Origin of the sequence: Duganella sp. OV510, from assembly GCF_900100205.1 — a bacterium.
GTDB lineage: Bacteria > Pseudomonadota > Gammaproteobacteria > Burkholderiales > Burkholderiaceae_D > Rugamonas.
This window is the reverse complement of sequence record NZ_FNEQ01000006.1, coordinates 170,104-400,789: the sequence shown is the minus strand read 5'-3', so window position 1 is coordinate 400,789 and position 230,686 is coordinate 170,104. Positions and strand designations below refer to the sequence as shown.

Here is a 230,686-nt window from a genome sequence, read left to right as displayed (position 1 = left end):
TCATGATCGCCGCCGGTTGCGGAGTGTCCATCGTGCCGGCGGCAGCGCGAATGGTTGCCGCGGCAGGCGTGGCGTACCGGCCGCTGGCGGAGCCGGTGACCTGTCCCATCGTCCTATGCCACCGCCAGACCGACACCTCTGCCGAGCTGCGGACACTGTACTTCGTGCTGGCGCAATTCCTGTATGACCGGGGCCATCCCGTACCGAGCGAACTGCAGAGCGGCATGCTGCGCCTGAACTGATTACTTCAACGCGCGCTGCAGCACCATCACCACTGCGCCGACCACGCCGATACCTGCAACGATCCAGAAATGATCCAGTGTCGCGAGCAGCGTGACCTGCTGCGTCAGCGATTGCGCCAGTCCGGCGGACGCCAATGCCGCCGACTGCGCGGCGCCAGTCTGGGCGTAGGCTTCGCTCATCTGCCGCAGCGACTTTTCGTAGAATGGGTCGCCGGCAACGAAGTGGCTATTCATCACTGAAGAATGCATCGCCGTTCGGGTTTGCAGCAACAGCGTCGCCAGCGAAATCCCGAGGCTGCCGCCAAACTGCGCCAACATGTTTTTCACCTGCTGCGCGTGGGAAAAGACGGTTTCATGATGTTGCACTTCGCGGAACGTATGCATTGCGGTCGTGGCCAGCACCAGCATCACGAATACGCCGTACGCTGCCAGCGCCGGTACGAAGTCGGTCCACAAATTGGCGCTGGGACTGAAGTTGGCGATGCGCCAGCCGAAGATCGCCAGTGCCGTAAAGCCGATCAGATAATATTTTTTCGCTGCGGGTTTCTTTGGCAAGATGACCGCCATCACCGCCCAGGTCAGCACGGTGGTGGCCAGTCCGGTTGCCTGCACCTGGCCGATCACTTCCCACGGGAACCCGAGACCGCGTTGCAGCAACGCCGGCAGCATGTAGTTGGTCGCCGCCATCAATGTGTAGCAAGCAGTGAACAGCGCCACGCCGCTCCAGTAACGGGTATTGTGCAAGCTGCCGATATTGAGCAGGGTCCGCTTGTGCGCGTGCATGGCGTGGACAAAATACGCCAGCGCCATCAATCCCAGTACGCCAGCGGATGCCAGCATCGCGAAGTCACCGTAGAAATCGTAATAGGATCGCTGCAATGCGTAGAGCACTACGAAAGTACCGGCGATCAGCACCATCAGCAGCACCGGATGCGATTCGGTGTGCAGTTCGCGCGCCGGCGTTTCCACTGGCAGGCAGACCAGCGCCAGCACACTGGCGACCGCGCCAAGAATAATCAGAATGCCAAAAATCCAGCGCCAGCTATCGTGCGAAATGGCCACTGACGACAGCCACGGCGCGCTGGAGCTGCCCACCGCCAGCGCCGTGGCGAAGTAGCGTATCCCGGTGAACCGCTTCGGACTGGGCGGGAACAAATTCACCAACACCCGCGCCGATGTCATCAAGGTGCCGCCACCCATCGCCATGCACACGCGCCCGGCCATGAATTCCAGATAGGTAGTCGATACCGCGCACAGCGCCGCCCCGAGCATGAAGAATGCCAGCGACAGCATCACAAAGCGGCGCCATCCGAGGCGCTCGGCGAACCAGCGCTGCTTCGCGATCGCCGCGATGGCGACGCAGGCATAGGTGGCGCTGATCAGACTGAATTCCTCAGGCGCCGCGCCGATCTCCCCCATGATCGGACCGGCGCCAAAGGCGATCATCCCGCTCTGCAAATATTCGATCGAGGTGAGCGTAAAGATCGTGAACAGCAGTATTTGCGGATAGCGCGGCATGTTCTGCATCATCGTGCTCCTAGTTGGCGGCGATTGCAGGACCGCCCGCCGCCATATTGGTGGCGATAATGCGGGTGACTAATGCTGCCGCCTCCTTGCCCTCCTGGGCGAAGACGTCGGTTTCATAGGCATGTGCAGCGTTTCCGCCGGCGGCGAACCGCACCCCATCGCGCTGGCTGGTGTCGACGCTCACGCGCATTGACAAGCCCAGCTGCAAGGGATTGGCGGCGACCTGACGCGGATCGAGAGCGATCCGCACCGGCAGACGTTGCACCACCTTGATCCAGTTGCCGGTCGCATTTTGCGCTGGCATTAGCGAGAAGGCGCTGCCGGTGCCGGCCTCCTGGCCGATAACTCTCCCCTGGTATTTGACTTCGCGGCCATAGGCGTCGGCAGTGAGCACCACCGCCTGTCCGGCGTGAATATGGCGCAGTTGTGACTCTTTGAAGTTGGCCGTCACCCACAGGCTTTCCAGCGGAATAATCGACATCATCGAACTTCCGGCCGCCACCCGCTGGCCCACCTGCACGTTGCGACGCGCCACAATCCCTGCCACCGGCGCAGGCACGACAGCGCGGGCGGCGGCGATGTAGGCATCCTTGACCTGGGCTGCGGCACTCAGCACATCCGGATGCGTCGTCACGGTCGTACCGTCGACATAGGCTTGACTGGCCTCGTATTGCTGCTCCGCCGACTTCAGCGCGGCCGACGCGGTGCGAACCGATTCGCTGGCGTGTTCCAGATCCTCGCCGGACACCGCGCCAGAATGCACCAGTTCACTGCGGCGGTCCATGTCGGCCTGAACCCTTCTCAACTCGGCACGGCGCAGTTCGACATTGGCACGCATCTGCGACGCCACCGCGAATTGGCTGCGGACCTGGCGGACCGTCTTGCCCAACGCGGCCTCGCTACGCTCCAGCGCCAGTTGTGCATCGAGAGGATTCAGCTTGACCAAGGACTGGCCTGCGGTCACGCGGTCGGTATTGTCGGCGCCAATGGCAATCACGGTTCCCGGCACCTGGGAGGTCACCTGAACGATATTGCCTTCAACGTAGGCATCCTCGGTGGTCTCTTCCTGTGCGGTCGCGCGCGACCAATATAAGGCGTATCCACCGCCGGCGATCAGGGCGCCGATCAGGGCGGCGGTCAGCAAGGTGCGGCGACGCTTCTCGCCGGGCGTATGGTCCGGTGCAGCAGCGGCTTGAGCAGGGTGTGCAGTCATTCAAAAATCTCTCTCAAAGTTATTCCAGGTTCAGCCTTGCGGAGCAAAGCCGCCGCCGAGCGCGCGCGCCAGCGCGATGTCAAGCTCGATGGCGCGCATGTCGAGGTCGGACTGCAACCGTTCACTGGCCAGCTTTTGCAGTTCCGCAGACAGCACTTGCAGGTAGTTACCGACACCGCTGCGGTAGCGCTGTGACGCCAGTTGATAGGCGTCATCCGCCGTAGCGACGGCCTCCCGCTGCAAGGAGCGCTGTTCCTCGATCCCACGCAACGACAATAGCTGACTGACCACGTCACGCACGGCGTCAATCACTGTGGCGTTGTATTGTTCTACCGCGTAGTCGTACTCGGCATTGCGCCCGGCCAAGTTGCTCTTCAGCCGGCCGCCATCGAAGATCGGCAGGCTGAGCGCCGGGCCGATGCCGGTGATGCGGCTGGCGGCATCGTTGAAATTCGGGAAGCCAAGACTCTGCATGCCGATGAATGCGGTCAGACTGATGTTGGGATAGAACTGCGCCTTGGCGTTGGTGATTTCCTGCCCGGCCGCTTCCACCCGCCAGCGCTGCGCGACGATGTCGGGACGGCGCCCGATCAGTTCCGCCGGCACATCGCTGGGCAACAAGGTGGTACGCGCTTCGCGCATGTTCGGACGCGCCAGCGCCAACCCGCGATCAGGCCCTTGCCCCGTCAGCGCTCCCAGCTCGGCTCGGCTCAGCGCGATGGCTTCATTGATCTGCGCAATTTGCACCTTGGCGGCGGGCACCAACGATTCGGCCTGCTTCAGATCGACAGCGGAGTCGATCCGAGCGCGCACGCGCTGCTGTGTCAGCTCCAGAATGCGCTGGCGCTGGGCCAGGGTCGCGGCGGCGATATCGAGCTGCTGGTAAGCCTGCTGCAGCCGTACGTAGCTGCGCAGAATATTAGTGATCAGCACCAGGCGCGCTGTATAGGCGTCCACCTCCACGGCATGGGTAATGCCGACCGCCGCTTCAATCGCTGACTGGTTTTTGCCCCAGAAGTCAAATTCATATGAGCCGTTCAGGGTCGCTTCATTCACCCACTTCCACTGTCCCGCGACAGGAGGCGGCGTCGTACCATGTCCGCTGAACAGCTGACGATTGTTCTTATCCGCGAGGCTTAACTGTGGCGCGCTGGCCGCTTCCGCCCTGCCCGCGATGGCTTCCGCCTGACGCACCCGCGCCTGCGCCATTTTCAGAGACGGACTCAGCTTGAGCGCTTCGTCCATCAAGGTATTCAATTGGGCATCGCCGTAGCGGTCCCACCATTTTTCTGTAGGCCAGGCGGCGGCCGACAGCGTCGGCTTGCCAATGCTCGCCTGCGCGGCGAGTTCATTCGCCCCGTGTAGTTTGGCTAACGGACCGAGATCCGGCGCCGCACAGCCGGCCATCAATAACAGCACGCCGAGCGAAACACTGGATTTATATAAAAGTTTCATATTAACCACTCCTTGCTTAGGCAAGTATTTAGTCAAAAAAAATCAAGCGGCCGGGCCGTTGTCCAACAAGCGCTGCAGCAACGATTGCAATAGCAGTGCTTCATCAGGCGAAAAATCTGCTAAAAATTGCGCGTAGACCTTGGCGATCGCCGGCATGATCTGCGGCGATAATTGCTGCCCTTTTTCCGTCAACTTTACCTGCACCTGGCGACGATCAGCACCGTCGCGCACGCGGCGGAGGATGCCCTTTGCCTCCAGGCGATCAAGCAAGCGTGTCATTGCGCCTGCATCGACGCCCACAAAGTCACAGAACTCGCTGATGGTATGGGCGCGGCCACGCATCGCGGCGATTACGACAACGAACTGGGCCGAAGTGAGTTCCAGCGGTGCCAATTCGGTTTCAAGTGCGTTAAAGATGGCGTTACGCACTGAGTTAATCATATGTCCCAAGCCGCCACTTACCAAATAGTCAATTCCGGTTTCGTCTCGCTGCATACCCGCCTCTTAGAATAAGACGAATAATACTTGCCTAGGCAATTGATTGCAAGGGGAGAATTAAAACTGCCCTGCCAGCCACTGCTTGAAATCTTCCACCATAGCCATATTCAACGTGTGGTTGGCCTGATATTCGTGGTATTCCAAAGGCATGTCGAAGCCGGTCAGCACTTGCTTGGCGTGGTGAGCGAAGTGGATACCCAGCTTGTCATCCTGAACGCCATGGCTGATAAACGCACGTATTTTGCTCAGTGCAGCGCCAGGCTTCACCGACGGCAATACCTCCGGCAAAATGCGACCGCTTAAAATGCCAAAGCCGGTCAGTTTTTCAGGGGCAGTAAGGCCGACGCTGGCGCTCATGATGCCGCCCTGACTAAAGCCGGCCATCCACAAATGCGACGGATCGATATCCAGCACTTCCGGCAGGTGATCGACAAAGGTCAGCAACTTCTGGCGCGCCTGATCGGCCTGGACTGGATTGATGGCCGGGCCGTTCTGCGTAAAGTGCACCTGGAACCAGCCAAACTGCATCGGTCCGAATTCCAGCGGTCCGCGCGCCAGTACCACCGTCAGGCGCGGGTCCAGCGATTTAGCCAGCTCGATAAAGCCAACCTCGTTGGCGCCCACGCCATGCAGCAGGATCAGGCACGGTGACTTGCCCTGCGCACCAATGCCCGGGCGCACCCTGTAGGTCAATCCAGAGACCGGCTCCACCAGCGTTTCGTTAAGTTTATCCGTCATGGTCATTCCTTTCAGTTAAAGGCGTAGGCGTCCATCGCCAGTACGCCGTGTTCAATGCTGGTATGGAGCAGTTGCGCCTTGGCGCCGGCACCCGCAGCACCCATCGCGACAAACAGTGGCAGCAGATGCTCTTCCGTGGGGTGATTCTGCACGGCGGATGGTGCGCGGTTGCGGTATTCGAGCAATGCCGCGTGATCGCCTTCCTCCAGACGCTCACGCATCCAGACCTCGAACTCGCTGACCCAGGTCGGTGCGGGCGCGTCGACAGCCTGCCCCCGGAATTCGTACAGGTTGTGGGTCAGCGAGCCGGACCCAATCACCAGTATGCCTTCGTGCCGAAGCTGGGCAAGCGCGCGGCCCAACACTTCGTGCGCGGCCGGACCGGCGCCGCGCACCAGTGATATTTGCATTACCGGGACGTCGGCCTGCGGATACATCAGGCTCAGCGGTACCCAAGTGCCGTGGTCCAGTCCGCGCTGCGCGCTGCGGCTGACGGCAATACCGGCGGCGGCGAACAGCGCTGCCGCCTGCTCCGCGACTTCCGGGGCGCCGGCGGCGTGGTACTGGATATCGAACAACGCTTTGGGAAAGCCGCCGAAATCGTGAATGGTGGCGGGTTGCTCGGCCAGAGAAATCGCTGGTGCATTCATCGCTTCCCAATGCGCGGAGAACACAACAATGGCCCTCGGACGTGGCAAGCTCTCTCCCAGGCGCTGAAGGAAGCGGCGTGCGGGACTGTCCTGCAACGCCAGCATTGGCGAACCGTGAGAAACAAAGATGGTAGGCAGCGGAGACATGGTGCACCTCGATTAATAAGATGCAGCCATGGTAGGCCGGTTTGAATGGTTGATAAATACCTACACAGTGACTAAACTATTTCCATTGAATTGACAATGGATGGCCATGGACCTGTTTTCATCGATGCGAATGTACGTTGCGGTAGTGGATGGTGGCAGCTTTGCGTCTGCCGCCGACAAGTTGGACATTTCCCGCGCCATGGTCTCGAAGCAGATACAGAAGCTTGAGGAACACTTGGGAACGCGCCTGCTGAACCGCACCACGCGGCGCCTGAGCCTGACTGAGACAGGCCGCGAGTTTTACGAACGCAGCACCCAGATCATGACCGATGTGGAGGAAGCGGAACAAGTCGCTGGCCAGATGAATCGCACGCCCCAAGGCGTGCTGCGGGTAACCATACCGCTCTCGTACGGACAGCACCGGCTAGCTACCATCATCGGCGATTACACCCAAGCCTATCCGAAAGTACAACTCGATATTTCACTCAGCGACCGCAAGGTCGATCTGATTGAGGATGGTTTCGATCTGGCGGTGCGTATCGGCGTCATGCCGCAGTCAGACCTGATCGCCCGCAAGATTGGCGGGGTGCGCAGCATTGTCTGCGCCAGTCCCACCTATATAGCGCGGCACGGCGCGCCGCAGGCGCCGACAGAATTGAGCAGCCACGCCTGCCTCGGCTATACGCTGACCGGCAGCGGCGCCGACTGGCGCTTTGAGACCCCCGACGGCCCGCTGGTGGTTCCGATCGCCGGACCGATCCGCGCCGATAACGGCGACATTATTCGGCTGGCCGCACTCAGCGGCGCCGGCATCCTGTTTCAGCCGCACTTCATTGTCGGCGACGATCTGGCCGCAGGCCGCCTGATACAACTGCTGCCGGAATGGCAGTCGGCCGAACTCGGCGTCTACGCCGTCTATCCCAGCCGCAAGCATTTATCGGCCAAAGTGCGGACCTTCGTCGATTTCCTGGCCGCAGCGCTGGACCAATAAGCTTACGCCTTGTGCGTGCCGAAGGCAGCGACGGCAAATTCAATGAAACTGCGCAACTTGGGTGTCATCTGCCGATCCGGCGCATACAGCAGATGCAGTGGACGGTCTGGCGGCCGGTATTTGGGCAGCACGCGCACCAGCCGCCCGGCTTCCAGCTCTGGCTCGATCAGCTCGGCGGGCTGCAACAGCACGCCCATGCCGGCGCGGGCGGCCATCAGCAGCGCCTCGCCGCTGTCGATCATCAAACGGCCGGATACTGGCACGGTGACCAGACCTTCGGGCCCATTGAAACTCCAGTGCGTCCGCAGTTCGGTGTAGGCAAAGCCCAGGCACTCGTGACTGGCCAGGTCAGGCGGTGACTTAATCGGCGGGTGCGCATTCAAATAGGCCGGCGCCGCGCACAGAATCAGACGGTATGGCGCCAGCCGCCGCGCGATGCGGCTGCTGTCAGACAGTTCACCGACGCGGAACACTGCATCGGCCCCCTCCTCCAGCGCGTCGACATAGCGGTTTGCCAGTGAGACCTCAACCTGCACCTCCGGATAGGCGGCCATGTAGTCGGTCAGCCGGGGCATCAGCGCATGGATACCGAAGCTGACTGGGGCGTTGATGCGCAGGCGGCCGCTGGGCCGGGCTTTGCTCTCCGCTGCGAGCCCCTCGGCAGACTCGACTTCCGCCAGGATCACTTTCACCTTTTCATAGTAGTTGGCGCCGATCTCAGTCAAGTGCTGCCGACGCGTCGTGCGGTTCAGCAGGCGTACGCCCAGATGCTGCTCCAACATCTGCACATGCTTGCCCACCAGCTGCGGCGACATGCGGAAAGCGTCTGCAGCGGCCGAGAATGAGCCGAGCTCTACCGCCTTGGCAAACACCGTCATGCTCAATAAACGGTCCATTAGAAACACTCCATTTCAAGTGAGCAATTCTATTCGATATTTATCGCATGGCGTTTACAGTTCACACTGATGTTTTACACATTAGAGTCAGAATATATGCGCCATCTCTTCCGCCTCGCCGCTGGCGGCATCAGCCTGCTGCTGTGCAGTGCCCTTGCCAGCGCCGCCCCAGCCATCACCGTATTGAGCAAGGATTTCACTTTCCCAAACAAAATCGAAGGCTTGCCCGCCAAGCTGTCCGACTTCAAGGATTTGCAGATCAACCACTTCACCACCAGTGACGGCGTTAAGCTGGCCTACTGGGAAGCCGGCAAAGGCAAGCCGCTGGTCTTCATTCCGGGCTGGTCGGCCAACGGCGCCGAGTACCTCAACGTCATGTACCTGTTGAGCAAGCAGTATCACGTGGTGGTGCTGGACCCGCGCAACCAGGGCCTGTCGCAGCACGTCGATTATGGTTCGCGCATCTCGCGCTTCGCTGCAGATTTGAAGGAGCTGAATGAGCACCTCGGGCTCAAAAAGGCCGACTACTGCGGCTGGTCCATGGGCGCGTCGGTGCTATGGAGTTACATCGACCTGTACGGCACCAAGAGCATCAACAAAGTGGTCTTCATCGACGAACCGCCATCGATCTACAGCCACGCTGATTGGACCGAAAAGGAGCGCCAGGACGCCGGCGCCATCACCAGCGACGCCGAGCGCATGATTGACTCCTTCACCTCGGGCAAGGCGCCGAACAAGATGATCGTCGACAGTCAGGCATTCCAGCGCTTCACGCTGATGGACTCGCCCTACTTCCAGAACTCGGAGAGCTTCGCCCAAGCCGCCGTCAAGAACAACATCGATGACCTCAAGCGCGTGATGTTCGATCACGTCACGAACGACTGGCGCGACGTCATCAGCAAGCGCGTAGACGTGCCGACCGCGATCTTTACCGGCGTCTACAGTGATTCGCTGAGCGGCCAGCGCTGGATCCACTCAGTCATTCCGAGCAGCGAACTGCACGTGTACAGCGCCGAGGAACAAGGCGACCACTTCCTGGCCTTCAAGAACCCGTTCAAATTCACGGCCGACCTCGATAACTTCCTGAAAAAGCCCTGACTGTAGAAAAAAAGTTGACGGTCTGCGGACCGCCAGCCTGTTTATCCGCAACGCCGCACCGCTTAAGCTGACAGCCTTCCAACGATACACACGATTGCAACCTATGACCATCGCAGAATTAATCAAAGCCCGTACCTCCGCCAGCAGCTACGACTCGTCGCACCAGATGTCGGAAGCGGAAATCGCTGAACTGGTGGACCTCGCCACGCAGGCGCCGTCCGCATTCAATTTGCAAAACTGGAAATTCATCGCCGTGCGCAGCACCGAGGCCAAGGCGCGCTTGCTGCCACTGGCGTTCGGCCAGCCCAAAGTCGTCGAGGCGGCAGTGACCTTCATCATCTGCGGCACGCTGGAGCCGCACCTGACGGTATCGGCCGCGCTGCAGCCAACGCTCGACGCCGGCATCATCGACGAAGCCATCTTCAACGGCTGGGTTGGCGCAGTTCAGAATATGTACGGCGCCAACCAGACCTTCCAGCGTGACGAAGCGATCCGCTCCGGCGCGTTGGCAGCGATGACCCTGATGCTGGCAGCACAAGGCAAGGGCCTGGTCAGCTGCCCGATGATCGGCTTCGATCAGGCCGGCGTCGCCGCAGCCTTTGGCCTGGCACCCACCGAGGTGCCGGTGATGCTGGTCACCGTCGGCCAGCCAGGCCCATCCAACTGGCCGAAGAAACCACGCAAGCAGATCAACGACGTGTTGGCTTTCGCCTAAATTGAAATGAAGGCGAGCGCACGCAACTTAAGGCGATATTTTTTGATGATGACCTTGTCAGCTACTGGAGTTCTTATGGCGAACGCACAGAATGTGCATCAGGTTGGCAATCAGGATATCGCCAGCTTTCAAGTAAGGGGCGTGCAACTGCAGCAAAGCCAATACCTGGGTCGGCAGGCATTCAAGATGTCCATGCCGGCGACGTCGTACCAGGATGCGAATACAGAGGTCCTCACGGATCGCGCGATGCTGGCGTGGCTGCCGGTGGATTTCACCGACGGTACGATCGAACTGGACGTGGCGAGCACGCTGGCAGCCGACGCGCCAGCGTACGCCCGAGGCTTCATCGGCGTCGCCTTCCGTATCGGCGACAACCTGAGTTTTGAAGGACTGTATTTGCGCCCGGCCAACAGCCAGGTTGACGATCAGATTCGCCGCAATCACTCGGCCCAGTATTTCTCCTATCCGGATTTCGACTTCGCACGACTGCGGCGCGAGTCGCCTGAGAAATACGAATCCTATGTCGACGTCGCGCTCGATCAATGGACACATCTCAGCATTGAAGTGCGCGGCGACGCGGCGCGCCTCTACGTCAACGACGCAGCGCGGCCGACGCTGATCGTCACGGACTTGAAGCATGGCGCAGCGCAGCGTGGAGGCATCGGCTTCTGGATTGAATCCGGAACGGTCGGCTATTTCACGAATTTAAACTGGACCCCATTGAAGCTTAACCCCAATCATTAAATCAAGAAATTTAACGAGGACCACAACATGAACCACACCCTACGCGGCCTGACCCTTGCCACCACGATCTGTTTGTTGGCCAGCGCTAGCGCCTGGTCGGCCGAGTCGCTTCCCCTGCCACCGATGAAGCCACAAGCCACGCCAGAAAAGGTATTGGCCGAGCATCTGGACGCAGTTGACAAAAGCGACTGGAACCGCCTGGTGGCACAATTCCCCGAAAATGGCGAAGTCCACATGCTGAACGGCCAGGTCAGCAAAGGCCGTGAAGCGATCGGCAAGTTGTTTATCGGCTTCGTCACGCCGCGTCCAAACGGTTTGAAGGGCATTCGCTTCATTCCACAAAGCACCGCCAAATTCGGCGACACGCTGGTGGTGTACTGGAAGGCCGAAGCGCCCTTCCTGGCGGAGCCTTACTACGGTTCAGATGCTTACATCACCCATGACGGCATGATGGCCGGCATGGTAACCACCTTCGACGGCTCCAAGCTCAAGTTCAAGCAGTAAGCCAAGGCCATGACCTCCCGCTTGACGCCCGCCCATATCGCGATCCAGATCGCTGCCTGCCTGGGCTTTCTCGTGGTGCAACTCGACGTTAGCGTCGTGAACGTCGCACTCGGTCCGCTTAAAGCCGCCTTCGCTACCGACCTGACAGGTCTGCAATGGGTCATCAACAGCTATGCGCTGATATTTTCTGCATTGCTTATTCTGGGCGGTGTGCTGGGCGACAAATTTGGCGCACGGGCGGTTTTCGTTTTCGGCTTCGTGACGTTCACGCTAGCGTCGATCGGCTGTGGCCTTGCGCATAGCTTGACCGAGTTAATCACCATGCGCCTGCTTCAGGGCATTGGAGCGGCTCTGCTCCTGCCGACGTCGCTGACGATCATACGCATTTCATTCACAGATCCCATCCAGCGCGCGTCCGCCGTGGCCATTTGGGGCGCGTGCGGCGGTTTGGCGCTCGCAGCCGGGCCGGTTCTTGGCGGCTTGATGATCCAACATCTTGGCTGGAGCAGTATATTCTTGCTGAACGTACCAATCGGCGCGTCAGCGATTGCCCTGATCATGCGTTACGGTTCCCCCTCGCCGAAGGTAGCGCGGAAGTTGGACATTCAAGGTCAGAGCGTCTCAGCAATATGCCTGGCCGCGCTAACTTACGCCCTCACGGAATCCAGCAACGAAGGGTGGACTGCAGCGCCTGTGACTGCGCTTGTTCTCGCGCTTTTACTTGCGCCCCTCTTTGTACAAATCGAGAAAACGGCTGCCAGCCCTATGCTGCCCCGCAGGCTGGCGACGAACCGGGTTCTGGCCTCGGCTTCGTTGTGCGGGGCCGTCATCAATATGACTTTTTACGGCACCGTGTTTGCCCTGAGCATCTACTATCAGACCATTTTGCACTACAGCCCACTACAAACCGGAGTCGCGTTCATTCCACTCACCGCCGTCTTGACTGCTTCATCTGTAGTGTCATCGCGGGTTGCACGCACTGTTAGCGCAAACCGCATCATCACGTTCGGCTTTCTGTTGCAAGCTGCAGGTTTTCTCGCTCTTTCTCGGTTAAGCGCAACAACGCCGATTGGTTGGCTCAATGCAGCGTTGGTATTGGTTGGTATTGGCAGCGCAGTGTCCGTTCCCTCCATCACTAACTCAATGCTGTCGGCAGTGAGCAAAAATGACGCTGGTGTAGCCTCCGGTTTGATGGCGACGGCCCGGCAGATGGGGGGCGTAGTTGGCGTGGCGTTATTTGGCACCTTGATCTCTTCACCAGACAGCGCCAACTTTATGCGCGGGATGTCGCACGCAATGCTGGCGGCCTGCTGTGCCCTGCTAGCTACACTACTTGTCCTTCGCAAAATACCGTTGGCAAGCCAAGCGGACACGTTGCACCCGTGAACGGTGCGATTGCACAAAGCGTTTAACATTGGTCGTGATTATTCGCTCACTCGTTGAATTTTGAATGCGTTCGTCGCATGAAAGGCAAGCATGAAAAACCAGCTGGATAAAATGGAGTCTGATGCGGGCGATCCGCAAACTCCGCCCACGTTGCCCTTCTGGCATATGAAGCCAAACGCCGATGGCCAATCGACTATTGAGCGACAGGAACTGGCGGATTTCATCCGCAAGAGTGTAAGCGGCGATGCAGATCCATTCTGGATGCGTGAGTTTCAGGGCAATGTAAAGGCAGTTTGGTTCAACATCATGCCTGTTGGCTGGGTCGGAGAATGGCATCCGAGCCCAGCTTTGCAATGGGTAATCGTGTTGACTGGTAGATGGTTCATCGAAACCCAGGATGGGCAACGGATTGAGATGGGCCCGGGCGACATACATTGGGGTGAAGACGTGAGCGACTCCGGCGCGACAACGCAGATCAACCACCGTTCCGGACAGATAGGGGCACATCCCTGCGTCCAAATCATGGTGCAGTTCAGCAGTACCTGTGAGCAGGTACTTTAACGCATGGTGACCACAGTAGCCGGCTCCAAGATGAAGATCGGAATTTAGCCGGAGAGCACACTGCAAGCTGCTAATCATGCCAGACTGGATCCTGAAACGACTCCACTAGAAAATCGATCAGATAGCGCAACTTCAAAGGCAGTTGCCGGCGCGAGGCATAGACCGCGTAGATGCCCAACTCTACCGCCTCGTAATCCGGCAGCAGCCGCACCAGGGCGCCCGCGCGCAACGCCTCATATAGAAGGAAATCCGGCTGCATCACGATGCCATGGTGTTTCAATGCGGCTGCCACGCAGGTGTCGCCGCTGTTGGCGTGCATCCGGGGCCGCGTCTTGACGGTTTCCACGATGCCATCGCCCCCTTTGAATTCCCACTCGTCGCGCGAGGACCAGTACGTGTAGGACACTACCTCGTGCGCCGCAATATCCTGCGGATGCCTCGGCGTTCCGTGCCCTGCCAGATACTCCGGTGAGGCGCACACCACCATCCGGGTGGTTGCAAGCTTGCGCGCGATAAACACCGGATGCGGCGCGCGCGCGATCCGCACGGCCAGGTCCAATCCCTCCTCCACCAGATCCGCTGTACGGTCCGACAAATTGACGTCGAGCGACACCTTGGGGTGTTGCGCCAAAAAGTCGCCCCACAGCGGCGCCAGCAGGTTGTTTCCGAATGTGACTGGTGCGGTGACGCGCAAATGACCTGCCGCCTCTCCGGTACGCATATTGAGTTCAGACTCGGCCTCCTCCAGCGCGTTAAGCAACTCGGTGCAGCGGACATAGAACATTTTGCCGTCATCAGTCAGGGACAATTTGCGGGTGGTACGGTTCAGCAGCCTGGCGCCCAAGCGTCGCTCCAGATCGGCCAGCAGCCGGGAGACCGCTGCCTTCGAGCTGTTGAGCGCCTCGGCGGCACGGACAAAGCTGCCGTTGTCGACCACCGCGACGAAAACTTTCATTTCCTGGAATCTGTCCATTGGCTCGGAATTCGGAACAAACAATCATTCTAAGCCATATTTATCTCGCTGTGAGATATCGGTAAAGTCTACTCATCGGCTACCGCCTGGTGGCCAACTTAAAGGAGCAACAGATGAATATCACGATTATTGGCGCCGGCAACATGGGCCGTGGCCTGGTACAACAACTGGCCAAAGCCGGCCACCAGATCACCATCACCGCCCGCGACCTGGACAAGGCAACCCAACTGGCCGCCGAGTTCGCCGGTGTCAAAGCCGCGCCTGCAGCCAGCGCGCTTGGCGAGTCGTCCGTGGTGATCGTTGCCACCGGCTTTGCCGATGCGGTACCTGCGCTGAAAGCCTTGGGCAACCTGGATGGCCGCGTGGTCATCGACATTACCAATCCGCTGACTGCTGACTACATGGGCCTGACCATCGGCCACAGCACTTCGGCAGCGGAGCAAATCGCCGCCGCGATTCCGGGTGCGCAAGTGGTCAAAGCGTTCAATACCGTATTCGCCCAGGTACTGGCAGGCGGCCCGGAACTGAATGGCCAAAAGATTCCGGTCTACTTCGCCGCTGATACCGAGCAAGGCCGTGAAACCGTGCGCAGCCTGATCGACAGCATCGGCTTCGCACCGGTCGATGCGGGCCCACTTAAAAATGCGCGCTACCTTGAACCGCTCGGCGGCCTGAACATCTACTTCGGCTACGGCGCAGGTCTCGGCACCAGCATCGCCCCAAGCTGGATCGGCATTCAATAAGCAAAGCGGTGGGCGGCTTGCCGCCTGCCCCATATCATCCCAACCTGGAGAAAACCATGAAACGTACCTTTCTGATCGCTGCCCTGATGAGCCTCGGCGTCTCGCTGAGCGCCGGCGCCGCCGAAGCCACTTACCAACTCGATCCTAGCCACACCTACCCGAGCTTTGAAACCGACCACTTCGGTGGCGTATCGGTATGGCGCGGCAAGTTCAACAAGAGCAGCGGCAGCTTCACGCTGGACACCACCGCTAAAAAAGGCACGCTGGACGTGACCATCGACCTGAACTCGGTCGACATCGGCAACGGCGTGCTGGATGCTGAACTGAAGGGCGACAAGTTCTTCGATACCGCCAAGTTCCCGACCGCCAGCTACAAGGGCACCTCGTTTAAATTCAAAGGCAACGTTCCAGTCGAGGTGATCGGCGAACTGACGCTGCATGGCGTAACCAAGCCGCTCAACCTCAAAGTGCTGTCGTACAAATGCTTTGAGAATCCAATGATGAAGAAGGAAGTCTGCGGCACCGACTCGATCGCCACGTTTAGCCGTGAAGATTTCGGTATCGACTACGGCAAGGGTTACGGCTTCAAGATGCCAGTTACGCTGCGCATTCAGGCAGAAGGCATCAAGCAATAAGCAATAAGCTTGACCCGCCCAGCCTCGGCTGGGCGTCTCCAACACAGAACAACTCCGCAATGACACTCCCCACCCCCTCTATTGTCGCCTTAGCCCACCGTCTGGAGCAGGCGGAACTTAACGCCGCACCGATCAGCATGCTCACCGAAGAACATCCCGAAATGGATCTGGCAGATGCCTATTCCATTCAGGACGCCATTCGCGACGCCAAGGCCGCGCGCGGTGCAAATATCCAGGGATTGAAAATGGGACTGACCTCAGCCGCCAAGATCCGGCAGATGGGCGTATCAGAACCGATCTATGGTTTTCTCAATGCCGATCACGCGCTCCACAGCGGCGCCGAGATCAGCACAGCACAACTGATACACCCCAAGGTCGAAGCGGAGCTCGGTTTCGTTCTCAAGCATCCCTTACACGGGCCGGATTGCCAGATCGAGGATGTACTGGCAGCCACCGCATATATCGTCGCAACAGTGGAAGTGATCGATTCCCGCTATCAGGATTTTCGCTTCGACGCCAGGAGCGTCATCGCCGACAATACCTCGGCAGCGCGCTATGTGGTCGGCGAGCGCCACCTCGACGTCACCAGCTTGGATCTGCCACAGCTTAAAATTTCGCTACGCAAGAACGGCATTGTCGCAGCAGTCGGTTCAGGCGCCGATGTACTCGGTCATCCCGCCGCCAGTGTGGCGATGTTGGCTAATATGCTGGGCTCGCGCGGTAGGTATATCCCCGCAGAGGTGCTGATCATGACGGGGGGTGCCACCGAGGCGGTGCCGGTGCATGCAGGCGATTGTATAACCGTAGACTACGACGGGCTCGGCAGCATATCCATGCAGTTCACTTGAGAAGACGCTGCCGCCCGGCACTTCGCTGCTAAAGCGGAATTAGCGTCTTGATCCAGAACGCGCCGCCGGAGGAACGGTTACGAACCTCATACTGCCGCTCGTACTTCGCGGTGATCATCCAGCCTTTATCGTTTTGATAGCGCAGCGACGGACCGATCGCAAACGCCCGCCCACGGTTCCAGCCCGCTACCGCTACGCCGCCAACTTTATCATCGCTGATCTGGCGATAGATGTAGCCACTGACGCCCAAGGCCCAGCCATTACCTATCCCCCAGCCCAACGCATAGTCCGCGTGCAACTCCTGGCCGGATTTATAGTCGGTATCCTTGTTGCGGAAATTGTAGTCGTACATCAGCTTCAGATCTGCATTCAGCCCTTTGGACTGAATGTAAGAGATGGCAATCAGCGGCTCGATGTTCCAGTAGTTGCGGCCGATACTGGCGACATCGTTGCGGTCGTAACGCCCGGTCGGCGCATTGGTCTCCAGGGCCACCACGTAATGTAGCTCCGGCGAGACGTGATAGCCGAGTGCCGCTGCCAGATTGATGTCGCCGATGCCGGTGTTGCGGTTCTTATTCGACCCGACGCGCACATCGACATTCAGCAGCGGAACAATTGCATGCACGGCCAACTGACCACCGAGAACCTTTTGGTCGGTGACCCAGATGAAGCGTGGAATCACACCGGCCACGTCCGCCTTGAAGCCACCGATGGCAGCGGCAATATCGTTGCCGCGATCATCTCGCAGTTCTGTCGCATGGTAGCTGGTGGCGTACACCAGCGGATAGAATCCCGGAGGCGGCATGGCGCCGGCCAGGAAGTTTTCTACACCGTTCGGATAGATGCTGCCGCCGCCTTCTGTGGCGAGCGCAGGCGCACACAGCGCGACGCCGAACACGGCTGCCGCAGTGCAGCGCGTGCGGATACCTCGGTTACTTTTCATGATTTGTCTCCTCTATTATTTTTATCAGAATGGGTATTGCTGATTTTCAGGCTCGATGGTGATCCACTTGAGTTCCGTGAATTCATCGATGACAGCGCGGCCGTCGAACTTGCCATAGCCGCTGTGCTTGGTGCCGCCGTATGGCGACTGCGCCTCGTTCTGCACCGTTGCGCCGTTCACGTGCACGCAGCCGGCATCGATCTGCAGCGCCACCGACAGTGCGCGATGGACGTCGTGGCCGAACACGCCTGCGGACAGGCCGTAGGCAGTATCATTGGCTACCCGTACCGCCTCTTCAGCACCTTGCACCCGCACCACCGTGGTGATCGGACCAAAGGTCTCCTCGTCGTAAATACGCATGTCGGGCGTGACATGGTCCAGGATGGTGGCTGGCATCATTGCGCCTTCGGCGTGGCCGCCACACACCAGCTTGGCCCCCTTGCTGACTGCGTCATCGATCAATGCATTCAACCGTGCGCCATTCTCGTTGCTCACCATCGGGCCGATCACGCAACCTGCGGTCTTGGCCGGATCGCCAACCGGCAGTTCCTGGGCGCGTGCCGCGTACTTGCGTACAAACTCGTCGGCCACCGCCGTGTCCACCACCAGGCGCTCGGTCGACATGCAAATCTGTCCCTGATACAGGAATGAACCGAATACCGCTGCCCGCACCGCCGCGTCGACATTGGCGTCATCCAGCACCACCAGCGGCGCCTTGCCACCCAGCTCCAGCAGGCAGCGTTTCAGCTGGGTAGCAGCCTTCTGCGCGATGATGCGGCCGATTTTGGTCGAGCCGGTGAAGTTGATGCGGCGTACGGCTGGATGGGCGATCAGCGCATCGATCACGTCGGCGGCATCGGCCGGGTCGTTGGTCAGGAAGTTCAGTGCACCCGGCGGCAGGCCGGCATCCAGCAACGCCTCTGCGACCAGCAGATGTGTCCGTGGGCTCGCCTCCGAGGCCCGGAACACTACCGTGTTGCCACACACCAGCGGATAGGCAATGGCCCGCGCCGCCAGCACCACCGGGCCATTCCACGGCACGATGCTGAGCACCACGCCGGCCGGCTGGCGCACCGTCATCGACAGCGCGCCCGGCTTGTCGGTTGGGATGGTTTCGCCCTGGATTTGCGTGGCAAGGCCAGCCGCTTCGCGGAACAGATTGGCGGCCAGCATCACGTTAAAGCCGCTCCACAATTCCGAGGCGCCGACCTCATTCGCCATCGCCTCGATAAACTGCGGCGTCTTCGCCTCCAGCGCATCGGCCGCCTTCAACATGATGCGGCGGCGTTCTGTCGGGCTGGTCAGCGACCAGCTTTTAAAGGCAACGCCAGCCGAGGTTGCTGCTTTATTGGCGTCGTCCACCGTGGCGGCGGCAGCCACCGTCACTTTCTGCCCAGAGGTCGGGCTGATGCGGGCATAGGTCGCGCCACCAGCGGCGGCCACATGTTGATTGTCGATGATGAGTTTGGTATCCATGCTGTTCTCCTTTGTTTTAATAATCAGGCTTCTGCCTTCAGAATTTCCGCCATCCGCTCGCCAATCAGGACGCAGGTGGCCATGGTGGCGACCGAGACGATTTGCGGCATGATCGAGCTGTCGGCGATACGCAAGCGTTTAATACCATTCACACGCAGCTTGCTATCCACCACCGCCCGATCATCCTTGCCCATGCGGCAGGTGCCGCTTTCGTGGAAATAGGTGGTGGCGCCGTTGCGAATGAAATCTGCCATTTCCTTGCCGACCAGCTTTTTGGCTGGCGCCACTTCGCGCTTGACGTGTGCACGCATAGGCACGGAATTACCGATGTCACGGCACATCTCGATCCCGACTGCGAGTGCCTTGACGTCATCCTCATGGCTCAGGAAGTTCGCGTGCACCACCGGCTTGTCGCCGCTTTTATTCGAGCGCAGCGCAATCTGGCCACGGCTCTTAGGCTGCACCAGGCCGGCGCACAGCGCCCAGCTATTGCCCGGCGGGCTGTAGCTCTTGGCGATAACTTCGCTCGCATACGGCAGTTCGATCTGCACCAGGTTAAGATCGGGCGCGCCCTGACGCTGCTTGCTGCTTTGCATAAAGCCGGACGCTTCTGCCCCGCTATTGCGCAGATCGCCCGGCGCGGTAGATTCCCACAGGCAGCCGCCGTGCAAAATGTGGTCCTGGAAGTTCTTGCCGACTTCCGGCGCATGCATTACGGTCTTGATGCCGTGACGCTTTAGTTCCTGCTGATCGCCGATGCCGCTCAACATCAACAGCTTGGGGGTGTTGATGGCCCCGGTGGACAGGATGACTTCACGGTTGACTTTCACCTTCAGAGGCTTGCCGTCACGCGTGATTTCAACACCTGTCACTTCATTGCCGCTCAAGCTGAGACGGTCAATATGGGTATTCACCAGCAGCGTGACATTTTTCTGCCCTAACACCGGGTACAGATAGGCTTGCGCCATGCTGTGACGCTGACCGTCCTTGATGATCTGGTTCATCATCGCAAAACCGATATCGCGTTCTTCGCGTGCGCCGTTCAAGTCCTCCAGCACTGGCAAGCCGAGGGCAGCACATGCCTGCAACATGGCGGGAGCAATCGGTGCCGGATCGTGAGCAGGCTGGCACCAGACTGGACCGCCCTGACCACGATAGTGCGCGTCCGGCTTGCCTTGCCAATTTTCCATGCGACGATAGATCCCCAGCGCATGCTCATAGCCCCAATCCTGATCGCCAGTCACGGCAACCCAGTCATCAAGATTTCTCTTGAATGGCCGCGCCCAAATGGTGGCGTTGATGCTGCTGCCGCCGCCGACGACTCGTCCCATGTGCTCTGGAATGGCGCGGTTATTGACGTGCGCCGAGCGCTCCGAGACAAAAGCCCAGTCGCGCGGCGTACCCAGATTGGTAAACCACTGGCGTGGGTCGGCGATGGAAGGCGCGGTGTCCCAGTCGCCGGCCTCGATCAACAGAATCTTCACATCCGGATCTGCCGCCAGTCGGTTAACGATGGCGCAGCCGGCGCTGCCGGAACCGCATACGATGTAGTCATAGGCGTCCAGCAACGCCTTGCCCCGTTCTGCCTGATTGGCGCGGATAGCATCAAGATTGTCCGCGAGCGCACTGACGCCGGCGCCTAGCAAACCGGCCGCGCCCATAAAGCGCATAAAGTCGCGGCGGCCGATTCGGCCTTTAATAAACGCCGCTTCCAGCGACGCCTGCTGATCCTTGTTCGACATAGTCTCCTCCAGTCTGGTTAATGTCCGGCCCTCTGACGGGGTCCGATCTCTTCACAGCGTAGATCGATCATGGCTGACCGTCTTACGGAATGTGGCCAGCGCTGACGGGAAATGGCCAGAATTTGGTAGCAAACGACAAGCTTCAAATTTTGGCAATTTTCCGTTGCCGTTGACCAGATTCCGTTATCTCTCCTATCGGTGTTTCCCGTAGCCTCCTCGCACACCAAACAAGACATTCAAACAACTACAAGGAGACCTAAGATGAATGGATTCAAGAAGCGCCCTATCGCTCACGCCATCGCCATGATGATGATGTGCGGGATCAGCCAGGCGCAGAACCTATCGGAAGAAGAGAGCAACAACCAGGGCAAGATCGTCGAAGTGATGGTTACGGCGCAACGTGTTGCCCAGCCGGCGTCCAAGACGCCGGTCGCGCTCAGCGTCATCAGCGGTGATGATTTGAAAAGCGCCGGCGCGGTCAATGCATCCAGCCTTACCGACCTGGTGCCGAACGTCCAGGTGGCCAACAGCAACGGTGCCACGGTGATTGCCATCCGGGGTGTCAGCAGCGCAGACAACACCGAGAAAGGCGATCCATCGGCCTCCTTCAATATCGATGGTGTGAATATCGCCCGGCCGCAGTCAGCTGGACTGGCCTTCTACGACCTTGAACGTGTCGAAGTGCTGCGCGGCCCGCAAGGCACGCTGTACGGCCGCAACGCCACCGCCGGCGCCATCAACCTGATTACCAACAAGCCGGCGGACCGCTTCGAGGCCAGTGCGGCGGTCGAGGTGGGCAACTACAGCACGCGCAAGGTTGACGCCATGCTCAACATCAAGGTCAACGATGCGCTGGCGTTGCGCGCGGCGGTTTCCGGCAGCAAGCACGACGGCTATCTGCGCTCGACCCAGGGCTTGCAGCGCAACTTCGACGATGAAGATACGATCTCGGGCCGCATCCATGCACTGCTCAAGCTGGCCCCCTCGGTCAGCCTGCTGTTGAGTGCCGACAGCAGCGAAATGCGCGGCGCCGGTCCGTATGCAGTACCCGTGACCAGCTTCCTGTCATCCAGCGGCGACGCGCAACGTACCGCCACGCCCGATATTCAGGGCGAGATTCACAATCGCGCCCAGGGCTACAGCGCCGAGTTGAAAGCCGATGTCGGCCTCGGTGAGCTTGTATATCAGGCCGCACACCGCAGCTATGACCGCGATGAAGTGCAGCCGTTCGGCTTTGGGCTGTCCGCCCTGCCAACCTACACCTACGCCGACGCCAGCTATACGCAAAATTCGCACGAGTTACGGCTGGCATCGACGTTTGGCGCCTTCCGCACGATTGCCGGCCTATACTGGTTCAAGGAACAATCGCGGCTGGACTTCCAGGTATTGAATTTTCCGGATCTCGGCGAACTTCGCTTTGTGCAGGACCCAACGATCTCGAAGTCCAAGGCCGCGTTTGGCGACCTCACCTACAGCGTGTCGCCGGACCTGCGCCTGACCATAGGCGCGCGCCGTACCAAGGACGACAAATCGCGCCAGGGTTTCTCGCTGTATGGCAATCCGGTGGTTGCCCGCGATGTCAACGATGCTGCCGTCAGCTATGCCCAGACCACCGGCAAGCTAGGCATCGACTACACTCCAAGCAAGTCGGTCATGCTCTACACCACCCTGTCCAGCGGCTACAAGGCCGGCGGTTTCAACGATGGCACCACCGCCTCCAATCCCTTCCTGACCTATGATCCAGAAAAGCTGACCTCGCTGGAGGCGGGCGTCAAGGGCCGTTTCCTCAACAACAGCCTTCAGCTGACCGCTGCAATATTCCGCTATGACTACAAGAATCTCCAACTGACCTCGCTGGTGGCGGACCCGGTCAACGGTGCAGTCACGCAACAGACAAGGAATGCTGCCAAGGCCAAGATCTCCGGCGTGGAACTGGAAGGAAAATATGCCATCACCAACAACGACAAGATCGACTTCTCGCTGACTTATCTGGACAGCACTTACGAGAACTATCATCCGACCACCAGCATCGACTGGTCCGGCGCGCGGCTGGACAAATCACCGCGCAGTTCAGTTGGGCTTGGATACACCCATCATTGGGATCTTGCCAGTGGCGCCTCGGTCAGTGGACACATCGGCACACGCTACAGCAGCTCCTATGTGTTGAGCGATTTTTCCATCCCGCGTCAATATCGCCAGGATGGCTTTCACAAGAGCGACGCCACGCTCACCTACACGCCGGCGGCCGGTGCGTGGTATGTGCAGGCTTATGTGCGCAATATCGAGGATAAAAACGTGATGACCTCGTACACCGCACAGCCGATCGGCAACGTCAGCATTGCGCCGCCAAGACTGGCCGGCCTGCGTGTCGGCGCCACATTCTAATACTCCCGGAGACTACATGCTGAAACGCTTTTCAATTATCATTGCCGCATTGGCTGCGCACAGTCTCGCCACAGGCGCAGACTGGCGCGACAGCCGTCTGTCACCGGACGAACGAGCCCGCCTGCTGGAGCAGCAACTCACGCAGAACGAGCGCATCGGACTACTACACAGTCCACTCGCCATGGACTTGGGCGACTATAAGAAGCCGGCCAGTGTCTTGGCCTCGGCCGGCTACGTCGCTGGCGTGCCGCGACTCGGCATACCAGCGCTGCATGAAAGCGACGCCAGCCTGGGCGTCACCAACCCGCTCAATTCCCGCCCAGGCGACAGCGCCACCGCCATGCCATCCGGGTTGGCGCTGGCGTCCACCTGGAATACCCAACTAGCGCGCGCCAGCGGCGCACTGATCGGGCGCGAGGCACATGCCAAAGGCTTCAACGTACTTCTTGCCGGCGGCGTCAACCTGGCGCGCGACCCACGCGGCGGGCGCAACTTTGAATACCTGGGCGAAGATCCGCTGCTGGCCGGCATCCTCGCCGGTGAATCGATTGCCGGCGTGCAGAGCCAGCACGTGGTCTCGACCATGAAGCATTTCGCGCTGAATGCTTACGAGAACGGCCGCAATCATCACAACATCGTCATTGGCGACGCCGCCATGCAGGAAAGCGACCTGCTGGCATTCAAGCTGGCCCTTGAGCGTGGCCAGCCCGGCGCGGTCATGTGTGCCTATAACAAAGTCAACGGCGTATATGCGTGCGAAAACGAAGCATTGCTGGGCAAGGTGCTGAAGCAGGACTGGGACTACCGGGGTTGGGTCATGTCGGACTGGGGCGCCGTGCATTCGGTCGGTGCAGCCCGTGTGCTCGATCACCAATCCGGGGAACAGCTGGACCAGCAAGTCTACTTTGGCGAGCCACTGAAACAGGCGGTCGCCGCCGGCACTATTCCGCAGTCCCGGGTGTCGGACATGGCGCGCCGCATGTTGCGCTCAATGTTCGCACAGGGATTATTCGAACATCCGGCCACCCCAGCGCCTATCGATTACGCCGCCCACGCGCAAGTCGCTCAGCGCGCTGCGGCCGAAGGCATGGTCCTGCTACGCAATCGCGACCGCCTGCTGCCACTGGGCGACAACCTCAAGCGCATTGTCGTCATTGGTGGTAACGCCAGCCTCGGCGTGCTGTCCGGTGGCGGTTCTTCGCAGGTAGCGCCGTATGGCGCGCCACCGCTGATCCAACCGCTAGGCGGCGTCGGCCCGCTGGAGACGATGTTCCGGCGTGCCTTCTGGTTCGGCCCGGCACCGCTGGACGCGATCCGTGCCCATGCGGGGAAGGCCGAGATCGTATTCAACGACGGCCGCTATCCCGCCGCCGCTGCCGCGCTGGCCAAGGATGCGGAGGTGGTCATTGTTTTCGGTACACAGTGGAACGGTGAAGGCGAAGATGTGAGTGACCTGAGCTTGCCACAAGGCCAGGATGCGCTGATTGCCGCCATCACCGCCGTCAATCCGCACACGGTGGTGGTCCTGGAGACCGGCAATCCTGTGCTGATGCCGTGGCTTGAAGACAGCGGTGCGGTACTGGAAGCCTGGTACCCCGGACAATACGGCGCGGCCGCGTTGGCTGACGTGTTGTTTGGCAAAGTCAATCCATCCGGCCATCTGCCGATGACCTTTCCCAAATCGCTGGACCAATTGCCGCGTCCCCAGTTGCCTGGCCAGGGCTTGCCGCCGAACAGCGCCTTCGACATTGTGCTGAATGAAGGCGCCGACGTCGGCTATCGCTGGTTCGCCCGCAACCAGCAAGCGCCGCTATTCCCGTTCGGCTATGGCCTTTCTTACACCAGCTTCGCAGTCTCGAATCTGCAGGTCGCCGGCGGCAAAACCTTGACGGTGAGTTTTGACATTACCAATACCGGCGCACGTGCCGGCGCCGACGTGCCACAAGTATATTTAAGGTCGGCAGCAGGCAAGCCACTGCTGCGCCTGATCGGCTGGGACAAAGTGCAGTTGAACCCGGGCGCGCGGCAGCGCGTGACCTTGGTGGCCGATCCGCGCCTCCTCGCGCACTACGATCCGGCAATCAATGGCTGGAGCGTGGCGGCTGGCGAATACCGTGTCACCGTGGGCGAACATGCGAATGATGCCGCGCTTGCGGGCACAGCCCAGGTGGTGGCGCAGACCATCAGGCCCTAAGCTCGAAAACTAACGGCCAGCCACGGCACGCGTCTCTGAAGGGGTTTCGCCGAATACCTCGCGGTACTTGCGATTAAATTCGCCGAGGTGGCGAAAACCCCAGTGGTAAGCGATGTCGGCAATGGTCTTGTCATGCAAGCGCGCCTGCGAGAGTTCAGCCCTGACTCTCTGCAGACGCAAGCCGTGCAAATACTGCATCGGCGTGGTGTCGCTGGCGAGGTGGAACGCCCGCGTCAGCGAACGGATGCTACAGGAAGCTGCGTCAGCAATATCGCTGAGACGGATGTCGGCTTCCAGATGTTGATTGATGTATTCCACCGCCTGACGAAACTGTCGCGGCGTAGCCTTGACCGCATTGCTGGTCTGGTCGACGTGATAGTTGCTAGGCTGGATGTTCAACAAGGTCATCATCAGCAGTTCTTCCATGCTGGCCAATTCCATCACCGACGGCGAAGCATTCACCGTCGCCACGACGAAACGCAGCAAGGTAGTCCAGCGGTGACTGGCTTCCGAAGATGGCATCCGGTAATCGAAGCGCAAGCTGCCGTGCGGTGCCTCGTCGTGCAGCTTGAGGCTGAAGGCTTCAAAGCGGCTGCGATCAAACCTCAGTTTCAAGACTTCCGTATCCGGTTCGTACAGGAAGACAGGCCGATCCTCTTCCTGCGAAACAAAGGTGGCGCCACATTGCGCGCCATATAGCCCGTGGCGGGTTCCTAACCCAGCGCGGCCGGCAATTGCCGTGGTCACCAGCACTGCGCCCGTCAACCCCTGCGGCTCTATTTCTACTGTACGACCAAATTGGAACGTCGAGATCGCCACATTGCCACAAGTGGCAGCCCGCACATGCACCGCCTGTTCGCGGGCGGAACGCGCCAGCGCCGGACGCGCAACAAAGGCGCCCTGCAGTGTCTCGATGGCTGGCCTTGCCTCCGCCAGATCGCGCGTGGCGACTCTGGTGAAGCGATCGGATAATCTTAAACCGGCTTCGCTGAACATCACGGTGTCTCCCCATGAATTATTTTTAGTCTAATTTTCCCTGCTGCGCCAACTCCAACAACTTGTCCACCAGATGCCTCACCTTCGGCCGCAGGTGTGAGGTCCTGGGCCATACCGCATGGACATCAACCTCATGCGTGGTGAACTCGTCCAGCACCGTTACCAGTTGGCTCGCTTCAATGTGCTGCCGAAACAGCGCCAACGGCATCTGACACAGTCCTATGCCGGCCAGTGCGGCATCCATCATCGCTTCACCATCGCTGATCTGATACGTCGGTGGTGGCGCAAAACGGCTGGGCACGCCCTCTTCGGTCAGATGCCACGCCAATGGCCTGCCGCGACGATAGCCGACAATGCAGCGGTGCGCCGCAATGTCCGCCAGCGTGCGCGGCTTGCCAAACTTGCGCAAATACCCAGGGGTGGCGCAAATCACCCAGCGGTGACTGGTCAGCTTACGCGCCACCAGGTCACTGGAATCTTCCAGAGCACCGAAACGGATGGCCAGGTCAACGCCCTCCTCCAGCAAGTCGATGACGTGATCCGTGAAGGTTAGCGTCAGTTGCAACGCCGGATACGCCTTGCCTATCTCCAGCAGGATAGGCAGCATGACTTTGCGACCAAAGGCAGCCGGCATATCGACCCGTAACCTGCCTGCTGGCTCCAGCAGACGACTACCCAGGCTGCCTTCGGCTTCGGCTATTCCTTCCAGTGCCTGCGCACAGACGCCGAAATAAGCCTCGCCGTCCGCCGTCAGCGACAAGTGGCGGGTGGTGCGATGAAACAACTTGACGCCCAGCCGCTCCTCGAGCCGGGAAACTGCCTTGCCGACCGCTGATTTCGAAATTCCCAGTCTTTCTCCGGCCTCGGTAAAACTTGATGACCGCGCCACGGCGACAAAAGTGGCGATACCGCTTAATGATTCTATTTCGATCATACCAGCTCCATTGCTGCAAAACAGAGCCTCATTGTAGATAATAAGTTGACGCTATGGTGAGGCACAGCCTGTTTATCCAAAGCCGACGCTACTTTAAGCTACAACCTTTACTCACCTGGAGAACATTATGCCTGTCGTACGAGTCACCTGGTTTGAAGGCAAAGAAGCCAAAACCAAGGCAGTGGTTGCTGCCGAAATCACCGAAAGCATCGTCAAGCACACCGGCACGGATGCAAACTACATCTACGTCGTTTTTGAAGACGTCAAGCCGTCCGACTGGGCCGGTGCCGGAAAACTCTTCGGATAAGCTCGCGCAGCGTTAGAAGCTATGGCGCAGACCGGTCATCACGCCGTTCTGCGTTTTCCCCGCGCCCACCGTTCCGCCAGCATCCAGCGACACCGCCGAGGTGCCGCTATTCTTCATCCGCCCCAACGCCGCATACACCGCTGTACGCTTCGAGAAGTAATAAGTCAGGCGGCCCACCAGCATGGTGACATCGTTGTCGCTGCTTTTTTGGTTGCGGCGCGCTACCTGCGTATCGAGCGTGACAAACGGCGTTACCGGATAACTTACGCCGAGATAGTACAGATCGGTCTCGGTCAGCCCCGTCACCGCATGCGTGCTACGATCCATGACACCAGCGCCAATCCTGGCATCACCAGCTTTGAGATAGCCGTTCAGCATGAGGCGCTTGTCGCTGTTATTGCTGCTGCTAAGGCCGTTGGCCGCGCCGGTGTTGCCGTACATGATGTCATAGGCGACGTTGAAACCGTAGCCCGGCGTTTCATACCCCACCAGGCCGGTCACTTGCCGACACGCCTTGGCGTTGCCCGGGACTTCGCCACCGCAATTAGTGCCGCCCGGGCCGCCCGCAGCTGAGTTGTCGCGGCCAGTGCTGTAGGTAGCACCCACGACTACGTTGTTAAACCCGCCGTAGTAGCCAACGGCATTGTCGCTGCGCGCATTGGGGATGTAAGGGTCGATGCTGCTTATCGAGAACAGGTTCGGCCCCATGACATCCGACTTGAGCATTGCCATGAACGTCATGTTGACTTGCCGTCCAATCGTGACGGTGCCGAAATCCCCTTTCAGCCCGACCGATGCCTGCCGGCCAAACAGACGGTTACCTTGGCTTAAACCACCGGTATCCATCAACAAACCAGCTTCCAGCGTAAACACCGCCTGCAAGCCGCCGCCGAGATCTTCCGTGCCACGAAATCCGATGCGTGAAGGGAAGGAGCCGGTCAAGGTCGGCATTTTAGTGATCGAGTGGCCGGCGGCATCGGCGTTGGTGGTGTGCACAATGCCTTCGTCCAGCAAGCCATAGATGGTGACCGAGCTTTGCGCCATCGCCGTGCCGGCACTGATGGCGGCCAGCAGTGCGGCTGCGCCTTGTATCGCATTTTTCATTTTTGTCTCCGTTTTTATAGTTTGGTACTACTTACAACGCCGCTTATTCGGCGTCAGGTTGGCGTGCGGGATGGGCTTGCGCGAATGCTTCCAGCTTCTGGCATTCGGCATCAATCGCCCGCAGCGTCGGATAAGGTGCAAGATCAATGTTGAAGCGTTGCGCATTAAACAGTTGCGGCACCAGGCAGCAGTCCGCCATGGTGGGCATGTCGCCAAAACAGAAGCGGCCGCGTTGCGGCGCGCGCGCCAGCTCCTCCTCCAGTGCGTCCAGCCCCGCCTTGGTCCAGTGCGCAATCCAGGCTTGTTTGACATCGTCGGGCTGGCCCATCGGACCGGATAGGTATTTCAGCACCCGCAGGTTGTTGAGTGGATGAATATCGCAGGCCATCGCCAGCGACAGCTGACGCACATAAGCGCGGTCAGCGGCGGCTTCAGGCAATAGCGGCGAGTGAGGGTATTGCTCTTCCAGGTATTCGATAATCGCCAGCGACTGGCTGATATCGATGCCCTGCTCGCTCAGCACCGGCACTAATCGCTGCGGATTGAGCGCCGCGAACGGCGCTCCGAACTGCTCGCCGCCATTTCGGTTCAGGTGCACTGAAGCGTACTGATATGCCAACCCCTTCAGATTGAGCGCGATGCGGACGCGGTAGGCGGACGAGCTGCGGAAATAATTGTGAAGGATGCGTTCTGACATTTTAAACTCCGAGGTATTGATGAATAATTTCTGGTTCGCCGCGCAGTTTATGTGAGTCACCACTCCACACCACGATGCCCCGCTCCATCACGTAGTGACGATCGGCCAGTTTCAGCAGCGCCCCTACGTTTTTGTCGATGACGATTTGCGACAGCCCTTCCTGCTTCAGCGCCGCCAGCGCATTCCAGATTTCGGTGCGAATGATCGGCGCCAGTCCTTCGGTCGCTTCGTCCAGCACCAACAGGCGTGGATTGGTCATCAGCGCGCGGCCGATGGCCAGCATTTGCTGCTCTCCGCCGGACAACTGCCAACCGAGGTTGCTACGCCGTTCCTGCAATCGCGGGAAAAGGCGGTAGACGCGCTGCAAAGTCCACGGCTCCAGCTGGTTGGCGGCACGCGGCGCGCGCGCGGTCGCCACCAGGTTTTCCTCGACCGTCAGGTTGGTAAATATCTGCCTTCCCTCCGGCACCAGCCCCAAGCCGAGCCGCGCTATCTGGTGCGACGCCATCTGCGCCAGCGGCTGCCCGCCAAAGACGATGTTGCCGGCCTTCGCCGCCAGCAGCCCGAACAGGCATTTGATGGTGGTCGAACGGCCCATGCCGTTACGCCCGAGCAGGGTGACGACCTGACCAGCATCGACCGCCATCGACACGCCGAAAAGGGCTTGTGCATGGCCGTACGACGCCTGCAAGCCATCGATTTTCAGTAAGGTGCTCATGCTTCGATGCCCTCCTCGCCGAGGTAAACCGCCTTGACTTCAGGATGGTTCCTGATCTCGTCCGGCGTGCCGGTGAAGATCACCTTGCCGTACACCAGCACCGTGATGCGGTCGGCTAAAGCGAACACCGCGTCCATATCATGCTCAATCAACAAGATGGAATATTTACCTTTGAGCCCCGCCAGCATCCGGACCACAGCATGGGATTCCTGCACGCTCATACCGGCCATCGGCTCATCCAGCAGCAGGAATTTGGGCTTGGCTGCCAATGCCATCGCCAGTTCCAGTTGCCGACGTTGGCCGTAGGCGAGATCGCCGGCCATGGCTTCGGCCTGATGCGCCAATCCACATGCGGCCAGTGCCTCGTCAGCCTGGCGCGCCAGATCGCGTCGACCGAGTAGCGGCAGCCAGAATCGGAAGCCGTGCTCGCGCGCTCCCAACGCCGCGAGGGTGACGTTTTCCCGCACCGTGAACTGCTCGAAGATCGAGGTGATCTGATACGACCGTAGCAAGCCACGCCGCGCACGCTGATCGATCGGCAAGCCGGTAACGTCTTCGCCGTTGAAATGGATGGCGCCGCTGTTGGAAGCCAGTTCACCCGAGAGCTGGTTGATCAGCGTGGTCTTGCCTGCACCGTTCGGGCCAATGATGGCGTGTAGCTCACCGGGACGAATATCGAGCGAAACGTGATCGGTTACCAGAATACCGCCGTAGCGCTTGACCAGCGCCGAAGTCTGAAGCGCGCTCATGGATGCTCTCCAGCCGGCACTGCCACCCCAGCCTCGGGCTTTGCCGCTTTTGGAGCCGGGCGACGGGCACCCCAGCTGTCCAGCAGCCCGGCGATGCCGCCCTTGCCCAACACGCCGATCAGGACAATCACCAGACCAAACACGGCCATCCAATATTCGGTAGCCATTTTCAGCACCTCCTCCAGGCCGAGGAAAGCCAGCGCACCCAGCAATGGGCCAAACACGGTGCCGATACCACCTAGTACAATCATGACGATCAGATCGCCGGAGATCATCCAAGTCAGCGTCGACGGCGAGGCAAAGGCTGTCAGATTGGCCAGCAGCATGCCGGCCACGCCGCACAACACTGCAGACAGCACATAAGCCGCCAACTGGTAGCGCGTACTGCGCAGGCCGATCGCATTGATGCGACGTGGGTTCTGCCGTGCGCCACGCAGCACCATGCCGAACGGCGCCACCCGCAAGCGCGCGGTCCACCACAGCACCAGCGCCAACAAGCCAAGCGCCACCCAGTACACGGTACCGGCCTGCCCCAGATCGGCGCCGAAGAACTTGCTGGTAGCGGCGATGGTGGTGCCGTCGTCACCGCCATACTGCTTCAGGCTGACAAACACAAAGTAGCCCATCTGCGCGAAGGCGAGCGTAATCATGATGAAGCCTATACCGGAAGTGCGCAGGCTGACTGCGCCAGTGACCAGCCCGACCAGGCCGCACACCAGCACGCAACACAACAAATGCAGCCAGCCGTTGTCGATGCCGTGGAACGCCGGAATCGCCACGCTGTACGCGCCCAGTCCCAGGAACAAGGCATGACCCAGGCTGACCAGGCCGCCGAAGCCCAGCGCCAGGTTCAGAGCGCTGGCGGCAATCGCATAAATGATGATGCGGGCGAAAAACGCCAGATAAAATGGCTGTTCCGTCAACTGCGCGATGGCTGGCACGGCTGCCAACGCGAGCAGCAACAACAGCGGGACTAGCACCGCTGGCTTCAGGGATATGGCGTTCATCAACTTCTCCCGGCAGGGAACAGGCCCTGCGGACGGATGGCCAGCACTAGCGCCATCAAGACATAAATCAGCATCGATGCCAGTGCCGGCCCCGCCGCATTGGCGACCTCGCGACTGGCGACTTCGCGCAGCAAGGCTGGCAGGAAAGCGCGGCCCAGCGTGTCGGCCACGCCGACGATCAGCGCGGCATAGAAAGCCCCGCTAATCGAACCGATGCCGCCGATGACGATCACTACCAGGGTGGTGATCAGCACCGGCTCGCCCATACCGGACTGGATCGACAGAATGGGGCCGGCCATGACGCCGGCCAAGCCCGCCAGTGCCGCGCCCAGCGCAAACAGCAAGGCGTTGAGCAGTTTGATGTCCACACCTAGCGCGCCGACCATGGCTGGATTGACAGCGCCAGCGCGGATCAGCATGCCAAGGCGCGTCTTGTGCATCAACAGATGCGCTCCCAACGCCACCAGCAAGCCAACCACGATGATCGCGAAGCGGTACGACGGATAGCTGATGCCCAGCAGATCGACCGTGCTTTCCAGGAAAGCTGGCACCGGAAGGAAGTAAGGCTGCGGCCCCCAGACGATACGCACCAGCTCATTGAAGAACAGCACCATGCCGAAGGTAGCCAGCACATGGTCGAGGTGATCGCGCCGATACAAGCGGGAGATCGCCAATCGCTCAAGCAAGAAACCCAGCACCACGCAGCCGCCCACACCAGCCAGCAGGGCCAGCCCGAACGACTCGGTATGCGTGTATGCGCTCGCTGCGAAGTAGGCGCCCAGCATATACAGCGAACCGTGCGCCAGATTGACGAAGCTCATGATGCCGAACACCAGCGTCAGCCCCGCCGCCAACAGGAATAGCAACACCCCCAACTGCAAGCCATTCAGCAGTTGGGTCAATAACAGACTCATACTCATGATCCGCTCCGTTACGGCAGGCGGCACTGTGCGGCGTAGGCGTCGCGGTGCTGCGTCAACGGCGTGGCCACATTCTTGACAACCGGCGCGCCACCTTCCTTCACCACCTGGAAGGCGTAATAATTCTGGATAGGCAGATTGTTCTTGTTGAAGCTGAACGGTCCACGCACCGAGCGGAACTGGTCGCCGGACGCTTTGACCGCCGCCGCCAATGCACGTTTATCACCTGCTTTGCCCTGCAGCTTGCCAACCGCAACGCTCAGCAGCCGGCCAGCGTCATAGGCCGCCGCCGCATACTCGCTCGGCACGCGCTTGTACTTGGCCGTGAACGCTGTGACGAAGGCGCGGTTTTCCGGGTTGTCCAGCGCGGCATCCCACATGGCGCCGAAGGTGGTGCCCACGGCGGCATCACGTAACGCCGGCATGGTGACGCCGTCCACCGTGAAGACAGAATAGTTGGGCAGCTTGGTCAGCAGGCCGGCCTGGCTTAGTTGCCGGATGTAGTTGACACCCATGCCGCCTGGATAGAAAGCGAACACCGCGTCAGGCTTGGCAGCCTGCAGTTGGGCGATTTCCGACGAGTAGTCGGATTGGCCTACTTGAGTGTAGACCTCATCGACCACCTCACCTTTGAAGTAGCGTTTGAAGCCTGCCAGCATGTCCTTGCCTGCCTGGTAGTTCGGCGCCATGAGGTAGACACGCTTGATACCCTTGTCCTGCATGTACTTGCCCATGCTCTCGGCGGCGCCATCGTTTTGCCAGGCCACCGAGAAAATATTCGGCGCACAGCTGGCGCCGGCTATCGGCGACGGACCGGAGTTGGTCAGGATCGCTACCGTACCCGATTCGGTCAGGCTTTTCAGGCTGGCCATCATCACGTTGGAGAAACTCAGGCCGACAATGGCATCCACCCGGTCCTTGTCGATCAGCTTACGCACCGCCTGGCTGCCGATCTCCGGCTTCAACTGGTCGTCCTCCTTGAAGACTTGCACCGCCTGGCCGCCGAACTTGCCGCCGGCCTGCTCCAATGCCAGCATAAAGCCGTCTACCTGGTCTTGACCCACCACGGCCTGGCCGCCCGTCAGCGGCGCCATCAGTCCGACCTTGATTTGCGCCATCGCGCTGTTGGCGGTGCACAGCACGCCGCACATGGCCAGGGTTGCCCAACTAGTCTTCGTTTTCATCTTTGTCTCCGTTTATTTTTTAGTGGTTCAGATGTCGCCGAGGTCTACATACACCCGTCCGTTTTCTATCTTGACCGGATAGGTCCGTATGTCCACAGTCAGGGGCGCGCACATAGCTTTACCGCTGCACACGTCGAATCTCCCCTGATGCAGTGGGCATTCGATTTCCGTGCCTTCCAAAAATCCATCACTCAGACGGGCGTGGCCGTGGGTGCAGATGTTGTCCGTTACATAGACTTGTCCATCGACGCCATAGAAAGCCAGCTCCCGGCCTCCCACGTCGACGGCGACCACATCTTCGTCCGGCACCGCATCTTGCGCTACCGCGTCTATCCAGGTTTCAGTCGTCATGGCAGCCTCAGATCGGATAAATTAAAGAGTTCGGAATCATCTCGGTGTCGTAAATGCACAGGCGCGATTCCAGTCGCAGGCCGTCGGCAGTACGACGGATACGATCCAGATAGCGGCCGGCGTTGAACACCGTGGTTTCCTGGCTCAGCTTGGTGCGGAACACCGTGTAATTGGTTTCGGTGACGATGACGGCGCCATCATCGCTGACAATCAACGGCTGGCCGACCACGTGACGCTGGTAGTACGGGTCATGGAACAGTGTTTCGCGAATGCCGTAGGCGCGGTCGCGCAACATGCCCTTGCTCAGCAAGGCCAGCGTCGCCAGCGGGAAGCCGCGTTCATAGTTCTCGCGCGGCTGCACCTTGTACTCGCAGTCTTCGGTGAACAGCGCGATCCAGCGATCCCAGTCGTTGCTGTCGACGGCGGCGCTGTAGGCAGCATGCAGCTGGCTGATGTTAAAATAGGTTTGCAGTTGGCTCACGATCACACCTCCATCACTTTGCGCCAGTAGTTGTACATGCCGCGTATCAGTGTTTCCGTGACCATGTGTTCGGTGTCTTCGCACTCCAGACCGCCCAGCTCCGCCAGTGCACGATGGAATGGCTTTTGCTCGAAGCCCTGTTGTGAGAATTCGATCACCTCGCCGTCGTCGGCCGAGACAAAGCCCGCCGGGCCGAACAGATTGGCCTGGATCAGACGGCGCTGCGTCATTTCCTCGGTGTCGTCCTCGAAACCGAAGTGGGTCCAGACGAAATCGAATGAGCCCTTGCCGTTGGGCTGGATATGGCGGGTCGACACGCTGTTGACCTGCTGCTGGAAAATCACGCTCGGGAACACAGTCATCATCACAGCGGTCGGGCCTCCCCACCATGCCTCCGGTACGATATCGAGCAGGCGCTTGTCCTCGATCTCCATGCTTTCCTTAAAGCTGGTGACGCCGGCAGTGACCTCGGCCTTCTGGCCGCCGCTGCCTCGCGTGGAAATCATGGCGGCATGGCGGAACTGCTGGTCCATACGTAGCGCCGACTTGTTATCGGCGCGCCACAAGCCGTAGGTAACGAACCAGGTGTGCAGCAAGCCCGGATGGTATGGGTCTTTGATGTTTTCCTGCATCAGCTTCCAGTTACCCGGAATGCGCTGGCGGTTGTAGCCGAGGATCTTCAACTGGCGGCCATTGAACAGGCGGTCGAAATACGACAGGATTTCCGGTCCCAGAAAGTCTTCCAGCGGCTCCACGTCGTGATCGAACGAAGCGAAAACAACGCCGCCACGGGTGGCGACCTTCAGCTTGGTCAGGCCGTGATCTTCGGTCTTGAAGTCCTTCGGCATGCCGCCATTGACCTTGCCGTCCTGCTTGACGCCACGCCGGAACGGCACACCCTGCAGATCGCCCTGCAGGTTGTAATTCCACTGGTGATAGGGACAGACCAGTTCCTTCTTATTGCCATGACGCTCACGGCAGAACTGCATGCCGCGATGCGCGCAGACGTTTTCCACCACCGTGATGCCGCCGTCCTCACGACGCACCATGACCACCGAGCGCTCTCCGACTACCGTGCGCTTGAAGTCGCCATGGTTGGGAATCTCGGCCTCCAGACCGACATAGCACCAGTGGTTCTGGTAGAAAAAACGCTCCAGCTCGCGCTTGTAGAGGTCGGTATCAGTGTAGGCCCAGAATGGGATCCGGCTGGACCCCTGCTGATCCCATACCGGCTTGATGGGAAAAATGGGCTGCTTATTCATGATCTTTCCCTTTACCGACGCGGACCACAATCTCGCCAAGGCCGGCGATGGCGCCACGCATTTCATCGCCCGCCACCACGGCGTTCACGCCTTCCGGCGTACCGGTCATGATGATGTCGCCAGCTTCCAGCGTTTCGTACTGCGACAGATAGGAAATCGATTCCGCCACCGACCAGATCAGTTTGTTGATATCCGAACCCTGGCGCGGCGCGCCGTTGACGGTCAGCGTGATCGCTGCATTCTCCGGGTGGCCAATCGCGGTTGTCGTGTGCAGCGGGCCGATTGGCGCCGACTGCGAGAACGATTTGCCGAACTCCCACGGGCGGCCCTTGTCGCGGGCATCCAGTTGCAAGTCGCGACGCGTCATGTCCAGGCCGACGGCGTAACCGTACACATGTTCCAGCGCTTGCTCTAACGGGATATTCGCGCCGCCCTTACCGATCGCCACCACCAGCTCAATCTCGTGATGGTAGTTGGCGGTCTTCGGCGGGTAGTCGATGGTAATGGCCTCGGCACCGGCGCGCACCGCCGCATTGGCCGGCTTCATGAAGAAGAAAGGCGCCTCGCGCGTTGGATCCTTGCCCATTTCGATGGCATGTGCCGCATAGTTGCGGCCCACGCAGAAGATGCGGTTGACCGGGAACACGGCGTCCTGGCCGGCGATTTCCAGGGTATTGATGGCGGCTGGCGGGATGGCGTACTGCGTGGCGTCTTGCATGGTTTGCTCCAATGGTTATCGTTATTCGATGCGTGGGTTAGCGCTTTTCTTCGCGCCACATGCCCAGCGCCTGCTGGACCGGACGGTCGGAAAAGCTGAAAAGAACGGTTTCGCTGTTGGCATTCAGCGTCAGCGTGTACCAGGGCGGTACGACGAAGACGTCGCTTTCAGCGAAATGGAAGATTTCTTCACCGATCTGCGCGCTACCGCTGCCTTCCAGGCAGACGTACACGGTGCCATCGGTGCAGCGATACGGCTCGGTCTTGAAACCGGCTGGCAGCAGCTGGGCAAAGGCGCCCATGGTTGGCATCGGCGACGCGCCGGTAGCTGGATTTACATAGCGCATCTTGTGGCCAAGATGCTTGTCGGCCGGCGCGCCAACGGCAATGGCGGTCAGCGCGGCGCGGGTTTGCGCGTAGGGATAGACGAAGATCTTGGTCGGCTCGTGCGACGCCTGCTGGAAATCCACCGGCAGCAAATTGCTGCCATAGCGCGCCAGCGCATCGCCCTCGGGTCGACTGGTGTCCTGCACCGCGTGATCGGAATGCTCGTGGAAGCCTGTGTCGAAGAAGCGCACCAATGGAATGTCGAGGCCATCCAGCCATACCACCGGCTGGTCGCCCAGGTTACCGTGGTCGTGCCAGGTCCAGGCCGGCGTGATGATGAAATCGCCGCGATGCATGGTGGTGCGCTCGCCATTGACGGCGGTGTAGGCACCCTCGCCGTCCAACACCAGCCGCAGTGCGGTTTGCGTGTGGCGGTGCGCCGGTGCCACCTCGCCGGGCATGATCATCTGCAGACCAGCGTACAACGACTGCGTAATCGAGGAGTTGCCACGCAATGCAGGGTTTTCCAGGATCAGGACGCGGCGCACCGCTTCCTCGGCAGTAATCAGCGTTCCTGACTCCATCACATGCCCGCGCACATCGGTGTAGCGCCACAGCGCCGGCACTTGCTTGGGACGCGGCGTGTTTGGCACCAGCGTGCCCAGCACCTCCCACAGAGGCGTCAGGTTGTATTGATCGATGCGGCGATAAAATTGTTCGCGTGCCGGATCTTGCGTCGCGGCCTTGGTGTTCGAGTTCATCTGGGTCTCCATCAGGTGGCACTGGCATAGAACGCGTCGGCATAGACGTGTTCAGGTTGAATTCCGCGTCGACGCAGCAGCAACGTAGCGGCATCGACCATCGGCGGTGCGCCACACAGGTAAGCGCGCCAACCGTCGAGATTGGGCAGATCTTCGGCCACCGCGTCGGTGACCAGGCCGCGACGATGCACGCCATCACGTTCGCCCATGGCGACAATGATCTGTACGTGCAGGTTGGGATGCTGTTCGGCCATGGCAGCCAGTTGCTCGGCACAGTAGATGTCCGCCGGCGAGCGCACGCCGAAATAAACGTGCATCTCGTTTTGCATGCCTGTTGCCAGCGCACCGCGCAGGATCGATAGCACCGGCGCCAGACCGGTGCCACCGGCGATGCAGAGCATCGGTCCCTCGTGCTTTTGACGCAGGTAAGCAGTGCCCATCGGGCCGCTGACGCGCACGCTGTCGCCAACTTTCAGGCTGTCGCGGATGTAGCCGGTAACACGGCCGTCCGGTACCAGGCGCACATGGAACTCCAGATGGCCATCGCTGTCCAGACTGGCCATCGAGTACGGCCGGATGTGCTGCGGCGTGAATTGCAACATCGCGTATTGACCTGGCGAGAACGACAGCGGCTTCGAACATCGCATGACGATGCGCTTGATGTCGTGGGTAGCGTCTTCGATTGCTACTACCTCGGCTTTAACGATACGTGCCGGATGGGTGACGATCTCGTCCGGCTCAGGGACTTCTATGACGCAGCTTTCGTTCAGAGTGCTCATGCACGCCAGCACGTAGCGGCCTTCATTCGGGTTGGTGATCTTGGCTTCCTGGCCAGATTCCACCACCCGCCCTTCCAGCACTTTGCAGCGGCAGGTGCCGCAGCGGCCGGCGGTGCAGCTATACGAAATGGGGATATTGTTTTCGCGGAGAACTGCCAGCAGATTATCGCCGGCGTTCACGGGCACGCTTTGGCCCAGCGGTTGTACGATCAGTTCCATCATTCGATCCATGTCTCGTAGTTCTGTTTTGTGACGAGTATAGGAACTGATGTAATATAAATATATAGAATCTCGTGAATGAACAAAATCACTCAAATGAATATTACTTTATGGAACTGAAGGACGTAGACCTGAACTTGCTTCTGGTTTTCCACCAGTTGCTGATGGAGCGGCGGGTGTCGATCGTGGCAGAGAAGCTTGGCCTCAGTCAGCCGGCGGTCAGCAACGCGCTTAAGCGTTTGAGGCTGTTGCTAGGCGATGAATTGTTCCAGCGCACTTCAAAAGGAATGGAGCCAACGCCCTACGCCAACCAGTTGGCGGAGCCTATCGCATATGCCTTGAGCACCATCCATAGTTCGCTCAACGACAGGCACAGCTTCGACCCGCTGACCAGCAATCGCAAGTTCACCTTGGGTGTGACGGATATCGGCGAAATTTACTTCTTGCCGAAGCTGATGGACGTGCTGGCCAAGGTGGCGCCGCGTGTAACGGTGAGTTCGGTCCGCAATACAGCGGTCAACCTGCGCGATGAAATGGAAGCTGGCCACGTCGACCTGGCGATTGGCCTGTTACCGCAGTTGAAAGCCGGATTCTTCCAGCGCAGGCTGTTCCACCAGCGCTATGTATGCATGTTCCGCGCTGGCCACGCATTGGACAAGCCAAAATTGACGCTCGATGAATTCTGCGCCGCCGACCACGTGGTGGTGGTGGCAGCCGGCACCGGCCATGCCGATATGGATGCGACCATTGAGCGCAAAGGCATCAAGCGCAAGGTCAAACTGACAGTGCCGCATTACGTCGCCGTGGGCCACATCATCAGCACCACCGATATGATTACCAGCGTACCGGAACGCTTTGCCCACGCTTGCGTGAAGCCGTTCAACCTGCGTTATGTGGAGCATCCGGTGGTTAAGACGCCGATCGACATCAACGTCTTCTGGCACGCCAAGTACCACCGGGATCCCGGCAACCAATGGCTGCGCAGCCTGATCTTCGACTATTTTTCGGATCAGGCTGCTCCAGCGACCGAGGCCGCACTTTAGCCCTTGCGGCTGCGCCTGGGCAGCATGCTGAGTAAAACGCCATCCTTGTCGACCAGATGGTGTTTCAGCGCTGCTGCTGCATGGCCAAGCACCATCATGCCCAGACTCCAGGCCAGCAACTGATGCACAAGCTTGGCGAGATCGTAGTATTGCGGCGCCGGTCCGACCAACGGCGGCAACTGAACCAGGCCAAGCACCATGATCGGCTTGTCGGCCACCGAACTCCACATCCATCCCGACAGCGGCAGCGCAATCAGGGCAAAGGCGTATAGCGCGTAGTGGCCGAAGTGGGCCGCGCGCTGCATGGCGGGTGACATCGTTGCCGGCAAGGCCGGCACCGGATTTGTGATGCGCCAGGCTATGCGCACCGCTGTCAGGAACAGCACGGTGCTGGCGATCGCCTTATGCAGGAACGTCAGTTGGTGGTGGGGGTTGAGTTCATCGCGAAAATGCACCGCGATGAAGCCAATCACCCACGCGCCGATCCAGATGGCCGCCATCAGCCAATGCTGAAATTTGGCGGCGGGGTGATACGACGATACGGTGGGTAATTTATTGAGATTGGCCATGTCGAAATCCTGGGTGAATGGGGTCAGTTAAAACGGCCGCTGGCGCCGCCCAGACTGAAGCGCCCTGCACCCAGCAATGCCACCGTGACAGCGCCGAAGAAGAACATGCCTTGCAACTCCAGTGCCCAGCCACCTGTCTCGTTGAGCGTGAAGAACTGACTGGTATGCACCAACAGGATAGCAACGATCATGTTGATGGCAACGATCAGCGCTGCCGGGCGGGTGAACACACCCACCAGTATCAGCAGGGGAGCGACAACCTCGCCGACATAGACCAGATTACCCAGGAAGGCCGGTGCATTGACCTGAGCCAGCATGTCGCCGACGAAGCCAATGCCGCCGATAAGTTTCGAGATGCCATGAAAGAGCAAAGTAACTGCGAGCGCAACGCGAAGGACTAATTTACCGGCATCGTCCGTGCTGGTGCGAATGGTACTGGCAGGGGTGTTTTGGGCTTGCATGATTACTCCTTAGTTGATTGATGGAGAAATGATATCTTCCATTTCAGGGTTAATAAATACCCGTTTAGCGATCAAACTATTTCTCCTAGGTTGACAATTGAGGCGCATCTATCCCTAACCACCCGGTTATTTACTGATGTATCTCTATTTGCTGTGCGCGCCGGTTGAGCCATGCATCGCGGACGACCGCATATTCATCCAACGCCAACTCGCGCATGCCGTCCACCTGTAACGCACGGGCACGCCCATCCGCCATTTGCAGTAAGGTCAGCTTATCTGCAACGCCAGCACTGTCGATGCGACTGATTGGCGACAGTGGCTGGTCGCCGAACATGCCCACCGTGCCACGCACCGTGCGTGGGCCTAACAGCGGCACGACCACGTAACGCGAATCGCGCCAGCCCCAAGTCGCCAGCGTCTGGCCGAAGTCTTCCTGCTCCCGCGCCATGCCAAACCGCGTCGCGGGATCAAACAGCCCGCCAACGCCGACCGTTGAATTGCCCACAAACCGGCCTAGCGATTGCACCGCTGGCGCCGGTCTCATCTGCAGGGCTTGATTGACTGCCGTGACCGGCTCGCGTAGGTTGCCGAAGAACCTGGTCACGCTGGCCTGCACCGGGTCAGGGGTAACCCAGTCATAGGCCACCGCCACAGGACGAATCAGCACTTTGTCGAGCGTGCTGTTAACGCTGTAGATTCGGCGGTTATATCCTTCCCAAGGAACGCTGGCGCTGCGTTCTGCGGTGGGAGGACTTGGCGGTGGCGATTGAATCGGGCGGCTGGCACACGCACTGGTCAACAATACCGTTGCGACTAGCACAGGCGTACGGAGGGCTTTCATAGGAATGCTCCTTAGATTAGTGAAGTAAATTTACGGGGTACTACAGCGGTGCCGCGCAGGACGCGCGCCACATGTCAGAAGCGATAGATGTAGCCGAGGCTGACACCGGTCTGGCCGGATTTTTCCATCACTGGACTGTCCTTGATTGCGTTACCGAAACGGGTCACACGGACATCGGTAAATACGCTATGACGGCGTGAAAACGAGTAGTCGAAGCGTAAGCCTGCTTCGATGTTGGCGCTGGCATCGCCCTGATAAAAAGCACGATCCCCACGTACTTCATCCACGCGCACGCCGTAGTAGTAGTCGACGAATTTGCGATCAAGCCATTCCACTCCCAACCGGGGCGTGAGGCCAAAGGCTCCAAGAGCGAAGCGGCGATCCAGCTGTAGCTTGGCTCGCGTTCCCTTGCTGTGGCCAGCAGCGTCGCGTAACAATTCTGCGGAGAAGTTAGCAAACCCGGGACGCCACAGTGCAGCGCCACCAACCCATACACTGCCCTTGCGATCTGCCATGCCGGCCAGGAATGGCGAATCCTTGGCCTCAAACCCATCGCGGGCATAGCGCGCCCGCAGACGTAGCGATACAGTATCTGCGCTGTATGCCTTGAGGTCCAACGTCGGTACCGATGCACTGATCCATTTGCTTTCATACGAAATCAGCGGCAATGGCAGCACATCACGATCAATGTCGCGATAGCCCTTTTGGGTTACGTTGACGCCCGCACCCAGCGCCCAACTAGGCGCTGCGGCAGCGTCCCCCTGTGCACTGGCAGTTGACGCTGATGCGCTGGCCAAGGTTAAGAACGCAACGGAAGTGAAGCGAGAGAGCATACTCATGAGATCAACCTTCTTTCTGATCAGGGGGGGGGGGTGGAAAAATCAAGGTTGGCGATCGGGACCGTAGGCCCGCATAAAAACGTCCAGGGCGCGTGCAACGGTTGCAGCCACACGCTCAGGTTCCAATGTGGTCATCACGTTGAACAGACCAAGTTGGTGAACCTCGGACTCAATAAGTCCGTAAAAATGACAGGCCATGACATGAACATCGGACTTGCGCAATTTCCCGCTTGAGCAGACCTGCTGCAAGTAGTGCCCCAGATATTGCATGGCGCGCAGCGGTCCTTGCTCGTAGTACGAGGCGCCGATATCCGGATTGACCGCAGCCGCGATAACCATGCGCTGCACGCCGAGCGACTCGGGGGTATGAAAGGCGGACAGGATGTACTCGCCAAATTTGGTCAAGGTTGGCAGCACATCTGCAGCGGGGTCCAGCATTGGATTAGCCACTGGCACGGCAGCAGTAAGCTCAATGTCGGGCGCCGCACCACCACTCTGGTGCAGCAAGGCCATCATTCCGCCGCCCTGCGCGTTGGCAGAGTTCTGCATCAGCTCGGTGAACAACGTTTCCTTCGAATCGAAGTAGCGATACAGCGTCGCCTTTGAGCTCCCTGCCCTGGCGGCAATCACGTCCATGGATGCCTGGTCGAAGCCGACCTCCTGGAATACGTCACGTGCAGCTGTCAGCAGAGCCGACCGCCGCGCTTCCGTTTTTGTTCTGACCATCATTCGCTCCATTGACTCAACATAACGATACGATACCGTATCGTTTCGTTATGGTCAAGAAAAAATGAAAGCAGATTAATCTAGTGCTGATCAATTTCATTTCTCCATTACCGAATTTCGCAATTGAGGAATAGCGGCACTTCGTCCCAGAATGGAGAAAAAACTACGATAAGAGACATGACAACCACACGACGCAGTTTCATGGTATCCGCCGGCCTGGCATCGGCATTCCCGGGGTTGGCCGGGGCCGCAGTACAAGCGACCACGCGAGGCAGGCAAGAGCATCTCGCCCTATGGTATGAACAGGCAGCAGGCACCTGGGTTGAGGCGCTGCCAGTCGGTAACGGACGTATCGGGGCCATGTGCTTTGGCCGTATCGCACAGGAGCGGCTGCAACTGAACGAAGATACCCTGTTTGCAGGTGGTCCCTATAGCCCGAATAATTCTGCAGCGCTCGCTGCATTGCCACCGGTACGCGCTCTAGTCGCCAGCGGTCATTTTGCCGACGCAGCAGAACTCATCGAACGTTCGATGATGGGCATTCCCAAGACACAGATGCCCTACGGCGCTGCTGGCGATCTGCTTCTGAACTTCACGGGCCTTGGCGCCGCAACGGAATATCGTCGCTGGCTGGATTTGGATACGGCCATTTGCTCTACGCGCTTCCGGCACGGCAAAGTGCAATATAAACGAGAGGTTTTTGCCAGCGTACCCGATCAGGTGATCGTTATGCGCCTGTCCACCACAGGCGGGATGATGAATTTCGATCTCACCTACCGCCACCCATCAGACGCGATCTATGGACTATCCGATTACAGCGGCGGCAATCAAGCAAACCGCAGCGCCGCTGCTCCCTGGGATTATCGCGAATCATCGCACACTGAAAAGCGTCCGACGTCCCTGTCTGTCCGTGCGGATGGCGAGCGGGCTTTGCTAGTCGAAGGGAGCAACATCGCCGTAGCGGGAATTCCCGCAGCGCTGCGTTATGCGGTTCGCATCCGCGCAGATGGCGATGGCGATGGCACGATAGTCGCGCGCGGAGACGGCATTGAAGTGCGCGGCGCCTCCAATGTGACGCTGATTATTTCGGCGGCAACCAGCTACATCAAGTACGACGATGTCAGTGGCGCCCCTGTTGGAATCGCTCGCAAGCATGGCGAGGCTGCCGCATCCAAGTCTTACTCCCGTCTGCGCAGCGATCATGTGGCTGCTCATCAGGCACTGTTCCGCCGCCTGTCGCTGCGTATTGGACCAAAGGTCGCCGATGAGCGCCCAACAGACCAGCGCATCGCCGAGGCAGAGCAGCACGCTGATCCATCGTTGGCAGCACTCTACGTTCAGTACGGCCGTTACTTGCTGCTGTCTTCATCGCGCCCTGGAAGCCAGCCTGCGAATCTACAAGGGCTCTGGAATGAGGGGAACAACCCGCCATGGGGTTCGAAGTACACCATTAACATCAATACGCAGATGAACTACTGGCCTGCGGAATCGGCTAACCTGGGAGAGTGTGTCGAGCCGCTGCTACGGATGGTGGAGGACCTCAGTGTCACCGGCGCGATCACCGCCAGACAGTCCTATGGTGCGCGTGGCTGGGTTGCGCATCACAACACCGACCTGTGGCGGGCGGCGGCGCCGATCGACGGCGCGCTGTGGGGAATGTGGCCATGCGGCGGCGCCTGGCTTTGTAAGGCGCTGTGGGACCATTACGACTATCTCCCCGATCCTGCCTACTTGCGCCGCATCTATCCGCTACTAAAAGGAGCCGCCCTGTTCTTCATGGACACCATGGTCGAGGATGCACAAGGGCGCGGACTGGTGACCTCGCCGTCCATCTCGCCGGAAAATGAACACCACAAGGGAGTAGCCACCTGCGCGGGGCCGGCCATGGATCGCCAGATCATTCGTGATCTCTTCACGTGCACCTTGCAGGCGCACCAAATACTGGATGACCATGACGCGGCATTCGCCACTGACTTGCGCGCCATGCGTGCCCGCGTGCCGGCCGATCGTATCGGCGCCCAAGGCCAGCTGCAGGAATGGCTGGACGACTGGGATGCCGGCGCGCCGGAGCAGCAACATCGGCATGTATCACATCTTTATGGTGTGTACCCGAGCGGGCAAATCAATGTGCGTGACACACCGGAGCTGATCGCCGCAGCCAAGGTAACGCTTAACACGCGAGGCGACAAATCTACCGGCTGGGCAACAGCGTGGCGACTGGCGCTATGGACCAGGATGGGCGAAGGCGAGCGGGCCTATACCATCCTGCAAGGCTTGCTCGGGCCGGAGCGTACCTACCCGAATATGTTCGACGCCCACCCACCCTTCCAGATCGATGGCAATTTTGGCGGGACAGCGGCAATTCTGGAAATGCTGGTTCAATCATGGGGCGGTGAAATCCATGTGCTGGCGGCCCTGCCTAAGGCATGGCCGGAAGGCGCGCTGCACGGGGTGCGCGCACGCGGCGGCGTGGAGCTGGACGTGGACTGGTCTCGAAGCAAGCTTAAACGTTTGCAACTGCGCGGCAAGGCTGGCCAAATTATTAAAGTGCGCTACAAACAGCGCCTGACCGAGATGACACTGGACGCGCACGGCAAGGCAACTATGACATTCAACTGATCAATCAAGGATCAGCACGACGACCAGTATGCCGATGGCGATCAGTCCTACCTGAGGCAGGCTGTCGCGCAATGTATCCTTGCGCTGCAGTTGCGGCATCAAGTGGCTGATCGCGACATAAAGAAAACCTGCGGAGGCAAACGTCAGCACATAGGGAACCAGGTTACTGGCTTTATCCAACATAAAGTAGCCGAGTACACCTCCGATCAAGGCCATCAGACTACACAGCAGGTTCAACAAATAGGCACGGGCACGTGTATAGCCTGAATTGAGCAACACAACGAAGTCGCCCACTTCCTGCGGCAGTTCATGCGCAACGATCGCCATGCCGGTCAAAATGCCAAGCGCGGGATCGGCCAGGAAAGCAGCAGCGATCATGATACCGTCGGTAAAATTATGCAGCCCGTCACCGGCCAGAACCATCAATGCACTGCGCTTTCCGCCATGATGGTGGCCGTGCTGATGGTCAGCGCTGGATGGGCCATCATGCAAAATGCTTAGTTTTTCCAGCACAAAGAACGCAAGCAGGCCCGCCAGCAATGTGGCGAACAGGCTTTCCGCTGATGCTGTCGACTCCAGCGCTTCAGGCATTGCATGCAGTAATGAGGTCGACAGCATGATGCCGACAGAAAGGCTGACCATGCGTTCCGCCATGCGGGCCAGAAGCCCGAACGACAAAAAAGCGGCGGCCGAAATGCTGACCACACCGGACAGGGTCGTGGTCAGCAGAATTGCGCGGAGCGTAGCGTCCATTTGATGATCTCTTTAACTCAAGTGAGCGCCACGTTCAGCGCGTTCGGCCTTTACTGCAGCACGCCGCTGGCCTTGGCCGCGTTTGCAGCCAGTGCGTCCATCAGTGCAGGCGACAGGCAATCGTAGTAAGGCAGACCCAGCTTCGCCAACTCTGCGCGCACGGCGGCCATATCCGACGGCTTGGTGCCGGACTCAATGATCGAGGACACGAATGCCGCGAACTCGACTGGCGACCAACCGGTCTGCGGCGACAGTTCGGTGTGGACGAAGTCCAGGCCGAAGAAAGCGTGGGCCTCGTTCTCGATGCGGCCATACATATGGACGCCGCACGCTCTGCAAGCATGGCGACGGATAGTGGCGTCGGCATCGACCACGCTCAGCTTTTCAGGATGGGCGGTGACGCTGACCTTGTCACGCGAGACAACGGCGATTTGCGCGAACAGCGCGCCTTCCGGTTTCCAGCACTTGGTGCAGCCGCAGGCGTGGTTATGGGCAGTCTGGCTTTCGATGCTGACTTCTACCTTGTCGCTGTCGCAGTTGCACAGCAGTTTGCCGCCTGCGAAATCAGCCGCCGCAGCAGGACGTTTCTGGCCGATGGCAGGATGGATATTGAACTCGTTACTCATGGTGTTACTCCTTGTGAAATCAGTGCTTCATGGTGAAACTTCAGATGGTCATCGATGGCCGTGGCAATGAAGTAGTAGCCGTGGTCGTAGCCTTCGTGACGCCGTAGCATCAGCGGTTGGTCCGCAGCCGCGCAGGCGGCTTCAAACGCTGCAGGAAATAACTGATCGGGCAGGAATTTGTCGGCAAGTCCCTGATCGACCAGAATCCCACGCGGGAAAGGCCGGCTTAGCGCGGACATCAACGCACTAGCATCGTATGTCTCCCACGCTGCGGAGCGCGGCCCGAGATACAACGAGAATGCTTTCTCGCCCCACGGGCAGCGGATGGGAGCGCTAATCGGAGCTAGTGCGGACACCGACTTGAACAGGTCCTGATTGCGTAGCGCCAGCACCAGGGCACCATGTCCGCCCATGGAATGTCCCATGATGCCGACCCGGTCGCCAGCCGCCGGCAGTTCCGCAATGACGAGCTCACGCAACTCCAGCAGATAGCTGTACATGCGGTAGTGGGTGCGCCATGGCGCCTCGGTAGCATCGACGTAGAAGCCAGCAGCCATCCCAAGATCCCAGCTGTCCGTCTCGCCCGGCACATTGGCATCACGCGGACTGGTGTCGGGTGTGACCAGCATCAGGCCCAGCTCCGCCGCTTTGCGTTGTGCGCCGGCCTTGGTGGCAAAGGTCTCTTCGTTGCAGGTGAGCCCTGCCAGGCAAAACAGCGCCGGAGCCCTGGCACTGCTCGCCTGCGCCGGCAGAAACACGCCGAAGCGCATCGGCAGGCCGATCGCCGTAGACTGATGCCGGTAGTAGCGCTGTACGCCGCCGAAGCAGGCGTGCTCACTGATTAGCTCAAGCATCGCCATCGCCTTAGTACAGAACCACCGAACGGATCGATTCGCCGCTCTTCATCAGGTCGAAACCTTCGTTGATGCGTTCCAGTGGCAGGCGGTGCGTGATCAGGTCATCGATATTCAGCTTGCCTTCCATATACCAATCGACGATTTTCGGCACGTCAGTGCGGCCACGGGCGCCACCGAATGCAGAACCGCGCCACTCACGGCCGGTGACCAGCTGGAACGGACGGGTCGAGATTTCCTGGCCGGCGGCGGCTACGCCGATGATGAACGACTTGCCCCAGCCCTTGTGCGTGCATTCCAGCGCTTGGCGCATCAGCGTGGTGTTGCCGACGCACTCGAAACTGTAGTCGGCGCCGCCGTCGGTCAGTTGGACGATGGCATCCACAACGTTCTCTACTTCGTTCGGATTGATGAAGTGGGTCATGCCGAACTTGCGCGCCATTTCCTGGCGATTCGGATTGATGTCGACGCCGATTATCTTGTCAGCCCCCACCATTTTTGCGGCCTGAATGACGTTCAGGCCAATGCCGCCCAAGCCAAACACGACGACGTTGGCGCCCGCCTCCACCTTGGCCGAGAACAGCACCGCGCCGACGCCGGTGGTGACGCCGCAACCGATGTAGCAAACCTTGTCAAACGGCGCGTCTTCGCGGATCTTGGCCAGTGCAATTTCTGGCACCACGATGTAGTTCGAGAAGGTTGACGTGCCCATGTAGTGGAACAGCGGCTTGCCATTCAACGAGAAGCGGCTGGTGGCGTCAGGCATCAGGCCACGGCCTTGGGTGGAGCGGATCGCCTGGCACAAATTAGTCTTCTGCGACAGGCAGAATTTGCACTGCCGACACTCAGGCGTGTACAGAGGAATGACGTGATCGTCTTTCTTCAAAGTTTTTACGCCGGGACCAACATCGACCACGATGCCCGCGCCTTCGTGACCGAGGATCGCCGGGAACAAGCCTTCCGGATCGGCGCCGGACAGCGTGTAGTAATCCGTATGGCAAATGCCCGTCGCTTTTAGTTCGATCAGGACCTCGCCCTCGCGTGGCCCTGCCAGGTCAACTTCCTCGATGGTCAGCGGCGCACCGGCGCGCCACGCAACAGCTGCTTTGGTTTTCATAGACGTGCTCCCTTAAAGGTATGTGAATTAACGCCTGGTCATTGTGCAAGCGTTCGCACGTCAAACGGCGGGGGCGGAGAGATAATGGCCGGAAATGGTGCCATAATGACCGGATTTTCCAGAATGACTGTCTCACTACCTTATGAAATCTGAACCGTCAACCGCAGCAAAAACTGTCGACATCATCGTGTATCCCGGTTTCAAGGCGGTCGAAGCGATCGGTCCAATGTCGGTGTTCGAATACGCGAATCTGCACCTCCAGCGGCGTGGCAAAGCAACGGGTTACGATGTGCGTGTGGCGTCATGCAAGGTTGGCCAAATACGTTCCGATACCTTGATGTCTTTGGATGCCACCAAGGCACTTAGCACTCTCGCCTTGCCGGACAACGCGATCATTGTTGGCGCCCGCCACATTCACGAAGCGCTGATCGAAAGCGCAGCAATCATCGATTGGGTCGCTGCGGTTGCCCCTCGCATAAAGCGGCTGACCTCTTTATGCTCCGGCGCATTCTTCCTCGCCTCTGCTGGTGTGCTTGATGGAAAACGAGCGACCACACATTGGGGTGTTGCCGACCGCTTGCAAGCGGACTTCCCTGCCATTCAGGTAGAGGCAGATGCCATCTTCATCCGGGCTGACAACGTCTGGACTTCTGCCGGCGTAACAGCAGGCATTGATTTGGCACTTGCGCTGGTGGAAGAAGATTTCGGTCGGGATCTCGCGCTGGAGGTGGCCACAGAGATGGTGGTCTTCCTGAAGCGGCCAGGCGGCCAGTCGCAATTCAGCGCACATCTGCTTAATGAGCGCACTAGCCGGCCAAATATACGCGAGCTACAAAATTGGATCCTGGACAATCTGCAAGAAAAGCTATCTGTGGCACAGCTCGCACAGAAAGCAATGATGAGCGAACGTCACTTTACTCGCGTGTTTCAGCAGGAGGTGGGCATGAGCACTCAAGAGTTCATCGAACGCTGCCGGTTCGAAGGCGCGACCTCACTACTGGCTGAGCTCATGCTATCGCTAAAGACCGTGGCGGCGCGCGCAGGCTTCACCGACGAGGCACACATGCGCCGAGTATTCCTGAAAAAACTGGGAATCACGCCAAAAGTATATCGGGAACGTTTTGCAACGACTGGCGTCGATGGCTAAAAGGGACGTCATCTTCCAAGGAAGTGGCGTTCAATTTCTTAGAGCATATAGCAGCTAATGGCCGCCAACCCTTGGTCTGCATGCAATCTGGACACATAGCTCACCACGTTTAATTTCAGCCAGCGGTAAATTGATTGTACTGGGCTAGGTCAAATGGCAAGCTGCTCATGCCCAGCGCACGCAAGCGGTTATTCGACAATGAACCGGCCACGTTATGGGTTTCATTGACGCACCATGAGTTGGATCAAAAAAGACTTTCCTAAGCTCTGCGTTGAGGTGAAGTCTACTTATCATTCATGCGAAGTACGTCCCCAACTCATTTTGCGCTGCGCGTATGACCGCCGCTTCATCATCAAGAGCGTACATAGGTGGAAGTGACTCACAAGCTTCGGCGCGATGGGAAGATATCCATCCATTTGGAAATGCAAACCAACTTGCGACGGCCCAATCGTCCTTAGATTTAAGCAGTTCCAGAATTTTGGCAATTACTGGTAGCGGACTATATGCATCGTCAAACTGGAATTTTGCGAGGAGCTGAAGGCCACCGCCTTCGACCGCAAAAATCTTCCGTTCGTTTATCCAATGATCGATCTGTTCGGCGCCTTCCCCTTGATAGCGCTTTAGTCCAGAAAGATCCGCACGGGAAATCCAAATCGGCATATCGAGTAATTTGCTGATCGTGCGTTCGCGTCCTTCTTGGATTTGTTCCTCACATGAGACGCCTTCATACTTGCGCAGACGAGAAAAAATGGCGATCTTTTGACCGCTGGTTGGAGCGCTCATCACATCAGTGTGCCAATCTAGAGCTTCTAGCTCACTCGCGCTAACGCCGCTATTCCAAAGCAATCCCGCTAGTATCTCCGCATCAAAATTCTTGAGCTCACGCCCATCCTCAAGAAGCGCCACAAGCTCCCCATCTGCTAGACGTAGAGTCGCCTTCATCGGTCGCTCTCCGATATCGCCACTGCGGTCGCATAACCCTCAGCCGCCTGCTTAGCCGCAGCGATTGCAAGCTCCGTGTCTGACCGAGCATAAATACTGACTATCAATCCAACTGCTGCAGAATCACCTACCGCCGACGGCATTGTGTCCATCCCTGCGCCCCGCCCAGCTCGCTCCTTCATCAAAGCTACAAGGCGGCGATCATTATTAGAAATGATCTCCAGAAAATCGGCGATCTCTTCAGATGTGAGCCTATATGCTGCACCAGACATCGTCGCCCCTAATGCATTTGAGGAAGCCATCGTTTTCTCCCTATTGAGTAGCCTGTCTCGGTTGGCCTACTTAGCCGGCATGGAAAACAAAATCTTCCCATCCATCGAGGCCACTTCGATTTTTGTAATGACGCCGTCGATTTCGGGTTTGTCGCCATTTAACCAAGCTTTCACCGGCTGCACGAAAGTACGTAGCTTCAAGCCATCCTTCGACCTCGCAGCCTCAATCTTCTTCGCCTCTTCAATTGATCGAGGTTTGTAGACGCTGTACGCAGTGCTGGAGGACAGCTTATAGATCGGCTTTTGTGGGAAAACGCGAGCGTTCATATCGTACGTGTACCCGTACGATTCTGCGGACGCTATCAGGTTTAATATCTCAAACTGCCCCAAGTTGAAATCATATGGCCTCAGCTTAACTTCGCCCTCCAAGATGAACGGCCCCTTTTCAGCGGCAGCGATATCCGGAGCGAGACGTTTGCTCTCTTTCTGGTAGAAGGCTTTTCGTTCAAACGCATCCGACGGCAATATAGCCGAAGGATTAAAAAGACCAATAAGCTGCTCTTCGCTCAGCTGAGTCGTATTCAAAGCGACGAACTTCAGTAGGTGATCCTTGTCGCGTAACAGGACTTTGTATTTATCGTCAGAAACAGCCGTCACCTTGACACCCCGCGTGCTGGAAGGATCCGGCACACAAGCCTTCACAACGCTGTCGATCGGCTGCTGCCCTTTATCAGGGAAGGTTCCGCGCACCAGGGCTGCGTTCTTTTGATAGAAAGCGAACAGCTCGCGCCGAGCCACTTCGGGCGCGCTGGAAGCCACACGCACCTTGGTAGGTTCGGTCGCCTCGAACTTTCCACCTCGGGCAGTCTTAGTCCAGAAATTGCTGCTGCGACCGCCCAAATCGCGGGCGGTAAGGTCGTCTGCAATCTTTGCTACATCGCAGATAAAGTCGCGGTGATCAGAGGTACCAACCTCAACCCTGAAATTCTGAGCATACGCGTTTAACGATATCGACTGGCACATAATTCCTACAAGGGCAACCGCCCCTAAGTTCATTGAGTTCTTCATGTTATTCATCTTGAGAGTTAGATTGGAAGTGGCTCGAAAGTGAACTTCAACGCTGGCTCATACCGCGCCTTGGATTTGACAACATCCGTCCACGCATTGAGCAGTACGATTCGCCGCTGCGTGTCACTTAGCATTTCAAGCTGAAGGTTTGGCGCGCGGTCGACCACCTCACTCACCAGCCGGCCTAATACGCGTTCTGCGCCGGTCAGACGAGCCCACGTCGCCGTCAGGCGATTACTTTGCAGATTCAGTTTCTCGACCAGCTGCTTGAGTTGTTCATTGGCCGTCTTCTTGATGAGTTCGACCTGCTGCAGAGCCGCCGTTGCTTTACGCTTGCCAGCATCAATGGACGCTTTGTCAGCTTTGCTTTCCTCAATCTGAGCCTTCATAGCGATCAAAGCATCTTTCTTAAACTTACCAAGTCGAAGAACATCAGCAGACAGACCCTCATTCTCTTTCTTCAACCGGGCCACCTGTGCGCGCAGACCTTCATCCTCTTTCTTCAATCGGGCCAGTTGTGCGCGGAGCGCGTCAGCTTGCTGCTCGCTGACCTCAAGCTGTTTTTTTACATAGCTGCGCTGGCTCCGTGCTTCGTCTCGTTCGGCTCGGTACGAATTGGCATAATTAGCCCACTCATTAAGGGCCCGATCGACTTGTATCTGACGCCCAACTTCATATCCAACACGGCCCGCGATACGCATGGTGTTTGCAATTTCAGATAACATTCTTTCCTCTCCCAGTAATGGTTGGCTCGGTAGCTAGGTGACTCGATTATTTGGTCGTGAACGACCATTCTTTCGTGAACGCCGCGCCGTTGTTGGTCCCGAAGAACTTCACGTTGTAGGTCGTTGAAGCCTTAAATGCGGCCTTAGCTGTCAAGAACGCGACGTTGGTGCTCAGGTAGTTGTTCGGGTCGTTGGCGCGTGTCATAAGGCGCGCATCCAGCGGCGTGGTCTGGCCTGCCTGGGTAACTGTAAAGCTCGTAACGGCGAGCGTGTGACCAGCAGCCACCGATAAGCTGACTGGGAATGAGGTCTTCGTTGGGAAGTCGTCGTTGGTGAGGGACAAATCAGGGAAAGGATTCGGGGCTTCCACATAGGCATGCAGCGCAATACCAGTTTGGCCATTCGCAGGGTAAACGCCGACATAATCACTGGCGACCGACTGATTGGTTTTAAGGCCCATTTCCATCACAACGGTTTGCGAACGATCGGCGCCAACAGCTACACCGATTTCACGCACGTTTTGCAGCATCAGGCCAGCACGGTGATACACGGTTTGAGCGAGGGTGCCGAACGCCACAGCTCCACCTTGACCGCCGCCGAAAGTCACTTCTTCGCCAGTATACGAGCCATCGTAACCTGCAAACTTGGCGCGATCACCTTCCTGAACGCCGGTAAATTTTGCCAGTGCGCCATTTTCGATGTGCAACAGCGGGCGACCAGTGACAGGATCGTAGCTGTTGAAGTTGACGGTGCCACCATTGGTCACGTCGTTGGTGATCAGATAGGCCAGATGATTGGCCGAGGCGGTGTCGAGCTTCGTGTTTTGTGCCAGCAGGCCCAGCCCGATTTGCGCACGGAAGCCGTTCAGTGCAGTAACAAAGCTGTACTCCTCCGAGTTAGCCGCATAGGTCAATGCTGGAACCGTCGTTTGTGTGTCGCCTGGTATGACCGTTGGCAGGTTAGGAGTCGTCGGCAGAGTTGGCGTGGCCGGAACACTTACGGTGCTACCGGCGCCACCACCACCACAGGCCGCCAGTGCAGAGGCAATCATGACGACAGATAGTCGCTTAACGGAAACGGGAAGCTGGCGGGAAAACGAAATACTCAAGTTACACTCCAAAATCGGTAGTGCCATATACCCAACAGTAGATGGCGCGACACTAATTGTCACAAGGCAACTTTCTCACGACTAGTCCGTTTAGTCAAGTAAATTTAGCCATACGGATATGTACGATAGTCGACGTCTGTTTAACCATGCAGCCTCACATTTGAAGGTCAAGCATGGTAAAAAGACAGCGAGCATCCGCCAATACTAGCGAGCGAATCGGAGCACGCGTGAAAGAGCTACGAAAGGCTGCGGGATACACCCAAGTATCCCTAGCTGAAGCATGTCAGCTGGACCCGATCACTATTTCGCGAGTTGAGCGCGGCGAGCGCTCTCCAACTTTAGAGCATCTCGAAAAGTTGGCAGGTTTGTTCAAAGTGCCGATATCAAAATTCTTTGATGAGTTCGAAAGCGAGCCTGACTCAACTGAGATCATCGCGCTCAATCTGCTGCGTCAGTTATGTCCTGAGCAACAGACCGTTGCTGTTCAATTCTTGCAAGTCTACGTACAGCTGCACGGCCGTAAATAGGCTGCTTTTCCGCTTCCCTCCGTATTTTCCTTCCTATTAAACGCTTGGGTCTGCTCCTTCGAGCCAGACCAACGTTACCTTTCCTCGGCGAGTTCAAGTGATTAGCTTTTTTACTTGAACCACCAGTGATTGATTCACATCAATTTATCGCCTACTTTCACACTCGCACGTCCTCGCCTGCTCTACTCAAAAATAATTCATCGTAAAAGTTAAAAAGTTTGGAAAAGCAACTCCGAACTGAAAATTTCTATTCTGAGACCTGCTAACCTTTCTCATGTCGAGTTCGCTGCATCATCGCGAACGAAAATAAAAAACAATTGCAGAGTTAAAATTCGATTGATAACATAAATCAACTTTTCCCTCTGCTATAGAAAACGAGGAAAATATGTGCGCAAACGTTAAGTGGGTCAAATTAAAAAGATACGCGGAGCTAACTGGTGATACAGAGCTCGCGGTACATTCGAGAAGAAGAGAGGGGAAGTGGATAGATGGAATTCACTGCAAAGTCCTTGAGGGCCGCAACCTTTGGGTCAATCTAGTAGCTGCGGAAGAATGGGTGGAAAAATGGGGCACGCGATCTGCCAGCTCCACCAAAAAGAATTGAAAGGATTTCTAGTGTTAGAAGTTAAAAAAGAATCAAAAGAAAGTTCTAGCGAGGGTTCCGTTGAAGGAATTCAACTAAGGCAAGGAAAGATAAAACAGAGTATTCGGATTTTATTCCGTTTTCAGGGATCTATGCGTCGAGAAACCTTAGAATGGGATCATTCACCGAAAAATATCAAAAAAGCGAAGCATATGCGCGCAGCTATTCTTCACGATATAAGCAACCAAGAATTTGACTATGAAAAATACTTTCCTGGCTCTGTAACTGCTCGCGCAATAGCAAAACAACGGGTGGTTGAACTCGCGAATGAAGTGAAAGCACAAAGCATCTCTGAGGCGACTCTCGGCTATTATTTAGACGAACACTTTCGTCTTGGTTCACTTCGATGGAAAAATAGTTCACGAAATGAATATGAGCAAATAATATCTCAGCTAAAAAAGATCTTTGGAGAAAACAAACCCATTAAAGATTTCAATGTAAAGTTTGTTAGGAATTGGATTATTGATCTGGGTGTTGGGAGGAGTCGTGCGAACAACTTAACGGCACCGCTGAAAGGTGCGCTACAGCTTGCCGCTATCGACGAAATCATTGAGTATAATCCCTTCAACCTGTTGAAGATTCGGGATCTTCAGCAGCGGAACGATAATGAAGACGAAGATGGCAAAGACGTCGATCCTTTTTCTGTCGATGAAATAGGCGCGATTCTGAAAGCATGCCGGCCGGAGGAACGGAATATGATCCAATTCGCGTTTGGAACTGGACTTCGCATGTGTGAGTACATACACGCAAAATGGGCATGGTACTCGCCGGAAGAGGAAAGGATCGCTGTCTCTGGGAACTACGTCGACGGGGTAGAGCAGAAAAAAGGAAAAACTTCCAAGAGCAACCGGAAAGTGGACCTACGATTTATGGCGCACGATGCGCTTCAAAATCAACGAGATTACACGTCCGACGACTTGATCTTTCTGGATGCCCGATACAACACTCGCTGGACGGGCGACAAGGCCATTAGGCAACGATGGAGGCGTATTCTGAAGGCTGCTGGCGTGAGGTACCGAAATCCTTATCAGACGCGCCATACGTTCGCTAGTAGTCTTCTGATGTTAGGAGCAAACACGCTATATGTTGCATCACAGCTTGGGCACGAGAATACAGCGATGATCGAAAGGCACTACAGCAGGTGGATTACAGGGGGACTAGACGGAAATAAGCGCACAGAGCTCTTAGCACTTTATTCCCAAATTGATCCCAAACGCCGAAATGAGTTTCCGGTATTTGAGCTAAGTGATTGATATCACTAGAAGAATTCTGGTGGGAAGTGCAAGTTTCGAACTTGCGACCCCTGCAGTGTGAATGCAGTGCTCTACCCCTGAGCTAACCTCCCGTTGAGTGCGAGCATTATAGAGCGTGCCCGCGAGAAGTGCAAGGGCCGCTTAGGCGGCCTCGGCCGGTGCCGGCGGATTCAGCGATGCGGTCCAGATGCACTGGCCTTTCACCGCCTTGTCCAGCCCTGCCAGCGTGTCGGCGTGCGCCGCCAGCTCTTCTTCCGACGCCGGCATGAAGATGATTTCCGCCATCGCCACCGGCTCCAGCATGTCGCCGATGTTGACCACTTCCTCTTCCACATCCATGCCCAGGCTGTTCTGGCCACGGGTCATCGCCAGGTAGACGTCGGCCAGCAGCTCGGCGTCCAGCAGCGCGCCGTGCAGCTTGCGGTGAGAGTTGGAGATGCCGTAGCGGTCGCACAGTGCATCCAGCGAGTTGCGCTTGCCCGGATGCAGCTCTTTCGCCTGCGCCAGCGTGTCGATCACACCGCCGATGTGGTCGCTAAAATCCGGCAGTTTGAGCAGCTTGAATTCGTGATTCAGGAAGCCCAGGTCGAACGGTGCATTGTGAATGATGACTTCGGCGCCCCGGACATACTCGCGCAGCTGCTCAACAATCTCATGAAACTTCGGCTTGTCGCTCAGGAATTCGGTGGTCAGGCCGTGCACGTTCAGCGCGCCCTCTTCCGAATCCCGCTCCGGATTGATATAGAAGTGGAGATTATTCCCCGTCAACATGCGGTTATTCAGCTCGACGCAGCCGATTTCCAGGATGCGGTTGCCCAGCTTGGGGTTGATACCGGTAGTTTCAGTATCGAGTACGATTTGGCGCATAGTATTCCGAAATGAGTTCCAGGACGCAGTATATCAGCGGCCGCGCGCCACTTCCACGCCGCGGTTGGCCAGCATGTCGGCGCGTTCGTTGCCCGGATGGCCGTTGTGGCCACGCACCCAGCGCCATTCGACGGTATGCATTTGTTGCGCCGCGTCCAGCGCTCTCCACAGGTCTTCGTTCTTGACCGGCTCCTTGTTCGAGGTTTTCCAGCCGCGCGCCTTCCAGCCATGTATCCACTCGCTAATGCCTTTTTGCACATACTGGCTGTCGGTGTGCAGCACCACCGTGCATGGCCGCTTCAGCACCGACAATGCCTCGATCACCGCTTGCAGCTCCATGCGGTTATTGGTGGTGTCGCGCGCGCCGCCGCAGATTTCCTTCTCGGCCGTGCCTGCCACCAGCAACGCACCCCAACCGCCCAGGCCGGGGTTGCCCTTGCATGCACCGTCGGTAAAAATTTCAACCTTGTCATCCATCCTGCTGTTCCCGTCTTTTGTTTGTTACTGGCACGCCGACTGCGGCGTTGGCCGTTTTCCTGGTCCATGCCGGACCGATCAAGCGCATGCCTTTCACCCGCTTGACCGCTTGTATGAGGTAGACGCCGCCAAAATACGGCCACCAGCGCGAGCCGGCATTATCCATGAAGGCGTAGCGCTTGAGCCATTTTTCTGTGCGGCAGGCCGGCGCGTAGCAGCCGATGTGGCTCTGACTGGCGCTCATATTCAATAATTTTAACCAGTCTTTCATGCGCGGCATAGAGATCAGCTCTTCGGTCTTCGGCAGGAAGGAGGTGCCGCCGACGCGCCGCAGCACATGCCGCGCGCCCCACAGGCTGGCCGGGTTGAAGCCGCAGATGATGACCTGCCCTTCCGGGATCAACACCCGCTCGACTTCGCGCAGTACCTGGTGCGGGTCGGTGGAAAATTCCAGCACGTGCGGCAACACCACCAGATCGATGCTTTGCGAGGCAAATGGCAGCTCGGTGTAGTCGAGCGTGACGTCAACCGTGCGCAGCGGCGGCTCGGCCGTCCGCGTCTTGCGGTCGGCCAGCAATTTGTACGGCATGCGGCTGGCGGCCAGCGCGTCGATTTGCGGCATGCCGATCTGCACTGCGTTGTAACCGAAGATGTCGGCTGTTAAATTATCGAGACAGCTTTGTTCCCACGCACGCATGTACACCCCTGCCGGCGTTTGCAGCCAGCCTTCCAGCGCTATAATGGATTTCTCCGACCCCGCCTTATCCATGCTTAGCCTTTTGCAATCCAATGACCATATCTTCTACTCAAGCTCTCAGTATTCTTACGGTTCCTGCATTCCGCGACAACTACCTGTGGTTGATACATGATGGCACACATGCCACGGTGGTCGACCCGGGCGACGCCAAACCAATCCTCGCGGCCTTGAAAGCGAACGGACTCAAGCTCACCGCCATTCTACTCACCCATCACCACGCTGACCATATCGGCGGCGTTCCTGAATTATTACAGCATTATCAGGTTCCCGTTTTCGGACCGCGCAATGAAACCATCGACGCGGTCACGCTGCCGGTCGGCGAAGGCAAGGTCATTGATGTGCCAGGGCTGGCGCTGAAGCTGTCGGTGCTGGATGTGCCCGGCCATACCATGGGCCATATCGCCTATGTGCGCGAGGCGGATGAAAACCAGCCAGCCTGGCTGTTCTGCGGCGATACGCTGTTTGCCGGCGGTTGCGGACGCCTGTTTGAAGGCACGCCGGCGCAGATGATCAGCTCGCTGGGCAAGCTGGCGGCGCTGCCGGACGATACCAAGGTGTATTGCGCGCACGAGTACACGTTGTCCAACCTGCGCTTCGCGCGCGTGGTCGAGCCGGACAATGTGGCGCTGCAGGAGCGGGTCAAGGCGGAGACGGACAAGCGCGAACACGATGTGCCGACAGTGCCCAGCACCATCGGCATCGAGAAGGCCACCAATCCTTTCCTGCGCTATCGCGAGCCGGCGATAGCGGAGCAGTTGGTGAAGGCCGGACGTCTCGATCGCATCGATACGCCGCTGGCCACCTTCACCGCGCTGCGGTTATGGAAGAATGACTTCTAAGCCTTAGATTTCTTCGTACAGCGGCAGCGTCAGGAATTCCTCGAACGCTTCCGAGGTCGACATCTTTTCAAAGATCTCGGCGGCGCGCGGATAAGTCGGGCCGTCGCCGCCCGGCGCGGATGCCTGCACCTTGGCCAATTCTTCCGGTATCATCGCTCGCACCATGTCGGCCGTGACCTTGCGCCCATCCTCCAGCACGCCCTTGTCGGAGCGGATCCACTGCCACACCTGCGAACGGCTGATTTCGGCCGTGGCAGCGTCTTCCATCAGGTTGTGAATCGGCACGCAGCCATTGCCGGTCAGCCAGGCGCCCAGGTAGTGGATGCCGACGTTGATGTTGTAGCGCAGGCCGGCTTCGGTAATCGGCGCTTCCGGCTTGAAGTCCAGCAGCTGCTCAGCGTTCACTTCGACCTCCAGGCGCTGCTTGTCGATCTGGTTCGGCTTGTCGCCCAGCACCTTCTTGAACTCGGCCATGGCCAGGTCCACCAGGCCTGGGTGCGCCACCCAGCCGCCGTCGTAGCCATCGGTGGCGTCGCGCGCCTTGTCGTTGCGCACGCCGCCCATGGCGATCTCATTTTTCTCCGGATCGTTCTTTATCGGAATCAGTGCCGCCATGCCGCCGATCGCCGGCGCGTTGCGCTTGTGACAGGTGCGCAGCAGCAGCAAGGCGTAGGCGCGCATGAACGGCGCCGTCATCGTCACCTTGGCGCGGTCGGCCAGGCAGAAGTCCTTGTCCAGCTTGAATTTCTTGATGCACGAGAAGATATAGTCCCAGCGGCCAGCATTCAAGCCCGAGCTGTGTTCGCGCAACTCGTACAGGATCTCGTCCATTTCAAACGCCGCCAGGATGGTTTCGATCAGCACGGTCGCCTTGATGGTGCCTTGCGGCAGGCCGACTTCCTTCTGCGCCATGACGAAGATGTCGTTCCACAGGCGCGCTTCGAGGTGCGATTCCATTTTCGGCAAATAGAAGAATGGGCCGGCGCCGCGCGCGATCTGTTCCTTGGCGTTGTGGAACAGGAACAGCGCAAAGTCGAAGATGCCGCCGGAGATGCGCTTGCCGTCCACCAGCACATGTTTTTCGTCCAGGTGCCAGCCGCGCGGTCGCACCACCAGCGTCGCGACCTTGTCGTTCAGCTTGTAGGACTTGCCGTTCTGCTCCAGCGAGATGGTGCCGCGCACCGCGTCCTTCATATTGATCTGGCCGGTGATCTGGTTGTCCCAGTTGGGCGTGTTGGAGTCCTCGAAGTCGGTCATGTAGCTGTCGGCGCCGGAATTCAGCGCGTTGATGACCATCTTGCGCTCGACCGGGCCGGTGATTTCCACGCGGCGGCATTCCAGCGCTTGCGGAATCGGCGCGATCTTCCAGTCGCCGCTGCGGATGTGCGCGGTGTCCGGCAGGAAGTCCGGGCGCTCGCCGGCGTCCAGGCGCTTGGCGCGCTCCACGCGCACGGCCAGCAGTTGCTGGCGGCGCGATTCAAATTCACGGCTCAGTTTGGCCACCAGCGCCAGGGCGTCCGGCGTCAGGATCGTTTCATAGCCCGGTTTGATATCGCCGGTAATTTCCATGCCTGCCGGCAGAGTGATGGTCGTCATGAGGTAGTCTCCGTGAAAAAAATATTAACGAATCGGTCTAATTATAGGCTTGTTGCAGTGCGAAGTTTTTAGTGTGTGGTCTCGATTACACATCGCATTGTTTTACAGTATATTCACTCTTAAGTTATGCAAACAAGACTAAAAATCACATCATCTATGCGTTTTAGTAAAAAGTGACGGAGACAGGTTGATATGGGGCAGTTCAGGCAGATTTCTACATTTGTTGAGGTGGTGGCCAGGGGCAGCCTGTCGGCGGCCGCGCGCGCAGAAGGCATCGCGCCAGCCATGATAGGCCGGCGGCTGGATGCGCTGGAGGCCAGGTTGGGCGTCAAGCTGCTGCAACGCACCACGCGCAAGCTGGCGCTGACTGACGAAGGCGCCGCCTTCCTGGAGGATTGCCAGCGCATCCTGGCCGAGCTGGAGGAAGCGGAATCAGCGGTGGCCGAACGCAGCGCCCACGCCACCGGGCATCTGATGATTTCGGCGCCGGCCGGCTTCGGCCGCCAGCACGTGGCACCACTGCTGCCCTCCTTTCTGGCCGAGCATCGCGACGTCAGCGCCACGCTGAACATGAGCGACCGCGTGGTCGACATCGTCGGCGAAGGCATTGATGTGGCGATCCGCATCGCCAGCCTGCCGGATTCCAACCTGGTCAGCGTCAAGCTGGCCGACAACGAACGCGTGGTGGTCGGCGCGCCCGGCTACCTGAAGCGCCATGGCGAGCCCCAAAGCTTGGCTGACTTGAGCAGGCACAACTGCCTGGCGATCAGCAGCGAAGGTAGCCAGCGCGGCTGGACCTTTCGCGAACAGGGCAAGAACGTGGTGCTGAAGGTGAACGGCAATATGGCCAGCAACGACGGCCAGGTGCTGCACGAGTGGGCACTGGCCGGCAAGGGCCTGGCGTGGCGGTCGATGTGGGAAGTGGGCAGCGCGATCGAGGCGGGCAAGCTGCAAACCGTGCTGGACGGCTATTCAGCGCCGGGCAACGATATCTACGCGGTGTTCGCGCAGCGCCGCCATCTGCCGTTGCGGATACGCGCGTTTGTGGATTTCCTGCGCCATACGTATGCGCAACCGGACTACTGGCGCAAAGCGTACAGATAAAAAAAATCCTCGAGTAACGAGGATTTCTTGATCGTTAGATCCAGCGAATTAGATTGGCTGAATGTTCGAAGCTTGCTTGCCTTTAGGGCCGGCGGTTACTTCGAAGGAAACACGTTGGTTCTCTTGCAGCGACTTGAAGCCTGCCGACTGAATCGCCGAGAAGTGAGCGAACAAATCTTCGCCGCCTTCGTCAGGGGTGATAAAGCCGAAACCCTTCGAGTCATTGAACCATTTTACGATACCAGTTGCCATTACAATTCCTATTTCAGTTAATTTGGGCTTGCGCCCGTGATATCGTTTTTGAGGCAAGAAAGACAATCTGTACTACTCTTGAATCTAAACGATGCCCGTATTATACCCATTTACGAGAGAAAAGCACGTTTTCATAAAAATAAATGCAAAGCGTCGTTTTCTTTGCCAGAAGCGCTCGCGCAGGGCAGTGAATGTCACTATAGACAACTTGATCTTAAAGAGTTTGAGCTAGATCAAGCGCACGTTTCATTCAAACGTCTCAGCCTTGGCGTCGCGTGCTGCCCACGCCAGCAGCTTTTCCACTTCCGGCACCACCGGCGGCCAGCCGGTATTGGTCGCCAGCACCGCGCGCACCATCTGCTCGACGCGGCGCGCTTCCTGCCCGAAGACCGCAAAGCCGAACGTTCCTGCAGATCCCGCCACGCCGTGCAACACCTCATGCAACTGGTGCAGCGCGTCCTGCGACGGCATCCCGCCGCTAGCCTTGCAAGCGTCCAGCGCGTTGCGGATCTTGACCAGCGTGACCGGCACCGTGGCGGCGAACTTGTCGTTCAGGGCCGCCAGGCGGGCGCGGAAATCGGGATCAACGGGCGTGGCCATGATTATTTGGTTCCGAAGATGCGGTCGCCGGCATCGCCCAGGCCAGGCACGATGTAAGCGTGGTCGTTGAGGTGCGAATCCAGCGAGGCGCAGTAGATCTTCACGCCAGGATGGGCTTTCTGGAATACTTCGATGCCTTCCGGCGCCGCCACCAGCGACAGGAAGATGATCTGGTCGTCAGTGACGCCGCGCTTTTTCAGCACGTCCACCGCGTGCACGGCCGAGTTGCCGGTTGCTACCATCGGGTCGCACAGGATGAAGGTGCGTTCGACGGTATCCGGCAGACGCACCAGGTACTCGACCGGCTGGTGGGTTGCCGGGTCGCGGAACACACCGATATGGCCGACACGCGCCGACGGCACCAGGTCCAGCAGGCCGTCGCTCATGCCGATGCCGGCGCGCAGGATCGGCACGATGGCCAGCTTGCGGCCGGCAATCACCGGCGCGTCGATGGTCATCAGAGGGGTTTCGATATTGCGGGTGGTCAGCGGCAGGTCGCGGGTAATCTCGTAACCCATCAGCAGCGTGATTTCCTTGAGCAGGTCGCGGAAGGTACGGGTAGACGTATCCTTGGCGCGCATGTGGCTCAGCTTGTGCTGGATCAGCGGGTGATCGGTGATGAACAGGTTAGGAAAGCGCGGGTCTTGTTTCATTCGGTAGCTCGGGTTCAATTGGTTATACGCGCCATTATACTTATTCCACCAACGCCCGGGCCAGGATGGCGGCGCAATCCACGCCCGACGGCAGGCGGCCGTAAGCACCGCCCGGCTCGCGTTTCAGGCGCGAGGCGATGAAGGCCGACGACACGTACTCCGGCGCATGCCGCAGCAACAATGCTGCCTGCACCGCCAGCACCACCCGCTCGGCGCGCACGCGGGCGCCGAACTCATCCGGCTGCTGCTGTTGCGCCAGGTCGGCCAGCAAGGTGCTGCGGTAGGCGACAAAGAAGATATCGCCATTGCCGGCCAGGGCCAGTTCGGCGGCCAGCGCCTCCAGGGCCTCCGGCGACCTGGCCAGCGCGCGCAGCAGGTCAAGACACATGACATTGCCCGAACCTTCCCAGATCGAGTTGACCGGCAGTTCACGATACAGCCGCGCCAGCGGGCTGTCCTCGACATAGCCGCTGCCGCCGATCACCTCCATCGCCTCGGCGCCGAAGCCGGGGCCGCGCTTGCAAATCCAGTATTTGCCGGCCGGCGTCAGCACGCGTGCCAGCATGGCCTGGGCCGGGTCGGACGCCTCGTCAACGCAGCGCGCCAGCCGCATGGCGAACACGGTGGCGGCCTCGGATTCCAGCGCCAGGTCGGCCAGCACGTTCTGCATCAGCGGCTGCTCGGCCAGCGGACGGCCGAAGGCGACGCGGCGGCGCGCGTGGTGCAAGGCGTGGGTCAGCGCCGCACGCATCGAGCCGGCGCTGCCCAGCACGCAGTCCAGCCGCGTGTAACTGCCCATTTCGAGGATGGTCGGAATGCCGCGCCCCTGCTTGCCGATCAGCCAGCCATAGGCGCCGGTGAACTCCACTTCCGACGAGGCGTTCGAGCGGTTGCCGACCTTGTCCTTGAGCCGCTGCACGCGGATCGCGTTGCGCTCGCCATTTGGCAGGTAGCGCGGCAGAAAGAAGCACGACAACCCGGCGCTGCCTTCGCTGTCGGTCTGCGCCAGGATCAGGTGCGCATCGCTCTGCGGCGCCGAAAAGAACCATTTGTGGCCGACGATGCGGAATACGTCCTCGCCGTCCTCGCCAAACAGCGCGCGCGCCTCGGACGGCAACACCGGTTCGGCGCGGGTGGTATTGCTGCGCACATCGGAGCCGCCCTGCTTTTCCGTCATCCCCATACCGATGATGGCACCGTGCTTCTGCTCGACCGGCAGCGAGCGCGGGTCGTATTCGGTGGACAGTATCTTCGGCAGCCACTTCAGCGCAATGCGCGGTGACTGCTTCAGCGCCGGCACGGCGGCGTACGTCATCGTCACCGGGCACTGCGCGCCGTTTTCCACCTGGCCGAACAACAGGTAGCGCGCCGCCCGCGCCACCTGCGCGCCGCAACCACCCTGCCATGGCGATGAATGCGCGCCGTGGCCGATCAGCAGCGCCATCAGGCTATGCCAGGCCGGATGGAACTCCACCTCGTCGATGCGATTGCCCTGGCGGTCGAAATTGTGCAGTTGCGGGCCGTACAGGTTGGCCAGCCGCGCCAGGTCCAGCGTTTCCGCCCTGCCCAGCTGCGCACCCAACGCGTGCAGCGAGGCGGCAGCGTCGCCCGCGCCCTCACGCACCAGTGCTTCCTGCAAGGCCGGATCGGCGCTATACAGGTTGACGTTCTCAAACGGCGCAACAGTATTGCGCACTTCATGCGTATCGAAAGGCCGCATATTGTCTCCGTTCAAATCGCTGTTATCTGTTTTCTTGAACAATGTCCAGACTAGCATAAGAAAAAGGAGCTCACATGGGCGATGCCTATATTTATGCGGCGGTACGCACGCCGCGCGGACTGGGCCGCCAGGAAGGCAGCCTGCACAGCATCAAGCCGGTATCGCTGCTGACCGGGCTGATGCGCGCCTTGCAACAACGCCACCAGGTCGATACCGCGCTGATCGACGACGTGCTGCTCGGTTGCCTGACCCCGGTGGCCGACCAGGGCGCCAATCTGGCGCGGATCGCGGTGCTGGCTGCCGGCTGGGAAGGCAGGACGGCCGGCATGCAGCTCAACCGCTTTGGCGCCTCGGGGCTGGAGGCGGTCAACCTGGCAGCGCAGAAAGTGCGCTCCGGCTGGGACGAGCTGGTGCTGGCTGGCGGTGTCGAATCGACATCGCGCGTGGCGACCGGCGCGGATGGCGGCGCCTGGTCGCTGGACCCGGAGACCAGCCTGCGCACCGGCTACGTACCAGCCGCCACCAGCGCCGACCTGATCGCCACGCTGGAAGGCCATCGCCGCGCGCAGCTGGATGGCTACGCGCTCGCATCGCAGCAACGCGCCGCTGCCGCCCATGCAGATGGCCGCCTGCCCTCCATCATGCCGGTCCACGACCAGAACGGTGTGCTGGTGCTGGCAGCAGATGAAGGTCTCAAGCCTGCGACCAGCATGGCGACGCTGGCTCACCTGACGCCGCTGGCCGACACCGTCTTCGACAGCGTGGTCCTGCGCCACCATCCACAACTGCAGCGCCTGCTGCATCTGCATACTGCCGGCAATACCGCCCGCCCGGCAGACGGCGCCGCGCTGGCGCTGGTGGGCAGCAAGGATGCCGGCGCGCGGCTGGGGATGGAGCCGCGCGCCCGCATCCTTGCTGGCGCCGTCATCGGCGGTGAACCGGCGGCAGCGGCGCGCAAGGCGCTGAGGCAAGCCCGCCTGTCAGTCAATGTGATCGAGTTGTTCGAGGTGCACGAGTCTTGCGCGGCCGTGGTGCTGCGCTTCCTGCGCGAGATGGACATCCCGGCCGACAAGGTCAACGTCAACGGCGGCGCCATCGCCTTGGGCGATCCGGCCGGCGCCAGCGGCTGCGTGCTGCTCGGCACGCTACTGGACGAGCTGGAGCTGCGTCGCGCCCGCTACGGCCTGGTTGCCATGGAGGCCGGCGCTGGCATGGCTGCCGCCACCATCATCGAGCGCCTATGATTACCACCCATCAGAACGGCGGTGCAGTGACCGTTCTACTGACGGCGCGCGCCATCAATCCGCTCAGCCGCCTGTTCCAGCGCGAGCTGGCGACGCTACTGGAAAAGCTGGAGTCCCGGCGCGACAGCTTGTCCGCCGTCATCATCGGCTTCGACCCCGGACCGCAGGCCGCCAGTCACGAACTCGAACACCTGATGGCGCTGACGCCAGCCCAGGCAGCCGACTGCATGCACATGCTGCATGCGTACAACGGGCTGCTGCAAAGGCTGGAGAACCTCGGCCGGCCGGTGATCGCCGCCCTCAGCGGCGAGGTCAGCGGCCATGCGTTCGGGCTGGCGCTGGCCTGCCATCAACGCCTCAGCCTGCGCGATACGCGGTTCAGCCTGCCGCAAGTAAGGTTGGGACTGGCGCCGGTGGCCGGCGAGATCGTCCGCACGGTCCGCCTGGCGGGACTGCAAGCGGCCATGCCGCTGCTGCTCGAAGGCGCGGTGCTGGAGGCGGAACAGGCCCGGCGCGCCGGTCTGCTGCACGCCATCGCCGCCAACGACGCCGAACTGGCGCGACTCTCCGCCGCTGCCCAGGACAGCCGACAGCGCCACCCTCGCCCGCGAGATACCGGACTGGCCACGCCGGCACTACGGGCGCTGTTGCACACCGCACCGGCGCGTCTGCGCGAACGCGCCGATGGCGCCTCGCCAGCAGCCGAAGCCATCCTGTGCGCCATGGTCGAAGGCGCGCAAGTGGACTTCCACAACGCACTGCTGATCGAGAGCCGATATTTTTGCCAAACCGCCATCAATCCAGCCCCGCTAAAAAGCATGTTCTCCCTCTAGAAAGCGGTTTTTCGACCAATCTCAACAGATTTCTGGAAAAGTCGCAGGAATGTTGTCTTTTTTCATGCATTTTGCCTGGCATCGGTGATACATTTCGTTCTGGTTTTGCAAGATTCAAGCCAACAGATTGTTACATGCATAAATTGAAAGAATAGATCTTCGCGATGCCAACCAGCGTACTGCCCCAGCCGCGTCATGCATTGGATAACCTCATGGAAGAGGCTGGCGATATTGTTTTCCGTTTGAACCAGCAAGGCCAACTGCTGTTTGCCAGCCAGCGCGCCGTCGCCCGCATCGGCAGCGCCGCGCCGCTGGTGGGCACCGCGCTGGCCAGGCTGCTGGCAGATCTCGACCAGGTGCAGCTGGCGCCGGTACTGGCGGCGGTGCTGGAAACCCGTGCCCCGCGGCTGCTGGAAGCACGCCTGAAGACAGCCGACATGGAGATCTGGCACGAGCTGCGCTTCTCCTGCTACCTGAATGCCGATGGCGCGCCGGAACTGCTGGTGGTCGGGCGCGACATGACGGTGCAGCACGCCACCGAGGAACGCCTGCGCCACATGGCCACCCATGACGCGCTGACCGAACTGCCCAACCGGCTGCTGCTGTCCGACCGCATGCGCATGGTGATCGCCAACGCGCGCCGCTCCGGCCAGGGCTTTGCCGTCGCCACCATCGGCATCGACGGCTTCAAGAAAGTCAACGACGGCCTCGGCCATCCAGTCGGTGACGCCATGCTGCGCATGGCCGCCCAGCGCCTGCGCAAGACGCTGCGCGACAGCGACACGCTGGCCCGCGTCGGCGGCGACGAGTTTGTCGCCGTCCTGCCTGGCACCGCCACCGAGGCGCAGATCAAACTGGTCACCGGGCGCCTGATCGCCACCTTGCAGGCGCCATTTGAAATCGAGGGCCACACCATCTACATGGGCGCGTCGGTGGGCGTGGCGGTCTATCCGCAACACGCCGAGGACGAGATCCGCCTGCTGGCGCTGGCCGACGCGGCCATGTCGCGCGCCAAGGAAACCGGGAAGGCGCGCGCGGTGGTCTACAGCCCGGCCGACGCCGGCCCGCCGCAGCACGACATCTCGCTGGAAGCCGCGATGTTCCAGGCGGTGCGCGAAGGCGAATTCCTGCTGTACTACCAGCCCATCGTCGACGCCCACACGCGCGAAATCCAGGGCTTTGAAACGCTGATGCGCTGGAAACACCCGACGCTGGGCATGGTGCCGCCGGCACGCTTCATCCCGATCGCCGAAACCAATGGCCTGATCAACCTGCTGGGCGCGTGGGCGCTGAAAGCAGCGTGTGTGCAACTGAAACAATTTGAAGAAGTTGCCAAGCGGAACTTATATATCTCTGTTAATATCAGTCCAAGACAGTTTCGCAACGACAAATTTTTAGATGTGCTGGATGATGCCATTGCTTTCTCCGGCCTGGACGGTGAGCAATTGGTGTTAGAGATCACAGAAGGCACGCTGATGATAGACCCGGTGCACGCCGAGTCCATCCTTTCCAAGATGGCCGAACGCAAGGCGCGCATCGCCATTGACGATTTCGGCACTGGCTATTCGTCCCTCGCCTACCTGAAACGCTTCCCGATTTCCGTGTTGAAGATCGACCGCACCTTCATCCGCGACCTGCCCGGCTCGCAGAAGGATGGCGCCATCTGCAACGCCGTGCTCGACCTCGCCAAGCACCTGGACCTGTCAGTGGTGGCAGAAGGCGTGGAAACCGAAGAACAGCTGCAATACCTGGAACAGCGCGGCTGCCAGTACATCCAGGGCTATCTGACCGGCAAGCCGATGGCGGCCAATGTGGCGCTGGCGGCGCTCAAAGAAAGCATCCACGCCAATGTGGTGCCGGCCGAGTTGCGGCAGGTGCATCCATGATCAACAGCTACAAGGCCGGCACGCCCCTGGGCAACAAGACGCTGACCGAGCTGGGCGACTGCACCCGCCGCCAGGGCGACATGCCCGGCTTCGCCAAGGCCATCACCGCCATCCTCGGCGCCATGCGCGGCGAGGATGAGCAGGAATTCAATATGACCCGCACCGTGCTGTCCGATCCGGTGCTGACACAGAAGGTGCTGCGGCTGGCCAACAGCGGCATGTACTCAGCCTTTGGCCAGCATGTGAATACGGTGTCGAAGGCGGTGCTGGTGCTGGGCACCGAAGCCATCGGCCACCTGGCGCTGGGCCTGAAGCTGATCGAAGAACTGGCCGCCGGTTCCAGCGACACCACCATCGCCCACATCGAAATGGAAAAGGCCGTGCTGGCCGGCATCGTCGCGCAGCAGATCGCCTACACCGCCGAAAGCCGCCACGGCGAAGAGGCAGTGGTGTGCTCGATGCTGCACACGCTGGGCCGCATGATGCTGACCTTCTACATGCCGGACCGCTGGCACGAGTTGCAGCGCGTGGCGGACCAGAGCCAGCGCACGGTGGAGGAAGCTGCCTCGGAACTGCTGGGCCTGAGCCTGGAAGAGGTCGGCCATGCCGCCGCGCTGCACTGGGGCCTGCCGAAAGCACTGCTGAACGGCATGCGCACGCTGCCGCCGCCCGAAGCGGGCGCCGAGGTCTCCCCCGCCGACTGGATCGCCGGCCTGTCCACCATGGCCGCCTGCTGCGCCGAATTCCTGTGGCACGACGATGTTGCCGGCGCCGAGAAAGTGCGGCAACTGACCGACAGCTATGCCGCCATGCTGGGCGTGGATGCCCCGACCCTGGTGCACGCGATCGAGCAGGCCAAGGTGATCGCCGCCAACGACCTCAGCATCGCACCGCTGTCGCGGCCCGCCGAACGGCGTGCCAAGGCACTGGCGAAGACGCGCCAGCGTGCCGCCGGCAACAAGATCCTGCTCAGCGGCCTGGCCGACATGCGTGACATGCTGGACACCGCCAGTCCCGGCCAGATGGTGCAGATCGCACTGGAAACCGTCTACAAGGGACTGGACTTCTCGCGCGCCGTGGCCTTTGTGCGCAACCGCAAGGACAACCAGTACGCCGCCAAGATCAGTTTTGGCGAAGGCACGCGCGAGCTGATGCCGGCCATGGTGTTTGACGACAGCTATGAACCCAATGTCTTCCACGCCGCGCTCAACAGCGACCGCGTGATCTTCATCGAAAATGCGCGCGACGCCAAGTTTTCCGCCAAGCTGCCGCTGTGGTGGCGCAGTTCGCTGGCCGAGGCGCGCAGCTTCGTCATCCTGCCGCTGTCGGCCAACGGCCAGCCGGCCGGCTTCCTGTACGGCGACTGGGACGAATCCTTCCCGCCGATCTCGCTCAGCCAGACCGAGTTCTCGCTGCTGAACGATATGCGCGCGATGGTGGTGCGCGCGGTCGAGCGCCGGCACGGCGTGACGCCGGAAGCCATCGCCCGCTAAGCGCTAATATCCGTCGCTATGCTGCCAGCGGAACGACAGTATCGCGGCAATAGACGACAGCACGGCCAGCAGCGCCGCCACATAGTAGACCGACTCGGCGCCCGCCCTCTCCCACCACTGCGCCAGGAACAGCCCGCCCAGCGTGCCGCCGATGCCATACGAAATACTCATGTACAGCGCCTGCCCGCGCGCCTGCAATGGCCCGGAGAACCAGCGCTGCAAGGACATCACCGACGACGAATGATGCAGCGCGAAGGTGGCGGCGTGCATCAGCTGCGCCACGATCAGCAGCCACAATATGTGCGAGCCGAAACCGATCATCAGGAAGCGCAGCACGGCGACGCCCAGTGCCAGGTACATCATGCGCATCGCCCCCCAGCGCTTGAACAGCGGCGCCTGGTTGTAGAACAGCAGCACCTCCGCCAGCACGCCCAATGACCACATGGCGCCGATCACGGTCTTGCTATAGCCGTTGCGCGCCAGGTACAGCGAATAAAAGGTGTACAGCGAGGTGTGCGCCGACACCATCAACGCGGTGGAGACGAAGAAGGCGATCACCTCGCGCCGGCGCAGCAGCGACAGCAACGGCGGTGGCGGCGTCTTGTGCGTGCGGCGTGGCACATCGCGCAGGCGGAACGCCGCCAGGATGGTCGTCACCAGCAGCGCGGCCGCGACCCACGGCAGCGTGATGATGCCGTAGTGCTCCAGCGCCAACGAGGCCAGCGTCACCGAAACGATGAAGCCGAGCGAGCCCCACATGCGGATGCGGCCGTAATACGTCAGGTCGCCCTTCATCTCGGACAGCATCAGCGCTTCGCAGATCGGCGCCTGGCCGCTGGTGAACAGGTTGAGGATTACCATGGCCAGCATGAAGTGACCAAAGGTGCTGCCGAAGAAGAAGCCGGAAAAGCCCACCAGCGCGGCAAAGCCGGCCAGCCGCAGCACCAGCACGCGGCGGTCGTAATGATCGGCGACGTAGCCCCAGACATTCGGGCCGACGATGCGCAACACCTGGATCATCGACATCAGCACGCCGATCTGCGCCACCGTCATGCCCTTGTCGGCAAAGAACAGCGTGGCGTAGGTCGACCAGGTGCCCGCGTGGGCGTAGTAGCAGAAGAGGAATAAGGCGAAGCTGAGCGCTTGTGCCGGCACCGCTTACAGGACGATATTCGGCGTGGAGACTTTCACGTCGCCGCACTGCGCGCGGTGCATCAGCGCGTGGTCGATCAGCACCAGTGCCAGCATCGCCTCGGCGATCGGCGTGGCGCGGATGCCAACGCAAGGGTCGTGGCGGCCGAAGGTTTCCACCATCACGGGATTGCCGTCCTTGTCGATCGACGGGCGCGGCGTGCGGATCGACGAAGTCGGCTTGATGGCGATCGACACGGTGATGTCCTGGCCGGTCGACAAACCGCCCAGCACGCCGCCGGCGTTGTTGCCGACGAAGCCCTGCGGCGTCAGCGGGTCGCCGTGCTCGGTGCCCTTCTGCGCCACCGACTTGAAGCCGGCGCCAATCTCCACGCCCTTGACGGCGTTGATGCCCATCATCGCATAGGCAATGTCGGCGTCCAGCTTGTCGTAGATCGGCTGGCCCAGGCCGACCGGGATGTTTTGCGCGATCACATCGATGCGCGCGCCGATCGAGTCGCCAGCCTTGCGCAGCTCGTCCATATACGCTTCCATGCGTTCGATGACGGCGGCGTCGCCGGTGGCGGCAAAGAACGGATTGTCCGGCACGTGCTGCCAGTCCTGGAACGGCACCGCGATCTCGCCCAGCTGGCTCATGCAGCCCTTGAACACCGTGCCGTACTGCTGGTGCAGCCACTTCTTGGCGATGGCGGCGGCGCCCACCACCGGCGCCGTCAGGCGTGCCGACGAGCGGCCGCCACCGCGCGGATCGCGGACGCCATATTTATGCCAATAGGTGTAGTCTGCATGACCAGGACGGAAGGTGTCGGCGATATTGCCGTAATCCTTGCTGCGCTGGTCTTCATTGCGGATCAACAATGCAATCGGCGTGCCGGTGGTGACACCCTGGTACACGCCCGACAAAATCTCCACCGTATCCGATTCCTGGCGCTGCGTAACGTGGCGCGATGTGCCCGGCTTGCGGCGATCCAGTTCCGGCTGAATGTCGGCTTCCGACAACGGCAATCCCGGTGGGCAGCCATCGATCACACAACCAATCGCGGGACCGTGCGACTCACCAAAAGTAGTTACTGAGAACAATTTGCCAAAAGTATTGCCGGACATAGGAAAAGAATCTTCGGAAAAAAGTGGAAAGTCCTTCATTCTACCAGCCAGCGCGATGTGGCGGGATAGCCGCACAATAATTTCCACAAAGCAAGTTTCGCTTGGTAAAATATCATTCTTTTGATACAAGTATGGTGGCAGTTGCATATCGATGCACGCAGCCCTTGAAAAGTGCATTCTTTTTGACAATTCGCTATATACTTGAACGCAAAGAACACCGAGTAATCTGGAGAAGCGACACATGCCCCCACCGGTCACCCACCTTGAGCAAGCCAAGGATGATCAAGACGATCTGGTATTCTTGGACGAGCATCCGGGTACGCCCGCGCTGAGTAGCAGCGCCCGCAATGTGTGGCGGGTCATGATCATTGACGACGACGAAGACGTCCACTCGACCACCACGTTTGCGCTCGGCAACCTCGACATGCAGCAGCGCCCGCTTGAATTCGTCCACGCGTATTCGGCCGGCCAGGCGCGCGAGCTGCTCAAGCACGAGCAGGAAATCGCCGTCATCCTGCTGGACGTGGTGATGGAACAGGACGACGCCGGCCTGCACCTGGTGCGCTACATCCGCGAAACGCTGAAGCTGCACGACGTGCGCATCATCCTGCGCACCGGCCAGCCCGGCTATGCGCCGGAAATCGACGCCATCCGCGATTTCGATATCAACGATTACAAGACCAAGTCGGAACTGACCCGCATCAAGCTGTTCACCACGGTAACGGCGGCGATACGCTCCTACGAACAGATCCGCAAGATCAACGACAGCCGCCGTGGCCTGACCCAGATCGTTCACGCCAGCACCCAGCTGATGTCGCTGCACGGCGTGCAGAACTTTGCCGCCGGCGTGCTGGCGCAGATCGGCGACCTGCTGGGCTGCGACGCCAACGGCGTGCTGTGCGTGCAGGAATGCCCGGACGACGGCTGCCACGAGCTGATGGTGATGGCCACCGCCGGCACCTTCCGCCATCTCGACAACATCACGCTGACTGTGCGCGAGGACCAGCGCATCCATGACGCCCTGGAGCTGGCGCTGGCGCAGCGCCGCAATGTCTACGGCCCGGACTACATCACCTTGTACTTCGCCGGCAAGGCCAGCCGCGATTTCGTCGCCTTCCTGGAAGTGCGGCGGGCGCCGACCGAGATCGACGAGCGGCTGCTGGAAGTCTTTTGCAGCAACGTCGCGGTCGGCCTGGATAACGTCGAGCTGGTCTCGCACCTGCACAACGCCGCCTTCTACGATCAGCTGTGCAAGCTGCCCAACCGCACGCGGCTGGTGGAAATTCTTGACGCCACCGTGGCCGGCCCGGCGCGCGAGGAAGCCACCTTGTCGCTGGTCGACCTCGACCACTTTGCCGAAACCAATGACGCGCTCGGCCACCAGTTTGGCGACATGCTGCTGATCGGCGTCGCCAACCGCCTGCAGACCGAGCTGGGCGAGCATGTCACCGTGGCGCGCATCGGCGGCGACATCTTCTGCGTGCTGGGCGATTCGGCCCAGGTGAATCCGGGCAACATCCTGGCGCTGTTCCAGCGTGCCTTCAGCATCGATGGGCAGGATGTGCAGCTGTCCGCCACACTCGGCCTGGTGCGCCTGGGCGAGCATGAAGGTAGCGGCGCCGATGCGCTGAAGGATGCCGACATCGCGCTGAAACGCGCCAAGTCGCAGCAGCGCGCCGGCCACTTCTACTTCTCGCGCTCGATGGGCGTGGAGATCCGCGAGCGGGTGCGCATGATGCACGCGCTGCGCACGGCGTTCGGGCAAAACCAGCTGTTCGTGGTGTACCAGCCGCAGCTGGACCTGGCCACCCGCCGCCCGGTCGGCGCCGAGGCGCTGCTGCGCTGGCAGACGCCGGACGGCAAATTCATCTCGCCCGACCGCTTCATCCCGATCGCCGAGTATTCCGGCCTGATTATCGACCTCGGCGAGTGGGTGATGCGCACCGCCTGCCGCGAGCTGGTCGACCTGCGCAAGGCCGGCCACGAGGACTTCATGATGTCGATCAACGTGTCGCAGGTGCAGTTCCGCCATCCGCTATTCCTTGACATGCTGAAGCGCGCGCTGGAAGACACCGGCGCGCCGCCGCAGAATATCGAACTGGAAATCACCGAATCGATGGCCATGGAAGAGCCGGACCTGCTGATCAAGATGCTGGGCCAGATCAAGCAAACCGGCGTCAGCATCGCGATTGACGATTTCGGCACGGGTTTCTCATCGCTATCTTATTTGCAACGGCTGCAGATCGACCGGCTGAAGATCGACCGCGCCTTCGTCACCGAAATCACCGGCTCGGCGCGCGGCAGCAGCATCGCCGAAATGGTCATCCAGCTAGGCCGCAACCTCGGCCTGGCGGTGATCGCCGAAGGCGTCGAGGACGAACGCCAGGCGCAAATCCTGCAATCGCTGGGCTGCCCGCTGGCCCAGGGCTTCCTGTTTGCCCGGCCGATGACCGCCAGCGCGCTCAACGGCTGGCTCAACAACGACGCGCTCGAAGGCGCGGCATAAATGAAAACGCCACCCGAGGGTGGCGTTTCTATTAGTCCGCAGCCTGTTCGGCTTCGGCCGGCCAGTCGCGAATGTAGGCTTTCAGCATGCGGTTCTCGAAGCTTTGCGCCTCCAGCACCGCGCGTGCCACATCGTAGAACGAGATCACGCCGAGGATGGTCTTGGCATTCATCACCGGCAGGTAGCGCGCGTGCTTTTCCAGCATGATGCGGCGCACTTCGTTGACGTCGGTGTCCGGCGTAACGGTAATCGGATGGTCTTCCATGTGCTTGCGGACCGTGCCGCCGCCCACGGTGCCCTGGTTTTCGTGCAGCGCGCGCAATACCTCGCGGAAAGTCAGCATGCCCACCAGATCGCCAAATTCCATGACGACCAGCGAGCCGATATCTTTCTCGGCCATGGTGTTGGCGGCGTCCGCCAGGGGTTGATCGGGTGAGATGGTGTAAAGGATGGAACCTTTAACCTGGAGAATTTCCGAGACTTTCATATTGGGCCGTCCTGTCCGCTGATATACGCTCTGTGAATGGGAGTTCTAGTTGTTCTTAGCCTTGAAGCGACTGTAGCCTATGCCCGCCAAAAAAGCCAGCGCTTCCGATAAGCAAAACATAACATTGGTGTCGTGCGGTTGCCACGATGCATTTCGGGTTAGGATGCGCAGCATACCGACAACCAACATGAGACACCATGAGCGGCATCAATTCTCCCGGTTTTCATACCCTGTCGCTGCACGCCGGCGCGGCCTTGCCCGGCGCTGACGCCACCACCATGCTTGAAGAACGTATCGCCGCGCTGGAAGGCGGCGTGGCGGCGGTGGCCACGGCCAGCGGCGAACTGGCGCTGTATCTCGCCATCAGCAGCATGGCCAGCGCCGGGGCGCACGTCGTCGCCTCGCGCGCGCTGCACGCTGGCTCGTGCCGGCTGCTGGCTTCCGTGTTCAGGCGCTTCGGCATCCAGGTCACGTTTGTCGATCCGCGCAATCTGGACGCGTGGCGCGCCGCCATCCAGCCGGAAACACGGCTGCTGTTTGCCGAAACGCTGGGCGGCGGCGGACTGGAAGTGCTGGACATTCCGGCTGTTGCCGCCATCGCGCACGAGCATCACCTGCCGCTGATGGTCGACGCCACGCTGACCACACCATGGCTGCAGCAGCCAATCGGGCACGGCGCCGACCTGGTGCTGCATGCCGCTCCGTTAGGCGGCCTGCTGGTGGACGGCGGTACTTTCGATTGGCAAGCCGCCTACGAGCACACCGGCCGCTACGCCGAGCTGTGCGAGCCTTACGACGCCCTGCCCGGCATCGTATTTGCCGAGGAATCCACCGTCGCGGCCTTCTCGCTGCGTGCGCGACATGAGAACCTGGCGCCTATCAGCCCACATCACGCGGCGGCCATCCTGCACGGCCTGGAGACGCTGCCGCTGCGCATGGAGCGGCATGTGGCCAACACACGCAAGGTGGTGGAGCTGCTGGCCGCGCATCCGGCGGTATCGGCGCTGCATTATCCTGAACTGCCGACGCATCCAGACCATGAAGTGGCGCGGCGCCTGCTGCCGAAGGGCTGCGGCGCGGCGTTGTCCTTCCGTCTGAATGGCGCGTTGCGCTTTACCGACGCACTGCAAGTCTTCTCGGCTGCGGTGGATCTCGGCGGCGCGCGCTCGCAAATCATCCTACCCGCATCGGACGTGGCCACGCTGCATCTGTCCATCGGCCTTGAGGATGCCGATGATTTGCTGGAAGACCTGTCGCGCGCATTGAAACTGTCGCAGAAAGGAAGCTGACATGCTGCTGACCGTACAAGGCATACCAAGCTACTGCTACACCGGCGGCGTGCCATTTGATGCTGCGCGTCCGACCGTGGTGTTCATTCACGGTGCGCAGAACGACCATTCGGTATGGGCGCCACAGGCGCGCTACTTTGCCCACCTGGGCTACGCCGTGCTGGCGGTCGACCTGCCCGGCCACATGCGCAGCAAGGGCGCACCGAAGACCAATGTTGAGGAGATGGCCAGCTGGCTGCTGGCGTTGCTGGATGCCGCCGGCGTGCGCGAAGCCGCGTTGATCGGCCACAGCATGGGTTCACTGATCGCGCTCGAAGCGGCTTCTCATGCGCCGCAGCGCGTCACCCATCTGGCGCTGGCCGGCAGTACCTACCCGATGAAAGTGGCCGATGCCTTGCTGGCAACCGCGCGCGACAATGAGCCGGCTGCCATCGACATGGTCACGGCCTGGTCGCATTCTTCGCAAGCCAGCCACACCGTGCGCAACAGCGCGCGCCGCCTGATGCAGCGCATGCCGGGCCGGCTGCACACCGACCTTGCCGCGTGCAACAGTTACGCTAATGGCGAACTGGCCGCCGCCGCGGTACGCTGTCCTACCCTGTTCGTGTTCGGCGCCAGCGACGTCATGACACCAGCAAAATCCACCAGGGTGCTGGCCAGCGCTATCCCGCACGCGCAAAGCGTGACGCTGGACAGCGGGCACGCGCTGATGAGCGAGCAGCCGCAGGCCGTGCTGGAGGCACTGATCGGCTTTATCGGCAGTCGATAGGACCGAAATGGTCGGCCAGGGTTTTGCCCAGGCCTGCTTCCACGGCGGTTTCCACCTCGCGCGCCAGCAGCGCGGCTTCGCGTGCGGCACGCTGGTCGCGCTCATCGTCGCTATCGGCCACCACGCCGGCGTTGACCGGCATGCCGGCGAAGACGAACAGACGGTAGACATCGGCCAGCGTCAGTTTTTCCATATTGGCGAGGACGACCCAATGGTCCGAGCCGTCGCTGACGCGCTTGCCCCACTGGACGCGCTTCGGCGCCGGCACCGCCACCCGGCCCACCCAGCCTTCCGCCAGCATCCGTTCCAGCAGGTTATCCATTTCATCGAAGCCGAGGCGCGTGCGGGCGCGGATATGCCCGGCGCTGACCAGTGCCGTATCGCCGCATTTGCAAGCCACGTGCAGCACTTTGAGAATCGCCATCGCGTCAACAAATTCGCCACCCGGCTGCGCCTCGTGCCACCAGCGCTCGTACTTCACCACCGGCAGCGCCGCCGCCAGCAAGGCGCCGACCAGCGTAATCATCCAAGATACGTAGACCCACAGCAGGAACAACGGCACCGCAGCCAGTGCGCCGTATATCTTCGAGTAGGTCGGAAACTGGGTGATGAAAATACCGAAGCCGCGTTTGGCCACTTCAAACGCCACGCCGGCCACCAGGCCGCCCCACGCGGCGTCATGCCAGTCGACGTCGCGGTTGGGCACCACCACATACAGCAGCGTGAACGCGGCCATGGTCAGGGCCAGCGAAACGGCGGTGTACACCACCGCGCCAAGCACCGGCACGTGCCCTACCAGGTCGCTGGTCGCCATGAACACCTGCGACGACATGGTCAGCGACACGCCGATCAGCAAAGGCCCGAGCGTGATCAGCGCCCAATAGACCAGTATCCGCCTGGTCCAGCTGCGCTGGCCGCGCACGCGCCAGATACGGTTGAACACGCGCTCGATCAGGTTCATCATCGCGATCGACGTAAAGATCAGCGTCACCGCGCCCACCGCCGACAGCCGCGTGGCCTTGGAGGCGAACATCGTCAGATAGTTGAGGATGTTGTTGGAAATCGTCTTCGGCATCACGCTCTGCACGAAGTACGCCTCCAGCGAACTGCGGAAGGCGTTGAACATCGGGAAGGTGGTGAAAATCGCCAGCGCGATGGTCAGCAGCGGCACCAGCGCGAACACCGTGGTGAAGGTCAGACTGCCGGCAACCTGCGGCAGGCTCTCTTCGCGCAGGCGGCGCTGCGCGAACAAGATCAGGTCGCGCACTTCGGGCCAGGACAGCGAGCGTACGGTCTGAATGCCGCTGCGGCAGGTGCGGAACAGGTACACCAGGGTCGGACGGAGGTATTTTTCGTACATAAGTATCAATCGTGACAACAGTGGCAATGATACCATCCGCTAAAGCGCCCTATAATACCGCTGATGAACCATCCTAACCTGACTATTCTTGTTCTGTTTTACTCCCGCCACGGCGCCACCCGCAAGCTGGCGGAACTGATCGCTCAAGGCATCGAAAGCGTGCCTGGCTGCGACGCGCGGCTGCGCACCGTGCCGGCCGTGTCGAGCGTCGCCGAGGCCACCGAGCCGGAAGTGCCGGCCGACGGCGCGCCTTACGTTGAACTGGACGACCTGACCGAATGCGCCGGCATCGCCGTCGGCTCGCCTACGCGCTTCGGCAATATGGCGTCGGCGATGAAGTATTTCTGGGATGGTACCGCCAGCCAGTGGCTGTCCGGCGCGCTGGCTGGCAAGCCGGCATGTGTGTTCACCTCTACCGGCAGCCTGCACGGCGGCCAGGAATCGACGCTGCTGTCGATGATGATCCCGCTGTTCCACCATGGCCTGATGGTGCTGGGCCTCCCCTACACCAATCCGGAACTGATGACCACTTCCAGCGGCGGCACACCCTATGGCGCCAGCCACTGGTCTGGCCTGGACGGCAAGAAGGTCATCACCGACGACGAGAAACGCCTGGCCATCGCGCTGGGCAAGCGGCTGGCTGAAACAGCGGTCAAACTGAAGGAATAGGCGCCATGGAAACCACAATGCAAAAGTATTTTCACTGGGGCGCGATCGGCAGCCTGGTGACGCTGATTGTCTGGTGTGTGTTGTGGGAGATGGTGTTGGCGCCGCTGAAGCCCGGCGGTTCCTGGCTGGTGCTGAAGGCCGCGCCGTTGCTGCTGCCGCTGTACGGCGTCTACAAGCGCGATATCTACACGCTGCAATGGACATCGATGATGATACTGCTGTACTTCGCTGAAGGCGTGGTGCGCGGCTGGAGCGATACCGGTGACGTGTCGGCGTGGCTGGGCTGGGGCGAAGCACTGGTGGTGTGCGTGTACTTTGTCTGCGCGGTGCTCTATCTGCGTCCGTACAAGCGCGCCGCCAGGAAGATGGCCAAGGAGTTGCTGGATAAAGTGAAGATCAACACGGTCAAATGATGGACTTCCTGACGCAATGCCGCGCCATCGCCGGCGACGCTTATGTGCTGGCTGCGCCAGCCGATATGGCGCCCTTCGTCACCGATCAGCGCGGGCGTTTTACCGGCAAGGCGCTGGCAGTGCTGCGTCCGGGATCGGTGGACGAAGTGGCGGCGCTAGTACGCGTCTGCGCCGAACATCGCGTGGCCGTGGTGCCGCAAGGCGGCAATACGGGACTGGTGCTGGGCAGCGTGCCGGATGCCAGTGGCGCGCAGGTGCTGCTGTCGCTGGCGCGGCTGAACCGCGTGCGCCAGGTCGATGCGGTCAACCGCACGATGACCGTGGATGCAGGCTGCATTCTTCAACACATCCAGGAAGTGGCGGCGGCCGAGGGCTGCCTGTTCCCGCTGTCGCTGGCGGCGGAAGGCAGTTGCACCATCGGCGGCAACCTGGCCACCAATGCCGGCGGCACGGCGGTTCTGCGCTACGGGAATACGCGCGAGTTATGCCTCGGCCTGGAGGTCGTTACGCCGCAGGGCGAGATCTGGAGCGGCTTGCGCGGCCTGCGCAAGGATAATACCGGTTACGATCTGCGCGACCTGTTCATCGGCGCCGAGGGCACGCTGGGCATTATCACTGGCGCGGTGCTCAAGCTGTATCCGCAGCCGAAAGCCAGCATCACCGCGCTGGCAGCACTGCCCTCGCCTGCGCATGCGCTGCAACTGCTGGTGCTGATGCAGGACCATTGCGGTTCCAGCCTGACAGGATTCGAGTTAATGTCGCGCTACTGCCTGGCGCTGGTGGCCGAGCAGTTCCCGCAATTGCCCAAACCGTTCGCAGGCCCACATCCGCAATACGTGTTGTTGGAATTGTCGAGCAGCGAGTCGGAGCAGCATGCGGTCGGGTTACTGGAACACGCGATCGGCGCGGCGCTGGAGCGCGGCGTTATCAATGATGCGGTGGTGGCATCTTCGGTGGCGCAATCGGCCGGGCTGTGGCAGTTGCGCGAGCATATCCCGCTGGCGCAGGCCAAGGCGGGCAAAAATATCAAGCACGATATTTCGCTGCCGGTGTCACGCATTGCGGACTTCATCGAAGTCACCGGACCGTTGCTGGATGCGGCCTTCCCCGGCTGTCAGCTGGTGTGTTTCGGCCATCTGGGCGATGGCAACCTGCATTACAACGTCGCACCACCACCTGGCATTTCCAACGACGATTTCCTGCTTCAGCAGGATCAGGTCAATCGCGTGGTGTATGACAGCGTGGAATTGTTCGGCGGCTCGATTTCGGCCGAACATGGCATCGGTGCGTTGAAGCGCGATGAACTGGCGCGCTATAAATCGCCGGTAGAACTCAACATGATGCGAGCCATCAAAGCGGCATTGGACCCACTGGGTATCATGAATCCCGGGAAAATCCTTTGAGCGAGGCTGAGATGAAACTGCTGATCGTTGTTGTATTGTGGGCTGTCGCCATGGCGGCGCATGCGCAAAGCGTCTACAAATGTACGGTGGACGGCAAGGTCAGTTACAGCGACGCGCCTTGTCCCGCTGGTGCGCAAGCCGCCACGCTGGACGCGCCGGCCGCGCCGAAGGCCGATCCTGCCGCAGTGCGTGACCTGAAGCGTCAGCAAAAGCAAGCCAGCGCACTGGAGAAGGCACGCCTCAAGCAGCAGGAGCGCGACGAGCGCGAATCCGCCCGCGCAGCGCAGGTCGCGGCTGTGCAGCGCAAAAAGTGCGACAAGCTGAAACTCAATAAACGCTGGGCTGACGAAGACGCCCGCCGCGCCAGCGGCCAGGCCACCGAAGCCGCCCGCCTGCGCGCCCACCGCGCCGGCGAAGCCATGGCGCTGGAGTGTCCACGCTAATGTCCGACCGCCCACCATCCCCTCCACCAGCGACGCCAGCCTCCCCCGCCAAGGCTGGCGGCAGCGCCGTAGCGGATGGCGGCGGCGTGCCGTACGCCGTCGATGGCGCCGGGGCGATGGCGGCAAGCGCGCGGCCTGACGCGACGGCTGCATCGATGCGGCGGCTTTCGCGCTGGCTGCTGCTCGGCGAATGGCGCGCGCATCCGGTGCGGGCCCTGGTGGCGATTGCAGCGATTGCGGTGGGCATCTCGCTCGGCTTCGCCATCCACCTGATCAACGCCGCCGCCTTCAACGAATTCTCCGCCGCCATCAAAGGCCTGTCCGGCGTGGCAGACATCCAGGTACGCGGCACCGAACCCTTTTTTGACGAACAGATTTACCCAACGCTGGCTCAGCGCGACGGTGTAGCCGTTGCCTCGCCAGTCCTGGAATTCGAGGCCTCCGTCCCCGGCCAGCGCACCGCGCTGAAGATCATCGCCACCGATGCCTTCCGTGCCGGCTACATCTCGCCGGAACTAATCGGCATACCCGCAGATGACAACATCGGCGACACGCTGTCCGATGACGCGGTATTCCTGTCAGCGGCGGCCCAGCAATGGCTGCAGCCGAAAGATGGCGCGATAAAACTGCAAGTCGGCACCAGCGAACTACAACTACGCGTCGGCGGCCCGGTGCCGGGTGCCCGCGCTGGCCAACGCCTTGCCATCATGGACATCGGCGCTGCACAGTGGCGCTTTGAAAAACTCGGCCAGCTGTCACGCATCGACCTCAAGCTGCGCGATGGCGTCAACCGCGAAGTCTTCAAGGCCCAGTTGGAAAAAGACCTGCAAAGTCAGTACCCCGGCCGCTTCCGCGTCAACCAGCCCAACGACCAGGAACAGAACAGCCGCAACGAAGGCATGAGCCGCGCCTACCGCGTCAACCTGACCGTGCTGGCACTGGTGGCGCTGTTCACCGGCGCCTTCCTCGTCTTCTCCACGCAAGCGCTGTCGGTGATACGCCGCCGCAGCCAGTTCGCGCTGCTGCGGGTGCTGGGACTCGACCGCCGCCGTTTGCTGCGCCAGATCCTGATCGAAGGCCTGTGGCTAGGCATCGCCGGATCGGCCATCGGCATCGCCGCCGGCTATGGCATGGCCGCCGCCGCATTGCACTTCATGGGCGCCGACCTTGGCGCAGGCTTCTTCTCCGGCGTGCGTCCTGAAGTGCATTTCCCGCCAGTGGCCGCCGCCGTCTACTTCGTCCTCGGCGTTAGCGTCGCCCTGCTGGGCTGCGCGGCGCCGGCGCTGGACGCCGCCCGCGCCAAGCCCGCCGTGGCGCTCAAATCAGGCACAGAGGAAGCGGCGATGTCACGCCTCGCCCGCGCCTGGCCATCGCTGGCCTGCATGGCATTGGCCGCGTTGCTGTCGCAAGCCCCGCCGATCTTTGAACTGCCGCTGTTCGGCTACCTGTCGATCGCCTTGTTGCTGATCGGCGCCATCGGCTTGATGCCACGCCTGGCAGCCATCGTCTTCCGTTTCGCGCATCAACGCTGGAGCGCCGCAACAGCCAACAAACCGGGCGCCTCGGCCGTCATGACGCTAACCTTGTCACGCCTGGCCAACGCCTCCAGCCAGGCCGGCATCGCGCTGGGCGGCGTGCTGTCCAGTTTCAGCCTGATGGTGGCCATGGCCATCATGGTCGCCAGCTTCCGCGTCTCGCTGGACGACTGGCTACAGCACGTGCTGCCGGCCGATATCTACGTCAGCACCGCCAGCGGCGGCGCCACCGCCGGCTTGCGGCCGGACGAGCAAGCAGCAGTAGCCGCGTTGCCAGGCGTTGCCAGCGCTGACTTCCTGCGCACGCGGCCCGTCTCGCTGGCATCGGACCGTCCCGCCGTCACACTGATGGCGCGCAATATCGACGCCGCTGATCCGGCCCGCTCGCTGGCCATCGTCGGCGATGTGCAAACACCCGCAGCCGGCGCGCCTCCGCCAGTGTGGGTATCCGAAGCCATGGTCGATTTGTACGGCATGAAGCCCGGCACGCGTATCGAACTGCCGCTCAGTGGTACGCTGCACGCCTTTACGGTGGCCGGCGTATGGCGCGACTATGCACGCCCGACAGGCACTATCCAGATGCGCCTCAGCGAATACCGCGCCATCACCGGCGAGCAGGAAGCCAGCGGCGTGGCCCTCACGCTGAAGCCCGGCGCCAGGGCCGAAGACACGCTGGCGGCGCTCAAACATCTGCCATTTGCCGCCACGCTGGATGCCAGCGAGCCATCGGAGATACGCGCCATGAGCATGAAAGTGTTTGACCGCAGCTTTGCCATTACCTATCTGCTGGAGGCGATTGCCATCGTCATCGGCCTGTTTGGCGTCGCCGCGACCTTCTCGGCGCAGACGCTGGCGCGCGCCAAGGAGTTCGGCATGCTGCGCCACGTCGGCGTCACACGCCGGCAGGTGCTGTCGATACTGGCTATTGAAGGCGGCTCGCTGACCGGCCTTGGCATCGTTACCGGCTTCGTGCTGGGATGGGTCATCAGCCTGATACTGGTATTTGTCGTCAATCCGCAGTCCTTCCACTGGACCATGCAGTTGCACATGCCGTGGCCGCTGCTGGCCACCGTGGCCGCCCTGCTGCTGGCCGCCGCCGCGCTCACCGCGCTGCTGGCGGGCCGCCAATCGCTGTCCGGCGGACCGATACGCGCTGTCAGGGAGGACTGGTAATGCCACGCCGTCCGCTCACGCTTGCGCGGCTGACCGGCCGTATCACCGCCGCTGCCACGCGGTTGGCGCGCGCCGTCACGACCGGCGCGGCCGCAGCGGCCGCACTGATCGTGACGGCAATGTTCATACTGATCGCGCCAGCCGTCACCGCACACGCCGCCGCCCCTGCGTTCCCCGCTGTCGTACCGCTGCCCGCCGGCCAGTCGCTCACCTTCCCTAAAGACTACGGCGCGCATCCCGACTACAAAACCGAATGGTGGTACGTCACCGGCTGGCTCAACACCCCGGACGGCAAGCCACTTGGCTTCCAGGTCACCTTCTTCCGCAGCGCCACCACGCACGACAGCGCCAACCCAAGCCAGTTCGCGCCAAAGCAGCTGATTATCGGCCACGCGGCGCTGTCCGACCCGGCCAACGGCAAGCTGCTGCACGACCAGCGCAGTGCCCGCGAAGGCTTCGGCCTGTCCTACGCCAGGACCGGCGACACCAACGTCAAGCTGGAAGACTGGCACATGGTGCGTGCCGCCGATGGCAGTTACGCCGTCCACGTCGACGGCCCGGAATTTAAGTACGACCTCAAACTGACGCCCTCCCAGCCCGACCTGCTGCAGGGAGAACGCGGCTATTCGCGCAAAGGCCCGCGCCCCGCGCAAAGCAGCTACTACTACAGCCAGCCACACCTGCAAGTCAGCGGCAGCATCAGCCGCCTTGACAAGCAAACAAGCGTCACCGGCGCCGCCTGGCTTGATCATGAATGGTCCAGCGAAGCCCTTGACGCCGAGGCCAGCGGCTGGAATTGGGTCGGCGCCAACCTTGATGACGGCGGTGCATTAATGGCATTCGAGGTCAGAAGCAAGACAGGTGCTAAACTATGGGCGCACGCGACATGGCGCGACGCATCCGGCAAGGTCACGCAGTTCGACCCGGACCAGGTCAGCTTTGCTCCGCAAAGGCGCTGGCGATCGCCGCGCACCAATGCCGAGTATCCCGTTGCGACGCTGCTCACCACCGGCAAAACGGTGTGGGACATCGTGCCCCTGCAGGACGACCAGGAACTGGATTCGCGCCGTTCCACCGGTGCGGTGTACTGGGAAGGCGCGGTGACGGTGAAGCGTGACGGCAAGCCGGCCGGTCGCGCCTATCTCGAAATGACCGGCTATGTACGTGCAATAAAACTGTAAGCACAACGTCTAACAAGATATTAAAGTAAGCGCAACCAACCAGATGACCAATAGCACCACCGCCAGCAAGCCAGCCGCCGCTGCACCCAACGCCTCCCGAGAACTCAAGAAAGGCAGCCTCGCCACCCTGCGCGGGCTGGCGCCTTTCCTCGCGCCGTACAAGCGCCAGTTCGCCATGGCCGGGATCGCGCTGGTGGTGGCCGCCGCCTCCACGCTGGCGATTCCCGCCGCGTTCAAGCAGATGATCGACCTGGGATTCGGCAGCGCCGGCGTTCAGAGCATCCAGCACGTCGACCTGGTATTCCTGGCGCTGTTCGGCCTCGCCACCATCCTGGCGCTGGCCACGGCCGCGCGTTTCTACACCGTCTCCTGGCTGGGCGAGCGCGTCACCGCCGATATCCGCGCGGCCGTCTACAACCACGTCATCACGCAAAGCCCGGAATTCTTTGAGACCACGCAGACCGGCGAAGTCCTGTCGCGCATCACCACCGACACCACGCTGATTCAATCGGTGGTGGGCACCAGCATCTCCGTGGCACTGCGCAATGTGCTGCTGTTCGCCGGCGGTTTGGTGATGCTGTTTGTGACCAGCCCAAGGCTGTCGTCCATCATCATCGGCCTGCTGATCCTGACCGTGCTGCCGATTGTCATGTACGGCCGCCGCGTGCGTACCCTGTCGCGCGACTCGCAGGACCGCGTGGCTGATGCCTCCGCCATGGCCGGCGAAATCCTCAACGCCATGCCGACCGTGCAGGCCTTCACCCACGAAAAGATCGAATCGCGCCGTTTCGGCGGTTCGGTGGAAGGCGCGTTCCAGACGGCGATGCGCCGCATCCGCGCACGTGCCGTGCTGACCATGCTGGCCATCGTGCTGGTGTTTGGCGCCATCGTATTCGTGCTGTGGCTGGGCGCGCACGCCGTGCTGTCGGGCGAGATGACCGGCGGCGACCTGGGCCAGTTCATCCTGTACGCCTCCATCGTGGCTGGCGCCATCGGCGCATTGTCTGAAGTGATGGGCGAAGCGCAGCGCGCCGCCGGCGCCACCGAGCGCCTGCTGGAGCTGATGTCGGTAAAATCGAAGATCCAGCCGCCGGCCCAGCCGCTGCCGTTGCCGCCGCGTGCCGCCAACGGCGCGGCGCTGTCGCTGAGCGACGTGGTGTTCCACTACCCTTCGCGTCCTGAAACCAACTCGCTGGACCACATCGCGCTGGACATCAAGCCGGGTGAAACCGTGGCCGTGGTTGGTCCATCGGGCGCCGGCAAGACCACGCTGTTCCAGCTGTTCCTGCGCTTTTACGATCCGCAAAGCGGCAGCATCAAGCTGGATGGCGTCGACATCACGCAACTGGACCTGCACACGCTGCGCGACGCCATCGGCATCGTGCCGCAGGATACGGTGATCTTCTCGGCCAACGCCATGGAAAACATCCGCTACGGCCGCGCCGACGCCAGCGACGAGGAAGTGATCGCCGCTGCGAAACTGGCCGCCGCCCACGAATTCATCGAGCGCCTGCCGCAAGGCTACCAGTCCTTCCTGGGCGAGCGCGGCGTGCGCCTGTCCGGTGGCCAGCGCCAACGCATTGCCATCGCCCGCGCGCTGCTGAAAAATCCACCCTTGCTGCTGCTGGACGAAGCTACCAGCGCGCTGGACGCCGAATCGGAACGCCTGGTGCAGAAGGCGCTGGAGGCGGCGATGGTCGGCCGTACCACCGTCATCATCGCCCACCGCCTGGCGACCGTGCAGCGCGCCGACCGCATCATCGTCATGGAAGACGGCAAGATCGTCGAAACCGGCACGCACGCCTCGCTGGTTGCGCTGGGCGGCATCTACGCCAACCTGGCGGCGCTGCAATTCCACCACGCGCACACCCAGCATTAATGGTTTCATAAGCACGACAGCTGCCCATCAGCTTTAACATGGCGTCTCCTACCGCGACGGAGACGCCATGCACCATCCCCTGCTGACCAGAATCCTGTTCAGTCTTCAACAGACGGTTTTGTACTATGTGGTGATTGCCGGCGTGTTCTTCGCAGCGTGGCTATGGTGGCGCGCGCGTCCCGGCCAACGCACTCCGTTGCAAGCAGCGTCTGTGCGACCAGCCCAAATACGCCGCGAGCTGATTACTTCGGTCGGCAGCATCATCGTCTTTTCCAGCTTCCTGCCGATCCTGTTCTTTCTCGGCTTTGGCCAGTACACGCAGTTTTATCCACGCATCGAGCACCACGGCTGGCCGTACTTCTTCGTCAGCATACTGCTGGCGATGGTCATCCAGGACACCTACTTCTACTGGACGCACCGGCTGATGCACCACCGCCGGCTATTCCGCTGGTTTCATCGCACGCACCATCGCTCCACCAATACCAATCCGTGGTCCACCTACTCGGTCAACCCGCTGGAAGCGCTGGTCGACAGCGGCGCCGCCGTGCTGACCTTGATGATCGTGCCGATGACTGGTTGGGCGCTCTTCATCTTCAGCATCATTAACACTGCCTATGCGGTCTACACGCACCTCGGCTATGAACTGTTCCCGCGCGGGATGTCGCGGCACTGGCTGGGCCGCTGGATGAATACGTCGACCGCGCACAACCTCCACCATGCGCGGGCGCGCCACAACTTCAGCTGGTATTTCCTGTTCTGGGACCGCATGATGGGAACCCTGTCGCCGGACTATGACCAGCATTATCGCGCGGCTGGATTCCGCGCTGGCCCAGGCTAAAGTGGTACCATTCTGCCTTTCAGGATGACGCCATGACCGACGCAGAACTCAAACAGCGGTGCCGTGTGCACTTACCAGGCCATCGCTCCCTCTCGCCGGCCGAATTATTCACGGCCATGGGCAACTGGTGCGAGGCGCATGGCGTCACGCATGATGTCTACGGCAATGGCCAACTGATACAGGAGTTTGAACAGAAAGTCGCACGCCTGCTGGGCTTCGAGGCGGCGGTGTTCTGCATTACCGGCACCATGACGCAAGCCACCGCGCTGCGCATTGCCTGCACGGAGCGCGGCAGCAAGCTGGTGGCGCTGCATCCGACCTCGCATATTCTCAGGCACGAGCGCGGCAACCACCAGTTATTTGACCACTTCCACGCATTGCAGATCGGCGATCCGCAGCGTCCGTGGACACTGGATGAACTGAAGGCGATTCCCGATCAACTGGGCGCGGCAACGCTGGAATTGCCGGCGCGCGAAATCGGCGGCCAGTGTCCAGGCTGGGACGAACTGACCGCCATCAAGGATTACTGCCGCACACAAGGCATCCATTTGCACATGGATGGCGCACGACTGTGGGAGACTGCGGCGGCATACGGCCGGCCGGTCGCCGACATCGCGGCGGGCTTCGACAGCGTCTATGTATCGCTGTACAAGGGCATAGGCGGCATGGGCGGCGCCGTGCTGGCCGGTAGCGCGGCTTTTGTCGCCAAGGCGGCGGAATGGTATCGCCGCCAGGGTGGCAATGTTTATCAGCGCACGCCCTATGTGGTGGCCGCAGCCATGCAGTTCGATGCCAGGCTGGCTGCCATGCCAGATTATTTCAGGCGCACGCAATGGCTCTATGAGGCACTGCGTGCGTTTCCGCTGCTGACTCCCAATCCGGCGCAGCCGCACGCGAATATGCTGCATATGCACCTGCCGGTGAGCCGCGACCGCGCGCTGGAGATCCGTAGCCGCATCGCCGAACAACATGGCGTCTGGCTGTTCAACGGCGCCAATCATGCGGCGCTGCCCGGCCATAGCTCAGTAGAGCTGTATGTAGGCGACAACCTGCTTCACCTGCCGGACCAGCGCGTGCGCGAGATCCTTGCCTTATGGTCCGACGCGCTGGCCAACTAACCAAAGAATTTACATGACTTTTCAAGCACTCGGTCTGATCGACCCTTTATTGCGCACGCTGAATGCGCTCGGCTACAAACAGCCCACGCCCGTACAGAAGCAAGCCATTCCCGCCGTGCTGGCGGGCCGCGATGTGATGGCCGCCGCGCAAACCGGCACCGGCAAGACCGCCGGCTTTGCGCTGCCCATTCTGCATCGCCTGACCATGGACGGCGTGACGGCACCACAGTGCGTGCGCGCGCTGGTGCTGGTGCCGACGCGCGAGTTGGCCGAGCAGGTGTACGAGAGCTTCCGCAGTTATGGCGGCAACCTGCCACTGCGCAGTGCTGTGGCCTACGGCGGCGTGGATATCGCGCCACAGATCGCCAAGCTGCGCAAGGGCCTTGACGTGCTGGTGGCCACGCCCGGCCGCCTGATCGACCTGCACGACCAGGGCATGATCAGCTTCGCGCTGCTGCAAACGCTGGTGCTGGACGAGGCGGACCGCATGCTGGATCTGGGCTTCGAGCGCGATCTGGATATCCTGCTGGAGGCGCTGCCCCGGCAGCGTCAGACCTTGCTGTTCTCGGCGACGTTCTCGGACGAGATCCGCAAGCTGGCCAAGGGGATGTTGAAGGATGCTGTGTCAATACAGGTGGAGGCGGCCAATACGGCGGTCAAGACGGTCAAGCAGTGGCTGGTGACAACCGACAAGCGACGCAAGTCGGAGCTACTCCTGCACCTGTTGAACAAGCTTGGATGGGCGCAGGCGCTGGTGTTCGTCAAGACGCGCAAAGGCGTCGAGGCACTGGTCAAGACCTTGCATGAGCATGGCGTGACGGCCGACTCCATCCACGGCGACAAGACGCAGCCGGCGCGCTTGCGTGCATTGGATCGCTTCAAGCGCAAGGAAGTGCGGCTGCTGGTGGCGACCGACGTGGCGGCGCGCGGGCTGGATATCGAGGCCTTGCCGCAGGTGGTCAACTTCGATCTGCCGACGGTGGCCGAGGACTATATCCACCGCATCGGCCGTACCGGCCGCGCCGGCATGGAAGGCGAAGCCGTATCGCTGGTGTGCGCCGACGAAGTGGACATCCTGAAGGAGATCGAAGCGCTGACGCGCCAGGCGATTCCACGCTACGAGGAACCGGGCTTTGAGGCGGATCATCGCGTGCCCGAGACTTCGGCCAAGGGCGCGACTGCGCCGGCGCGCAAAGGCCCGGCTCCCAACGCAGCCAAGCGTTCAGCCGCTGCGCCGCCGGTCGTCAAACCGCCGGCAGCACCCAAGACTGAAGTCCGCCCTGCCGGCGGCAGCGCCTCGCTCGGCACCTGGGTGCCGGAAGAAAAAGTCAAATCGCCAGGCCGTGAGCGCACGTCGGGCAAAGGCGGCCCAGCAGACGACCGCGCCAGCCGCAACGCAGGTGCGCAGCGCGGCGGCGACGCCCCAACAGGCAATGCTCGCAGCGGCGGCGCAGGTGGCGGCTCCGGCGGCGGTGGGCGCCGCAGCGGCGGCGATGCCCCAACAGGTAATGCTCGCAGCGACGGCGCAGGTGGCGGCGGCCGCAGAGTGGGCGGCCCGGGCGGCAGCGGGCGTCGCGCAGGTGACGATGTATCCGGCGCGCCGAAAGGCGCGGTGGTGGTTGCGGGTGGGCGCGGCGCCAAGTCGCAGGCGCGTTCCGCTGGCCGCGCGGCCGCACAACCGGGCGGGCGCAAGTCCAAGCCTGGCTCGCGCTAGGCGCCGCACGATCGCCCGGGCGGCCTGATAAAATAGCCGTCTTTGAGCGACACCCACGTTGGAGAACTGCATGCAGCAATACCAGGAATTGATCCAGACCGTCATCGACACCGGCAGCTGGCAGGACAACCGCACAGGCATCCGCACGCTGAGCGTGCCGGGCGCCATGATGCGTTTCGACCTGACCAAGGGTTTCCCCGCCGTGACGACCAAGAAGCTGGCATTCAAATCCGTCGTAGGCGAACTGTGCGCCTTCCTGCGTGCCTCGCGCAGTGCCGCCGATTTCCGCGCCCTGGGCTGCAAGGTCTGGGACCAGAACGCCAACGAAAACCAGCAATGGCTGGATAATCCCTACCGCCTGGGCACCGACGACCTGGGACCGGTGTACGGCGTGCAATGGCGCCAATGGCCAGGCTACAAGCTGCTGGACGCCGACCAGCCGGAGCAAATCGCCAACGCCCGGAAGAACGGCTACACCGTCGTCTCGCAACTGGAAGAAGACGGCGTGCAGAAAGTGCTGCTGTATAAGGCCATCGACCAATTGCGCGAGTGCCTGGACACCATCGTCAACAACCCAGGCAGCCGCCGCATCCTGTTCCACGGCTGGAACCCAGCGGTACTCGACGCTGTCGCCCTGCCGGCCTGCCACCTGCTGTACCAGTTCATCCCGAATCCAGGCACCAAGGAACTGTCGATGTGCCTCTACGTGCGCTCGAACGACCTGGGCCTGGGCACGCCGTTCAACCTGGCCGAAGGCGCCGCGCTGATGCACCTGGTGGGCCGCCTGACCGGCTACACGCCGCGCTGGTTCACCTACTTCATCGGCGACGCGCACATCTACGAGAACCACATGGACATGGTGCAGGAACAGCTGAAGCGCGAGCCCTTCCCGCTGCCGCAACTGCTAATCGCCGACCGCGTGCCTTCATTCGCGCAAACCGGCAAATATGAACCGGAGTGGCTGGAAAAAATCGAACCATCCGACTTCTCACTGGAAGGCTATCAGCATCACGCGCCGATCACCGCACCAATGGCGGTATGACGATGCGGCTGGACTTTGTTCCCGGCACGCTGTGCGATGAACGCATGTGGAGCCGGTTGCTGCCGCTGTTGGGCGACGGCTTCGAGTTCCACCACGTGCCGCTGCACAAGGCCCGCTCGCGCGCGCAGATGCAGGAACTGATCGGCGCCCACAGCGCGCCGAAAGCCAACCTGGTCGCCTTCTCGCTGGGCGCCTACCTGGCGGTGGAATACGCGCTGACCAATCCGGAGCGCGTCAATTCGCTGGTCATCATCGCCAGTTCCGCCAAAGGATTGCAGGAGAAGGAAAAGGCCACGCGCCTGCGCATCATCCCGCTGCTGGAAAAGAACCACTACACTGGCATGACGCAAATGCGGCTGCGCGAAATTCTCGCGCCCGAGCACATGGACGATCCGGCCATCGTCGGCGTCATCCAGCAAATGGCCATCGATCTCGGCAAGGACGTGCTGCTGACGCAGTTCCGCACCACCATCGAGCGCCCGGACCTGATGCTGCGCACCGGCGAACTGCGTTGCCCGGTGCTGATCGTCGCGTCCGAGCAAGACAAGCTGGTATCGGCAGACGACATCCGCGAATTCACCACCTACAACCCGGAGGCCCAGCTGCACATGCTCACCGAAGGCACAGGCCACATGATCCCACTCGAAGCCCCGCAAGCCCTGGCCCACCACATGCGCACCTTTTACAACTAAAACCTGGGGTCAGTTCTGCCAAATGTACATGAGCCCGTGTACGTTTGGCAGAACTGACCCCGGATTGGAAGATATGAGCAAACTTACTATCATCGTCGCTACTGACGCACAGCGCGGTATCGGCATCAATAACACGCTGCCATGGAAACTGCCGGAGGATCTGGCGCATTTCAAACGTACCACCAGCGGACATCCGATCATCATGGGCCGCAAAACCTTTGATTCCATCGGCCGCCCACTGCCGAATCGCCGCAATATTGTCGTTACGCGTAACGATAAATGGTCGCATGACGGCGTCGAGACGGTCGGTTCTATCGAGGCTGCTATCGCACTGCTGGACGGCGCCGAGGGCTTCGTCATCGGTGGCGCCGAGATCTACAAGCAATCGCTGCAACTGGCCGATCAGTTGATTATTACGCAAATCGCCCATACCTTCGATTGCGATGCTTTCTTCCCGGAGATCGACGCCAGCGCTTGGCAGGAAACCGCCCGCGAGCAGCACGTGTCCGAAGCTTCCGGTTTGCACTACGCTTTTGTCACCCTGGCGCGCAACGCCTCAAGTTTTAAAGCCCAGTAATCAAGCAACGTTGGCTGAATGGCATGACTTGTAATACGCGCGTCATGCAGGTCGTGCATTCTGTTACGATAATTTTTTCCCGCAGGGGCGCTATTTCTGCGAGAATCCCGTTCTTATTTTTTTGCGGCCCGTTCACCCGAGGGGTCGCGCCCTAGTCCGCCCCTCCACACAAGTCAGGGGCGGCTTGCTTTTTTGGAGACATGCATGAAATTTCGTTTCCCCATCGTCATCATTGACGAGGATTTCCGTTCCGAGAACACGTCCGGCCTGGGCATTCGCGCCCTCGCCGATGCAATGGAAAAAGAAGGCATGGAAGTGGTGGGCGTGACCAGCTACGGCGACCTGGCCCAGTTCGCCCAGCAGCAATCGCGCGCGTCGGCCTTCGTGCTGTCGATCGACGATGAGGAATTCGGCACCGGCTCGGTGGAAGACACCGACACCGCGCTGAAATCACTGCGCGCCTTTGTCGAGGAAATCCGCTACAAGAACGCCGATATCCCGATCTATCTGTACGGCGAAACCCGCACCTCGCGCCACATTCCGAATGACATCCTGCGCGAGCTGCACGGCTTCATTCACATGTTTGAAGATACGCCGGAATTCGTCGCCCGCCATATCATCCGCGAAGCCAAGTCCTATCTGGATGGCCTGGCGCCGCCGTTCTTCCGCGCACTGGTCGAATACGCCAACGACGGTTCGTACTCGTGGCACTGCCCTGGCCACTCGGGCGGCGTGGCCTTCCTGAAGTCGCCGATCGGCCAGATGTTCCACCAGTTCTTCGGTGAGAACATGCTGCGCGCCGACGTCTGCAACGCCGTCGAAGAACTCGGCCAGCTGCTGGACCACACCGGCCCGGTCGCCAAGTCCGAGCGCAACGCCGCGCGCATCTTCAACGCCGACCACTGCTACTTCGTCACCAACGGCACCTCGACCTCGAACAAAATGGTGTGGCACTCGACCGTCGCGCCTGGCGACATCGTGGTGGTCGACCGCAACTGCCACAAGTCGATCCTGCACTCGATCATCATGTGCGGCGCGATCCCGGTGTTCCTGATGCCGACCCGTAACCACCTCGGCATCATCGGCCCGATCCCGCTGGAAGAGTTCTCGATGGAGAGCATCAAGCGCAAGATCGAAGCCAACCCGTTCGCGCGCGAAGCCGTCAACAAGAAGCCGCGCATCCTGACCATCACCCAGTCGACCTACGACGGCGTGGTCTACAACGTGGAAACCCTGCGCGAGCTGCTGGATGGCCAGATCGACACGCTGCACTTCGACGAAGCCTGGCTGCCGCACGCCACCTTCCACGACTTCTACAAGAATATGCACGCGATCGGCAAGGACCGTCTGCGCGCCAAGGAGTCGATGATCTTCTCGACCCAGTCGACCCACAAGCTGCTGGCCGGCCTGTCGCAGGCCTCGCAGGTGCTGGTGCGCGAATCGGAATCGGTCAAGCTGGATCAGGACGCCTTCAACGAAGCCTACCTGATGCACACTTCGACCTCGCCACAGTACTCGATCATCGCCTCGTGCGACGTCGCGGCGGCGATGATGGAAGCGCCAGGCGGCACCGCGCTGGTGGAAGAGTCGATCCTCGAAGCGCTGGATTTCCGCCGCGCGATGAAGAAGATCGATCAGGAATGGGGCACCGACTGGTGGTTCAAGGTCTGGGGCCCGAACGAGTTCGCCGAAGAAGGCATCGGTTCGCGCGAAGACTGGATCATCAAGGCGGAAGACGACTGGCACGGCTTCGGCAAGCTGGCACCGGGCTTCAACATGCTGGACCCGATCAAGGCCACCATCGTCAATCCTGGCCTGTCGCTGGACGGCAAGTTCGACGAAACCGGCATCCCGGCGTCGATCGTCACCAAGTACCTGGCCGAACACGGCGTCATCATCGAGAAGTGTGGCCTGTACTCGTTCTTCATCATGTTCACCATCGGCATTACCAAAGGCCGCTGGAACACGCTGCTGACCGCACTGCAGCAGTTCAAGGACGACTACGACAAGAACCAGCCGATGTGGCGCATCCTGCCGGAATTCGCGGCCGCCAACCCGGCCTACGAAAAAGTCGGCCTGCGCGACCTGTGCCAGCAGATCCACGACTTCTACAAAGCCTATGACGTGGCGCGCCTGACCACCGAGATGTACCTGTCGAATATGATTCCGGCGATGAAGCCATCGGACGCTTTCGCCAAGATGGCGCACCGTGAAATCGAGCGCGTGGCGATCGATGAACTGGAAGGCCGCATCACCTCGATCCTGCTGACGCCTTACCCACCAGGCATTCCGCTACTGATTCCTGGTGAGCGCTTCAACAAGACCATCGTTGACTACCTGCGCTTCGCGCGCGACTTCAACGAACGCTTCCCAGGCTTCGAGACTGACGTGCACGGCCTGGTCAAGCGCGAAGTGGACGGCAAGCGCGGTTACTTCGTGGACTGCGTCAAGCAATAATAAGCAAAATCAAGGGCAGCCAAGCTGCCCTTTTTTCTTTCCGTGGCAGCTACGCCCTGCTTTTTATCAACAATATCATTTACGGCAAGCCTGATTTCAAAACGTTATCAGCTATTATCTCAATATAAAATTCTGCAAAATCGTAAATGCTCCAACGATTCGTTGTTCAATGACGACGTTGGCAGAAATTAATATTCATTTACTTTCTTGAAACCCTGCGCGCTTCTCCGCCCTTCTCCTGCCAACTTCGTCGATTTTTATTGCCGAAACTTAAGATTATCTGCACGGTAAAGAAACTTTTGTATCCGTACGGAAAAAAATCTTTAGAATCGGTCCTGTCGATTGAATTTCTCAGGAGCAATACCAATGCATTCCAAATTTATCCGCGGCCTTGTGGCCATGAGTTTTGTTGGCCTGACGGCTTGCGGCGGCAACAACGAAGGCGCCTCGCCAACTAACGCAGCCAGCGGTACTTTTCTGAGCACCATAGAATCGGCTGGCTCTGCAATTTCCAGTGTGAGCAGCCGCGTAATCCAAGGCGGCACCGCTGCTACCCTGGCGACCGTCACCCCGGTTACCGGGCGCGGCGCCACCGTTGCAGAGGAAGCGTATGCGCGCAAGGCCGCCTCGCACTTTTTGCATATGGCATCGTTCGGCCCAAATGAAAAAGATGTGGAGTACGTAGCTTACTTCGGTGCAGCAACCTACCTCAATGCGGGCTTCGGCCAGCCACAAACCTCGCATCTTGAGTACATGCAACAATATGCTGCTTCGCTGCCAGCCGGCAAAACGCCAAATAGTGAAGATTTTCAGAGCGCATTCTGGAAGATTGCAGTGACCACCAAAGATCAGTTGCGCCAGCGGGTAGCTTTCGCACTGTCGGAAATTTTCGTGATTTCCACGGCCGACGACAGCTTTTATTTTCATCCATACGGTGTCGCTTCCTACTATGACACGTTAGGCAAGCATGCGTTTGGCAACTTCCGCGATCTGCTGCAAGGGATCGCGCTTCATCCGATGATGGGCATCTACCTGACTCACCTGGGCAATATGAAGGAAGATGGTGTGCGCATGCCGGACGAAAACTTCGCCCGAGAAATTATGCAGCTGATGACCATCGGCCCGTACATGCTCAATCAGGACGGTACGGTAAAGCTGGTGGATGGCAAACCGGTGGAAACCTACACGCACGATGACATCCTGGGCTTGGCCAAGGTATTCACCGGCTGGGGTTGGGCAGGTCCCGACCAGGACCTTAACCGGATGCGAGGTTGGCGTCAGGACTATCCGGCACAAGAATGGTTGCCGATGCAAAACTATGCTGCCTATCACTCGAGCGCGTCCAAAAGCTTCCTGGGCAAGACCATACCTGCCGGCGGTAGTGGCGCAAGCGATGTCAAAGTTGCTCTCGACACCTTGTTCAACCACCCGAATGTCGGGCCTTTCATCAGCCGCCTGCTGATTCAACGCCTGGTCACCAGCAATCCATCACCAGCCTATGTGGGCCGCGTGGCTGCAGCCTTCAACAGCAACGGCGCTGGCGTACGCGGCGACATGAAAGCAGTGATTCGTGCCATCCTGTGCGATAGCGAAGCATTGGACATGACCCAGTCCAAGCGTATTCGTGAGCCGGTGCTTCGCCTGGCGAACTTCCTGCGTGCCTTCAACGCCACTTCGGTGAGCGGTTGGTATGCTTTCTGGCCTCAGGACGACCCTGCCTCGCAGTTGGGGCAAAGCGCGCTCCGCTCGCCGTCGGTATTTAATTTCTACCGGCCAAGCTACACGCCGCCGAACTCGACTCTGTCAAGCGCCGGCATGGTAGCGCCAGAAATGCAGATCACCACCGAGCCGTCCGTCACCGGCTACCTGAATTACATGCAGTTGACGGTCAGGTTGGGCGCTGGGAAAAACTTCGATGTACAGCCGGACTACACCAAGGAAATCGCCTTGGCGGCTCAACCGCAGGCACTGTTGGATCGCCTCAACTTGTTATTGATGCATGGTTCCATGAGCTCTACGCTGAATAATTTGATCATCTCGCGTCTGAATACCATCGCTATCCCTGCGGCCACCAGCACCAACGCAGCCGACGTGTTGTTGGCCAAGCAGCGTCGGACATGGCTGGCCACTTACCTGATCATGGCCTCGACCGAATACATCGTGCAGAAATAAGGAAACATCATGAGCAAACAAGTTCCTTCCCGTCGTAAATTCCTGGGCACTGTGGCGGCGCTGGCCGGCACCAGTGTCAGCCCTTTCGCCATCAACCTCGCGGCCATGAGCAGCGCTGCGGCGGAAAACGCCTCGGACTACAAGGCTGTCGTATGCCTGTTCATGGCTGGCGGCAATGATCACTTCAACACCGTGCTTCCAACCGACAGCGCCTCCTGGAACGAGTACCAGCGTTTGCGCAACACCGGCAACACTGGTTCGATCGCCTTGCCTGGTCTTGGCGCTAGTGGCGGCGTATTGCCGATTAGTCCGGTCAATGCGCAAGGCCGCAGCTTCGCCCTGCACCCTAATCTTGCACCATTGAAGTCACTGTTCGACAGCGGCAGTGCCGCCATCGTAGCCAACGTAGGCACCCTGGTGCAGCCAACCACGCTGAGTCAGTACAAAACCCGCGCCGTGGCGCTGCCGCCCAAACTGTTCTCGCACAATGACCAACAGGCGGTATGGCAATCGATGCAAACCGAAAGCTCGGCCAGCGTGGGTTGGGGGGGGCGCATGATCGATATGCTGGCGGCGGCTAACAGCAACTCCACTTTTGCGTCGGTCTCCAGCGCCGGCCGCGCACTGTTCCTGAGTGGCCGCAGTTTCAACCAGATGCAGGTCGGTAGCGCCACCCCGCCAGTCATTAACAGCCTGACCGTACCGCTGTATAACAGTTCGTCACTGAACAACCCGATGACCGCGATCACGGCTGGCGATTACACCGATCCGATGATGAAAGAACATGCCAATGTCGTGAAGAGTGCGATTGCCGCCCAAGCCCAACTGGCTGCGGCGCTGCCAGCAGCCGGCGCCGGAGGCGTGCCCAATCCGTCCGCGTACGTTAATCCAGTCACCGGGCAGTCCGGCGTCAACCCCCTGGCGCAGCAATTGCAGATGGTGGCGCGTTTGATTGCCGGACGAAATGCACTCGGCCTGCGCCGCCAGGTGTTCTTCGTCACCCTGGGTGGGTTCGATACTCACAGCGGCCAAGTCGCGAAGCAGGCTGACTTGATGGCCAGACTGGCGCACGGCATGGCCTATTTCAACGACATGATGACCTCGCTGCAAGGCACTGACATGCGCAAGCAAGTGACCTTGTTCACGGCTTCGGATTTTGGCCGCACCTTCGCCAGCAACGGCGATGGCACAGATCACGGCTGGGGTTCGCACCATTTCGTCATGGGCGGTGCGGTCAAAGGAAACGACATTTACGGCACCATGCCCGTGTCCGGTGTGGGGCACCAGCTGGATGTCGGCTCTGGTGCCCTCCTGCCCTCGATCTCGGTGGACCAGTATGGCGCCACGATCGCCAGTTGGTTTGGCCTGTCTGCGTCCCAGATTGCCGATGTGTTTCCCAATATCGTCAATTTCAGCACCCGGAACCTGGGCTTCATGAACGCTTAAACCGATACCGCCACTGTCAGTGTAGCGACAAAGCCGTCGGTGGTGTTGCCGGTGATGGTGGCCATCTGCAGCGAGTAGCCGTCGCTGAAGACGTTGTCGCTGGCAAGGCTGATCGATGCCATATTGCGCACACTGGCGCTGTAGCCGGTGGTGGCGTACACCGCATTGCTGGTCGCATCCGGGAAGGCGAATTGCGAGGTCTTGATGCGGTTAGAGGCGCTGGTCGCCTTGGCCAGCGATGGGTACACCTCGAAGTGCACGTGCGGCACACGGCCCGAGTAGCAGCCCGGATAGATCGTGGTGAAGGTGATGTTGCCGTTGCTATCGGTTTCCTGCACACCGCGCAGGTAATTCTGATTAGTCACACCGGACGAGTACAGCGAGTAATTGCCGTCGCGGTCGCAATGCCACAGATAGACGGCAGCATTGGCCAGCGCTGCGCAGTTGTTGTTGGCGTTGACGATCTGCAGCTTGATGGTCAGCGGCATGCCGGCGGCCGTGCCGCTGGCGCTGCCGAAGCTGCTGCGGATGTCGCTGCGCACCACGCCCGATTGCGTCAGCACGTTGACCACGCCGCTGGTGTTGCTGTTGGTGCCGTCGGCTGGATACGGGCCGCCGGTTTCTTCCGGAATCACCGAGCACGAGCCGGCAGTTGGCGTGGTGGTGGTTCCGGTGGTCGTGGTGCCCGTGGTGCCGGTGGTGGTCGTGCCGGTGCCGGTAGTGGTAGTTGTGGTGCCGGTCGACGTGGTGGTGCTGTCGCTGCCGGAGCCGCCTCCGCAACCGAGTACCGGCAACGCCGAGGCGCCGGCCAACAGCCAGCGCAGCGTCTGGCGACGGTCGCTGTTCAGATTGAGCATTGCGGCCAGATCAGCGGCCAGGCTGTGTTCATGTTCGTCGTGATGGGTATCCATACCTACTCCTGCTTGGGTGAGAATGCCGCCACCGCCCGCTTTGGGTGGTGGCGGTTGCTGCTGGTAAGCGTCAGACCGTGGTGTTCACCAGGTTGCCGCTAGTGCCGTTGCCGCCAACCTTGGTCGACAGGGCCTGCAGGAACGCGGCCAGCTTGGTAGCGGCGTCTGTGCTGCTAGTGCTTTCCGTGCTGCTGGCGTCGTCGGCGCTGCTGGTGCTGGTGGTGGTGGCGCCGAGTTTGTCCAGCAGATTCGCGAAGGCGGATTCCAGCTGGTCGACCGCATCGCTGCTGTCGGCGCTTTCCGTGCTGCCGGTGGACCCGGAGCTCAGCTCGGCGATCAGGCTTTGCAGATCAGACTCCAGCTTGCCCGGACCGCCAGGACCGCCCTGCTGGTCGCCGTACAGTGGCGGCGCTTCGGTTTCGCCGCTGTTTTGCGCGTGCAACGCGCCCATCAGGCTTTGCAGGAAGCTGCCCAGCGCCGCCGCCACATCGTTTGCGTCGGTGGTCGCATCGGTGCTGCTGTCGGTGCTGGCCGAGGCAGTCGAGGTGTCGCTGCTGGTGTCGGTGATGCCGATCGACTTCAGCGCTTCAGCAATCGCGTCGGCGAAACCGCCGCCATCCGGAGGCGGTGGCGGACGCACGCCTTCCGTGCTGGTGTCGCTGTTATTGCTGCTCACACTGTTGGCGCTGCTCAAACGGCTTAGAAAACTGAGCGCGCTGGCGGCGCTGCTGGAACTCAGGGCACTGATGGACATAAGGTTCTCCGCTTCTTGGTTAAAGGTGGTATTACGGGCGCTGCGGATGGCGCGGCTTTTCTTCCGCTTGCTGCTTGCGCTGTTCCGGCGTCAGCACGGCCAGCAATTTCTGTTGAGTGCGCACGTGCTGCAGCGCGATGTTGGCTTCGGCGGTCGCAGCTTCCTTGGCCAGCGCGGCGGCTTTGGCGTCGTCGTACTTGTCGGCAGTGGCCAGCGCACGCAACGCTTCGCGCGCCTTGGCGGCAGCCTTCGACTGTTCGCGCAGATAAGGCGCTTCCGCGTGCAGGATGGTGAATACCTTGTCTTGCTGCGCTTCGCTCAGTTCTACGCCGCGGAAGAATGGCGGGCGGCCGCCAAAACCAGGGCCAGGACCAAAACCGGGAGCGAAACCTGGGCCAAAACCAGGACCATGATCCGGACCGCCGCGTTGCGCGCCTTCCGGGCTGCCCGGACCAGGGCCAGGGCCGCCCTGCTGCGGGCCGCGTGGACCGTGCTCGCCCTGCGCCATTGGCGGCTGTTCTGCGTTCATCTCATCGGCGCGGGCGGCGCCTCCCACCGTCAACAGCGACATCGCCAGGACGGCTGCCAGCAGCAGATTCAGTTTGCTTGTTTTCATGCCCATATTCCTTGATTGGTAGTGAACCATCATTCTGTTGGCCGCCTGTGTTAAGTGACGTAAGGGCAACGTAAATCAGCGTAAAGATGATGATCTGACATTCAATTCCCTTACGGAAAGACGTTGTAAAAGCGGGTAAAACCTCGGCGCCATGCAGGTTTGAACTGTTAAGATGAGCGATCTGTATCTAGAGAAACTGCAATGAAGAGCAAAGTACTGCTGATAGACGACGACATCGAACTGGTGGGCATGTTCAAGGAATACCTGGAACAGGAAGGCTTTGACGTCAAAACCGCGCACGACGGCGAAGCCGGCACCGCCGAAGCCTTTACCGGCCTGTATTCGATCGCCATCCTCGACGTGATGATGCCGCGCATGAACGGCCTGGAAACGCTGCGCCGCATCCGCACCAACAGTCAGCTGCCGATCCTGATGCTGACCGGCCGTGGCGATGACACCGACCGCATCGTCGGCCTGGAACTGGGCGCCGACGACTACGTGGCCAAACCCTGCACGCCGCGCGAGCTGACCGCGCGCATCCGCGCCATCCTGCGCCGGGCGCAAAGCGCGCCGGCCGACAATGGCCAGCAGACCGCCATCACCGTCGGCCAGCTGACCATGTGGCCGGAACAGCGCCGCGCCACCTGGGCCGGCGACAAGCTGGAGCTGACCAGCACCGAATTCAACTTGCTGGAAGTGCTGGCGCGTAACGCCGGCCGCCCGGTCAGCAAGAACACCCTGTCGGAACAAGGGCTGGGGCGCCCGCTGGCGCGCTTCGACCGCAATATCGACGTTCACCTGAGCTCGCTGCGCCACAAACTCGGCACCATCGCCGATGGCCGCTCCTGCCTGCAAACCGTGTACCGCCTGGGCTACCAGCTCATCAAGGAGTAAGCCTTGGGCCGTTTGTTCTGGAAGTTTTTCCTGTCCATTTTCCTGGCGCAGTTCGCCGCGACTGTCGGCATCGGCGGCGCCATCTGGCTGAAGAACCGCAACCAGCAGCCGAATGTGCTGGTCAATCTGGACACCAGCCCGCCGGCCGAAATGGCCATCAACGCCGCTGCCGCCACGCTGGAATACGGCGGCGTCAAGGCGCTGAAACGGATGCTGGAGAATATGGACCGGCACCGCGTCTACGCGGTGGACGAGCAGGAGCATGAACTGCTGGGCCGCATCGTCAACGTCAAGACGCTGCAGGAATCGCGCATCCGCCTCAAGGAAGATGGCAAGCGCCGTGGCGTGCGCCAGGTGCTGGGCGACGACGGCAAGCAATACCTGCTGTTCCTGCCTTCCGGCGAACGCCAGCGCGGCATGGACGGAGATAACCGCCAGTTGCTGGCCAACCTCGGCGGTGGTGCGCAGATGGCGATGAAGGCGGCCTCGGTCCTGGAAGGACGCGATGGACGCGAAGACCGCAGCAACCGCCCGGACTTCGGTCCGCCCGGCGGCGGTCGTCCGGGCGCGGCGCCACCCGGCGCCCTACCCGCGCTCGACGGCGCGCAGGAATCCGGCCCGCGTGGTGGTGCCCCCTTCAATCCTGACAGTCGCGGCCAGGGTGCGGCGCGCGACAACGGCGACCGTCCTGACAGTAACTTCCCTGGCCTAGGGCCAGCCCCCGGCATGCAAGGCGGCCCCGACATGGGCGGCGACCGTCCATGGGGGCCGCGCTTCCAGCCACTCGGCCCATGGGTGCCGATCGCTGCGGCCACCGCCGCCAGCCTGCTGTTCGCGGTGCTGCTGGCCTGGTACTTCTCGCGTCCGATCCGCGCCCTGCGTGAGGCCTTTGACGCCGCTGCCAATGGCGACCTGGCGCCGCGCTTTGAAGGCGCCAGCGGCAAGAGCGGCACCGAGCTTAACGACCTGGGCCGCGATTTCGACATCATGACGGCGCGCCTGCGCAGCCTGATCGACGGCCAGACCCGCCTGCTGCACGACGTCTCGCACGAATTGCGTTCTCCACTGGCGCGCTTGCAGGCCGCCATCGGCCTGGCGCACCAGCAGCCGGAGAAATGGAGCGCCTCGATGGAGCGCATCGAACGCGAGAGCGTACGGATGGACAAGCTGGTCGGCGAACTGCTGACGCTGGCCCGCCTGGAGGCCGGCGCCATCAAGGCGTCGCAGGAAGAAATCAGCATGGCCGACCTGCTCGACCAGATCGCCGACGACGCCAGCTACGAAGCGGCCAGCCAGCAGCGCAGCGTGGTGCAGGAAGGCGAAGCGGACGTGCAGGTGATTGGCCAGCCGGACCTGCTCGGCCGCGCCATCGAAAATGTGGTGCGCAACGCCATCAAGCACAGTCCGGAAGGTGGCGAGGTGCAGTTGCAGGTACGTGCGCTGCCGGAAGCGAGCCAGCTGGTCATCCGCGTGCTGGATCACGGTCCGGGCGTGTCGCCGGCCGACCTGGAAACCATCTTCCAGCCCTTCTTCCGCTCCAGCAACGCCAGCACTGAAGGGCACGGCCTGGGCCTGGCGATCGCCCAGCACGTCATCGAAGCGCATGGCGGCAGCATCAAGGCCACCAACCGCGCCGGCGGCGGCCTGTGCGTGGAAATGATACTTCCAGTTAAACGCTAAATTGAGCGAAAATTAACTATTTCCATACGGAAATTATTTGCTATAGTACAGTTTTACAGACTCGGAATATCGTCATGGAAACTTTGCTCAAGGTCGCACAACTGCGCGTGCAGGGAAAACCGGATGAAGCGCTGGCGCACGTGGATGCGGAACTGCAGACCGCCGGCGCCGGCGAGCGCTTCCTGCTGATGCTGCAAGGGCTGTACGCCGCCGAGGAAGCCTCGAACGAGGCCAAGGCACGCGGCTACGCCACCGACCTGGCGGATATCGATCCGGGTCTGCTGTCGATTCAGCCTTACGTGGCCCTCCGTCCGGAAGACCTCAAGCTGTAAAAAAAGCGGGCCTCGGCCCGCTTTTGTCTTTATGCCTTCGGCAGTGTCACGCCATGCTGGCCCTGATACTTGCCGTTGCGGTCCTTGTACGAGACGTCGCAGACTTCGTCGCTTTCGAAGAACAGCACCTGCGCGCAGCCTTCGCCGGCGTAGATTTTTGCCGGCAGCGGCGTGGTGTTGGAGAACTCCAGCGTCACATAGCCTTCCCACTCCGGCTCGAACGGCGTCACGTTGACGATGATGCCGCAACGGGCGTAGGTCGATTTGCCCAGGCAGACCGTCAGCACGCTGCGTGGAATGCGGAAGTACTCCATGGTGCGCGCCAGCGCGAACGAGTTTGGCGGGATGATGCAGACGTCGCTTTTGACGTCGACGAAGGAATTCGAGTCGAAGTTCTTTGGATCGACGATGGTGCTGTTGATGTTGGTGAAGACCTTGAATTCATCGGCGCAACGGATATCGTAGCCATATGACGAGGTACCGTAGGAAATCACCTTGCGGCCGTCTTCCTGGCGTACCTGGTCCGGGAAGAATGGCTCGATCATCCCATGTTCTTCCGCCATCCGGCGTATCCATTTATCGCTTTTAATCGTCATCGCAAGGCAATCCTAAAGTTTTTACAATGCCCGGGATTTTACGCTAAAGCCCGAGAGCAGCGCCACAATCATTTCCCTGGTGGCCTCGGCCGCTGCCGCCGGCGTCTCCATCGGGAACAAATGCCCACCCGGGATAATGCGGAAATGCTGGCCGACCAGCGCTTTGGTGTAATGATGGCCGGACTGGCTGGTCTCCCACGAATTATCGCCGCCAATGAAGCCGATCGGCACCGGATAGCCGTTGCGCAGCAACTTCGGCAGATGGTGCGGCAAGGTGGCGTAGACGGCGGTTTCGTTTTCGCGCGTGAAGCGCAGCTGTACGCCATCCGGATGCGGTTTGAGGCCGCTGTCCATGTAATCGCCCAATACGCCGGGCGCCCAGGCCGCAAAGATATCCTTGGCGGCGAAGTGCTGGTAGGCCGCTTCGACGCTCGGCCAGACATTGCGGCGACGGATGGAGAACTTGGCCGGCGGCACGGTGTAGGCGCGGCCGAGCAGCTTGATAATGCGCCAGGCGAAGGCGCGCCAGCCGCCGACCACCGGGGCGTCCAGCATCACCACGCAGCGCACGAGGTCGGGCCGCTGGTGCGCCACCATCAGGCTCAGCATGCCGCCCAGCGAGTGGCCAACCAGGATTACCGGTTCGTTGTAGCGGGTAGTCAGTTCGTTGATGTATTCGTCGACCAGGTGCGGCCAGCCGTCGGTGACCGGGTAGCGCAGATCGTGCGCGTGCATGTCGAGGGTTTGGATATCGAAATCATCGGCCAGTAAGGTGAAAAGCTGGCGGTAGACGCCCGCCGGGTAGCTGTTGGCGTGGGCGAAATGCAGCTTGGGCTTGCTCACAAGCGGTCTCCGTATGGTTGTTTTTTCCCCATTGTAATAGGAGCGCACGCTGGAGACTGGTGGAAACGCTCTAATTTAGCGGCCGTGCCAGTAGCGCGGATTGCTGGCGCGGTAGCTGTTAATGGTCAATGTGTCGCCAAAGTCGATGGTCAGCGCGCCTTGCTGGTCGGTGCGGTAGCGCTGGATGTGCATGGCGCCGTAGCGCGCGTAGACTTCCTGCTTGGGATGGCGGTAGCGGTTGCGGTGACCGACCTGAAAGATGGCAGCCTGCGGCTGAACCGCCAGCAGGAAGCCGGGCGTTGAACTGGTGCCACTACCGTGGTGTGGCGCCAGCAGTACCTCGGCGCGTAGCTGGCTTGCAGCGCGCGCCAGCAATTGCGCCTCCTGCTCCGCTTCGATGTCGCCCGCCAGTAGCATCGATTTGCCGGCTGCGGTGATTTTCAGCGTGCAGCCGCGCGCGTTGGGCTTCAGCGTGGTGTTGGCGTAGCTTGCTGGCAGCGGGTGCAGGATTTCGAAGTGGACGCCGTCCCAGTTCCAGCTTTGACCGGCTGCGCATTGCACGTGCTGGCGCGCTGCTCGCGCAATCGCATGCTGCGGCGACAGCGAAGATAGTACCCAGCCGGTGCGCATGCCATCCAGCACCGTCAGCGCACCGCCTGAATGGTCGGCGTCGCTGTGCGAGACGATGAGGCCATCCAGCGTGCCGATGCCGCGCGCCCGCAGGTACGGCAGGATGATGCGGTTGCCGGCGTTGGATTCCGGGCTGTAGGCCGGGCCGGTGTCGTATAGCAGGCGGTGATGGCTGGTTTCGATCAGCAGCGCCATGCCCTGCCCCACATCAAATGCGGTGACGGTCATGTGACCTGGCGCCGGATAGGTGGGTTCGGCGGCCAGCAGCGGTATCCACGTTGCCAGGCCGAGCCAGCGGGCCGGCCAGCCGCGCGGCGCCAGCAGCCAGACTGTGCCCAGCATCGCCCAGCAGAATAGCCAGAACGGCGGCACCGGAGCGCTCCAGACGGCATAACGCAACGCGCTGAACCATTGCAGGCAGTCGGCCAGCAGCGTTACCAGCCAGTGTGCGAGGCTCAGCACCGGCACAGCCAGGATTTGCGGCAGCATGCTGCCGACCAGCGCGAGTGGCGTGACGACCAGGCTAATCAGTGGAATCGCGACGGCATTCGCCAGCGGACTGATGATCGATACCTGTCCGAACAGCAGCATCGTCAGCGGCACCAGCCCAAGCGTGACGGCGTATTGCGTGTGTGCGCCGATGCGTAACGTCTGCGTCAGCCGTTCGCGGTAAGTGAGTGGCTGCGGCACGTGCGGCGCCAATCTTGTGGCGGCTGGCGTCCCGGCTGTGGACGCAGATAGCACGGCGGCAGGAGCGTTTGGCAGCGCACGTCTTCTCGGCTTTGTAGTGCGTCCAGCTGTCGCGTACAGGATGATCGCGACAGCGCCGAACGACAGCCAGAAGCCGGGCCACAACACCGCCCACGGATCAATCAGCACCACCACTCCCAGCGCCGTGCATAGCACATGCGAAATGCTGGTCAGCCGGTTCAGCCACAGCGCGGCCGCCACCACCATCAACATGTACAAGGTACGCTGCGCCGGCACGCCGAAGCCGGCCAGCAGCACATACAGCAAGGCCACCGCCGCGCCGACCAACGCGGCCACCTTCTGCGCCGGTAGAAGCAAAGGCAGCTGCGCGCGCGTAAAGAACGACCAGCGCCATAGGTTGAATGCCAGCAATGCAAACAAACCGGCCACCATGGTGATGTGCAATCCTGAAATGGATATCAGATGGCCAATGCCGGTGCGGTTGAAGACTTGCCAGTCCGCCTGGTCGATGCCGCGCTGATCACCCACAACCAGGGCAACAATCACGCCGGCATAAGGTTTGCCGGACAGCGCGGTCAGGATACGCTCGCGCAGCACTGCCCTGCTGCGCTCCACCAGATTGCCAGCACTGAAGACCATGCCGTCCAGCCGCCGGTTGTCCCGCGCCATGCGCACATAGCCGGTGGCACGCAGGCTTTGTTCCAGCAGCCACGCCTCGTAGTCAAAGCAATATGGATTGGCATTGCCGTGCGGCCGCTGCAAACGCACGGTAAGCTGCCAGCGCTCGCCCGGCTGCACGTCCGGCACTTCGTTGAGCTGTTCGCGATAGCCTGAATACCAGGAGAGTGCAATGCGCGGCGGCACCGTCGCCTCCGCGCTTTCCACCGCGAAGTTGAAGCGCACACCTTGCGCAAAACGGTAAGGCAGATTATCGATGGTGCCGACTATCTGGATATCACGGCCTTCGTCAACCGCTGCCAGTTGCGGCGCCAGCGCCCGATGCGCCAGCCAGGCGGCCCACAGAAAGCCCAAGGCGGCGCCGGTGAGCAGGCTGGCGAACGTGCGTACGGCGGGACCAAATCGGCCGGCCCCGCCACGCAGCGGCCAGCGGCGCGGGGCTAGCCGCGCCAGCAGGACGGCAATGGCGGCCATGCCGATGCCTGGCGCGGATAGCGAGGGCAAGCTGGCCAACATCTGTAAGCCAGCCGCGCCAACAGCAAAGCCTATCAACGCCATCCGCATCGCACCGCCCTCCCTGCTGCGATACTACGCACATAAAAACGGCGGCAAGCCGTAAAGCTTGCCGCCGTTTGATCTGCCTCAGTTCAGCTTACATCTTCCAGCGCAAGCCAACCGACACCGAGCGTCCGATCTGGAGCGTACCGAAATTGGTCAGCTGGGCGTTACCCGCGTTGCCGAAATGGTAGTACTGCTGCTGCATTTCGTTGGTCAGGTTGACACCGCTGATATCGACCGACATGTTGTCGTTGATCTTGTACGACACTTGCATGTCCACACTCTTTTCCGGATGACGCCAGATACCGATCGGATTGGCGAACAGCGCAGCTTCGTTGCTGGCCAGGAAGCCGGAGCGCCATACATACGACAAGCGCGCGCTGACCGGTCCCTTTTCGTAAGCCAGCGTGGCGTTGTACGAGCGCTTGGACACGCCGAAGAACGGTGTCTTGAGCTGCGCAACGATCTCGCCGGCATCGTTGGCGTCAGGCACGTTCTGCGACGAGGTCAGTTGCGTGTAGCTGCCCTGGAAGCCCAGACCGTCCAGCAGAGTCGGCAACCCTTTCGGGAAGTAGATCAAGCCCAGCTCGGCGCCACTGATCTCGCCATCGGAGGCGTTGACCGGCGAGTTGATGACATAGTCATAGCCGTTCGTATGGTCGCCACCCGAGGTCGAGTTGCGGAACGGGTCGTTTGCCGGATCGACGTGCACCTTGCGGCGCAAGCCTACCACCAGACCGTCGATCTTGCGCTTGAACGCCGTGCCGTAGAGTGCGCTGTCCTTCTGGAAGTACCACTCAGCTGTCAGATCAAGATTCTTGGAGCGCGTCGGCTTCAGGTCCGGATTACCACCGCTGCCCGAGCCATAACCCACCTTTGACACGTCGTCACCGAGCTGCAAGACCGGATTCAGGTCAGCGAAGTTCGGACGGCGCAGGGTTTCACCATAGTTCACGCGCACCACCACGTCCGGGGCTGGATCGTAAATCAGCGTCATGCTAGGCAGGAACTTGCTGGTCGACTTGCTGGCACTGGACGGCGTGACCGCCTTGGTGGTGGCGTCCACCTTGTAGAAGGTCATGTCGGTATCGACCTTGACGTAACGCACGCCGAAATTGGCGCGCAGGCGATGGCCGAACACGTCGTGTCGGGAATTCCCCATCAGGAACAGGTTGCTGGTCTTCTCTTCAACTTCGAAGGTCTTCTGCAAGCTCAGCTTGTCCGTGGTCAGGAAGTTCGGATCGACCGAGTTGTACAGCTTGCGCCAGTCGTCGATATGGTCGCGGATGTAGTAGGCATTCGGCTCCAGCCAGGCGCGCGGAACGTTCGAGATATCCGTGCCGAAGTTCGAGTTGGTGGAGTAATAGTCCGTTCCCAGCGAGGCCAGGTTGCGGTTCAAGGTGCCCGATTGCGTCCGGTTGGCCTCGGACGCCTTGCGGTCGTCGAAGCGCACGCCGAAGTGCAGCGTCTCCAGCGGTCCCCAGTCGGCGTCGTAGACGCCCGTCAGATTGGCGGTCGCCGCGCTGCCCTTGTTGCGGTTGGCGTTATCGTAGAACTGCGCAACATTCCACTTGGTCGGATCGGTCAGGTCGGCATTATTGTTATTAAAACCGAACGCCGTATTGCCGCCGCCGGCATTGAAGTCGACGTTGATGGAAGGTGCAACGCGATCAATCCGGGTGGCGGTGAATTCCGTGTGATAGGTGCTGCTCTGGTACGACAGATCACCGTCCAGCTTCAGGCGGTCGCCAATATTCCACTTGCCGTTCAGCGCATAAATGCGGGAATCGGTTGCCGAGGTGGTGTAGTCACCGCTGTTGAAGCCGTAGACGTTATTGACGGTACGGCTCTTGATGATGTTCGTTCCAGGGAACGTCGTAATCGTGCTTGCCGGGTTGCTGCCGAGATCGCCCCACCAGTCAACAAAGCTGAACAGCAACTGGTTGAAGGACTTGTCACGATAACCGTTGTACATCGATTCGAAGGTGTAGACCGAATCACTATTCGGTTTCCATTGCAAGGCGAGATTGGCGGCAGGACGCTCGCGCTTGCCTTGTACGTCGCTCTGGAAAACAGCATCACGCGACAGGTAATACGGATAAGCTTTGCCGTTGAAATCCAGCGTTGAACCCGCTGCCGTCGGCAAGCCGGTATGCGTACCCGGCGTCCAGATACTGGTGTCGGTAATGCGCTGCAAAGGCGTGTAACCTGGCGGGACTTCGGCCGCATTCGGGCTGGTGAACGGCACCATGGCGCCCGGTGTCACGCTTTCATTGCGGTACTTGGTCTGGGTAGCCGACAGATTGACCAAGGCGCCAACTTCACCGATGCCAGTTTCCCAGCGGTTGCTGAACATGCCGCTGACCTGCGGGTTGGCTTTTTTCGCTGGATCGAGATAGGTTTCACGCGCCGACAGCGACACTTTCGGGCCCTTGAAATCGAATGGCCGCAGCGATTTCACGTCAACCTGGCCTGCAATGCCGGTTTCCAGCTGGCTGGCGTCACGCGTTTTGTAGACGTCAATCTGGCGCACCAGCGTCGACGGAATATCCTGCAGCGCGACCTGCGTGCCGGACGCTGTGAAAATATTGCGGCCGTTCCAGGTGGTCTGGACGTCGGGCAGACCGCGAATGGACAAGGTGCCGACTTCGCCACCGGCGCGGTTGGTGACCTGGATGCCCGTCACGCGCTGCAGCGCTTCGACGACATTGTTATCGGGCAGCTTGCCGATGTCTTCGGCGACGACGGACTCCACGACCTGGTCGCTGGTGCGCTTGATCGCCAGGCTCTTGATCAGCGACGCCTTGACGCCGGTGACAACCACGGTCGTCTCTGGCGGCTCCGGGTTTTCAGTGGCGGCCTGCGCCCACACCGAAGCGCTGCTGAGCAGGCCGGCGCCCAGCAGCGCGACGACGGACAGTTTCAGATGGCATGGGTGTGCGGCAGCCGCCGCGATGCGGATGGATTGGTGGTGCATGTTGTCTCCCTTTGTGTAATTTTTTTGATGCAGTTTTAGTACCGCTCGAAAATCATCTTATGGAGATCGCAACACGCAATCCAATCAATTTTATTCGCTGTTCGATATTGTTTTAAGTATCGCCCTGGCTGTAGCGCCCATAAACAAACGCCGCAGGGCTGTACCTTGCGGTAACAGCCCTGCGGCGTATTTGCAACGTTAACCGATTACTTTATTTCGGGCTGACGTCGGTAGCCTTCACCGCGATGCGCTCGGTGATGTTTTTGGCGGCGATGGTCTCGGTCAGGAACGAGGTGGATTTCACCAGCAGGTCGCGCGCCACCTCTTCCAGCGGCGAACCGCTGATGCTGGCGTGGCTGCCGCCCAGACCGGTACCGCCGCCCCAGCCCAGCGCTGAGATGCCGAAGCCATTCTTCTCATTGTTGGCCTGGAAGGTCTTGGAGGCGATGATCTTGGCACGCTTGACGTCGACCACGCGGATATCCATATTCATATGGACCTTGGACTTCTTGAAGTCGACCGAGCCGGCCAGCAGGCCCAGCGGGCCTTTGAGGAAGCTCATGCCGCCCAGGCCGGTCGAGCTTTGCTCGAAGCCCAGCGAGGTGATCGAGCCGGTGATCATGTAATCGGCCGCCTCGGCTTCGACCTTCTTGCCGACCAGTGCCAGTTCCTTGTTGATCTCATCCAGCGCGGCGCGCTCCTGCACGTCGAAGCAGCCGGTCTGGGTCAGCGCGGTGCCCAGCATTTCGGTCATGCCGGTGCCAACGCCGGTGTAGGTCGGCTGCGCGACGTTACCCTGGCGCTCCCACCAGCGGTATTGGCGCGGGTCCTGCTGGCCCGAGCCGGACGAGCAATCGGCGGACTTGCACTTGAATTCGGTGAACACCACCTTGGCGGCCGGCGTGGTGCACTTCGGCACGTCGATCGAACGCTCGGACACTTCACTTGGTTCGGCAAAACCAACGACGGGAACAATCAGGAGGGCGGCGAGGCTAAGGTAGGATTTCATCGGCTCTTCGTTATCAGTGTGGAAAGATTCGTAATTATGCACTGCGGCGCAATTGTTAAATCTCACCAATTCTCACAAAACGAATAAATTTCCATAAAGCAATTTACGCGACTACCATCCTTGGCAGGGCATGCCGGGCGTTGGCGCTGGTGGCAGCCGCCACCTCCTCTAGTGGCAAACCGCGCAGTTCCGCCAGCACGGCGCCGATGCGCGGAATCTGGTCCGGGCTGTTGCGGCCGGGATGCACCCACGCCGGCGAGATGTCCGGGGCGTCCGTTTCCAGCACGATGGACGCCAGCGGCAATTCGGCGGCCAGCCGGCGGATTTGCAAGGCGCGCGTAAAAGTCATCGCTCCGCCAAAACCGAGTTTGAAACCGAGATCGATATAGGTTTGCGCCTGCTGCGCGCTACCATTGAAAGCATGGGCAATGCCGCCCGCCGGCGGGATCTGCCGCACGTGCTTGAGGATCACGTCCTGCGAGCGACGCACGTGCATCAGCACCGGCAGTTCGAATTCGCGGGCGATCTTCAGTTGCTCGCGGAAAAAGAAGACCTGCTTTTCGCGCATCGCCGGTTCGGTCAGCATGGGAATGAAGAAGTCCAGGCCGATCTCGCCCAGCGCCACGAAGCGCGGGTCTTCCATCGCGGCTTCCACCTGCGCGCGCAGCACGCGCAGATCATCCTCGCTGGCGTGCGGCACGTAGATCGGGTGAATACCGAGGGCGTAGCAACCGTTGCCGATGCTGGCCGCCAGTTGCGCAACGATGGAGAAGTTGGCCACCTCCACCGCCGGAATGACGATCATGCCGACGCCCTGCCCTTGCGCCTGCGCGGCCTGCGCCACCGACTCGTTGCCGAATTCGTGGGCGTCCAGGTGGCAGTGGGTGTCGATCCACATGGCTTACGCCTCGTCCGGCTGCAATCCCTGGTCGGTCATGCGCAGCACGCGGTCGCAGCGGCGCGCCAGTTCGATGTCGTGGGTGACGATGACGAAGGCCGTGCCCAGGGTGCGCGACAGCTCCAGCATCAGGTCGAAGATCTGCTGCGCGGTGGCGGTGTCCAGGTTGCCGGTCGGCTCGTCGGCCAGCACGCAGGCAGGCTGCGTCACCAGCGCGCGGGCCAGCGCCACACGCTGGCGCTCGCCGCCGGACAGTTCTCCCGGCACGTGCGACACGCGCTTGGCCAAGTTGACGCGCTGCAGGATCTGCTGCGCCGCCGAGGTGGCTTCGTCGCGCTTGACGCGGCGTATCATCAACGGCATCGCCACGTTGTCCAGCGCGCTGAATTCCGGCAGCAAATGGTGGAACTGGTAGACAAAGCCCAGCGCTTTATTACGTACCTCGCCACGCGCGGTTTCGCTCATGCTGGCGAAATCGGTCCCTTGCAGCGTCACGCTGCCCTTGCTTGGCGTATCGAGGCCGCCCAGCAGGTGCAACAAGGTCGACTTGCCGGAGCCGGAAGCGCCGACAATCGCCACGCGCTCGCCGCGCCGCACGTCGATATCGATGCCGGACAGCACATTGACAGAATACGCACCCTGGGTGAAGGTCTTGCCGAGATTGCGGCAAGACAGGACGACTGGTTCCTGGTGATTGATGTTACTCATAGCGCAGCGCCTCCGCAGGTTTCACGCGGGCTGCCCACCAGCTCGGATACAGCGTGGCGACAAACGCCAGCACCACCGCCACGCCGCCGATCTTGAACACGTCCGGCCAGCGCAGGTCGGATGGCACGCTGCTGATGTAGTAAATATCCTTCGACAAGAACTGCACTCCCAATAAATGTTCGATAAACGGCACGATGACGTCGATGTTCAAGGCCACCAGCACGCCGCCGCCGACACCCAGCGCAGTGCCAAGGATGCCGACCAGCGCGCCCTGGATCATGAAAATCTTCATGATCGAACGCGGCGAGGCGCCCAGCGTGCGCAGGATGGCAATGTCGGCCTGCTTGTCGGTCACGGTCATCACCAGCGTCGACACCAGATTGAAGGCGGCCACCGCGATAATCAAGGTCAGGATGATGAACATCATGCGCTTTTCAGTCTGCACGGCGGCAAACCAGTTGGCGTTCAGCTTGGACCAGTCGCGCACGAACAGGTCGCCGGACATCGAATTCTTCAACTCCTGCGCGACGCGCGGCGCCTGGTGCATGTCTTTCAGGCGCAGGCGCAGGCCGGCCGGCGCTTCGATGCGCAGCAGCTTTTCAGCATCGGTGAGGTGCACGAAGGCCAATGCCGAATCGAACTCATTGTGGCCCGCTTCGAAGATGCCGACCACGGTGAAGGAGCGCAGCCGCGGCAGCACGCCGGCCGGTGTCGGCTGGCCTTGTGCCAGCGCCAGCGTGACTTTCTCGCCGAGATTGACGCGCAGCGCACGCGCCAGCTCAATGCCCAGCACGATGTTGTAGGCGCCCGGCTGCAAGGCGTTGAAACTGCCGCGCTTGGTCTGCTTGGCAACGTCGGAGACTTTCGGTTCTTCCTCCGGCAATACGCCACGGATGATGGCCGGACGCAGCACGTCGTCACGCACCAGCATGCCCTGGGTTTCAGCGAACGGCGCGGTACCGATCACTTCCGGATTCTTGCGCGCTTCCAGCGCCTCCTGTTGCCAGTTGGGCATCGAACCACGGCCGTCGAAAATTTCGACGTGGGCCAGCACCGACAGCATGCGGTCGGTCACTTCCTTCTGGAAGCCGTTCATCACCGACAGCACAACGATCAGCGCCGCCACGCCCAGGCCGATGCCGGCCATCGAAATCAGCGAGATAAACGAGATAAAACTATTACGCCCGCTACGCTTGCCAGCCCGCGTATAGCGCAGGCCGACCAGCCACTCGAACGGCAGATTCTTGATAATACTCATGGGCTCCGGGAGGGATCAAACTCAACAAGCCCGCAGTGTGCCACAAAAAAGCCGCGCCGGGCAGCTTAGCTACCGGGCGCGGCGTTCATGTTGAGCGATTAAGTTAGGAACAGAACTTAAGCGCCGATTAAGCAGCGAATTTTTCGCCCTTGCCAGCCTTGCGGCGGCCCATGAAGCCAAGCAGGCCCAGGCCCACCATCATCATGGCCCAGGTATCGGCTTCCGGCACGGCTGACACGCTCAGCAGCATTTGCGACGGGGTATTGGCGCCACCGTACACGCCGCTGAACGTGGTGTACTTGTAGCTATTGGTCGTAACCACGGTCTTGCTATTCTCCAGCATGGTATTGGCCGCGCCCAAGTCGAGTTCGACAAAATCATCGCCGGTGCTGTAGAAGGCAATACTATTGTTCAGGTGTTGGCTACCCGTGGCCAGGTTGCCGTCGTCGGCCACCAGGTCCCACAACGCTACCTGGAAGGCCAGCCGGTTCTGGATATTTTCCGTTGCCGAGCCAGTCGACAGGCCGGCGTAGCTTTGCTCGAACAGCGAGTGGATGCGGGCCGCGCGGTCCATGCTGCCCAGGGCGCCTGGGAACAGGTTCGACAGCGAACTGCTGCTGCCCTGGGTGTAGGTGGTGAACGGACCTTGCGCAGTGGCCGGCTCGATGCAGAACGCCAGTATCGCGTCGCCCAGCGTGGTGCCGGTCAGCTCATACACAGACAAGCCCTGCTCGCCATGCGAGGCTGTGTCCAGCCAGGCGCCGCCGTAGACAGTGCCCAGCGCAACCGGGTTGTAGTTGATGCCGGCGGCAGCCTGGCTGGCGCCGGAGAAGACCAGGGTCGCTGCAAGGGCGGCGGCTTTCAGTGCGAATTTGATTTTCATGATGTATTTTCTCTGTTATATAAATTTATTGAATCAAGCGTATACGGTGGATTGCCCCACCAATTCCGCCATGGTCGGCGTGGTGATGCCGGCCGCTGCCGCATCGGCTGCCGCGACGTTGAAGTAGACGTCGGTCATGTCGGCGTGGCCGCCATTGGCCAGCGTGACGCTACTGCGCTCCAGGTGCAGGTTGTTGTTGGCGTCGAGGAACGGCAGTTCGGTGTAAGCCACGGTCAGGCTGACCACGCCGGCTTGCGCCAGGCTGATCAGCTCGCCCGCATCGGTCTTGCCGTTGCTGTTGGCGTCCTGCCAGATCAGCAGCTTGGCGAACTCGGCGTCGGACGCATTGACCACGCCATCGCTATTGCTGTCGTAGCTAGCCAGCTTGGCAAAGCCCGAGCCCTTGCTGGCGCCGCCGAACAGTTCGCCAATGTCGTCGATCTGGCCATTGCCGTTGCTGTCGATCGCCAGGAAACCGTCGTCCTTCGACAGCCAGCCGGACTGGATCGCCTTGCCGGTGCCCAGCAGGTCGAAACTGCCGGTCATGGCGTCGCGGGCGATGGTGTGGATGCCGTCACCGTTGAGGTCGATCGCGATCGGCGTGATGCTGGCGTCCCAGCTCATGTCGTTCTTGCCCGAGGTCAGTGTGATGGTGTCGGTCTTGGTAATATTCACCAGCGACTTGCCGTCACCGGCCACGTCGGAGTCGATCTGGTCGTTGCTGCCAGTGTTCTTCACGCCCCACTTCCAGTTGCTCATATTGTAGGTCGTCTTGTCCGACGAGAAATACACCTTCACATCGGTTTTATCGAACTGCAAGTAGTAATTGCCTGGATTCAGTTCACTGAACTTGTAGTTGCCGTTGGCGTCAGTCTTGACGGTGGCGCCAACCTGCTTGCCGGTCGCCGTATCAAACAGCGACACCTTGATGCCGCCAATGCCTTCCTCGCCCGTATCCTGGATGCCGTTGTGGTTGGCGTCGCGCCACACCTTGTCGCCCAGCGACGCTTTGCGGTAGATGCCGGCGTCTTCGGTGGCGATGTTCTGGCCCAGGCCCAGCGTGATGCTGCCGGTCTTGCCGCTGCTGCCGCTGACCGAGGTGATGTCGGAGTCGGTGGCGTCGGTGCCCTGGCCGGTCTTGGTGAAGTACCAGCCGCTGCTGTTGGTTACTTCCACCTTGTAGTTCCCTGCTTGCAGGTCGTCAAACAGGTACTGGCCGCCGTCACGGGTGATGGTGCTGCCCTTCAGGGCGCCGGTGCTGGCGTCGTACAGCTTGACGACCACGCCGTCCACGCCCTTCTCGCCGCTGTCCTGGATGCCGTTGTAGTTGGCATCTTCCCACACGCGGTTGCCGATGCTGCCCAGCTTGGCGATGCCGGCGTCATGGGTCTTGTCGACCTGGCCGGAGCTCAAGGTGAACTGTGCAGTCAGGCCGTCGGCGTCAGCGTCCGAATCCAGGCTCTCGTTGCTGCCCTGATCCTGCCTGGTGAAGCCGTAGCCGTCCGGCGCGCTGAACTTGACCGAGTACTTGCCCGGCGCCAGGTCGGTGAACGAATAGAGGCCCGACGAATCGGTGGTGTCGGTGGCGATCGCCACGCCCTTCTCGTTCAGCAGCGTGACCTTGACGCCCTTGACGCCGCCCTCGTTGCTCTGCTGGATGCCGTCGCCGTTCAGGTCGCACCAGACCTTGTCGCCGATTTCGCCTTTCTGGTACAGGCCGGCGTCCATATTGGTGACGTTCTGGCCGGCGCTGACGCTGACCGAGCCGAGGTTGCCGCTGCTGTCGGCGTCGCTGTCGGCGCTATCGTTGCTGCCGGCGTCCTTGCCGGTGAAGTAATAGCCGCTTGGCGCCTTGACGTTGACCGCGTAGGTGCCCGCTTCCACCGAAAACTTGTAGTTGCCGTTGCTGTCGGTGGTGGTGGTCTTGACCACCTTGCCGGTGTTGTCCTTCAGCTCGACGGTGACGCCGGCCTTGCCGCTCTCGCCGTCGTCCTGGAGGCCGTTGCCGTTCTTGTCGATCCACACGCGGTCGCCGATGGTGGCGGCGGCCAGCACGCCGATGTCCAGCGTCTTGTCGACCTGGCCGGAGGTCAGCGTGACCGATTGCGTCGTGCCGGCGGCGTTGCCGAAGGTCATGCCTTCCGGCAGCGTCGACTTGTCGAACACCACGCTATAGCTGCCCGGCTTCAGATTGCTGAACAGGTAGTTGCCGCTGGCGTCGGTGGTGGCGGTGACGCCGACCTGGTTGCCATTGGCATCCAGCAGCTTCACCTTGACGCCAGCCACGCCGCCCTCACCGCTATCCTGGGCGCCGTTCTTGTTGCTGTCCAGCCAGACACGGTCGCCGACCGTGGCGTATTTGTACAGGCCGGCGTCGATGTTGGTGATGTTGTCGTTGGCGTTCAGCGTGATGGCGCCGCTCTGGCCGTTGGCGCCAAAGTCGCTGTCCTTGTTGTCGTCGCTGCCGGCATCCTTGCCGGTGAACTGGTAGCCGGACGGTGCGTTCACCGACACCGTGTAGCTGCCCGGATCGGCGGTGAAGCTGTACTTGCCGTCGGTGGCCGTGGTGGTGGTCTGCACCACCTTGCCGCTGCTGTCCTTCAGCTGCACGGTGACGCCGGCCAGACCGGCTTCGCCGGCGTCCTGCACGCCGTTGCCGTTCTTGTCTTCCCACACGGTGTCGCCCAGCTTGCCCTGCACGGCGACGATGCCCGCGTCCAGCGTGTTGTTGACGTCGCCCGAGTTCAGCGTCACGCTGGCGGTCTTGCCGGTGCTGATGTTGGCGTCCGAATCCTTGCCGTCGTCGCCCACGTCGGCATTGGTGAAGGCGAAGTTGGCCGGCAGCGTGCTCTTGTCGAACTGCACGCTGTAAGTGCCCGGCTTCAGGTTGCTGAAGCTGTAGCTGCCGGTGGCGTCGGTGGTGGCACTGACGCCGGTCGGATTGCCGGCCGCATCCAGCAGCAGCACCTTGACGCCGGCCACGCCGGTGTCGCCGCTGTCCTGCACACCGTTGCGGTTGCTGTCCAGCCAGACACGGTCGCCCAGCGTGGCGCCCTTGTAGAAGCCGGCGTCGACGTTGTTGTTGACCTGGCCTGCAGTCAGCGTCACCAGATCGCTCTGGCCGGCGGCATTGATGTCGCTGTCCAGGCTGTCCACGCCGTCGTGCTGGCCGGTGGCGGTCATGCCGGCCGGTGCGGTGACCGAGATGGCGTACTTGCCCGGATCGACGGTGAAGCTGTACTTGCCGTCTGCGCCGGTGGTCGTGGTCTTGACCAGGTTGCCGCTCTCGTCCTTCAGCTCGACCTTGACGCCGACGATGCCGGCTTCGCCCGCATCCTGCACGCCGTTGCCGTTCTTGTCTTCCCACACACGGTCGCCAATGGTCGCTTGCTGTACCACCAGGCCGGCGCGTAACGTCATGTCTTCGCCGGCGCTCAAGGTGATCTGCGCGGTCTTGCCGGTGCCGGTGTCGGCGTCCGAACCGCCCGTTCCCGGGCCGCCTTGCGCGGCGCTGGTGAAATCGTAGCCGGACGGCAGCGTGCTCTTGTCGAACTGCACGCTGTAGACGCCCGGCGCCAGGTTGGTGAACTGGTAATGGCCATCAGCGTCGGTGGTGGCCACAGCGCCCGGCACCGGATTGCCGCTGGGGTCCAGCAGCAGCACCTTGACGCCGGCCGCGCCGGTTTCGCCGTTGTTCAGGCGGCCATCACGGTCGGTGTCGAACCACACCACCTGGCTTAACGAGGCAGGACGGTACAGGCCGGCGTCGATGTCCTGGTTGTTCTGGCCGGCGGCCAGCGTGACGCTGGTGCTGCCGTTGGCGTCGACATCGCTGTCCAGCGCGCCGTTGCCGCCCTTGCCGGCGCCGGTGAAGACGTAGCCGGTTGGCGCCGCCACCGAGACGGTGTAGGTGCCTGGATCGACGGTAAAGCTGTACTGGCCGCCATCATGGGTGACCACGGTGCCAACGGTGTTGCCGTTGGCGTCTTTCAGCGTCACGCTGGCGCCGTCTATGCCCTGCTCGGCCGCGTCCTGCACGCCGTTGCCGTTGGCGTCATCCCACACGCGGTTGCCGACGGTGGCTTGCCTGACGACGATGCCGGCATCCAGATCCTGGTGGCTGTCGCCGGAATTGAGCGTCACCTGGCCGGTCTTGCCGGCGCTATTGGCGTCCGAATCGGTGGTGCTGTCGCCCTGGCCGGTGATGGTGAAATCGTAGTTGGCCGGCAGCGTGGTCTGGTCAAACTGCACGCTGTACGTGCCCGGTTTCAGGTTGCTGAACTGGTAGTGGCCGTTGGCGTCGGTGGTCGCCACCGCGCCGGCGACCGGATCGCCGCTGGCGTCCAGCAGCGTCACCTTGACGCCGGCCACGCCTGCTTCGCCGTTGTCCAGCACGCCGTTACGGTTGCTGTCGATCCACACGGTATCGCCCAGCGACACCGGACGGTAGAAGCCGGCATCGATATTGTCGTTGCTGGCGCCCGGCGTCAGCGCGATGGTGCCGCTGTTGCCGGCGGCGTTGCTGTCGCTGTCGGCAGCGCCATTGCCGCCCTGGCCCTGTTGCGTGGCCACATAGCCGGCTGGCGGCGCCACGCTGACCGTGTAGCTGCCAGCGTCGACGTCGAAATGGTAATGACCGCTGGCGTCTGTGGTGCTGCTGCTGACCACATTGCCGGTGGCGTCCTTCAGTTGCACAGTTACGCCCGCCAGGCCGGCTTCGCCGCTGTCCTGCACGCCGTTGCCGTTGCTGTCTTCCCAGACGAAGTCGCCGAGGTGCGCCTGCGGCACCTTGAAGGTCAGCGTATTTGGGGTGAGGCTGGTGTCGGCGGCATTGCAGCCGTCCAGGCCGCCGGCATCGCGCACCTTGAAGCCGACATCAAAGCTGCCGGAGGCGCTGGAACTTGGCACGAACGCCAACTTGCCGGCGGCGATATCGACGGCCTTGATCTCCGCCCCAACCGCTACGGCGACACCGTCAACGGTCAGCGTACCGGCCACTGGCAGCGAGGTAATAATCACCGATTTGAAGGCGTCGTGCTCTACCGCGTCGACGAAGCCGAAGTCGGCTTGCGTCAGCGCCACCGGGGCGCCGTTGCCGAGATTGAAAACCTTGTCAGCGCCGGTAGGCGCGTCATTGACCGGGGTAACGACGACTTTCAGGTGCATCGAAATGGTATTGGCCGTGCCGCCACCGGACTCCACTACCAGCTCAAAAGCGCCAAACTCACCGTTGTAGTTGGTCGCCCAGGCGCCCGGCTTGACGAAAATCGTGTCCGCGTCGATCTTGCCGAACAAGGGCGTGCTGGCAGTGACAGTACCGTCTGGCAGCGTCACCGTCATGCCAGCAATACGCAAAGTCGTACCGTTACTGCTGTACCCCGCCGAGGCGAGAATGCCGCGGATGTCGAAAGTACCATAGGTATCTTCGCAAATGTGAATTTCGGTATCGATGTTAATAGCGCTCATACATGGGCCTTCAAAAGTCGTTTTTGGAGTTATCAATCTGGCCGGCGCGGCTGCTACGCGGTTTGGGTAGGCAGTGGCAGGTAAAAACCTGGGCATCACGGGGACTGGGGGTAATGCCGTTAATACATTTTTGTTGTCGCAATTATAGCGAAGATTTACTTACAATAATTAAGATTTTTCCTATTTATGTGGTATTTCTTCAACTATTGTTTCCTCAAAGAATTTACTCTCGCGGCAGCGGGATGGCCTACAATCTCGCCATGACCGAAATTACCCTCGTATTTCCCTTTGGAATGCCTCCGCCCGAGCTGGCCAGCGACCTGATCCACGCCTTGCAGACCCCGGCGCTGGCCGCGTTGCTGACGCGCTACAGTCACTTGCAATACAGTCCTTACGATAACGATAGCCGCGTGTTGCCGCACGAGGCATGGCTGGCCCACGCGCTCGGCCTGGCCAGCGCGCCCGACCAGCCGGACACCGGCGCGCCGCTGGCCACCGCTGTGATGCGCGGCTGCGGCTTGCAGGCCGAGGCAGCCGAGGGACACTGGTTCATGCTGCAACCGGCGCATGTGCAGATCTCGCGTACCCACATGCTGCTGTCCGACCTGCGCGGCCTGCAACTGACCGAGGCCGATTCGCGCGGCCTGTACGAGATCGCCCGCCCGTTTTGCGAGGAGGTCGGCAAGCCGCTGCTGCACGGCGCGGCGGGCCTGTGGTTCCTGCGCGCGGACGATTGGGCCGGTTTGCGTACCGCCTCGCCGGACGCCACCAGCACCCAGAGCATGAGCGACTTGCTGCCCGAGGGTCAGGGCGCGCGCGATTTCCGCAAGCTGCAAAATGAAATCCAGATGCTGTGGCACGAGCATCCAATTAACGCGGCACGCCAGGCGCGTGGCCTGCAGCCGATTAATTCCTGCTGGCTGTGGGGCGGCGCAGGGCCGGCCGCGCCAACCACGGCCGGCCATGTGGCGATCTCCGGCGGCACGGAATGGATGGACGCACTGGCTGCCGACGTTCAGCCAACGCTGGAACGGCTGCTGGGCCGCCCCGCGCCCGGCGCGGTGATGCTGGCCGACCTGGTCGCTCCGGCGCAAGTTGGAGACTGGGCCGACTGGCTGGCGCGCATGCAGCGCATCGAGCAAGAATGGCTTGCGCCGCTGCTGGCAGCCCTGAAAGCCGGCCGCGTCGCGCGCGTGAAGCTGGTGCTCAGTCACCGCAACGGCTGGATCACGGCCGACAGCACCGCGCTGGCGCAGCGCAAATTCTGGCGCAAGCCCACCCTGAATTCCCTGTTGAAGCAATCATGACACGCATCAGTACCCGCACCTTCTCGTTCCGCGAATCCGAAATGCTGCGCCAGAATGGCGTCCATCCAGTGCTGGCGCGCCTGTACGCGGCACGCGGCCTGTCGGATATCAAAGAGCTGTCCAGCGAACTGGCGGCGATGATACCGCCGTCCGGCCTGCTGCATATCGGCGCCGCCGCCGTCTTCCTGGCCGATTCCATTGCCGCGCGCAAGCGCATGGTGATCGTGGCCGACTACGATTGCGACGGCGCCACCGCCTGCGCGGTCGCCTTGCGCGGCCTGCGCGCGATGGGCGCCGACATCGACTTCATCGTGCCCAACCGCTTCGAGTACGGCTACGGCCTGACGCCGGAAATCGTCGCCCTGACCGCACGCGAGAAACAGCCGGACATCATCATCACCGTTGACAACGGCATCGCCAGCATCGACGGCGTGGCCGAAGCCAACCGCCGCGGCATCGAAGTGGTCGTCACCGACCACCACCTGCCGGCCGACACCCTGCCCGCCGCGCGCGTCATCGTCAATCCAAACCAGCCGGAATGCGGCTTCCCGAGCAAGCATATCGCCGGCGTCGGCGTGATGTTCTACGTGCTGCTGGCCCTGCGCGCCGAACTGCGCAAGCGCGGCGTGTTCGACGCCCAGACGCAACCGAAACTGGACAACCTGCTGGACCTGGTGGCCCTCGGCACCGTCGCCGACGTGGTCAAGCTGGACGCCAATAACCGCATCCTGGTGGCGCAAGGCCTGAAACGCATGCGCGCCGGCCGCATGCACGCCGGCGTGGCGGCGCTGTTCCGCGTGGCCGGACGCGAGGCGCGCAACGCCAATCCCTTCGACCTCGGCTTCGCCCTCGGCCCACGGCTGAACGCCGCCGGCCGGCTGGAAGACATGTCGCTGGGCATTGAATGCCTGATTACCGACGACGAAGGCCGCGCCTGGCAACTGGCGCAGGAACTCAACGACATCAACCTGAAGCGGCGCGAAATCGAAGCCGACATGCAGGACACGGCGATGCTGCACCTGGACGCCTTCGAGCCGGCCGAGCGCAGCACCATCTGCGTGTTTGACGATACCTGGCACCAGGGCGTGATCGGCATCGTCGCCTCGCGGCTGAAAGAAAAGTTCTACCGCCCGACCATCACCTTCGCGCCCGGCGCGGACGGCTGGATCAAAGGTTCCGGCCGCTCGATTCCCGGCTTCCACCTGCGCGACGCGCTGGACCTGGTCTACAAGAAAGCGCCGTCGCTGATCGACAAGTTCGGCGGCCACGCCATGGCCGCCGGCCTGACGCTGCGCGCCGAAGCCTTCGACGCCTTTGCCGAGGCGTTCGAGGAAGTCGGCCGTTCCTGGCTCAGCAAGCAGCAACTGGAGCGCGTGGTGGAAACCGACGGTCCGCTGGAAGATGCCTACTACACCACCACCTTCATCGAACTGATGGCCGGCCAGGTGTGGGGCCAGGGCTTTGCGCCGCCGGTGTTCTGCGACGATTTCCGCGTGGTCAGCCAGCGCATCCTGAAAGAACGCCACCTGAAGCTGCTGCTGGAGAAGAACGGCGCCCGCTACGATGCCATCTGGTTCGGCCACACGGAGGCCCTCGGCGACCGCGCCCGCGTGGCCTTCCGGCTGGACGCCAATGAGTACAACGGCGTAACAAAAGTGCAACTTCTGGTGGAGCACGCGGAAGCGGCATAGGCGACACAATCCGGAAACGGATTGCAATTCATCTGAAAACGGAGTATAAAGAATCCATTAACGGAGGATTTATGCTGACCTACGCCTATCCACGCAGCCGCTTTGAGCCAACCATCTTGGTGGACCTGAACGCCAAGGCCGAGCGCGAGCGGCTGTCCAAGTCCGCCCTGAAGGGCTTTTTCAAACTGGTCGCCACCTGGAAGGTACGCGACGAGGACGCGCGCCAGCTGCTCGGCGGCCTGTCCAACAGCGCCTACTACGACTGGAAGAAAAATCCGGAACGCACGCTGGAAGTCGACTGCATCACGCGCATTTCCTACCTGCTCGGCATCTACAAGGCGCTGCACATCATCTACGGCGACAAGCTTGCCGATGAATGGATCGGTCTGCCCAACAGCAACCAGATCTTCGAGGGCCGCACGCCGCTGGCCTATGTGCTGGGCGGCGGCCTGATCGCCATGCAAACCGTGCGTCAGCTGCTCGACGCGCGCCGTGGAGGCCTGTAAGTGCCGGTCAGCCTCGTTCCGCCCTTAACCACGCTGCGCCAGTTCGACACCTGCCGGTTGTTACCCTCCCGCTTTGCGGATGTGGAGGACTCCGTGCTGGCGCCGCTGGCCGACAGCGACGATCACCTGCGCGATCTGTTCGACCTGGATAACGCCACCAACGCCCGCCTGCGCACGCAGAACGGCGGCGCGGCCGGCATCAACGTCGATGAACTGGTGTTCGGCGTGCCCAACTTCCGTATCGTCAACGCCGCCTTTACCTATGCGCATCCACAAGGCAGCCGTTTTAACGATGGCCGCCGTGGCGCCTGGTACTGCGCCTTCGACGTGGAAACCGCGCTGGCGGAAGTCAGCTTCCACAAGGCGGTGGAATACGCGGAGATCAACCGCTTCGACGACAGCGTGCAGTATCAGTGCATGCTGGCCGACTTCACCGCCACCTTCCATGACCTCCGTGGACAGGCGCGCTACGCCGCCTGCATGGCGCCGGACAGCTATATCGCATCGCAAACGCTGGCGGAACGCCTGCTGGAAGGCGGCTCGCTCGGCATCATCTATCCGAGCGTACGGCGTGCAGGCGGCACCAACCTGGCCTGCTTCCGCCCGGCCCTGGTGGGCAATGTTCGCAAAGGCGCGGCCTATCGGTTAACATGGCAAGGCAGTCCGGAACCGAAGATAGAAATTATTTAACATGCAAACCAAACCAGAAAAAGACCTCGAACTCCGCAACAAGGTGAACCGCGAAACGGCACGCCTGCCATGGTCGGAACTCGTCAAGCATTTCGCGCAGGGGAACGTGGTGTGGGTCGCCAATTCGCTCGACCTGGTTGACGTGGCCGTGCGCATCGCGCACGACGACAAGGCCAACATCAGCCAGTGGATGAATTCAGGCCTGATCGCCAGGGTCAGCGACGCGCAGGCGCAGGCCTGGCTCGACGCCAACACCCAGCTGTGGGCCTCGGTGGTCAGCCCGTTTATCCTGGTACAGGAACAGAAGGCCCTGAACTAGGGAATAGATAGCCGCAACCCTGGTCCGCAGGATCGCGCGCCAGGATGCGGTCGTACAGTCCCAGGTTTTTGCTCATTGTGCGTTCCACATCCTCCGGCAGCAGCAGACCTGCTGCGACCTGGCGTTCAGCGGCGGCCTTCACGGCGGCCACATAGGCATCGCGCGTCGGATAACGCATTTCCAGGCTTGGACGAGGATCGCCGGCCGCCATGCGCTCGGCTTCCGTGCGCGCAAACGGCACAAAGCTGCCGTCGAAGCGCGACGTTGCCCAGGCAAAACCGGTTTCCGGCGCGCGCAGGTTCCAGCCGGTGTGCGTGCCCAATGGCGCCTGCAATTCCACCAGGCGCACGCCTCCCCTGTCGTTGCCATCCGCATCCGGCGTCGGCACGCGGGTTTCGTAGTCGTCGCCACGCTTCGGCGGCGAGGTTCTCAGGTTCAGTTGCGGCTGGCGCAGGTTCTGTTCCGGCGGCGTGATGCCCAGGCCTTTCGGAAAGATGGCGCGGTAGTCGGCCACCGTGGTCAGCGTGCCGTCGGCGAGGCCCGGATAGGCGCTGGCCGGCGGCTGCTTGCCTTTGACGGTCCAGTCGTCCAGCGCCACGATCAGCGCGCGCATCGGCAGGTAATGGTCGCTGGTCGACACGCAGGCGGTGAACGGCGCGCGCTTGTTCGAGCGGCCGACATAGTGCTGCGCGCCCATGAAGCCATACAGGCGCACATTCTCCGCCGGCGCCACATCGCGCGCGCCGTCAGGCGTGGTAGCGATCAGCGAGGCGCCGCGATTCCAGAATTCAGTCGAGGTGTTGGCGACGATCAGCTTCGGCAGATTGCCCTGCTTGTCGCGCGCCTTGTCCAGCGTGGAAGCGGTTTTGCCGCTGACCGGATCGCGCGTCGGCGTGCTGGTGAACGGGAAGGCGTCAGCCGGATAGCCATGCTCCTCCATCATCGATGGATGACGGGTCGGCTGCGCGAAGCTGCTGTTGAAGCCTGCCGAACCGCCAGCACCAGGCACCTGCATGTACGCGCCGTTGAAGGCCAGCTTGCCGCTTTCGTCGACGTTGAGGCCATCATGCATCATGCGGCCGATCAGGCGGCCGGACTGGCTGATGCCGAAGATCAGTATATTGCGCGGCGCCGGCGCGCCTTCAAACGGATGATCGCGGAAGTAGGACAGCAGGTCGCGGATGCCCGCCAGGCCAGCGCCGGTGACATACGGATCTTTGGCGACGTAGCTGATCTCGTAGAGCGTATCCGGCTGGAAGCCGCCTTCCAGCTGCACGCGGCCAGGGCCGCCCTTCAGTTCCGGCGCCACGAATTTCCAGGCGCTGCGCGGGATCGGCTTGGGCTTGTCACCCTGGCGCGCACGCTGCGTCAATTGTGCATGTGGATCGTTGGGCGTGGCTGGCTCGTAGGTCAGGCCGCGCATGCCGGCATAGCTGACGATATCGGTCGGCGCGTTGACGGTGAATTCGTTCTGCACCTTGCCCTTGACGCCCTTCGCCACCGGCGGCGCGAACACCAGCGGGCGCGATGGCGGTGTGCCAGCTGCAGGTGCGGTCGGAGCCACGTCCCAGGTCCAGGCGGAGAACAGCAGCGAGAAGCCGTGGCGCATCAGGAAGCCATCGCCGGCATCCGCAACGGTGGTGGGATCGTTCTGCGCCGGGCTGCGGCCGTTGACCTGGCCGAGAATGGCGATGTTGCCACGATTGTTCACGTCGTACAGCAAGGTGGTGGGCTGGGCGCCGGTCGGGCGTAGCAGCACGAACTCGCTGGAGAACAACACGCGGCCTTGCTTGTCGCGCGGCGCGCGCTTCAAGTCGGCGATGGATGCGTTGGCGGTGGCTTTCGGGTCCAGCGCGTAATAGGCAACGCCGCGTATCTTTTCATATGCGCCGTATTCGCCAAAGCTGACGCCAGGCGCAAACGGCACGCGCTCGGTCACTTCGATGCGCTCGACGGCAGCTTGCGCACTGGCGGCCGTTGCGGCGATGGCCAACGCCATCAAGGTGCGCTTCATGATGCGGCCCGGCGCTACGGCATGCGCTTCAGCGGCCGGCGCCACTGTTGCGGTACCGGCTGCCGTTTCGAAGATGGAAACGCGGAAGTCGCGCGAATGGAGGAATTCTCGTACCGATTGCAGGCTCATAGAAAATATGCTGGACAGTGAGGACTATCCAGCATATTAGCAAAGCGGCTTAGTTGGCAAGCAGCAGGCCGGCAATCAGGCCGGTGGTGATCCCGACCAGCACATAATCGCTACCGGTCTGCACCCAGTGATAGCCACGCGGCGGTGCGCTCAGGCGGTGCGAGCGCCAGTCGCTGACGACGTATTGGCGGCTGCGGTATTCGGGCGGCAGGCGACCGCCTTTGTGCAAGTCATGACGCGGGCCGGCGCCACGGCGGTCGTGGTCACGGCGATCATCTTGACGATAGTCGTTGCGATCGTTGCGGCGCTCGTCGTGATGGCTGAAATCAGGGCCGCCACGGCGGTCGTTACTGTTATCGTGACGTTGCGCCGAAGCCGCGCCGGTCACACCCATCATGGCCACCAGAACGGCAGCGGTAATCAGTTTGCGGTTCATATCGAACTCCTTTGTAAGTGCTTCGATGGCTACAGATTACATCTACGGTGGATATTGTTCTGTACGCCAACGAACGTTACTCAGGTCGGCGTGTCGACATCATCCCACTCGCGATCCTCGAAGCGCACCAGCCAGTTCAGCGCATAGTGGCGCTCCTGCAGCACGCCGTCGTTAAGCCCCGCCGGCACCGGCGCCTTCTTCAGCAGCGCCTGGCGGCTGGCCCAGTGCAGGCGGTAATGCAGGTCCAGCGCGTCCAGGATCTCGGATGGCGTGCGGACGGCCAGCTGCTTGCGCAAGCCATCGGTGCCGCGCTCGATCACCTTGCCGGAGATCGACGACACATCGCAGATCGCATCCGCGAACGGCAGTTCTGCTTGCATGCCGAGCGCCCATTGCAGTACCAGGATCGCCTCATAGCGCCACAGGAACTGCGTGATTTCCTGCTCGGTCGGCGCTTCCTGCGCGAGGAAGGCGCGTTCGGCGTCGCTCAGGTTGGCGAAGGCCGGCGGGAAGCGCTGCTGCAAATCGGCGACGGTGATCGGCGTCTTGCTGGTCAGGGACTCGGCGCGGATAGCGACGACGAACAGCGCCAGCATGCGGCGCAGGATGTCTTCCGGCGCGCGCAGGCGCAGTTCCGGCTCGGACACCAGCGGCGGCAGGCTGTCCGGCACATCGATCTTGCGCCCGGCCAGCAGCGCCTCGGTGCGCGCCTTGCGCTGCCATGCCTGCGGCGGATAAGGGATCACGGCATCCGGATCGCCATCTTCGCCGGAGACCGCCAGCAGCACACGGCCTTGCGGATCGCGCACGCTGCCGTCCTGCATGAAGATCAGCGCATTGGCGGCGGCGGCCCATTCGCGGAACGCGTCCAGGTCGGCGGCATCCACGGCAAAGCTCATATGCTGCTGCGTGCGTTGCAGGTGGCGGATGACGTGGTAGCGGGTACGCGTCATCTTGCCTTCGTTCTGCTCGGCCAGATAGTGCATGAAGCCGTTCAGGTGCGGGCCCATTTCTGCGTCGGACAGGTCGCGGCGGCCGTTCAGCACATGCGGGAAAGTTGGCTTGGGCGCGTCAGCGACGGTGCTGTAGGCGTTGAGCAGAATATGGTTGCTGATGTCTTTCGGGGAGAACAGCTGCTTGAGTCGGTTTAACATGGTCTCTTATCTTTTAACGCATATCCAGCGGGCGGCGACGGCGCGGCGGCGGGAATGCACGGTCCAATGCGGCCAGGTCATCGGCGGAAAGGCGAATGTCGGCTGCAGCGCGGTTGGCGCGCAAGTGTACAGGATCGACGGCCTTGGGGATAGCAACTACGCCATCCTGGTGCAGCACCCAGGCCAATGCGATCTGCGCCGGCGTCACCTGATGCGCGGTGGCGACAGCCTTCAGGCCGGGATTATCCAGCAGCGCGGCCTGTTCGCGGCCCGAGGTTTCCAGCGGCGAGTAGGCCATGACCGGCATCTGCCGCTGACGCGCCCATGGCAACAGGTCGAACTCGATTCCGCGTTTCATCAGGTTGTACAGCACCTGGTTAGTGGCGGGCGCGCCGTAGGTGAGCGCCTCTTCCATGTTGTCCAGATCGAAGTTGCTGACGCCGTAAGCCTTGATCTTGCCGGCTTTCTTCAGCGTTTCGAAGGCGTCGAAGGTTTCGGCCAGCGGATGGTGGCCTTGCCAGTGCAGCAGATATAAATCGATGGCCTCCACTTTCAGGCGGCGCAAACTGCGCTCGCAAGCCTGCTGCACGCCGTCAAAGCTGGCGTTATGCGGATAGACCTTGCTGACGACGAAGGCCTCATCACGCCGGCCGGCAATCGCCTCGCCAACCACCTCCTCCGCCCCGCCCTCGCCGTACATCTCGGCGGTATCGATCAAGCGCATGCCGAGATCAAGCCCAAGCTGCAGCGCCCGCACGTCCTCCTGCCTGCCGCTCGCCTTTTCGCCCATATTCCAGGTGCCCTGGCCCAGTACCGGCACTTCGGCGCCGTTTGCGAAACATATCGTCTTCATGGCACTCCAGACAGACCTGAACGGCCAAGCCAGACGTCCATAAACGAGCGCGAGCAATATTTACGCTCTGTTGGCACTGCCGTGCGCGTTGCGGGATCGGTCACGTCATACACGCGACTCATGCAGCGCGCAGTGCCTTGCCATACAAATTCCACCAGATAGGTGTGCATCTGCGCCGGCTGAAAGGAAACGATTGAGGGACCGCAATTGCCCTTGGACTTGCTATCTTGCCAGTTCCCCCACCCTGCCACCTGCACAGGCTGCCCGGCTGGCACAACCGTCTCTATCTGATCCGGGACGCTATTTAACTTCTCGCCCAGCTTGACGATCCACGACGACAGTACTTTTTGACCTTTGTCCCGTACCGCGCCGATCTGGGTGAAGTCCTTGCAAGACTGTTCGCTCGCGCTGATTGAATAGTCGACGTTCATTGGCATGCCTGTCGAGCGCATCAGAATCCGCGCCTTGTCGGAGGCGAGCGGCTCGGTGGAGCGCGATGTCACTGGCTCATGCTGGATGAGTGGTTGTGGCGGTGCGGCAGGCTTGGGTGGCGAAGGCGCTGCGGGTGTCTTAAGCGAGTCGGTCAGATAGCCCTTTTCGACCATGCAATCAGCCCATTTCTTAAGCAGGCGACGTGAGGGCTCCAAGTCCGACTCGCCCGGGCGCTTTTCGTCCCTGACCGCCTGCGGCGTGAAGCCGACGCGCGCCGAGGGGCCGCCGCCGCAATCGGCGCTATCTCGCAGTCTTTGTTCAGGCGACGCGCCCGGCTTTCGCCAATCTTCCAACGGGGGTTTGTCCGGCGTCAGATCTGTCGCCACAAAGCCTAAGGAGCAACCAGTACACCATACAAGAACGAGAACCGCCAATAAAGAATTAATAATCGTCATAAAGCGATTATTACACATTCCCACCAAGAAACATCTTCAGTGGCCGCCGCCGAGGTAGGCGGAGATGACTTTGGGGTCGGTTTTCAGGCTTTCGGCGGGGCCGTGGACGGAGATATTGCCGTTTTCGAGGACGTAGCCGTAGTCGGCCACATTCAGCGCGGCGGCGGCGAATTGTTCTACCAGCAGCATCGTCACGCCTTCGGATTTCAGGCGCTGGATGATGCGGAAGACTTCTTCCACCAGGATCGGGGCCAGCCCCATTGACGGTTCGTCCAGCAGCACCACGTCGGGATTCAGCATCACCGCGCGCGCCATTGCCAGCATCTGCTGCTCGCCGCCAGATAGCGTGCCGGCCAACTGGTGCTGGCGCTCTTTCAGGCGTGGGAACAGTTCCAGCGCTTTTTCCAGGTCGCGCTTGATGTCGCCCTTCGGCCGCGCGCGGGTGAAGCGCGGGAAGGCACCCAGCAGCAGGTTGTCGGTGACGCTCATCGAGGCGAACACGCGCCGGCCTTCCGGAGAATGCGCCAGCCCGGCGCGGGCGATCTTGTGCGAATCGCTGCCGGTGATGTCCTTGCCGTCCAGGGTGACCTTGCCGCCCTTCGGCTTGATCATGCCGGAGATGGCGCGCATCGTGGTGGTCTTGCCGGCGCCGTTGGAGCCGATCAGCGTGACCAGCTTGCCTTTCGGGACGTCCAGCGAAATGCCGTGCAGGACTTCGACTTTGCCGTAGGCGGCGTGCAGGTTGGAGATCGAGAGCATGTGGGTATCCTTGTCAGTGGGCGGCTTCGCTGCTGCCGCCAAGGTAGGCTTCGATCACTTTCGGATCGCTTTGCACGGCGGCCGGCTTGCCTTCGGCGATCTTCTGGCCGAAATCCAGCACCGTCACCGTGTCGGACAAGGCCATCACCACGTCCATGTGGTGCTCGATCAGGATGATGGTGATGCCATGGTCGCGGATCTTGCGGATGATGGCCATCAGTTCCTTGATGTCCGGCGCGGTCAGGCCGGCCGCCGGTTCGTCGAGCAGCAACAGACGTGGACTGAGGCCCAGCGCGCGCCCGATCTCCAGCAGGCGCTGTTTGCCGTAAGGTAGATTGCGCGCCTCCTCGTCCGCCATGTCCGCCAGGCCGACGAATTCGAGGATGCTGGCGGCCCGCTCACGCGCGCCCTGCTCTTCGCGCTTGTAGCGCGGCGTTTGCAGCATCACATCCAGCACGTTCGAGGCGAAGGTGTTGTGCAGGCCGACCAGCACATTTTCAGTGGCAGTCATCTCGCCGAACAACTGCACGTTCTGGAAGGTGCGCGCGACGCCGCCCAGCGCGATCTCGGACGGCGTGCGGCCGGAGATCACCGCGCCGGCAAAGGCGACCTTGCCGGCTGTCGGTTTGTAGATCCCGGTCAGCACATTCATCATGGTGCTCTTGCCGGAGCCGTTGGGGCCGATCAGGCCATGCACCGATCCTTGCAGCACATTCAGGTTGACCTGATTCAGCGCCTTCAGGCCACCGAACTGCATCAGGATCTGTTCGACATCGAGCAGCGTGTCGCCGGCCTTGCCGCCCTGCGCGTAGGGGAACGGCTCGACACCGCCGCCGGAAGCCGCCGGCTTGGCGTGTGCGCGTGCGCGGCCCAGCAGGTTTTGCAGGAAGCCGACGATGCCGTCCTGCAGGTAGTAGACGACGAATAGCGTCATCAGGCCGAAGATGGTCAGGCGCCAGTCGACGATGTTTTCCAGCTTGTAGGAGAACGCGGCCATGCCGATGGTGGCGATCAGCGGCACGGCGACGCCGCGCGGCGTGGCCTGCTTGCGGGCGATGGCCAGCGCGGAGCCGATTACGCCCAGCACGGCGGCAGCGGTGGCGATCTTGCGGAACAGTTCGATGTCGGCCAACAGGCTAGGCAGCATGACCACGATCAGTGCGCCGATCAGCGCGCCGGAACGGGTCTTGCGCCCACCCATGATCACCGCCAGCAGGAACAGGATGGTCAGCTCGAAGTTGTAGGTATTCGGCGAGATGTACTCTTCCGAATACGCGTACAGGCTGCCGGCCAGACCGGCAAAGCCGGCGCTGATGATAAAGGCGTACACCTTGTAGCGGTAGACCGATACACCCATGCAGTCGGAGGCGATCGGGCTGTCGCGCAGCGCTTCGAACGCGCGGCCCAGGTTGGACTTGAGTATGCGGTGCACCAGCACCAGCGAGATCACCATCAGCACCGCCACCATGTAGTAGTACTGTACTTCGCTGAGCTTTTCGCCGAACAGCACCGGCTTGGAGATCTTGATGCCCATCGGCCCTTCGGTGAGGAAGGTCATTTCGTTGATCAGGATCTGGATGATGGTGCCGAAGGCCAGCGTGACCATCGCCAGATAAGGGCCGGTGACGCGCAAGGCAGGCAGCGCGAGGATGGCGCCGAACACCGCGGCGCCGATCACGCTGGCCGGTATGGCCAGCCAGAACGGCGCCCCCAGCTTGAAGACGATCGCACCGGTGACATACGAGCCGATGCCGAACAGGCCGGCGTGGCCGAGCGATACCTGCCCGGTATAGCCGACCACGATGTCGAGCCCGAACAATAGTATGGCGTAGATCAGAATCGTTTCGAATAGATGGATATAGTAGGGATTAGGGATCAGCACCGGATACAGCGCCAGTACCGCCAGTCCCACCACGCTTGCCGCGATAATCGTCTTCTTCATGGGTCAGACCTTTTTGATGGCGGCTTTGCCGAACAGGCCGGACGGCTTCACCGCCAGCACCAGCAGCAGCAACAGCAGTCCCGGCACGTCCTTGTACCCGGTGGAGATGTAGTAGCCGGCGGTGGTTTCGGTGATGCCGAGTATCAGCCCGCCGACGATAGCGCCGACGCCCGAGGTCAGGCCGCCGATGATCGCCACCGCGAACGCTTTCAGGCCGAGCGAGGCGCCCATGGTGGCGCCGGTCAGCGTCAGCGGCGCCACCAGCACGCCGGCGAAGGCGGCAACGGCCGACGACAAGGCGTACGAAAAAGTGATTACCGCGCCGGTGTTAATGCCCATCAGGCCCGCCGCGTCGCGGTCATTGGCGGTGGCAACCACCGCCTTGCCGTAGATCGATTTGCGGTTGAAGATCTCCACCGCCGCCATGATGGCCAGCGCGCCCACCACCACGGCAATCTGCATCGGCTGCACATTGGCGCCGAGGATCTCGATCGGCGCCGACGACAGCGGCGACGGGAAGGTCAGGTCGTCCTTGCCCCAGATGTTCTCGGCGACGTTCTTGAAGATGATGGCCAGCGCGATGGTCGACATGATCCAGCCGAATTCGGATTTGATCTTGATCGCCGGCCGCACGCCTATCCACTCCACCAGCATGCCTTGCAGCGCGCCGAACACGATCACCAGCGGGATCATCAGCAGGTAGCTCATGTAAGGGCCGCCGTGGATGGTGCCCACCAGGCTGAGGCCCACCAGCGCGCCGAGCATCAACGATTCGCCCTGGCCGAAATTCAGCGTGCCGGAGGTAGCGAAGGTCAGCTGGTAGCCGAAGGCGATCACCGCGTAGATCATGCCCAGCGCGATGCCGCTGAACACCAGTTGCAACAGGATTTCCATAGTATTCCCCTGCAGACGACAAGAAAATGGCCAGGCTTGCGTTCACAAGTCTGGCCACTGTACGGCGCTAGGCGGCCTTACTTGGCATGTACGACTTTGCCGTCCTTGACTTCACCAAAGACGGTGATGTCGGCGGTGATGGCTTCGTGGTCGGTTTTGCTGTATGGCTTGTCATAGGTGGTGACCACGCCTTCAACTTTTTCGTTGAGGTTTTCCAGCGCGGCCTTGACCTTCGGGCCTTCGGTGCTGCCGGCCTGCTTGATGGCGGCGGCCAGCAGGTAGATCGAGTCGTAGCCCTGGGCGGCCGACACCGGCGACGGCATGCGGCCCTGCGGCGGGTTGTAGGCCTTGACGTAGGCGTCGATGAAGGCTTTGCGCTTCGCCGTGTTGGGGTCCTGGATGAAGGTCTGCGGCATGCGGGTGCCGTTGCCGTTCTTGCCGGCGTTGTCGATGAAGTTGGCCATCGACAGCGTCCAGCTGCCGATCAGCGGCACTTTCCAGCCGAGTTTTTCCATACCGTTGGCGATCTGCGCCAGCTCGGGGCCGATGCCGTAGGTCAGCACCACGTCAGCGCCGGCCTGCTTGGCCTTTAGCAGCTGGGCCGTCATGTCGACGTCCTTGATGTTGTACTTTTCAACCGCCACCGCCTTCAGGCTGCGGCTGGCCAGCACTTTCTCCAGGTCTTCGCGGCCCAGCTGGCCGTAGTTGGTGGAGTCGGCCAGAATCGCGACCTTCTTGAATTTACGGTTGTCGATCGCTTCCTTGATGATCATCTGCGACTGGATCTCATCGTTTGCGGAATTGCGGAAGATGTAGTTTTCCGGCTGGTCGGCGAACTGCTTGGTGATGACCGAGCCGGTGGCGACGTTGTTCATGACCGGGATCTTGGCGTCCTGGTAGAAGCGCTGCGAGGCCAGCGCCACGCCGGTGTTGATGTAGCCGACCGTGGCGGCCACGCGTTCCTTGTTGATCAGCTCCTGCGCGATCTGCACGCCGCGTTCGTTCTTGGCTTCGTCGTCGCGTTCGATCAGCTGGATCTGGCGACCGAGCACGCCGCCTTTGGCGTTGATCTCCGCCACCGCCAGCTTGACGCCGTCGCGCATCGACACGCCCATCGGCGCGGAACCGCCAGTGAACGGACCGGCGACGCCGATCTTGATGGGGTCAGCCGCCTGCGTGGTGGCTGCGAAACCGAGTGCCAGACCTGCAACGAGCAATTTCAACTTGAAATTCATGTGTCATCTCCTGTTATACAACGTTTTTTTTAGTAGTCGTACGCTGGAAAGTCGCCCCATCGGAAAACCATTGTAGGTTAGTAGAACGTCATCAGCAACAGATAGATGTGCCGCATCGCAGCAAGCTGGCACTGTGCAAGCGTGTAAGCCAGCCGTAAGGATTACATGCCGGGGCTGGCCTGTTTGAGGGCCCGGTTGGCGAAGCGCATCTGGGTTTCGGCCAGCGCTTCATTGCGTTCGAAGCCCATCGAGCCGTCGCGCAGGCCGATGGCCATGGCCATCACGGCTTCGGGATATTCGAGGTCGGCGGCTTTTTCGATCCAGCGCCGGGCGGCGATGTCGTCGCGCTTGACGCCGTCGCCGGCGAGGTAGAGTTTGGCCAGCGCGAACATGGCGGCCGGCGTCTGGCGGTTGGCGGCGAACTGCAGCCAGCGGGCGGCGGCCTTGGTGTCGCGAGCGACGGCCATGCCGTTCTGGTACATCATGCCCAGATAGTAGGCGGCCTGCGGATCGCCTTTCTGCGCGGCGGCGCTGAACAGCTGGAAGGCGCGCGGCAGGTTGGCCGGCGTGCGCTCGGAACCGCGCAGGCACAAACGCCCTTCTTCCACCGGGCCGGCCGAGGCGCCGCCAGCCAGCGACAGGCCGAGCGCCAGCAAGGCGGTGCCGATTACCGCGACTGCGGTGCAGCGCCGCTGCGTGCTTGCCAAAGGCGCTGCACCGGCCGCACGAGCAGCAACGCGGGCGGTGGCAGCGGCGGCGGCGGCGGTGGCAGCAGCAGCGGCAGCGGCAGCGGCAGCAGCGGTGGCTGCGGCGGTCGGGCGGCGCGGGATCATCATTTGCTCAAGTCGACGGTGTAGAGGGCATAGCCTTTGCCGTCGTCGGCTTTCAGCTGGCTGACCGCCGTGAGGCCGGCTTCGCGGGCGAGGCCCAGCACGCCGGGCGCGGAGCGGAATACCACCGGGCCTTTGACCGCGACCGGCGCGAAACGCCAGCTGCGGGTGGCGCCGTTACGCGCGCGGGTCAACTCTTTGGTCTTCTGGATGTAGGCGATCAGCACATCGCGGCTGGAATCCGGTGCGGCGATGACGGTCTTGCTGCCGTCCAGGCCGGGGAAGCCGCCACCACCGCTGGCGCGGTAGTTGTTGGTGGCGACCAGGAATTCCTGCGTCGGCGACAGCGGCGCACCTTTATAGTGCAGCTTGACGATGCGCTGGTCGGCCGGCTGGCTGACGTCGATCTGGTAGCTGACATCAGCATTGGTCAGCATGTCGAAGTTGAAGCCGGCGAAACCGGTATTGATCAGTTCCTGCTGCGCGCCGCTGGCGGGATCGATGCGGTTGAAGCGCTCGGCGGATTTCTCCAGCCAGGCTTTCAGCTGCGCGCCATTCACTTTTACCGCGTGCAGCGCATTCGGGTACAGGTATAGGTCGGCGGCGTTGTTCAGGGCGACCGCACCCGGTTTGACGTCGGTGTAGTCGGCGACGCCGGCGGAACCGGTCTTGAACGGCGACGCCATCGACAGCACCGGCAGCGCGGCGTACTGCGGCAGGTTGGCCTTGACGTAATCCTGCACATAGGCGGTTTGCGCCTGGTTCACCAGTTCGATCGCACTGACATCGCCGACGTCGGCAAAGTAGCTGCTCATGCGGAAATCGCTGTTGCCGACCGGTGTTTTGACGTAGCGGATAGTGGCCGCATGCTCGTCGGCCACCAGTTGCGCGATGGCTGGATCGGCGGCGACGTAGCTGCCATCGGCCTGGCGCGTGGCGCGCGCTTCCACCGTGGTGCGCGATTTGTCGACCACCCATTGCTTGCCGTCGTATCTCAGGTGCAGGCCGATCACGCCGAGGTGTTTGCCCCACAGGTTGGCCATCACCGCCGGCACGCCGTAGATGGTGCCCCGTGTCTTGTCGACGCCCGGCAGGTTGAAGCCGGCGGCCTTGCTGGCGGCGTCCGGGAACGGCAGGTGGGCATGGCCGATCAGCAGCGCGTCCACGCCCGGCACTTGCGCCAGATAGTAGTTGGCGTTCTCCATGTCCGGCGTGTACGGCGCGCCATCGACGCCGCCGTGCGAGATCGCGACCACCAGGTCGGCGCCTTCGGCGCGCATCTGCGGGATGTATTTTTGCGCCGACTCGCGCACGCCCTCGGCGTAGACCTTCCCTTCCAGCCAGGCCTTGTCCCAGGACAGCACGCCCGGCGGCGTGAAGCCGATGATGCCGACCTTGATGCTGACCGTCAGCGGCTGGCCATCCGGGCCGGTGGCCTGGATCTGGCGCGTCAGGATGCGGTATGGCGCGAACAGCGGCTGCTTTGATTTAGCGCTGTAGATATTCGCCAGCACGATCGGGAACGCCGGGCCGGCGCAGCGCGGCGCGTTGGCCGGCACGCCGTCAACGTCGAAGTGGTTGCCGGTGACCTGGTTCAGATAGGCCAGGCCGTAGTTGAATTCGTGGTTGCCGATGCCGGCGCCATCGACGCCCAGCTGGTTCATGGCCTTGTAGATGGCCAGCGTTTCATCGCAGGCCACCGGCTTGACCAGCGCCTGGTAGTCGGCCAGCGCCGTGCCTTGCAGCGCGTCGCCGTTATCCAGCAGCAGGTTGTTCGGGTATTCGGCGCGCGCCTGCTTGATCAGGGTCGCCGTGCGTTCCAGGCCGATGGCGGGATCGGGCTGCAGCTTGTAGTAATCATAACTGAGCACATTCGCATGCAGGTCGGTGGTTTCCAGCAGCGCCAGCGTGGCTTCGGCGCCAGCCGGTGTCGCGCTGCCCGGGCTACTGCCAGAAGGCAGGCTGGAACAGCCGATCAACAGCGAGGGCAAGGCGAGATAGACAAGACGCATGGAAGGCAGAGTAAAGTTACAGGCTGCGATATTCTATACGTTTTGTGGCATAAATGGCAGCATTTCGCCGCTGCGGCACGGCTGGTGGCACGGCTCTGGGAGAGCGCGGCTGGCTAGGGTATAATCCAAGGTTTGATTTCAGCCTTAGAAAAGAAGAAAACCATGGAAGCCGAACGCATCAACGCCCTCACCTCCCTGCTCGCCGACCTGACCACGCGCGAAGCCGAACTTCGGAGGTATCTTTGACTTCGATCGCAAAGTCGACAAGCTCGAACAGGTAAACGGCGAGCTGGAAGATCCAGCCGTCTGGAACGATCCGAAGAAAGCCCAGGACCTGGGCAAAGAGAAAAAATCGCTGGAAGCCGTGGTTGACGCACTGACCAAGGCCGACGCCGACCTGAAAGACATGGCCGACCTGATCGACATGGCCAAGGAAGAAGGCGACGACGACACGCTGGAAGCGCTGATCGTCGACGCCGAGGAAGTCCGCAAGGTCATCGAAGGCATGGAATTCCGCCGCATGTTCAGCAATCCGATGGACCCGAACAACTGCTTCGTCGACATCCAGGCCGGCGCCGGCGGCACCGAGGCCCAGGACTGGGCGTCGATGCTGCTGCGCCAGTACCTGCGCTATTCCGAACGCAAGGGCTTCAAGGTCGAGATCATGGAGCAGTCCGACGGCGAGGTGGCCGGCATCAAGACCGCGACGCTGAAAGTGGAAGGCGAATACGCCTACGGTTTCCTGCGCACCGAGACCGGCGTGCACCGCCTGGTGCGCAAGTCGCCGTTCGACTCGGCCGGCGGCCGTCACACCTCGTTCGTGTCGCTGTTCGTCTATCCGGAAGTGGACGATTCGATCGATATCGAGATCAACCCGGCCGACCTGCGTATCGACACCTACCGCGCATCGGGCGCCGGTGGTCAGCACATCAACAAGACCGATTCCGCAGTGCGCCTGACCCACGGCCCGTCCGGCATCGTGGTGCAGTGCCAGAACGACCGTTCGCAGCACCGCAACAAGGCCGAGGCGATGGAAATGCTGAAGGCGAAGTTGTACGAACTGGAACTGCGCAAGCGCATGAGCGAGCAGCAGAAACTGGAAGACTCCAAGACCGACGTCGGCTGGGGCCACCAGATCCGTTCCTATGTGCTGGACCAGTCGCGCATCAAGGACTTGCGTACCAACTTCGAGACCGGCAATACCAAGGGCGTGCTGGACGGCGACCTGGACGACTTCATCTCGGCTTCGCTCAAACAAGGCGTTTAATGACTCAGCGTGCATTCATCTTCGACATGGACGGCACCATAGTCGACAATATGTCCTTCCACGTGAAATCGTGGCTGGAATTCTTCCAGCGCCGTGGCCATGTGATTGATGCGGATGACTTCTTCCGCAACACCGCCGGCCGCCAGGGCCATGAAATCATGAGCACCTACTTCGGCAAGTCGCTGAGCAAGGAAGAAAGCGCGGCGCTGGATTTCGAGAAGGAAGCGCTGTACCGCGAGATGTACGCGCCACACCTGGCGCCGACCACCGGCTTCGTCGACTTCATCACGCGCGCCAAGGCGGCCGGCATCAAGCTGGCCGTGGCCACCGCCGCGCCGACCGAGAACATCGACTTCACGCTGGATGGCCTGGACCTGCGCAAGGAATTCAACGCAATCGCCGGCGCTGCCGATGTGGCGCGTGGCAAGCCGAATCCGGACGTATTCCTGCTGGCCGCCGAGCGCGCCGGCACGCTGCCGGCCGACAGCATCGTGTTTGAAGACGCGCCGCTGGGCGTCGAAGCGGCACGCCGCGCCGGCATGCGCGCGGTGGTGCTGACAACCACTTTGCCGGCTGAAGCGTTCAAGGAATTCGACAACGTCATCGCTGTCGTGCGCGACTTCAGCGAACTGGATGTGGACGAACTGTTCGCCGCCACCGCCACCAACTAATCATCACCTCAACATAAGTAAAGACCATGACTACGGATCTTCAAGACCAAGCAGCCGCTCCTGACGAAAATAAAATCATTGCGGAGCGCCGCGCCAAGCTGGCCGCCATCCGCGAACAAGGCATCGCCTTCCCGAACGACTTCAAGCCTGAGCACAAGGCAGCCGACCTGCACGCGCAATACGGCGAGAAGACCCGCGAAGAGCTGGAAGCTGCTCCGGTCACCGTCACGCTGGCAGGCCGCATGATGCTGAAGCGCGAAGCTGGCAAGAAAGCCGCTTTCGCCACGCTGCAGGATGCCTCCGGCCCGAAAGCCGATGGCCGCATCCAGATCTATGCCACGCTGGACCTGACCGGCGAAGCCGCCATGGCGGCACTGCACCACTACGACCTGGGCGACATCCTGGGCGTGGTCGGCACGCTGTTCAAGACCAAGACCGATGAACTGACCATCAAGGTTAGCGAGCTGCGCCTGATCACCAAGTCGCTGCGCCCGCTGCCGGACAAATTCCACGGCCTGGCCGACCAGGAAACCAAGTACCGCCAGCGCTACGTGGACCTGATCATGAACGAAGAGACGCGCCGCACCTTCAAGGCGCGTACCGCCGCGATTTCGTCGATCCGCCGTTTCATGGAAAAGAACGAGTTCATGGAAGTGGAAACGCCGATGCTGCACACCATTCCAGGTGGCGCCGCCGCGAAGCCGTTCATCACCCACCACAATGCGCTGGACATGCAGATGTTCCTGCGTATCGCGCCTGAGCTGTACCTGAAGCGCCTGGTGGTTGGCGGTTTTGACCGCGTGTTCGAGATCAACCGCAACTTCCGTAACGAAGGCGTGTCGATCCGTCACAATCCGGAATTCACGATGATGGAATTCTACGCGGCCTACACCGACTACAAATGGCTGATGGACTTCACCGAAGCCGTCATCCGCCAGGCCGCAATCGATGCGCACGGCACCGCCAAGCTGACCTACGGCGGCCGCGAGCTGGACCTGTCGAAGCCATTCCACCGCCTGACCATCGTTGAGGCGATCAACAAGTATGCGCCTTCGTACACCGCCGAGCAGTTGAATGACGCGGAGTTCATCAAGAAGGAACTGCTGAAGTTCGGCGTCAAGCCGTTTGCCACCGCCGGCCTGGGCGCGCTGCAACTGGCGCTGTTTGAAGAAACCGCCGAGGCACAGCTGTGGGAACCGACTTACATCATCGATTATCCGGTTGAAGTGTCGCCGCTGGCGCGTGCGTCGGATTCGCGCGAAGGCATCACCGAGCGCTTCGAGCTGTTCATGGTGGGCCGCGAGATCGCCAACGGCTTCTCGGAGCTGAACGATGCGGAAGACCAGTCGGCCCGCTTCCTGGCCCAGGTGGCCGCCAAGGACGCCGGCGACGAGGAGGCGATGTTCTACGACGCGGACTACATCCGCGCACTGGAATACGGCATGCCGCCAGCCGGCGGTTGCGGCATCGGCATCGACCGCCTGATGATGATCATCACCGACTCGCCGAACATCCGCGACGTGCTGCTGTTCCCGCACTTGCGCCGCGAAGAGTAACCCGTCATCGCTGCCACGGAAGCCGCTCTTTTGAGCGGCTTTTTTTATTCAAACGCGACGTCTTCAATGCGGAAGCGGAACTCGTGCGGGCGAAGGAGCGCGAGAATTGATTGGGCGTGACAGGCTTGCCTTTATGGTTGATCTCATTGCCCTCAACGGCAGCGTAATTGTGTTCGCCGTAACTCCATGAACGCAGCACCGTGCCTTCGGGCAGGAACAGGCATTTCCATTGATAGCCATGCAGTCCATCAGGATCGGCAGTTTTGGGGAACTGCTTCAGGTCGGCGAGCCAGAATTCGATCGCTTGGGTAATTGCATCTGATAGATCTTGTGAGCCCGTACGACGTTTCAGCTGCTCAACAAGGTTAAGCAAGATGGGTGTGGGTAGCTGCACACTCAGTGAGGTTTACCACATGCAGTTGGCGCAACTAGCCCCTCTATGTATCCTCAGTGTACTTCCGCGCGGTTGCGGCCCAGTTGTTTGGCGCGGTACAGGGCCTGGTCGGCGGCGCGCAAGATGTCGGCGGGCGCGGCGCCAGCCAGTGGCGTCCAGGCGGCGACGCCGATGCTGACGGTGAGTCTGCCGCCCGGCCCGTGCGCATGCGGCAGCTCGAGCGACGCGATGGCTTTGCAGACTGCGTCGGCAATCGCCAGTGCCTGGTCGGCATCCACCGCCGGCGCGATAAAGGCGAACTCTTCGCCGCCGTAGCGCGCCACCAGGTCGCCGCCGCGCTGCAGTTGCGACTTGAAGGCTTGCGCCACCCGGCGCAGGCAATCGTCGCCTGCCTGATGGCCATAGTGGTCGTTGTACTGTTTGAAGAAGTCGATGTCCAGCAAGCCGATCGCCAGCGAATGCTGCTGGCGTGCCGCCCTCGCCCACTCTGCCGCCAGCACCTCGTCAAAACGGCGGCGGTTGGAGATGCCGGTCAGGCCGTCGGTCATGCTGAGTGCGGCCAGGTGATCGTTGGCCGTTTGCAGTTCATGCGTGCGCTGTTCGACGCGCAGTTCCAGCATGCGTTCGGAGGTCTGCAAGCCGGCGATCAGGTTGGCTTGCGCGGCAATCGCCTGGCGCCTCATCACATGCACGCGATCGGCCAGCGCAAAGGCCAGCATCAGCATTTCGAAGCAGGAGCCGACCTGTGGTCCGTAATTGGTGAGCGGATTATGCGGCAGCATGCCCAGCGCAGCCAGCGAACTGGATGCGTTGCCGATCAGCAGCAGCAGGAAGGCGGCCGTAAAATAATAGGCGCTGCGCTGGCGTTTGAAGGCGCACACCACGCCAATCAGCATGATCAGCGGCGAGCAGATGGCCCAGGCGAGGCCGATCGGCGCGGCCGTCTCCACATAGAAGAAGATGGTGAACAGCGGACCGGCGAGGAAGAACGCGATCAGCACACGCAGTATCACGTCCAGGCGCGGGACGACCTGACGCGTCTGAATCATGCGCCGCATGAAGATGGTGAGCATGGCGGCGGACAGCGAGAAGCCTATCGACGCCAGCTTGTTCGGCCAGCTGCCGCCCATGCCAGGCCACAGCCATTCGTGCGCCAGGCCGTTCTGGCTGGCCAGCGCGATCACAGCACAGAAGACAAAGCCAATGTACAGCAGATACAGCCGGTCGCGCAGCGTCAGGAACAGCACCAGGTTAAATAACATCATGGCCACGGCGGTGCCGAAATACGCGCCTTGCGCCAGATAGTCCTGGCGTTCATAGGCGGCGTAAGCGATCGGCTCCCACAACGTCACCGGGATCAGCTTGGCGCCCTCGGACCACACGCGGATATAAATCACCTCTTCCGCGTGCGGCGCCAGCTCCAGCGAAAAGACGTAGTAACGGTTGGGATACGGCCGCGTGGCATATGGCTGCGCGCTGCCGGTGCGCTGGACGCTGTAGCGTCCGTGCGCGTCGGGACGGTAAAACTGGATGTCGCTGAGGCGCGCATTGCTGATCTCCAGCATACGGTCCAGCGGACGATCCGTCGGATTGTGCAAGGACACGCGCAACCAGTAGGCCGAGCGGGTATAGCCGAAGCTGAGCGCCTCATCGGCCTTGCCGGTGCTGCGGAATTCCGCCGCGCGGTGGCGTGCGCTGTCGAGGTCCAGCGTCGCCTGAGGGTCTTCCAGCACCGTCAGGTATGGCGTCAGTGACAGCGCGCCGTGCGGCAAGGCGGCGGCATCCAATGCCAGCGCCGGGCCACACCACCACCACAGCAGCAGCGCGACAAACGCCCTTATTGAATCACGCGATAGCACGGCGTATAAGGCTTCCCTGCGAGTTTCATGCGGCTTTGCGCGACGAAGGACGCCAGCAGCGCGTCCATCGGCCCCATGATTTCCTTGTCGCCGTGGATCTCGAAGTGGCCGTATTGCTCGATCGCGCGCATGCCCTCTTCCTTGACGTTGCCGGCCACCACGCCGGAAAACGCACGGCGCAGGTTGGCGGCCAGCAGGTGCACCGGCTGGTTCTTGTGCAGGCTCAGGTTGCGCATATTCTCGTGGGTCGGCGGGAACGGACGCTGGAACTCGGCGTCGATCTTCAGGCTCCAATTGTAGTAGTAGGCGTCGCTGCGGGCCTTGCGGAACTCGCGCACCGCCTTGATCCCGGCCTGCATTTCGCGCGCCACCAGTTCCGGATCGTCAACGATGATCTTGTAGCGCTGCTGCGCCTCCGGCCCCAGCGTGTCGTGGATGAACTGGTTGATCTGCACGAAGTAGTCGCGCGAGGTTTCCGGGCCGGTGAAGATCAGCGGGAATGGAATCTCGGCGTTATCCGGGTGCAGCAGGATGCCGAGGATGTAGAGGATTTCCTCGGCCGTGCCGGCGCCGCCGGGGAACACCACGATGCCGTGGCCGGTACGCACAAAGGCCTCCAGGCGCTTCTCGATATCCGGCATGATGACCAGTTCATTGACGATCGGGTTCGGCGACTCGGCCGCGATGATGCCGGGCTCGGTGATGCCCAGGTAGCGGCCGCGGTGCAGCCGCTGCTTGGCGTGGCCGATGGTGGCGCCCTTCATCGGGCCTTTCATCGCGCCCGGGCCGCAGCCGGTGCAGATGTCCAGGTCGCGCAAGCCCATCGCGTAGCCGACTTCCTTCGAGTAGTTGTATTCGGCGCGGTTGATCGAATGGCCGCCCCAGCACACCACCAGGTTCGGGTTCAGCATCGGCTTCAACACATTGGCGTTGCGCAGGATGTGGAAGACGGCGTCGGTGATGTCTTCGGTCTTGCCCAGGTCGAACTTGGGGTTGTCGGTGACCTCGTTGCTGACAAAAACAATATCCCGCAACACCGAGAACAGGTGCTCGTGGATGCCCTTGATCATTTTGCCGTCGACGAAAGCGATCGCCGGCGCGCCCTTGATATCCAGCTTGATACCGCGCTCGCGCTGAACGATGCTGATATCGAACGATTCATAGCGTTCCAGCAGTTCCTTGCCATCGTCGATGGTGCTGCCGCAGTTGAGCACCGCCAGCGCGCACTTGCGGAAGACGTTATACAGGCCGCCCTGGCTGGTATCGAGCAGTTTGTTGACTTCGGCCTTGGAAAGTATCTCCAGGTGGCCTTCGGGGGAAATCTGGGTATCGATAACGTCATGTTCCATGATGCGTAAATCCTATTCAGTTTCTATGGGTGCTGCGCCATCAATATACGACAACTCAGCCGTCCGTGGGCTACAGAATCGTTATCACACTGAACACATTTGTGCAGTGCAGCTATCAAAATATTCGGCATCAACGATTTGTAGATTAAAATGGCGCCCAATTTGGCTGCCCCACAAGGGAAGCCAGTCCTTTAGACCATAATTATTAGGAGGAGCCGCATGAGCGGTGCGACCACCACCACCCACACGGAAGCCGCGATTCCGGAGTTCAAGCAGATCATGGGGCACCCTGCCCCGCTGTGGATGTTGTTCATGACCGAGTTCTGGGAACGCTTCGCGTTCTACGGCATCCGTTGGGCACTGGTGCTCTACGTGGTGGCACAGTTCTACAACGGCGATGCGGCTGGCGAATCGTCGGCCAATCTGGTGTACGGCTCCTACCTGGCGCTGGTGTATGCGGCGGCGCTGTTCGGCGGCTACGTGGCCGACCGCGTGCTGGGCTACCAGCGTTCTATCCTGGTCGGCGCCGGCTTCATGGCGGCCGGCCTGTTCATGATCGCGCTGCCGAATGAAACTATATTCAAATTCGGCCTGGCGACGATCATTGTCGGTAACGGCATGTTCAAGCCGAATATCTCGACCATGGTCGGCAAGCTGTATAGCACGCTTGATCCGCGCCGCGATTCCGGCTTCACCATTTTCTACATGGGCATCAACGCTGGCGCGATGCTGGCGCCGGTGCTGACCGAGTGGCTGGCGACAGCGGTGTTCGGCACCGGCGGCATGCCGGCCTATAAAGTGGTGTTCATCTCGGCCGGCGTCGGCATGTTGATCAGCCTGGTGTGGTTCTTCATCGGCCGCGCCCAGCTGAAGGGCATCGGTGCGCCGGATGTGCAAACGGCCGATCCGAAACGCCTGCTGTACGTGGTGCTGGGCTCGCTGTGCGTGATCCCGGTCATGTACATGCTGCTGGCCACCGGCGCCAAGAACCTGCAAGTGCTGCTGACCATCCTGTTCATCGCGCTGGCGCTGATGCTGCTGGTCGAAGGCATCAAGAACGGCAAGGTGGCACGCGACAAGGTGATCGCCATGCTGCTGATCTTCTTCTTCAACATCACCTTCTGGTGCTTCTTCGAGCAGGCCGGCAGTTCGTTCACCTTCCTGGCCGAGAAGATTGTTGACCGCGAAATGTTCAACTGGATCTTCCCGGTGGCCTGGTTCCAGACGGTTAACTCGCTGGCCATCATCACCTTCGCGCCGATCATCGCCTTCATCTGGGTGGCCATGGGGCGTTACAATCCATCGATTCCGCGCAAGTTCGGCCTGGGCCTGATCTTCAACGGCACCGCCTTCCTGCTGCTGATGTTCGCGCTGTCGAGCCTGGTGGACGCCAACAACAAGATCCCGTTCTGGACCTTGTTCATGGTTTACGTGCTGCAATCGATCGGTGAGCTGTGCCTGTCGCCGATCGGCCTGTCGATGGTGACCAAGCTGGCGCCAACGCGTCTGGTCGGCCTGGGCATGGGCGGCTGGTTCCTGTCGACCGGCATCGGCAACAACCTGTCGGGCATCTTTGCCTCGTGGGTGTCGGGCGAAAGCGGCATGTCGCTGTCGTCGGCGCTGCACGGCTACACCTTCGGTTTCTGGTCGCTGATCGGCGCCGGCGTGCTGCTGTTCCTGGTCGCGCCGCTGATCCAGAAACTGATGCACGGTGTGAAGTAATCACGCAAACGGCGCCCGAGGGCGCCGTTTTTACTTGTCCGGCGAGACAGACCCAATGGCCCGCTTGCGACGTCGCCCGAGGTGGTCGCAATTTGCGGCCACCTCGGCTTTCTCGTCTTCATTCAGGATCAACAAGATCCGTCCCTTGATCCCGACCAGCGAGGCATCCACAGGGACGGCAGGGGAAATCGCTGATTTCATCGCAGAGCTCCGGCAGGCAGGCACGTTTCACTTTAGCCCGGCCACACGGCGCATGATCTGCGTCAAATCAAGCTATTTGGTCAGTGGATGGTCGTTGAGCCAGGCCTGAAGCTGGTCGTTGGCGGTGGCGGGCAGGTGCAGGCCGAGCTTGGTGCGGCGCCAGAGGATGTCCGGCGCGCTGCGCGCCCATTCATAGCGGCGCAGGTAGTCCACTTCAGCGACGTGCAGGCCGGGGAGGATTTCGTCGCCGAGGTCGTCCAGCCCGCTGCGTTCGCTCAGCAGCGTGTGGATGCGGGTGCCGTAGGCGCGGCAGTAGCGCGTCAGCAGCGTGGCTGGCAGCCATGGATAGCGGTTCTGCTGCGCCCGCACCCAGAGATCGAATTCCTGCACCGAGCGGTTATGCGGCTCGGCGCCAAACAGATCGCCGCCCGGCAGGCAGGCCTTGTGCGTCCAGCCGCCGTGGCGGTTGTCCAGCGCCTTGGCGATGTGGTCGACCGCCTCCTCCGCCAGCTTGCGGAAGGTGGTGATCTTGCCGCCGAACACGCTCAAGATCGGCGGCCCGTCGCTGTCGATCTCCAGCCGGTAATCACGGGTGACCGCCTTGGCGTCGGCGCCATCCTCGACCAGCGGGCGCACGCCCGAATACGTCCACACCACATCCGCCGGCACGATGGGCCGGGTGAAATACTGGCTGGCCAGCTGGCACAGATAGGCAATCTCTTCCTTGCTGATGGCCACCTGGTTGGCATCGCCGTGATAATCCAGGTCGGTGGTGCCGATCAGCGTGAACTCCTGTTCATACGGAATGGCAAACACGATGCGCCCATCCGGATGCTGGAAGATGTAGGCCTGGTCATGCTCGAACAGCCGCTTGACCACGATGTGGCTGCCCTTGATCAGCCGCAGATGGCCGCCGCCCTCCTTCGGCAGCGTCGCATGCAGCAGATCGGCCGTCCACGGCCCGGCCGCGTTGACCACGTAGCGCGCATTGACGCGGATCTGCCCGCAACTGGGCTTGAACAGCGTCGCCTCCCAGTCGGCGGCCTTGCGTTCCAGCTTCTGGCACACCGCCTGGGTCAGGATGGTGGCGCCCTTCTCGCAGGCGTCGATGGCGTTCAGCACCACCAGCCGCGCATCGTCGACCCAGCCGTCGGAATATTCGAAGCCGCGCGTAAATTGTGGCTGCAACGGCTTGCCGGCCGGATGGCAGCGCAGCTTAACGCCGGCCGACGCCGGCAGCAACTCGCGCCGCGCCAGCATATCGTAGAGGAACAGCCCGGCGCGGATCAGCAGCGCCGGCCGCTGGCCCGGCGCGTGCGGCATGACAAAGCGCAGTGGCCGCATGATGTGCGGCGCCGCGCGCAGCAGCACCTCGCGCTCGATCAGCGCCTTGCGCACCAGATTGAATTCGTAATACTCCAGATAGCGCAAGCCACCGTGGATCAGCTTGGTCGAGGCGGACGAGGTGTGCGACGCCAGATCGTCCTTTTCGCACAGCACGACCGACAGCCCGCGACCGGCCGCATCACGGGCGATGCCGGCGCCATTGATGCCGCCGCCGATGATCAGGACATCGCAATCGAGTATGTGCTGCGGTTCCGCCATGTGGTCCCTTTGGAGCTGTATACCTGTACGTTACGACAAGTGACGGCAAGTAACAATAGCCATGCTCTATAATCGCCCAACCTTCTGCAAACTAGAGATGATGCTTTGGCAACTTCCAACACCCAACTGCCCGCGTGGCTGAACCGACGCAATATGATACGTGCCGCCATCGTCACCGGCCTGGCCGGCCTGGCGGCGGGCGGGCTGCTGCTGGCCTACCTGCTGCTGTATATCGCCCCCAACCTGCCGTCGCTGGAGGCCGTCACCGATTACAAGCCGAAGATCCCGTTGCGCGTCTACACCGCCGACAACGCGCTGATCGGCGAGTTCGGCGAGGAGCACCGCGACTTCATCCCGGTCAAGGACATGCCGGAGATGATGAAAAAAGCCTTGCTGGCGATCGAAGACAAGCGCTTCTATGAACATAATGGCATCGATTACGTGCGCGTGCTGGGCGCGGTGCGCTCCAACCTGGGCGGCTCGTTCCGCCAGGGCGGCTCGACCATCACCATGCAGGTGGCGCGCAATTTCTACCTGACGCGCGAGAAAGTCATCGGCCGCAAGCTGCAAGAAGTGATGCTGGCCCTGAAAATCGAGGCGGCACTGAACAAGGACCAGATCCTCGAACTGTATATGAACCAGATCTACCTGGGCCAGCGCTCGTTCGGCTTCGGCAGCGCCGCGCAGACCTACTTCGGCAAATCGCTGAAGGAACTGGACGTGGCCGAGATGGCGATGCTGGCCGGTCTGCCGCAGAATCCGGCGCGCCATAACCCGATCAGCAATCCCAAGCGCGCCAAGCAACGCCAGCAAGTAGTGCTGCGCCTGATGCGCGACCAGGAAGTCATCACCGAAGAACAATACGACAAGGCGTCGCGCGAAACGCTGCACTACGCGCGCAAAGGCCAGGACTTCGACGTCCACGCCGAATACGTGGCCGAACTGGCGCGCCAGGCGGTGTACGCACAGTTCAAGGAAGAGTCGTACACGCGCGGCATCAGCGTCTACACCACCATCCTCAAGGCCGACCAGAAAGCCGCCTACGAATCGACGCGCCGCAATGTGCTGAACTACGACCAGCGCCACGGCTATCGCGGCCCGGAAGCCGTCATCACGCTGCCTGAGGGCGAAGAAGAACGCGACGACGCCATCGAAGACGCGATCCAGAAGCGTCCCGGCAGCGATGGCCTGATCCCCGCCGTGGTGCTGGCCGCCAGCCCGAAAGCGGTCAAGGTGCAGAACCCGTCCGGCGAGGAAATCAGCATCAGCGGCGACGGCCTGCGCCTGGTTGCCGGCGCGCTGAGCGACAAGGCCAAGGACAACATACGCCTGCGTCCCGGCGCGGTGATCCGCATCATGCAGAACGACAAAGGCGCGTGGAGCATCAGCCAGGTGCCGCAGGTGGCGGCGGCCTTCGTCTCGATCGACGCGGTCAGCGGAGGCTACCACGCCATGGTCGGCGGCTTCGACTACAACCTGCAGAAGTTCAACCACGTGACGCAGGCGTGGCGCCAGCCTGGCTCGTCGATCAAACCGTTCGTCTACTCGGCGTCGCTGGAGCGCGGCTTCTCGCCGCTGACGCTGATCAACGACGTGCCGCTGAACCTGAGCGGTGCCGAAACCGGCAACGAAGCCTGGTCGCCGAAGAACGACGACGGCAAGTTCGACGGCCCGATCACCATGCGCACGGCGCTATCGGAATCGAAGAACGTGGCCTCGGTGCGCATCCTGCGCGCCATCACCGTGCCGTATGCGCACAGCTTCCTGGGCAAGTTCGGCTTCGACCTGGCCAAGCATCCGAAAAACCTGACCATGGCGCTGGGCACCGGCTCGGTAACGCCGGCGCAGCTGGCCGGCGCCTACTCGGTGTTCGCCAACGGCGGCTACTCGGTAGAGCCCTACCTGATCGCCAAGATCGTCGATGGCGACGGCAAGATCATCTCCGAAGTGAAGCCGCGCACCACGCTGCCGGACGACGCGCGCGTGATCGACCCGCGCAACGCCTTCGTCACCGACAGCCTGATGCGCCAGGTGACACGCACCGGCACCGGCGCCGCCGCCGCGCGCCTGGGCCGCTCGGACATTGCCGGCAAGACCGGCACCTCAAGCGACGCGGTCGATGGCTGGTTTGCCGGCTACGGCGGCGGCATCGTGGCGGTATCGTGGATGGGCTATGACGACTCGCGCTCGCTGGGCGGCAAGGAGTTCGGCTCCAGCGTGGCGCTGCCGATCTGGATCGACTACATGCGCGTGGCGCTGCAAGGGCGTCCACCACAAGACCGTCCGGTGCCGGCCGGCCTGACGCAGGTGGGTGGCGAATGGCTGTACGACGAATTCACCGGCGACGCCGCTCGTCCGCCGCTCGACTTCGACAACGAGCCGGCCGGTGCCGAAAATGTCGCGCCGGGCACGCCGGCCGTGCCAGCCGCGCCGGCCGTGCCTGCTGCTGCGCCTGCGGCGGCCGCGCCGAACGCTGAAAACATCCGTCCGGTGCCGACCGGGCCTGGCCGCTGAGACTGGCCTTTAAGCCTGGCTGCGCGTCACGCAGCCAGATAGCCGCGCATCATGCGCACGGCGCTGTCAGCGAACTGGTCGGGACCGATATCGGCGGCGCGGTATTTCCAGCGCTTCACGTACCAGTCCTGGAAGGTGGCGAGGATATGGGCGGCGATCAGGTCCGGGCTGCCGCGCAGGCCTTGCGCCTGGGCGATGATGTCGGCAAACAGCGTCTGCACGTGCAGCTCGGACTCCTTGGCCGTGCCGCGCTGCTCGGCTTGCAGCACGCGCGAATCCATGAAAACGAAATAAAACCAAGGCTGCAGGATTTCCGACACATAGATCGAAGCGCGTATCAACGCCTCCAGCCGGTCCAATGGATCGGTAACGTCGGCAAACATCTTCGGCACTTCGTGGGTGGCGTGGCGCACCACATCCTCGATCATCTCCGCCAGCTGGTCCTTGCTGCTGATGTAGCCATATAGTCCGCCCATCGACAGGCCGGTTTCGCCGCACAGGTCGCGCAAATTCATCGCACGAAAACCGACCTCGTTGGCCAGCTTGAAAGTGGCGTTGAAGATACGCTCCAGATTTTCCAGCGCCGGCTTGCGGCGCTTGACCGTGATGCGGTCGGCATAGCGGTCGAGCAGATAGGCCCAGATATTGATGCCATCGAGCGGTGTCATCGCCTGGAATTGTTGGAAGTCGAATTGAGCCGGCAAGGTTGTCCCTGTAGTTGGTCTTTGATAATGATTATAGCGCAGGAGTTTGCCTGTAATTAATGCACATAGCGGGCGATGTAGTAGACACCGCCCAGCACCAGTGATGCCAGCACATACAGCTTCCACACATGGCCGATCAAGGTCTTGTGCAGGTCGATCTGGACCTGCGTCAGCGCGGCGTAAAAATCCTCGCGCTGCTTGGACAGCGCGGCGAAAATTTCCAGCTTGTGCTCGTACAGCAGATTCAGTATGCGTTGCACGTCGTCCTTGGTGGCAAAGCTGGTGCGTATCACCGCCAACTCCACCTCCACAGCTGGCGTGATGCGTTCGAGGCGTTCGGTTTCAATGGCGTTTGGCATGATCGCAGTCCTTTCAGCAGAGCTTCCAAACTATCATTGCAAGGCATGCCGTGTTTGATGTAGATCAAACGAAAAAAAGGCAGCCACGCGGGCTGCCTTCAGGATACTGCTGCGCCAGATAGTGGCTTACTTTATTGTTGGTTAGAACTCTTCCCAATCGTCTGATGAGGCGGCAGCCATTTTCCGGGCTGGCGCTTTCGCCGCCGCAGGCTTGGCCGCCGGACGCCGCGTCGGCGCCGCGATTGCCGGCCTGGCAGCGGTGCCGGTGCCGGTAGCAACAGTCGCGACAGCGCTGGCGGTCCGGCGCTTGGCGATCGCCTGCTTGCGCGGCGCCATGCCCTCGTCCATGCGGAACACGCTGACCACCTCCGCCAGCCCGGCCGCCTGCTCCTGCAGCGACGCCGCCGCTGCCGCCGCCTGCTCCACCAGCGCCGCATTCTGCTGCGTCACCGTATCCATCTGCCCCACCGCCATATTGATCTGATCGATGCCGGTGCTCTGCTCCTGCGTCGCCATGCTGATCTCGCCCATGATGTCGGTGACACGCTGCACGCTGCTGACGATCTCGCCCATGGTGGCGCCAGCCTCCTCCACCAGCTTGCTGCCGGCGCCGACCTTCTCGACCGAATCGCCGATCAATTCCTTGATCTCCTTGGCCGCCGCCGCCGAACGATGCGCCAGCGTGCGCACCTCGCCCGCCACCACCGCGAAACCGCGTCCCTGCTCGCCGGCGCGCGCCGCCTCCACCGCCGCATTCAGCGCCAGGATATTGGTCTGGAACGCAATCCCGTCAATCACCGAAATGATGTCGACAATCTTGGCCGACGACGCGTTGATCGAATCCATGGTCTCGACCACCCGCGCCACCACATCGCCGCCGCGCTGTGCCACGCCGGACGCCGACGCCGCCAGCGTATTCGCCTGGCGCGCATTGTCGGCATTCTGCTTGACGGTCGACGTCAGCTCCTCCATCGACGACGCGGTCTCCTCCAGCGAGCTGGCCTGTTCCTCGGTGCGCTGCGACAGGTCCAGGTTGCCGGACGCAATCTCCGACGACGCCGTCGCAATCGTCTCCGTGCCGTTGCGCACCTGGCCGACGATGCGGATCAGGCTATCGTTCATGTCCTTCAGTGCGCCCAGCAACTGGCCGGTTTCCTCGCTGGTCGCCACCTCGATGCGGCTGGTCAGGTCGCCCGACGCCACCGTCTGCGCCACCCGCACCGCCTCGTTGATCGGATTGGTGATTGCCCCGGCGATATACACCGCGCAGCCGATGGCAACAATCGCCGCAATCACCGCCGCTGTCACCATCGCCCACTCGGCGCTGCTGACCGCTGCCATGCCATCTGCGACGCTATGCTCGGCGATGCCCTCGTTGAGGCGTTCGATCTTCATCAGCGACGCCTCGGCCTTCTGGAACAGCGGGCGCGACTGGTTGTACTGCTGGTGGAAAGTGCTGAACAGCGCCTTCTGCGCCTGCTCATCCTGGTTGCCGGCCATGGCGGCGATGGTGGCGCCGATCTTCTCGTCGGCGGCCTTCCACTCGGCCCATTCGCCGGTGAACTGCTTCCACAGCACCGACTCTTCGGCCGTCTGCGGCAGCGGCTCGTAACGCTTCCAGCCGCGTTCGATATTTGCCCAGGCCTTCTTGCGCATCTCCAGCGCCTCGCTGAAACGCGCTTGCGCCTGCGCATCGCTGGCATAGGTGCCAGCAAACAGATTAGCCGCCGCCACTGCGGTCTGGCCCTCGCTCATCACCAGCAGACCCTGCACCGACGGCAGGCGCACCACGCCGATTTCGTTGACCGAACTGCCAACCTTGGCAATCCCTCTATAGCCGGCCGAGCCCACCACCACCAAGGCCACCATCATAATCGCGACCAGCGTCGCCAGCTTCCACTTGATGAGAAGATTCTTGAACATCCCGCACTCCCGAAAGTGGACCATTAGTTAGATTTTGTGACTATTGTTCAGTCCCAAGCAATATGCGGCCCCGGCAACGGCGGCGTCAATCACATTCGGCGCCGGTGTGGCGCGGCGCGCACAGTGCCAGAGTGCTTATCCCGCCACAACACGGTTGCGTCCGGCGCGCTTGGCCTGGTACATGGCAGCGTCACCGGCGGAGATCAGGCGGATCAGGTCATAGTCATGCTGGTCCGAGCAGACCACGCCCATGCTGGCGGTGTAGCGCACCGACAGCTTCTCCAGCTCGACACGCTCATGCTCGATGCGCGCACGCAGCCGCTCGGCGACGCTGAGCGCCGCCTCCAGGTTGACGCCATCGAGCACCAGCACGAACTCCTCGCCGCCGAAGCGCGCCAGCAGGTCGTGCGGACGCAGCTCCAGCTTCAGCAGTTTGGCCAGGTGGCGCAGCACTTCGTCGCCGACCGGATGGCCGTAAGTGTCGTTGATGTTCTTGAAGCAATCGACATCGATCATGATCACCGTCAGACTTCGGCCGCCGCGCAAGGCACGCAGGCCAACGCGCTTGCCCTGGATTTCCAGCCCGGCGCGGTTCATCGCCCCGGTCAGCGCATCCAGCGTCGACAGGCGGCGCAGCCGCTCGGCATAGCGCCACATGACCATCAGGATCAGGCCGAAGGCGATGCAGATCTGCGCCAGCGGCACAATCAGCGCACTCAGCGCGATAACCAGCGAACTGGCGTTTTCGCCCGGATCGGCGTGCAGCAGCATGTGCACGCCGCGCAGGAACAGCGCCAGGCCCAGCAAGGTGAAGCCCGCCACGCAGATGGAGGTCACGCGCCAGTTGCCGTGCCGCGCCACCGCCAGCGCGCAAACCCAGTTGAGTAGCGCGAAATAGAAACCGCTGAAGCCCAGCCGCGCCTGCAGGCTGGGCACCACCAGCGCGTAGTAGCCGGTGATCGCCAGCGCCACACCGGTGATGGCGGCAATGCTGGTCCACGACAGCGTTTCGGCGCAATAAACGCGCAAGCCGCGCAGCACCAGTCCCAGGCCGAAGGCGATCACGCCATAGCCAACCACACCGGTCAGTAACAAGGGCAACGTCTGCACGTTCGACAGCGCCATGCCCAAGGTCACCGCAACATTGCCGCCGGCCCACCAGCGCTGTTCGGGCGGACTTTCGGTATAGCAGGCCGAAGCCACCAGCAGCCCCGTGGTCAGCAACGCCACGCACACCTGGACCAGCAAAAGAGTATCGAGATTAAGCACGCCAGCATCCAGAATAATGAGTTGTCAATGTAGCGCAGCGACTGCTGGTAAGCAATGATTAAATTGCAGAAAAGAAATCAAACGCGCGCTGGCACGGATCGGTTACAGTAATGCTCTTCGCAGACTACGCACAGCCCCATGCCCTACCCGATTGAGCACAAGCTGGTGATCGGCATCGCCTCCAGCGCCCTGTTTGACCTGACCGCGTCGCACCAGGTGTACCTGGAACACGGCGCGGAAGCCTACCGCAGCTATCAGGAACAGCAGATCGACACCGTCCTCGACAAGGGCGTGGCCTTCCCCTTCATCCGCCGCTTCCTCAGCATCAACAAGCTGCATCCGGACACAGCGCCGGTGGAAGTGGTGCTGTTTTCGCGCAATTCGCCGGAAACCGGGCTGCGCGTGATGAATTCGATTGCCCACTACGGACTGGACATCTCGCGCGCCTGCTTCCTGACCGGCGAGTCGCCGTATCGGTATTTGCCCGCCTTCAACACCTCCCTGTTCCTCTCCGCCAACGAGGAAGACGTGCGCCGGGCGCTGGACGCCAACTACCCGGCCGGACTGGTGCTGCCGTCACGCACCGAAGACGACGAAGCCGACGGCGAACTGCGCATCGCCTTCGACTTTGACGGCGTGATCGCCGACGACGAATCTGAAACTGTCTTCAAGCGCAACAACGACGTTGGCGAATTCCACGCCCACGAAACCGAGCGGGTCGCCATCCCGCACCAGCCCGGCCCGCTGGCCGAGCTGTTCCGCAAGCTGTCGCTGATGCAGCAGCTGGAGGAAGACGCGCAGCGCGCCGATCCGGCCTACAAAAAGATCCTGCGCATTGCCATCATCACCGCACGCAGCGCGCCGGCGCACGAGCGCGTGGTGACCACGCTGAAGAGCTGGGGCGTATCCGCCAACGAAACTTTCTTCCTCGGCGGCATGGAAAAAGCACGGGTGCTCAGCATCTTCCGGCCGCATATGTTCTTCGACGACCAGCTCAGCCATCTGCAATCCCCGGCCGGCAACATCCCGATGGTGCACATCCCCTTCGGCGTCGCCAACCGCTTGGTATAATAGATGCCTGGATAACTGTTGAATGTGTGTTGTGTCGTCAGCCTTAACCAAATCCATCCCAAAACCCGGCAATCGTTTTGCCCTGCCCGCGCTGCATGGCTCGGCGGACGCTTACGCACTGGCGCAAATCGCGCTCGAACTCAAATCACGCGGCCAGATGCTGGCCGTGGTCGTGGCCAACGCCAGCGACGCCCAGCGCCTGCTGGATGAAATCCCGTGGTTCGGCGGCGCGCAGCTGCGCTGCCACCTGCTGCCGGACTGGGAAACGCTGCCCTACGACGCCTTCTCGCCGCACCAGGACCTGGTGTCCGAGCGGCTGGCCACACTGCACGAAATCAGCAGCGGCCAGTGCGACGTGATGCTGGTGCCGGCCACCACCGCGCTGGTGCGCATGGCGCCGCCGTCCTTCCTGGCGGCCTACACCTTCTTCTTCGAGCAAAACCAGTCGCTCGACGAGGCCAGGCTGAAATCGCAGCTGACGCTGGCCGGCTACACCCACGTCACGCAGGTGATGTCGCCCGGCGAATACTCGGTGCGCGGCGGCCTGATCGACCTGTTCCCGATGGGCTCGGCGCTGCCGTACCGCCTCGACCTGTTTGGCGACACCATCGAAACCATCCGCACCTTCGACGCCGACACCCAACGCTCGCTGTACCCGGTCAAGCAGGTGCGCTTGCTGCCGGGCCGCGAGTTCCCGATGGACGAAGCGTCGCGCACCGCCTTCCGCAGCCGCTGGCGCGAGCATTTCGAAGGCGATCCGTCGCGCGCGGTGATCTACAAGGACATGAGCACCGGCATTGCCTCGGCCGGTATCGAATACTATCTGCCGCTGTTCTTCGAGCAGACCGCCACGCTGTTCGACTACCTGCCCGAAGGCGCGGTGGTGGCCACCGTCGGCGACATCGAGGCCGCCATCAAGCGCTTCTGGACCGATACCAACTCGCGCTACCGCTTCCTCAAGGCCGACCGCGAACGGCCGATCATGGCGCCGGAAGACCTGTTCCTGTCGGACGAACAGTTCTTCGTGCTGGCCAAGCCATACCCGCAGATCGCCATCCGCAATAATCCGGACGCCGGCGCTTCCGAGCTGTCGGCGCCGGTGCCCAACATTGCCGTCAACCGCCACCTGGACGACCCGCTGACCAATCTGCGCGCCTATCTGATGCAGTCCGGCAGCCGCGTGATGCTCTGCGCCGAATCCAACGGCCGCCGCGAAACGCTGCAGCAGTATTTCAACGAATACGACCTGGCGCTGGCGCCGGTCGAAGGCTTTGATGGCTTCATCGCCTCGGACGCCAAACTGGCGCTGGGTGTGGCGCCGCTGCACGCCGGCTTCGAGTTGTCGGCCGGCGGCGAGCGCCTGATCTTCATCACCGAGACCGAGCTGTATGCAGGTTCCGGCCGCCGCGTCGGCAAGAAGAAGCAGGAAGCCGTCACACAAGTCGAATCGATGGTGCGCGACCTGTCGGAACTGAAGATCGGCGATCCGGTGGTGCACATCAACCACGGCATCGGCCGCTACATGGGCCTGACGACGATGGACCTGGGCGAAGGCGACGCCGAATTCCTGCACCTGGAATACGCCAAGGAGACCAAGCTGTATGTGCCGGTATCGCAGTTGCATGTGATCTCGCGCTACTCCGGCGCCTCGCCGGACGACGCGCCGCTGCACACGCTGGGCTCCGGCCAGTGGGAAAAGGCCAAGCGCAAGGCGGCCGAACAAGTGCGCGACACCGCCGCCGAGCTGCTCAACCTGTACGCCCGCCGCGCGCTGCGCCAGGGCCACTCGTTTGAATACTCGGCGCACGACTACGAACGTTTCGCCGACAGCTTCGGCTTCGACGAAACGCCGGACCAGCAGGAAGCCATCAACAACGTCATCAAGGATATGACGTCCGGCAAGCCGATGGACCGGCTGGTGTGCGGCGACGTCGGCTTCGGCAAGACCGAAGTGGCACTGCGCGCCGCCTTCATCGCCGTCATGGGCGGCAAGCAGGTGGCCATCCTGGCGCCGACCACGCTGCTGGCCGAACAGCATGCGCAGACCTTCGCCGACCGCTTCGCCGACTGGCCGGTGCGCATCGCCGAAATGTCGCGCTTCCGCACCGGCAAAGAGATTGCGCAGGCGATCAAGGGCATGGCCGACGGCACGCTGGACATCATCATCGGCACCCACAAGCTGCTGTCGGAAGACGTCAAGTTCACCCGACTGGGCCTGGTCATCATCGACGAGGAACACCGTTTCGGCGTGCGCCAGAAGGAAACGCTGAAATCGCTGCGCGCCGAAGTCGACGTGCTGACGCTGACCGCCACGCCAATTCCGCGCACGCTGGGCATGGCGCTGGAAGGCCTGCGCGACTTCTCGGTGATCGCCACCGCGCCGCAAAAGCGCCTGGCGATCAAGACCTTCGTGCGCAGCGAGGGCGAATCGATCATCCGCGAAGCCTGTTTGCGTGAGCTGAAGCGCGGCGGCCAGGTATACTTCCTGCACAACGAAGTGGAGACCATCCAGAACCGCCTGGCGATGCTGACCGAGCTGCTGCCGGAAGCGCGTATCGCCGTTGCCCACGGCCAGATGCACGAGCGCGACCTGGAAAAAGTGATGCGCGACTTCGTCGCCCAGCGCTACAACATCCTGCTGTGCACCACGATTATCGAAACCGGTATCGACGTGCCAACCGCGAACACCATCATCATGCACCGCGCCGACAAGTTCGGCCTGGCGCAGTTGCACCAGTTGCGCGGCCGTGTCGGCCGGTCGCACCACCAGGCCTATGCCTACCTGCTGGTGCATGACGTGCAGTCGCTGACCAAGCAGGCGCAGCGCCGCCTGGATGCCATCCAGCAGATGGAAGAACTGGGCTCCGGCTTCTACCTGGCCATGCACGATCTGGAAATCCGCGGTGCCGGCGAAGTCCTCGGCGACAACCAGTCCGGCGAGATGACCGAGATCGGCTTCCAGCTGTATTCTGACATGCTGAACGAAGCGGTACGCTCGCTCAAGGCCGGCAAGGAGCCGGACCTGGCGGCGCCGCTGGCCACCACCACCGAGATCAATCTGCACGTGCCGGCACTGCTGCCAGCCGACTTCTGCGGCGATGTGCACGAGCGCCTGTCGATCTACAAGCGCATGGCCAACTGCGCCTCGCAGGACAAGATCGACAACCTGCAGGAAGAGCTGATCGACCGCTTCGGCAAGCTGCCGGATCCGGTCAAGGCACTGATCGAAACGCATCGCCTGCGCATCGCCGCCAAGACGGTCGGCATCATCAAAATCGATGCGCACACGGAAGCGGCCAACCTGCAATTCATGGCCAAGCCGCCGATTGATCCGATGCGCATCATTGAGCTGATCCAGAAGAACCGCCAGATCAAGCTGAATGGCCAGGACAAACTGAAGATCACCGCCGCCATGCCGGACCTGGCCGCGCGCGTCATGCAGATCAAGGCCGCCATCAAGCAGCTCACCTAATACTTTAACTACTCTCGACGCCACATGACTAACGCAAATACCGCCATGAACCTCGTACTGCAGGGTGTAGGCGATTGCAAAGCACGACTCGAACGCATCGCCGCGCTGACCGCATCGGCCAACCTGACCTGGCTGAGCGACACCGCGTTGCGCTGCGAAGGCATCGCCTTCTCGACGGCGCTGTGCCAGACCATCGAGGTCGCCGCCCAGGCGGCGCAACTGGACACCACCTACTCGATCGGCCTGCACAAGATGGCCGACTACAAGCTGCTGGCGATGGACATGGATTCGACGCTGATCACCATCGAGTGCATCGACGAAATCGCCGACATGCAGGGCCTGAAGCCGCAGGTATCCGAGATTACCGAGGCCGCGATGCGCGGCGAGCTGGATTTCGCCGCCAGCCTGCAACGCCGCGTGGCGCTGCTGGAAGGCCTGGAGGCGTCGGCGCTGGAGCGCGTGTACGACGAGCGCCTGCAACTGTCACTGGGCGCCGAGAACATGCTGAAGGCGGTGCAGGCGGCCGGCCTGAAAACGCTGCTGGTATCGGGCGGCTTTACCTTCTTCACCGAGCGCCTGAAAAAGCGCCTGGGCCTGGACTACACCAACGCCAATGAACTGGAAATCGTCGACGGCAAGCTGACTGGCAAAGTCCTGGGCGGCATCGTCGACGCGGAAGAGAAAAAACGCACGGTGGAACGCGTGTGCAAAGAACTGGGCATCGCGCCATCGCAGGCCATCGTCATGGGCGACGGCGCCAACGACCTGAAAATGATGAGCATCTCGGGCATGTCGGTGGCGTTCCGCGCCAAGCCGGTGGTGCGCGAGCAGGCCAACGTGGCGCTCAACTTCGTCGGCCTGGATGGCATCCTGCCACTGCTGACCTAATGCCGCTGCTTCTTGGCCGCCTTCAGCGCATACATCTGCGCATCGCCGGCGGCCAGTAGCTGATCGATCGCTTGCGGCGCGGCCGGATTGAACTCCACCACGCCGCACGAAAACTCCAGGTTATAGCCGCGCATGGCCCTGGCGTTGTAATCCGCCAGCAGCTGGCTAAACTTGTGCAACACTGTTTCAGCGTCGCTTTTGCGCGCGCCCGTCAGCAGCACCACAAACTCATCCCCACCCAGGCGCGCGAACAGGTCCGTGGCGCGGAAGCTGGCCTGCATCACCTCGGCAAACGCCGCCAGCGCAATATCCCCTTCCGCATGGCCAAACTGATCGTTGATCGGCTTGAAGCGATCCAGGTCGATAAAGGCCAGCGCCGCCGGTTGGCTGTTGCGCACGCAGAAACTCAAGCCGTATTGCGCCAGTTGCAGGAAGCCGCGGCGATTGGAGATACCGGTCAGGTCATCGGTGGTTGAGGTCTGGAAGGCTGACAACTCATCCTCCACCATCGCCGCCAGGTCGCGCAAGGCGGTGGCGTCTTCTTCATCGAAATCGCGCGGCGCGGTATCGATGATGCACAGCGTGCCAACCTTGTTGCCGTCGGGCGCACGCAAGGGACAACCGGCGTAGAAGCGGATATGCGGCGCACCAGCCACCAGCGGATTATCGGCGAAGCGCTGGTCTTGCAGCGCGTTCCGAATCAGGAAAATACCATCACCAAGGATGGCGTGGCCGCAGAAGGAGACATTGCGCGGCGTCTGGCAAGCGTCCAGTCCTTGCACGGATTTGAACCACTGCCGGTCCTCATCAACAATGCTGACCAGTGCGATCGGCACGCGAAACATGCGCTTGGCCATGCGCGTGACACGGTCAAAACGTTCCTCGGCCGGCGTATCCAGGACGTTGAGGGACTTCAACGTTGCCAGCCGAAGCGTTTCATTCAGGGGAATGCCGGGCTCTATCAAGGTAGTCTCCTATGCACATGGGCGTAGTCGTTTCATAATACTACCTTATCTTTTTGCCTCCGAGCGCGGCGATCAGGCCATCTGTCGCATCTTCAATATAGTCCAGCACCGTGTCGAACCCCCTGCCGCCGCCGTAATACGGATCGGGCACCACCTCGGAACCGCTACGGCTGGCGTGCGACATCATCAAGCCCAGCTTGTGCCGGTGCTGCGGCGGACAGGCGGCTTGCAGCAGCTTGAGGTTATCGTGGTCCATCGCCAGCAGGTGGTCGAAGTCTTCGAAGTCCTGCGCACTGACCTTGCGCGAGCGCTGGGCCGACAAGTCATAGCCACGCTTGGCCGCAAACTCCATCGAGCGCGCGTCCGGCGGCTCGCCAACGTGATAGCCATGCGTGCCGGCCGAGTCGATGTGAAACTGCTGCGCCAGCCCGGCGGCGGCCGCGCGATGGCGGAACACACCCTCCGCTGTCGGTGAGCGGCAGATATTGCCCATGCAGACAAACAGCACCGAAACAGGTTTAGCCCCCATCGTTGCGCGCCCCTAATATAATCAACATCATTGCATTCTATGCGAAAAGGATCGGAAATGCGTGTCAGTTGCGGCTGCAAGTTAAGCAAAGTTCATGATGCCATACAGGGCGCCGATGTGCCGCTGGCGCTGCTCTATCCCGCCGTAGGCGAGGAAAAGACCGAGCACTTCGGCCCTTACTCGCTGGAAGTCGCCAGCGATGCGCCGCCAGCCGATGGCGTGTACCCGCTGGTGGTGATTTCACACGGCCACTCCGGCACACCGTGGGCGTATCGCCAGCTGGCCAAGCATCTCGCGCTGGCGGGCTTCGTGGTCGCCCTGCCCGCCCACACCGGCAACACGCGGCTGGACAACACGCTAGCCGGCACCGCCGCCAATCTGGCCAACCGTCCGCGCCACATCACACTAAGCATCGACGCGGCGCTGGCCGATGCCGCACTGGCGCCGCATATCGCACGCAACGGCGTGGCCGTCATCGGCCACTCGATCGGCGGCTATACCGCGCTGGCGGCGGCCGGCGGCATCGCCTGGAGCGGGCCATATGAGCGCAAGGATTCCCACGCGCTGCCCGAGCAAGTGCCGACCAAGCCCGATCCGCGCATCAAATCACTGGTGCTACTGAATCCCGCCACGTTCTGGTTCATTGCCGGTTCGCTGCGGCCAGTCGACCTGCCTATCCTGCTGCGCACCGGCGAAAAGGACGAGACCACGCCAATCGAACACGCGCACAAGATCATCGAAGGCGTGGCACAGCCGGCGCTGGTCGAACACAAGGACATTCCTGGCGCCGGCCACTTCGCCTTCATGAGCAAATTCCCGCCGGAGATGACACGGCCGAATTTCAAGCCCTCGCAAGATCCGGAAGGCTTCGACCGCGAAACGATCCAGCCCGAATTCTTCGCCGACGTGACGGCGTTCCTGCACAGGACACTGTGCGCCACGCCAGCCGCCAGCTAGTTATACTGATACCAACAACCAAAGGAGAGATCATGTCCCAAGAGCTGATATTGGACGGCCGCCTGGAATCGGCCAAGACCACCGCGTGGTGGCTGTATGTGATTCATGCGGTGAGCTTTGTGTTTTCGCTGGGTGCCTTCTCCATCATCCCGCTTATCCTCAACTATCTGCAGCGGCCCGGCACGGATGGCACCTTCATTCATAGTCACCATACGTGGATGATCCGCTCGTTCTGGTGGTATGTGGTGTGGGTGGTGGTGGGCGCGGTGTTCTTCATGACCTTCATCGGCATCCCGATTGCATGGCTGATCTGGATCGGCGCCTGGCTGTGGAAGGCCTACCGCCTGATCATCGGCATTACACGCATCAACCGGAACGAACCGGCCCCAGTGTAAGCGCCTGGCGCAGGCCCGCGACAATCACCTCGTAGGCCTGCTGCCGGCTCTCCTCATCGCGCGCACGCAGCACAAACGACGGGTGGTAAACCGCCACCACCCAGCGGCCTTCATGCTCGAACGGCGCATCCATCACGGAACTCATCGTCGCGCTGCCGTCTTTCAGCACCGACTTCAAAGCCGTCGCTCCCAGCGCCACCACCACATCCGGCCGCACGCGCGCCAGTTCCTCTTCCAGCCACACATGGCATGCGCTGACCTCGCGCTGCGCCGGCGTCTTGTGCAGGCGGCGCTTGCCGCGCAGTTCCCATTTGAAGTGCTTGACCGCGTTGGTCAGGTAAACGTGATCACGCCTGACGCCAGCCTCGGCCAGCGCGCGATCCAGCACCGCGCCGGCCGGGCCGACGAATGGCAGTCCTTGCAGATCCTCCTGGTCACCCGGCTGCTCGCCGACCAGCATGATGCGTGCTTTCTTCGGGCCGACGCCGGGTACTGCCTGCGTGGCGTCGCGCCATAGTTCACAGCGGCGGCACTGGTCCAGCGTATCCGGCTGCTCGCGCTGCGGCTGCGCCCGTTCCGGCGTGACAGCGATGGTGGTCGCGCCGCTGCGCCGGCCCACGGTGCCGGTCTGGCCGGTGCGCCGTTCGCCGTTGGCGGCGCCGCTGATCATGGCCGGCACGATGGCGCCTTCCGGCAGGTTTTTCCAGAAGCGCGATGGAATATGGCTGCGCAGCAGATCGGCATTCAGGCGTGCGGGATTGAAGATGCTGCGGTAGTAGGTCAGCCACAGGGCTTCGCCGGCGTCGTCGATGTCGGCGGCGCTGCGCATGCGTGATGGCACGTCGTGCAGTTGGGCGCCGTCCCACAGCACAGTGGCTGCGGGGGTGGCGATCATCCACGTGGCGTTGCCCATGCGGCGGGCAAAATGTCGCGCCACTTGCGGCAGGACTTCGTGGGTCGGCTCGAACCACGCGACAAAACGCGGTGCGCCATCTTCTTCCTTGCGCTCGCGGAATCGTACATAGGCATGCATGTCGTGCTCCTCGCGGTGGACGGCCTTGACCATGGCATACAGGCGCGCGCCGTCCGGGTCCGCCGCCGACATCACATCGCGCTCGCCTAGCTGCCAACGCCAGACGACCTGGTACAGAAACGCCCAGCGATCAGTGGCGCTGAAACATGCGGCGCTGGCCAGCATCTCCATCAGTTCGCGCGGCAGGCGCAGCACCGACGCCTCGCGCCGCGCAACGCCAATGGCATCGCCGATAGCCTCGCCGTTGCCCGCAGCTGCTGGCTGTTCCGCTGACACTGACACTGACGCCGCACCCGCCGCACTCGTCGGCGCGGCCGCTGGCGCATCGGCTGCGGAGAACAGATCACCTTCCTCGTCGCTGGCTGCCCATTCCACATATTCGGGCTGGACGCGCCGTGCAATAAGCTCACGCGCTGCAGCGCGCCACTCGTCAAATGAACGCACCACCTTGCGCATCATGCCGCCTGCAACTCCGGCCACAAATTCATCTGCTGCGGCGCTTCAGTCATGGCCCGCCGCAAGTGCTCGGACGGACTGCCGTCGCGCGCCGGAAAATAGTCAGCGGTGATAACGAACGGCGAAATCTTCTTCATGCTGCACCTCAACCGCGACAAATCCGCATAGCGCACCTGCCGCAAGCGCCGCAACTCGACGATGCGCTGCGCATTGCGCAATCCTATCCCAGGCACACGCGCGATCATGTGCGGCTCCGCACGATTCAGGTCCAAAGGAAAATGCTCGCGATGTTGTAGCGCCCACGCCAGCTTGGGATCGATGTCCAGCGCCAGATTGCCGCCACTGTCCGGCAACAACTCCTGCGCCTGAAAGCCGTAGCCGCGCATCAGGAAATCCGCCTGATACAGGCGATGCTCACGCAGCATCGGCGGCGGCGCCAGCGGCACGCTCTTCGGGCTTTGCGGGATCGGGCTGAAGGCCGAGTAATACACGCGCTTCAGCTTATAGCTGCCGTACAGCGTCTGCGCGGTCGACAGGATCTGCTGGTCATCGCTGCTGTCGGCGCCAACGATCATCTGCGTGCTCTGCCCGGCCGGCGCAAAGCGCGGCGCTTTCGGCTCTTCCGCCTTTTCGTCCAGCTTGCGGCGGATCGAGCCCATGGCCAGCTTGATCGTGTGTACGCTCTTTTCCGGCGCCAGCTTTTGCACGCTATCCTGCGTCGGCAACTCGATATTGACGCTCAGGCGGTCCGCGTACCGTCCAGCCGCCGCGATCAGCGCCGGATCGGCATCCGGTATGGTCTTCAGGTGAATATAGCCGCGGAACTGATGCACCTCGCGCAGCTCGCGCGCCACTTGCACCAGCTGCTCCATCGTGTAGTCCGCCGACTGGATAATGCCCGAGCTGAGAAACAGCCCATCGATGTAATTGCGAAGGTAAAAATCCGTGGTCAGCTTGACCACCTCCGCGACAGAGAAGCGCGCCCGTGGCACATTGGACGTGCGCCGGTTGACGCAATACTGGCAATCGTACAAACAGTAATTGGTCAGCAAAACCTTCAGCAGCGAGACGCAGCGGCCATCCGGCGTGTAACTATGACAGATGCCCATGCCCGTAGTGGCACCAAAGCCGTCCTTGCCAATCGAGTTGCGCTTCGGCGCCCCGCTGCTGGCGCACGATGCATCATATTTGGCCGCATCGGCCAGGATTTCCAGCTTGTCCTTAATTTCCATCACACGCCCCAGTATACTGTATGCGCATACAGTATATCAGATTGTGTTCAGGACAGAATAGCTTTCAGTGCCTCGACAAGCTTGCCACACTCCTCGTCCGTACCAATCGAGATACGCAGGAACTGATCGATGCGCGCCGCCGTGAAGTGACGCACGAGGATGGCGCGTTCGCGCAACGCCTTCGCCAGCTGCGCACCGTCGTGCTGCGGATGGCGGGTGAAGATGAAGTTGGCGTGCGACGGCAGCACCTCAAAGCCCAGCGCCTGCATCTGCGCCGTCAGCCACGCACGGCTGGCGATGATGGCTTGCGAGGTCTGCTCGGTGTACGTCACATCGTCCAGCGCCGCCACCGCGCCGGCCTGCTGCACCTGGCCCAGCGGATAGCAATTGAAACTGTTCTTCACGCGCTCCAGGCCCGCGATCAGGTCCGCATGGCCGAGCGCGAAGCCGACACGCAGACCAGCCAGCGAGCGCGATTTTGAAAGCGTCTGAATCACCAGCAGATTATCGTAACGGTCCAGCAGCGCAGCGGCGCTTTGCGCGCCGAAATCCACATAGGCTTCATCGATCACCACCACCTGATCCGGATGTGCTTTCACCAGCGCTTCGATTTGGTCCAGCGTCAGCGCGATGCCGGTCGGCGCGTTCGGATTGGCGATGATGATGGCGCCACATGGCTGCTTATAGTCGTCGATATCGATCTCGAAGCGCTCATTTAGCGGCACCTGCACGCATTCGATGCCATACAGGCTGCAATAAGTCGGATAGAAGCTGTAGCTGATGTCGGGCGCCAGCAGCGGCAGATCGTGCTTCAGCAGGGCATGAAAAGTATGCGCCAGCACTTCGTCTGAGCTGTTGCCGACGAAGACCTGCGCGCGCTCCAGGCCAAAGCGGCGCGCCACTGCGGCCTTCAACGCCGCATTCGACGGATCGGAATACTTGCGCAGCCCATCGCCAGCCGCCTCGCGCATCGCGGCGATGGCCTTCGGCGAAGGGCCGTATGGATTTTCGTTGGTGTTCAGCTTCACCAGGCCAGGCATCTGCACCTGCTCACCCGGCGTGTACGGCGTCAGACCATGTACGACTTTACTCCAGAACTTGCTCATGCCATTTCCTCAAATGCCCGCTCGATATCGGCGATTAAATCCTGTACGTCTTCCAGTCCCACATTGAAGCGCACCAGTACGCCCTGGTCCGGCCAGTTCTTGCGCATATGCTGTATGCGGTACGGCATGACCAGGCTGTTAGCGCCGCCCCAGCTATAGCCGATCTTGAACAGCTTGAGCGCATCGACAAAGCGGTCCGTCTGTTCTTCGGTATAGCGTTCATCGAAAATCACCGAGAACAGGCCACCGGCGCCGGTGAAGTCGCGCTTCCAGACCTCATGGCCGGGACAATCGGCAAGGGCAGGATGCAGCACGCGCTTGATCTCCGGCCGCGATTGCAGCCACGCCGCCAGCTTGCGCGCCGCCGCGTCGTGCGCATCGAAACGCAGACGCATGGTCGGCAGGCCGCGCGACACCAGATAAGCGTCGTCCGCGCCAACACCGAGGCCGAGGCGCATGTGCGCCAGGCTGATACGGTCGTACAGCGCGCGGTCACGGGTGATGACAGCGCCCATCAGCACATCAGAGCCGCCCGATTGGTACTTGGTCAGCGCCTGCATGATGATGTCCGCGCCCAGGTCGAAGCCGCGCAAGGCCAGGCCGGCGGCCCAGGTGTTATCCAGCGCCACCAGCACGCCGCGTTCGTGTGCAGCCTTGCAGATGGCCGGCAGGTCCGGTACTTCCATCGACACCGAACCCGGTGCCTCAGTCCAGATCAGCTTCGTATTCGGCTGGATCAGGGCGGCGATGCCCTCGCCGACCAGTGGGTCGTAGTAGCGCGCAGTGATGCCGAAATCGGCCGACAGCCAACGTCCCAACTCGCGGTTCGGGTTGTAGACGTTATCCGGCAATAGCACATCGTCGCCGGATTTCAGCAGCGCAAAGTCGACCATGGCGATGGCGGCCAGGCCGCTCGGCGCCAGCAGACAATGCTTGCCGCCTTCAATTTCGGCCAGCCGCGCCTCCAGCGTGAACGTGGTCGGCGTTCCATGCAGCCCGTAGGTATAGGCGTTCTTCTCTTTCCAGTCACCCGAGCGCATGGCTGCCACGTTCTTGAACAGCACCGTGGAGGCGTGGTGGATCGCGCCCGGAAAAGCTTCGAATCCCTCCGGCGCCCTGTAATCCGTGTGGATCAGCGCCGTTTGCGGAGATTTTTGCACCGTCATGTCAGCGCATATTGCCGGTGTGGCCCAGCGATACGCGGCCCGGCTGCGGCCACACGGTCAGGCCATGCGGCTCCTGGCCGACCTTGACCTGCTTGACGTCGCCGTTGCTGGTGTCGATGCGGTACACCACATCGTCGAAGCGGCCGGACAGCCACAGATACTTGCCATCGGCGCTGACGTTGCCCATGTCCGGGCTGCCGCCGCCAGGGATAGGCCATTGCGCCACCACTTTTTCGGTGGCGAAGTCGATCACCGTCACGCGGCCCTTGCCCTTGCGCTTGCCGTGGATGTTGTGCGTGCCGCGATTGGCCACATACAGCTTGGTGCCGTCGCGGCTAGGATACAGGCCGTGCGCGCCCACGCCGGTCGGAATGAAGCCGACCTTGGTGAACGACGCCGCATCGATCACGTGGACGCCGTCCGCGTCCATGTCGGCGATGTAGTAGCGCTTGCCGTCCGGCGAAACACGGATATCCTGCGGCATGCCCTTCTTCTTGCTGCATACCTCGTTGGCCAGCAACTGGTCGATCGGATCTTTTTCCGAGAAGCGCGTGGTCGGCATCGACAGCTTCAGATAGCCTTCGACCTTGCGCGTCGCCAGGTTGATGCGCGCCACCGAACCGGCGAACTCGCAGGTGAACATGGCATAGCGGCCGTCCGGCGAGAAGTCGGCGTGGTTGATGCCGCCGCATTCAGGCACGTCGATGGCGTACTGCATCTGCATGGTCTTCGGATCGCGGAAGTCCAGGCGGTGCAAGGCTTCCGCCACCACGATGGCGGATTTGCCATCCGGCGAGAAGTACATATTGTAGGGATCATCCACCGCAACCTGCGTGCCTGGCTTGCCGGTGCGCGGATCGATTGGCGTCAGGCTGCCCTTGTTGGTGCGTTCGGCGTTATTCGCCACCCACAGCGCTTGCAGGTCATACGCTGGCACCACGTGCTGCGGGCCGACGCCGACCTTGAACTTGTCCACCACTTTCATCGTTTCCGGATCGATCACGTAGACATCGTTGGAACGCAGGTTCGGCACATACACACGCGGCAAATGGTCCTTGGTGGCCGGGCTCAAATGCGCGCTGCTGATGCCGGCGTAGACATTGACCGGGGCCGCAGCGGCAGCCGGCGCGGCGGCCTGCGCCGGCTGCATATTGGACACGGCCAGCAGGCTGCCGGCGCCAACCAGACCAACGGCGGCCAGCGCCGCATAGACGATGCGATGAGTTTTCATTTGGATGCTTTACTAGTGGTGGACGGCGCGCCATGCGCCGCAAAATCGGAAATCGCTGCAACCGAGGTGTCGACGATGCGCTGCACGCCCAGCTTGCCCAGGTCGGCGGTGGCGCGGCGGGCATCGCCACGCACGCCTTGCGCCACGGTCGGCGATGGGCCACGCGCCAGCGCTTCGCTGCGCACCAGGGATTTGTCAGTGGCCAGCATCAGCGCGGCGTCGGCCAGGCCGGCATGCAGGCCGATTTCGGCCTTGCTGTAGCCGCGCTTTTCAAGGTCGGCGATAAAAGGTGCTTGCGTCACGTCGTAGTACGCCAGCAGCGCCAGGGCGCGCGTCTTGCCATCCTTGGCCCAGGCTTTATTGAGGCGCTCGGCGACGCGGGTTTCGCTTTTCTGGTAGCCGCCATGGTCGCCGATCAGCACGATATGCCGGAAGCCGTGCTGGCGCAGGCTTTGCGCGGCGCCGAACAGCAGGTCTTCAAAGGTGGACTCGGGAATCGACAGCGTGCCGGCAAACTTCATGTGGCCAGCAGGCGGCGTGATGCTGCCTTCCGGGACATAAGCCACCACCGGCGCGACCACGGCGTTGCCCAGTTTTTGCGCGATGGTCCGCGCCAGCACGGTGGCGCGCACATTGTGCTTGCCCAGCGCGATATACGGGCCGCTTTGCTCGGTGCCGCCGATGGGGATGATGGCGGTGGTGGCGCCGGCGTCGATGCGGGCACGCAGTTCGGTGCTGGTCATTTCTTCCAGCATGACCGGCGCCTCGGCCGCAGCCACCGGACGCGCCAGCGCGCCTGCCAACAGACAAACCGCAAGGGCTACCGGGAGTTTCAAATCACGCATAAGCTTCAATCGTAAAAAAAGGCGGACCGCGTCAAACGCTGGCCCGCCTTTATTATAGTAGACGAAGCGGTTTAAAGTGCCTCTCCCCACATGTCATGAGCGTCGGATGTCGTAATTTTCACATCAACGAACTGGCCGACCACCAGTTTCTTGTGCGGCTCGAACGGCGGCTTGACGTACACCACGCCGTCGATTTCCGGCGCGTCGGCAGCCGAACGGCCTACGCCGCCGGTGCGATTGACCTCATCGATCAGCACGCGCATGGTCTTGCCGACCTTGGCTTTCAGGCGCGCTTTCGAGATTTCTTCCTGCAGCAGCATGACGCGGCCACGGCGCTCTTCGCGCACCTCTTCCGGCACCGGGTTGGCCAGATCGTTGGCGGTGGCGCCTTCCACCGGCGAGTAGGCGAAACAGCCCAGGCGGTCGATCTGCGCTTCCTTCAGGAAGTCCAGCAGATATTCGAATTCCGCCTCGGTCTCGCCAGGGAAGCCGGCGATGAAGGTGGAGCGGATGGTCAGGTCCGGATTCATCTTGCGCCATGCAAGGATGCGGTCCAGGTTCTTCTCGCCGCTGGCCGGTCGCTTCATGCGCTTCAACACGTCCGGATGCGCGTGCTGCATCGGGATGTCCAGGTAAGGCAGGATATGCTCGCCCATCAGCGGAATCACCTGGTCGACGTGCGGATACGGATAGACGTAGTGCGCGCGCACCCAGGCGCCATAGGACTTGGCCAGCTCGCCCAGCGCTTCCATCAGCTGTGTCATGTGGGTCTTGATCGGGCGGCCATTCCAGAAGCCGGTACGGAATTTGACGTCAACGCCGTAGGCCGAGGTATCCTGCGAAATCACCAGCAGTTCCTTGACGCCGGACTTGAACAGGTTTTCCGCTTCCAGCAGCAGCTCACCGATAGGACGCGACACCAGGTCGCCGCGCATCGACGGGATGATGCAGAACGAGCAGCGATGGTTGCAGCCTTCCGAAATCTTCAGGTAGGCGTAGTGCTTCGGCGTCAGCTTGATGCCCTGCGGCGGGATCAAATCGATGAATGGTTCGTGCGGTTTCGGCAGGTGCAAGTGGACCGAGTCCATCACCTCGCCCAGCGCGTGCGGGCCGGTCACGGCCAGCACTTTCGGGTGGATTTTGGTGATCAGGTCCGAACCGTCGGCATCCTTCTTGGCGCCAAGGCAGCCGGTCACAATCACTTTGCCGTTTTCGGCCAGCGCTTCGCCGATGGCGTCCAGCGATTCCTGCACGGCGGCGTCGATGAAGCCGCAGGTGTTGACGATCACGAGATCGGCGCCGTCATACGACTTGGCGGTCTCGTAACCTTCAGCGCGCAGCTGGGTGAGAATCTGTTCGGAGTCGACCAGCGCTTTAGGGCAGCCGAGCGAAACGAAGCCCACTTTCGGTGCTGGCGCGCCGGCGGCTGGCTTGGGAAGACGGGAGAGTGGTTGCGATTGCATGATGGTTGCTTCAAACGTCACAATAATTACGAGCAATCGACGATTATACCATGTTACGATAGTGGCTTAACGCCCTGAGTTTATAGTTCTTCATAGGAGATGGTGTGGCAACACTGAAAGACGTCGCAATGCTTGCCGGTGTAGGCATGTCGACAGCATCGCGCGCCATTTCAGGTGCCGGCCCGGTGTCGGCCGAGGCGATGAAAAAAGTGCAAGCCGCCATCGAACAGCTGAACTTCCGCCCTTCGTCCATCGGCCGCTCGCTGTCGGCGCAGTCGCTGGGCATGATCGGCATCTTCTGTCCCTCCTTCTTCGGCGCCTACTACGGCACCATCCTCAAGCAAACCGACATCGAACTGCGCGCGCTGCGCCGCCACGTGGTGGTCGCCACCGGCTGCGGTGACGGCACACCGCGCGAGGAAGCGATCGAAGCGGTCAAGTTCCTGATCGGCCGCGATTGCGACGGCATCGTGGTGCTGGGCCATGACCTGATGGATGAGGACATGCAGATGCTGCACAAGATGCATCCGAAAATGGCGTTCCTGAACCGCCGCGGCCCCGGCCTGGAGGCATCGTCGTTCTGCCCCGATCATCGCCATGGCGGCGAACTGGCGGCGCGCACGCTGCTGGAAGCCGGCCACCGCAAGCTGGCTGTGGTGTCCGGCCCGGCCGGCACCTGGGATAACGAGGAGCGCCTGCATGGCTTCTTTGACGAACTGGCGCGTCATGGCATTCAGCGCGATCAGGTGCGCCTGATTCCATCCGACTTCTCGCGTGAAGGTGGCTTTGCCGCGACCCAGCAACTGATTGACGAGGGTCGCGATTTCACTGGCCTGTTCTGCGCCAACGATGAAATGGCGGTGGGTTCGATGTCCTGCTTCCATCGCGCCGGCATCAGCGTTCCGGGCGACGTTTCCATCGTCGGCTATGATGATGACTACTCGGCCGAGTTCTCCTCACCAGGCCTGACCTCCGTGCATATCCCGATGCAGCAGCTGACGCAGAATGCGGTACGCTGGCTGCTCAACAACTGCTACGGCACGCAGCACGAGATCCGGCGCGTATTCCCGGTCAGCGTCACCATGCGCGGCTCGGTGGCGGCGCCAAAATAAAAAAAGGGCTGACGGAGGGACGGCGCCAGCCCAAAGACCCACTACACTACTACCCCTTACAGCAACTTCAGAACTTCATCGATACGCGAGCGCCCAGTGTGCGCGGCGCGTTGTAATACGCCGCCCAGATCTGCTGCTTCGGCTGGCACGGTGCGCCCACTTGCGTGCAAACTTCGATGGCGTCGTACTTGACTTCCTTGTCGGTGGCGTTATTGACGAACAGCTCGGCCGTATAGGCCTTGCCGCGCGGTTCATAGCGCACGCTCAAATCCAGCGTGGTGTACGCCGCCTGCATCTTCACGCCCGGATGGCCAGGCACATCGTCGGCAAACGCGCCCGAGCCGACGAAGGACTTGGTCTCGTGGTGCGTCGAAATACGCGGCGTGATGCGACCACTGCCGGTGTCGAAGTCATGCTCGTACATCAGCGTGGTGGCGAAGGTCGGCGCGTGTTTCAGTACGCTGCCGCCGACATTCACGGTAGGCGCAGTAGTGCCACAGGCCTGGCCGTTGGCGCGCGCGGCGTCGACGTCACAGGACAGGAAGTCGTCATAGCGCGCTTTCAGCCAGGTGGCGTTGCCGCTAAAGCGGTCAGCGCTGGTCGGGCGCCACGCCCATTCCGCCTCGATGCCTTTGACCGAAGCTCCGGCCGCATTGAAGTTCTGCAGCGTGTTATTGACCACCTGCGATTCCAGCTTGTCCTTGTACTTCATCCAGAACGCATCGATGTTCAGCGACAGTTTGCGGTCCAGCAGGTCTGACTTGAAGCCCAGCTCATAGCTGGTCAGCTTTTCCGGCTTGGTGGTAGCGCCGCCGTCGCCGATGGCTGGCGAGTGGAAGCCGGTGGTCACCGAAGCGAAGGTCAGGATGTCCTTCGACACCTTGTACTCCACGCGGCCCAGCCAGGTCGCCTGGCCGTAGGCCAGATCGGCGGTGTTGTCGCCGTAGGTATTACCGCAGGTGGACTGATTGACGATGCCGCCCGGCCCGATGTTGTGCGTGTTGATGGTGCCGGTGCCCGGCGTCACCAGCTGCGCGATCTGGCTTGGCGTCAGCGTGGCGCCGCGCGGCGCGTTGTCCGGCCAGTTCGGGCAAGCCCAGTTCTGGCCGCCGATATCGTACTTGTGGTCCTTGGTGTAGCGCGCGCCGGCGGTCAGCTTCCATACCGGGTCCAGCTCATAGCTGGCCTGGGCGAAGGCGGCTTTCGAGTGCAGCTGGCGGTTACCCTGAATGAAAGACATCGCCGACGCATACTGGCCGACGGTCGGCTGCACGAAAATCACACTGCCATTGGCAATGCTCTGGTTAAGCATCTCTTCCGAAATCTGGCTGCGGTCGATGTCGAAGCGGACCTTGTTCTTCTCGCGGAAGAAGAACAGGCCACCCACCCATTGCAGTGGCGCTTCGGAATCCGAGCGCAGTTGCAGCTCGTTCGACAGGCTGTCGAACTGGCCCCACTCGGTGCGGTTCTCCGCCTTGAAGCCTGGGTAGAAACCGGCGTCGGCATCACTGGCGTTGCTGCGTTTCAGGCGGCTCCACGCGCCGAGGTACTGCGCCTCGATGCCCTCGACCGGACGCCATTGCACCTTGGCCTTGGCGGTGATGATGGACTGATCCAGCGTTCCCGCCGTATCGATCAGCGCCGAGCGCAGGTCCTGGCCAGGCTGCGGTTCGGCCGACAGGTAGATATTGCCGGCGCCAGTGTCGCTATAGTAGTCGGCGATGAAGGTCGCCTTCAGGTCCGGCGTGAACTTCCACAACAGCGAGGCGCGCGCGCCCTGCTGGTCGCCGGCGCCATATTTCTGCGTGCCGGGCGAAACGTTCGAGCCCTTGCGGAAATCGACATAGCCATCATGCTGGTCCTTGATGGCGGCGATGCGTAGCGCGATGTCCTCGCTCAGCGGGATATTGATCATGGCCTGGGTCTGGATGCGATGATAATCGCCCACCACCACGCTGGCCGAGCCGAACACCTTCGAGGTGCTTGGCGCGCCGGACACCAGGTTGACCGCGCCGGCGGTGGAGTTACGGCCGTTCAGCGTGCCTTGCGGGCCGCGCGCCACCTCGACGTGGTTCAGGTCATACATCAGCGCCGTCGCACCCTGCGGACGCGGCACGTAAATGCCGTCGACGTAGAACGCCACCGCCGGGTCACCCAGCTCCGTGTGATTGGCCGAACCGACGCCGCGCATGTACACATGCACGCCGCCCGAATCGCTGTGCGGCTCCACCACCAGGCTAGGCACCATGGCGGTCATTGACGCCAGATCCTTGACCTGGTTGTTGGCCAACGTGTCCTGGGTGTAGGCAGTAATCGCCAGCGGCGTATCCTGCACCAACGTATCGCGCCGGGTAGCGGTGACGATGATCTTCTCGACGTTGTCGCTGGCCGCCGGTGTATCGGCTGCCGCCTGCTGCTGCGCGTACGCTGCGCCGCCGCTCAACATCATCTGCGCGATGCTCAAGGCTAAAACGGTTTTTTTCATTGATGTCTCCTCGCTTCTTCCAAGTGGAACCGGTTCCACCACAAGACGCACGTAGGCGTCGGGCCATACCATGGCAGACCCGGTGATTAGGCAACTACGGAAATTCCGGGGTCAGTTCTGCCAAACGTACATGAGCTCGTGTGCGTTTGGCAGAACTGACCCCGGTTTTTAGAGCCGGTGTTCGGTGGCTCCGTCAAACAGGGAAATACGATTGGTGCGGATCGAGAAGCTGATCTCCTTCTCGGTTTCGATCTGCTGCTGGTCCTGCACGATGCCCGCGACCTGGGTGCCGTGGAAGTCCAGCCATACTACGCGGTGCGCGCCCATGGCTTCGATCAGCGAAACCGAGGCGCGTACTGCCTGACCAACGCCGTCAATATGCCCGACGTCGATATCTTCCGGCCGCACGCCCAGCACGCACGCGTGCTTGCCGGTCAGCGGCTGCTTGAATGGGTAGCCGGTTACGTCGACCGACAGATGCTGGTTGCGGAACACGGTGCGGCCGTCCTGCGTTTCCAGTTCGCCCTTGAACAGGTTCATGCCGGGCGAGCCGAGGAAGGTGGCCACGAACAGGTTGGCGGGCGTGTTGTAGATGACGTCCGGCGTGTCGAACTGCTGCACCACGCCCCCCTTCATCACCGCCATGCGCTGCGCCAGCGTCATCGCTTCGACCTGGTCGTGGGTCACGTAGATCATCGTCGCGCCCAGTTGCTTATGCAACTGTTTCAGCTCGCGTCGCAGTTCGGTGCGCAGCTTGGCGTCAAGATTCGACAGCGGCTCGTCGAACAGCATCACGTCGGCCTCGCGCACGATGGCGCGGCCGATCGCCACGCGCTGACGCTGGCCGCCCGACAGGTTGGCCGGCTTGCGCTTCAGCAGCGGGCCCAGTTGCAGCATGTCGGAGGCGCGATTCACGCGGCGGGCGATTTCCGCCTTCGGCGTGCCGTTGATGCGCAGGCCAAAGGACATATTCGCTTCTACATTCATCGTCGGATACAGCGCGTAGGACTGGAACACCAGCGCGATGCCGCGGTCCTTCGGATCGGCCCAGGTCATGTCGCGGCCGCCGATTTCGATCTGGCCAGCGCTGGTGTCGATCAGGCCTGCGATACTGTGCAACAGCGTCGACTTGCCACATCCCGATGGCCCAAGCAGCACCACAAACTCCCCTGCTTTCACATCCAGGTTGAGCGATTCAATCACCTTGTTGCCGCCCAGCTGAATCTGCAAATTTCGAATAGCTACGTTAGACATGATTAACCCTTCACAGCGCCGGAGGCGATGCCGCGCACGAACCAGCGGCCAGATATAAAGTAGAGCACCAGCGGCACGATCGACGTCAGTATCGTTGCCGCCATGTTGACGTTGTACAGGCGCTCACCGGTAGTGGTGTTGATGATGTTGTTCAGCTGGACCGTCATCGGCAAGTGCTCGGAACCCGCAAACACGAGTCCAAGCAAGAAGTCATTCCAGATGCCGGTCACCTGCATGATGACCGCGACCACGATCACCGGCGTCGACATCGGCAGCATCAGCTGCAGGAAGATGCGCCAGAAGCCACCACCGTCAATCCGCGCCGCCTTGAACAGTTCCATCGGCAGCGCTGCATAGTAGTTACGGAACAGCAGCGTCATCACCGGCATGCCGAAGATGGTGTGGATGAGGATGATGCCCGGCAGGGAGCTGAACAGGTTCACCGCCGCCAGCACCCGCACCAGCGGATAGATCATCACCTGCACCGGAATGAAGGCGCCCATCATGAGGATGGCAAACAGCACGCCGGCGCCGCGCGGCCGCCAGAACGACAGCGCATAGCCGTTGATCGCCCCGATGGCGATCGATAGAATGGTGCTCGGCACCACGATGGCCACCGAGTTCCAGAAGCCGCCACGGATGCCGTCGCATTCCAGGCCGGTACAGGCCGACGACCAGGCCTGCGACCACGGCCCCAGCGTCATATGCTGCGGCAGCGCGAACAGCGTGCCGAGGCGGATTTCTTCCATCGGCTTCACCGACGTCACCAGCATCACATACAGCGGCAGCAGGAAGAACAAGGCCGCCACGATCAGGAAGGCATACACGCCGATGCGCGCCGGCGTCCATGCCAGCTTGCGGCGCGGGCGCGGTGTCGGAATACTGGCGTCATTGGCAGCAGCCAGGCGGGCCTGCTCTGCGGCGCGCGCGGCGGCGGTTTTATCGAGTTTCACAACTTGTCCCATCATGCCCCCAATGCGGCGCGACGACTGCGCACGAAGTACAGCGGCGCGACGATGGCCAGCACCGTCAGCAGCAGCACGATCGAAGCAGCGGAAGCCAGGCCGATATTGGCGCGGCCGAACAGATAATCCATGATGAACTTGGCCGGCACTTCGCTGGCCGTGCCCGGCCCGCCCTGGGTCATCGCCACCACCGCGTCAAACACCTTCACCACCATCACGAACAGCAGCACGAAGGCGGTCGATACCGATGCGCCCAGCATCGGCAGCACGATGCTGCTGTAGACGCGCCAGCGCGGGATGCCGTCGATGCGCGCGGCCTTCCAGATTTCTTCATCCACACCACGCAGGCCGGACAGCATCAGCGCCATCACCAGGCCGGAAGCCTGCCACACGGTGGCGATGACGATGGTGTAGATGGCCATGTCCTGGTCGACGATCCAGTCGAATTTCGCTTCGGTCCAGCCCAGCTTGTGCAGCACTTCCTGGATGCCCAGCTCCGGGTTCAGTATCCATTGCCAGATCAGGCCCGTGGCGACGAAGGACATCGCGTACGGATACAGGAACACGGTACGCAGCGCGCCTTCCGCCATCACTTTCTGGTCAATGAATACCGCCAGCAGGAAGCCGATGATCAGGCAGGCGGCGATGAACAGCACGCCGTACACCGCCACGTTTTGCAGTGACAGCAGCCAGCGCTCGTTGTTGAACAGGCGGATGTACTGCGAGGCGCCGACAAAGTCACTGGCCGGGAAAGTGCGCGAGCTGCTGACCGATACGCGCGCCGTCCACAGCATGGTGCCGAGGTAGGCCAGCAGCACCGTCAAGGCCATCGGCAGGATGGCGATGTAGGCGGCGACCGAAACGCTTTGACGTTTCTTCGTCATGGCTTAGTCGCCCTTGATGGCGCGGGCGAATGCTTTCTGCGCATCGTCCGGCGACTGGTTCTTGTTCCAGTAGCTGGTCAGCACATCCTGCAGCGCGCCTGTGGTGTCGGGCGTCGCCAGCATTTCGCTGTTCGGCAGCTGGCGCGTCTTGTCCTTCATGATAGCCAGGCCCTGGCGCGCGCACAGGTCCAGCTGGGATTCGTCGACATCGCCACGTATCGGGATCGCGCCCTTGCGCGCGGCGAAGGCCACTTGCGCCGCTGGCGAAGTTACTACATTGGCCAGCAGCTTCTGTGCCTTGATCGCGTTGGCGTCAGTGGTTTTCGGGAAGACGAAGGCATCACCGGCGACGATGTACGGCGCTTTCGGACCGAAGCCGGCGAAGCAGCCGAAGTCCTTGCCTGCCACCTGTTTGGCGGCGGCGAATTCGCCCTTGGCCCAGTCACCCATGATCTGCACGCCCGCCTTGCCCTGGACAACCAGCGCGGTCGCATCATTCCAGTTACGGCCCGGCGAGCCGGCATCGACAAAGCCTTTCAGCTTTTTGAATTCGACCAGCACCTGGCGGAAGGCTGGCGACATCACCGCTTTCTGATCGCGGTCACGATAGACTTTCAAATACAGGTCGGCGCCGCCGACCATGGCGAAGATGGCGTCGAAGGTGATCTTCTCCTGCCACACCTGGCCGCCGAAGGCCAGCGGCACGACGCCGACCGCTTTCAGCCTGGCCAGTTGCGCCAGGAATTCGTCCCAGGTCTGCGGCTCCGACGTGATGCCGGCTTTTTTATACGCGGCCTTGGAGTAGAAGAACCAGGCCGGCATGTGAATGTCCACCGGCGCGGCATAGAAGTGGCCATTGACCTTGATCGCCTGCAGGATCGACGGCGGCATGATCTGGTCCCACTTGCCGGCAATCGCCACGTCGTCCACATTATTCAGCAAGCCCTGCTCAACGAAGTCGCGGAACTGCTTCGAGGTATTGAACTGTGCGGCCGTTGGCGCGTTGCCGCCGACGATGCGGTTGATGGTGGTGGCGCGCGACTGGTCGGCGCCGGCGACAGCCTGGTCGACCCACTGGCCGCCCGCCTTGTTGTAGGCATCCGCGAACTGCTTGACTGCGGCCGATTCGCCGCCCGAGGTCCACCAGTGAATCACGGTGGCTTTTAGTGGCGCTGGCGCCTGCGCGTGTGCGGCGGCAGCTACCGACAGGGCAAGCGCAATGGCGCAGCCCACTTTTGTGGCCTTGTACATTCTGTTTGTCTCCCTGAGGGCGTCAAAGCGCCCCATTCTATTCGTGTAACTTACTTTTGGGCGGATCGCTGCGCCAAAAATTGTGTAACCAATTTCGCGCTGCGTTTCAGCGTGCGTTTCTGTGTCGCGTAGTCGACGTGGATGATACCGAATCGACGCTCATAACCAAAGGCCCATTCGAAATTGTCCATCAGCGACCAGATGAAATAGCCGCGCACATCGACGCCTTCCTTCACCGCCTGATTCACCGCTTCCAGGTGGCGGTTCAGGAAGGAGATGCGCTGGCTGTCATCCACTTCGCCATCGACCACCTGGTCATCGGTGGCCATGCCGTTCTCGGTGATGTAGATCGGCGGCAGGTTAGGATAGTCGCGATGAAAGCCGACCAGCAGATGCCGCAGGCCATCCGGGTACACCTCCCATCCCATCTGCGTGCGTTCGACGCCCTCCAGGTCCACTTCGACATAACCGCTGCCGCCGTCGCTGACCACGTTGGTACGGAAGTAGTAATTAATGCCGAGGAAATCGAGCGGCGCGCCGATGATGTCCATGTCGCCGTTCAGGATGGTCGGCTGCGCGCCTGGCCATAATTCCCACAGCGCCGATGGATAGGATTTTTTCAGCAGCGGATCGAGTATCCAGTTATTGTGCTGCAGCTCGAACAGCCAGGCGGCGCGCTGGCCGGCGGCGCTGGTATCAGTGCTGGTGCCACGGCCGACGTTGGCGACGATGCCCACCTGCGCCTGCGGATCATTCGCCCGCAGATGCTGCACCGCCAGGCCGTGGCCGAGCAGCAGATGATGCATGGCCTGCGTGGCAAACACCACATCCTGCTTGCCCGGCGCGTGGTGGCCGGTGCCGTAGCCGTGCATCGCCGAGCACCATGGCTCGTTCAGCGTGGCCCATGCATCGACCAGGCCATGCAGCTGCTTGCTGATCATGTCGGCGTACTCGGCGAACTTGTAGGCGGTGTCGCGGTTGACCCAGCCGCCCTTGTCTTCCAGGTGCTGTGGCAGGTCCCAGTGGTACAGCGTGACGTAGGTTTTCAGGCCCTTGGCGCGCAAGGCTTTCAGCAAGTTGCGATAGAAGGCGATGCCCTTCTCGTTGGCCTGGCCGTCGGCAGTCATCACACGCGGCCAGGAAATCGACAGGCGATAGGCACCGACGTTCAATGCCGCCAGCAGTTCAACGTCCTCCTGCCACCGATGGTAGTGGTCGCAGGCGAATTCGCCGGTGTCGCCGGCCAGCACCTTGCCCGGCGTGGCCGCGAAGGTATCCCAGATCGACGGGATGCGGCCATCTTCGTGGACGGCGCCTTCGATCTGATAGGCAGCCGTGGCGGCGCCAATCAGGAAGTCCTTATCCCACACAACCGAACCGGCCGGCGGCTGAAACAGCTCTTGAACCACACGAACTCCTTTGTCTGAACAGGGAGTGGAAGCGCTTCCACAAGATGTTGTCGATAGTACTACCGAAGAATTTCGGGTGTCAACAGAATACTGGGGATTTTGTAATCAAGCTACAAAAACGGCACAGCCACTTGCGTGTGCTGTGCCGTTGCGCCTACGCAGGACGTAGCGAAATTACTTTTTGTCGGTCGGCGTTGGTGGCACCGGTGCGAACGGGAAAGTGCCGAACAGGTTCTTGCTCTGGTTCTGCATCTGCTCCTGCATCTGCACGAACAGGCTCTTGCTCTGATCGATGTAATTGTTCATCATGCCCTGCATCATCGGGCCCTGGACATTCATGAACTGGTTCCACATTTCCGGGCTGAATGGCTGGCCGCCCACCGCACTGCCGGTGAACTTGCGCTGGATGTCGGTGAAGGCCTGGACATTCTTCTCCAGGTAGGAGCCCATCATGCCCTGCATGGCGTGGCCGTAGAAGCGGATGATCTGCGCCAGCACATCGCTGGAGAACATCGGCGCGCCGCTGGCCTCTTCTTCCAGGATGATTTGCAGCAGGATGCTGCGGCTCAGGTCTTCGTTGCTCTTGGCATCGACAACGGTGAACTCCTCGTTGTCCAGTACCAGCTGCTTCACGTCGGTCAACGTGATGTAGGAACTGGTCTGCGTGTCGTACAGACGACGGTTCGGGTATTTTTTGATCAGGCGGTCAGCATTTTTTTTCGCACTACTCATCACAAGTCCGTTTATTGCGCCGCAGCGCATGTCTCTTAAAAATCGGATAGAAAGCGGACTGGTAGTCCCCTTCCCGCGTGCCTACTTTTACTTATTATAGAGGCGAAAGCAAATAACTTGCACAATCTGATACAAGTATTTGGATTCTATTGCAACGCAACCAACGTCAATCTGCCTTCACCTTGACGTAGCGCCCCGGCGCCGGCTCGATCGCCTTATACCTGGCATTGCCCGGTTTGCCCTTGGCCTTGACCTTCTTGCCACCGTTCTGGTCGAGGAACTTCGCCCACTCCGGCCACCAGCTGCCCGGTGTTTCGCTGGCATTCTTGAACCAGGCGTCGGCGGAGTCGGCCTTGCCGCTGTCATTGGTCCAATAGTTGCGCTTGTTCTTGGCCGGCGAGTTGATGACGCCGGCGATGTGGCCGGAGGCGCCCAGCACAAAGCGTGTCGGGCCGCTGAGGATGGCCAGCGAATCGAAGGCCGACGGCCACGGCACGATATGGTCGTCGCGCGAGCCGTAGACAAAGGCCGGTACGTCGATGCTGGTCAGGTCGACCTTCTCGCCCGCCACGACCAGTTCACCGGTCTTCAGTTTGTTCTCCAGATAGGTATTGCGCAGATACCAGCAGAACATCGGTCCCGGCAGGTTGGTGCTGTCCGAGTTCCAGTACAGCAGGTCGAAGGCCGCCGGGTCGTTGCCCTTCAGGTAGTTGGACTGCACATAGTTCCACACCAGGTCGTTCGGACGCAGACTGGAGAAGGTGCTGGCCAGGTCGCGCCCCGGCATCAGGCCGCCATCCTTCAGTTGCTGCTCGCGCAGCGCCACCTGGGTTTCGTCGACAAACACATCCAGCACGCCGGTGTCATTGAAGTCGAGGAAGGTGGTCAGCAAGGTCAGGCTGTTGGCCACCTGCTCGCCGCGCGCGGCCAGCACCGCCAGCGCGGTGGCGACGATGGTGCCGCCGACGCAGAAGCCGAACATGTTCAGCTTGTCTTCGCCGCTGATGTCCTGCACCACGCGGATCGCCTGGATCACGCCTTTTTCGACATAATCATCCCAGGTCGTGCGCGCCAGCGATTTGTCCGGATTGCTCCACGAAATCAGAAATACCGTATTACCCTGCTCCACCGCATAGCGCACCAGCGAGTTTTCCGGTTGCAGGTCGAGAATGTAGAATTTGTTGATGCAAGGCGGCACCATCAGCAGCGGCGTCTGGCTGACGCTGGCGGTTTTCGGCGTGTACTGGATCAGCTGGAACAGCGGATTCTCGTACACCACCGTGCCTTCGGTAATCGCCAGGTTTCGCCCCACCTCGAACGCCGACTCATCCGATAGCGAGATGTGACCCTTGCTCATGTCGCCCAGCATATTGGCCAGGCCGCGCGTCAGGCTCTCACCCTTGGTTTCCACCAGCTTTTGCTGCGCTTCCGGATTGGTGGCCAGAAAATTGGCCGGCGACATGGCGTCGATAATCTGCTGCACGCCGAAACGGATTTTCTGTTTTTGTTGCGGCGTGACATCCACGGTGTCCACCATCGCGCTCAGGAATCTGGCATTCAACAGATAAGCGGCGGCGTTGAACGCCGACATCGGATTGCCCTGCCACGCGGACGAGCTGAAACGGCGATCGCTGACCGGCAGCGTCTTGCCGGAAATGAAGTCCTGCCACAACGCGCCGAAATCCTTGAGGTAGTCATTCTTCAGCTGCTCCATCGCCTCCGGCTTGATGTGCGCGCCGACATCCTGCATCATGGCGGCCATCGGATTCGACTGCATCCAGGCGTTGAAAGCGTTCGGATCGGGCAAATTCATGTGTGGTTCCCTAAAGTAGTGAGTTAAACACGATGCTGATTGTTGCTATTGCTTGGATATACGTCGTCGGCCTGATGGCGCTGACAGAAACTTCTGTGGTTGCGGGAATTGTAACGTTTTTGTTCTATTGCGTGCTGCCACTGGGGACCTTGATGTACATCGCCGGCACGGGCAAGCGCAAGGCCCGGCGACGCGCTGCCGAGCAAGCCGCACGGGAAGCACGTTCATTTGAGCCAGATTAAGGTGGCCTGGCGGCCGGTGACACCATCGCGGCGGTAAGAATAGAAACGGCCGGAATTGGAGACGGTGCAGAACTCGCCGCCATGCACATCCTTGACGCCGGCCCGATGCAGCAGATAGCGCGCCAGGCTGTAGATGTCGGCCAGGTATTTGCCCGGCTTGCCTTCCATGGTGCTGAACGCCGCCTCCACATGGCGCACGCCCGAATCGTCGACCGCGCCGCCGAGGAAGGCCTGCTTGACGTCCGGCCCCACCTCAAACTGATACTGACCGATGGCTGGCCCCATCCAGGCGCTCAGCTCGCCGGCGCCGGCGGCGCGCATCGCCTCCACCGTATTTTCCAGCACGCCGGACGCCAGGCCGCGCCAGCCCGCATGGGCAGCAGCCACAGTCTTGCCCTGCTTGTCGGCAAACAGCACCGGCAGGCAATCGGCGGTCATGATGACGCACACCTTGCCGGGCAGCGTCGACAGGCTGGCGTCCGCCTCTGGTACCTGCTGCGGACCGACCTTGGCCAGGTTGGCCACGGCCGTGCCGTGCACCTGCGACAGCCAGGCCGGGTCGTCCGGCAGCATCTGGCGCAGGATGGCCCGGTTGGCAGCAACATTGTGCGGCTGATCGCCGACGTGCGTGCCCAGGTTCAGGCCGCCGCCGCCCATGCCGTCGTCATACGGCGCCGGGCTGACACCGCCGCGCCGCGTGGTCGACAGCACGCCCACATTGTCGGGCAAGCCCGGCCAGTTCGGGATCAACCATTGCTGCTGTGTAGCCATCAAATCTGTTCCGGTTCATCGATGCCGGCTCGCGCCAGCAGTGCAGCAAAATCATCGGCCAGCGGCACCAGCCACTCGCATTGTTCGCCGGTGGCCGGGTGTACCAGCCCCAGGCGGCGCGCTTGCAGTGCCTGGCGCGGGAAATAGTCGGCCAGGTGCTGCTTGCCGTACACCGTATCGCCCACCAGCGGGAAGCCGATCGACTGCATGTGCACGCGGATCTGGTGGGTGCGGCCTGTCTCCAGGCGGCACTGCACCAGACTGACAGGACGTCCCTCGCCCAGCTTGCCGCTGCTGATCAGCTGGTAGTGGGTGATGGCCGGCTTGGAGCCCATGCCGGTCGACACCGCCATCTTGACGCGGTCGCGCGGGTGACGTCCCATCGCCGCATCAATAGTACCGCTTATGCGCGGCGTGCCCCACACGACTGCGAAATACTCGCGCTTGACGGTGCGCGCGGCCAGCTGGCGCACCAGATCGGTCTGCGCGGCCAGCGTTTTGCCGACCACCATCAGGCCGCTGGTATCCTTGTCCAGGCGGTGCACGATACCGGCGCGCGGCACGCCGGACAGCTGCGGGCTGTGGTGCAGCAGGCCGTTCAGCAGCGTGCCGGACCAGTTGCCGGCGCCCGGGTGAACCACCAGGCCAGCCGGTTTGTTCACCACAATCAGGTGTTCGTCCTCGAAAACTATGTTAAGTTCCATCGGTTCCGGCTTAAAAGCCTCGTCTTCCGGCTCGGGTTGGGGCAGAATGATGACCTTCTCGTCGCCGTAGACGGTATCCTTGGTGCTTTTCGCCGGTTTGCCGTCCACCGAGACGAAGCCGTCGGTGATCCAGGTTTGCAGGCGGCCGCGGGAGAATTGCGGCACCAGGCCGGAAATGACCTTGTCGAGGCGCTGGCCGCAGTGTTCGGGCACCAGCTGCAGCTCGATCGGCGCCAGGCCGTCCTCGTCGTCGCCAAAATCGCCGTCGTTGACGATCAGGTCAGTGTCGGCATCGTGTTCGGAGGAAGATTCGGCCAAATTCGGCTTTGCGTTTAATATCACGGTAATCCTATCGGCTATAATTAGCCTCGTAAAACTTTGGTTAAACAGTTTCTTGCAAAAGATATGCAAAAAAAATTATCGGTAGTTGCGGCAACGGTTGTTCTGCTTGGTTTGTCCGGTTGCGGCCTTTTCTCTGAAAAAGCCGACGAAACAAAAGGTTGGAGCGCATCGAAATTATACTCGGAGGCGAGCGAAGAACTGGAAGGCCAGCACTACGAGCGTGCAATTCAGTTGTATGAACGCCTGGAATCGAGCTATCCATTCGGCACCTACGCCCAGCAGGCGCAGATGAATATCGCCTATGCCTACTACAAATCGCAGGACCAGGCACAGGCGCTGGCGGCAGTCGAGCGCTTCATCAAGCTGCACCCGAATCACGCCAACGTTGATTACATGTACTACCTGCGCGGCCTGATCAACTTCAATGACCAGATCGGTTTCCTGAACTTCGTCTACGAGCAGGACGCCACCGAGCGCGATCCGAAAGCCACGCGCGAAGCCTACGCGGCCTTCAAGGAACTGGTGACCAAGTTCCCTAACAGCAAGTATACGCCGGATTCGCTGGACCGCATGCGTTATCTGCTGAACGCGATGGCCTCGTATGAAGTGCACGTGGCGCGCTACTACTATCGCCGTGGTGCCTACCTGGCCGCCGCCAACCGCGCGATGGGCATCATGAACGATTTCCGCGACACCCCGGTGATCGAGGAAGCGCTGTTCATCATGATACGCAGCTACGACAAGCTGGGCATGACCGAGCTGAAAAACGACACCGAGCGCGTATTCAAGCTGAACTACCCTAACTCCAAGTTCCTGGACGAAGGCAAAAAGCAGGAACGCAAGTGGTGGCGCTTCTGGAGCTCCAACGCTTCGATGTAAAAGCAAGTAAAAAACCGGGAGCTGAATCCCGGTTTTTTTATTCAGCCAGTTTGCGGCGGAACAGCCAGGTTTTGTCGTCCGAGGCGGACGGCACGTAGGTGTAGCCGTCGATGTCGAACTTTTTCAGCTTTTGTGGATCGGTGATGCCTTTGACAGCTGCGTAGCGCGCCATCAGGCCACGCGCGCGCTTGGCGTAGAACGAGATGATCTTGTATTTGCCGTTCTTCCAGTCTTCGAACAGCGGCGTGATCACCGGCACCGCAAGCGCCTTCGGCTTGACCGACTTGAAGTATTCCTCGGACGCCAGGTTGACCAGCGTGTCGGCGCCCTGCTCGCTCGCGGTGTTGTTCAGCGCCTGGGCAATGGTGTCGCCCCAGAAGTCGTACAGGTTCTTGCCGCGCGGCGTGCTCAGGCGGGTGCCCATTTCCAGCCGGTGCGGATGGATCAGGTCCAGCGGACGCAGCATGCCATACAGGCCGGACAGGATACGGATGCGCGATTGCGCGTAGTCCAGCTGCTTCGGCTGTAAAGTGCGCGCATCGAGGCCATCATAGACGTCGCCGTTGAAGGTCATGACCGCCTGGCGCGCCTCGCTGGTGTCTTTGGTCCAGGAGGCGTAACGGGCAACGTTGAGCGCGGATAAGTTGTCGGACAAGTCCATCAGCTCACCCAGCTCGGCCGGCGAAAACTCGCGCAGGCGGTGGATCAGTTGTTCGGAGTGGTCCAGGAACGATGGTTCGGTGTGCAGCTTGGTGGTTGGCGGAGTCTCCAGGTCGAGACTTTTTGCCGGGGAAAGCACTATCAGCATAAGATTCCAAAATACATTTTTACGTAACTAGCCTACATGATACCTGTTCCAAAGAAAGTCGTTATCGACACCAACGTTTGTCTCGACCTGTTCGTCTTCAACGATCCGCGCTGGGCCAAGCTGGTCAGCGCCATCGAGCGCGGCGAGATCGAGGCCGTTACCCGTTCCGATTGCCGCGACGAGTACAACATCGTGCTGCACTATAAGCACCTGCCGCTGGACGAAGATAGTCGCCCCCTCGCCGCCGCCCGCTTCGACGCGCTGATCAAGGTGGTGGCACCGCCTGAGTCCGGCATCAAGCTGCCGGTGTGCAGCGACAAGGCCGACCAGAAATTCCTCGAAATCGCCCGCGACGCCCAGGCCGAGGTGCTGATCACCAAGGACAAGGCGCTGCTGAAGCTGGCCCGCCGGCTGGCGCGCGAAGGCATGTTCAAGGTGATGTTGCCAGAGAAGTGGATTGCGCTAGAATAGGTCATCTGTCCATAACAACGCCTCTGCCGATGACGCCTCAACTGACGACACGCCTGCCCGCAGTCGGAACCACCGTATTCACCCGCATGTCCCAGCTGGCCGCGCAGGCCGGCGCCGTCAACCTCGGCCAGGGCTTTCCGGATTTCGGCTGCGAGCGCAGCCTGCTGGCCGCCGTCAACGACGCCATGCAGGCCGATTTCAACCAGTATCCGATGATGAGCGGCGCGCCGGTGCTGCGCCAGGCCATCGTCGCCAAGATCGCCGCGCTGTACGGGCACGAATACCACGTCGACAGCGAGATCACCGTCACCGCCGGCGCCACCCAGGCGCTGACCACCGCCATCTTCTGCTGCGTGCATCCTGGCGACGAGGTGATCGTCATCGAGCCGGTGTACGACAGCTATGTGCCGGCGATTACGCTGGCCGGCGGCGTGCCGGTGTCGGTGGAAATGGAAGTCGGGGCCGATGGCTATACCGTGCCGTGGGCCAAGGTGGCTGCCGCCGTCAACGGCAAGACGCGCCTGATCGTCATCAACACGCCGCACAATCCCACCAGCACCGTGCTGCGCGCCGCCGACATGCAGGCGCTGAGCGACATCGTGCGCGGCACCGATGTGCTGATCCTGTCGGATGAAGTCTACGAACACATGGTCTATGATGGCCAGCGCCACGAATCGGTCAGCCGCTATCCCGAACTGGCGGAGCGTGCTTTCGTGGTGTCCAGCTTCGGCAAGACGTACCACGTCACCGGCTGGAAGATCGGCTATGTGGCGGCGCCGGCGCCATTGATGGCGGAATTCCGCAAGGTCCACCAGTACAACGTTTTCAGCGTCAACACGCCGATGCAGCATGGCATCGCCAGCTACATGGCCGATCCGACACCATATCTCGAACTGCCAATGTTTTATCAGCGCAAGCGCGACCTGTTCCGCGATGGCCTGAAAAAATCGCGTTTTGAGTTGTTGCCAGCCGACGGCACCTACTTTCAATGCGTGCGCTACGATAAAATCTCATCACAGACGGAAGCCGAATTCGCCGAATGGCTGACCACCGAGATCAAGGTGGCGGCGATTCCTGTATCGGCGTTTTATCAGCAAGGCAAGGAGTCCGGCATCGTGCGCTTCTGCTTTGCCAAAAAGGACGAGACACTGGCACTGGCGCTGCAGCGCCTGGCCCAAGTTTAAGATCGGGATGGAAATGTCCGACACCAATCCAAATAATGAATCGTCGTCGGCGCTGCATCAGCTCAACCTGTGCAATCGCCGCCTGGAGCGCCTGCTGCACAATCTGCGCAACGAGCACAACGCCGAGGGCGAGATGCGCGACATCGCCGCCGATGTAATACGCGCGGTCGAGATCAATCCCGACGTGGCGCTGGCCTGCATCTTCCTCGGTCAGATCAATGGCACTTATGCGGTGCGCCACTGTATCGAGACGGCGGTGGTGACGGTGGTGATTGCGCGCAGCATGCAGATGAGCGCCGCCAGCACGCTGACGGTGACTGCGGCCGCGCTGACCATGAATGTCGGCATGCTGCGCCATCACGAGGGTTTCCAGAACAAGAATGCGCCGCTGAGCAAGGAAGAAATGGCCATCGTGCGCCGTCATCCGGAGGAAAGCGCGGACATGCTGCGCTGCGTTGGCGTGGATGACGATGACTGGATTTCCTGCGTGCTGATGCATCACGAAAACGATGAGGGCAGCGGCTATCCGTCAGGCATCGCCAGCCCGGAAGTCACGCTGAACGCCAAGCTGCTGAGCTTTGCGGACCGCTATTGCGCGCAGGTATCGGCGCGCAATTACCGCAAGTCGATCCTGCCCAGCCTGGCGTTGCGCAATCTGGTGGAGGATAAGGCGGCGCCGGTTGATCCGCATCTGGCCGACTGCTTCAAGCGCGAGCTGGGCGACTTTCCGCCGGGCTGCCTGGTGCGCCTGGACGGCGGTGAGATTGGCGTGGTCAGCCGCCGTCAGGGCTGTAGCAACGGTTTGCAGGTGCACTACCTGCGCGATGCTGCCGGCGCGATGATGACGCCGGCGCAGCCGCGCTGCTGCAATACGGGCTTGGGCGGCATCTCCGAGGGCCTCAGCGAAGACGAGGCCGCCACCCGCTTCAGCATGAAGCAGATCTGGGGCGCGCAAGCCAGCCTGTAATCAGCGCGACAGTTGGTCCAGCTTGCGGTCGACGAAGGATTTCAGTTCCGGTGTCAGGCCGATGCCGCTGCGTGCATGGCGATAAGCTTCGCGCGCCTCCGGCAGGTGCTGGTCCGCTTGCAGCGAAATTCCCAGGCCCATCCACCATATCGCATTGTCCGGCGCGATTGCCAGCGCGTTGCGGTACTGTTCCGCCGCTTCGGCGTGACGCTGTTCACGTTGCAGCACGCCGGCCAGGAAGCCGAGGTATTCGGCATTGTTGCCGGCGTAGGGCAAGGTCTTCAGCAAGGTATCCAACGCCGGGCCGCCCTTCTCCAGTTGCAGACGCGCCAGGATGATCGCCAGGCCGGGCTGGCGGGTGTCGATGCCCAGCGCCAGGCGCAGTTGGCGGATGGCGTCGTCGGTGCGGCGGTTTTCCAGCAGCAGGCTGACATAGGTTTGACGCGCGGCGTCGTTGCGCGGATCGATTTCGACGGCCTTATCCAGGTCGGCCAGCGCAGCGTTGATGCGGCCTTCCTGCAATGCCGACAGCGCATGGCGGTAGCTGTTTTCCGACATTTGCTTCGGCGTCAGCTCGCGCACGACTACGCCTTCAGATTTGGCTGCCGACGCGGCTTTACGTTCGCGAGCGGCCTCCGATGGCGCAGCGTGTTCAGCCAATTCCGTCGCCGCACTGCTCGATGCGCGTGGCAGACGCGGCGCGCGCTCAACAGCCGCCCGCGCCGGCTTGGCCGCCGCAGGCGCGCTGTCCGTCAACCGCGGCGTGGCCGCGCCGACCGGCGACTTGATCGACACCGGCGTGCTGTGCGCCAATTGCGGCGTGGCCGCATCGGTAGGCAACTTGGTCGAAGCAAGCGCGGCATCCTGGTGGCTGCCTACGGCCGACACTGGCGTGGCATCCCGGCGGCTACCTACGGCCGACGCTGGCGCGGCATCCTGGTGGCTGCCTACGGCCGACGATGGCGTGGCGCCCGGCTGGCTAGCCGTGGCCGACGTGGGCGCAGGCGCGCTGCCCGGCTGGCTGGCTGCTGGCACCGCCGTGCGTGGCGGTCGATTATCGACGATCTTGGGCGCCGGTCCAGGTGGCGGCGCGCTGTGCGACTGCCAATACTGCCAGCCATACCATCCGCCCGCCGCCAGCACCAGCACGCCGGCAACAGCGCCGCCAATCAGCAAAGGCCGGCGATCCCGCTCCGTCACCGGCACGGCCTTCACTTCCTGCTGATGCACAGCATCCTCCCCGGCGCCGCCGCGCGCGTCCAGGTCCTGCAGCATTTTATTAATCAAGCTCATTTGGTCAGCGCCCAGGTCAAACCGCAAGCGGCGATGAGCAAGCTTACACCCGCCGCCATCCAAGGCCAGCGCACGCCGCGCGCGGCCGCCACCGTATCGCTGGCCGCCAGGCTGACGTGACGCCCGCTCACCTGCTGCTTGCCCTCGCCAAAACACAGCATCAGCGACTTGTTGGCCATGATGTTCACCAGACGCGGAATCCCGCCGCTGGCCTTGTACAAACGCGAAATCGCCGCCCGGCTGAACAGCCGTCCGCCGGTATAGCCCGCCACCCGCAAACGATGCGCGATGTAATACTCGATATCATCGCGCGACAGCGGCCCCAGGTGATAATGAAACGTGATGCGCTGCGCCAGCTGGCGGATCGCATTCGCCTGCAAATGCTGATTCAGCTCAGGCTGGCCAAACAGCACGATCTGCAACAGCTTGCGCTTCTCGGTTTCCAGATTGGTCAGCAGGCGCAAGGCTTCCAGGCTCTCGGTCGGAATCGCCTGCGCCTCGTCCAGCAGCAACAGCACCTGCTTGCCCTCGCGCGCCAGGTCCATCAAGCGATTGGTGATCGACTTCAGCAGCTGGTGCTGGTCAACATCCTTCTCCAGCGGCACTTCCAATTCATCGGCCAGCGCCAGCATCAGCGTGCGCGGCTCCAGGTAGGGATTCGGAATATACGCCGTCACAAAATCCGGGCCGATGGTGGCGATGAATTTACGGCACAGCAGCGTCTTGCCGGTGCCCACCTCGCCGGTGATCTTGATGAAGCCCTCGCCGCTCTTGGCCGCCACCAGCAGGGTATTCAACGCCTCTTGCGAATGCGGGCTGGTGAAGAAATAGCTGGTATCCGGCGTGATGCTGAACGGCGCTTCACGCAGGCCAAAGTGTTTGCTGTACATAATCAGTTGCGCCCCCCGGCGCGGCCAGGGTCCAGTTCCTTCATGCGACGACCGCTATCCAGCAGATCGCGATTCCAGTCGGACGAGGTTTCCACGATGGTCGGCTTGATCAGCACCACCAGTTCGCGCTTCTGCACCACTTCGCTCTTGCTGCCGAACAGCGCACCAATCACCGGAACCTTGGCCATGCCCGGCAGGCCGGAGTTATCGGTGGTGGTGGCCTGACGCATCAGGCCACCGATCGCCACCACCTGGCCGTTCTGTCCACGCACCATGCTGTCCATTTCCGATGTCGACGACGCCGCCAGCGGCAGGTTGTAGTTGCCCAGCGAACCCAGATTCAACGATTTATTGATGGTCGATACCTGGCTCACCGATGGGTGTACGTGCAGGATGATGTTGCCTTCGTCATCGATCTGCGGCGTCACATCCAGCACCACACCCGAGAAGAACGGCTGCAGCGTCACGGTCGGCGACGTCACGCCGGTGCCGTTGCCGGCGGTGCTGGTGGTGGTACTGACGCCGGTGACATAGAACTCGTCGGTGCCGATCTTCAGCAGCGCCTTCTGGTTGTTCAGCGTGGCGATGCGCGGGCTGGACAGCACATGCACCGTTCCCTGCCCCTCAAGGAAGGAAATCAGCGCAGCGAAATTACTGGTCTGGAACGCCAGGCCCAACAGCGTGCCCGCCGCATCGGCCGAGGCACCGATCAGGCTGCCGGGCGTGGCGCTGACGCCGGCTTTGCCGGTGCTGCTCAGCGGCGTCCCCTGCGGCCCCAGCGTGGCGCCCGGCTGCAAGGTACCAATCGAGAAATGCTTGCCGAACGCCGCCCAGTTGACGCCACTCTGGAAGTTGCTATTCAGCTCCACCTCCAGAATCTTGGCTTCCAGGATCACCTGGCGGTCAACGGACAGCTGGGTGGCGCGCAGATACAGGTCCACATTGCGCAATTCATCCGGCATCGCGCGCACCACCAGCACGCCGGACTGCGGGCTGATGGTGACGCTGCGTCCATCCTTGCCGACGGTGACAATGGCTTCCAGCGCGGACTTCAGCTCCAGCCAGAAATCGCTTTCCGAGACGGTGGCGACATTGGCCGAGTCACGCTGGCTCTGGCTGCCGCCGGGATTGTTGGGATCGTTGCTGTTATTGTTGTTATTCGTATTGTTATTGCCGTTGTTGCCGTTGTTCTGACTACCGCTATTGCTGGTGCCGGCATTGGCGACCGATGTCGACGATACGCGCAGGCTGGACTGCCCCTTGCGCACTGCGGTCAGGTAGTTGATCTTGAACATCTTGGTCTGCATGGTCAGCGGACGGATGTAGATGCGCGTGCCTTCCACCTTGTAGTCGTAGCCATACAGTTCGCGGATCGCGTCCAGCGCCTCGAACAGCGTCACGTCTTTCAGGTTGGCGGTGATATTGCCGGTGACTTCCGGGTTGATCAGCATGTTGTAGCGGGTGCCGGCAACAATCGAGTTGTAGAACTGCTGCACCGGCACATTGTTGAACGAGACGTTGAAGCGCTCCTCCAGCACCACGCGCGCCTTCGGCAGTTGTTCGCTCAGTTGCGACACCGGCGGCAGCAAGGCGGCCGACACGGCTTCGTTCTGCGTCACCGTGGCCGGCTTGGCGGCGGCGGCGCTCACCTCGCCGCTGATCTTGTCGTAGGTATCGCGCGTGGACGCGGTCTGGCAGCCCCCCAGCAGCAGCATGGAGGTCGCGAAAGCGATGGTCAGGATATTTTGCATACTCGTTCTTCGCATTTAATGTGCGGCTTTCTTGGCCGCTTCGGGGAACAGCGTCAGGGTCTGCTTGTTCCTGCCGTTTTGCAGCACCACCTGGTTCTTGCCGACCTGGACCAGCGTGGCGCCATTGAATTTTTCGCCCCTGCGCACGGTCTGGCCGTCGATCACCGCCACCTGGCGACCGTTCGAGCCGATCAATACCGATTGCAGCACAGGGCCACGGGACACCTGCACATCCGCCTCACTGGCGGGCAGCAGGCGCGATTCCGGCGGGGGCTGGGTCGGATCGGTCAGCGCTTGCGCGCTGGCGACGCCGGACAGCATCAGCAGCAGCAGGCTGGGGCTTAGCGCGCGTTTCATAGTTTCATCCATTTCTGGTCCAGGCTCAGCGTGTACAGCGTCAGCGTCAGGCGCGAATTCGGATACTGCTGCGCGTCCAGATGGGCTTTGCCCCAGAACAGCTGCACCGGCAGCGATTCCAGCGCATCCATATAGCCGATCATGTCCAGGTAGCTGCCTTGCAATACGATCTCGACGCCGTGACGGTACAGCAGCTCACGCGGCTTGCGCGGCGCGACAGCGGCCTTGGCGCCAGCGGCGGCCGGCGCAGCTGATGTTGTTGGCGCGACTGAAGCGGCCGGCGGCGTCGCAGCATTGGCCGGTTGCGCCGCCTCGTTCAGGCCGGCGACCGGCAAGGTCTTCATCGATACCAGCTTCAGTTTGCCATTGCCGCGCAACAGATGCTCCAGCAAAGGCGCGATCTTGTCCGGCGCCACCAGGCCTTTTTGCACCGCCATCAGGCCGGCGCTGGTGGTGTCGATTTCCTGCCGTACTTTGGTCAGCCGCTCGCGCGTGCTGGCGTCCGGATCAACCACAAAGGTTTGCGCCTTGGCGCTGATTTCAGCATCGATGCCGGCGATCTGGTTTTGCTGGCTCTTGATCTGCAAGCTCAGCACCTTCTGCCGGCTCAGCAAAGGCTCCACCGACACCGTGTAAATCAGGAACAGGATGGCAGCTACTACTGCCGCGAAGATCATCGCGCGTTCGCGCAGCGTCATCGCATCCAGCTTGCTGCTCAGCTTAATCCATTGTTGCAGCAATTGCTCTTTCATTTGGCAGCCTCCTGCACTGGCGTCGATTGCAGGCTGAACTCAACGAATGACGACGCCGCCGCTGCGGCCGGTGCCGTGTCTGCCGGTGCTGGCGCAGCAGCCGCTTGCGACGGCGGTGCGTCCGGCCGGCCGATATCCAGGCTGGCGAAAGCCTTGCCGTGCATGACGCGCTCGCCGGTCAGGCGGGCGATGTAGTTCGGGATCAGCGTCGCTTGCATGGCCCTGCCCTGCACGCCGATGTCGGTGCCGGCGCCGCTGATGGTGACGCCGGTGAGCCACAGGCCGTTGACGTTCTGGCGCGAGAAGGCGCGGAAGTATTCAGCATAGCCGCTGGTGTTGCCCAGCGCGCCGCCTTGCAGCACCGCCGAGACATCGCGTAATGCTTTAAGCTCGGCTTCGGCATCATTCAGATCGGCCTGTAACACGGCGTCCGGAGCGCGCGGCGCAAACTGCGCATTGGCACGTATCAATTGCTGCTCGCGTTTGGCCAGCGTGGCCTTGCCTTCGTTGGCTAATTGCTCCAGCTCGTCCACATTGTTGGCGGCGTACCAGTTCAGCAGCAGCGCACCAGCGATGATGACGCCCAGCGCCTCAGCCATCGGCAAGGCGGTGAAAATCTTCTTCTGCTTGAGGAAGATCGGATTGAACAGGTTGATCTGCTGGCTCACAGCGTCACCTCCTCATGCCGAAGGGCCGCGCCCAGCGTCAGGAAGAAACGCTGTTGCTGGGCGACGTCCCTCAATTCCGGTGCTTTGGAGAGGTCGAACACATCGTCCAGCGTCATTGCTTCCACCGGCATGTACAGATTGGAGGCCAGGTGCTCGTGCAAGCCCTCGGCGCCGGTTGGCGCCAGCAGCAGCTTGAGCACATTCACGTAAGAGAATTGGCGATCAAAGTGATCCAACGAGCGTTGCAGCTCCAGCGTGATCTTGTCGAACTGCGCTTGCTGGCGGTCGGAATCGCGCTCCAGCAATTGCTCCAGCGTGACGTCGATGCGGCGCGACAGGTACAGCTCGGCCTTGTAGGTGATGGTCAGCAGGCCGCCGTCGGCGTCGAAGGACAGCATGGCCAGGCCACGGCCGTCGGTTTCCAGCAGGGCCGAGATATTTCGCTGCGCCATTTCGGGAATGTCGATGACGTTCAGGTCCAGCTTGGCTTCGCCGAACAGCGTCTGACGCGACTGGATCAGCGTGTTGCGCGCGGCAATCGCAAACATCGAGTGGCCGCGCGATGGCGCGTTCGTATCGACCGGGATGTCGAGCACGTCGATGGTGGCGTCGTCGATATGGAAGTCCAGCATATCCTTCAAGCGCCAGCGCACGGCGGTTTTCAGCTCATCCTGCGGCACGTTGGGGGCGTCGACCATCAGTAGCTGGTATTCGCCGCCGCTGAGCATGGTGCCGCATTGATACGTGCCGGCCTTCAGCTCCTTGTTCAGGCGTGCCAGCGTTTCCGGCGACAAAGCGCTGTCCGCGGGATAGAAGGCGGCCACTTCCACGACAGCCTTGGCGTCGCGCACACGCTGCACACGGCCAGTACAAACGCCGTCGCGCAAGAAGGTGACTGTCAGCCAGCCGTCCGATTTTTTAGTTCTTTTAAAAAAACCCATATCTCAACACACGAGGTTTACGCGCTAGACGCTTGATTATATTCAACTTCCGCTGCAAAACATGCCTAAAATGACAATCCTGCTGCAAAAATACACACATTCCCACACCATTGCAGCTTTATAGCTGCGCGCGGATCACCCGCTGCACATAGTCCTGCCCCGGCGCGTTGTTCGGGCAGGCACCGTTGACGGGCTGATTGCAGGCGGTGGACTCGATGCTCACATGCCACGCGGTCTGGTCATTCGGACTGCGATCGCCAACGCCGCCGCCATCCACATCGCACGTCACCCGCACCGTCACGGTAAATCCTGACAGCGTGGTGGCCGGCGGAACAAAGCTGATCGGCGCCGGCGAATTGTTGGTGCCAGCCACTGCGGGGCAACCCAAAGCGACCGACGGCTGCGGTGGCGGTGGCAACTGCCCCTCCGGGAAGTTGGTGCGCAGGCCGCGATATGCTGCCCATTCAACGCCGGCCTTCGCAGCCTGGTACGCACGCTGCGCCTGCACGTCCCTGGCAGATGCTTCCTGCTGCGAGCTGCTCAACGAGACCACGGCCACTGCCAAACCGGCCACCACTACCAGCAGGAAGATGGCGGTCACGATGGCGACACCAGCCGACTTGCCGCGTGCCCGCAGGCGCATGAATGAGGTCTGTTTCATGGCGTGTTGTTCACCTGGATTTGCTGGGCCAGCGTGGCGGTTTCGAGGCCATTGCCACCGCTGCCAGGGCTTGGACGCGCCAGCGCAATGGCTATCCCGATCAGCGCCGTGTTGCGGTTGGCCAGTTGCTGCACGGTGAACGAGCAGCCCCGGACGTTGTCAGCCATCAGCGCGGCGCTGGCATTCGCAGTCAGCATCGCCAGATCCGGCTGATTAGCGCGGAAGTTGTAATTCGTATAGCGCGTCAGCGTGCCGGTGCCGTTGGCATTGTCCACGCAGGCAAAGGTGACAGGCGCTCGGGCAACAATGAAGCGCTTGCTGGGCGAGGAGGTAGCGCCGTTGACGAATCGGTTGGGCGCTGTCATCGTAATCACCCTGCCATTCACATCGACCTGACCCACTGTGGCGCGATTGGCGGCGTTGTTCTCATAGGCATCCGAACCTGTAATGCCGCTGCCCAGGTTGTAGACGATGATGGCGTCTCCAGGCGCGATCGCATATGGCGCAACCGGCATCGGCGTGACGACGTAGAACCGCAGGGCGTTCGCGTTGGTGAAGCTTAGCGCTGGCAGGTTGAGGTCGGTTGGGTCCGTGCCATCGCTGACATCCAGATAGCGGCCACCAGCAACGCTGGGAATGAATTCCAGCAGCGAGACGCCGCCAACGGCAGACAGGCGTATGCTGTTGGGCACAGCGCCGTGCAGTTCACGCGACATGCGGCGCAGTGCGATTTCGGCCACATCTGCCATGTCGGCGCGGGCGGCAGTGTCGACATAGCTTTGCACCGGACGGCGGATGAACAGCACCATGACGCCGGCCAGAATGGCGGTAATCACCATGACGACGATGGCTTCCACCAGCGTAAAACCGCGCGCGCGTCTGACCATCATTGTCATAGCGCCCTCGGTTCGTAGCGCGTGCGGTAGCCTTGCAACACGACGGATTCGCCAACGCCGTAGCTCACGGTGATGGTAATTTCCAGCACGTCCGCAGCGGCAATGCCGTTCAGGGCGACGTTACGCAGCGCCAGCGTGGTGGTGTAGTCGTTCAACTGGACGTTACCCAAGCCGGCCCCCAGCTGCGCGCCGGTCACGTCGGTATCAACGCCGGCAGCGTTCACAAACGGCCGCACTGAATCGCCCTGGTTGTAGTTGGCTGACGCATAGTCGTTGACGTTGTCGTATGGCCGCACGTTATTCGCTTCAGGGCCAAAATTTTCAGCTGCACCGGCGCAATAGAGTTCCGGATGCGCGGGATTCAGCGGAGGCGCCGTGATGTAGATAGCTGTGCCAGCGTTTTGATCGCCTGCATCGCAGGCGGTGAACTGCGCCTGCTGGACTTCTTCCATATAGGCCTCGGCGATCAGCATGGCTTGCTTGCGGCGGATTGGATCGGTGCTATTGCGGTTGGTCAGATCCATCACTTGCAGGATGCCGGCAGCAGCCACGCCGACGATGACGATGAACATCACCAGTTCGACGACGGTTAAACCTCGCTGGCGGCACTTACTGTACATAGCCCGTCTCCGGCCAGATGCGGATCTGGCTGCTGTTGCTGCCGCTGGTGAAGGTCAGGTCCATACGGTTGGCAAGAGACGTTGAGACGTTGGCGTTGTTGACGGTGTACGGGCGGCCAAGTGCGTCAAAGCCGATGGCGGTGACGCCGGCTTGTCCGGCGACAGCAACAGTGCCGGGGCTCCCTTCGCACATCCAGCTGGCAACGTAGACATTGTTCCGCACACAGGCGGCGCGGGTCGCGCGGCTGCCGCTATTGCTGCCGCCAGGCGCGGTTATGAGATCATTGGCGCCGCAAGCGGCAGTCGTGCAGACAGCAAAGCTGGCGCCGTCAGTACGCACGAAGATGAAGCGATTGCCAGTGACAGCCAGCTTTTGCGCGTAGCGGAGAATGGTCTTGGCCTGGTCGGCATACGCCCGGTTTTCGAACGCGTTGTTATCAAAGAACCGGGAAGCGCCTATCGCCCCCAAGATGCCCATCACGATCAGAACCGTAATCAGCTCCACCATCGTGAAGCCGGCACTGCGCCTAATATAGCCGAACTTCACGTTGCTTTCCCAGCAGCAGCAGCGGGAATTACAGGCAGGTAGCAGCTGTACCAGTGTTGACAGGAATTTCCACGGTAGCAGGAGTTGATGCCGTCGCTTCAGTGTAGATAATGGCGCAGGCGGCTTTTGGATTTTTAGCTGGCTGAATAGCCAACTGACTCGCGCTCATCGTAGGTACGTCAGAGTCCGTGCTGGTCGCGATACGGTAATCTTCAGCGTTCAAGCCCGCCGCAGCACGCAGTGCCACCGCCGTCGCCGCTGGATAGCCATATACCGTGGCAACAGAAACTCCCTCCAGCGTGACGGTAGAGCTAGCCTCGCGTGCGGTGCCATTAACCAGTGCCTGGCCGTGAGCAATCGCGCCAGCAGAGCGCAACGCGCCAGCAGCGGCATTCAGGGAAGCTGCGCGGGCATCGCCGCTCAGGTCGGAAAACTTTGGCAGGGCGGTGGCCGCCAGGATGCCGAGGATGACGATCACCACAATCAGCTCGATCAGCGTGAAGCCGCTTTGTGCGGCGCGTTGAGGGATTGCGGTGCGTGCTTGCTTGTTCATTGCTTTCTCCAAATCGTCGAAAAATCCGCGCGGTGTTCGCGCTAGTCCTTCACTTGCTCAAAGGCCACACCATCGTTGTCTGGTGCGCCTGACGGCTTGGCGGGGCGTTGGGGCAAGCGGGTCAATTTTACCTTGAATTTCAAAAGTTTCGATTGGGAATCTTCGAAAGATTTTTCATTATTTAACAAATAAATCAGGCTTTTATCACTCCGGTCGAAGCACCAATTTCCCGCGCCGATGTCTTCCTTGCTAGGGCTATACAGTTCTCCGGCATAATTGACAGGCTTAACTTTTAGTAAATTTAAAGGATTTTCTTCGGTTAAAAAGGTTAAATCTAAGCTACTTCCAGGCAATTTAGCTTGCGCCACCTTAATTTCTAAGGCGGATCGGATATTGGCAACAGTCATCTTCACAGCTACTTGCTCCGCCTCGCCTTGGTAATACCACAAGCGTTGTAGCAGCAAGCCGCCCAAAATGCCTACCACAATGAGCGATACGGCGAACTCTAACAAGCTCGCGCCGCGTTGTTTCGCCGACACAAATCTTTCCAAGAAGATCACGATTTAACACTCTTACTTATGCAAGGCTGCCTTGCCCAGGTCCCAGATCGGCAGGAAAATACCCAGCGCCAGGATCAGCACCATGATCCCCAGGAACACAATCAGAATTGGTTCGATCTGCGCCGACAAGGTCTTCAACTCATAATCGACCTCGCGCTCATACATCTGCGCAATCTCATCCATCAGATCATCGATGGAACCGCTCTCCTCGCCCACGGCGATCATCTGCAACACCACGGGCGTGAATACATTCGCGGCCGCCGCCGTGCGCAGGATGCTCTCGCCACGCTCGACGCCATCGCGCATCTGCTCCACGCGCGCCGACAGGTAGGCGTTATCCACCGTCTGCGACACCACCGACAGCGCCTGCACAATCGGCACGCCGCTACGGCTCGACAGTGCAAAGCTGCGCGCAAAGCGCGCCATGGTCGCCTTCAGGATGATCTTGCCCGCCACCGGGGTTTTAAGTTTGAACTTGTCCCACTGATACAAGCCTTTGGAGGTGCCTATCCAGGCACGAAAACCCCACACGCCCACCACCAGCGCGCCAGCCATCACTGGCCAGTAGCGCACTGTGAAATTCGACGTGGCGATCAGCACCCGCGTCATCAGCGGCAATTCGGCATTGAACTTGGCGAACACACCAACAAACGCCGGGATCACGAAAATATTCACCACCACCATCGCCGCAATCATGGCAAACACCACAAAGCTCGGATAACGCGTCGCCGTCTTGACGCGCTCACGCATGTCGCGGTCGAACTCCAGGTGATCGAACAATCGCAGGAATACTTCCTCCAGCCGTCCGGTCATCTCCCCCACCCTCACCATCGACAGGTAAAACGGCGAAAACACCGCCGGGTGACGGCGCATCGCCGCCGACAGTTCGCGCCCGGAGTCCAGCGACTCGCGCAGATCCTTGATGACTTTGCCAAACGACTTACTGACCGCCGATTCCTGCAAGCCCGCCAGTCCACGCATGATGGGCACGCCCGACTTCAGCAAGGTGTACATCTGGCGGCTGAACAGCTGCACGTCCATCGACGTGACCTTCTTCTCTAGCAGCTTGGCCCACCAGCTTTCGCCATCGGCCACTTTTTTCCGCGTGACGACGATCTCGATCGGCGTCACGCCGGTATTGAACAACTGGTCAGCCACAGCGCCGCTATCGGCCGCCTCCAGCACGCCCTGCATCAGCTCGCCGCGCGCGTTGCGGCCCTTGTACGCGAAAAAAGGCACGGATTATTCCTCGACCTGGTTACTGATGCGCATCGCTTCCGAAATCGTCGTGCGACCCTGCACCACCAGCATGACAGCATGGCGGCGCAGCGTTTCGCCAGCCATCTGCTGGCTGGCCACCTTCAGGAAGTGCGACGGATCGGGATCATTGGCCGCATCGACCACCGCCCTGGTCATCTCCAGCAACTCGTAGACGCCGGTACGGCCGCGATAGCCCATGCCGTTGCAATGCGAGCAGCCCTTGCCATGGAAGTAGCGGCCCTTGTCGACCTTGTCGTTCAACTCCAGGCTCAGCCACTCGCGCTCGGTCGGCGTCGGCTCATACGGCGTGGTGCAACTTTCGCAGATCACCCGCACCAGGCGCTGTGCCAGCACCGCCTGCAGCGACGAGCCCACCATGTAGCGCGGCACGCCCATGTCCATCAGGCGCAGCGGCGTGCTGACGGCGTCATTGGTGTGCAGCGTCGACAGCACCAGGTGACCAGTCATGGCGGCGCGCAGACCGATGGCGGCAGTTTCCTGGTCGCGCATCTCGCCGACCAGCACGATGTCCGGGTCTTGCCGCAGCGCCGAACGCAGCACGCGGGCGAAATTCAGGTCGATCTTGTCGTTGACCTGTACCTGGTTGATGCCAGCCAGCCGGTACTCGACCGGGTCTTCCACCGTAATCAGCTTTTTCTCGACCGAATTCAGTTCGGACAGCGCGCAATATAGCGTGGTGGTCTTGCCGGAGCCAGTCGGCCCGGTCACCAGCACCAGGCCGTTCGGGCGCTGGATGATGGCGCGGAATTTATCCAGCACGCCGCGCGGCATGCCGATCGCATCCAGCTTCAGCTGCGTGCCGCCCTGGTTCAGCAGGCGCATGACCACCGATTCACCGTACTGGGTCGGCATGGTCGAGATACGCACGTCGATGCGCTGATTCTTGACGCGCACGGCAAAGCGCCCATCCTGCGGCAAGCGCTTTTCCGAAATATCCAGGTCCGACATCAGCTTCAGGCGCAGGGCCAGCGATGGCGCGATCTTGATATCGGATTCGGTTTGCAGGTGCAGCACGCCGTCGATGCGGAAGCGGATCTGCAGGCGCCCTTCCTGCGGCTCGATGTGGATGTCGGAGGCGCGTACCTGCGCGGCGTCGTCAAACACCGATTGCAGCAGCTTGACCACCGGCGCTTCTTCCAGGTTCGGGCTGGCTGCCGCCAGCGCGCCGAAGTCGACCGAGGCATCGCCCAGATCCTGCTCCAGCTCGCGCGCCAGGTCGGAAATGTCTTCGGTGCGGCGGTAGATGCGGTCGATCGCTCCCATCACCTCGGTCTCGTTGACCACTGCCAGCTCGATGTCCTGTTTGACGATGCGAACGATCTCGTCATATGCAAACAGGTCGGTCGGGTCGGACATGCCGACCAGCAGCGAACCGCGACGGTCTTCCAGCACCAGCGCGCGGAAGCGGCGCGCCTGGGTTTCCGGCAGCAGCCGCACGATCTCGGGATTGATGTTGAAGAACTTCAGGTTCAGGTACGGAATGTTGAGCTGGCGCGCTAGCGCGCTGGCGATCTGCTCTTCGGTCACATAGCCGTTCTCGATAAACACGCGGCCCAGCTTGCGGCCGCTGCGTTTTTGGTCGGCCAACGCCAGTCCCAGTTGTTCCTCCGACAGCAGCTTTTGCTGCACGAGGATTTCACCCAGCCGGACTTTATCTGGCCTAGACATACCTACTCCTTAACAATTGTCACCAAAACTTGCGGCCATTCTATGACAGATGGGCGTTCAGGGCGAGTTAAGGTGTCGCTTTCTTTGGACGGATGCGCTACAGTGTAGGTCGTTTCAACAGCCTCGCCGAACCATGACCGTGCCCGCCCTGCGTTTCCAGCAAGTCGTCAAACGCTATGGTGCGGCCACTGTACTGCGCGGCGTAGACCTGGAACTGCGCGTCGGCGAGAGCTTTGGCCTGGTCGGCGTCAATGGCGCCGGCAAAACCAGCCTGATCAAATGTCTGTTGGATTTTTGTGCACTGGACGGCGGCAGCATTGACATCTTCGGCCAGCCGCACCATCGGCCCAGCGCGCGCGCGACGCTGGGCTTCCTGCCCGAACGCTTCACGCCGCCCTACTATTTGACCGGTGCCGACTTCATCCGCTATCTGCTGAGCTTGCAGGGCATGCGTTACGATCCACAAGCTGTGTCCGCTACGCTGGCCGCGCTCGACCTGGATGCGCACGCGCTCAAACAGAAAGTGCGCAATTATTCCAAAGGCATGACGCAAAAGCTGGGCCTGGCAGCCAGTCTACTGGCACAGAAGCCGCTGTATGTGCTGGACGAGCCTATGAGTGGCCTCGATCCAAAAGCGCGCGCATGCCTGAAAGAGCAGCTGCGCGCGCGGCACCGGGCCGGCAGCACGCTGTTCCTGACCTCGCACGCGCTGGCTGATGTTGACGAGCTGTGCGACCGCATGGCCATCCTGCATGACGGCCACATCCGTTTTGCCGGCACGCCGGCAGAATGCCGCGCGCAATATGGCGTCGCCACGCTGGAGCAAGCCTTCCTGGCTTGCATCGCCTAAGCGAGCCGTCATGTACCAATCTCACTTCGGCTTGCGCGAATCGCCGTTCAACATCACGCCCAATCCGGCCTTCTTCTATGCGGGTAACGAGCGTGGCGATATCCTCGAAGCGATGCTGTACGCGGTCAGCCACGGCGAAGGCATTATTAAAGTGACCGGCGAGGTCGGTGCCGGCAAGACCATGCTGTGCCGCATGCTGGAACGCCGCATGCCACGGCACATCGATGTGATTTATCTGGTCAATCCGAATCTCGATCCGCTGGAGGTGCAGCATGCCATCGCTGCCGAGCTGGGACTGGCAACCCATGGCCTGCGCGCCGATGAGGTGCAGCGCAGCCTGCACGCCGAACTGATCAGACGGCACAGCGCCGGTCGCCAGGTTGTGCTACTGGTGGAAGAAGCCCAGGCCATGCCACTCGACACGCTGGAAGCGATCCGCCTGTTGACCAATCTGGAGACGGCGCGCAGCAAACTGCTGCAAATCGTACTGTTTGGCCAGCCGGAGCTGGACCAGCATCTCGATCTGTCCAGCATGCGCCAGCTAAAAGAGCGCATCACCCATAGTTTCACCGTGCCAGCACTGCATGCGTCGCTGACCGCCGACTTCCTCGCCCACCGCCTGCGCGCCGCCGGCCATGAAGGCACGCCGATCTTCAGCCCGGCAGCCGCGCGGCTGATCGCCAACGCCTCGGAAGGCATCGTCCGCCGCATCAACATCCTGGCCGACAAGGCGCTGCTGGCCGCGTTTGCGGCCGATGCCGCCGTGGTCGAAGCCAGGCATGCGCGGCAGGCCATCGCTGAGTCACCATTCGGTCAGCGCCGCTTGCAAACAGCACGTTGGTGGCGACCTGTTGCGCTGACGTGTTTGCTGCTGCTTCTAATTGGCGGAATTTGCTGGAGCGTCCTTGCGGCGGCATCAAATTTATAAGATCATGTCAGACATAATTGTAAAATTGCAACAAACCTTCCTGCGTCATCCGTGGGCCGGAAAGAAACAATGAAAACACTCAGCTCCCGTACCGTCCCCTTGCTTGGCAGCGTACTCAGCGTACTACTAAGCGCCTGTGCCAGCCATACCATTGCGCCATCTCCCTCGCACGTGACCGAAGCGCCACCGCCTGCCGGATCGATACCGGAGCCGGTACGGCAAAGTGTGGCATTGCCCGCACCGAAGCCGGCCGCCAAGGTGGAAACCTACTCTGTGACCGTCCACAAGGTGCCGGTGCAGTCCTTGCTGTTTGCCCTGGCGCGCGATGCCGGCATGAATGTCGACGTGCATCCGGGCCTGGAAGGTGCGGTAACGCTGAACGCGCTCGATCAGACGCTGCCGCAACTGCTGAGCCGCATCCAGCGCCAGATAGACATGCGCTATGAAATCAACGGCAGCACGCTGACGGTGTTGCCGGATACGCCGGAGTGGCGCAACTACAAGGTCGATTACGTCAACATCGCGCGCAGCACCAGCAGCAGCGTGAATATCGCGACGCAGATCTCCACTACAGGCGCTGGCGCTGGCGACAGCGGCCAGAACGCGATCATGCAGTCGTCGCAAAACAACACCCAGCAGCAGGCGTTCGCCCCGAATGGGCAGTTGCCACAACAAGCGCAGTACAACGGCAGCAATGGCAGCAATGGCAGTGGCGGCCAGCAAGGCAGCGGCAGCAATAACTCGACCACCTCGGTCAATAATCGCTCGGATAATAATTTCTGGTACAACCTGGAAAAAAATATCCGCGACATGCTGCGCGCATCCAACCTCAGCGATACGCCGGCCGACCCGCTGGCGCAACAGCAGCCGTCCCAGTCCGGCGAGCGCGGTGGACAGGCGTTTTCGGCGGCGCTGCTGACGCAGGGTGGTGCCGACGCTAAAATCAGAAGCGCGGTCATTGTCAATCCCGAGGGCGGCCTGATCGCCGTGCGCGCAACCTCCCGCCAGCATGAAAAAATCCAGCAATTCCTGGATCTGGTGCTCGGCGCGGCCAAGCGCCAGGTGCTGATTGAGGCCACCATTATCGAAGTCAAGCTGAGCGACTCTTTTCAGCAAGGCATCGATTGGAAATACATCGGCAAAGGCGGCCTGACCCTGAATCAGCGCCAGGTTGGCAGCGTCACGCTGCCCAGCGGCGTCACACCGGGCAGCACTGCAGGCGTGTTTGTGATGAACTATGTGAATCCCACCAGCCGCCTGGGCGATATTGCAGCCACCATTCAATTGCTGGAGTCTTTCGGCAAGGTGAAAGTCCTGTCCAGCCCGAAAATCAGCGTACTGAACAACCAGACGGCCTTGTTGAAGGTGGTCGACAACAATGTGTTCTTCTCGATCAAGGTGACACCGGCGGTGCTCAATTCCAGCGGCGGCGTCAGCACGCCAGCCATCTATGAGTCGCATCTGGAAACCGTGCCGGTCGGCTTTGTGATGAGCGTGACGCCGCAGATTTCCGAATCCGACGAGGTAACGCTCAACGTGCGCCCAACGATTACCCGCGTGGTGGGCTACGTCAAGGACCCCAATCCTGCGCTGGGTTCGGTGGTCAGCAATGTACCGGTGATCCAGGCGCGCGAGCTGGAATCGATCATGAAAGTGAACAGCGGCCAGATCGCCGTCATGGGTGGGCTGATGCAGGATTCGATGGATAACGCCAAGGACGGCATCCCGCTGCTGAGCAGCCTGCCGGTGGTGGGCAATCTATTCTCCTACCGTAACGAGAACAGTACCAAGACCGAACTGGTGATCTTCATGCGTCCGGTGGTGGTGAAGGATGCCAGCATCAATGGTGATTACAAAGATTATCGCTACCTGCTGCCGGGCCAGCAGCCCGACACCGAAGCGTATCCTGTTCCTAAGGCTAATGGATCATGAGTCTGCTAATGCAAGCGCTGAAGAAAGCCGAGCGCGCCAAACAAAACGCGCTTTCCGAAGATGAACTGGACCGGCCATCGGCGGCGTTCGACGGGGTTCTGGCATTGACGCCGGCGCCGGCGCACGAATTCAGCCTGGAACCGATGGACGGCCTGAGCCTGGAGCCGCTGGCGCCGCCGGTTGCCGCTACGCCAGGCCCGCGCCCCTCGCCCAGCCCTTTGCCGCCCGTCAGCGATCACCAGCAACCCGGCCTCACCATGGACCTGGTGCCCGATCCTGTCGCGGCGCCACCTGCGCCAGCGCCGGCGGCGGCACAGCTGCCGCCAGTGGCAGCGCCATCCGCTGCGGCGGCAGCACCGCATGCGCCGGCACCGGCCAGCAGCAGCCCGCACCCTGCGGCGGGTACAGCAGCAGCGGCAGCAGCGCCGGCTGCAACCGCCAGTGCGCAGACCAGCGCCAGCGACAAGGCCGGCAACACTGCTGCGGGCGCCAGACCGCGTACCGCTGAGGCCGCGCGCGCGCGCGTGCGTACCAACGTCATCACCGAGCCCAGCGGCCTTGATCCCGAACGGCTACGGCTGTTCAGCCTGATTGCCGTGCTGGTATTGCTGGTCGGCGGTTTCGGCATTTATTACTGGCGTGCGTTGACCGCGCCAGGCGCTGGCGCCAGCCTGCCGCCGGTGCCAATGCCACCGGCCGGCGCCACCGGCGCTTCGCCCGGTCCCGGCCAGCTGGTCATCGCCAATGGTGTGGTGGCCGAGCCGGCCGCCGCAGCTGGCGTGGATACCGCACCCGGCGCCGGCGATGCCGACCTGATGATGGCGCCTGGGGCCGGCAGCAGCCGCACGCAGCAGGAGCTGGAACGCCGCATCGCCAGGACCGAGCAGGAGCTGGCCGCCGCCCAGCAAGCCATCCAGGCCGCCGCGCAGCCGCGTGCAGAACAGATGCCGGTGCTTGCCGCGCCGCCCAATAACGATATCCGCGTGACCCGCATGGTGCAGCCGGCGCCGGTCTCGCCAACGCTGGACGGCGCCTATCAGGCGTTCAACAGTGGCGACACCGTCCGCGCCCAGCAGCAGTACGACGCTGCCCTCGCCCAGGATGCCAACAATCGCGACGCCCTGCTCGGCGCCGCACACGTCGCCGCGCGGCAAAACCTGAAAGACAAGGCGGCAGGCTACTACTTGCGCCTGCTGGAACTGGCGCCGAACGACGCCGACGCCACCGCCGGCCTGATCGGTCTGCGCCAGGGCGATATCAGCCAGAGCGAAGCGCGGCTGAAAGGCATACTCGCCAACAATCCGGAGGCCGGTCCGGTGCTGTTCGCCCTCGGTAACCTGTACGCGCAGCAGGGCCGCTGGGCCGATGCCCAGCAAGCCTATTTCCGCGCGGTGGGCGCCGCACCGGACAACCCGGACTATGTCTACAACCTGGCCATCGGCCTCGATCGCCTGAACCAAGGCAAACTGGCACTCAGCCATTATCAACGCGCGCTGGTACTGGCGCAGGACAAGGCGGTCGGCTTCGAGCGCAACGCGCTGCGCAAGCGCATGCATGAACTGACCACCGCCGCTCACTGAAACACATGGCAGAACAACCCAAACTCCCGCTCGGCAAACTGCTGATACAGAAGGGCATCATCAGCGAAGACCAGCTGCGCATCGCGCTGATCGAGCAAAAAAGCAGCAACGAGCCCTTGGGGAAATTGCTGATTGCGCTGGGCTTCGTTACTGAAGCGACCGTGCGCGAGGCGCTGTCGGAAAACCTCAATACGCAAAGCGCGGACCTCAACAGTCTGGTGGTGGACGCCATCGCGCTCAAGCTGATTCCGAAAGACGTGGCGAAGCGCTACCGCGTGTTTCCGATCGTCTACGAACGCGCCACCGACAATCTGATCCTGGCCATGTCCGACACCAGCAACATTGTCGCCCTGGACCAGATCAGCGCGATGCTGGTCAAGGGCATCACACTGACGCCGCTGCTGGTCAACGAGTCCGACATCCAGCGCGCCATCGACCAGTACTACGGCTTCGAACTGTCGATCGACGGCATCCTGCACGAGATCGAAACCGGCGAAGTCAATTACGCCAGCCTCGGCACCACCTCGGATGAATACAGCCAGCCGATGGTGCGTCTGATCGATGCCATCCTGGCCGACGCGGTGCAGAACGGCGCCTCCGATTTGCACTTCGAGCCGGAGCAAAGCTTCTTGCGCATCCGGTATCGCATCGACGGCATCCTGCGCCAGATCCGCAGCCTGCACAAGTCCTACTGGCCGGCCATGGCGGTGCGGCTGAAAGTGATGTCGACGATGAACATCGCCGAAACGCGGGCGCCACAGGACGGCCGTATTTCGATCAAGTTTTCCGGCCGCCAGATCGATTTCCGCGCCTCGGCGCAGCCGACCACGCACGGCGAAAACTTCGTGCTGCGCGTACTCGATCGCCAGAAAGGCATCGTGCCGCTGGATGGACTGGGCCTCGGCGAGAACGAGCTGAACCTGCTCAAGCTGATGATCGCCCGCCCGGACGGCGTGATTCTGGTGACCGGGCCGACCGGCTCCGGCAAGACCACCACACTGTATTCGATCCTGAACCATATCAACACCGAAAGCGTCAACATCATGACGCTGGAGGACCCGGTCGAATACCCGATGAATATGATACGCCAGACCTCGGTCAACGAATCGGCCAAGATGGGTTTCGCCGAAGGCATCCGCTCGATGATGCGGCAGGACCCGGATGTGATACTGGTCGGTGAGATCCGCGACAAGGAGACCGCCGAGATGGCGTTTTCCGCCGCCATGACCGGTCACCAGGTGTATTCGACGCTGCATACCAACTCCGCCATCGGCGCCATCCCGCGCCTGCTGGACATCGGTGTGCTGGCGGACATCATGGCCGGCAACATCATCGGCATCATCGCCCAGCGCCTGGTGCGCAAGCTGTGCACCAGTTGCCGCGCGGCGCATGTGGCGGACGATGTCGAACGCCAGCTGCTCGACATTGCCGCCGACGCCGGCCCGCAGACGCTGTACCATGCGGTCGGCTGCGACAGGTGCGCGCACCAGGGCTACAAAGGCCGCCTGGCGATCATCGAGCTGCTGAAAATGACGCCGGCGCTGGATGAACTGGTGGCGCGCCGCGTCTCCACCCGCGAATTGAAAACCGCTGCTGCCGCCGGCGGCTTCCATAGCCTGATCGACGACGGCTTGCGCCGTGTGCGCGAGGGCGTCACCACGCTGGAGGAAGTCGGCCGCGTGGTGGACCTTACCGAAAGGCTGGGCTGATGCCGCAATATCTCTATCGTGCGATGGATGCCAGCGGCCATATTTCGCCGGGAAATATGGACGCCGCCAACGAACCAGATTTGGAGCTGCGCCTGCATCGTATGGGGCTGGACCTGATCGACTGCCGCGTATCGCGCGCCAAGGTCATCGCCATCAAGCGCGTGATCACCCGCAAGGACCTGATCAATTTCTGCTTCCACATGGAGCAGATGAGCGGTGCCGGCGTGCCGATACTGGACGGCCTCAACGACCTGCGCGAAAGCATCGACCATCCGCGCTTCCGTGAAATGATTACCGGCCTGATTGAAAACATCGAAGGCGGCAAGCAACTGTCGGCCGCGCTGGCGCAATATCCTGAAGTATTCGACCTGACGTTCACCAGCCTGATTACCGCTGGCGAGCAAAGCGGCAAGCTGGCCGAAGTGTTCAAGAATCTGTCGGAAACGCTGAAATGGCAGGATGAGCTGGCATCGCAGACCAAGAAGATCATCATGTATCCGGCAGCAGTCGGCCTGTTTGTGACCGGCGTGATGTTCTTCCTGATGATTTACCTGGTGCCGCAACTGACTTCCTTCGTCAAGAACATGGGCAACACGCTGCCGTTGCACACCCGGGCGTTGATCTTTGTCTCCAACCTGTTCATCGACTACTGGTATGTAATGCTGGCAGTGCCGCTATTGGGTTTCTTCGTCCTGCGTGCCTGGCTGGCGCGCAGCGAACAGGCACGCTACGCGGCCGATGGCTTCAAGCTGCGTATCTGGCTGGTTGGACCGGTGCTGCACCGGATTATCCTGGCGCGCTTTGCCACGTTTTTCGCCATGATGTACGCCTCTGGCATCACCATCCTGGAATGCATCCACCTGTCCGAAGGCATCGTCGGCAACCGCGTGGTGGCGGCCGGCCTGCGCCGCGCAGCACGGCAGATCTCCGAGGGTCAGGGAATTACTGCGGCGTTCCAGAACACCGGCATCTTCCCACCGTTGGTCATCCGCATGCTCAGGGTGGGTGAATCCACCGGCGCGCTGGATGGCGCGCTGCATAATGTCAGCTATTTTTATAACCGCGAAGTGAAGGAGATGATCGAGAAGGTGCAGTCGATGATCGAACCCGCCATCACCGTGGTGCTGGGCGTGATGGTGGGCTGGATCATGCTGTCGGTGATGGGACCGATCTACGACACCATCAGCAAGATCAGGACCTGAGCCATGTTTCCTCAACATCTCTTCTACCTGACCAGCGAACAGCTGTGCGCCTATGAATGGCAAGCCGGCACACTGTCTGGCGGCGTCTGCTTCGTCAACAACCGCGGCGGCATCGATGATTTCATGGACTACATCGAAAGCCATCACCGCGCGGCGCCGGTGTATATCCTGACCGACCTGGTCGAGGAAGATTTCCAGCGCACTGCCCTGCCACACGTGGGCGGCCGCGCCGGCCGCGCGCTGCTGCAACGCCGCCTGCTGCAACAATACCGTGAAACGCCATTCCGCCACCACCAGATCCAGGGCCGCGAAACCGCTGGCCGCCGCGATGACATTGTATTGCTGTCGGCGTTGACCAATCCCTCGTCCGTGCTGCCGTGGGTGGAAGCGCTGGAGCAGATGCGCATGCCGCTGGCCGGCCTGTATTCGACCACGTTGCTGAGCGAAGAGCTGGCGAACAAGCTGGGCTTGGGCGACGAACACGTGCTGCTGGTGACACCGCAATCGGCCGGCTGGCGCCAGAGTTACCTGCAGAACGGATTGCTGAAGTTTTCGCGCCTGACGCCGGCCATCGACCGTGACGGCAACCCGGTCAACATCGGCGCGGAGACCGCCAAGACGCAGCAGTTTCTTACCAGTCAGCGCCTGATGGCACGCGGCAACGTGCTGCACGCAAGCGTCGTCGCCACAGCCGCCGACAGCGTGACGCTGGATGCCCAATGCGAGGATGGCGCGGAGACCGAATTCCATTTCATGACGCTGGAATCGGTGGCGCAACGCTTCGGCCTGCACACCAAAGGCGAGCAGGCCACAGCGCTGGCGCAGCGCCTGGCCGACCCGCTGCTGCTGGCTCTGCTGGCTAAGCGCAAGCCAGAAAGCCATTACACGCTGGGGCCATGGCAACGCTATTTCAAGCTGTGGCGCGCACGCCTGTATCTGTACGCCAGCAGCGCCCTGATGACCGCCTGTTGCATGGTGTGGACCGGCATCAATCTGTGGCAGCAGCAGCTGGCCGATAACCACAGCGCGCAGCTGGCTGCCGAAACTTCGCAATTCGACCGCCGCTACCGCGCCACCATGGCCGAAATCCCGCCGCGCGTGACCACGACCGCGAACATGCGGGCGGCAGTCAACGTCGAGCGCATGCTGACCACGCAGTCGGCCACACCATTTGGCATGGCGGCCCTGGTGAGCACCGCGCTGGAAAACTCGCCACAAATCCGTCTGCTGCAACTGGACTGGAAAGTCAGCGTCCCTGCCAGCGCGCCTGTGCCGGGGCAGGATCAGACCCAGGCCGTGCCGATCTCCTCACTGGCGGCCGGCATTCCACACCGCGCACCGCAGATGCTGGTGCTGGAGGCGGAGATACTGGCGCAGCAGGATGACTATCGCAATGCGGTTGACAGCATGAACCAGTTTGCGCGCGCGCTGGCGCAGCATCCACGACTGACGGTGGAAATCGAAAAGCCGCCGGTGGACACGCGCTCTTCGGTCAAGCTGGCCGGCAACGCCGGCGCCCAGGTGACCGCACCCAGCCACGCAAAATTTACCTTGAACCTGGTCTGGAAACCATGAATCCCCTTACCGGCAAAAAGAAAACAGCGCCCACCATTGCGCTGCCCTATTGGGTCCGCGAGTTCGCGCTGATCCGGACTGCGGCGCTGACGATGATCGCTGCGATCACCGTGTCGCTGACCGGTGTTTTGCTGAGCGAGTTGAAACGGCAGGAAGCCGACCAGCAGCTGGAAGCGTCGCAGCGCGCACGCGATGCGGCCTATTCCCGCTATGCGCAGGTCGGCGCCGAAAAGCGCGACATCCGCAACTTCCAGCAACGCTTCGTGGCGCTGCGCCAGCTTGGCCTGGTGGGCGATGAGCGGCGGCTGGAGTGGCTGGACGCCATCCGCCAGACACAGGATGAACTCAAATTGCCGCCATTGAGCTATGAAATCGAGCCACAGCAGGCGGTGCAACTGGAGGCGCCGCTGGACCTCGGCACTTTTGAGCTGCGCGGCAGCCGCATGCGCCTGCATATGGAACTGCTGCACGAACTGGACCTGTTCAACTTCTTTCAGCGCTTGCGCGAGCGTGTTTACTTTACCGTGCAGGATTGTTCGATCAAGCGCCTCGGCGTGGTGGCTGGCACACCGGGTGCCTCATCGGTGGGGGCCGACTGTACGCTGAACTGGATTACATTAAACACGACGTCCCAGGCGCCGGCCGTCGCCGCAGTCCTGCAGTCGCAAGGCAAGCCATGATGCGCCGGCTGGCCACCGCAGCTGCCTGCGCCACCGCATTGATCGCGCTGACGGGTATACCGGCACACGCCCAAGTCACGCTGGGCCGGCTGTTCACCACGCCGGCCGAACGCACAACACTGGAAACCGGCCGCAACGCATCCGCCGCGCTCGCGCCCAACTCACAAGGAGAACAGCCGGCAGCGGGAGTGCCGGCGGGACCGGGTATGCCCGGCACCGCCGATGCAACGACAGGCTCGGCCACGCCCGCCGCACTCCCGCCACCGCCAGCACTGGTGATGAGCGGTGTCCTGCGTCGTAGCGGCAGCCGTGACACCACCGTCTGGTTGAACGACCAGCCGCAATATCGCGCACAGAAAAATCTGTCGCAGCGTAGTGGCGCGGCCGCCGCCAACCTGACCGTCACCCTGCCGTCGGGGAAAAAAGTCCTGCTCAAGCCCGGCCAGCGTTACGACCTGCAAGAAGGTCGCATCAAGGACGTCAATGAACCGTAAACCTGTGCCACGCCGCCACGCCGGCTTCACGCTGGTGGAAATCGCCATCGTGCTGCTGATCGTCGGCCTGATGATCGGTGGGCTGATTGCGCCATTGTCTTCGCAACTGGAGCAGCGCCGCAGCGCCGATACCCGGCGTGTGATGGATGAGGCGCGCGAGGCGCTGGTCGGCTTCGCGCTGCAAACCGGCTACCTGCCCTGTCCAGCGATCTCCCCCACCAACGGGCTGGAGGACCGCGCGGGCAACGTCTGCAACAAACGTTACGGTTATTTGCCATGGGCGACCCTGGGCGTCAGCAAGCTCGATGGCTGGAACCGGCTGATGGGCTATACGGTGACGCCGGCCTTCGCCGACGCCGGCAATCTGTTCACGTTGAAAACACCACGTGACGTGACCATCGCCACGCGCAGCAACAACGGTCAGCTGATGGCCGCCAGCGGTATTAACGACGTTCCCGCCGCGATCATTTCCTTCGGCCGCAACGGCTACGGCGCCACCAGTGACCAGGGCACCATCATCGCCGACGCCGGCACGGGCAATATCGATGAAAAGACCAACCTGCAAAGCACCGGCACGGCGCTGATCTACCGTGACGCCAACGAAGATACGCGCGCGCCGGGCGGCACGTTTGACGACACGGTCATTTGGCTATCGCCGTATATTCTCTACAACCGCATGGTGGCGGCACAGCGCCTGCCATGATGCACCCGGCCGTTACCATTGCCCGCTACACGCTGCTGGAAGCCTTGCGCAACCGGCTGCTTTGGCTGGTGCTGATACTGATCGCCGGCGCAGTGGCAGTCAGCGGTTTTCTCAACGAACTGGCGCTCACTGAAAGCCGCCAATTGCAGGCGGCAATGCTGGCTGCAATACTGCGCTTCGCGGCGATCTTTTTAATGGCAACGTTTGTGATCACCAGCATGGCACGTGAGGCCAACGATAAAGGACTGGAACTGTTGCTGGCACTGCCGATGTCGCGTGCGGTCTACCTGTCCGGCAAGCTGGCCGGCTTCGCCGCACTGGCGCTGCTGCCGGCCGGGCTGTTTGGCGCGCTGGGACTATTCTTCGCGCCGCCGCCGCAAGCGGCATTGTGGACCTTTTCGCTGTTGTGTGAGTGCTGGATCGTGGCGACGTTCAGTGTGCTGTGCATGCTGACCTTGAACCAGGTGCTGCCAGCGCTGGCGACGGCGTTTGCGTTCTACATGCTGGCGCGCGTCATCGCTACTTTGCAGTTATTGGGACACGGCAGCGGCAGCATACCCGGCCTCAGTCAGCAAGCGCTGAGCGCCGGCATCGACGGTCTGGCACTGTTGTTGCCGCATCTCGACCAGTTCACCCGCAGCGACTGGCTGGTCTACCACAGCGGTAGCGGCGCCGAACTGGCCATGATCGCCACGCAGACTATCATCTACATCGTCCTGCTGGCCGCCGCCGCCCTGTTCGACCTGCACCGCAAGAACATCTGAGCGCGACATGCCCACCACCGTTACGCTCTCTCCCGCACCGCTCCGCCGCGCCGCGCGCAGGACTGCGCCCCGTGGCCTGCTTTGGGCGGTGCTGCTGGCGCTGAGCGCGCAAATCTTCTGGCAGGCCAGCCGGCCAGCCGTCCATCCGCGCGCCCAGGATCTGCCGCCAGCGCCATCGCTGGCAGCATTGCGGCTAGCTGCACTAGGCGACCCGGTCGCGCTGTCGAAAGTGTCGATGCTCTACGTCCAGGGTTTCGACGAGCAAGCTGGCGTCAGCATTGCGTGGCGCGACCTCGATTACGCCAAAGTGCGCGACTGGCTGCAACGCGTGCTCGATCTCGATCCGCGCAGTCAGTATCCCTTGCTGGCTGCCAGTGAGGTCTATGGCGCCGTCAGCGACCCGCAACGCGTCCGCTTGATGCTGGATTTCGTCTATGCCCGCTTCGCTGAAGACCCAGACCACCGCTGGCCGTGGCTGGCACACGCCGCGCTGGTGGCCAAACATCGCCTGCACGACCTGCCGCTGGCGCGCCACTATGCCCGCGCCATCCGGCTGCAGGCCAAGGGGCCCGGCGTGCCGGCCTGGGCTGGCCAGATGGAGATTTTCATCCTGGAAGACATGAACGAGCTGCAGGCTGCGCGTACGCTGATTGGCGGTCTGCTTGCAAGCGGCCAGGTCACCGACCCGCGCGAACTGCAATTCCTGTCCGAACGCTTGCAAGGCCTGAACGCCGCCCACAAACCCTAGCGCTTGCTATACTACGCACCATGAGAACAAAAGGAATCCCCATGCGCACTTCTCCTGCACGCCAACGCGGCTTTACCCTGGTGGAAATCGCTATCGTACTGGTCATCATTGGCCTGTTGCTGGGCGGAGTACTCAAAGGCCAGGGCTTGATCGACAGCGCGCGCGTCAAGAACATCATCCAGCAATCCACCTCGCTGACGGCTGCCGTCAACGCCTATCAGGATAAATTCCGTGCGCTGCCCGGCGACGATGTACAGGGCACTACGCACGCTCCTGGCGCCACCGGCAACGGCAATGGCGACGGCCAGATCGCTGAATACCTGCTGGCGCCGCAGCATCTGGCGCTGGCCGGCTTTATCACTGGTTCCTATAATGGCACCAGCGATTTCATGACCAGCGCGCAAGGCGGCGCCGTCTACATCTACAACGACGTGGTCGGTGGCCGGGGCGGTAATGGCGTACGCCTCGACAATCTGCCGGACTCCTTCGCCGAGCAACTGGATAGCAAACTGGATGATGGTAAATACAGCACTGGCTCAATACGCGCCACCGGCGCTTATACCAACAACGGCAGCATCATCCAGCGCACCGCCGTATTCTTCTAAGATTAAAAGCACAATCGTACTTTTTTAATCTAGAATGACTGTCACCTACTAAAAAAGCAGGAGACAGCATGTTTGAAGAATTCATCGGCACCAAGGCGGTATCGGCGCGCCACCAGTTCGACACCGTCGCCCTCAATGCCTGGCTGCGCCAGCATGTGGCGGGCTACCCGGACGGCGAACTGACGGCCGAGCAGTTCAAGGGCGGCCAGTCCAACCCGACATTCAAGCTGAGCGTCGGCGGCCAACATTATGTATTGCGCACCAAGCCGGCGCCGGCCGCCAAGCTGCTGCCCTCGGCCCACGCCATCGAACGCGAATACCGCGTGATGGATGCGCTGCAGCGGCACGGCTTCCCTGCCGCCCGCCAATACGCGCTGTGCACCGACGAGTCGGTGATCGGCCGCGCCTTCTATGTGATGGAGTTTGTCGAAGGCCGGGTGCTGTGGGATCAGTCGCTGCCCGGCATGACGCCAGGCGAGCGCGCCGCCATCTACGATGAGCTGAACCGCGTGATCGCCCGGCTGCACAGCATCGACTACCAGGCCATCGGCCTTGGCGACTACGGCAAGCCGGGCAACTACTTCGCCCGTCAGATCGAGCGCTGGACCAGGCAATACCTGGCCGCGCAAACCGAAACCATCGAGGCCATGGACCAGCTGATCGCCTGGCTGCCGGCGCACATCCCGCCCGGCGACGACACCGCCATCGTGCACGGCGACTTCCGCCTCGACAACATGCTGTTCCATCCGACCGAGCCGCGCATCCTGGCCGTGCTGGACTGGGAGCTGTCGACGCTGGGCCACCCGTTTGCCGACTTCTCCTACCACTGCATGAGCTGGCACATCCCGCCCGGCCAGTTCCGTGGCATCGCCGGCCTGGACCTGAAGGCGCTGGGCATCCCGACGCAGCAGGAATACATCGCCCGCTACGCCGAGCGCACCGGCAAGACCATCCGCCTGGAAGACTTCAATTTCTACCTGGCGTTCAATATGTTCCGCCTGGCAAGCATTATGCAAGGCATCATGAAACGTTACGTCGATGGCACCGCCGCCAGCGCCCAGGCACTGGAATCAGGCCAGATGGCGCGGCCGATGGCGGAACTGGGCTGGTCCTACGCCTGCGGCAAGCCCATCTGACGGTGTGGCGGCCAGGCGCCGTCTTGGACAAAAGCACTTTCTGAAAATTGCCGCCTCGGCTACTATCGTGCTGCCAGCACCAAGAGCGAGGTCGTCCGCGTGCCAGAGAAAAATAGCAAACCCTTGCCATCCATCCGCTCGCAGATCGCGCTGCTGGTCTTGGCGTGCGCCCTGCCCACCGTGGTTGGGTTTGGCGCGCTGGTCGGCCAGTTCTACAGCCGCGAACACGCCACCCTTAAAAACAACACCCAACAGGCGGCGCGCGCCATGGCCGCCGCCATCGACCGCGACCTGGTGCAGAGCGAAGGCGCCGCGCAGGCGCTGGCGTCGTCGCCCAGCCTGCGCGAACGCGACTGGGCGGCGCTGCGGCTGCAAGCTGGCGCCCTGCTCAGCCCCCAATTTCCCGCATCGCAATTTGTGTTAAGCGACGGCAGCGGGAAAGCGTTGCTGAACCTCGGCGCGCCGCTCCCTGACACGCTGAATCCGGTCAATAACCGGCGCCGTCTGGCGGCCCTGTTTGGCCATGGCCGGCCGCAGATGTCGGTGGTGATGGTCGAAGGCAGCGCGCTGCTGGCGATCGACGTGCCGGTGTTTGTCGACAGCCGCATCGAATACGCGCTGACCGCCCTATTGAAGCCGGACCGCCTGACCCGCATCCTCAAAGAGGAACACATCAGCGCCGATCAGGCCATGACCCTGTACGACGCCGACGGCAATGTGGTCGCCCAGTCCGGTGGCCCGCGCCTTCTGCTGGGCCACGCGGCCGATCCGGCGCTGCGCGAACACCTGCACCGGGCGCAGGAAGTGCTGCTGGAAACCAGCAACGCAGAGGGAACACCGGTGTATCTTGGCCTGAGCCGGGCGCCGGTCAGCGGCGCCACGGTCGGCATCGCCACGCCGCAGGCACGCGCCATGCAAGACCTGCTGGCTTCGGTGTCGCTGATCGCCCTGACCATGCTGGCGGTGCTGGCGGCCGGCTTTTCGCTGGCCTGGATCGTGGGTGGCCGCATCGCCCGCTCGGTGCGCGAACTGGTGGCGCCGGCGCAGGCGCTGGTCAGCGGCAAGCCGTTTGCCATGCCGGATACCACGTTCAGCGAAGCCGACATGGTGGCACGTGCACTGCGCGCACTGGAAGGCGATCTGCTGCGCCATAGCCAGGAGCTGGAACAGCTGGTCGCCGAACGCACGCGTCAGCTGGAACGCAACCGCGCCCAGCTGGAAACCGTGTACGCCACCGCGCCGGTCGGCCTCAGCTATGTTGACAGCGAACTGCGCATTGTCCGCATCAACGACTACCTGGCCGCGCTCAACGACGAAAAAGTGGTGGCCCATCTGGGCCGTCACATCGGCGACCTGATCCGTGACCACGAACTGCGCCGCGCCGTGCTGGCCGACTACCGCACCGTGCTGGACAGCGGCAAGCCGCTGACCGGCATCCGCCGCTCCGGCAGCGTCGCCTCAGCGCCGGGACAGCTTCGCGAATGGGTGATGAGCTACTACCCGCAGTTCAGCGGCGACGGCAAGATCATCGGCATCACCTCGATGGTGCTGGACGAAACCGAATACAAGCGGGTCGAAACCGAGCTGCAACGCTCGCGCCAGCTTTTAAGCTCGGTGGTGGAACACATTCCGGCAATGATCTTCCTGAAACGCGCAGAAGACCTCAGCTACGCCATGTTCAACCGCTTTGGCGCACAGATGCTGGGCAGCACCAGCGAGCAGCTGATCGGCAAGAACGACTACGACTTCGTGCCGGCCGAACAAGCCGACCTGTTTGCCGCCGACGACCGCCGCGTGCTGGCGACCGTGCCCGGCGAGGTGACGGAAATCGCCGAGGAACCGCTATCCACCGCGACCGGCACGCGCTACCTGACCACGCGCAAGGTGGCGCTGCGCAACGAGCACGGCGTCGCCACCCACGTGCTGGCCATCGCGCTCGATATCACCGAGCGCAAGGAAGCCAAAGAGGTGCTGCGCGCCACTGCCGAGCAACTGGCCGCCAGCGAGCACTTCGTCCGCACCGTCACCGACAACCTGCCCGGCATGGTGGCCTACTGGGACGCCGGGCTGCGCTGCCGCTTCGCCAACCGCTACTTCCTCGACTGGCATGGTCTCGACAGCGAAAAGATCATCGGCGCCTACATGCCGGAGGTGGTCGGCGACAGCCTGTATGCCGAAGGCGCGCCCTATGTGCAGGCGGCGCTGGCCGGCGAGCCGCAGGGCTTCGCCGGCAAATTACAGTGGCCTTCCGGCGAGATCAGTCATACCTGGGTGAATTACATTCCTGATATTGATGAGTCTGGTACAGTACAGGGTTTCTTTGTGCTAGTCTCCGATGTCACTGAATTGAAGGAAACCGAATTGCACCTCCAGGAAGTGAACGAGGAATTGATCGTGGCGCGTGACCGCGCCGAAGCCGCCAGCCGCGCCAAAAGCGAGTTCCTGGCGAATATGAGCCACGAGATCCGCACCCCCATGAACGCCATCATCGGCCTGACCCGGCTGCTGGAAGAAGCGCCGCTGGCGCCGCGCGAGCGCGGCTATCTGCACAAGATCCAGTTTGCCACGCAATCGCTGCTCAGCCTGGTCAACGATGTGCTGGACTTTTCGCGCGTCGAAGCCGGCCAGCTGGTGCTGGAGCACGCCCACTTCCACCTGCAGCACATCCTCGACAGCATTAGCGTCATGCTCAGCGGCAGCGCCGCCGACAAGGGCGTCGAGCTGGTGTATGACATCGATCCCGCCCTGCCGACCGAGCTGGCGGGCGATCCGATGCGGCTGCAGCAGGTGCTGCTGAACCTGATCAGCAACGCCATCAAGTTCACCGCCCACGGCGAGGTGGTGTTGTCGGTGCGGCTGGCGCCGGGCTCGGCCAAGCCGGGCGACCATGCGCTGCTGATCGAATTCCGCGTGCGCGACACCGGCATCGGTATCGCGCCCGAGCAGCTGACGCACATCTTCGAGGCCTTCTCACAGGCTGACAGCAGCACCAGCCGCAAGTTTGGCGGCGCCGGCCTGGGGCTGGCGATCTGCCGCCAGCTGGCCGACATGATGGGTGGCGCCATCAGCGTCACCAGCGAGCCGGGACGCGGCTCCGAATTCCTGTTCGCCTGCCCGCTGGAATCGCCGCAGGCGCTGCACGCCGCCGAACCGCCGCCGGCCACCACCACGCTGTCGGTGCTGATCGTCGACGACAACGCCAGCGTACGCCAGGCGCTGCTGGCGGCCGGCCGCAGCTTCGGCTGGCATACCGCCTGTGCGGTGGGCGCCGAGCAGGCGCGCACGCTGCTGATCGAACGCGCGCGCGCCGACCGTCCCTATGACCTGCTGCTGCTCGACCACGACATGCCCGGCACCGATGGCCCGGCGCTGCTGCGCCAGTTGCCACCCGAGCTGGCGCTGCCGCCGATCCTGATGCTGATGTCGGAGCACCAGGCAGCGACGCTGTCGCAGCAGTCTGCCGAACTGGGCCTGGCTGGCGTGCTGGCCAAGCCGGTCAGCCCGGCTCGCCTGCTGGAACGGGTCAGCGGCCTGCTGGCCGGCGACCTCGCCACTACCGGCATCCTGGCACAGCTGGAACACACGCCGCTGCAGGGACGCCTGGCCGGCATGCGCATCCTGCTGGTGGAAGACAACGAAATCAATCAGGAAGTGGCGGAATACATGCTGCTGCACGCCGGTGCCTCGGTGGAAGTGGCTGCCAACGGCAAGCTGGCGGTGGAACTGCTGGCCGCCGCGCCGGAGCGCTACGATGTGGTGCTGATGGACGTGCAGATGCCGGTGATGAACGGCTACGACGCCACCCGTGAAATCCGCCGCCAGGGCCTGCTGACGCTGCCGATCATCGCCATGACCGCGAATGTGCTCGAAGACGACCGCCGCCGCGCCGCCGAATCCGGCATGAACGCCCACGTCGCCAAGCCGATTGATGTCGAGGAACTGATTTCGGTGCTGACGCGCCTGGTCACCATCCGCGACGCCACGCGCGAAATGGTGGCGCCGGTGCCGGCCAAAGCGCCGCCGCAGATACCGGCCGCCGCGCTGATGCCACCGATCTCGCCGCTGCCCGGCATCGACACCGAAGCTGCGCTGGCCCGCCTGGGCGGCAACTACGAGGCGCTGAGCGCGCTATTGAAACGCTTCGAGCAATCCCAGGGCGGTGCCGTCAACGAAGTACGCGCGCTGCTCGGCGCCCACCAGCGCCAGCAGGCGGAGCAGGTATTGCACCGTCTGCGCGGCGTGGCTGCCAACCTCGGCGCCACCGACGTCGCCCGCCTGAGCGCCGCCGCCGAGGCGATACTGCAAGACGCCAGCGCCGACTCGCTGGCCATGCCGGCCGCCCTCAACCGCCTGGAACAAGCGCTGGGCCTGGTCACCCGCACCGCCCGCAACCTGGCCACGCCCACGCAGAATATTCCAACAAGCAACACTGAACCGTCCGATCTGGCGCAAAAACTGGCGGAGTTACAAAGTTTGCTTCAGAATAACAATCTGAAAGCACTAGAACATTTCCGGGCGCTGCGCCCCTCGCTGGCATCTGCCGAGCAGGCACAAGCTTTGAGCGAAGCGGTGGAAACCCTCAACTTCAAGGCCGCGCGGCAGATGGTGGAAGAAATGTTGCAGCGAAAGGAAAGCGCATGAGTTGGACCGACCTGGCCAGGAATGGACGCATCCTCGTGGTGGACGACGCCATGGAAAACATCCAGATCCTGCACCATGCGCTGCGCGAGGAACACGAGGTATTGTTTGCGCTGGACGGCGAGCAAGCATTGCAGATCGCCCGCGACCAGCAGCCGGACCTGATCCTGCTGGACGCCGTCATGCCCGGCATGGACGGCTACGCGGTAGTGGCGGCGCTGCGCGGTTCGCCGCGCCTGCAAGACATTCCGGTAATTTTTGTCACCGCGCTGAGCCGGCCGGAGGATGAGACGCGGGCGCTGGAAGCCGGCGCCGTCGACTTCATCAGCAAGCCGTTCAATGTGGCCGTGGTGCGCGCACGGGTGCGCAGCCAGCTGACCATCAAGCGCCAGGCCGACGCCATGCGCGAGCTCAGCATGACCGACGGCCTGACCGGCGTGGCCAACCGCCGCAACTTCAACGACACTGTGGATGCCGAATGGCGCCGCTGCGCGCGCGCCGGACTGCCACTGTCGGTGATCATGATCGACATCGACCACTTCAAGCTGTACAACGACCACTACGGCCACCAGGCCGGCGACGGCTGCCTGCAGGACGTCAGCGCCGCCATGAAGCGCTGCGCCACCCGTCCGCAAGACATGCTGGCGCGCTACGGCGGCGAGGAATTCATCCTGCTGCTGCCACAGGAAGGCGCCGACGGCACCGAAGTGGTAGCCAACCGGATACTGGACGAAGTCCGCAAGCTGGCCCTGCCGCACGCCGCCTCAGTAACAGCGCCGCACGTCACATTGAGCATGGGCCTGGCGACAGTCATGCCGCAGGACAGCAGCGATCCCCATGCCCTGATCCGCACCGCCGACGCCAACCTCTACCGCGCCAAGCAGACCGGCCGCAACCGGTATTGCATCAGCTTGGACAGCTAGCCGAAGGCTACTACCGGCCAGAAGCCGCCGCTCATGTTTTTGGAAGCAATAATGGAAAGGCTCGCCGTTTTACATGAAATTCTAGCTGGCCGCGCCCCAAGCGATGTGTTCCGGCGCATCTTTGTTGCTGACGCGTCGATGAGGAATATTCGCCTCGGTGAACTGCTCGCGGATGAGTTTGTGGAACTAGACAGTTTGGCCGAGTAGCTTGTCTGACACTGGATGGGGCTGGCAAGACGTAAGGTCTTAGTGACGAAAATCTCGACGGTCTATTACTATCAATATTCCGCGATTCTGGTTACACAGTGTCTGATTGGAGCAAGTAAATTTCTAATGGCGTAATCGGCTACAAGCAGAAAAAGTGAAAATCGTTAGGTAAAAAACTTTATATAATTTATGGAAAAATTACTTTCTGCAGAAATATTGGTTCCAATTATTGTAAACACGATATTGGCGATCACTACAATTTTCTATCTTTTTGAGACTAGGTCGACTCGAAAAGCAATAGTTAATCAGTTTAGGATGTCACAGAGACAGCATTTTATAGCAACAGCTCCTTTTTTGTATTTCGGATCGATTAAAAAAATAGAGGGCACCTTGGATTTTGCAGTGAAATTGACGAATGCGTCCGATAAGCTAGCGCGCGATGTATCCTGCATTATTTATGACAACCAAAAAAAGACATTCTGCTATCCAAATACTACAAAGGTGGTAATCAAACCCAGTGCATCGTCTACGTTAGAAATCAATGAAAATCCTCGCACGGCGGCGGAGGTGAAAAAACGCTTGTGCGAATTTTATGAAATTAACGAAGAAGTATTTTCACACTTAATTAATGAATCCAAAAAATCGTATGCGTTAATTTTTTATACTGATTTAGAAGGTGCAGTATATTCAGTTAAGTCAGGATTTTCATGGAACGAAGACGATACAATTATTCGCGGACGATCAAAATTTAAGAAGCTAAGTGATCCACAGCCCCTTTAGGAAATTTTTTATTTTCAATGCCAGTCCGTGGGCTGTAGAAAAAATTTTCGATTGCATATGTGGGTAATGATGTCAACGTTCTGACGAGTAGTGGCGTATATTTTTCGATGTAAAGTGGTCCCAAAACAATTGCGCGGACTCCGCGCCTCTCGTGGGTTGGTTTTTGAAATCTGGGAATTATGGCGGACAACTTGAAAAATGAAGGCTGGTGTTTCGATGACAATTGGCATTCATTTGAAGTGAATCTGGAAAATGGTGAAAGCGCTGCTGAAGGCTACGCCGAACCCCGAATGAAAGGCGTTTACCGAGTTTCTCAAAACGGCCAAAAGCTGCCGGTTGATTTTCGCCTTGCTCAGTTATGGAATGCTATGGAAATTATGTCGGTCTCGTCCGAAAAGAATTTTGAGGTGCGAACAGAAGTTTGGGAGGCTCGGAATTCGCTGTGGGTATATAGCCCGTCGATATGGGATGCCAAGAACGGTAATTGCATATTTTCGTTTGAAGACGAGAACTGGTCGGCGGACGCCAGCGCCTGGAAAGACGATACGACTGTTGGTCTGTGTCTACGCAAGTTCCCCGGAAATCACCGACCAGAAAGCTTTAGCGTTGAGATAGACTGTTTAACGTTGCAGGCTAAGATAAGCGCGTCTGGAAGGGCTTTGCCCCTTGAGCATCTTGAGAGTGCACTAGATAAAGCATTGAAGTTTGACCGTTGAATTTTCAGAGCCACACGGCGGCCAGGAACCGGCCCTTCGCTGACTTCTCGCAATTGAATAATTAGGTCCGAAAGATGAACTACGTGTCCGCAGTGCTGAGCATGTCGATCGAAATCACGACCCCTGAGGTTTTGCCAACTGAACTTCAGGTGCTGGGAGCGCATACTGATGAGAAGGGAACGCATTTGCCGTTTACCTCAAAGACAGAACTGGCAGCCGCACTTACTGCCCTTCAGCAAGCCGGGTTCTTTTTTGTCGACGAAACTGCTGGATGGCCGCCTACCTCAGTGTTCCAGCAACTCCGTGATGAGGATTTCGTCAACGGAGTGGTCCGAACCGTTTCCTGGGTACGTCCTGGCGAACCTGTTTTTGGAGAGGGCTGAAAGGCTGCCCCCCGGCCAAAAGCGGACGGCATCAAATTATCTTGGAAACGAAACATGCAGCTGCACGAACAACTTGAGGCGGTAACTGATGAGGCGACATTCTTGGCGTTTGTCCAAGCCCTCGCTAACGACCGGCGCGCTGACGGCAAGAATTGGGAAAATGATTCAATTGAGGATTTCTTAGAAGCTGCTGGAAGTTGGGCTGATGATTCTGGATTCGGAGCCAAAGGACTATCAGCAGCATCTCCATGGAAGAAGTGCGCAGTTTTTCTTTATTGCGGCAAGATATATGAATAGGCGTGCAGTTTTGCAGTAGTCACACGGCCAGGAACGGACATTCGCATTTGCGGAGACCTCGCTTCGAATGGCTGCGGACTTATCAAAATTTCTCAGGCATCTTAGCTGTGGGGTTATTAAACAAATACCATGAAAAGTAAAAAAACCGTAACGAACGTACTTGATGTGCGGTGTGCACGCCCGATTATAGTTGTCGATAAATCAATAAAAAAGACTATTACTCTTCAGCAGCAAGAGACCGTTTTAGTCGATGGCTGTGAAATTAATTTTCACGCGCCGAACAATGTTGCGATTTTTGCCAGCATTGCAAAAAAAGAACTTCAGCAGGCTAAGAGTATCTATACCAGCGTACTAGGCAAAGATTTAAACAAAAGGAAGCGTATTGAAATTTCCGATCAAGATTTACCGCGACTTTATAACTATCTAGAATGCATACAAAGTAGCATCATTGCAATATATACTGCATTGGAGTCATTTGCCAATATAGCTATTCCGGCAAACTACACATACACATCGAAAAACTCAAAGGGGGTAACTGAAACTTGGGATAAAGCAGCTATTGAAAGATGGCAAAAAACAAGTGATAAAGTCGCGATATTTTTGCCAGAAATATTAAAATGCGAATCTCCGAAAGGTTTAAGTGATTGGTCGAAGTTTAAGGAGTTGGAAGAGATTAGAAATGATATTATTCATCAGAAGACCGTACTTAAAAATGGGAAAGATAGCGCCGACAATATCTTTTTGAAAAAATTAATGCATAAATCGATTTTTGACATCATCGAATCAGGCTTCTCTTTGATTAAATTTTTCTGCACGAAAGATGTGTTTCATGCCTTTTTTCCGATGGGGTTTGGCGGGGTGCAGATTAAGCCCTTGGAAGTGGAAAATTTTTCTGATCAGTTTGAATTAATTCGAGAAGCTGATGCGAGTGAATAGGTCTGTTTTGGGGCGTCTGCGGTCGATGGGGCAGCGTAGCATATCAGTTAGCATGTAACTACTTTGGCGGACTTCATGCGCGCAGCCCCAAGCGGCGCTATGCGCGCGGTTTGACCAGGCCGTACATGACGGCCTTGGCCACGGCATGCTGGCGGTTCGAGGCGCCCAGTTTCTTGATCACCGAGGTCAGGTGAAAGTTGATGGTGCGTTCCGCCACGCCGACGATCTGGGCCATTT

General features: G+C 61.3%; 211 protein-coding genes and 1 tRNA gene (2 of these 212 running past the window's edge). 90 read left to right on the top strand and 122 right to left on the bottom strand.

Going from position 1 to position 230,686, the window contains the following annotated elements:
* A protein-coding gene (locus BLS51_RS18285; RefSeq protein WP_090185835.1) for a LysR family transcriptional regulator crosses the window boundary here: on the top strand, positions 1–242 show its final stretch. Its footprint begins 694 nt before the window's first position; 242 of the gene's 936 nt are visible here — the last part of the coding sequence; its start codon lies beyond the left edge, outside the window; the stop codon is at positions 240–242.
* Here the strand turns inward: BLS51_RS18285 and BLS51_RS18280 are convergent, their stop codons facing one another.
* From BLS51_RS18280 to BLS51_RS18255, 6 genes are read right to left on the bottom strand one after another with little or no spacing between them, the layout of a single operon-like run.
* Positions 243–1,772, bottom strand: a complete 1,530-nt coding sequence (locus BLS51_RS18280) for an MFS transporter (protein WP_229207635.1) — start codon at positions 1,770–1,772, stop codon at positions 243–245. It lies immediately after the preceding gene.
* A 7-nt stretch (positions 1,773–1,779) separates the two neighbouring features.
* Complete coding sequence (locus tag BLS51_RS18275) at positions 1,780–2,982, bottom strand: HlyD/EmrA/EmrK family protein (protein WP_090185831.1); 1,203 nt, start codon at positions 2,980–2,982, stop codon at positions 1,780–1,782.
* Positions 2,983–3,012: 30 nt separating this feature from the next.
* Complete coding sequence (locus BLS51_RS18270; protein ID WP_090185828.1) at positions 3,013–4,437, bottom strand: efflux transporter outer membrane subunit; 1,425 nt, start codon at positions 4,435–4,437, stop codon at positions 3,013–3,015.
* Between the two features lie 42 nt (positions 4,438–4,479).
* Entirely contained in the window at positions 4,480–4,932 is a 453-nt protein-coding gene (locus BLS51_RS18265) for a MarR family winged helix-turn-helix transcriptional regulator (RefSeq protein WP_090185823.1), read from the bottom strand.
* A gap of 60 nt (positions 4,933–4,992) precedes the next feature.
* Positions 4,993–5,673 (bottom strand): alpha/beta hydrolase, encoded by a 681-nt coding sequence (locus BLS51_RS18260; protein WP_175472616.1) that lies wholly within the window; start codon positions 5,671–5,673, stop codon positions 4,993–4,995.
* A gap of 11 nt (positions 5,674–5,684) precedes the next feature.
* Positions 5,685–6,470, bottom strand: coding sequence for a dioxygenase family protein (locus tag BLS51_RS18255; RefSeq protein WP_090185814.1), 786 nt, complete (start codon positions 6,468–6,470; stop codon positions 5,685–5,687).
* Positions 6,471–6,576: 106 nt separating this feature from the next.
* On the opposite strand from BLS51_RS18255, the gene BLS51_RS18250 reads away from it, so the two are divergent.
* Positions 6,577–7,461 carry a LysR family transcriptional regulator gene (locus BLS51_RS18250; RefSeq protein WP_229207634.1) on the top strand — a complete coding sequence of 295 codons (885 nt, stop codon included), beginning with the start codon at positions 6,577–6,579 and terminating at the stop codon, positions 7,459–7,461.
* Positions 7,462–7,463: 2 nt separating this feature from the next.
* On the opposite strand, the gene BLS51_RS18245 is transcribed toward BLS51_RS18250, so the two are convergent.
* Complete coding sequence (locus BLS51_RS18245) at positions 7,464–8,357, bottom strand: LysR family transcriptional regulator (RefSeq protein WP_090185811.1); 894 nt, start codon at positions 8,355–8,357, stop codon at positions 7,464–7,466.
* A gap of 96 nt (positions 8,358–8,453) precedes the next feature.
* On the opposite strand from BLS51_RS18245, the gene BLS51_RS18240 reads away from it, so the two are divergent.
* The 6 genes from BLS51_RS18240 (at position 8,454) to BLS51_RS18215 (ending at position 13,365) form a co-directional block, all read left to right on the top strand.
* Positions 8,454–9,455: an alpha/beta fold hydrolase gene (locus tag BLS51_RS18240; protein WP_090185808.1), complete on the top strand. Its 1,002-nt coding sequence runs from the start codon at positions 8,454–8,456 to the stop codon at positions 9,453–9,455.
* 103 nt (positions 9,456–9,558) lie between these two features.
* Positions 9,559–10,170, top strand: a complete 612-nt coding sequence (locus BLS51_RS18235) for a nitroreductase family protein (RefSeq protein ID WP_090185804.1) — start codon at positions 9,559–9,561, stop codon at positions 10,168–10,170.
* Between the two features lie 75 nt (positions 10,171–10,245).
* Entirely contained in the window at positions 10,246–10,914 is a 669-nt protein-coding gene (locus tag BLS51_RS18230) for a hypothetical protein (RefSeq protein WP_090185800.1), read from the top strand.
* Positions 10,915–10,941: 27 nt separating this feature from the next.
* Complete coding sequence (locus BLS51_RS18225; RefSeq protein ID WP_090185797.1) at positions 10,942–11,418, top strand: nuclear transport factor 2 family protein; 477 nt, start codon at positions 10,942–10,944, stop codon at positions 11,416–11,418.
* 9 nt (positions 11,419–11,427) lie between these two features.
* Complete coding sequence (locus tag BLS51_RS18220) at positions 11,428–12,804, top strand: MFS transporter (protein WP_090185794.1); 1,377 nt, start codon at positions 11,428–11,430, stop codon at positions 12,802–12,804.
* Positions 12,805–12,894: 90 nt separating this feature from the next.
* Positions 12,895–13,365, top strand: coding sequence for a cupin domain-containing protein (locus BLS51_RS18215; protein WP_090185790.1), 471 nt, complete (start codon positions 12,895–12,897; stop codon positions 13,363–13,365).
* Between the two features lie 70 nt (positions 13,366–13,435).
* Here BLS51_RS18215 and BLS51_RS18210 read toward each other — a convergent pair whose 3' ends face one another.
* Positions 13,436–14,320 (bottom strand): LysR family transcriptional regulator, encoded by an 885-nt coding sequence (locus BLS51_RS18210; RefSeq protein WP_307188156.1) that lies wholly within the window; start codon positions 14,318–14,320, stop codon positions 13,436–13,438.
* A gap of 131 nt (positions 14,321–14,451) precedes the next feature.
* Here BLS51_RS18210 and BLS51_RS18205 point away from each other — a divergent pair, with 131 nt between their 5' ends.
* Genes BLS51_RS18205 through dmpH form a run of 3 tightly spaced genes read left to right on the top strand, consistent with a single transcriptional unit; the run spans position 14,452 to position 16,564 of the window.
* Positions 14,452–15,081 carry an NADPH-dependent F420 reductase gene (locus BLS51_RS18205; RefSeq protein WP_090185782.1) on the top strand — a complete coding sequence of 210 codons (630 nt, stop codon included), beginning with the start codon at positions 14,452–14,454 and terminating at the stop codon, positions 15,079–15,081.
* Positions 15,082–15,137: 56 nt separating this feature from the next.
* Entirely contained in the window at positions 15,138–15,716 is a 579-nt protein-coding gene (locus tag BLS51_RS18200; protein WP_090185779.1) for a YceI family protein, read from the top strand.
* 59 nt (positions 15,717–15,775) lie between these two features.
* Positions 15,776–16,564, top strand: coding sequence for a 2-oxo-3-hexenedioate decarboxylase (dmpH, locus tag BLS51_RS18195; RefSeq protein ID WP_090185775.1), 789 nt, complete (start codon positions 15,776–15,778; stop codon positions 16,562–16,564).
* A 28-nt stretch (positions 16,565–16,592) separates the two neighbouring features.
* On the opposite strand, the gene BLS51_RS18190 is transcribed toward dmpH, so the two are convergent.
* Genes BLS51_RS18190 through BLS51_RS18180 form a run of 3 tightly spaced genes read right to left on the bottom strand, consistent with a single transcriptional unit; the run spans position 16,593 to position 20,725 of the window.
* Positions 16,593–17,507, bottom strand: a complete 915-nt coding sequence (locus BLS51_RS18190; protein ID WP_090185770.1) for a SphA family protein — start codon at positions 17,505–17,507, stop codon at positions 16,593–16,595.
* A gap of 24 nt (positions 17,508–17,531) precedes the next feature.
* Positions 17,532–18,983 (bottom strand): aldehyde dehydrogenase, encoded by a 1,452-nt coding sequence (locus tag BLS51_RS18185; RefSeq protein ID WP_090185766.1) that lies wholly within the window; start codon positions 18,981–18,983, stop codon positions 17,532–17,534.
* 23 nt (positions 18,984–19,006) lie between these two features.
* On the bottom strand, positions 19,007–20,725 hold the full coding sequence (locus BLS51_RS18180) for a GMC family oxidoreductase (protein WP_090185762.1): 1,719 nt from the start codon (positions 20,723–20,725) through the stop codon (positions 19,007–19,009).
* Positions 20,726–20,986: 261 nt separating this feature from the next.
* Between BLS51_RS18180 and BLS51_RS18175 the strand changes: the two genes are divergently transcribed.
* Entirely contained in the window at positions 20,987–23,110 is a 2,124-nt protein-coding gene (locus BLS51_RS18175; protein ID WP_090185757.1) for a TonB-dependent receptor, read from the top strand.
* A gap of 16 nt (positions 23,111–23,126) precedes the next feature.
* A complete protein-coding gene (locus tag BLS51_RS18170) occupies positions 23,127–25,304 on the top strand; it encodes a beta-glucosidase (protein WP_090185752.1) in 2,178 nt (725 codons plus the stop codon).
* Positions 25,305–25,313: 9 nt separating this feature from the next.
* On the opposite strand, the gene BLS51_RS18165 is transcribed toward BLS51_RS18170, so the two are convergent.
* Both BLS51_RS18165 and BLS51_RS18160 read right to left on the bottom strand, forming a co-directional pair.
* A complete protein-coding gene (locus tag BLS51_RS18165) occupies positions 25,314–26,300 on the bottom strand; it encodes an AraC family transcriptional regulator (protein ID WP_090185749.1) in 987 nt (328 codons plus the stop codon).
* A 25-nt stretch (positions 26,301–26,325) separates the two neighbouring features.
* Positions 26,326–27,234 (bottom strand): LysR family transcriptional regulator, encoded by a 909-nt coding sequence (locus tag BLS51_RS18160; protein WP_090185745.1) that lies wholly within the window; start codon positions 27,232–27,234, stop codon positions 26,326–26,328.
* A gap of 127 nt (positions 27,235–27,361) precedes the next feature.
* Between BLS51_RS18160 and BLS51_RS18155 the strand changes: the two genes are divergently transcribed.
* Positions 27,362–27,541, top strand: a complete 180-nt coding sequence (locus BLS51_RS18155) for a tautomerase family protein (protein WP_090185740.1) — start codon at positions 27,362–27,364, stop codon at positions 27,539–27,541.
* A gap of 12 nt (positions 27,542–27,553) precedes the next feature.
* Here the strand turns inward: BLS51_RS18155 and BLS51_RS18150 are convergent, their stop codons facing one another.
* The 13 genes from BLS51_RS18150 to BLS51_RS18090 are packed head-to-tail and all read right to left on the bottom strand — an operon-like array spanning position 27,554 to position 38,817.
* Complete coding sequence (locus tag BLS51_RS18150) at positions 27,554–28,645, bottom strand: porin (protein WP_090185737.1); 1,092 nt, start codon at positions 28,643–28,645, stop codon at positions 27,554–27,556.
* Between the two features lie 43 nt (positions 28,646–28,688).
* Positions 28,689–29,342, bottom strand: coding sequence for a maleylacetoacetate isomerase (maiA, locus tag BLS51_RS18145; RefSeq protein ID WP_090185734.1), 654 nt, complete (start codon positions 29,340–29,342; stop codon positions 28,689–28,691).
* A 1-nt stretch (position 29,343) separates the two neighbouring features.
* Positions 29,344–30,060: an ABC transporter ATP-binding protein gene (locus BLS51_RS18140; protein ID WP_090185729.1), complete on the bottom strand. Its 717-nt coding sequence runs from the start codon at positions 30,058–30,060 to the stop codon at positions 29,344–29,346.
* Positions 30,057–30,809: an ABC transporter ATP-binding protein gene (locus BLS51_RS18135; protein WP_090185726.1), complete on the bottom strand. Its 753-nt coding sequence runs from the start codon at positions 30,807–30,809 to the stop codon at positions 30,057–30,059. Before BLS51_RS18135 ends, BLS51_RS18140 begins: the two co-directional genes overlap by 4 nt.
* Entirely contained in the window at positions 30,806–31,816 is a 1,011-nt protein-coding gene (locus BLS51_RS18130; protein ID WP_090185722.1) for a branched-chain amino acid ABC transporter permease, read from the bottom strand. The genes BLS51_RS18135 and BLS51_RS18130 overlap by 4 nt, the downstream gene beginning before the upstream one ends.
* Positions 31,816–32,736 carry a branched-chain amino acid ABC transporter permease gene (locus BLS51_RS18125; protein ID WP_090185719.1) on the bottom strand — a complete coding sequence of 307 codons (921 nt, stop codon included), beginning with the start codon at positions 32,734–32,736 and terminating at the stop codon, positions 31,816–31,818. Before BLS51_RS18125 ends, BLS51_RS18130 begins: the two co-directional genes overlap by 1 nt.
* Before the next feature lie 11 nt (positions 32,737–32,747).
* Positions 32,748–33,920: an ABC transporter substrate-binding protein gene (locus tag BLS51_RS18120; RefSeq protein ID WP_090185714.1), complete on the bottom strand. Its 1,173-nt coding sequence runs from the start codon at positions 33,918–33,920 to the stop codon at positions 32,748–32,750.
* 27 nt (positions 33,921–33,947) lie between these two features.
* Positions 33,948–34,271: a non-heme iron oxygenase ferredoxin subunit gene (locus tag BLS51_RS18115; RefSeq protein WP_090185711.1), complete on the bottom strand. Its 324-nt coding sequence runs from the start codon at positions 34,269–34,271 to the stop codon at positions 33,948–33,950.
* Positions 34,272–34,278: 7 nt separating this feature from the next.
* Positions 34,279–34,752 (bottom strand): aromatic-ring-hydroxylating dioxygenase subunit beta, encoded by a 474-nt coding sequence (locus BLS51_RS18110; RefSeq protein WP_373994334.1) that lies wholly within the window; start codon positions 34,750–34,752, stop codon positions 34,279–34,281.
* Positions 34,753–34,754: 2 nt separating this feature from the next.
* Positions 34,755–36,014 (bottom strand): aromatic ring-hydroxylating dioxygenase subunit alpha, encoded by a 1,260-nt coding sequence (locus BLS51_RS18105; protein WP_090185706.1) that lies wholly within the window; start codon positions 36,012–36,014, stop codon positions 34,755–34,757.
* Positions 36,007–36,732 (bottom strand): fumarylacetoacetate hydrolase family protein, encoded by a 726-nt coding sequence (locus BLS51_RS18100; RefSeq protein ID WP_090185703.1) that lies wholly within the window; start codon positions 36,730–36,732, stop codon positions 36,007–36,009. Before BLS51_RS18100 ends, BLS51_RS18105 begins: the two co-directional genes overlap by 8 nt.
* A gap of 37 nt (positions 36,733–36,769) precedes the next feature.
* A complete protein-coding gene (gene gtdA / locus BLS51_RS18095) occupies positions 36,770–37,819 on the bottom strand; it encodes a gentisate 1,2-dioxygenase (RefSeq protein WP_229207633.1) in 1,050 nt (349 codons plus the stop codon).
* A gap of 11 nt (positions 37,820–37,830) precedes the next feature.
* The gene (locus BLS51_RS18090; RefSeq protein WP_090185983.1) at positions 37,831–38,817 is read right to left on the bottom strand and encodes a 2Fe-2S iron-sulfur cluster-binding protein; all 987 of its coding nucleotides are present in this window, start codon (positions 38,815–38,817) and stop codon (positions 37,831–37,833) included.
* Positions 38,818–38,927: 110 nt separating this feature from the next.
* Here BLS51_RS18090 and BLS51_RS18085 point away from each other — a divergent pair, with 110 nt between their 5' ends.
* On the top strand, positions 38,928–39,860 hold the full coding sequence (locus BLS51_RS18085) for a LysR family transcriptional regulator (RefSeq protein ID WP_090185695.1): 933 nt from the start codon (positions 38,928–38,930) through the stop codon (positions 39,858–39,860).
* Here BLS51_RS18085 and BLS51_RS18080 read toward each other — a convergent pair.
* The 5 genes from BLS51_RS18080 to BLS51_RS18060 all read right to left on the bottom strand — a co-directional run bounded on the left by BLS51_RS18080 (position 39,857) and on the right by BLS51_RS18060 (position 43,299).
* Complete coding sequence (locus BLS51_RS18080) at positions 39,857–40,429, bottom strand: cytochrome b (protein ID WP_090185692.1); 573 nt, start codon at positions 40,427–40,429, stop codon at positions 39,857–39,859. The genes BLS51_RS18085 and BLS51_RS18080 overlap by 4 nt on opposite strands.
* 23 nt (positions 40,430–40,452) lie before the next feature.
* The gene (locus BLS51_RS18075; RefSeq protein WP_090185687.1) at positions 40,453–40,890 is read right to left on the bottom strand and encodes a DoxX family protein; all 438 of its coding nucleotides are present in this window, start codon (positions 40,888–40,890) and stop codon (positions 40,453–40,455) included.
* Between the two features lie 130 nt (positions 40,891–41,020).
* Positions 41,021–41,731 carry an MlaA family lipoprotein gene (locus BLS51_RS18070; RefSeq protein ID WP_090185684.1) on the bottom strand — a complete coding sequence of 237 codons (711 nt, stop codon included), beginning with the start codon at positions 41,729–41,731 and terminating at the stop codon, positions 41,021–41,023.
* 74 nt (positions 41,732–41,805) lie between these two features.
* Positions 41,806–42,570 carry a MipA/OmpV family protein gene (locus BLS51_RS18065; protein ID WP_207910060.1) on the bottom strand — a complete coding sequence of 255 codons (765 nt, stop codon included), beginning with the start codon at positions 42,568–42,570 and terminating at the stop codon, positions 41,806–41,808.
* Between the two features lie 42 nt (positions 42,571–42,612).
* Complete coding sequence (locus BLS51_RS18060; protein ID WP_217636460.1) at positions 42,613–43,299, bottom strand: TetR/AcrR family transcriptional regulator; 687 nt, start codon at positions 43,297–43,299, stop codon at positions 42,613–42,615.
* 174 nt (positions 43,300–43,473) lie between these two features.
* Between BLS51_RS18060 and BLS51_RS18055 the strand changes: the two genes are divergently transcribed.
* A complete protein-coding gene (locus BLS51_RS18055) occupies positions 43,474–45,915 on the top strand; it encodes a glycoside hydrolase family 95 protein (protein WP_217636459.1) in 2,442 nt (813 codons plus the stop codon).
* Here BLS51_RS18055 and BLS51_RS18050 read toward each other — a convergent pair whose 3' ends face one another.
* The 4 genes from BLS51_RS18050 to BLS51_RS18035 are packed head-to-tail and all read right to left on the bottom strand — an operon-like array spanning position 45,916 to position 49,265.
* On the bottom strand, positions 45,916–46,668 hold the full coding sequence (locus BLS51_RS18050; protein ID WP_090185680.1) for a ZIP family metal transporter: 753 nt from the start codon (positions 46,666–46,668) through the stop codon (positions 45,916–45,918). It abuts the gene before it with no gap.
* A 50-nt stretch (positions 46,669–46,718) separates the two neighbouring features.
* Complete coding sequence (gene gfa, locus BLS51_RS18045; RefSeq protein ID WP_090185677.1) at positions 46,719–47,294, bottom strand: S-(hydroxymethyl)glutathione synthase; 576 nt, start codon at positions 47,292–47,294, stop codon at positions 46,719–46,721.
* On the bottom strand, positions 47,291–48,148 hold the full coding sequence (gene fghA, locus BLS51_RS18040; RefSeq protein ID WP_090185673.1) for an S-formylglutathione hydrolase: 858 nt from the start codon (positions 48,146–48,148) through the stop codon (positions 47,291–47,293). Before fghA ends, gfa begins: the two co-directional genes overlap by 4 nt.
* A 10-nt stretch (positions 48,149–48,158) precedes the next feature.
* The gene (locus BLS51_RS18035) at positions 48,159–49,265 is read right to left on the bottom strand and encodes an S-(hydroxymethyl)glutathione dehydrogenase/class III alcohol dehydrogenase (RefSeq protein WP_090185669.1); all 1,107 of its coding nucleotides are present in this window, start codon (positions 49,263–49,265) and stop codon (positions 48,159–48,161) included.
* Between the two features lie 142 nt (positions 49,266–49,407).
* Between BLS51_RS18035 and BLS51_RS18030 the strand changes: the two genes are divergently transcribed.
* A complete protein-coding gene (locus BLS51_RS18030) occupies positions 49,408–50,412 on the top strand; it encodes a GlxA family transcriptional regulator (protein WP_090185665.1) in 1,005 nt (334 codons plus the stop codon).
* Positions 50,413–50,706: 294 nt separating this feature from the next.
* Here BLS51_RS18030 and BLS51_RS18025 read toward each other — a convergent pair whose 3' ends face one another.
* Genes BLS51_RS18025 through BLS51_RS18005 form a run of 5 tightly spaced genes read right to left on the bottom strand, consistent with a single transcriptional unit; the run spans position 50,707 to position 54,527 of the window.
* A complete protein-coding gene (locus tag BLS51_RS18025) occupies positions 50,707–51,354 on the bottom strand; it encodes a hypothetical protein (protein ID WP_090185660.1) in 648 nt (215 codons plus the stop codon).
* On the bottom strand, positions 51,351–51,656 hold the full coding sequence (locus tag BLS51_RS18020) for a hypothetical protein (protein ID WP_090185657.1): 306 nt from the start codon (positions 51,654–51,656) through the stop codon (positions 51,351–51,353). The genes BLS51_RS18025 and BLS51_RS18020 overlap by 4 nt, the downstream gene beginning before the upstream one ends.
* A 36-nt stretch (positions 51,657–51,692) precedes the next feature.
* Entirely contained in the window at positions 51,693–52,694 is a 1,002-nt protein-coding gene (locus BLS51_RS18015) for a hypothetical protein (RefSeq protein ID WP_090185655.1), read from the bottom strand.
* A 17-nt stretch (positions 52,695–52,711) separates the two neighbouring features.
* Positions 52,712–53,419 (bottom strand): coiled-coil domain-containing protein, encoded by a 708-nt coding sequence (locus BLS51_RS18010; protein WP_090185653.1) that lies wholly within the window; start codon positions 53,417–53,419, stop codon positions 52,712–52,714.
* 46 nt (positions 53,420–53,465) lie between these two features.
* Positions 53,466–54,527, bottom strand: a complete 1,062-nt coding sequence (locus BLS51_RS18005; protein WP_165917922.1) for a CAP domain-containing protein — start codon at positions 54,525–54,527, stop codon at positions 53,466–53,468.
* 227 nt (positions 54,528–54,754) lie between these two features.
* On the opposite strand from BLS51_RS18005, the gene BLS51_RS18000 reads away from it, so the two are divergent.
* Positions 54,755–55,054, top strand: a complete 300-nt coding sequence (locus BLS51_RS18000) for a helix-turn-helix domain-containing protein (protein ID WP_165917923.1) — start codon at positions 54,755–54,757, stop codon at positions 55,052–55,054.
* Positions 55,055–55,618: 564 nt separating this feature from the next.
* Positions 55,619–56,950 carry a site-specific integrase gene (locus BLS51_RS17990; RefSeq protein ID WP_175472615.1) on the top strand — a complete coding sequence of 444 codons (1,332 nt, stop codon included), beginning with the start codon at positions 55,619–55,621 and terminating at the stop codon, positions 56,948–56,950.
* A gap of 17 nt (positions 56,951–56,967) precedes the next feature.
* Here the strand turns inward: BLS51_RS17990 and BLS51_RS17985 are convergent.
* The 4 genes from BLS51_RS17985 to BLS51_RS17970 form a co-directional block, all read right to left on the bottom strand.
* Positions 56,968–57,042, bottom strand: a tRNA-Val gene (locus BLS51_RS17985).
* A gap of 49 nt (positions 57,043–57,091) precedes the next feature.
* Complete coding sequence (gene dnaQ, locus BLS51_RS17980) at positions 57,092–57,817, bottom strand: DNA polymerase III subunit epsilon (RefSeq protein ID WP_090185638.1); 726 nt, start codon at positions 57,815–57,817, stop codon at positions 57,092–57,094.
* A 33-nt stretch (positions 57,818–57,850) separates the two neighbouring features.
* A complete protein-coding gene (gene rnhA, locus BLS51_RS17975; protein WP_090185635.1) occupies positions 57,851–58,294 on the bottom strand; it encodes a ribonuclease HI in 444 nt (147 codons plus the stop codon).
* A complete protein-coding gene (locus BLS51_RS17970) occupies positions 58,287–59,063 on the bottom strand; it encodes a class I SAM-dependent methyltransferase (protein ID WP_090185632.1) in 777 nt (258 codons plus the stop codon). The genes rnhA and BLS51_RS17970 overlap by 8 nt, the downstream gene beginning before the upstream one ends.
* A 20-nt stretch (positions 59,064–59,083) precedes the next feature.
* Here BLS51_RS17970 and gloB point away from each other — a divergent pair, with 20 nt between their 5' ends.
* The gene (gene gloB, locus BLS51_RS17965) at positions 59,084–59,890 is read left to right on the top strand and encodes a hydroxyacylglutathione hydrolase (RefSeq protein ID WP_090185628.1); all 807 of its coding nucleotides are present in this window, start codon (positions 59,084–59,086) and stop codon (positions 59,888–59,890) included.
* Positions 59,891–59,893: 3 nt separating this feature from the next.
* On the opposite strand, the gene aceB is transcribed toward gloB, so the two are convergent.
* Entirely contained in the window at positions 59,894–61,486 is a 1,593-nt protein-coding gene (gene aceB, locus BLS51_RS17960) for a malate synthase A (protein ID WP_090185625.1), read from the bottom strand.
* Between the two features lie 192 nt (positions 61,487–61,678).
* Here aceB and BLS51_RS17955 point away from each other — a divergent pair, with 192 nt between their 5' ends.
* A complete protein-coding gene (locus BLS51_RS17955) occupies positions 61,679–62,590 on the top strand; it encodes a LysR family transcriptional regulator (RefSeq protein ID WP_090185619.1) in 912 nt (303 codons plus the stop codon).
* A gap of 48 nt (positions 62,591–62,638) precedes the next feature.
* Here BLS51_RS17955 and BLS51_RS17950 read toward each other — a convergent pair whose 3' ends face one another.
* The 4 genes from BLS51_RS17950 to BLS51_RS17935 form a co-directional block, all read right to left on the bottom strand.
* Entirely contained in the window at positions 62,639–62,842 is a 204-nt protein-coding gene (locus BLS51_RS17950) for a cold-shock protein (protein WP_020703630.1), read from the bottom strand.
* A 246-nt stretch (positions 62,843–63,088) separates the two neighbouring features.
* Complete coding sequence (locus BLS51_RS17945; RefSeq protein ID WP_090185616.1) at positions 63,089–63,442, bottom strand: Hpt domain-containing protein; 354 nt, start codon at positions 63,440–63,442, stop codon at positions 63,089–63,091.
* 2 nt (positions 63,443–63,444) lie between these two features.
* Positions 63,445–64,095, bottom strand: a complete 651-nt coding sequence (gene upp, locus BLS51_RS17940) for a uracil phosphoribosyltransferase (RefSeq protein ID WP_090185613.1) — start codon at positions 64,093–64,095, stop codon at positions 63,445–63,447.
* Positions 64,096–64,135: 40 nt separating this feature from the next.
* Positions 64,136–65,815 carry an isovaleryl-CoA dehydrogenase gene (locus BLS51_RS17935; RefSeq protein WP_090185609.1) on the bottom strand — a complete coding sequence of 560 codons (1,680 nt, stop codon included), beginning with the start codon at positions 65,813–65,815 and terminating at the stop codon, positions 64,136–64,138.
* A gap of 74 nt (positions 65,816–65,889) precedes the next feature.
* Here BLS51_RS17935 and BLS51_RS17930 point away from each other — a divergent pair, with 74 nt between their 5' ends.
* From BLS51_RS17930 to BLS51_RS17915, 4 genes are all read left to right on the top strand, one after another.
* Positions 65,890–67,059, top strand: coding sequence for an acetyl-CoA C-acyltransferase (locus BLS51_RS17930; RefSeq protein WP_090185606.1), 1,170 nt, complete (start codon positions 65,890–65,892; stop codon positions 67,057–67,059).
* Positions 67,056–67,892, top strand: a complete 837-nt coding sequence (locus tag BLS51_RS17925) for an enoyl-CoA hydratase/isomerase family protein (RefSeq protein ID WP_090185599.1) — start codon at positions 67,056–67,058, stop codon at positions 67,890–67,892. Before BLS51_RS17930 ends, BLS51_RS17925 begins: the two co-directional genes overlap by 4 nt.
* Positions 67,893–68,104: 212 nt before the next feature.
* Complete coding sequence (locus BLS51_RS17920) at positions 68,105–69,778, top strand: putative bifunctional diguanylate cyclase/phosphodiesterase (RefSeq protein WP_090185594.1); 1,674 nt, start codon at positions 68,105–68,107, stop codon at positions 69,776–69,778.
* Positions 69,775–71,271: an HDOD domain-containing protein gene (locus tag BLS51_RS17915; protein WP_090185590.1), complete on the top strand. Its 1,497-nt coding sequence runs from the start codon at positions 69,775–69,777 to the stop codon at positions 71,269–71,271. Before BLS51_RS17920 ends, BLS51_RS17915 begins: the two co-directional genes overlap by 4 nt.
* A gap of 3 nt (positions 71,272–71,274) precedes the next feature.
* Here BLS51_RS17915 and BLS51_RS17910 read toward each other — a convergent pair whose 3' ends face one another.
* Both BLS51_RS17910 and aroC read right to left on the bottom strand, forming a co-directional pair.
* Complete coding sequence (locus BLS51_RS17910) at positions 71,275–72,426, bottom strand: MFS transporter (RefSeq protein ID WP_090185587.1); 1,152 nt, start codon at positions 72,424–72,426, stop codon at positions 71,275–71,277.
* A 3-nt stretch (positions 72,427–72,429) separates the two neighbouring features.
* A complete protein-coding gene (gene aroC / locus BLS51_RS17905) occupies positions 72,430–73,527 on the bottom strand; it encodes a chorismate synthase (protein WP_090185584.1) in 1,098 nt (365 codons plus the stop codon).
* Positions 73,528–73,768: 241 nt separating this feature from the next.
* Between aroC and BLS51_RS17900 the strand changes: the two genes are divergently transcribed.
* Positions 73,769–76,033 (top strand): putative bifunctional diguanylate cyclase/phosphodiesterase, encoded by a 2,265-nt coding sequence (locus tag BLS51_RS17900; RefSeq protein WP_090185581.1) that lies wholly within the window; start codon positions 73,769–73,771, stop codon positions 76,031–76,033.
* Positions 76,034–76,064: 31 nt separating this feature from the next.
* On the opposite strand, the gene BLS51_RS17895 is transcribed toward BLS51_RS17900, so the two are convergent.
* Positions 76,065–76,520 carry a CBS domain-containing protein gene (locus BLS51_RS17895; protein ID WP_090185578.1) on the bottom strand — a complete coding sequence of 152 codons (456 nt, stop codon included), beginning with the start codon at positions 76,518–76,520 and terminating at the stop codon, positions 76,065–76,067.
* Positions 76,521–76,717: 197 nt separating this feature from the next.
* On the opposite strand from BLS51_RS17895, the gene BLS51_RS17890 reads away from it, so the two are divergent.
* Positions 76,718–77,809 carry a PLP-dependent transferase gene (locus tag BLS51_RS17890; protein ID WP_090185576.1) on the top strand — a complete coding sequence of 364 codons (1,092 nt, stop codon included), beginning with the start codon at positions 76,718–76,720 and terminating at the stop codon, positions 77,807–77,809.
* Between the two features lies 1 nt (position 77,810).
* Positions 77,811–78,578: an alpha/beta fold hydrolase gene (locus BLS51_RS17885; RefSeq protein ID WP_090185574.1), complete on the top strand. Its 768-nt coding sequence runs from the start codon at positions 77,811–77,813 to the stop codon at positions 78,576–78,578.
* Here the strand turns inward: BLS51_RS17885 and BLS51_RS17880 are convergent.
* Positions 78,562–79,938 (bottom strand): YihY family inner membrane protein, encoded by a 1,377-nt coding sequence (locus BLS51_RS17880; RefSeq protein ID WP_090185571.1) that lies wholly within the window; start codon positions 79,936–79,938, stop codon positions 78,562–78,564. The genes BLS51_RS17885 and BLS51_RS17880 overlap by 17 nt on opposite strands.
* 63 nt (positions 79,939–80,001) lie before the next feature.
* On the opposite strand from BLS51_RS17880, the gene wrbA reads away from it, so the two are divergent.
* From wrbA to BLS51_RS17800, 16 genes are all read left to right on the top strand, one after another.
* Complete coding sequence (wrbA, locus tag BLS51_RS17875) at positions 80,002–80,607, top strand: NAD(P)H:quinone oxidoreductase (protein WP_090185569.1); 606 nt, start codon at positions 80,002–80,004, stop codon at positions 80,605–80,607.
* A gap of 5 nt (positions 80,608–80,612) precedes the next feature.
* The gene (locus BLS51_RS17870; protein ID WP_090185567.1) at positions 80,613–81,020 is read left to right on the top strand and encodes a DUF2069 domain-containing protein; all 408 of its coding nucleotides are present in this window, start codon (positions 80,613–80,615) and stop codon (positions 81,018–81,020) included.
* A complete protein-coding gene (locus BLS51_RS17865) occupies positions 81,017–82,423 on the top strand; it encodes an FAD-binding oxidoreductase (RefSeq protein ID WP_090185565.1) in 1,407 nt (468 codons plus the stop codon). Before BLS51_RS17870 ends, BLS51_RS17865 begins: the two co-directional genes overlap by 4 nt.
* An 11-nt stretch (positions 82,424–82,434) precedes the next feature.
* Entirely contained in the window at positions 82,435–82,866 is a 432-nt protein-coding gene (locus tag BLS51_RS17860; protein WP_090185563.1) for a DUF4124 domain-containing protein, read from the top strand.
* Positions 82,867–83,021: 155 nt separating this feature from the next.
* The gene (locus tag BLS51_RS17855; protein WP_090185968.1) at positions 83,022–85,574 is read left to right on the top strand and encodes an ABC transporter permease; all 2,553 of its coding nucleotides are present in this window, start codon (positions 83,022–83,024) and stop codon (positions 85,572–85,574) included.
* Between the two features lie 119 nt (positions 85,575–85,693).
* The gene (locus BLS51_RS17850) at positions 85,694–86,755 is read left to right on the top strand and encodes a lipocalin-like domain-containing protein (protein WP_090185965.1); all 1,062 of its coding nucleotides are present in this window, start codon (positions 85,694–85,696) and stop codon (positions 86,753–86,755) included.
* A gap of 43 nt (positions 86,756–86,798) precedes the next feature.
* On the top strand, positions 86,799–88,634 hold the full coding sequence (locus BLS51_RS17845) for an ABC transporter transmembrane domain-containing protein (RefSeq protein WP_090185561.1): 1,836 nt from the start codon (positions 86,799–86,801) through the stop codon (positions 88,632–88,634).
* A gap of 67 nt (positions 88,635–88,701) precedes the next feature.
* On the top strand, positions 88,702–89,472 hold the full coding sequence (locus BLS51_RS17840) for a sterol desaturase family protein (RefSeq protein ID WP_090185560.1): 771 nt from the start codon (positions 88,702–88,704) through the stop codon (positions 89,470–89,472).
* A 32-nt stretch (positions 89,473–89,504) separates the two neighbouring features.
* Positions 89,505–90,590: a threonine aldolase family protein gene (locus tag BLS51_RS17835; protein WP_090185558.1), complete on the top strand. Its 1,086-nt coding sequence runs from the start codon at positions 89,505–89,507 to the stop codon at positions 90,588–90,590.
* Between the two features lie 13 nt (positions 90,591–90,603).
* Positions 90,604–92,304, top strand: a complete 1,701-nt coding sequence (locus tag BLS51_RS17830) for a DEAD/DEAH box helicase (protein ID WP_090185556.1) — start codon at positions 90,604–90,606, stop codon at positions 92,302–92,304.
* 70 nt (positions 92,305–92,374) lie between these two features.
* Positions 92,375–93,346 (top strand): thymidylate synthase, encoded by a 972-nt coding sequence (locus tag BLS51_RS17825; RefSeq protein ID WP_090185554.1) that lies wholly within the window; start codon positions 92,375–92,377, stop codon positions 93,344–93,346.
* On the top strand, positions 93,343–94,038 hold the full coding sequence (locus BLS51_RS17820; RefSeq protein ID WP_090185551.1) for an alpha/beta fold hydrolase: 696 nt from the start codon (positions 93,343–93,345) through the stop codon (positions 94,036–94,038). The genes BLS51_RS17825 and BLS51_RS17820 overlap by 4 nt, the downstream gene beginning before the upstream one ends.
* A gap of 73 nt (positions 94,039–94,111) precedes the next feature.
* A complete protein-coding gene (locus tag BLS51_RS17815; RefSeq protein WP_090185548.1) occupies positions 94,112–94,615 on the top strand; it encodes a dihydrofolate reductase in 504 nt (167 codons plus the stop codon).
* A 204-nt stretch (positions 94,616–94,819) separates the two neighbouring features.
* The gene (locus BLS51_RS17810; RefSeq protein ID WP_090185544.1) at positions 94,820–97,072 is read left to right on the top strand and encodes an arginine/lysine/ornithine decarboxylase; all 2,253 of its coding nucleotides are present in this window, start codon (positions 94,820–94,822) and stop codon (positions 97,070–97,072) included.
* Positions 97,073–97,438: 366 nt separating this feature from the next.
* Positions 97,439–99,244, top strand: coding sequence for a DUF1800 domain-containing protein (locus BLS51_RS17805; protein WP_090185539.1), 1,806 nt, complete (start codon positions 97,439–97,441; stop codon positions 99,242–99,244).
* A 9-nt stretch (positions 99,245–99,253) separates the two neighbouring features.
* On the top strand, positions 99,254–100,690 hold the full coding sequence (locus BLS51_RS17800; RefSeq protein WP_090185536.1) for a DUF1501 domain-containing protein: 1,437 nt from the start codon (positions 99,254–99,256) through the stop codon (positions 100,688–100,690).
* Here the strand turns inward: BLS51_RS17800 and BLS51_RS17795 are convergent.
* From BLS51_RS17795 to BLS51_RS17785, 3 genes are all read right to left on the bottom strand, one after another.
* Entirely contained in the window at positions 100,687–101,601 is a 915-nt protein-coding gene (locus tag BLS51_RS17795) for a dioxygenase family protein (RefSeq protein ID WP_090185532.1), read from the bottom strand. The two genes, BLS51_RS17800 and BLS51_RS17795, sit on opposite strands and share 4 nt — an antisense overlap.
* Before the next feature lie 70 nt (positions 101,602–101,671).
* Complete coding sequence (locus BLS51_RS17790) at positions 101,672–102,355, bottom strand: hypothetical protein (protein ID WP_090185528.1); 684 nt, start codon at positions 102,353–102,355, stop codon at positions 101,672–101,674.
* Between the two features lie 31 nt (positions 102,356–102,386).
* On the bottom strand, positions 102,387–102,971 hold the full coding sequence (locus tag BLS51_RS17785; RefSeq protein WP_090185525.1) for a Spy/CpxP family protein refolding chaperone: 585 nt from the start codon (positions 102,969–102,971) through the stop codon (positions 102,387–102,389).
* Positions 102,972–103,172: 201 nt separating this feature from the next.
* Between BLS51_RS17785 and BLS51_RS17780 the strand changes: the two genes are divergently transcribed.
* From BLS51_RS17780 to BLS51_RS17770, 3 genes are all read left to right on the top strand, one after another.
* Positions 103,173–103,865: a response regulator transcription factor gene (locus BLS51_RS17780; protein ID WP_090185522.1), complete on the top strand. Its 693-nt coding sequence runs from the start codon at positions 103,173–103,175 to the stop codon at positions 103,863–103,865.
* 3 nt (positions 103,866–103,868) lie between these two features.
* Positions 103,869–105,545 carry a HAMP domain-containing sensor histidine kinase gene (locus BLS51_RS17775; RefSeq protein ID WP_090185517.1) on the top strand — a complete coding sequence of 559 codons (1,677 nt, stop codon included), beginning with the start codon at positions 103,869–103,871 and terminating at the stop codon, positions 105,543–105,545.
* A 74-nt stretch (positions 105,546–105,619) separates the two neighbouring features.
* Positions 105,620–105,877: a hypothetical protein gene (locus BLS51_RS17770; protein WP_090185515.1), complete on the top strand. Its 258-nt coding sequence runs from the start codon at positions 105,620–105,622 to the stop codon at positions 105,875–105,877.
* A 29-nt stretch (positions 105,878–105,906) separates the two neighbouring features.
* Here BLS51_RS17770 and dcd read toward each other — a convergent pair whose 3' ends face one another.
* The 3 genes from dcd to BLS51_RS17755 form a co-directional block, all read right to left on the bottom strand.
* The gene (gene dcd / locus BLS51_RS17765; RefSeq protein WP_090185512.1) at positions 105,907–106,473 is read right to left on the bottom strand and encodes a dCTP deaminase; all 567 of its coding nucleotides are present in this window, start codon (positions 106,471–106,473) and stop codon (positions 105,907–105,909) included.
* A gap of 21 nt (positions 106,474–106,494) precedes the next feature.
* Entirely contained in the window at positions 106,495–107,316 is an 822-nt protein-coding gene (locus BLS51_RS17760; protein WP_090185508.1) for an alpha/beta hydrolase, read from the bottom strand.
* A 75-nt stretch (positions 107,317–107,391) separates the two neighbouring features.
* Positions 107,392–109,851: a DNA internalization-related competence protein ComEC/Rec2 gene (locus tag BLS51_RS17755; RefSeq protein ID WP_229207632.1), complete on the bottom strand. Its 2,460-nt coding sequence runs from the start codon at positions 109,849–109,851 to the stop codon at positions 107,392–107,394.
* On the opposite strand from BLS51_RS17755, the gene BLS51_RS30290 reads away from it, so the two are divergent.
* Complete coding sequence (locus tag BLS51_RS30290) at positions 109,799–109,954, top strand: hypothetical protein (RefSeq protein WP_229207640.1); 156 nt, start codon at positions 109,799–109,801, stop codon at positions 109,952–109,954. The two genes, BLS51_RS17755 and BLS51_RS30290, sit on opposite strands and share 53 nt — an antisense overlap.
* Positions 109,955–109,987: 33 nt before the next feature.
* Here the strand turns inward: BLS51_RS30290 and BLS51_RS17750 are convergent, their stop codons facing one another.
* From BLS51_RS17750 to BLS51_RS17720, 7 genes are all read right to left on the bottom strand, one after another.
* On the bottom strand, positions 109,988–112,870 hold the full coding sequence (locus BLS51_RS17750) for a TonB-dependent receptor (RefSeq protein WP_090185503.1): 2,883 nt from the start codon (positions 112,868–112,870) through the stop codon (positions 109,988–109,990).
* Between the two features lie 211 nt (positions 112,871–113,081).
* Positions 113,082–113,879: a CsgG/HfaB family protein gene (locus BLS51_RS17745; RefSeq protein ID WP_090185498.1), complete on the bottom strand. Its 798-nt coding sequence runs from the start codon at positions 113,877–113,879 to the stop codon at positions 113,082–113,084.
* A 103-nt stretch (positions 113,880–113,982) separates the two neighbouring features.
* Positions 113,983–114,777, bottom strand: a complete 795-nt coding sequence (locus BLS51_RS17740; protein WP_090185494.1) for a TatD family hydrolase — start codon at positions 114,775–114,777, stop codon at positions 113,983–113,985.
* Between the two features lie 3 nt (positions 114,778–114,780).
* The gene (lolD, locus tag BLS51_RS17735) at positions 114,781–115,485 is read right to left on the bottom strand and encodes a lipoprotein-releasing ABC transporter ATP-binding protein LolD (protein ID WP_090185489.1); all 705 of its coding nucleotides are present in this window, start codon (positions 115,483–115,485) and stop codon (positions 114,781–114,783) included.
* Positions 115,478–116,743: a lipoprotein-releasing ABC transporter permease subunit gene (locus BLS51_RS17730; protein ID WP_090185485.1), complete on the bottom strand. Its 1,266-nt coding sequence runs from the start codon at positions 116,741–116,743 to the stop codon at positions 115,478–115,480. The genes lolD and BLS51_RS17730 overlap by 8 nt, the downstream gene beginning before the upstream one ends.
* Positions 116,744–116,870: 127 nt before the next feature.
* Positions 116,871–117,626, bottom strand: coding sequence for a PEP-CTERM sorting domain-containing protein (locus BLS51_RS30285; protein ID WP_090185482.1), 756 nt, complete (start codon positions 117,624–117,626; stop codon positions 116,871–116,873).
* 33 nt (positions 117,627–117,659) lie between these two features.
* A complete protein-coding gene (locus BLS51_RS17720; RefSeq protein ID WP_175472614.1) occupies positions 117,660–123,092 on the bottom strand; it encodes an SdrD B-like domain-containing protein in 5,433 nt (1,810 codons plus the stop codon).
* A 293-nt stretch (positions 123,093–123,385) separates the two neighbouring features.
* Between BLS51_RS17720 and BLS51_RS17715 the strand changes: the two genes are divergently transcribed.
* From BLS51_RS17715 to BLS51_RS17695, 5 genes are all read left to right on the top strand, one after another.
* A complete protein-coding gene (locus BLS51_RS17715) occupies positions 123,386–124,399 on the top strand; it encodes a hypothetical protein (RefSeq protein ID WP_229207631.1) in 1,014 nt (337 codons plus the stop codon).
* Complete coding sequence (gene recJ, locus BLS51_RS17710; protein ID WP_090185467.1) at positions 124,396–126,090, top strand: single-stranded-DNA-specific exonuclease RecJ; 1,695 nt, start codon at positions 124,396–124,398, stop codon at positions 126,088–126,090. The genes BLS51_RS17715 and recJ overlap by 4 nt, the downstream gene beginning before the upstream one ends.
* A 71-nt stretch (positions 126,091–126,161) precedes the next feature.
* Positions 126,162–126,596, top strand: coding sequence for an antitoxin Xre/MbcA/ParS toxin-binding domain-containing protein (locus BLS51_RS17705; RefSeq protein ID WP_090185464.1), 435 nt, complete (start codon positions 126,162–126,164; stop codon positions 126,594–126,596).
* Positions 126,597–127,286: an RES family NAD+ phosphorylase gene (locus BLS51_RS17700; protein ID WP_090185460.1), complete on the top strand. Its 690-nt coding sequence runs from the start codon at positions 126,597–126,599 to the stop codon at positions 127,284–127,286.
* A gap of 1 nt (position 127,287) precedes the next feature.
* A complete protein-coding gene (locus tag BLS51_RS17695; RefSeq protein ID WP_090185455.1) occupies positions 127,288–127,605 on the top strand; it encodes a DUF2288 domain-containing protein in 318 nt (105 codons plus the stop codon).
* Here BLS51_RS17695 and BLS51_RS17690 read toward each other — a convergent pair.
* The 11 genes from BLS51_RS17690 to BLS51_RS17640 form a co-directional block, all read right to left on the bottom strand.
* Positions 127,571–129,748 carry an alpha/beta hydrolase domain-containing protein gene (locus tag BLS51_RS17690; RefSeq protein WP_090185451.1) on the bottom strand — a complete coding sequence of 726 codons (2,178 nt, stop codon included), beginning with the start codon at positions 129,746–129,748 and terminating at the stop codon, positions 127,571–127,573. The two genes, BLS51_RS17695 and BLS51_RS17690, sit on opposite strands and share 35 nt — an antisense overlap.
* Before the next feature lie 49 nt (positions 129,749–129,797).
* Positions 129,798–130,184, bottom strand: coding sequence for an RcnB family protein (locus BLS51_RS17685; RefSeq protein WP_090185446.1), 387 nt, complete (start codon positions 130,182–130,184; stop codon positions 129,798–129,800).
* Between the two features lie 80 nt (positions 130,185–130,264).
* Positions 130,265–131,338 carry a DUF4272 domain-containing protein gene (locus BLS51_RS17680; protein ID WP_090185443.1) on the bottom strand — a complete coding sequence of 358 codons (1,074 nt, stop codon included), beginning with the start codon at positions 131,336–131,338 and terminating at the stop codon, positions 130,265–130,267.
* Between the two features lie 13 nt (positions 131,339–131,351).
* Positions 131,352–132,191, bottom strand: coding sequence for an aldo/keto reductase (locus BLS51_RS17675; RefSeq protein WP_090185439.1), 840 nt, complete (start codon positions 132,189–132,191; stop codon positions 131,352–131,354).
* Positions 132,188–133,078 (bottom strand): hypothetical protein, encoded by an 891-nt coding sequence (locus tag BLS51_RS17670; RefSeq protein WP_139168728.1) that lies wholly within the window; start codon positions 133,076–133,078, stop codon positions 132,188–132,190. The genes BLS51_RS17675 and BLS51_RS17670 overlap by 4 nt, the downstream gene beginning before the upstream one ends.
* Before the next feature lie 36 nt (positions 133,079–133,114).
* The gene (locus BLS51_RS17665; RefSeq protein WP_090185431.1) at positions 133,115–133,837 is read right to left on the bottom strand and encodes an ABC transporter ATP-binding protein; all 723 of its coding nucleotides are present in this window, start codon (positions 133,835–133,837) and stop codon (positions 133,115–133,117) included.
* Between the two features lie 13 nt (positions 133,838–133,850).
* Entirely contained in the window at positions 133,851–135,779 is a 1,929-nt protein-coding gene (locus BLS51_RS17660; protein ID WP_090185426.1) for a branched-chain amino acid ABC transporter ATP-binding protein/permease, read from the bottom strand.
* A gap of 3 nt (positions 135,780–135,782) precedes the next feature.
* Complete coding sequence (locus tag BLS51_RS17655; RefSeq protein WP_090185420.1) at positions 135,783–136,673, bottom strand: branched-chain amino acid ABC transporter permease; 891 nt, start codon at positions 136,671–136,673, stop codon at positions 135,783–135,785.
* A 77-nt stretch (positions 136,674–136,750) separates the two neighbouring features.
* Positions 136,751–137,908, bottom strand: a complete 1,158-nt coding sequence (locus BLS51_RS17650) for an ABC transporter substrate-binding protein (RefSeq protein ID WP_090185415.1) — start codon at positions 137,906–137,908, stop codon at positions 136,751–136,753.
* A 161-nt stretch (positions 137,909–138,069) separates the two neighbouring features.
* On the bottom strand, positions 138,070–138,744 hold the full coding sequence (locus BLS51_RS17645) for a tetratricopeptide repeat protein (protein ID WP_229207630.1): 675 nt from the start codon (positions 138,742–138,744) through the stop codon (positions 138,070–138,072).
* The gene (locus BLS51_RS17640; protein WP_090185408.1) at positions 138,741–140,750 is read right to left on the bottom strand and encodes a bifunctional 2',3'-cyclic-nucleotide 2'-phosphodiesterase/3'-nucleotidase; all 2,010 of its coding nucleotides are present in this window, start codon (positions 140,748–140,750) and stop codon (positions 138,741–138,743) included. The genes BLS51_RS17645 and BLS51_RS17640 overlap by 4 nt, the downstream gene beginning before the upstream one ends.
* Before the next feature lie 162 nt (positions 140,751–140,912).
* Here BLS51_RS17640 and prfB point away from each other — a divergent pair.
* The 3 genes from prfB to lysS all read left to right on the top strand — a co-directional run bounded on the left by prfB (position 140,913) and on the right by lysS (position 144,244).
* Positions 140,913–142,017 (top strand): peptide chain release factor 2 gene (gene prfB / locus BLS51_RS17635; protein ID WP_139168725.1). Its coding sequence is split into 2 segments (ribosomal slippage): positions 140,913–140,993 and positions 140,995–142,017, totalling 1,104 coding nucleotides; the frame shifts between segments, so codons are not numbered across the junction.
* Positions 142,017–142,688: an HAD family hydrolase gene (locus BLS51_RS17630; RefSeq protein WP_090185401.1), complete on the top strand. Its 672-nt coding sequence runs from the start codon at positions 142,017–142,019 to the stop codon at positions 142,686–142,688. The genes prfB and BLS51_RS17630 overlap by 1 nt, the downstream gene beginning before the upstream one ends.
* Positions 142,689–142,714: 26 nt before the next feature.
* Positions 142,715–144,244, top strand: coding sequence for a lysine--tRNA ligase (lysS, locus tag BLS51_RS17625; protein WP_090185396.1), 1,530 nt, complete (start codon positions 142,715–142,717; stop codon positions 144,242–144,244).
* A 4-nt stretch (positions 144,245–144,248) separates the two neighbouring features.
* Here the strand turns inward: lysS and BLS51_RS29470 are convergent, their stop codons facing one another.
* The 3 genes from BLS51_RS29470 to ppnN all read right to left on the bottom strand — a co-directional run bounded on the left by BLS51_RS29470 (position 144,249) and on the right by ppnN (position 147,846).
* Positions 144,249–144,617: a hypothetical protein gene (locus BLS51_RS29470; RefSeq protein WP_139168724.1), complete on the bottom strand. Its 369-nt coding sequence runs from the start codon at positions 144,615–144,617 to the stop codon at positions 144,249–144,251.
* 74 nt (positions 144,618–144,691) lie between these two features.
* Entirely contained in the window at positions 144,692–146,497 is a 1,806-nt protein-coding gene (locus tag BLS51_RS17620; protein ID WP_175472612.1) for a diguanylate cyclase, read from the bottom strand.
* Positions 146,476–147,846 (bottom strand): nucleotide 5'-monophosphate nucleosidase PpnN, encoded by a 1,371-nt coding sequence (gene ppnN, locus BLS51_RS17615; RefSeq protein ID WP_090185393.1) that lies wholly within the window; start codon positions 147,844–147,846, stop codon positions 146,476–146,478. Before ppnN ends, BLS51_RS17620 begins: the two co-directional genes overlap by 22 nt.
* A 219-nt stretch (positions 147,847–148,065) precedes the next feature.
* Between ppnN and BLS51_RS17610 the strand changes: the two genes are divergently transcribed.
* The gene (locus tag BLS51_RS17610) at positions 148,066–149,568 is read left to right on the top strand and encodes a peptide MFS transporter (protein WP_090185390.1); all 1,503 of its coding nucleotides are present in this window, start codon (positions 148,066–148,068) and stop codon (positions 149,566–149,568) included.
* Positions 149,569–149,598: 30 nt separating this feature from the next.
* Here the strand turns inward: BLS51_RS17610 and BLS51_RS29750 are convergent, their stop codons facing one another.
* Positions 149,599–149,769 (bottom strand): hypothetical protein, encoded by a 171-nt coding sequence (locus BLS51_RS29750; RefSeq protein WP_175472611.1) that lies wholly within the window; start codon positions 149,767–149,769, stop codon positions 149,599–149,601.
* Between the two features lie 72 nt (positions 149,770–149,841).
* Positions 149,842–151,374, bottom strand: a complete 1,533-nt coding sequence (gene glpD, locus BLS51_RS17605; RefSeq protein WP_090185387.1) for a glycerol-3-phosphate dehydrogenase — start codon at positions 151,372–151,374, stop codon at positions 149,842–149,844.
* Between the two features lie 153 nt (positions 151,375–151,527).
* On the opposite strand from glpD, the gene BLS51_RS17600 reads away from it, so the two are divergent.
* On the top strand, positions 151,528–153,888 hold the full coding sequence (locus BLS51_RS17600; protein ID WP_090185385.1) for a penicillin-binding protein 1A: 2,361 nt from the start codon (positions 151,528–151,530) through the stop codon (positions 153,886–153,888).
* Positions 153,889–153,914: 26 nt separating this feature from the next.
* On the opposite strand, the gene BLS51_RS17595 is transcribed toward BLS51_RS17600, so the two are convergent.
* The 4 genes from BLS51_RS17595 to BLS51_RS17580 form a co-directional block, all read right to left on the bottom strand.
* A complete protein-coding gene (locus tag BLS51_RS17595; protein ID WP_229207629.1) occupies positions 153,915–154,592 on the bottom strand; it encodes a TetR/AcrR family transcriptional regulator in 678 nt (225 codons plus the stop codon).
* A gap of 56 nt (positions 154,593–154,648) precedes the next feature.
* Positions 154,649–154,951: a hypothetical protein gene (locus tag BLS51_RS17590; RefSeq protein WP_090185379.1), complete on the bottom strand. Its 303-nt coding sequence runs from the start codon at positions 154,949–154,951 to the stop codon at positions 154,649–154,651.
* Positions 154,952–155,092: 141 nt separating this feature from the next.
* Entirely contained in the window at positions 155,093–156,874 is a 1,782-nt protein-coding gene (locus tag BLS51_RS17585; RefSeq protein WP_090185376.1) for a methyl-accepting chemotaxis protein, read from the bottom strand.
* Positions 156,875–157,009: 135 nt separating this feature from the next.
* On the bottom strand, positions 157,010–158,143 hold the full coding sequence (locus BLS51_RS17580; protein ID WP_229207628.1) for a GGDEF domain-containing protein: 1,134 nt from the start codon (positions 158,141–158,143) through the stop codon (positions 157,010–157,012).
* Between the two features lie 138 nt (positions 158,144–158,281).
* Here BLS51_RS17580 and BLS51_RS17575 point away from each other — a divergent pair, with 138 nt between their 5' ends.
* The 3 genes from BLS51_RS17575 to serB are packed head-to-tail and all read left to right on the top strand — an operon-like array spanning position 158,282 to position 163,574.
* A complete protein-coding gene (locus BLS51_RS17575) occupies positions 158,282–159,214 on the top strand; it encodes a 5'-nucleotidase (RefSeq protein ID WP_090185368.1) in 933 nt (310 codons plus the stop codon).
* A gap of 22 nt (positions 159,215–159,236) precedes the next feature.
* Positions 159,237–162,686 carry a transcription-repair coupling factor gene (mfd, locus tag BLS51_RS17570; RefSeq protein WP_373994333.1) on the top strand — a complete coding sequence of 1,150 codons (3,450 nt, stop codon included), beginning with the start codon at positions 159,237–159,239 and terminating at the stop codon, positions 162,684–162,686.
* A 45-nt stretch (positions 162,687–162,731) separates the two neighbouring features.
* Positions 162,732–163,574, top strand: a complete 843-nt coding sequence (serB, locus tag BLS51_RS17565; protein ID WP_090185361.1) for a phosphoserine phosphatase SerB — start codon at positions 162,732–162,734, stop codon at positions 163,572–163,574.
* Here serB and BLS51_RS17560 read toward each other — a convergent pair.
* Positions 163,571–164,539 carry a sensor domain-containing diguanylate cyclase gene (locus BLS51_RS17560; protein ID WP_090185358.1) on the bottom strand — a complete coding sequence of 323 codons (969 nt, stop codon included), beginning with the start codon at positions 164,537–164,539 and terminating at the stop codon, positions 163,571–163,573. The genes serB and BLS51_RS17560 overlap by 4 nt on opposite strands.
* 40 nt (positions 164,540–164,579) lie before the next feature.
* Positions 164,580–165,068, bottom strand: a complete 489-nt coding sequence (locus BLS51_RS17555; RefSeq protein ID WP_090185354.1) for a low molecular weight protein-tyrosine-phosphatase — start codon at positions 165,066–165,068, stop codon at positions 164,580–164,582.
* 57 nt (positions 165,069–165,125) lie between these two features.
* On the opposite strand from BLS51_RS17555, the gene BLS51_RS17550 reads away from it, so the two are divergent.
* Entirely contained in the window at positions 165,126–166,025 is a 900-nt protein-coding gene (locus BLS51_RS17550; RefSeq protein WP_090185350.1) for an alpha/beta hydrolase family protein, read from the top strand.
* 32 nt (positions 166,026–166,057) lie between these two features.
* Complete coding sequence (locus tag BLS51_RS17545) at positions 166,058–166,420, top strand: DUF4870 family protein (RefSeq protein WP_090185344.1); 363 nt, start codon at positions 166,058–166,060, stop codon at positions 166,418–166,420.
* On the opposite strand, the gene BLS51_RS17540 is transcribed toward BLS51_RS17545, so the two are convergent.
* The 7 genes from BLS51_RS17540 to rimO form a co-directional block, all read right to left on the bottom strand.
* Positions 166,392–167,912, bottom strand: a complete 1,521-nt coding sequence (locus tag BLS51_RS17540) for a UdgX family uracil-DNA binding protein (RefSeq protein ID WP_090185341.1) — start codon at positions 167,910–167,912, stop codon at positions 166,392–166,394. The genes BLS51_RS17545 and BLS51_RS17540 overlap by 29 nt on opposite strands.
* Positions 167,909–169,141 (bottom strand): putative DNA modification/repair radical SAM protein, encoded by a 1,233-nt coding sequence (locus BLS51_RS17535; protein ID WP_090185337.1) that lies wholly within the window; start codon positions 169,139–169,141, stop codon positions 167,909–167,911. Before BLS51_RS17535 ends, BLS51_RS17540 begins: the two co-directional genes overlap by 4 nt.
* A gap of 47 nt (positions 169,142–169,188) precedes the next feature.
* Complete coding sequence (hisC, locus tag BLS51_RS17530) at positions 169,189–170,247, bottom strand: histidinol-phosphate transaminase (RefSeq protein ID WP_090185332.1); 1,059 nt, start codon at positions 170,245–170,247, stop codon at positions 169,189–169,191.
* A complete protein-coding gene (locus tag BLS51_RS17525; RefSeq protein WP_090185329.1) occupies positions 170,244–171,413 on the bottom strand; it encodes a cystathionine beta-lyase in 1,170 nt (389 codons plus the stop codon). Before BLS51_RS17525 ends, hisC begins: the two co-directional genes overlap by 4 nt.
* 1 nt (position 171,414) lies before the next feature.
* The gene (locus BLS51_RS17520; RefSeq protein WP_229207627.1) at positions 171,415–172,644 is read right to left on the bottom strand and encodes a YncE family protein; all 1,230 of its coding nucleotides are present in this window, start codon (positions 172,642–172,644) and stop codon (positions 171,415–171,417) included.
* Positions 172,641–173,489 (bottom strand): creatininase family protein, encoded by an 849-nt coding sequence (locus BLS51_RS17515; protein ID WP_090185327.1) that lies wholly within the window; start codon positions 173,487–173,489, stop codon positions 172,641–172,643. The genes BLS51_RS17520 and BLS51_RS17515 overlap by 4 nt, the downstream gene beginning before the upstream one ends.
* 71 nt (positions 173,490–173,560) lie before the next feature.
* On the bottom strand, positions 173,561–174,952 hold the full coding sequence (gene rimO / locus BLS51_RS17510; RefSeq protein ID WP_090185322.1) for a 30S ribosomal protein S12 methylthiotransferase RimO: 1,392 nt from the start codon (positions 174,950–174,952) through the stop codon (positions 173,561–173,563).
* A 104-nt stretch (positions 174,953–175,056) separates the two neighbouring features.
* On the opposite strand from rimO, the gene BLS51_RS17505 reads away from it, so the two are divergent.
* Complete coding sequence (locus BLS51_RS17505; RefSeq protein ID WP_090185318.1) at positions 175,057–176,064, top strand: LacI family DNA-binding transcriptional regulator; 1,008 nt, start codon at positions 175,057–175,059, stop codon at positions 176,062–176,064.
* 67 nt (positions 176,065–176,131) lie between these two features.
* Here the strand turns inward: BLS51_RS17505 and BLS51_RS17500 are convergent, their stop codons facing one another.
* The 8 genes from BLS51_RS17500 to phaC all read right to left on the bottom strand — a co-directional run bounded on the left by BLS51_RS17500 (position 176,132) and on the right by phaC (position 186,857).
* Entirely contained in the window at positions 176,132–178,549 is a 2,418-nt protein-coding gene (locus BLS51_RS17500; protein WP_175472610.1) for a TonB-dependent receptor, read from the bottom strand.
* 168 nt (positions 178,550–178,717) lie between these two features.
* Positions 178,718–179,803 carry an ABC transporter ATP-binding protein gene (locus BLS51_RS17495; RefSeq protein ID WP_090185312.1) on the bottom strand — a complete coding sequence of 362 codons (1,086 nt, stop codon included), beginning with the start codon at positions 179,801–179,803 and terminating at the stop codon, positions 178,718–178,720.
* Positions 179,804–179,805: 2 nt separating this feature from the next.
* Positions 179,806–180,684 carry a carbohydrate ABC transporter permease gene (locus BLS51_RS17490; RefSeq protein WP_373994336.1) on the bottom strand — a complete coding sequence of 293 codons (879 nt, stop codon included), beginning with the start codon at positions 180,682–180,684 and terminating at the stop codon, positions 179,806–179,808.
* Between the two features lie 83 nt (positions 180,685–180,767).
* Positions 180,768–181,652, bottom strand: coding sequence for a carbohydrate ABC transporter permease (locus tag BLS51_RS17485; RefSeq protein WP_090185308.1), 885 nt, complete (start codon positions 181,650–181,652; stop codon positions 180,768–180,770).
* A 3-nt stretch (positions 181,653–181,655) separates the two neighbouring features.
* Positions 181,656–182,903 (bottom strand): ABC transporter substrate-binding protein, encoded by a 1,248-nt coding sequence (locus BLS51_RS17480; RefSeq protein WP_090185304.1) that lies wholly within the window; start codon positions 182,901–182,903, stop codon positions 181,656–181,658.
* Positions 182,904–182,953: 50 nt separating this feature from the next.
* The gene (locus BLS51_RS17475; RefSeq protein WP_373994335.1) at positions 182,954–184,273 is read right to left on the bottom strand and encodes a GH1 family beta-glucosidase; all 1,320 of its coding nucleotides are present in this window, start codon (positions 184,271–184,273) and stop codon (positions 182,954–182,956) included.
* 213 nt (positions 184,274–184,486) lie between these two features.
* Positions 184,487–185,044, bottom strand: a complete 558-nt coding sequence (phaR, locus tag BLS51_RS17470; protein WP_090185297.1) for a polyhydroxyalkanoate synthesis repressor PhaR — start codon at positions 185,042–185,044, stop codon at positions 184,487–184,489.
* A 166-nt stretch (positions 185,045–185,210) separates the two neighbouring features.
* Entirely contained in the window at positions 185,211–186,857 is a 1,647-nt protein-coding gene (phaC, locus tag BLS51_RS17465; protein WP_090185293.1) for a class I poly(R)-hydroxyalkanoic acid synthase, read from the bottom strand.
* A gap of 32 nt (positions 186,858–186,889) precedes the next feature.
* Between phaC and BLS51_RS17460 the strand changes: the two genes are divergently transcribed.
* Positions 186,890–187,099 carry a hypothetical protein gene (locus BLS51_RS17460; protein WP_090185290.1) on the top strand — a complete coding sequence of 70 codons (210 nt, stop codon included), beginning with the start codon at positions 186,890–186,892 and terminating at the stop codon, positions 187,097–187,099.
* Here the strand turns inward: BLS51_RS17460 and pgeF are convergent.
* Together pgeF and BLS51_RS17450 are read right to left on the bottom strand one after the other, a co-directional pair.
* Positions 187,082–187,870, bottom strand: a complete 789-nt coding sequence (gene pgeF, locus BLS51_RS17455) for a peptidoglycan editing factor PgeF (protein WP_090185285.1) — start codon at positions 187,868–187,870, stop codon at positions 187,082–187,084. The genes BLS51_RS17460 and pgeF overlap by 18 nt on opposite strands.
* Positions 187,870–188,892 carry an RluA family pseudouridine synthase gene (locus tag BLS51_RS17450; protein ID WP_229207626.1) on the bottom strand — a complete coding sequence of 341 codons (1,023 nt, stop codon included), beginning with the start codon at positions 188,890–188,892 and terminating at the stop codon, positions 187,870–187,872. The genes pgeF and BLS51_RS17450 overlap by 1 nt, the downstream gene beginning before the upstream one ends.
* Before the next feature lie 87 nt (positions 188,893–188,979).
* Here BLS51_RS17450 and BLS51_RS17445 point away from each other — a divergent pair, with 87 nt between their 5' ends.
* Entirely contained in the window at positions 188,980–189,795 is an 816-nt protein-coding gene (locus tag BLS51_RS17445; RefSeq protein WP_090185274.1) for an outer membrane protein assembly factor BamD, read from the top strand.
* Between the two features lie 37 nt (positions 189,796–189,832).
* On the opposite strand, the gene yaaA is transcribed toward BLS51_RS17445, so the two are convergent.
* The gene (gene yaaA / locus BLS51_RS17440; protein ID WP_090185270.1) at positions 189,833–190,603 is read right to left on the bottom strand and encodes a peroxide stress protein YaaA; all 771 of its coding nucleotides are present in this window, start codon (positions 190,601–190,603) and stop codon (positions 189,833–189,835) included.
* 36 nt (positions 190,604–190,639) lie between these two features.
* Between yaaA and BLS51_RS17435 the strand changes: the two genes are divergently transcribed.
* Genes BLS51_RS17435 through BLS51_RS17425 form a run of 3 tightly spaced genes read left to right on the top strand, consistent with a single transcriptional unit; the run spans position 190,640 to position 193,225 of the window.
* Positions 190,640–191,074 carry a putative toxin-antitoxin system toxin component, PIN family gene (locus BLS51_RS17435; protein ID WP_090185267.1) on the top strand — a complete coding sequence of 145 codons (435 nt, stop codon included), beginning with the start codon at positions 190,640–190,642 and terminating at the stop codon, positions 191,072–191,074.
* 29 nt (positions 191,075–191,103) lie between these two features.
* Positions 191,104–192,258, top strand: a complete 1,155-nt coding sequence (locus BLS51_RS17430; RefSeq protein ID WP_090185262.1) for a pyridoxal phosphate-dependent aminotransferase — start codon at positions 191,104–191,106, stop codon at positions 192,256–192,258.
* A 7-nt stretch (positions 192,259–192,265) separates the two neighbouring features.
* On the top strand, positions 192,266–193,225 hold the full coding sequence (locus BLS51_RS17425; protein WP_229208069.1) for an HD-GYP domain-containing protein: 960 nt from the start codon (positions 192,266–192,268) through the stop codon (positions 193,223–193,225).
* Here the strand turns inward: BLS51_RS17425 and BLS51_RS17420 are convergent, their stop codons facing one another.
* The 15 genes from BLS51_RS17420 to BLS51_RS17350 all read right to left on the bottom strand — a co-directional run bounded on the left by BLS51_RS17420 (position 193,226) and on the right by BLS51_RS17350 (position 206,663).
* Positions 193,226–194,518, bottom strand: a complete 1,293-nt coding sequence (locus BLS51_RS17420) for a tetratricopeptide repeat protein (protein WP_090185258.1) — start codon at positions 194,516–194,518, stop codon at positions 193,226–193,228.
* Positions 194,515–195,408, bottom strand: a complete 894-nt coding sequence (locus BLS51_RS17415) for an ExeA family protein (protein ID WP_090185252.1) — start codon at positions 195,406–195,408, stop codon at positions 194,515–194,517. The genes BLS51_RS17420 and BLS51_RS17415 overlap by 4 nt, the downstream gene beginning before the upstream one ends.
* Positions 195,409–195,410: 2 nt before the next feature.
* On the bottom strand, positions 195,411–197,159 hold the full coding sequence (gene mshL, locus BLS51_RS17410) for a pilus (MSHA type) biogenesis protein MshL (RefSeq protein WP_090185247.1): 1,749 nt from the start codon (positions 197,157–197,159) through the stop codon (positions 195,411–195,413).
* Between the two features lie 15 nt (positions 197,160–197,174).
* Positions 197,175–197,516, bottom strand: a complete 342-nt coding sequence (locus tag BLS51_RS17405) for a hypothetical protein (RefSeq protein ID WP_090185244.1) — start codon at positions 197,514–197,516, stop codon at positions 197,175–197,177.
* On the bottom strand, positions 197,513–198,268 hold the full coding sequence (locus BLS51_RS17400; protein WP_090185240.1) for a hypothetical protein: 756 nt from the start codon (positions 198,266–198,268) through the stop codon (positions 197,513–197,515). The genes BLS51_RS17405 and BLS51_RS17400 overlap by 4 nt, the downstream gene beginning before the upstream one ends.
* A complete protein-coding gene (locus BLS51_RS17395) occupies positions 198,265–198,936 on the bottom strand; it encodes a hypothetical protein (protein ID WP_090185239.1) in 672 nt (223 codons plus the stop codon). Before BLS51_RS17395 ends, BLS51_RS17400 begins: the two co-directional genes overlap by 4 nt.
* Entirely contained in the window at positions 198,933–199,877 is a 945-nt protein-coding gene (pilM, locus tag BLS51_RS17390) for a type IV pilus biogenesis protein PilM (RefSeq protein ID WP_090185238.1), read from the bottom strand. The genes BLS51_RS17395 and pilM overlap by 4 nt, the downstream gene beginning before the upstream one ends.
* Positions 199,878–199,995: 118 nt before the next feature.
* A complete protein-coding gene (locus tag BLS51_RS17385; RefSeq protein WP_229207625.1) occupies positions 199,996–200,538 on the bottom strand; it encodes an agglutinin biogenesis protein MshP in 543 nt (180 codons plus the stop codon).
* Positions 200,535–201,428, bottom strand: coding sequence for a type II secretion system protein (locus BLS51_RS17380; RefSeq protein ID WP_175472609.1), 894 nt, complete (start codon positions 201,426–201,428; stop codon positions 200,535–200,537). The genes BLS51_RS17385 and BLS51_RS17380 overlap by 4 nt, the downstream gene beginning before the upstream one ends.
* Before the next feature lie 2 nt (positions 201,429–201,430).
* Positions 201,431–202,054 (bottom strand): type IV pilus modification PilV family protein, encoded by a 624-nt coding sequence (locus tag BLS51_RS17375; protein WP_090185235.1) that lies wholly within the window; start codon positions 202,052–202,054, stop codon positions 201,431–201,433.
* Positions 202,044–202,601 (bottom strand): type II secretion system protein, encoded by a 558-nt coding sequence (locus BLS51_RS17370; protein WP_090185232.1) that lies wholly within the window; start codon positions 202,599–202,601, stop codon positions 202,044–202,046. The genes BLS51_RS17375 and BLS51_RS17370 overlap by 11 nt, the downstream gene beginning before the upstream one ends.
* Positions 202,602–202,629: 28 nt before the next feature.
* Complete coding sequence (locus BLS51_RS17365) at positions 202,630–203,154, bottom strand: type II secretion system protein (protein ID WP_090185228.1); 525 nt, start codon at positions 203,152–203,154, stop codon at positions 202,630–202,632.
* Positions 203,155–203,195: 41 nt separating this feature from the next.
* On the bottom strand, positions 203,196–203,693 hold the full coding sequence (locus BLS51_RS17360; protein ID WP_090185223.1) for a type II secretion system protein: 498 nt from the start codon (positions 203,691–203,693) through the stop codon (positions 203,196–203,198).
* 33 nt (positions 203,694–203,726) lie between these two features.
* Positions 203,727–204,953, bottom strand: a complete 1,227-nt coding sequence (locus tag BLS51_RS17355; RefSeq protein ID WP_090185220.1) for a type II secretion system F family protein — start codon at positions 204,951–204,953, stop codon at positions 203,727–203,729.
* A 3-nt stretch (positions 204,954–204,956) separates the two neighbouring features.
* Positions 204,957–206,663 carry a GspE/PulE family protein gene (locus BLS51_RS17350; protein ID WP_090185217.1) on the bottom strand — a complete coding sequence of 569 codons (1,707 nt, stop codon included), beginning with the start codon at positions 206,661–206,663 and terminating at the stop codon, positions 204,957–204,959.
* 133 nt (positions 206,664–206,796) lie between these two features.
* On the opposite strand from BLS51_RS17350, the gene BLS51_RS17345 reads away from it, so the two are divergent.
* From BLS51_RS17345 to BLS51_RS29460, 21 genes are all read left to right on the top strand, one after another.
* The gene (locus tag BLS51_RS17345; protein WP_090185214.1) at positions 206,797–207,513 is read left to right on the top strand and encodes an ABC transporter ATP-binding protein; all 717 of its coding nucleotides are present in this window, start codon (positions 206,797–206,799) and stop codon (positions 207,511–207,513) included.
* Between the two features lie 10 nt (positions 207,514–207,523).
* Positions 207,524–208,441: an ExeA family protein gene (locus BLS51_RS17340; protein WP_090185206.1), complete on the top strand. Its 918-nt coding sequence runs from the start codon at positions 207,524–207,526 to the stop codon at positions 208,439–208,441.
* A gap of 69 nt (positions 208,442–208,510) precedes the next feature.
* On the top strand, positions 208,511–210,373 hold the full coding sequence (gene mshL / locus BLS51_RS17335; protein ID WP_090185202.1) for a pilus (MSHA type) biogenesis protein MshL: 1,863 nt from the start codon (positions 208,511–208,513) through the stop codon (positions 210,371–210,373).
* Positions 210,370–211,953: a tetratricopeptide repeat protein gene (locus tag BLS51_RS17330; RefSeq protein ID WP_229207624.1), complete on the top strand. Its 1,584-nt coding sequence runs from the start codon at positions 210,370–210,372 to the stop codon at positions 211,951–211,953. Before mshL (BLS51_RS17335) ends, BLS51_RS17330 begins: the two co-directional genes overlap by 4 nt.
* A 5-nt stretch (positions 211,954–211,958) precedes the next feature.
* Entirely contained in the window at positions 211,959–213,662 is a 1,704-nt protein-coding gene (locus BLS51_RS17325; RefSeq protein WP_090185194.1) for a GspE/PulE family protein, read from the top strand.
* Positions 213,662–214,864: a type II secretion system F family protein gene (locus tag BLS51_RS17320; protein WP_090185191.1), complete on the top strand. Its 1,203-nt coding sequence runs from the start codon at positions 213,662–213,664 to the stop codon at positions 214,862–214,864. The genes BLS51_RS17325 and BLS51_RS17320 overlap by 1 nt, the downstream gene beginning before the upstream one ends.
* 3 nt (positions 214,865–214,867) lie before the next feature.
* On the top strand, positions 214,868–216,439 hold the full coding sequence (locus BLS51_RS17315; protein ID WP_090185186.1) for a hypothetical protein: 1,572 nt from the start codon (positions 214,868–214,870) through the stop codon (positions 216,437–216,439).
* Positions 216,436–217,119, top strand: a complete 684-nt coding sequence (locus BLS51_RS17310) for a hypothetical protein (protein WP_090185182.1) — start codon at positions 216,436–216,438, stop codon at positions 217,117–217,119. The genes BLS51_RS17315 and BLS51_RS17310 overlap by 4 nt, the downstream gene beginning before the upstream one ends.
* Entirely contained in the window at positions 217,116–217,613 is a 498-nt protein-coding gene (locus BLS51_RS17305) for a hypothetical protein (RefSeq protein WP_139168723.1), read from the top strand. Before BLS51_RS17310 ends, BLS51_RS17305 begins: the two co-directional genes overlap by 4 nt.
* A complete protein-coding gene (locus BLS51_RS17300) occupies positions 217,603–218,316 on the top strand; it encodes a prepilin-type N-terminal cleavage/methylation domain-containing protein (protein WP_090185174.1) in 714 nt (237 codons plus the stop codon). The genes BLS51_RS17305 and BLS51_RS17300 overlap by 11 nt, the downstream gene beginning before the upstream one ends.
* Entirely contained in the window at positions 218,313–219,080 is a 768-nt protein-coding gene (locus BLS51_RS17295; RefSeq protein ID WP_229207623.1) for an ABC transporter permease, read from the top strand. The genes BLS51_RS17300 and BLS51_RS17295 overlap by 4 nt, the downstream gene beginning before the upstream one ends.
* Positions 219,081–219,087: 7 nt before the next feature.
* On the top strand, positions 219,088–219,828 hold the full coding sequence (locus BLS51_RS17290; protein WP_090185169.1) for a hypothetical protein: 741 nt from the start codon (positions 219,088–219,090) through the stop codon (positions 219,826–219,828).
* A gap of 41 nt (positions 219,829–219,869) precedes the next feature.
* Positions 219,870–220,433, top strand: a complete 564-nt coding sequence (locus BLS51_RS17285; RefSeq protein WP_090185165.1) for a prepilin-type N-terminal cleavage/methylation domain-containing protein — start codon at positions 219,870–219,872, stop codon at positions 220,431–220,433.
* A 68-nt stretch (positions 220,434–220,501) separates the two neighbouring features.
* Entirely contained in the window at positions 220,502–221,569 is a 1,068-nt protein-coding gene (locus BLS51_RS17280; RefSeq protein ID WP_090185162.1) for a phosphotransferase, read from the top strand.
* Positions 221,570–221,692: 123 nt separating this feature from the next.
* Positions 221,693–226,210: a PAS domain-containing protein gene (locus tag BLS51_RS17275; RefSeq protein ID WP_229207622.1), complete on the top strand. Its 4,518-nt coding sequence runs from the start codon at positions 221,693–221,695 to the stop codon at positions 226,208–226,210.
* On the top strand, positions 226,207–227,130 hold the full coding sequence (locus BLS51_RS17270; protein WP_090185156.1) for a diguanylate cyclase domain-containing protein: 924 nt from the start codon (positions 226,207–226,209) through the stop codon (positions 227,128–227,130). The genes BLS51_RS17275 and BLS51_RS17270 overlap by 4 nt, the downstream gene beginning before the upstream one ends.
* 396 nt (positions 227,131–227,526) lie before the next feature.
* Positions 227,527–228,117, top strand: coding sequence for a hypothetical protein (locus BLS51_RS29465; RefSeq protein WP_139168722.1), 591 nt, complete (start codon positions 227,527–227,529; stop codon positions 228,115–228,117).
* Between the two features lie 191 nt (positions 228,118–228,308).
* Positions 228,309–228,833 (top strand): hypothetical protein, encoded by a 525-nt coding sequence (locus BLS51_RS17265; protein WP_139168721.1) that lies wholly within the window; start codon positions 228,309–228,311, stop codon positions 228,831–228,833.
* Between the two features lie 101 nt (positions 228,834–228,934).
* The gene (locus BLS51_RS17260; protein WP_139168720.1) at positions 228,935–229,216 is read left to right on the top strand and encodes a hypothetical protein; all 282 of its coding nucleotides are present in this window, start codon (positions 228,935–228,937) and stop codon (positions 229,214–229,216) included.
* 54 nt (positions 229,217–229,270) lie between these two features.
* Positions 229,271–229,513: a DUF7660 family protein gene (locus BLS51_RS17255; protein WP_090185147.1), complete on the top strand. Its 243-nt coding sequence runs from the start codon at positions 229,271–229,273 to the stop codon at positions 229,511–229,513.
* A gap of 129 nt (positions 229,514–229,642) precedes the next feature.
* A complete protein-coding gene (locus BLS51_RS29460) occupies positions 229,643–230,449 on the top strand; it encodes a hypothetical protein (RefSeq protein ID WP_090185142.1) in 807 nt (268 codons plus the stop codon).
* Between the two features lie 97 nt (positions 230,450–230,546).
* Here the strand turns inward: BLS51_RS29460 and BLS51_RS29990 are convergent, their stop codons facing one another.
* A protein-coding gene (locus tag BLS51_RS29990; RefSeq protein WP_090185139.1) for a LuxR family transcriptional regulator crosses the window boundary here: on the bottom strand, positions 230,547–230,686 show its final stretch. Its footprint extends 604 nt past the window's final position; the window shows 140 of its 744 coding nt (coding positions 605–744); its start codon lies beyond the right edge, outside the window; its stop codon occupies positions 230,547–230,549.

Coding starts and splice junctions, on each gene's coding strand:
- BLS51_RS18280 (WP_229207635.1), bottom strand. CDS start 1,772: ATGATGCAGAACATGCCGCGCTATCCGCAAATACTGCTGTTCACGATC.
- BLS51_RS18275 (WP_090185831.1), bottom strand. CDS start 2,982: ATGACTGCACACCCTGCTCAAGCCGCTGCTGCACCGGACCATACGCCC.
- BLS51_RS18270 (WP_090185828.1), bottom strand. CDS start 4,437: ATGAAACTTTTATATAAATCCAGTGTTTCGCTCGGCGTGCTGTTATTG.
- BLS51_RS18265 (WP_090185823.1), bottom strand. CDS start 4,932: ATGCAGCGAGACGAAACCGGAATTGACTATTTGGTAAGTGGCGGCTTG.
- BLS51_RS18260 (WP_175472616.1), bottom strand. CDS start 5,673: ATGACGGATAAACTTAACGAAACGCTGGTGGAGCCGGTCTCTGGATTG.
- BLS51_RS18255 (WP_090185814.1), bottom strand. CDS start 6,470: ATGTCTCCGCTGCCTACCATCTTTGTTTCTCACGGTTCGCCAATGCTG.
- BLS51_RS18250 (WP_229207634.1), top strand. CDS start 6,577: ATGGACCTGTTTTCATCGATGCGAATGTACGTTGCGGTAGTGGATGGT.
- BLS51_RS18245 (WP_090185811.1), bottom strand. CDS start 8,357: ATGGACCGTTTATTGAGCATGACGGTGTTTGCCAAGGCGGTAGAGCTC.
- BLS51_RS18240 (WP_090185808.1), top strand. CDS start 8,454: ATGCGCCATCTCTTCCGCCTCGCCGCTGGCGGCATCAGCCTGCTGCTG.
- BLS51_RS18235 (WP_090185804.1), top strand. CDS start 9,559: ATGACCATCGCAGAATTAATCAAAGCCCGTACCTCCGCCAGCAGCTAC.
- BLS51_RS18230 (WP_090185800.1), top strand. CDS start 10,246: ATGGCGAACGCACAGAATGTGCATCAGGTTGGCAATCAGGATATCGCC.
- BLS51_RS18225 (WP_090185797.1), top strand. CDS start 10,942: ATGAACCACACCCTACGCGGCCTGACCCTTGCCACCACGATCTGTTTG.
- BLS51_RS18220 (WP_090185794.1), top strand. CDS start 11,428: ATGACCTCCCGCTTGACGCCCGCCCATATCGCGATCCAGATCGCTGCC.
- BLS51_RS18215 (WP_090185790.1), top strand. CDS start 12,895: ATGAAAAACCAGCTGGATAAAATGGAGTCTGATGCGGGCGATCCGCAA.
- BLS51_RS18210 (WP_307188156.1), bottom strand. CDS start 14,320: ATGAAAGTTTTCGTCGCGGTGGTCGACAACGGCAGCTTTGTCCGTGCC.
- BLS51_RS18205 (WP_090185782.1), top strand. CDS start 14,452: ATGAATATCACGATTATTGGCGCCGGCAACATGGGCCGTGGCCTGGTA.
- BLS51_RS18200 (WP_090185779.1), top strand. CDS start 15,138: ATGAAACGTACCTTTCTGATCGCTGCCCTGATGAGCCTCGGCGTCTCG.
- dmpH (WP_090185775.1), top strand. CDS start 15,776: ATGACACTCCCCACCCCCTCTATTGTCGCCTTAGCCCACCGTCTGGAG.
- BLS51_RS18190 (WP_090185770.1), bottom strand. CDS start 17,507: ATGAAAAGTAACCGAGGTATCCGCACGCGCTGCACTGCGGCAGCCGTG.
- BLS51_RS18185 (WP_090185766.1), bottom strand. CDS start 18,983: ATGGATACCAAACTCATCATCGACAATCAACATGTGGCCGCCGCTGGT.
- BLS51_RS18180 (WP_090185762.1), bottom strand. CDS start 20,725: ATGTCGAACAAGGATCAGCAGGCGTCGCTGGAAGCGGCGTTTATTAAA.
- BLS51_RS18175 (WP_090185757.1), top strand. CDS start 20,987: ATGAATGGATTCAAGAAGCGCCCTATCGCTCACGCCATCGCCATGATG.
- BLS51_RS18170 (WP_090185752.1), top strand. CDS start 23,127: ATGCTGAAACGCTTTTCAATTATCATTGCCGCATTGGCTGCGCACAGT.
- BLS51_RS18165 (WP_090185749.1), bottom strand. CDS start 26,300: ATGTTCAGCGAAGCCGGTTTAAGATTATCCGATCGCTTCACCAGAGTC.
- BLS51_RS18160 (WP_090185745.1), bottom strand. CDS start 27,234: ATGATCGAAATAGAATCATTAAGCGGTATCGCCACTTTTGTCGCCGTG.
- BLS51_RS18155 (WP_090185740.1), top strand. CDS start 27,362: ATGCCTGTCGTACGAGTCACCTGGTTTGAAGGCAAAGAAGCCAAAACC.
- BLS51_RS18150 (WP_090185737.1), bottom strand. CDS start 28,645: ATGAAAAATGCGATACAAGGCGCAGCCGCACTGCTGGCCGCCATCAGT.
- maiA (WP_090185734.1), bottom strand. CDS start 29,342: ATGTCAGAACGCATCCTTCACAATTATTTCCGCAGCTCGTCCGCCTAC.
- BLS51_RS18140 (WP_090185729.1), bottom strand. CDS start 30,060: ATGAGCACCTTACTGAAAATCGATGGCTTGCAGGCGTCGTACGGCCAT.
- BLS51_RS18135 (WP_090185726.1), bottom strand. CDS start 30,809: ATGAGCGCGCTTCAGACTTCGGCGCTGGTCAAGCGCTACGGCGGTATT.
- BLS51_RS18130 (WP_090185722.1), bottom strand. CDS start 31,816: ATGAACGCCATATCCCTGAAGCCAGCGGTGCTAGTCCCGCTGTTGTTG.
- BLS51_RS18125 (WP_090185719.1), bottom strand. CDS start 32,736: ATGAGTATGAGTCTGTTATTGACCCAACTGCTGAATGGCTTGCAGTTG.
- BLS51_RS18120 (WP_090185714.1), bottom strand. CDS start 33,920: ATGAAAACGAAGACTAGTTGGGCAACCCTGGCCATGTGCGGCGTGCTG.
- BLS51_RS18115 (WP_090185711.1), bottom strand. CDS start 34,271: ATGACGACTGAAACCTGGATAGACGCGGTAGCGCAAGATGCGGTGCCG.
- BLS51_RS18105 (WP_090185706.1), bottom strand. CDS start 36,014: ATGAATAAGCAGCCCATTTTTCCCATCAAGCCGGTATGGGATCAGCAG.
- BLS51_RS18100 (WP_090185703.1), bottom strand. CDS start 36,732: ATGCAAGACGCCACGCAGTACGCCATCCCGCCAGCCGCCATCAATACC.
- gtdA (WP_229207633.1), bottom strand. CDS start 37,819: ATGAACTCGAACACCAAGGCCGCGACGCAAGATCCGGCACGCGAACAA.
- BLS51_RS18090 (WP_090185983.1), bottom strand. CDS start 38,817: ATGGAACTGATCGTACAACCGCTGGGCCAAAGCGTGCCCGTGAACGCC.
- BLS51_RS18085 (WP_090185695.1), top strand. CDS start 38,928: ATGGAACTGAAGGACGTAGACCTGAACTTGCTTCTGGTTTTCCACCAG.
- BLS51_RS18080 (WP_090185692.1), bottom strand. CDS start 40,429: ATGGCCAATCTCAATAAATTACCCACCGTATCGTCGTATCACCCCGCC.
- BLS51_RS18075 (WP_090185687.1), bottom strand. CDS start 40,890: ATGCAAGCCCAAAACACCCCTGCCAGTACCATTCGCACCAGCACGGAC.
- BLS51_RS18070 (WP_090185684.1), bottom strand. CDS start 41,731: ATGAAAGCCCTCCGTACGCCTGTGCTAGTCGCAACGGTATTGTTGACC.
- BLS51_RS18065 (WP_207910060.1), bottom strand. CDS start 42,570: ATGAGTATGCTCTCTCGCTTCACTTCCGTTGCGTTCTTAACCTTGGCC.
- BLS51_RS18060 (WP_217636460.1), bottom strand. CDS start 43,299: ATGATGGTCAGAACAAAAACGGAAGCGCGGCGGTCGGCTCTGCTGACA.
- BLS51_RS18055 (WP_217636459.1), top strand. CDS start 43,474: ATGACAACCACACGACGCAGTTTCATGGTATCCGCCGGCCTGGCATCG.
- BLS51_RS18050 (WP_090185680.1), bottom strand. CDS start 46,668: ATGGACGCTACGCTCCGCGCAATTCTGCTGACCACGACCCTGTCCGGT.
- gfa (WP_090185677.1), bottom strand. CDS start 47,294: ATGAGTAACGAGTTCAATATCCATCCTGCCATCGGCCAGAAACGTCCT.
- fghA (WP_090185673.1), bottom strand. CDS start 48,148: ATGCTTGAGCTAATCAGTGAGCACGCCTGCTTCGGCGGCGTACAGCGC.
- BLS51_RS18035 (WP_090185669.1), bottom strand. CDS start 49,265: ATGAAAACCAAAGCAGCTGTTGCGTGGCGCGCCGGTGCGCCGCTGACC.
- BLS51_RS18030 (WP_090185665.1), top strand. CDS start 49,408: ATGAAATCTGAACCGTCAACCGCAGCAAAAACTGTCGACATCATCGTG.
- BLS51_RS18025 (WP_090185660.1), bottom strand. CDS start 51,354: ATGAAGGCGACTCTACGTCTAGCAGATGGGGAGCTTGTGGCGCTTCTT.
- BLS51_RS18020 (WP_090185657.1), bottom strand. CDS start 51,656: ATGGCTTCCTCAAATGCATTAGGGGCGACGATGTCTGGTGCAGCATAT.
- BLS51_RS18015 (WP_090185655.1), bottom strand. CDS start 52,694: ATGAAGAACTCAATGAACTTAGGGGCGGTTGCCCTTGTAGGAATTATG.
- BLS51_RS18010 (WP_090185653.1), bottom strand. CDS start 53,419: ATGTTATCTGAAATTGCAAACACCATGCGTATCGCGGGCCGTGTTGGA.
- BLS51_RS17990 (WP_175472615.1), top strand. CDS start 55,619: ATGGGGCACGCGATCTGCCAGCTCCACCAAAAAGAATTGAAAGGATTT.
- dnaQ (WP_090185638.1), bottom strand. CDS start 57,817: ATGCGCCAAATCGTACTCGATACTGAAACTACCGGTATCAACCCCAAG.
- rnhA (WP_090185635.1), bottom strand. CDS start 58,294: ATGGATGACAAGGTTGAAATTTTTACCGACGGTGCATGCAAGGGCAAC.
- BLS51_RS17970 (WP_090185632.1), bottom strand. CDS start 59,063: ATGGATAAGGCGGGGTCGGAGAAATCCATTATAGCGCTGGAAGGCTGG.
- gloB (WP_090185628.1), top strand. CDS start 59,084: ATGACCATATCTTCTACTCAAGCTCTCAGTATTCTTACGGTTCCTGCA.
- aceB (WP_090185625.1), bottom strand. CDS start 61,486: ATGACGACCATCACTCTGCCGGCAGGCATGGAAATTACCGGCGATATC.
- BLS51_RS17955 (WP_090185619.1), top strand. CDS start 61,679: ATGGGGCAGTTCAGGCAGATTTCTACATTTGTTGAGGTGGTGGCCAGG.
- BLS51_RS17950 (WP_020703630.1), bottom strand. CDS start 62,842: ATGGCAACTGGTATCGTAAAATGGTTCAATGACTCGAAGGGTTTCGGC.
- BLS51_RS17945 (WP_090185616.1), bottom strand. CDS start 63,442: ATGGCCACGCCCGTTGATCCCGATTTCCGCGCCCGCCTGGCGGCCCTG.
- upp (WP_090185613.1), bottom strand. CDS start 64,095: ATGAAACAAGACCCGCGCTTTCCTAACCTGTTCATCACCGATCACCCG.
- BLS51_RS17935 (WP_090185609.1), bottom strand. CDS start 65,815: ATGCGGCCTTTCGATACGCATGAAGTGCGCAATACTGTTGCGCCGTTT.
- BLS51_RS17930 (WP_090185606.1), top strand. CDS start 65,890: ATGGGCGATGCCTATATTTATGCGGCGGTACGCACGCCGCGCGGACTG.
- BLS51_RS17925 (WP_090185599.1), top strand. CDS start 67,056: ATGATTACCACCCATCAGAACGGCGGTGCAGTGACCGTTCTACTGACG.
- BLS51_RS17920 (WP_090185594.1), top strand. CDS start 68,105: ATGGAAGAGGCTGGCGATATTGTTTTCCGTTTGAACCAGCAAGGCCAA.
- BLS51_RS17915 (WP_090185590.1), top strand. CDS start 69,775: ATGATCAACAGCTACAAGGCCGGCACGCCCCTGGGCAACAAGACGCTG.
- aroC (WP_090185584.1), bottom strand. CDS start 73,527: ATGTCCGGCAATACTTTTGGCAAATTGTTCTCAGTAACTACTTTTGGT.
- BLS51_RS17900 (WP_090185581.1), top strand. CDS start 73,769: ATGCCCCCACCGGTCACCCACCTTGAGCAAGCCAAGGATGATCAAGAC.
- BLS51_RS17895 (WP_090185578.1), bottom strand. CDS start 76,520: ATGAAAGTCTCGGAAATTCTCCAGGTTAAAGGTTCCATCCTTTACACC.
- BLS51_RS17890 (WP_090185576.1), top strand. CDS start 76,718: ATGAGCGGCATCAATTCTCCCGGTTTTCATACCCTGTCGCTGCACGCC.
- BLS51_RS17885 (WP_090185574.1), top strand. CDS start 77,811: ATGCTGCTGACCGTACAAGGCATACCAAGCTACTGCTACACCGGCGGC.
- BLS51_RS17880 (WP_090185571.1), bottom strand. CDS start 79,938: ATGTACGAAAAATACCTCCGTCCGACCCTGGTGTACCTGTTCCGCACC.
- wrbA (WP_090185569.1), top strand. CDS start 80,002: ATGAACCATCCTAACCTGACTATTCTTGTTCTGTTTTACTCCCGCCAC.
- BLS51_RS17870 (WP_090185567.1), top strand. CDS start 80,613: ATGGAAACCACAATGCAAAAGTATTTTCACTGGGGCGCGATCGGCAGC.
- BLS51_RS17865 (WP_090185565.1), top strand. CDS start 81,017: ATGATGGACTTCCTGACGCAATGCCGCGCCATCGCCGGCGACGCTTAT.
- BLS51_RS17860 (WP_090185563.1), top strand. CDS start 82,435: ATGAAACTGCTGATCGTTGTTGTATTGTGGGCTGTCGCCATGGCGGCG.
- BLS51_RS17855 (WP_090185968.1), top strand. CDS start 83,022: ATGCGGCGGCTTTCGCGCTGGCTGCTGCTCGGCGAATGGCGCGCGCAT.
- BLS51_RS17850 (WP_090185965.1), top strand. CDS start 85,694: ATGTTCATACTGATCGCGCCAGCCGTCACCGCACACGCCGCCGCCCCT.
- BLS51_RS17845 (WP_090185561.1), top strand. CDS start 86,799: ATGACCAATAGCACCACCGCCAGCAAGCCAGCCGCCGCTGCACCCAAC.
- BLS51_RS17840 (WP_090185560.1), top strand. CDS start 88,702: ATGCACCATCCCCTGCTGACCAGAATCCTGTTCAGTCTTCAACAGACG.
- BLS51_RS17835 (WP_090185558.1), top strand. CDS start 89,505: ATGACCGACGCAGAACTCAAACAGCGGTGCCGTGTGCACTTACCAGGC.
- BLS51_RS17830 (WP_090185556.1), top strand. CDS start 90,604: ATGACTTTTCAAGCACTCGGTCTGATCGACCCTTTATTGCGCACGCTG.
- BLS51_RS17825 (WP_090185554.1), top strand. CDS start 92,375: ATGCAGCAATACCAGGAATTGATCCAGACCGTCATCGACACCGGCAGC.
- BLS51_RS17820 (WP_090185551.1), top strand. CDS start 93,343: ATGACGATGCGGCTGGACTTTGTTCCCGGCACGCTGTGCGATGAACGC.
- BLS51_RS17815 (WP_090185548.1), top strand. CDS start 94,112: ATGAGCAAACTTACTATCATCGTCGCTACTGACGCACAGCGCGGTATC.
- BLS51_RS17810 (WP_090185544.1), top strand. CDS start 94,820: ATGAAATTTCGTTTCCCCATCGTCATCATTGACGAGGATTTCCGTTCC.
- BLS51_RS17805 (WP_090185539.1), top strand. CDS start 97,439: ATGCATTCCAAATTTATCCGCGGCCTTGTGGCCATGAGTTTTGTTGGC.
- BLS51_RS17800 (WP_090185536.1), top strand. CDS start 99,254: ATGAGCAAACAAGTTCCTTCCCGTCGTAAATTCCTGGGCACTGTGGCG.
- BLS51_RS17795 (WP_090185532.1), bottom strand. CDS start 101,601: ATGGATACCCATCACGACGAACATGAACACAGCCTGGCCGCTGATCTG.
- BLS51_RS17790 (WP_090185528.1), bottom strand. CDS start 102,355: ATGTCCATCAGTGCCCTGAGTTCCAGCAGCGCCGCCAGCGCGCTCAGT.
- BLS51_RS17785 (WP_090185525.1), bottom strand. CDS start 102,971: ATGAAAACAAGCAAACTGAATCTGCTGCTGGCAGCCGTCCTGGCGATG.
- BLS51_RS17780 (WP_090185522.1), top strand. CDS start 103,173: ATGAAGAGCAAAGTACTGCTGATAGACGACGACATCGAACTGGTGGGC.
- BLS51_RS17770 (WP_090185515.1), top strand. CDS start 105,620: ATGGAAACTTTGCTCAAGGTCGCACAACTGCGCGTGCAGGGAAAACCG.
- dcd (WP_090185512.1), bottom strand. CDS start 106,473: ATGACGATTAAAAGCGATAAATGGATACGCCGGATGGCGGAAGAACAT.
- BLS51_RS30290 (WP_229207640.1), top strand. CDS start 109,799: ATGGCGGCCATGCCGATGCCTGGCGCGGATAGCGAGGGCAAGCTGGCC.
- BLS51_RS17755 (WP_229207632.1), bottom strand. CDS start 109,851: ATGTTGGCCAGCTTGCCCTCGCTATCCGCGCCAGGCATCGGCATGGCC.
- BLS51_RS17750 (WP_090185503.1), bottom strand. CDS start 112,870: ATGCACCACCAATCCATCCGCATCGCGGCGGCTGCCGCACACCCATGC.
- BLS51_RS17745 (WP_090185498.1), bottom strand. CDS start 113,879: ATGAAATCCTACCTTAGCCTCGCCGCCCTCCTGATTGTTCCCGTCGTT.
- BLS51_RS17740 (WP_090185494.1), bottom strand. CDS start 114,777: ATGTGGATCGACACCCACTGCCACCTGGACGCCCACGAATTCGGCAAC.
- lolD (WP_090185489.1), bottom strand. CDS start 115,485: ATGAGTAACATCAATCACCAGGAACCAGTCGTCCTGTCTTGCCGCAAT.
- BLS51_RS17730 (WP_090185485.1), bottom strand. CDS start 116,743: ATGAGTATTATCAAGAATCTGCCGTTCGAGTGGCTGGTCGGCCTGCGC.
- BLS51_RS30285 (WP_090185482.1), bottom strand. CDS start 117,626: ATGAAAATCAAATTCGCACTGAAAGCCGCCGCCCTTGCAGCGACCCTG.
- BLS51_RS17720 (WP_175472614.1), bottom strand. CDS start 123,092: ATGAGCGCTATTAACATCGATACCGAAATTCACATTTGCGAAGATACC.
- BLS51_RS17715 (WP_229207631.1), top strand. CDS start 123,386: ATGCCTCCGCCCGAGCTGGCCAGCGACCTGATCCACGCCTTGCAGACC.
- recJ (WP_090185467.1), top strand. CDS start 124,396: ATGACACGCATCAGTACCCGCACCTTCTCGTTCCGCGAATCCGAAATG.
- BLS51_RS17705 (WP_090185464.1), top strand. CDS start 126,162: ATGCTGACCTACGCCTATCCACGCAGCCGCTTTGAGCCAACCATCTTG.
- BLS51_RS17695 (WP_090185455.1), top strand. CDS start 127,288: ATGCAAACCAAACCAGAAAAAGACCTCGAACTCCGCAACAAGGTGAAC.
- BLS51_RS17690 (WP_090185451.1), bottom strand. CDS start 129,748: ATGAGCCTGCAATCGGTACGAGAATTCCTCCATTCGCGCGACTTCCGC.
- BLS51_RS17685 (WP_090185446.1), bottom strand. CDS start 130,184: ATGAACCGCAAACTGATTACCGCTGCCGTTCTGGTGGCCATGATGGGT.
- BLS51_RS17680 (WP_090185443.1), bottom strand. CDS start 131,338: ATGTTAAACCGACTCAAGCAGCTGTTCTCCCCGAAAGACATCAGCAAC.
- BLS51_RS17675 (WP_090185439.1), bottom strand. CDS start 132,191: ATGAAGACGATATGTTTCGCAAACGGCGCCGAAGTGCCGGTACTGGGC.
- BLS51_RS17670 (WP_139168728.1), bottom strand. CDS start 133,078: ATGACGATTATTAATTCTTTATTGGCGGTTCTCGTTCTTGTATGGTGT.
- BLS51_RS17665 (WP_090185431.1), bottom strand. CDS start 133,837: ATGCTCTCGATCTCCAACCTGCACGCCGCCTACGGCAAAGTCGAAGTC.
- BLS51_RS17660 (WP_090185426.1), bottom strand. CDS start 135,779: ATGAAGAAGACGATTATCGCGGCAAGCGTGGTGGGACTGGCGGTACTG.
- BLS51_RS17655 (WP_090185420.1), bottom strand. CDS start 136,673: ATGGAAATCCTGTTGCAACTGGTGTTCAGCGGCATCGCGCTGGGCATG.
- BLS51_RS17650 (WP_090185415.1), bottom strand. CDS start 137,908: ATGAATTTCAAGTTGAAATTGCTCGTTGCAGGTCTGGCACTCGGTTTC.
- BLS51_RS17645 (WP_229207630.1), bottom strand. CDS start 138,744: ATGATGATCCCGCGCCGCCCGACCGCCGCAGCCACCGCTGCTGCCGCT.
- BLS51_RS17640 (WP_090185408.1), bottom strand. CDS start 140,750: ATGCGTCTTGTCTATCTCGCCTTGCCCTCGCTGTTGATCGGCTGTTCC.
- BLS51_RS17630 (WP_090185401.1), top strand. CDS start 142,017: ATGACTCAGCGTGCATTCATCTTCGACATGGACGGCACCATAGTCGAC.
- lysS (WP_090185396.1), top strand. CDS start 142,715: ATGACTACGGATCTTCAAGACCAAGCAGCCGCTCCTGACGAAAATAAA.
- ppnN (WP_090185393.1), bottom strand. CDS start 147,846: ATGGAACATGACGTTATCGATACCCAGATTTCCCCCGAAGGCCACCTG.
- BLS51_RS17610 (WP_090185390.1), top strand. CDS start 148,066: ATGAGCGGTGCGACCACCACCACCCACACGGAAGCCGCGATTCCGGAG.
- BLS51_RS29750 (WP_175472611.1), bottom strand. CDS start 149,769: ATGAAATCAGCGATTTCCCCTGCCGTCCCTGTGGATGCCTCGCTGGTC.
- glpD (WP_090185387.1), bottom strand. CDS start 151,374: ATGGCGGAACCGCAGCACATACTCGATTGCGATGTCCTGATCATCGGC.
- BLS51_RS17600 (WP_090185385.1), top strand. CDS start 151,528: ATGATACGTGCCGCCATCGTCACCGGCCTGGCCGGCCTGGCGGCGGGC.
- BLS51_RS17590 (WP_090185379.1), bottom strand. CDS start 154,951: ATGCCAAACGCCATTGAAACCGAACGCCTCGAACGCATCACGCCAGCT.
- BLS51_RS17585 (WP_090185376.1), bottom strand. CDS start 156,874: ATGTTCAAGAATCTTCTCATCAAGTGGAAGCTGGCGACGCTGGTCGCG.
- BLS51_RS17575 (WP_090185368.1), top strand. CDS start 158,282: ATGCCCTACCCGATTGAGCACAAGCTGGTGATCGGCATCGCCTCCAGC.
- mfd (WP_373994333.1), top strand. CDS start 159,237: ATGTGTGTTGTGTCGTCAGCCTTAACCAAATCCATCCCAAAACCCGGC.
- serB (WP_090185361.1), top strand. CDS start 162,732: ATGAACCTCGTACTGCAGGGTGTAGGCGATTGCAAAGCACGACTCGAA.
- BLS51_RS17555 (WP_090185354.1), bottom strand. CDS start 165,068: ATGGGGGCTAAACCTGTTTCGGTGCTGTTTGTCTGCATGGGCAATATC.
- BLS51_RS17550 (WP_090185350.1), top strand. CDS start 165,126: ATGCGTGTCAGTTGCGGCTGCAAGTTAAGCAAAGTTCATGATGCCATA.
- BLS51_RS17545 (WP_090185344.1), top strand. CDS start 166,058: ATGTCCCAAGAGCTGATATTGGACGGCCGCCTGGAATCGGCCAAGACC.
- BLS51_RS17540 (WP_090185341.1), bottom strand. CDS start 167,912: ATGATGCGCAAGGTGGTGCGTTCATTTGACGAGTGGCGCGCTGCAGCG.
- BLS51_RS17535 (WP_090185337.1), bottom strand. CDS start 169,141: ATGGAAATTAAGGACAAGCTGGAAATCCTGGCCGATGCGGCCAAATAT.
- hisC (WP_090185332.1), bottom strand. CDS start 170,247: ATGAGCAAGTTCTGGAGTAAAGTCGTACATGGTCTGACGCCGTACACG.
- BLS51_RS17525 (WP_090185329.1), bottom strand. CDS start 171,413: ATGACGGTGCAAAAATCTCCGCAAACGGCGCTGATCCACACGGATTAC.
- BLS51_RS17520 (WP_229207627.1), bottom strand. CDS start 172,644: ATGAAAACTCATCGCATCGTCTATGCGGCGCTGGCCGCCGTTGGTCTG.
- BLS51_RS17515 (WP_090185327.1), bottom strand. CDS start 173,489: ATGCGTGATTTGAAACTCCCGGTAGCCCTTGCGGTTTGTCTGTTGGCA.
- rimO (WP_090185322.1), bottom strand. CDS start 174,952: ATGCAATCGCAACCACTCTCCCGTCTTCCCAAGCCAGCCGCCGGCGCG.
- BLS51_RS17500 (WP_175472610.1), bottom strand. CDS start 178,549: ATGAAAAAAACCGTTTTAGCCTTGAGCATCGCGCAGATGATGTTGAGC.
- BLS51_RS17495 (WP_090185312.1), bottom strand. CDS start 179,803: ATGTCTAACGTAGCTATTCGAAATTTGCAGATTCAGCTGGGCGGCAAC.
- BLS51_RS17485 (WP_090185308.1), bottom strand. CDS start 181,652: ATGACGAAGAAACGTCAAAGCGTTTCGGTCGCCGCCTACATCGCCATC.
- BLS51_RS17480 (WP_090185304.1), bottom strand. CDS start 182,903: ATGTACAAGGCCACAAAAGTGGGCTGCGCCATTGCGCTTGCCCTGTCG.
- phaR (WP_090185297.1), bottom strand. CDS start 185,044: ATGAGTAGTGCGAAAAAAAATGCTGACCGCCTGATCAAAAAATACCCG.
- phaC (WP_090185293.1), bottom strand. CDS start 186,857: ATGAATTTGCCCGATCCGAACGCTTTCAACGCCTGGATGCAGTCGAAT.
- BLS51_RS17460 (WP_090185290.1), top strand. CDS start 186,890: ATGCTGATTGTTGCTATTGCTTGGATATACGTCGTCGGCCTGATGGCG.
- pgeF (WP_090185285.1), bottom strand. CDS start 187,870: ATGGCTACACAGCAGCAATGGTTGATCCCGAACTGGCCGGGCTTGCCC.
- BLS51_RS17445 (WP_090185274.1), top strand. CDS start 188,980: ATGCAAAAAAAATTATCGGTAGTTGCGGCAACGGTTGTTCTGCTTGGT.
- yaaA (WP_090185270.1), bottom strand. CDS start 190,603: ATGCTGATAGTGCTTTCCCCGGCAAAAAGTCTCGACCTGGAGACTCCG.
- BLS51_RS17435 (WP_090185267.1), top strand. CDS start 190,640: ATGATACCTGTTCCAAAGAAAGTCGTTATCGACACCAACGTTTGTCTC.
- BLS51_RS17430 (WP_090185262.1), top strand. CDS start 191,104: ATGACGCCTCAACTGACGACACGCCTGCCCGCAGTCGGAACCACCGTA.
- BLS51_RS17425 (WP_229208069.1), top strand. CDS start 192,266: ATGGAAATGTCCGACACCAATCCAAATAATGAATCGTCGTCGGCGCTG.
- BLS51_RS17420 (WP_090185258.1), bottom strand. CDS start 194,518: ATGAGCTTGATTAATAAAATGCTGCAGGACCTGGACGCGCGCGGCGGC.
- BLS51_RS17415 (WP_090185252.1), bottom strand. CDS start 195,408: ATGTACAGCAAACACTTTGGCCTGCGTGAAGCGCCGTTCAGCATCACG.
- mshL (WP_090185247.1), bottom strand. CDS start 197,159: ATGCAAAATATCCTGACCATCGCTTTCGCGACCTCCATGCTGCTGCTG.
- BLS51_RS17405 (WP_090185244.1), bottom strand. CDS start 197,516: ATGAAACGCGCGCTAAGCCCCAGCCTGCTGCTGCTGATGCTGTCCGGC.
- BLS51_RS17400 (WP_090185240.1), bottom strand. CDS start 198,268: ATGAAAGAGCAATTGCTGCAACAATGGATTAAGCTGAGCAGCAAGCTG.
- pilM (WP_090185238.1), bottom strand. CDS start 199,877: ATGGGTTTTTTTAAAAGAACTAAAAAATCGGACGGCTGGCTGACAGTC.
- BLS51_RS17385 (WP_229207625.1), bottom strand. CDS start 200,538: ATGAAACAGACCTCATTCATGCGCCTGCGGGCACGCGGCAAGTCGGCT.
- BLS51_RS17380 (WP_175472609.1), bottom strand. CDS start 201,428: ATGATGGTCAGACGCGCGCGCGGTTTTACGCTGGTGGAAGCCATCGTC.
- BLS51_RS17375 (WP_090185235.1), bottom strand. CDS start 202,054: ATGTACAGTAAGTGCCGCCAGCGAGGTTTAACCGTCGTCGAACTGGTG.
- BLS51_RS17365 (WP_090185228.1), bottom strand. CDS start 203,154: ATGAACAAGCAAGCACGCACCGCAATCCCTCAACGCGCCGCACAAAGC.
- BLS51_RS17350 (WP_090185217.1), bottom strand. CDS start 206,663: ATGTCTAGGCCAGATAAAGTCCGGCTGGGTGAAATCCTCGTGCAGCAA.
- BLS51_RS17345 (WP_090185214.1), top strand. CDS start 206,797: ATGACCGTGCCCGCCCTGCGTTTCCAGCAAGTCGTCAAACGCTATGGT.
- BLS51_RS17340 (WP_090185206.1), top strand. CDS start 207,524: ATGTACCAATCTCACTTCGGCTTGCGCGAATCGCCGTTCAACATCACG.
- mshL (WP_090185202.1), top strand. CDS start 208,511: ATGAAAACACTCAGCTCCCGTACCGTCCCCTTGCTTGGCAGCGTACTC.
- BLS51_RS17330 (WP_229207624.1), top strand. CDS start 210,370: ATGAGTCTGCTAATGCAAGCGCTGAAGAAAGCCGAGCGCGCCAAACAA.
- BLS51_RS17325 (WP_090185194.1), top strand. CDS start 211,959: ATGGCAGAACAACCCAAACTCCCGCTCGGCAAACTGCTGATACAGAAG.
- BLS51_RS17320 (WP_090185191.1), top strand. CDS start 213,662: ATGCCGCAATATCTCTATCGTGCGATGGATGCCAGCGGCCATATTTCG.
- BLS51_RS17315 (WP_090185186.1), top strand. CDS start 214,868: ATGTTTCCTCAACATCTCTTCTACCTGACCAGCGAACAGCTGTGCGCC.
- BLS51_RS17310 (WP_090185182.1), top strand. CDS start 216,436: ATGAATCCCCTTACCGGCAAAAAGAAAACAGCGCCCACCATTGCGCTG.
- BLS51_RS17305 (WP_139168723.1), top strand. CDS start 217,116: ATGATGCGCCGGCTGGCCACCGCAGCTGCCTGCGCCACCGCATTGATC.
- BLS51_RS17300 (WP_090185174.1), top strand. CDS start 217,603: ATGAACCGTAAACCTGTGCCACGCCGCCACGCCGGCTTCACGCTGGTG.
- BLS51_RS17295 (WP_229207623.1), top strand. CDS start 218,313: ATGATGCACCCGGCCGTTACCATTGCCCGCTACACGCTGCTGGAAGCC.
- BLS51_RS17290 (WP_090185169.1), top strand. CDS start 219,088: ATGCCCACCACCGTTACGCTCTCTCCCGCACCGCTCCGCCGCGCCGCG.
- BLS51_RS17285 (WP_090185165.1), top strand. CDS start 219,870: ATGCGCACTTCTCCTGCACGCCAACGCGGCTTTACCCTGGTGGAAATC.
- BLS51_RS17280 (WP_090185162.1), top strand. CDS start 220,502: ATGTTTGAAGAATTCATCGGCACCAAGGCGGTATCGGCGCGCCACCAG.
- BLS51_RS17270 (WP_090185156.1), top strand. CDS start 226,207: ATGAGTTGGACCGACCTGGCCAGGAATGGACGCATCCTCGTGGTGGAC.
- BLS51_RS29465 (WP_139168722.1), top strand. CDS start 227,527: ATGGAAAAATTACTTTCTGCAGAAATATTGGTTCCAATTATTGTAAAC.
- BLS51_RS17260 (WP_139168720.1), top strand. CDS start 228,935: ATGTCGATCGAAATCACGACCCCTGAGGTTTTGCCAACTGAACTTCAG.
- BLS51_RS17255 (WP_090185147.1), top strand. CDS start 229,271: ATGCAGCTGCACGAACAACTTGAGGCGGTAACTGATGAGGCGACATTC.
- BLS51_RS29460 (WP_090185142.1), top strand. CDS start 229,643: ATGAAAAGTAAAAAAACCGTAACGAACGTACTTGATGTGCGGTGTGCA.